This window comes from Amycolatopsis albidoflavus (assembly GCF_039525725.1).
GTDB lineage: Bacteria > Actinomycetota > Actinomycetes > Mycobacteriales > Pseudonocardiaceae > Amycolatopsis > Amycolatopsis albidoflava.
Genome location: NZ_BAAAHV010000012.1, coordinates 664,010 through 894,695 on the forward strand (window position 1 = coordinate 664,010; position 230,686 = coordinate 894,695).

The window sequence follows — 230,686 nt, forward strand, 5'->3', positions numbered from 1 at the left end:
CCGGCTCGTCATCGGCCGCGGCTTCGGCGACGCCCTTGATCCTGGCGAGGGAGGCACCGCTGCTTTGCAGTTGTTCCAGCCAGAACAGGACGTGGTCGAGCGGATCCACGAGCTGCCACAGGTACAGCCCGGCCGCGATCACCGCGCCCAGGCTGACGAGCCCGGCCCGGTGTGCGGTGCCGCCCCCGACGAGGATCGCCGCGACCGGGATCGAGTGTGCGAAAACCGTTCCGGGGATGAACACTGTCCGCAGCGACAACGTCCGCATCCGGGCGGCATACGATGCGGAGATCGCGCGTTCCGCGGCGTCGATCCGCTGCTGCTGCAAGCCGAACACCTCGACGGCCCGGGCTCCTTCCGCGGTCGCGGCCATGGCGTCGGCGAGCGCGGAATTCGCTTCCCCCTCGGCGAGGTACGCGGCCCGGGACCGGTTGAGATACCACCGGGTCACGCACCACATCAGCGGAATCCCCGCGAGCGCGCACAGGCCGAGCAGCGGATGCAGCGCGAAAACGGCGCCGAGGATGAACACCGCTTGCACCACCGAAACGAACAGGTCCGGGACCGTGTCGCGCAGAGTGCCGCCGACCTGCGCGACGTCGCTGGACCCTCGCGTGATCAGATCTCCGACGCCCGCGCGTTCCACCACGGACACCGGCAGCGCCAGCGTGTCGTCCACGAATCGCTCCCGCAGGCTGGCCAGCGACCGTTCCCCGAACCGGAACGCCGCGTACCGCGCGAACCGGGTGACCAGCATCTGCGCCACCGCGAAGGCGACGATCGCGACGGCCAGTAAGTCCACAGTGGACACTTCCGCGCCCGCGGTGACCCGGTTGACGATCTCGCCGACCAGCCACGGGGCGGCGAGGCCGAGCGCGGCCGCCGCACAGTTCAGGACGACGATCACGGTGACGGCGCGCGGGTCGGCGCGGAGGAGCCGCAGGGCCTCGTGGCGCACTGCGCGGCTGTCCGCGACCGGCAGCGACACACCGCTCACACCTCACCTCCGCGAGCGACCAGCGCCTGGTAGTCAGCGACCCGGGCAAGCAAATCCGCATGAGAACCCGCAGCGACAACCCGCCCGTCGCTCAAGAAAGCGACCCGGTCCGCCTTTGCCAGCAACAGCGGCGACGTGGTCACCACCACCGTGGTCCGCCCCTGCCGCGCCGCCCGGAGCCGGTCCGCGATCAGCGATTCGGTATGCGCGTCCACCGCCGCCGCGGGATCGACCAGCAGCAGGACGTCCGGATCCGCGAGCACGGCACGCGCCAGCCGCAGCCGTTGCCGTTGGCCGCCGGACAGGCTCCAGCCCTTTGCGTCCACTGTGGATGAAAGGCCGGAAGGCAGTGCCGCCAGCACGTCTTCCGCCGCCGCGACCTCCAAAGCCGCCGTGATCGCGGCGTCATCCCGTTGCGCGGCAAGGGTTTCGCGCAGCGGCCCGGCGAACAGGTACCCGTCGACGTCGCTCAGCACGACCCGGCGCCGGACCTCGGCCAGCGAGACCGCGCTGAGGGGAACCTCGCCCCATCGGACGTCCGAGTCCGTGAGCCGGGCGAGCCGTTCCAGGACCGCGGCGGCCTCGGCCGTCGTCGAAGGCGCGAGCACCAGGAACTCCCCCGCGCGCACCTCCAGCCCAGAGGCGCGATCTGTCATCGGTGCCTGCCCCGGCGGGCCCGAAAGCGCACCGGGGCGCGAGGTGACCTCGGGGCGCAGCAACAGGATTCGCACCACCCGCCGCGCGGCCACCAGACCAAGACTGATGTCCCCCGCGCCCTCGATGAAGTACGACACCGGCACCACCAGCACGGCCACATACCCGTACACAGCGACCAGCTCGCCGAGCGTGATCTCCCCCGCCGCGGTCATCCGCGCCGCGATCCACGTGACCGCGCCCAGGAACAGCGCGGGCAGCCCGACGCCGAGCGCCTGGATCCAGCTGATCACCGCGCCGATCCGGTTTCCCTCCGCGCGCAGCGCCTGCGACGCACCGCGGTAACCGCGCGCGAACCGGTCCTTTCCGCCGATTCCGCACAGGATTCGCAGTCCTCCGGCGATATCGGCGGCCCGGGTCGTCAGCGCCGCCTCCTGCCGCCGGTACTCGGTCTCCACGTGCTGGAGCCGCCTCAGCAGCGGTCCGGTGAGCACGACGAGCAGCGGCACCCCGAGCAGGACCACGAGCGCCAGCGTCGGCGACACCGAGAACAGCAGCACCGCGACCACCGCGAACGCCACGACGCCGCCGAAACCGGGGCCGGTGACCGTCAAAGCCCAGCTGATCCGCATGACGTCCGTCGCGGAGATGCTGACGACCTCGCCCGCCGAAACCTTCCGCGGCAGGGTCGCGCCGACCTCGACGGCCTGGCGCGTCAAGGCCCGCACGGTGCGGAAGGAAGCATCCATCCGGACCTGCGTCATGGTGCGGTGCCGCACCGTCTCCAGCGTGGCGTTGACCGCGCCGATGCCCACGATCGCGGCGGCCCAGCCCAGCAGCGCCGCCGTGCTCCCGCCGCGCAGTCCCTCGTCGACGGCGCGCGACAGGAAGTACGGCGGCAGCATCAGGCAGCCCATCCACGCCGCGCTCACCAGCCCGCCGGACAGCACCCGGCCCGGTTGGCACCGCACCAGCCACCACAGATAGGGGCCGGGCCCGCGGGTGTCCGGGTCAGCCACCGGCGCCGTCCGGAACCGTCACCAGCCCCTTCGCGACCAGGGCGTCCACAGTGGACGGCAGTTCGCCGGCACGCGCGTCACCCTCGGCTAACCGGCGCAAGACCTTCTCCTCGTTGTCTCCCAAGGGGAGCACGCGCGAGTGGTTGCGGTCGAGGGCGATCGTGATCGCCAGGTGAGACTTTTCGAAGCCCGCGTGAGAGGACTCGGAGTCGTCGAAGTGGACCGCACCGGAGTTCGCGACCACCACGCGGTGCAGCACGACACCGTCGGCCAGCGACAGTTTCGCCTCGGCGGGGAGCGGATCGGCCGCTTCGCCGCCGCCGTCGAAGAACTTCCGGAAGGCGTTGGGGCCGAACCGGGCGGTGTAGAGGATGTCCTCCGGCACGTCGATCAGCGCGACCTCCGGATAGAGCCGCTGGATCCGCTCGGCCAGCCCGGTCGAGACGCCGGTGTCCTCCTCGTAGTCGAGGTGGTACCAGCGGCGCGCCGGGTCGTCCTTGACGGTGATCCCGTACACCTCGGGCTCGTCGGCGATCGGCGCGCCCTTGAGCAGCCGGAACGTGCCCGCGTCGGCGCGGCCGATCACGTGCCGGTGGTCGCGGACGAACCGGTAGGTGTCCTCCGCCTCGGCCGCCGTCTCCGACGGGAAGTCGCTGAACACCCCGGCTTCGACGGAGATCCCCGCGGTGTGGCACATCTCGAGGATACCGGCCATCCGCTGCGGGGTCGTGCCCTTGTCCATTGCCTTGAGCACGCGTTCGTTGGCGCTCTCCAGTCCCATGTAGAGCCGCACGCACCCGGCTTCGCGCATGGTCGCGAACACTTCCGGGGTGAAGCCCTTCTCGAAGCGGGCGACGCCGTGCCAGCTGATGTCGGTCTGCCGTTCCAGCAACGCCTCCGACAGCGACCGCAGGTGAGCGGGCAGCATCACGTCCGCCTCGAAGGAGAACACGTCCTCGCCGGTCGACGCGACGACAGACGCCACGTCCTCGGCGATCAGTTTCGGCGAACGCATCCGGTAGGGCGCGATCTTGATGAAGGCGTAGTTGCAGAACGCGCACCGGTTGAAGTAGCAGCCGCGCGTGGGCATCATGCAGATGACCCGCTTGGGCGCGAAGTAGTCGTTCAGCGGCAGCATCGTGAAATCCGGGGCGGGCAGCCAGTCCAGGTTGAGCTGGTAGGCGGGGTCGAGCTGCTCGCGGACCGCGCCGCCGGCGTAGCGGACGATGTTGCGCACCGAGGCCGGGTCCCGTTCTCCGGCAAGGGAATCCGCGAAGTGCAGCAGAGTCTCGTCGGCCTCGCCGACCAGGAACGAGTCGAGCCAGCGGCCGAACCGGGCGTCGGCGGTGAGCACTTCGCGTCCCCACGTGATCACCGGCCCGCCCGCGGTGACGTGCACGCTCGGGTCCTGCCGGCGGATCTCCTCGGCGAGCAGGAACGCCGGGATCAGCTGCGAGAAATACGGCACTGAAAGGCCGATCAGCCGCGGTTTCCGCGCCAGCAGCGACGGCACGGCGACGTCGCGGAAGTAGCCCGCGAGCGGCCCGGTCTCGGTGTCGACCGCGTGCGCGACCTCCTCATAGCTGTCGTAGGCCGCCTGCGAATAGGAGTACTTGCCGAACCGCGACTCCGGCTGTCCCGCGGTGATCAGGTCGCCGGCGAGATGGAAAATCCGCTTGGCGTAGAGCAGTTTCGCCGGATCGTAGAAGTCGGCCGGATCCCGCAGGATCCGCCGGGACTCGGCGATGTTCGCGACGACTTCGGCGGCCCCGCCGTCCGCCGCCTCCGCGAGCGGTTCCGGCCGCAGCAGGTGGTCGAAGGCCTCCAGGTTGAGGTCGCGGAGTTCGACCTCGTCGTGCCCGCCGCGCCGGAGCACCGCGCCGAGCAGCGGCAGCGCGCCGTGCGGCAGCGACGGATCCGCCGCGGGCGGGAAGACGAGCGTTACCGGGAGGCCCATGACCGCCCTCCTCGTGTCTGTGCTCGGTTCCGGCGGGCGCGGGCCCGCCGGTCGGCCGCTTCGAGTGCCGTGTCCGCGGCCTGGCCGTCCAGGAACGCCGCGAACGCGCGCACGGTGGGATAGCGGAACAGGTCGACCAGCCGGGCGCGGCTGCCCCACTGCCGCTCGATCCGGCCGTGCAGGACCGTCAGGGCGAACGAGGTCCCGCCGAGGTCGAAGAAGTTGTCGGCGACCCCGGCCGCGCGCCCGTCCAGGACCTCGGTCCACAGCCGGACCAGCTCCCGTTCGGTGTCGGACCAAGTGCCGTGCTCCGCCGCTGGCTCCTCGTCCGCCAGGACCTCGCGGATTCCCTGGCTGAGCGAGGGATCCAGCGCGGGTTTCTCGCCGGTCGTCGCCAATGCGGTGATCCATTCGAGGTACGCGGCGAGCAGCCGGTCGATCCGGTCGGGCTCGTACAGCGCGCGGTCATAGAGGATTTCGACGCCGAAGCCGTCCTCGTGGCGCTCCACATAGACGGTCAGGTCGAACGCGGAGCCGGGCTGTCCGGCGGGCAGGGTTTCCGTCGCGACGCCGGGCAGGACGACCTCGCCGGGCGCGAACCCGTAGACGTTGAACAACACCTGCACCAGCGGACCGCGAGTGGATTCGCGGGGCACGCGAAGTTCGGCGACGATGCGTTCCAGCGGTGCGGCGGGGTGGGCGAGGGCGGCCACGAACTCGGCGGCCGCGCCGCGAACCGTGTCGGCGAAGCTCCGCGTGTCGTCGGCGCGGCATCGCAACGGGGCGATCTCGACGAAGAAGCCGACCAAGTCGTGGAAGGCGACGTGGCCGCGGTCGGCGACCGGGGTGCCGACCACCAGGTCGTCGCGGCCGGTGACGCGGTGCAGGAGCTCGGCGAAGGCCGCGAACAACACCACCGAGGATGTTGTGTCCACTGTGGACGCAAGTGCCTCGACCGCGGTGGCGACGTCGTGGCTGAGCTGGCCTTTGACGAGGGCTCCGCGGTGCGTTTGCGCTGGTGGCCGGGGGTGGTCGCGAGGAAGGTCGAGGACGGTCGGCGCGTCCGAGAGACGGTCGCGCCACCACTGCAGGTCCTCGGCGGAACGACGCCGGTCGCGTTCGCTCCGCCAGGCCGGGTAGTCGGCGTAGCTGACCGGCAGCGGCGGCAGTTCGCCGGTGTAAGCAGCGGACAGGTCGCGACAGAACGGCAGGAGCGACCAGCCGTCGAACACCGCGTGGTGGAAAGTGATCGCGAGAACGTGGTCGTCCGGGGCGAGCCGCAGCAGCTTCGCCCGCACCAGCGGCCCGCTCGCCAGGTCGAACGGCGCGGTGGCTTCGGCGTCCAGCGCCGTTTGGAGCTGGTCGGCGGACGTGTCCAGGACCGGCAGCGGGAGTACGGACGGCGGGTCGGCCACCGCTCGGGGTGTGCCGCCGTCGGCCGGGAATCGCCACCGCAGCACCTCGTGCCGGGCGAGGACGGCGGTCAGCGCGGCCTGGAGCCTCGCCGGGTCGACCGGTCCGCGCAGTCTGCGCGCCATCGGCGTGTTGTACGCGGCGGAGCCGGGGGCCAGCTGGTCGAGGAACCACAGCCGTCGCTGTCCCGGCGAGAGCTCTGGCGGATGTCCGGTGGTCAGCTCGATCTCGTCGGTGCGCGCAGCCTGTGCGACGCGGGCGGTGAGCCCGGCGAGGGTGCGGCTTTGGTAGATGTCGCCGACCCCGATGTCCCGGCCGAGTTCGGCGCGCAGGGCGGCGGCCATGGTCATCGCGGTGAGGGAATGTCCGCCGCTGGCGAAGAAATCCTCCCCTTCGCCGAGCAGCCCGTGCCAGACGCGGGCCACCACCGCGGGCAGCGGCTCGTCCGGGGCTCCGGCTGGCTCGGGGGTGCTCTCCACCAGCTCCCGAAGCCGGTTCAGATCGACCTTGTGCGAGGTCAGCAAGGGCAGCTCAGGCAAGCAGAACACCCGCGCCGGGACCGTCGCGGCGGGCAGCCGGGCCGCGCAGTACTCCCGCAACGCCGACGGGTCCGCGGTCTCCGGTACACAGAACGCGACGACCGTGCCGGAAACCGCGTCCGCGACGGCGTGCCGGACCTTCGGATGCGCCCGCAGCGCGGTCTCGATCTCGCCGAGTTCCACGCGCTGGCCACGGATCTTGACCTGACGGTCCAGCCGGCCGAGGAACTCCAGGTATCCGTCCGCGGTGCGGCGCACGAGATCGCCGGTGCGATATGCCCGCCCGCCGCTGCCGAACGGATCCGCGATGAACCGTTCCGCGGTCAGCCCGGGCCGCCCGAGGTAGCCGCGCGCGAGGCCTACCCCGCTGATCAGCAGCTCGCCGGGGACACCAGCGGGTACCGGGCACAGCTTCTCGTCGACCACGTGCAGCCCGTGCTCCCCCAGCGCACGGCCGATCGGAATCGGCCGCGTCCACTCGCCGCGAGCATCGAAAGAGGACACCATGACGGTCGTCTCGGTCGGCCCGTAGCTGTTGAGGAACCGGCGGCCCGGCGCGGTCCACCGCGCGACCTGCTCCGGTCCCGGCGCCTCGGAACCCGTCCCGAGCACCGTCAACGCGGGCAGTCCGTGCGGTTCGACCAGCGGCAGCACCGAAACCGGCAGGTTCGCATACGACACCTCGTGGGCGCGCAGGAACTCGTGCAGGCGAACCGGGTCGAGACGGTCGGCCTCGGAAATCAGCGCTACTTCAGCGCCGAACGCGAGCGCGACCCCGATCTCGTGCAGCGAGAGGTCGAACCCGCAGGACGCGAAGGCCAAGACGCGGGCGTCCCCGTCGAGGCCGACCCACTCGGCGGCGGCTTCCAGGTGTGCGATCAGACCGCCGTGCCCGAGCGCGACGCCCTTCGGTTCGCCGGTGGAGCCGGAGGTGTACATCAGGAACGCGAGATTGTCCGCCGCGATCTCGACCGGCAGGGCGTCCTCTGCGGTTCCCTGGCGGAGGCGCGGAATACTGTGGTGCGCCAAGGCTTTCTCGCCGTCGTCGTCGACGAGGACCAGCTTCGGCCGGGCATCGGCGAGGATGGCGTCGCGGCGGTGGCGAGGGTGGGACAGCTCCAGCGGCAGGTACACCCCGCCCGCCAGCATGATCCCGAGAAGGCCGACGATCATCTCCGGCGAGCGGCGCCGGCAAAGGCCGACCGGGGTCTCCGGGCCGACACCGTGGGCGCGCAGAGTCGCGGCGAGGCTGGTGGCTGCGGTGGCTAACTCGGCGTAGGTCAGGCGCCGGTCCCATTGGCGGACGGCGATCGCGTCGGGCCGCTGCTGCGCGTGGACTAGGACCCGTTGTGGCAGAAGGATCATTCGGCCGCCTCCGGATCCCGCAACTGGACACGAAGCTCCGACAAGTACGTCCGCCCTTCGGCATCGGGCACCCACGCGTGCTCCGGACCCGGCAGCAACTCGGTGAGCGTCAGCGCGCTGTCCTCTCCGGCACGGGCGGCGGCCCGCAGCGCGGAGCAGAATCCCGCGACGTAGACCGGACTGGTGAAGTCGACGTAGAGCGGTTTGCCCTCCGTCGCGAACTTGGCGAAAACCCGTTCCGGCAGGCCGAGCTCACGCCGCCAGCGCCGCACCGCCAGATACCGCGGGCAATGCCCCTCGACCTCGGACAGCCCGGTCTCGCCGACGGTCGTCCGCCAGCTCTCCCGGCACACCACCAGCCGGTCCACGGTGATCCGCGGCGTGTACGGCCGTGCGGCGGCCGAGCGGAACGCGTCGACCGCCCGCATCATCAGCAGTTCGGAGAACAAGTCGAGCACGGGACGGCGGAACCCGGGCCCGTGCACGAGGAGTTCGCCGTCGTGTTCGGTGACGGCCAACGCGGCGATTCGCACCAGCCGGCCGGGATCAGCACCCGGTGCGTCGACGAAGCCGAACTGGCGGTCGCCGTCGTTCTCCAGGCAGCGGTTCACCCGCGCGGTCACGCGTGGCCAAGTGGACGGGAACAACGGCAGCATCCGGCCGGAACCGATGTCGTCGCGCAGGTCGGCGCGCAGTCGCTCCGGATCGGGGTGGACGCGGACGGTGACCCCGGAGTCGAACGTCGGCCACGAAACGTGCAGCTCGCCGAGAACGGCGAAGAAGTCCCCACGGCGCAAGGCGGCCAGATCCTCCGCGCACAGCTGGAGATCCGGGCTGTGCAACCTCGCCCCGGGCCAGCCGGGCCGGTCGGCGGGGAACAGCGTCTCGACGTCGAGGCTCGCGCTGTCGCACCGGATGTCCTCAGACTGGGTGTCGAGCGCGAACAACGCCGCCCACCGCCGGGAGAACTCTGCCAGCACGGCGGCGACCGGACCGTCCTCCTGGCCGAAGAGGACGCCTCGGGCGAGGTACCACAGCTGCCCGAACGGGACGTCCCGGCCGCCGCTGTCCTCAGCCAGATCGGCGTGCAGCTGCTTCAGTCCATTGTGGACAGCGGCGGCGAGTTCCGCGGTGAGCCAGCGCGCGAGGTGGGCCATCCGGGTGAGCGCGGGCCCGATTCCGTCCAGCAGCCCGGTGCCGAAACTGAGGTCCAGGTCCCGGATCGTGTCCTCGTAGCACGGAGTCCGGCCCGCGTACATCTCACCGGCACGCTGCCTCGGCGCGCTGCCGGTCACGGCGGTGACCTCGGCGTCCAGGTCCGCGAGGGCGATCAGCAACGCGTCGGCGTCGCCCGCTGCTTCGGCCACTCGCGCGCGTGCCCGGTCGAGACGGTCGAGTCCGGCAAGCGCGTCGTGCCTGATCCGCTCGTCGCCGATCGCCTGGATTCCTTGGTGCAGCGCGGATTGGGCGGTGTAGTTCAGCGGCAGATCGATGCCCCACGACACCAGCGAACGGTCGTGCAGGTCGGCGAGCATCCGCTCCAGGTCCGCCCGCGCCGCGAGTGCTCCGTCGAGCGCGGCCAGGACTTCGCGGGCCGGACGGCCGTCGCAGCAGGCGAGCAGTCGCGCTTGCTGCGGCGTGAGGGTCCGGGCGGGCTCGGTGGGGTGCAGCAGCCGGGTTCCGTCGAGCGCGAGGTGCGGCGGCAGGCGAACCGGGAGCCAGGACCGGGTCTCGCGGTCCTCGGCCAGGTGCCGGGCGTAGGCGTCGAGCACCCAGTACTCGAGATGGGTCGCACGGGCGCGGACCAGGCTCGGGCCGATCTCGGCGGTGACGACGTCCGGCCGGGCGGTGATCCCGGTCCAGCTGACGGGGCCGAAGAAGCCGATCGTCTCGGTCTTGGCGCAATAGCGCTGCCAGTAGCGGGCGAGCAGGTCCTCGTCCCGGCGGCGACGCCGGTTCAGCCGCGCGGGCTCGGTCTCCGCGGCGACCGAATCGGCCACCCGCAGCACCCGCGCGTTCTGCCAGACCAGGGCCTCGCGGAACAACGGGTCCGCCGCGATCTTCGACAGCGCGCGGCTCCCCTGCGCGGCAGCCTCGGCGAACGCCTGCTCGGCCTCGCGCTGGTCAACGGCACCGTCGAGATGCGCGTCGACGACGGCCGCGGCTTCGGAGCAGGTGAAGGCCGCGAGTCCGTCGGCGGGAAAACCGGTGGTGCGGAGCAGGGCCGCGCGCCAGACCTTCCAGTCGCCGCCGGGAACCTCGACGAGGTGCGCGTCAGCCACTGGCGTCGCCCCGCATCCGCGCGACCACGCCCGCCATCGCCGCGACGGTCGGCGCTTCGAACAGCACCTGCATCGGCACCCGGACACCGACCGCGCTGCGCACCTGGGAGATCAGCTGGACCGCGGTCAGCGAATTCCCGCCGAGCTCCGCGAAATCCTCGTCCACGCCGACCTCGGCGATCCCGAGCACGTCGGCCCACACGCGGGCGATGGCGGTCTCCAGGTCGTCCGCGGGCGCGGCGTCGGAGCCGGTCGCCATGACCGCCTCGGCGCGCTGGCGGATCCTGGCCAGCGGCACCGCGGAGACGATCGCCCGGGGTCCGAGGTCAGCGCCGAGGAGCCGGTCGAGGAGAGCCGCGGCCTCCGCCGGACGCAGTCCCTCGCCGCCCGGCGCGGCGGGTTTGCTGCTGAGCGCGGCGACGTCGGTGCGGCGCATGACGAAATCGGTGACCGTCAGCACCGGTTCCCCGCGTTCGTCCACAACGGACAGATCAGCGGTGATGACCTCGCCGTCTCTGGCCCCCTGGTAGCGCGCCCAGGCCCACAGCCGCGCGGGGAACGGCCGGTGCACGACCAGCCGTCCGTAGCTCAGCGGCAGATACTTGCCCTGTCCGTCGCTGGCCACCGAGGTGACCTCGTCGAGCACCGCCGGGTGGAGTGGCAGCCGCTGGGCCTCCTCCTGTACCGAGCCGGGGAGTTCGAACCAGGCCAGCCTGCTCATGCCGTCGGCGGCGTCGGTCGTGTGCCGCAGGCTGCGCCACCTCCCGCCCAGCGCGAAACCGCCCGCCTGCGCGAGCTGTTCGCCGTCGTAGTCCTGACGGCGTCCGCTGTGGCCAGCCCGAATCGCGCGCAGATCGACCGGCTCAGGGCCAGGATCGGTCCACCGTGCCCGCGCCTCGGCATGCACCCCCGCCTCGCTGGCGACTTCGACCCGGCACTCCCCCGCGCCGGCGCGCACGGCGACCCGGAGGCGGGCGCTCTCATCGTCGGCGAGCACCAGCGGGCGAACGAACACGAGATCGCCGAGTTCGATCCGGTGGCGCGGCGAGGATCGCGGCACCTGGTCCTCGAACGCCGCCCGGATCAGCTCGACGTGCGCCGCTCCCGGCATCAGAGCGCGGCCTTGGTGACGGTGCTCGTCAAGCACCCAATGCGTTGCCGGGGAAACAGTCCCGCTGTATCCGCCGTTGCCGTCGCGATGGGTCAGGATCGGGTGGTCCCAGGCCTCGCCGGGCTGGTCGAACACGCGCTGCCATTCCCGGGGCACCGCGGTCTCGACGGCCATGCCGACCTCCAGCCACCGCCCCCAGTTGACCGACAGCCGCCGCGTCGGCCACCCGCCCGCGGCGCCCGCGCACGCGTCCAGATAGGCGTTCGCCGCGCTGTAGTCGACCTGTCCCGGGGCTCCGGCCAGGGCCGAAGTCGAGGAGCAGAGCACGAGGAAATCCGGGGAGAGATCGCCGAACGCGGCAGCGAGGAATCTGGTGCCGAGCAGCTTCGGGCCGAGCACGCGTTCGGCCTCGGCGCGGTCCCACGCCTCGATCATCTGCCCGCCGGCGACGCCTGCCGCGTGCACGATGCCGTCGAGGCGGCCGAACCGTCCCAGGACGACTTTCCGCACGCGGGCCACGTCTTCGGCGTCGCTGACGTCCGCCGCGACGACCTCGACTTCCGCCCCGGCCGCCCGCATCCGACGGATTGCCGCGACCGCCCGGCCGATGCGATCGGTCTCGCCCAGCGCGTCCCACTCGTGTTCCGGCGGGAGGCCGTGGCGGCTGGTGAGGACGAGCCGTGCCGCGACCCGCCGCGCGAGGTGCTCGGCGACGGTGATCCCGATCCCTCCGGTACCCCCGGTGATCAGGTACACACCGTGCTGCCGGAGCGTCGCCGGGTCCGCTTCGGACAGTTCAGGAACGGGCTGGTGCTCGGGGACCCACCGGCGTCCGCCTCGCAGAGCCACGACCGGATCGCCCGGCGCAGCGCGCAGTTCCGCCAAGAGGGCACCGGCGGGACGATCGTCCGGCCCGAGATCGAGGTGGCGGACGCGCAAGACGGGCAGTTCGATCGGAGCGACCTCAGCGAACGCGGTCACCGTCGCGCTGGCCGGATTGACGAGGTCGGCACCGGTGACATCGCGCGCGCCCCGGGTGAGCACGTCCAGCCCGATCGCGCCGCTCTCCCCCGATTGGGCCCGCGGGGTCGCGGCGAGCGCCCGCGCACAGGCGATGAGACTGAACAGCCCGCGGTCCTGGGCGCGAAGAGGATCGTCCTCCTCGGTGTCGAGCAGCCAGGCGTGCGCGATCCGCGTCGGCATCCCGCCGCGCGCGGCAAGGTCGGCGAACAGGCGCGCGTAATCGTCCGGTTCGGTGGCGCGGACGCAGTAGGGGTTCCCCGGCTCCTCTCCGGCGACGACAACGTCGGCACCACTGCGCCGGAGCGCCGCGACCAGGTCGGTGCCGCGCGGGCCGTCGCTGAAAACCAGCCAGCTTGCCGGCTCTCCGGTCGCTGCCAGCGGCGCGGTCTGCCGCCAGGTCGGCACGGACACCCGGCTGTGGTCTGCCGGGGCGACGGGTTGCCGCGCGCCCGGCGGATCGGGCTCGACGAAGTAGTGCGTGCGCTCGAACGGATAGGTGGGCAAGGGCACGCGACGCCCGGGAGCACCGATGCGGTCGGTGCGCACCGGGACGCCGACCGTCCACAAGCGACCAGCCGCGGCGTACAGAGTCTCGACGTCGCCGCGAGAATCGCCGGGCGTCGGCAGGCTCGGCAGGGCCAGTGGGCCTTTCGACCGTGCCGCGCCCCGGGGCCGGATCCGCGCCAGCCCGGCGAGCTGCCGCCCGGGACCGCATTCCACCAACGCCCAGGAACCGTCCGCGAGCAGCCGCTGCACGCAGTCGCCGAAGCGGACGGTGTCGCGCAGCTGCCGGACCCAGTGTTCGGGATCGGTGGCCTGTTCCGGGGTGATCCAGTCCCCGGTGCGGGTCGAGAGGTAGGGCCGGCTCGGGCGGCGCGGCGACACCGCCGAGACCTCGGCACGGAAGTCCGCGAGAACCCCGTCCATCAGCGGAGAGTGGAAGGCGTGCGAGGTACGCAGACCGCGGTTCTGGATCTTCTCCGCCGACAGTTTCGCGGCGAACTCTTCGACCGCTTCCGCCGGCCCGGCGACCACGCAAGCCCCCGAACCGTTGACCGCGGCGAGCGCCAGGTCAGCGGGCAGCCATTCGCGGAGCCGGTCCTCGTCCATCGAGACGGCCAACATGGCTCCCGGCGGTGCCTGCTGCATCAGCCGCCCTCGCGCGCACACCAACCGGACCGCCTCGGAGACGGTGAACACTCCGGCTTCGGCAGCCGCCACGTACTCGCCGACGGAATGGCCGATCATCGCCTCGGGCTCGACGCCCCACGACCGCCACAGCCGGCTCAAGGCGTAGCCGACGGCGAACAGCGCGGGCTGCGCGAACTGGGTTTCCTCCGGGTGCGCCGCGAGCAGCTCACGCAGGTCGCCACCGAGTTCGTCCCGCGCCAGCTCAAGACATTCGTCCAGTGCGGACCGGAAGACCGGTTCGGCGCGGTGCAGTTCCTCGCCCATGCCCGGGTACTGGCTGCCTTGGCCGGAGAACAGGAACGCGACCTTCGTGGCGGGATCGGCGACCGCTGCGGTCGGCCGAGCCAGCGCGCGGGCAAGGTCTTCGCGAGTCCGCGCGACCACTGCGGCGCGGTGCGGATGCTCGTCGCGCCCGGTGCGCAACGTGTGGGCGATGTCGGTGAGACTCGATTCCGGAGATTCGGCGACGTGCTCGGCCAGTCGCGTCGCCGCCGCCTGCAGGGCGCTCTCGGTCTTGGCGGACAACGGAATCAGCGCGACTTCCCCCGCCTCGGCCACCGGCAGCTCGGGCGGTTGTCCGACCACCAGATGCGCGTTCGTACCGCCGAAGCCGAACGAACTCACCCCCGCCCGGCGCGGCCCCGTCGCCTCCCAAACCCGCGCGACTGTGTTGACAGTGAACGGCGAGTTCGCGAAATCGATGTCCGGATGCGGCGCGGTGACGTTCAGCGAAGGCGGCATCAGCCCGTTCGACACCATCAGCGCAGCTTTGATCAGGCCCACGACCCCGGCCCCTTGGCTGAGGTGGCCGATGTTGGACTTGGCCGAGCCGATCGCGCACCGCTGCCCGGCGCGCGGCTCGCGGCCGAAAACCTCGGTCAGCGCGGCGATTTCGATCGGGTCGCCGAGCCGGGTGCCGGTGCCGTGCGCCTCCACGTAACCGATCTCCGCCGGGGTCACGCCGGCCACGCTCAGCGCCTGCGCGATCACCGCGGTCTGGCCCTTCGGCCCGGGAGCGGTGAAGGACACCTTTTCCGAACCGTCGTTGTTGACCGCGTTGCCGAGGATCACCGCGTGGACGTGGTCGCCGTCCTCGACCGCCTCCGACAACCGTTTGAGCACGACGGTCCCGCCGCCGCTGCCCCAGACCGTCCCCGACGCCTGCTCGCTGAACGGCGCGCAATGGCCGTCGCTCGAATCGACACCGCCGACGCGCGGAAGGTAGCCGCGGTGGTGCGGCAGTTCGATGTTGGTGCCGCCCGCCACCGCCAGGTCGCATTCGCCGGACCGCAGGGCCTCGCACGCGAGGTGCACCGCGACCAGGGACGTCGAGCACGCGGTCTGCACGGTCAGGCTCGGCCCGCGCAGGTCGAGCTTGTACGAGGTGAAGGTCGCGAGGTAGTCCGGGGAGTTGCCGACCATCGTCAGGCCGCGGCCGGCCGACTCCCAGATCCGCCGGTTGCCGCGGATGTTGCGCCAGAGGTAGTCGTCCACGCCGGTGCCGCCGTAGACCCCGACCTCGCCGCGGACCCGGCCCGGCGGATGGCCCGCGTCCTCCAGCGCGGTGTGGCACAGCTCGAGGAACAGCCGTTGCTGCGGGTCGGCCAGTTCGGCCTCGCGCGGGGTCATGCCGAAGAACGCGGCGTCGAAGCCCGCCATGTCGTCCAGGACCGGCGCGGCCGGGACGAACGCGGGGTCGTCCAGTTCCTCGGCCGGCACGCCGGCGGCGAGCTGCTCGGCTCGGGTGAACCGCCGGACCGATTCGACGCCGGCGGTCAGGTTGCGCCAGAACTGGCGGACGTCGGCCGCGCCCGGCACCCGGCAGGCCATCCCGACGATCGCGACCGGTTCGACGGCCGGGCCGGGGTCAGCGGAGTCACCGATCGCCATACCGCCTCACTCATCGCACACGTCGGCCGACAACCTTCTCCTCGCCAGTAGATCCAGGCCGTCCCCGCGCGTCCATGCTTTCGGACCCAGGCGAAACCACAGTGGCGAGCGGGCGAACGCAGCTACCGTGAGCCCCGTTCTCCCGCGAAAGGACACCAGATTGACCGAAAATTCGGCCGGGGTGCCCCGCGTCGTCGTCGCCGGGAGCGGTTCCCTGGCGCGCGGCGGGTGTTTTTCGCTTGCCCTGGCGAAGATTCCGGCCGTGGTGCACATACTGGCGCGCAGGCCCGGCCAGGCGCGGGAGGTCGCGGATCTCGCCGCGATGCGCGCGCGGCTGAGCGGTTCGCCGGTCAGTTTCGAAGCGGGTGCCCTGACCGATCTCCGAGAGGTGCTTGCGCGGTTTCAGCCTCGCGTCGTGCTGAACTGTGCCTCGCACCAGTCCCCTTGGGAGCGGATGACGAGCCCGTCGGAGTGGACGAACCTGCTGCGACGCGGCGGTTTCGGGCTCACTCTGCCGCTGCAAGCCGGGCCGGCGATCTCGCTCGCCCAGGCAGTGGCAGAGGCCAGCCCGGCCACGATGCTGGTCAACGGCTGCTTCCCGGACGCGGTCAATCCCCTGCTGAAAGCACTGGGACTGCCGGTGTTCTGCGGCATCGGCAACGTGATGACCCTCGCCGCCGCCCTGCGTGCGACGCTTCCCGCCGACGAAACCCGGACGTTGCGCGTGCTCGCCCACCACGTCCACCTGCACGCGCCCGAAGACGAGGCCGGCGAAGCCTTGGCCTGGCTGGACGACGAGCCGCTGACCGACGTCACGGCCCGGCTGGCCAAGCTCCGCGCAGCCGACCGCCGGGAGCTGAACGCGGTGACCGGACACGCCGCCGCGCTGCTGGTCGAAAACCTCCTGACCGGCGCGGACACCCGGACGAACGTGCCGGGACCGCTCGGGCTGCCGGGCGGATACCCAGTGCGGATTCGCGACGGCGCACTGGCGCTCGACCTGCCCGTCGCCGAGGACGTCGCGGTGCGGCGAAACCAGCGCGACGGGCACCGGGACGGAGTCGTGGTCGAAGGATCGGACGTCGTGTTCGGCGAAACCGCGCGCCAGGCCTTGCTGCCGTATCTGCCTGACCTCGCGGCCGGATTCCCGGTCCACGACACCGCTTCCGTCTGCGACCGGCTCCTGGAACTGCGCGACCGCCTGCGCTCCCCGGCCCCTTTCCCGAACGAGGAGGAGCGATGCCCGTCCCCCGCGCGTCCCGGAACCTGATCACCGACTACTACGACCGGATCCGCGGCGAGATCGAGCGGCGGATCCCCGCTCCGGTGACCTCGGCGGGCCGGTTCGCTCCCGGCTCCGCGCTGCCAGACCTCGACCCCGCGGCCCGGGAGTACTACTCCGTCGCGACCGCCGCGTGGGGTCCGTTGGCGGAGATCGACGGCCACTCGATCCGGCTGCTCGACCTCACCGGCAACCCCGGCACCCACACGACGAAAACCTTCGCCTCCCTGCTGATCGTCGCCAGAGCGGTCGAGCACATCCGCCGCACCGGCGAGCCGATCGTGATCTTCACGCCGACGTCCGCGAACAAGGGCGTGGCCCTGCGCGACGCGGTGGACCGCGCGATCGCGACCGGTCTCGTGCGACCCGGCCAGCTCCGGGTGATCGTGCTCGCGCCCGCCCGTTCCGAGCCGAAATTCCGCTCCAGCGCGTTGTCCCGGGAACCGGAGCTGGCCCGCCGCAATCCGGTGCTGCTGCTGGACAGCGCGCGACCGGAGCAGGTCAAAGATCTCGCCCGCGAATTCGTGGCCCGCGAAGAAGTCCGCCCCGGTTCGCCGCGCCTGTGGTTCACCCTCGACCTCGACAACTACCTGGTCGCCGACGCCGCCCGGGCCTTCCTCGAACACGACGTGGACCCCGCCCGCGGCAACCGCTGGCACGCGCACGCGGTGTCGAGCGCGTTCGGCCTGCTCGGCTACCACCAGGGCCGGGACCAACTCGAAGCCGCCGGCGAGGCGGACCCGGCCGCGCACCCGGGTTTCCTGCTGGTTCAGCACCTCGGCGCGCCCGACATGGTGCTGAGCCTGCTCCACGGCGACCACGACCCCGCGAACGCGCCCCGGTACCGCCGCTCCGCAGGCCGCTATGTCCAGGACGCCGACCCGCACTTCCCACTGTCCACAGAGGACCCGGACGAGGTGCTGGAGCCGACGTTCTACACCCGCCGCCCGGTCACCTCGCAGACGATGGACCCGCTCGTGCGGCGCTTCGGCGGGACCGGGATCGTCGTGTCCCGGCAGGAGTGCGCGAGCCGGTACCCGATGATCCGCGACCTGCTGAACGCCGCCGGGCGGCCGATGCCCGCCGACCACGCCGAACTGCGGGAATGGTCGCTGGTGATGGCGATGACCGGCGTGCTGAACGCGATCGAGCGACGGCTGGTCCCAGCGGGCACCGAGATCGTGCTGCACGCGTCGGGGACTTACACCGCCGCCGACTACCAGCCGATCGAACCGTCGGCGCTCGTGCCGGTCACCGGGTTGGACGAGGTGCAGGCCGCCGTGGACGCGGCGCTGGCCGTCCCGGCGGGGCGATGACCTTGCGGACGCTGCGCATCACCGGGCCGCTCGACCGGGCGGAGCTGTCTGCCGTCCTGAAGCGGATCGCCGCCCGGCTTCCGGACGAGCCGTCGTCCACAGTGGACGCTCTTCCAGGCGACTTCGACCTCTCCGCACCGCCCCTGCGGGCACGCCTGCGCTCCGTCGCCGAGGACGAGCACGTTCTGCTGGTCGCGCTGCCCCACGCCACTCACCTGCGGTTCGGGCAATTCCTGGCACACCTCGTCGCCGAGCTTTCCGGCTCCCAAGCACCCGAGTTCACCCCGGCCGTCGCAGCGAGCCAGCCGGTCGACTCCCGGCTCGACCTGGCCCCTTCCGGCGACTGCGCGCGGTTGACCACCGAACTCGACGTGCGCTTCTCCGGTCAGCCCGCTTCGTTCTTCCTCACCGCGATCGCCTTGCTGCTGCGGCGCTACACGGGCACCGGCGCGATGACACTCGGCCTGGCCGACGGCTCAGCGCTCGTCGTCGACCTCGCTGAGGACCGGCCGGCTTCGGTCGCGCTCAGCGACATCGCCGCCGCCCGGCGCACGGCGGCCACCGGAATCGAAGCAGCGGTCGCGATCGACGAATTCCTCGACCATTCGAGCGTATGCGCTTTCGCCCTCGGCGAGGACGGCCCGCCCATCGCGGCAGGCAGGCTCACGCTGGAACCGGTCGCCCGTTCCTCGACGCCGTACGACCTGGAGATCATCCTTGCTCTGCGGAGCCACCGGATCTCGTGGCTCGGGCACCTGCCGGAATCCCTGCTCGCCGACCTCGCCGCCGACCTGCCCGCCCTGCTGGCCGAGATCCTCGACCATCCGGAGCGGTCCACGGCGCACCTGCTCCCGCACGCCCGCGGCGACCGGACATCGACCCTCGAACCCACCGGCGACGCCCTGTTCCCCGCCGACGCGACCTCGATCGCGCACCGGTTCGTCGAGATCTGCCAACGGTTTCCCGCCAACCCGGCGATCCTGACCGACGCCGAGTGCCTCACCTACGAAGAACTCGCCTCCCGAGCCGCCGGAACCGCGACCCTCCTGCGCTCCGGCACTGGCCCTGTCGGACTGCTGCTCCCGCACGGACCGGCACACATCGTCGCGATCGTCGCCGCCGTGCTCACCGGACGGCCGTACGTGCCCCTGGACCCGCACCATCCCCCTGACCGGCTGGCCGCGATCCTGTCCCACGCAGGCGCCACCACGATCCTGACCGACCCGGAACACCAGCCCCTGTGCGATCAGATCGCCCCCACGCTGACCGTGCACCATCTGTCCACAGTGGAACTCCGCCTGGCGGACCTCGCCGCGTCCGGCGATTCCCTGGCCTACCTGCTGTACACCTCGGGGTCCACCGGCAAGCCGAAGGCAGTCGCGCAAACCCACGCCAACGTCCTCTTCCAGGTCCGCAACCACGTCGACAACTTCCGGATCACCCCCGCCGACCGGCTCGGCCTGCTCACGTCCTTCGGCTTCGACATGGCCGTCACCGACCTGTTCTCCGCGCTGCTCAGCGGCGCCGCCGTGGTGCCGTTCGACGTGGCCGCGCACGGCGTGACCGCACTCGGCGAGGTCCTCGCGAAACACGAGGTGTCGGTCTACCACTCGACGCCGACGATGTTCCGCTATCTGACCGACTCGCTCGGCGACCGCCGGCTGCCCGCCCTGCGCGCGGTTCTCCTTGGCGGAGAACAGGTCCGCCGCGACGACGTGGAGCGAGCACGCCGCGTCGGTGCGCCGGATTGCGTGTTCGTCAACGGCTACGGCGCGACCGAGATCAGCTTCGTCACGCAGCACCACCTGGGGCCCGACGCGCGGGTGGACGGCGAGGTGATCCCGGTCGGCCGCCAGCTGCCCGGCGTCGAGGTCGTCCTGCTCGACGAGGCAGGCCGCCGCACCTGCCTGCGCGGCGAGATCACCGTGCTCAGCCAGCACGTCGCGCCCGGCTACTGGCGGGATCCGGCCGCGTCCGCAGGGAAGTTCGTGACGATCGACGGCGTGCCCGCCTACCGCACCGGGGACCTCGCCCGCAGGCTGCCGGACGGAACCCTCCTGCACCTCGGACGCGCCGACCGGCAGGTGAAGATCCGCGGCTATCGAGTCGAACTCGGCGAGATCGAGGCGGCTCTGTGCGCTCAGCCTTCGGTGGCGCAAGCCGTCGCGGTGGCCGGGCAGAGCGAGATCCTCGCGTACGTCGTGCCACGGGGCGAGCGTCCGGATCCGGCCTCGCTGCTCGAGGCACTCGCCCGGAAGCTGCCGCATTACCTGGTCCCGCGCGAGATCAGCGTCCTCGACACGTTTCCGCTGACCAGCACGGGAAAGGTCGACGTCCGCGCACTACCCGCTCCGTCGCCGACGCGCCGTCCTCAGGGTGACGTGCCCCGGGCGATCACCCGCGCCTGGTCGACTGTGCTCGGCCTGCCGGACCCGCCCGCTGACAAAGACTTCTTCGCCCTCGGCGGGCACTCCGCCCAGGTCCCGATGCTGAAACGCCTGCTGGAAAGGGAACTCGGCGTCGAAATCCCGCTCGGCCGGTTCTTCGACCACCCCACTATCACCGCCCTCGCCGACTCCCTGTCGAGCCTCCCCGACGGCACCCTGGACCGGGTCGGCGACCGCATGTCCCGCCGCCGCGCCGCCCGGGCAGGACGGCGCTCCCCGTGACCGAGGACATCGCGATCATCGGCATGGCGTGCCGCGTCCCGGGTGCCGCGGATCCGGATACGTTGTGGCGCAACCTGTTCGCAGGCGTCGACCCGATCCGCCGCTACTCCGACGAAGAGCTGCGCGCCGCCGGCGTCGAGGAGTCGCTGCTGCGCGACCCTCAGCTAGTGCGCACGGTAGGCCACCTCGACGGAATCGCCGACTTCGACGCGGAATTCTTCGGCTACCCCGCGGACGAGGCGGCGCGACTCGATCCACAACACCGACTGCTGCTGGAAACCGCGTGGTCAGCCTTCGAGGACGCGGGCTACGACCCGGCTTCGTGCCCGGACACCGGAGTCTTCGCCAGCGTCAGCCCGAGCTGGTACGAGCACTACCGCTTGGCCGGAGCCTGGCCCGGCGCGCATTCAGTAGGCACCGCGACCGACCACGCCGCCGCCCGCGTGTCCTACGCACTCGGCCTGTCGGGTCCAAGCCTGGCCGTGCAGAGCGCGTGTTCGTCTTCGCTAGTCGCGGTATGCCTGGCCGCGCAAAACCTCGCTGACTTCCGCTGCGACCTCGCCCTCGCCGGTGCCGCCGCCATCCCCTACCCGGCCCGCCTGGCCGCGGACGACGGCCTGGTCTCGCTGTCCGGCCGCTGCCGCACCTTCGACGCCGACGCGGACGGCTCGGTATTCGGCAGCGGTGCCGGCGTCGTCCTGCTCAAACGCCTCGCCGACGCGCTGGACGACGGCGACGCCGTCCACGCGGTGATCCGCGGCTGGGCAGTCAACAACGACGGCGACCGCCCCGACTACCGCACTCCCAGCGGCAACGGGCAGGCCGCCGTCGTGCTGGAAGCGCTGCGGGCAGCGGAGATCGACGCCGTCAGCTACGTGGAAGCACACGGCAGCGGCACGCTTCTCGGCGACGCGCTGGAGGTCGACGCCCTCGACCGCGCCTTCCGGCTCGCCGGGATCCCCGGGTGCCTTCTCGGTTCGGTGAAGCCCGCGATCGGCCATCTGGACGGGGCGTCCGGGGTCGTCGGCCTGATCAAGTCCGCCCTCGTCGCCCGGCACGGCACCGTCCCGCCGACCGCGCACTTCCGGCGCCCGAACCCGCATCTTCCCCTCTCGTCCGGCGGCTTCACCGTCACCACCGAGCCCGTCGACCTGGCCGCACCCCGCCGCGTCGGAGTCAGCTCGTTCGGCCTCGGCGGGACGAACGCGCACGTGATCCTCGAACAACCACCGCCGCTCCCCCGCCCGTCGGCGGCTCCCTCGCCGCACCTCCTCGTGCTGTCCGCTCGCACCCCGCGGGCACTGGCCCAGACGGCGGCCCGGCTCCGGGAGCACCTGGACCGCGAACCGGACCTGCCGCTGGCCGATGTCGCGTTCACCCTGGCCACCGGACGCCGGGCGTGGCCGTGCCGCCAGTTCGAGATCGTCGCTGACCGTTCCTCCGCCGCCCAGCCTGCCGAGTCCCCCGAGCTGGCGAACCTCGGCAGGCAGTGGGCGGAGGGAGGCACGCCGGACTGGTCGGCGGTCTTCGCGCCCGGCCGCCGCCGGGTGTGGCTGCCGACGTATCCGTTCGACCGCACCCGCCATTGGGCCAAAGGGGTTCCGGTGCTTCCCGGATGAGGTCAGGTTTGGTCACGCACCGCCTTCCGCGTCCCGGAGCCGACAGGTGCCCGGAGCAGCCCGCAGGATCGTCGACCCGCGGCCACCGCTGGGTCTTCCCGAGCCGAGGTCAACGCGCGTCGCACAACCGCGCATCGCTCGCCCGCACCAGCGACGCACCCAGCTCCGTCGCCGTATGCAGCACCTTCCGCCCCGCGCGCACCGTCATGATCAACCCGGCATTGCGCAACGCACTCGCGTGCTCCGAAGCCGACGACAAACTCACCCCCGCCTGCACCGCCAGCTCGGTCGTCCCACGCGGCACCACCGCGGCTCGCAGGATCGCCGCCCGCCGAGCGCCCACCAGCGCCGACAGACCGTCGCCGCTCGACCGGCCCGGCGCGCTTCGCGCGGACACGCCCGGAATCGGATACACCACGGTCACCGGCTCGCCCGCCCCGCCTGGGATCACCACCGTCTCCGGGGCCAGGCACGACGGCACGAAGTCCAGCCCGTGCGGCGCGGGCAGGTCGCGGTCCGCCGGACTGCCGATCTCCACCACGTTCCCGAACTGGCCGCTCGCCCCGGACACCGAGCCGATCGCCCTCGCCACGCCCTGGCGCAGCATGATGTGCCCGCGCTGGACCAGATCCGCCTGCGCGGTGGCCACGATCTCGGCCCACTGCGGCTCGACCAGGCCCCGGTATCCCTCCTCGACGGCCTTCACCAGCGCCGTCCGCGCGTCGCCGCTTCCGGCGGCGAGGTCGTTCAGCCAGGCGGCGGGCTGCTTCAGCCGGAACGTCGCCGCGAGGTCGGCGCGCACCCGGTCGGCGGGCAGGGCCGCGAGGTCGTCGAGCGCGGAGCCGATCTCGGCGCGGCGCGAGACGAGAAAGTCCGGCACCTCGCCGCGCGCGGAGAACAGGTCGAACAGCGGCCGGATCGGCCGAGGCGGCCGGAACCGCACCGGGAACGGCCCGGCGGGACGCGCGTCCCTTCTCAGCCGGCACAGTGCGCCGAGCAGTTCGACAACCGGAAGGGGGCCTTCGAGAAATCGGACGGACTGAAAGGACTCCAGGGTCAGATGAAGCCGGATCACTATACCACCGATCTGACAGAAACGCCGTTTAATCCCCCTCCAGGCGAAGTCAATCAGGCCCGCGTACACGAAGAATACAATCGTCGCGGCAACCGTTCGGCGGCTGCGACTTCAATGATTCCGCGACGCATTTATTGATGCGGAAATCGGTGTCGATTCCGGTGTTTCCCGACCCGGGAGGCGTCAGCTCGCGGGCGGCTCGGCGGACTCCGCCATCGCGGCGATCAGCGAGGCCGGACGCAGGTCAGTCCAGTTTTCGTTGACGTAGTCCAGGCACTGCGCCCGGGACGCCGGCCCGTGGACGGTCGTCCACCCGGCGGGCACGGCGGCGAACTCGGGCCACAGCGAGTGCTGATTCTCGGCATTGACCAGGACGAGGTAAACCCCATTCTCGTCTTCGAACGGATTGGTCACAGCGTTCTCCTATTCCGGTCAGCGACAGCACCGCACTGAGAGCAGGATAGACCAGCATTGCCACGACGACGAGCAGTTTGCCGTCCAGGCTACCCGATTCCTGAATTCTTCGCCGGAATCGGTTCAGAACGGCTTCGCCGGCAGGTACTTGCCGTCCAGGGTGATCACGGCGCGTTCGCCGCCCTCGGGGTCGGCGACCTTCTTCACGTCGAGCTTGAAGTTGACCGCGGAGATGATCCCGTCGCCGAACTGCTCGTGGATCAGGGCTTTGAGGGTCGTCCCGTAGACCTGGAGGATCTCGTAGAACCGGTACATCGTCGGGTCGGTCGGCACCCCGTCCGGGATCGACCCCCGCACCGGGACCGTCTGCAGCAGCAGTGCCGCGTCCTCGCCGAGGCCGAGCAGCTCGGCCACCGCCTCGGCGGACGCCTTCGGCAGCGGGTGCTGGCCGAGGACGGCGGCCGTCGTGAAGACCACCGACAGCCCCGAGGCGTCGGCGATCTCCTGCCAGGTGAGGTCCTTGCGGGTCTTGGCCTCCACCGCCTTCGCGGCGAGCGCCTCGCGGACGGCCGGGTCGAACTGGGTGTGCGCCATGGGAGTCCTTTCCTCGGGGATCTCGGGGGGACCGCTTTGCCGCCGCGCCGCCGGGGAGTTCAGCGGGACAGGACGCGCTCGTGCAGGCGCCGGACCACCAGCCGCGCGGACTCGAAAGCCCCAGCCTGCCAGGCGGTGAGGTGGGTGAGCCAGTCCCCGGCGAAATACACCCGTCCGGCGGGCTTGCCGAGCAGCTGGTAGGCCGGAGTGCCGAGCGGCGGCATGGCCCACGCGCTTTCGAGGTGCGGCATCAGATGCCAGGCGACCGAGAACGAGTCCGCCAGCTCCGTGCGGTGCTTCGCGCCGTGGATCTTGACGCCCTGCTCCACCGCCCGCTGAATCCGCTGCTCCGGGGAAAGCTCCCCGTATTGCCGGGCGTGGTTGCCGTAGCAGTAGTTCACGAGCAGGCCGCGCGGTCCGTGAAAACCGTGCGACGGATACCAGACGCGTTCGATGTCCAGGTCGGTGTCGGTGATCCCGCCGTAGATCCGGTAGTCGGTTTCCCACCAGCGGCTCTTGTACTCCAGGCCGATCTTCGCGGCCGTGCCGAGCTGCCACTTGCCGAGCGCGGCCTGGACGTCCGCGCCGAGGTTGTGCGGAATCCGGGCCAGCACCTGCGGAGGAAGCGCGGCGACGCAGAAATCGGCGACGAGGTGGCCCTCCTTGCCGTCCGGTCCGAGGAAGGTGACGCCGACCTTGTCCGGCGCGTTGACGATCCGGGTGACCGCCGTGCGCAGCCGGAGGCGCTGCGGGCCGAGCGCGCGGGCCAGCGCCATCGGGATCCGGTCCATGCCGCCGACCGGCTGGAACATCAGCATCGCCTGCTCGTAGGTGAAATCGAAGGAGAAGTACCGGCCGGCGCCGTCGGCGAGCGTCTGGGCCAGCGAGGGCACCGGCCCCAGCGGCACGCCGGCCTGGTCGCCCGCGCCCGGATCGGTCGAGTAGCCGCGCCGGGAGGAGCCGAGGTAGCGCCTGCCCGCGGCCTTGTCCCCGATCGCGCCCCAGTCCCGCAGGAAATCCAGCAGGCGTTCCTTGTCCGTCGCGGTGAGTTCGCCGTCCAGCGCGCCGCGGTCGGTCGCCTTGGCGAGCAGTTCGCTGACATATCCGTACACGTCGGCCTTGGCGGTCCGGATCCGTTCCGGCTGGCGCATTCCGGCCGCCTCATTGTAGACGAAACCGCTCGCGTTGGCATTGGCGAAGACCTCGATCGACACCCCGAGTTCACGGCAGTAATCGAGCGTCACCATCCATTGCGCGATCCGCGCCGGCCCGGCATTCAGGTAGATTCCTTCGCTGAACGCGGCGGTTTGCGTATTTCCGCGCAGATCGGTCTGCACGGTGCCGCCGCGCGCGGTGAAGTTGCGGCCGCCCGGACGATCGGCCGCCTCCAGAACGGTGCAGTCGTATCCCCCTTTCGTCAGTTCGTACGCCGTCGCCAGCCCGGCTATTCCGCCGCCGAGAATCACCACTTTCGCCGCCCCGCGCCCGGTCAGCGCGAAGTCCGACCGGCGCGGCGGCTCGTAACCCGCGCTCGCGTGAGCCGTCGGCGCGAGGCCCAGCGCCCCCATCGTCGCGAACATCGCACCCGCGCCGCCCGCGGCCCCCATTGCCGAAAGAAACCGCCGTCTGCTCAATCCCGGCGGCAAGACGGAACCAGCCATCGGATATCTTCCCCTCTCCCCGAGAACCGCGATGCATAAGGATTTCCTTAGCGCGGCGAAGCTCCGGCGAGCGTACTGCAGATTCCGCGAGCCGCTCAATACCGCATTCCGGGTAACCGCTTGAGCCGTCCCGGGTTATGTTTTTAATCGGATTACGTCTTCCGCAACGTGGACCGTGCCGCGCTTCAGTATTCGTTGCACCAATTGGCAGCCGAATTAAGCCAAAACCCGGGGAAACGCGCGTTCCTGCCCCATTCCGCGGTCGATTCCGCGTTCGTCGCCGAACTCTCCTGCCTTTCCCGGGTGTTTCCCGCCGCGGTGGAATATGCCCGCCGGACACCGGACCGTGCGGCAGGATAAAGTGCGGGCGGAGCGAGGGGGCGCGATGACGGCAGGCGAGGGGCAGTCCCGGTTGCGCTCCGCTGTTCTCGCGCAGGCCTGGCGGCGGATCCCCGGCGTCGAGGTCCTTTCGGCGGACGACGGCGGCCCGCTGACCCGCACGGTCAAGAAAATCGTCGACCCGCTGGTCATCCGCACCGCGGCCCGGCCCCGGCTCGGCCGCCCGCTGCTGGATCCGGCCACAGCGGCGGAAGTGACCGAGCTGCTGCTGGCCGACTCGGCACGGCTGCGCGCCACGGCAGCGTGGTTCACCCACCTGAAACGGCAACGCCGGGCCCTGCGCATCACGGCGGGAAACGTCCAGGACGTGTGCTTCCCGCTCGCCTACGAGCTCGCGACGACCTTCGCCATGCCGGACGCCTCCGCACCGGAACGAGCCGCGGCGGCATTACGCGAATGGCACGGCGAAGACGGCGCGGCCGGCGTCGATCAGCTGAGCCGGTACTTGGCAGACCCCCAACGCACCGCCGACTTGACCGCCGAACTGCGTCGTCGCTGGCACACCACCCCGGACCCGGGCCCGGTGGATGACGCCACGGCCCTGCTCGACGCGGTCGTCAACGGCTTCACCGACCAGACCTGGCAGGCGCTCGCCGACTCCCCAGCTGGACATGCGATCGGCCTCGCGCTCCGCCAGCCCGGAGGCACCGCCACGCTCGCCCGGGCCGTCCGCGAGATTTCCGGCCTGCCCGCGCCGGATCTCGGCCTGCAGCGCGGCGAACGCACCGCCGTACCCCCGCTGAATCAGCGTGACGAGACCGGCAACGAGCTTCTCGAACGCAGCATCGAACGCCGGATCCGTGCCACCCTGCGCCGCCTGCCCGCCGCTGAACAGAACCCCGTCGCCAGCCTCGTCGACGAAGAACTCAGCCGCGCGGCCGCCGGGTTCGGGCTCGAATTGCCGGTGCTGGCAACGTGTTTCGCACTCGGCGTCGTCCTCGCACCCGCGCTTCGACCGCTCGACGCTCCCCGTGGCGACATCCCGGACTTCGCGCAGCGGCTCAACGCGCAGGTCGCCAGGGAGGGCTACGTCCTGTACGCCCGCCGTGCCCTGGCCGGTTCGACGCCCCTCACCGCGCATCCGGACGCCGAGATCCTGCGAGAACTGCGCGCGTTCGCGAAGCGCTTCCTCGCCCGGCTGTGGGCTCGGCTGCACGGCTTCGACGTCAACGGCGAGACTCCGACCGCCGCGGCCGACATCCGAGACCTCCTCACCGGGGTCGTCCGATCGACGTCGCTGGACCTGCGGACGAAGGTCCGCCGCGCCCTCGTCGCCAGCCTGCCACGCTTGGAGGCCGCCTCGTGACGCATCCGGTGCCCACCTCCGTCGCCATTCCGCGACTGGAGGCCGCCCTGTGACCCATCCCGTCCACACCCCCGTCATCGCCGCCGACGGCGCCCTCATCCGCTTCGCACTCCCCGACCTGCTCGGCGGCCAAGTCGCGTCGATGCGGATCGAACTCACCGACGCCAGCGCTGCCGAACCGTGGCTGACCAGGCTCGTCGGCGCCGAAGCCAGCTTGACCGCGCTCCGCGACGGGCACGTCGACGTCCCGGCCCGCCCGGAACTGGCGCGGCTCGCACTCCTGCTGTGGGCCCGCCGCTGGTGGCCCGCCAGCCCGATCCTCGGAATCCCGTCGCTCGACCCGGCGCTGCTCGATTTCGAAGCCGCCGTCGCGACCACGGCAGTCGAAGACCTCGCCGAAGGCCTGCTCGACGGCTTCGAGGCCAACCCGGGCGAGCTGTTCGACGCAGCGAACGGCTCGCTCGCCGCAGGACTGGCCGCCGAGGAAGTCCGGCGGCTAAGCACCCAGCTTTCCTCCTGGTTCGACCGCCAGGACGACCTCGAACGAGCCGAAGCCGCCGCCGAACTGGCGGCGCGGGTGACGCCAGGCCAACGTGCGTACGCGTTGGCAGCGGGCTCCGGCCCCGCCACGTCCGGCGAGGGGGTGCTGGCCGAGGGACGCGTCAGTGTCGATTGGGCGCGGGTCCCGCCAGGCGTTCTGGACGCCGCCGAGGACACGGTGACCTGGCGGATCGTCGCGACCAGGACCGCCGCCCGGCTTGAGGTCGAGGTCGCGGGCGCGCTCGACGACGCGTCCCTCACCGCCGCCGCGACCCACGACGGCGAGCCCTTCGCCGAAGTCGCCCTGCACCTCGGCGGCGGAGGATTCGCCGGGACCGCAGACCTGGACGAAGCCGGGACGAGGCTGGCTGCGACGTCCCCCGCCCGGCTCGGCCTCATCGTCGGAGCGGCAGACCCGGACGTCCACGGGACCACGCCGGAAGACCGGGCCGAGGTAATCTCCCTGGTGCGATCCCGCGAAGCGCTGCCGCCCGCCGCCAGAACCTTGGCCGAGCGAGCCGTCGCCGACGAGGAGTTCTGACGTGCTCGCCGGGTTGCCGCCACCGCTCGAGCCGCCGGACCGGCCGGTGCCCCCGGAACTCGCCGACGCGGTTTCACATGGCTACAATTGTCGTTGCGTCGCAAGGCATTTCGGGCTCGATCCGGCTGCTTACCGGGAACTGCCCGCGTGCGCGCTGACTGAAGCCGAGTACGACGCGCTGCTCGCCGAAGCCTTCGCCGTCCAAGCCGAGGCCAAGCGACTCGCCGTGGCGCGGGATGTCGCCGGTGCGCAGCGGGCTTACACCCGAATGCGCCAGCTCGCCCAGCAGCTCGACCGCGTCAGCCTCGAAGTCGCCGCCGTCAGCGATCTGGCCACTGTCTGCTACTCCGCCGGCGATCTCCGCAACGCGCGGCAGTGCGCGGAAGCCGTGCTCAGCGTCTTCGCAGTGAGCACCGCCGCCATCGTCCACTTCGGACAGTACGCCGAACTGCGGATGATCGAAGGATCGCGCGAGGTAGCGGAACGCGTCCTCATCTCACTGTCCACTGAGGAGGGTGATCTCGACAAGGCACGCGAGCTGCTCGCCGATCAGCGCCGCCGCGCGGCATTCCGCAAGGCCGCCGAACCCGGCCAGTTCCCGCGCGAGCAACTCGACCCGCACGGCGCCGACGAGCTGGAGCTGCGCATCCTCGAAGTGCGCGTGCAAGTGGCCGCCGGAGATCCGGCCGGGGCGCACGACGCGATCGACCAGATCCTGACGGAGCTGGACAGTCTTGCGGACCTCGATGAGGTCCGCGTCCAAGTAGCGGCGCTGCAGGCGATGGCACGCGCCGAACGCGCCCGCATCCGCCAAGCAGGCGGCGAGGAAGCAGACGCGACGGCGGACCTGCTGCGGCTCACCACCCGGCACGAGGGTCCGGCGGCGGCGAAATTCGCCATCGGACTGGCCGAAACCCGCGCGCTCGGCGGTGATTTCCCGGGCGCGATCGCGGCGATCGTCAAGGCCAGGGACGAACTCGCCGCCGCCGGAGTGACCGGAGACGTCGCCGAGGCCAGCTACGCACTGGGCACGTTGCTGCTGCTCGCCGGCGAAGTCGCACAGGCGCGAGACCAGTTCGAGCACGCGGGAAAGGTGTGGGCTGCGAACGGCGACACTCCGGGCGCGCGTCGACTCGCGTCCGCACTGGCTCGCTGTGCCGCGGCCGAGAGCGACTGGCCGTCCGCGGAACAGCAGGTGGCCGAACTCCAGGCGGCGGCCCGCGAATCGGGCGAATGGCTGGAGTGCCTGCGCGCCGACTACCTGTCGGCCACGATCGGCTACGCGCGCGGCGAAGACCCGCGAGCGGTGCTGGACCTGCTGCTCCCGGTCGCCCTCGCCGCGCAGGAGTACCGGTTCGCCTTCGCGTCGGCGCAGGCGCGCACTGCGTGGTCGAACAGCGTCGCGGGACCGGCGACGGAACTGCTGATGGTCCTGCTGACCCAACTCGGCGAGACACGGCTGGCGGCCGAGCTGATCGAACGCGCCTGCGCGGTCGGCGCGTATCCCGAAGATCGTTCCCTCGACCTGACCGGCGAACTCCCCACGCTGACCGCAGCGCCCGCCGACTCCGATCAACTTCCGTTGGCAGCACTGGGTTCGGTCACCTCGTCGCTGCCCCTCCGGCTCGCCCCGCCGCCCGGACTGCGCTGGTCGCCGTCTTCGCCAATGGAACTGGACGCCTGGTCCCGGCTGGCCGCCGCACGGTACGGATGCGTCCCGGCACCTCGGACTGTCGAGTCTTGGCCCGCCGCCGACCCGGGCCGCGAGACGTTCATCCTGCGCTATGCCGATGCCGGGCACACCTACCTGAGCTGGCGTACCACGAGCGACCTCGACACCGTCCACACGCACCCGATCGACGCCGATCTCGTCGACACCGCACGCGGATTCCTCGCCGAAGCTTCGCCGACGCCACGCGAAGGCGAACGGGTCGCCGACGCCGTCCGACGTTCGCTCGACGCCTTTTCCGCCGGAGAACAACGCCTCGCCCGCGTCCTCGCGCTCAACCTCCTGCCCGCCGATCTGGTCGCGCAACTCCGGCGAGCCACTCGCCCCCTGCTGCGAATCCAGCCGTCGCCGGCTCTCGCCGCCGTCCCGTGGGGCCTGCTCGCCCTCCCCGATCGACGGCCAGACCACGTGCTGGAGGCCGACGAGGTCGACACCTGCTTCGACAGCGACGTCCGGATCCTCGATCTCGCCGACGTCTCCCTCCTCGCCCCCGCCGGGATCCCGCGCCGCGAGCCGGCCCCCGGCGGACCGCCCGTCTACCTGCTCGACCCGCGGATCCCCGGCCAGAGCGCGTTCGGCGAACTGGGTTCCGTGCTCGGCAAGCAAGATGCGGCCTCGCCCTTGATCCGTCACCTCGACGCCCAGCTCGCCACCGGCCCGGTCCGGCCTGCCGCCGTGCGCGGTCTGGACCTGGTCCGCCGCACCGACACCGACCGTCAGCTGCTCGCCGAGCTACTGGCTTCCGCGTGCTCACGGCTGGTTTTCGCGGGGCACGTCAGCCGCATCCAGGACGTCCACGGTGCGCAGACCGCGCTGCATCTGTCCTGCTCAGCCGACCTGCCGGGCACCGCCGCACCGATCGGCGCGCACCGGCCGTTCACCGCCGCCGACCTGGCACTGTCCGAAGTGGACATGCCCGCACGAGTCGCGCTGATCGGCTGCGCGAGCGACTTCGGCCTGCCCGAACCGTTCGGCGTGCTGCTCGCCGCCGTCGCCGCCGGAGCGGGCTTGGTCGCCGCGACGGTCTGGGCACTGCCGACGTCGGCCGCGGTGCCCGGCGCGGACCCGATGGCCGAGCTGATCATCGCCGTCGACACCGCGCTCGCCGGGCCGGACCCGGTCGCGGAGCTGTGCGCGTGGCAGCGGGAGCGGCTCGCGCGCTGGCGCGAACGGCCCGAGCCCGCCCGCTCCCCGGCCTTCTGGGCAGCTCTGACCTGCCTCGACGCCACCGACGACGGCAAGAGCTGGACCAGATAACAACCCACCCGCCGCCGCATCCGAGCTGTCCACCCGGCCGCGCCGGACCTCGACACCACCGACAACGGCCGGGCCTCGGGACAAGCAGCCCACCCCGGCCACAACCCCCTGACCAGCCTCAACTCAACCCGCGACCGCAAAACCTGGGTTCGGTAGCACCCAGCCCGCCCGAAGCTGTGTCCAGCACAACCGCCACAGCGAAAGGCACCCCATGTTCAAGAAAATCCGCGACAAGATCAACGAGGCCACCCAGCAGGGCATGGCCCGAGGCGCACAGGACTTCCAGCAGCACGCCGAGCAGTTCCGGCAGGCCGCCGCCGCGGAAGGCCACGACATCACCCCGCAGCTGCCGACCCCGCAGTTGGCCGCGCAGGCGTTCCGCACCGTCGCCGCCGACCCCGACACGGCCGCTTTCCTGGCGCTGCCGATGCAGGAACAGCTGCGCCAGCAGCAGGAACTCCAGGCCTACGGCACCGAACTGCGCCGCCTCTACGACACCGGTGAGAAGGCCACCCTGGTGATCCGTGCGTTGGAGCCGACCGGCCGGACGGTCGCCGGGCAGGCGCAGTACACCGCGACGCTGGAGGTCACCCGCGCCGACGGGATGATGTACCGGACTGTCACCCCGCTGATCACCCCGCAGGCGACGATCCAGCAGTACGCGCCCGGCACCCGGCACGAAGCCCGTCTCGACCCCGCCGATCCGGCCAAGGTCGCCGTGTTCGGCCCGATCGCGTAGGCGGCCTCGGTGTTCAGCTCATTCGCGTTCGGGCTGCGGGACGATCCTGAAGAGACCCGCGCGTCGAGCCGGCGGCTGTGGCTGCTCGGGATTCCCACCACTCTCGCCTGGGCTGTCGCGGGATGGTCGGGCACGCTCGGGTTGCTGGACAACTTCCGGCTGATGTCGCTGAACCGCGTCGGCGCGTGGGGGGCCGACGCGGGGCCGGCGGCGTCGCTCGTGCTGTTCTTCAGCCTGTCGGTCACGGTGGCGTCTTCGCTCGGCTTCGCGATGCTGTGGGGCGGCGGAATGTCGTTGCGCCGCATGGGCATCAGCTTCCGCGCGAGCTCACTGGCCGCGGCACTCGGGGTGACGCTGGGCAGCGGCGTGGCGGCTCCGTCGTGGACGCCGCCGGAATCGGTCGGCGAGCGGCTGCCCCTCCCCGGGGGCAAGGCCGAGCCGTGGTCCGATGTGGACTGGGTGGTCTACTACGAGCCGTTCCTGGTGCCCGTCGTGGCCGGGATCGTCGCGCTGGTCCTGATCGTGGTGCTGCTGCGGTCTTTCCTGCACGCGGCCGAGGCGGACGACCGCGAGCAGGCGCTGCTGCGCTGCGGTCGCCAGGTCACCGGGTTTCTCACCCGCGTGGACTTCACGAACGTCTGGGTCATGGGGAATCCGCGATTCACCGTCACCGTGCGGTTTCCCACCGAGACCGGCGAACGCGAGGTCGTGGCGACGATGACCACGTCGCTGTTCCAAGCCCCGTCGCAGGGTTCGGCGGTGAAGGTCCGCTACGACCCCCAGGACCCGAAAGCCGTTCTGGTGGAACCGATTTCCCTCTGACTGCCCCAAGGGAGCAGGTCCATGGCAACCCTTCGCACGGTCGCGTTCGGTTTCGTCACCGGCGCGATGATCGGAGCGACCCTGTGCTCGCTCGTCGTCGGCGTCATCGTCGAGAGTGCCCCGTTGTTCGTGACCGGACTGGGAATTCCGGTCGGCTACGGCCTTCTCGTGTACCTCGGCGGCATGCCGCGCCGCGCCCGCGAGGCCGCAGTACCACCGGTGGTGGCGCTCGCGCAGATCGAAAGCCTGCGCGCCGGAGGCACCGAAACCGGCGATCTCCCCGTCGAATTCATCCTCACGGTCGCGCCGGACGGGGCACCGTCCCATCGCGCGGCGATGAGCCACACCGTCAATCTGGTCGATCTTCCCAGCTACCGCGCGGGCGACGTCCTGGTGGTCGCGTACCCGCCGGACCGGCCGTGGAAGGTCCGGATCGTCTCCAATCCGTCGCCGGAATGGCAGCGCCGCGCAGCGAACGCGGTCATCGAGCCCGCGGCCGAGTCCACTTTGGTCCACCCGCCGCCGGAAGGCTGCGCGGCCGGCGTCCTCACGCTGCTCGGGCTGCTGCTCGGCGCGGGCGCCGTCCTCGGGCTTTTCCGCGCCGAACTGTTCGCCCCGGACACCAGCGCGCCCGCACCGCCGCCGCCCGCGTCGTCCGAGGTGACCACGTCGGGCTCCGCGACGGTCGACCTCGGCCCGGAACAGTCATTTCTCGACGAGGGAGAACTGCGCCACGCGGTCGACACGCTGGCTAAGAGCACCGACGTCTCGCAAACACTCACCGCGGTCGTCCAGAAACACCGGCTGACGGTCGTCTTCGCGCCGACCGGAGTCCAGGTCCCACGCTTCGACCTCCGTACCCTGCCCGTCACCGAGATTCCGGGTCTGGTCCGGAAAGCCTTGCGCACCATCGACGTCGGCACGCCGCAGACCTGGCAGGTCACCGTCGTCCAGTTGCCTTCAGCTCGGACCGTCCGCGTCACGGTGACCGGGCCGAACGGCAGCGGTTCTCTCGCCGGGTGATCAGCCCGCCAAGCCCAGCGACGCGCCGAGCAGCAGCAGTCCTTTGGCTGTCCGCGGATCCGCCCCGGTCAGGTTGGCGATGCGCGACAGGCGATTGTCCACTGTGTTCGGATGGACGTGCAGCTTCCGCGCGGTCTCCCGACGGTTGAAATCGGTGTCGAAGTACGTCCGGAGCGTCGTCGTCAGATCCGGCTCGCCGCCGAGGCTCGCCGCCAGCGCACGCAGCTGAGGAGTCGCCGCGCTGTCGTGGTTCAGCTGGTATTCGAAGAGGTGGTCGGCGAGCACCGCGACGGTGTCGGGGGCCGAATTCAGCTGCAGGAGCCGTTCCGCCTCCGCCACCGCCGCCGGGATTCCGGACAGCTCGGCCGCGTGGGCGAAGGCGCCGGTGATCGCCACGCCGGTCGTCTGGTGCGCTCGCGGAACTGCCTGCCGCGCCTCGGTCAGCGCCGCCTCCTGACTGTCCGAAGTGGACGGAATGAGCAGGAGCCCGCCGTCCGGGTCCAGGGCGGCCAGCACGTCGCCGGACAGTTCTCGACGCAGGTGCTGCAGCAGCAACCGCGCCTTCCGCTGCCCGGCCAGATGCCGGCCGACGGCGTCGCCGGCCGAATCCGCCGGGTCGGCGGCGAACCGCAACGCCAGCACGCCGTACGCCGGGGCGAGCCGGACGTCCGCCGGTTCCGGCACGGCCTCCCCTGCCGCCAGCCGCCGGACCAGCGCCCGGGCCGCCTCGCGCTGTTCGTGGTCCGCGGTCTGGAACTCCTTTTGATGCGCCTGCACGGCCGCGTTCAGCACCTGGTGCAGGCACTTCAGCAGCACCGCGGTCGTCTCTCCCGGCGGCGATCCGCCGGACAGGTCTTGAATCTCCGCCCACATCTCCTCGGCCGCCAGCAGATACGCGTGCACGAACTCGCTGACCGGCAGCCCCTCCGCGCCCCGCTCCCGGCCTCGCCGGCGGAACAGCTCCAGCTCGTCCTCGCGCAGTTCGCCGCTCTCCCGCACGGCACGGGCGAACAACCGGCCGAACTCGCGGCACGTGTGCGCCATGTGCAGGTGCAGATGTGCCGGCACCTCGCCGCGGTAGTGCGGGGACGTCTCGACGTACCGGCGGATCGTCCGCTCGCCCATCTTCGGCAGCCGGTGCTCGAAGCTGCGCCACGACAGTTGTGACATGTCACAGCACGGTAGCCGAAAACCTGGGCAATGTGCGCTTCCAGCCGGAATGGCCAGCGGCGACAGTTGGAGTTGTGTCCATGACCGCGATCACAGGAGGCCCCGGACCCATGCGCTGCGAGCCGCTGTTCCGCCCGAAGTCGGTCGCCGTGGTCGGCGTTTCCGCGACCACCGCGCTGTCCTGGGGACGGATCGCGCTGGACCGGCTGCTGCGCGGCGGCTACGGCGGCGAGGTCTTCGCGGTCTCCCGTGGCCCGCTCGAGCTGCCCGGGGTGCGGACGGTCAGCTCCCTCGCCGAGATCGGCTACGGCCCGGATCTCGTGGTCCTCGCGACCCCGGCGGAAACGGTGCCAGACCTGGTCCGGCAGGCGCGCGAACTCGGCTCCGGCGCGGTCATCGTCTTCGCGGCAGGCTTCGCCGAGGGAGGCAACACCGCGCTGGAAGACGAGCTGCGCGAAGCCGCCGGAGACCTGCCGGTGCTCGGCCCGAACTGTCTCGGGGTCGTGAGCCACCCGGCCGGGGTCCAGCTGTCGACGACCGTCTTCCTCGACCGCGAACGCGTGCCGCCAGGCCCGGTCGCGATCGTCACGCAGAGCGGCGCGATGGGTTTCGTGCTCGCTGACCTGCTCGAACAGGCCGGAATCGGCTACTCCTACTACGCGAGCGTCGGGAACGAAGCCTGCCTGTCGAGCCATGAACTCGGCAGCTACCTGCTCGGCCAGCCCGACGTCGAAGTGCTCGTGCTCTACCTCGAAGGCGTGCGCGACGCGGACGGTCTCCGCGAACTCGGCCGTCAGGCGCGAGCAGCGGGCAAGACGGTGGTGGCGCTCGCGGTGGGCAGCAGCGCCGCCGGCCGGCAGGCCGCGTTGTCGCACACCGCGGCCGTCGCCGGCGACCATTTCCTGCTCGCGTCGCTGTGCCGTCAGGAGGGCATTCACCTGGTCGCGGACGACGACCAGCTCGTGGACGCCGTGCTCTGCGCCCGCAAAGGAACGACGCTGCCCCCGGCTCCACGGCTGGCCGTGCTGACGATGTCCGGCGGCGCGGGCGGCATCCTCGCCGACAACCTGACCGCGCTCGGCGTCCGGATTCCGCCGCTGTCCGGGACGACGCGCGCGAAGCTCGCCGAGGTCGGCGGCGTCGAGGCGGCCGACGAGAACCCGGTCGATCTCGGCGGCAACATCGACCGCTGGCTCGACCGCGTCGGCGATCTCCTCGGCGCGCTCGACGAAGATCCGGAGCTGGACGGGGTCGTGCTCTACCTGACGTTCGGCGACCGGTTCCGGGAGGCTTACCACCGGCTGGCCGCGGCCGCCGCCGCGATGCGGACGCCGACGTGGTTCATCTGGGCCTGCGCCCCGCCCGGCGAGCTGGCGCACGTCGGGCGGCCGGACACCGTGCTGCCCAGCATCGGCGCCCTCGTGCGACGGCTTCGGGTGCTGGTCCCGGACCGGATCCCGGAACCCGCGCACCGCCTTGCCGCCGACGACCGTCCAGTGTGGACTGAACTGCGGGCCATTCCGCTGTTGGAGGACGCCGGCATCGCGCACGTCGCCACCGTCGCCGGGATCGATCTCGCGTCAGCGGTCCAGCAAAACGGCTGGCCGGAGCCGTATGTGGTCAAGGGCGATGCCGCCGACGTGCCGCACCGGGCCCGCGCCGGGCTCGTCCGCGTCGGCGTCACGGCGGCCGAACTGCCCGCGGTGCTGGAGACGCTCCGGTCCCGCCTGGACGAGGTCTCGACCGACCCGGACCGCACGCTCGTCGTGCAGCCCCTGCTGCCGCACGCCGCCGAGCTCGCCTTAGGCGCGACGCGGGATCCGTTGTACGGCACCGCAATCGTCCTCGGCGCGGGCGGCGACCGTGCCGAAGACCCCACCGCACCCCGTCGCGCGCTGCTGCTCCCGGCGACCCCGGAGCAACAGGCCGAACTGGCCGCCTGGGCGGGCGACGTCCTCGCCGCCCCGGTCCCCGCCGTCGCCGCCGCGATCGACGCGCTGATCCGCATCCTCGGCGACCACCCGGAATTCGCCGAAGCCGACCTCAACCCGCTGTGCGTCACCGGAGACGACCTGGTCGCCGTCGACGCACTGTTCACCGAGACTCTTCAGGAGGCATCCCGTGACTGACCTGCTCGACTACGCCGACAAAGTCTGGCGAGGCGAGGCCGACACCCGCGTCTACCACACCGGCACGCTGCGCAAAGACGGTCTGCACGAGCTGGCCGAGGGCGTCTGGATGTGGCCGGCGTTCGGCAACGTCTTCCTCTTCCCCACCGCCGACGGCCTGTTCTGCTTCGACACCGGCGAACGCCGCACCGCCAAAGACCTCTTCGGCGCGACCCGCGCCCGCACCGACGCCCCGCTGCACACCGCCGTCTACTCGCACGGACACATCGACCACGTCTTCGGCGTCGGCCCGTTCGACACCGAGGCCGAGGAACGCGGCTGGCGTCGTCCGTCCGTGCTGGCCCACGAGAACACGCCGCCGCGCTTCGAGCGGTACGAACGCACCCGCGGCTACAACACGGTGATCAACCAACGCCAGTTCCAGTCACCCGGATTCCGCTGGCCGGACCGGTACCGGCATCCGGACATCACTTACCGCGACACCACGACGCTGCGGATCGGCGACCTCGACGTCCGGCTGAAGCACGGCCGCGGCGAGACGGACGACGCGACGATCGCGTGGCTGCCCGACCGGAAAATCCTCTGCTGCGGCGACTTTTTCATCTGGTCCTCCCCCAACCCGGGCAACCCGCAGAAGGTGCAGCGCTACGCCGCCGAGTGGGCGCGGGCGTTGCGCTGGATGGCCGGACTCGGCGCGGAACTGCTGCTGCCCGGCCACGGCGTGCCGATCGTCGGCGCCGACCGGATCCGGACCGCGCTGTCCGACACCGCGGAGTTCCTCGAAACGCTCCACGACCAGACCGTGGACGCGATGAACGCCGGCGCCACGCTCGACGAGGTCGTGCACGGCGTCACCGCGCCCGCCGAACTGCTGGCCAAGCCGTATCTGAAACCGTCCTACGACGAGCCGGAATTCGTCGTCCGCAACGTCTGGCGGCTCTACGGCGGCTGGTACGACGGCAACCCGGCCAACCTGAAACCCGCCCGCCGCGCCGACCTGTCGCGGGAGCTCGCCGATCTGTCCGGCGGCTCCGACCGGCTGGCCGCGCGGGCGCGGGAACTGCTCGCCGCCGGGGAACACCGGCTGGCCGGGCACTTCGCCCAGCTCGCCGTCGACGCGGCCCCGGACGACGAGACCGCGCACACCGCCCGCGCGGAAGTGTTCACCGCACTGGAAAAAGCCGCGACCTCGACGATGGCCAAGGGCGTCTACGCCTGGGCCGCCGCCGAATCCCAAGCCGTGCTCGACGGCACCGACCGTGCTGAGCAGCTGCGCGCCCGCACCGCAGGCCGCACTCGCTGGGCCTTCTGAGTTTTCTGTACCACCCCGTCCGACAACGACGTTGAAATGGGGACCCCACGATGAACGCTCCCGCTCTCCCCGCCGAAACCGCCGCCCGCCGGCGCGCCCGCGGCACCAGCGCCCGCGGCTGGGTCGTCACCGGGCTGCTGCTGGTGTTCATGCTGATCAACTTCGCGGACAAGGCCGTGCTCGGACTCGCCGCGAAGCCGCTGATGCACGATCTCGGCCTGACGCCCGAGGCGTACGGCCTGATCAGCAGCGGGTTCTACTTCCTGTTCAGCATTTCCGCGATCGTGGTCGGGTTCGTGTCGAACCGCGTGCCGACGAAGTGGATCCTGCTGGTGCTGGGCGTCGTCTGGGCGCTGACCCAGGCCCCGATGCTCGGCACGGTCGGCTTCGGCGCGGTGCTGGTCAGCCGGATCGTCCTCGGCGCGGCCGAGGGACCGGCGAATCCGCTGGCCATGCACGCGGCGTACAAGTGGTTCCCCAACGAGAAACGCGGGCTGCCGAGCGCCTTGCTGAACGCGGGGTCCGGCATCGGCGTGGCGCTGGCGTCGCCGCTGCTGACCGCGCTGATCGTCGGCTACGGCTGGCGGTGGGCGTTCTTCGCGCTGCTCGTCGTCGGACTGGTGTGGTCGTTGCTGTGGGCGATCTTCGGGCGGGAGGGGAAGGTCGCCGGGACCGCGTCCGTGCACGCGGACGAGGCCAAGACCGAAGCGGACGAACCCCGCGTGCCCTACCGCCGGATCCTGCTGAGCGGCACGTGGCTCGGCGGTTTCCTGGCCGGTTTCGCCGCGTACTGGGCGCTGTCCGTGCTGGTCGCGTGGGTGCCGCATTACCTCGAGACGGCGTTGCACTACAGCACGGTGACCACCGGGACGCTGGTCGCGCTGCCGTGGATCGCGTCGGTCGTGTTCAACCTCGCCCAGGGCGCGCTCAGCGACCGGCTGATGCGGCGCGGAGTGTCGAGCCGGGTGGCGCGAGGGGTGCTCGGCGGCATCGCGGTGCTGGTCTCCGGTCTGGCGATGCTGCTGTTCCCGCACACCGGGGGCTGGTTCCAGATCGCGTTGCTGACCGTCGCGTTCAGCCTCGGCGGGGTCGTGTTCGCGCTCGGCGTCACGATGAACGCCGAGATCAGCCCGACCCGCCAGCGCGGCGCGGTGCTGTCCATCAGCGTCGGGCTGGTCACCACCGCCGGATTGCTCGCCCCGTACCTCACCGGACGGCTGATCCAGGCCGCTTCGTCGCCCGGCAGCGGCTTCACGCTCGCCTTCACGATCAGCGGCCTGCTGTCCGTCGCGGGCGGTCTGCTCGCGATGTTCTTCGTCAACCCGGACCGCACCGCGCGGCGGCTCGGACTCCGCTCGGATCGGATCGAGGTGGTCGGCTGATGCCTTTTCCAGACACCAAAAACCCGCTCTACGGCACCGGCGAGATCACCGAGGTCGCGCCCGGCGTCCGTTCGATCGGCTTGCAGGGCAACAGTCTGGCGGTGGAAACGAACGCGGGTCTCGTCGTGGTCGACACCGGGCCGTCTCCGGACCTCGTCGCGCCCGTGCTGGACCAGCTTCGCGAGCCCGTGCGCTGGATCGTCTACAGCCACGGGCATCTCGGCTACAACTACGGCGTACCAGGGTTTTTCGACTACGCGGTCGCCCATGGCGAACGCCGCCCGACTGTCGTGGCGCACGAGAACGTCGTCCGGCGCTATCAGCGGTATCTGGAGACCGCCGGGCTGCAGAACCACATCAACACCCGGCAATTCCGCCGCCCGATGGCCGACCTTACGGCCCCGCCGCCGGTCACCTTCCCCGACCAGACCTACCGGGAAGCGATGACCCTCGCCCCGGACGTCCGGCTGCTGTGGGCGCCGTCCGAAACCGACGACGTGACCGCCGTGTGGCTGCCGTCCCAACGGGTTCTGTATGGCAGCGCGGCGGTGATCAACGGCATCCCCAACATCGGGACGCCCATGCGAACCATGCGCGACACGGTGCGATGGGCGGACACCTTGGACCGGCTCGCCGCGTTGAACCCGGCCGTGCTGGTGCCGGAGTTCGGCCCGGTGATCCGCGAGGACCCGGTCCGGCAACTCACCATGACCGCTGCCGCGCTCCGGTGGCTGCGCGGTGCGGTCGTGGATCAGCTCAACCGAGGCCGGCGGGTAGACGACATCGTGCACGATCTCCGGTATCCGGCCGAGCTGTTCGACGTGCCGTCGATGCGCGAGCATTACGGGCACCGGGAGTACATCGTCCGCGACATCGTGCGGTCGGAAACCGGCTGGTGGGACGGAAATCCGACGACCCTGCACCCGTCCCGCCCGGACGTCGCGGCCGCCGTCCGGGCCGAGGCGATCACGGACAAGCAGGCGGTGCTCGACCAGGCCGAGCGGCTGCGGGCGGACGGGCGGGTGCAGGACGCGTTGCACGTCATCGACCTGCTGGCGCTCGCGCCCGGGGACGACCCGCTGGTCAAGCAGGCGCGGGCAGTGAAAGAGGAGCTGTGCGCGGTGCGGGCGGCCGAGGCCAGCAGTTACGTGTCACGAAGCTTCTACCGCAGCGGCTGGTGACGCCGCAGCGATCCGGTCGCAGTCCGCGCTCGACCGCCTGATCGGCCCAGCGCCGGGAAGGTCCGTGAGGGGAACCCTGAGGGACTCTGATTCCCTCAGGGTTCCCCTCACGGACCTTTGCTAGGGCGTTACTGCGCGGGCAACGCCTCGGTCCACGTCAGCTCCAGCCGCTCCGGCCCCCGCTGCCGCCGCGCGCTCAGCCACGGCACCTCGGCCGCGTCCACCGCCAGCGCCAGATCCGGGAACCGGGCCAGCAGGGTGCCCAGCGCGACCTGCAGTTCCAGTCGCGCCATCTGGGCACCGAGGCAGTGGTGCGGGCCGTGGCCGAAGCCGACGTGGTGGTTGCGCGGGCGGGCCAGGTTCAGGTCCTCCGGGCACTCGAACACCGTCGCGTCGCGGTTGGCGCCGTCGACGTCGGCGAACACCGCTTCGCCCTTGCGGATCAGCTGGCCGCCGATTTCGACGTCCTCGCTGGCGATGTGCGCAAAACTGGCGCTCGCGCTGAGCGGGACGAACCGCAGCAGTTCCTCGACCGCCGACGGCATCAGGCTGGGATCCGAGCGCAGGCGGGCCAGCTGGTCCGGGTTCGCCAGCAGGGTGTAGAGCAGGTTGGAGATGTGGTTCGCGGTCGTCTCGTGCCCGACGGCCAGGATTCCGCCGGACAGGTCGATCAGCTCGCCCTCGGTCAGCCGGCCCTCGTCGTCGCGGGCCCGCACCAGCGCGCCGATCAGGTCGTCGGTCGGGGTCTCCCGGCGTTCCGCGACCAGACCGGCGATGTAACCCCACAGTTCGCGCTGCGCGGTCATGATCGCGGTGTGGTCCGAGCCGTCGCCGCTGAGCATCAGCATGGTGTCGGTCCAGGTGTGCACCTTCTCGCGATCCTCCTGCGGCACCCCGAGAAGCTCGCACAGCGCGGTGATCGGCAGCGGGATCGAGAACGACGACACCAGATCGACCGGCGGACCCTGCTGGATCATCCGGTCGATCAGGCCGTCGGTGATTTCCTGGACGCGCGGACGCAGCGTTTCCACCCGTTTCGGGGTGAACGCGGCCGCGACAAGCCGGCGCAGCCGGGAATGCATCGGCGGGTCCATCGTGATGATCGAGCTTTCGCTCTCGATCGCCTCGGTCCCGCGCGGCGCGTCCTTCCCGACGGTCAGGCTGCGCATCAGCCTGCGGTCCACCAGCACCGCCCGCACGTCCTCGTACCGCGTCGCCAGCCAGGCCTCGCCGCCGTAGGGCAACCGCACCCGGCTCATCCCCGGCTGCTCGCGCATTTCCGCGTACCGGGCGTCGACCGCCAGCGCCGACGGTGCGAACGGGTACGGGCACACTTCAGTATTCACGACGAACTCCCAAGTCCGGCAACGGTTTCCACGATCGGTTCTGCTACGGAGCCCAGCCACGCCTCGACGGCCGACGCCGTGCTCTGCGCGTCCTCGGCGACGAGGCTGAAATGGTCCCCGGGCACGGTTTCCACGCGGTCGGCCCGCGACCAGGTCGTCTGCCACTCCGGCCCGGCCAGGTCGCCGAAGCTGCGGGCGGAACGCAGCAGCACCGTGGGGACCTGGAGGTCCGGCGGTCCCGCTGTGGCGAGAAGGTCGAGGTAGCGGCCCATGGCGGTCAGTTGCGCCCGGTCGAATCCGCCGTCGTCCTGGCGGGTCAGCACCTCCCCGGCCATCGCGTGGACGGCGTTCTCGCCCGGGCCGCCGATCTCGTAGGTGTCCAGCAGGCACAGACCCGCCGGAGCACGCCCGGTGCGGGCCAGTTCCGCGGCGACGGCTTCGGCCAGCAGCCCGCCGGACGAATACCCCAGCAACGCGAAGGGCTCGCCCTCGGCTGCTTCGCGGGCCTGATCGGCGAGAACCGCGACGACCGTGGCGAGGTCGGCCGGAAGCGGCTCGTCCGCGGTGAAGCCGGGCAGCGAGAGCACCGAGACGCGCCGGTCGTCGCGGAAGGGTGCGGCCAAGCGTCCATATTGGACAGCACCGGTCATCGCGGCGGGCGAGGGCACGCACAGCAGCACCGGACGTCGCGGCCCCTCAGCCAGCCGTACCGGCCGAGATCGCGTGGTCGGTTCGCGGAACGACGGGCGCAGGTTCGCCGCGGCGCCGAGCAGAGCGACGCCTTCCGGCACCCGGCCCGCCGCCACCGCCTCGGCGAACAGCCGCGCGACCGGATCCCCTGGCGCCGGAGCAGCGGCCTCTTTCGGGGTGTCCGAAAAGGACTCGTTCAGGAATTCCGCCAGGTCCGCGACGGTGGGATGGTCGAACACCAGGGTCGCGCCGAGGGTCAGGCCGGTCAGCTCGGCGAGCCGGTTCCGCACTTGGACCGCGGTGAGCGAGTCGAACCCGAGGTCCGGCAGGGCACGGCCGGGTTCGAGGGCCTCGCCGTGGCCGAGCACCGCCGCGACCTGCGTGCCGACCAGTTCCTCCAGCCGTTCCCTGCGTTCGGTCGGCGGAGTGCGGCGCAGCCTGCCCGCGGCCGAACCGCCGGTGCGCCGGGTCGTCCGCACGTGTCCGCGGAGCAGCGGAGGGACGTCGTCGCCGCGCCACGCGTCGAGCCGCAGCGGGGCCAGTACCGGCGCCGGGTCGGCGAGGGCCGCGTCGAAGAGAGCCAAGCCTGCTTCGGCGGTGAGGCCGCCAGTGCGTTCGCCGGAGTTCCACAGCCCCCAGGCCAGTGACTGCGCGGGCAAGCCGAGACTGCGGCGGTGCTGGGCGAGCGCGTCGAGGAACGCGTTCGCCGCCGCGTAATTCGCCTGGCCGGGCGCGCCGAGGAGGCCTGCCGCGGACGAGAACAGGACGAACCTCTCGACGTCCCCGGCCAGTTCGTGCAGGTTCCACGCGGCCGTGGCTTTGGCCTCGAACACCGCGTCGACCTGGTCCGCGGTCAGCGAGGTGAGCATCCCGTCGGCCAGCACTCCCGCCGCGTGCACGATCGCGGTGACCGGGTGTGCGGTCAGCAGCGCGGCGACGGCGGATCGGTCGGCGAGGTCGCAGACCGCCACCTCGGCCTCCGCACCGAGCGCGGCCAGTTCGGCGGTCAGGCCGTCCCCGCCCCGTCCGGTCCGGCTCGCCAGCACCAGCTTCCGGACGCCGTGGCGGCGCACCAGGTGTTCGGCCGCCAACCGGCCCAGCTGCCCGGTCCCGCCGGTGATCAGCACCGGGCCGGGTCCCCATTCCGCGCTCTCGGCGGGTTCGACAGCGACCAGGCGCGGGGTCAGAGTCCGATCGCCACGCACGACGACGGCCGGTTCGAGGGTGGTGGCGATCAAGTCGTCGGACGGCGGCGCGTCCGTGTCCAGGTGCACGATGCGGCCCGGATGCTCGTTCTGCGCGGAGCGGACCAATCCGGCGACCGCCGCCCCGGCCAGGTCCACCGGTTCGCCGGGCAGCCCCGCCGCGTGGCGAGTGCTCACCACGATCCGCCGGTCGCCGGCGAGCGCCGTGCGCAACGCGACGAGAATCCGGTGGACCTCGTGTTGTGCCGAGGCAGCGTCGGCTCCTGGAGATACCACCAAAGTCTGGACGTCGTCCGCTTTCCTGCGCGGAAGGACGCACTCGGTCCATTCCGGACGGAGCAACGTCCCGGAACGGGGAGCACGCCGTACGCCGGAGACCGGACGCAACGTCAGAGAGCCGATCGTGGCCACCGGATTGCCCGAGCGGTCCGAAAAGGACAACGAAACCGTCTTCTCCCCCAGCGGTTTCACGTGTACTCGAAGCTCAGAGCTGCCAGCCGACCACAAGTCCGCTTCGGACCACGAGTATGGCAGCAGCGTCCCCGCATCGGCAGCCATGCCGAGGCCGACAGCGTGCAGCGCCGAATCGGCAAGCCCCGGATGCAGGCCGAACTCGGCGGCGTCCAGCACCGCGGACTCCGGCAGGGCGACTTCGGCGAACACCTCGTCCCCGCGCCGCCAAGCGGTCTTCAGGCCCCGGAACAACGGCCCGTACTCGACGCCGCGTTCGGCGAGAAGCTCATACATCCCGTCGAGATCAATCTCCTCGGCCCCGGCAGGCGGCCAATCCGCGCCGGTCGCGGGCACCGGTCCAGCCGGAGCCAGCGCACCGTCGGCGTGCCGCACCCAAGGCGCGTCGCCGGTCTGCGCGTGAATGCTCAACGGCCGCACCCCGGCTTCATCTGCCCCGCCGACGCGGACCTGAACCCGAACCCCGTCGCCGTCGAGAACCAGCGGCGCGTGCACGGTCAGCTCGCGAACCCGCGTGGCCCCCGCCTCTTCACCGGCACGCAGGGCGAGTTCGAGGAAGCCAGTGCCCGGAAACAACACGGAGCCGCCGACAGCGTGTCCGTTCAGCCAAGGCTGCGCGGCGGTCGAAATACGGCCGTGCAGCAGGAATCCGTCACCCTCGGCGAGCGGGACCGCGGCTCCCAGCAGCGGGTGGCCCGCGGCTTCGAGCCCGGTCGCGGACAGGTCTCCCGTCTCGTCCGAAGCGGACAGCCAGTAGCGTTCCCGCTGGAACGGGTAGGTCGGCAAGTCCGCGAACCCCGCTGCGCGCGGCGCGAGAACCGCCGCCCAGTCCAGGGAGACGCCGTCGGCGTGCAGCGCCCCGATCGCCTCGGCGATGGCGACGTCCTCAGGAACATCGCGACGCAACGCGGCGACGGCCAGCGGCGCGTCCGGCAGCAGCGCGGTGAGCGGCCCGTCCGCGCCGAGTTCGAAAAACCGGGTGACGCTTTGGCTCTCCAACGTGCGGACCGCATCGCCGAACCGGACCGGGTTGCGGATGTTGCGCACCCAGTAGTCGGCGTCGAAGGATTCGATCGGCTCGCCGGTCACCGTGGAGACGATCGGCAGTTCCGGTGTGGCGCAGGTGACCCGCGCGGCGATCGCGCGGAACGGTTCGAGCACCGGGTCCATCAGCCGCGAATGGCAGGCCACCGAGAGCGCCAGCCGTTTGGTGCGCCGCCCCTCGGCGGAGAACCGGTCGACGACGGCCAGCACCGCCGCTTCCTCCCCGGCGATGACGACCGTTCGCGGACCGTTGACCGCAGCGACATCGACCGCTTCCCCGGCGAATTCCTCCGGATCAGCCTCAATCGCCGCCACCGCGCCGCGCGGCTGCGCCTGCATCAGCGTCGCCCGCGCGACGACCAGCTCCGCCGCGTCCGCGAGCGTCAGCACTCCCGCACAATGCGCGGCCGCCAGCTCGCCGCCGGAGTGTCCACAAAGGACGTCCGGGAGCAGTTGCCACGATTCGGCCAGCCGGAACAACGCGACCTCGATCGCGAACAATCCCGCTTGGCTGTACCGGAACTCGTCGAGCGGCCCGCCGATCGCCTCCCGCAGCGGACGGTCCAGATGCCGGTCGAGTTCCGCGCAAGCGGCGGCATAAGCGCTCGCGAACACCGGATACGCGGCGGCCAGTTCCTCGCCCATGCCCGTCCGCTGCGACCCGGCACCGGAGAACAGGAACGCCACCGGCCCCTCGCCGCGCACCACTTTGCTCTCACCGCGCGCCACTCCGGCAGCCGGATCAGCCAACCCAGCGAGCAGTTCTTCCCGATCGCGCGCGACGACTGTCGCGCGATGCTCCAAGTGCGTGCGCCCGGTCGCGAGCGTCCAGGCGACGTCCGCCGGACGGAGATCCGGCTCGTCGCGCAGCCGCTCGGCCAGCCGTTCCGCCTGCGCCCGCAGGGCCGCCGGATCGCGCCCGCTGAGCACGACCGGCACCGCTACCCCGTCGCTCGCCACGGGTTCGGCGGGTGCCGGAGCTTCCTCCACCACGACGTGAGCGTTCGTCCCGCTCAACCCGAAACTCGAGACCGCCCCGCGCCGCGGCCGAGACCCGCGCGGCCACGGCGTCGCCTCGGTCAGCAGTTCGACCGCACCGGCGGACCACTCGATCCGGCTGCTGGGCGCGTCCACGTGCAAGGTCTTCGGGAGCAGCTCGTGCCGCAACGCGAGGCCCAGTTTCAGCAGCCCGGCGACGCCGGACGCCGCCTGGGTGTGCCCGAGATTGGACTTCAACGACCCGAGCCGCAACGGATCCGCGCCGCCCCGGTCCGCGCCGTAAGTGGCCAGGAGCGCCTGTGCCTCAATGGGATCGCCGAGCGGCGTCGCCGTCCCGTGCGCCTCCACGACGTCGATCTGCGCCGCGGACAGCCGGGCCGACGCCAGCGCCTGCCGGATCACCCGGCGCTGCGCCGGACCGTTCGGCGCTGTAATGCCGTTCGACGCGCCGTCGGAGTTGACCGCGCTGCCGCGAAGCACCGCCAGGATCGGGCGACCGGACCGGCGCGCGTCGGAAAGCCGTTGCAGCACCAGCATTACACAGCCTTCGGACCACGCCGTTCCGTCCGCGGATTCGGCAAAGCTCCGGCAGCGCGCGCCGCGGGACAACGTGCCGTCCTTGCTGAACTCGACGAACGTGCGCGGCGTCGACATCACCGTCGCCCCGCCCGCGAGCGCGAGTTCGCACTCCCCCGCACGCAGCGCCTGCGCCGCGAGATGCACGGTGACCAGCGACGACGAACACGCGGTGTCCACCGTGATCGCCGGCCCCTGCAACCCGAACGTGTAGGCGACCCGGCCGGACACCATCCCGGACGCGGCGAAACTGCCCGGATAGTCGTGGTACATCACGCCGGTGAACACGCCGGTCCGGCTGCCGCCCAGCGAACGCGGCGGAATCCCGGCCCGCTCCAGCGATTCCCAGCCGGTTTCGAGCAGGAGCCGCAACTGCGGGTCCATCAGCAAGGCGTCGCGGGGGCTGATCCCGAAGAGCCCGGCGTCGAAGTCCCCCGCACCGGCCAGAAACCCGCCCTCCCGCACGGAAATCGACCCCGGCCGGACCCCTTTGGGATCGTAAAGCCGCTCGACGTCCCAGCCCCGGTCGTCCGGGAACCCGCCGATCGCGTCGCCGCCGTCGGAGAGAAGCCGCCACAACTGTTCCGGCGTCTCTACCCCGCCCGGCAGCCGGCAACCAGCACCGACGACCGCGACCGGTTCCGCTCCCGCTCCCGCAGCCGCGGACGCGCCGAGCAGCCGCCGGTTCTCGTCTTTGAGCCGATGATTCTCCTTCAGCGACGTACGCAATGCGGCGACCAGGTTGCGTTCAGACTCGCTCAACGGCCCCCCAGGGCTAGATGTGCGGCATGACCAGTCCGACATTACGCACCAACCGGATCACTGCCACCCCCTAGATAGTGGGCCGCCGCTCGCGCACCTGGCTGATCGGCGCGGGGATCTCCGTTTCCTCAGCCGGAATCTGGCCACCCCTTCCTTGGGGCGCCGAGATCGACCGGCTCGGGGCTGTGCTCGCCTGGCATCCGCGCCACCTGTCGGCTCGACGCCGCGGGCTGCAAGCCGAGCGCCACACCGACACCGATCGCCCCTGGCGACACGACCGCTTCCGCCACCTCCTTGCCGCAACCCATGGCCTCCCCGTACGCGCTCTCAGCAGATCAGTGGGAGGTCTCCTTTTCCTCAACCGAAATGCCGCCACCCCCTCCCCTCAAATACCGAGATCGACCCCTTCCCGGCGACGCTCCCCAGGCGACCACACCACCGACCGCCGCAGCGCCGCGAGCTGCAAGCCGAGCACCACGCCAACAGCGATCGCCCGCAACGGCACGGCCGCATCCGTCACGACCTCCCCACAACCCGTGGGCCGCCGCTGGCGCACCCCGCTGAACAGCGCGGGGATCTCCCTTTCCTCAGCCGAATTCTTGCCGTCCCGCACCCTCCGGTCCCACGATCGGTCGGCGCAACACCGCCATTTGCAACCCGGGCACCACGCCAACACCAAACGCCCCTCCTCTCAGCAGTCAATGCGCCGCTACATGCGCCCCGCCGATCTCCCTTCACCCAGCCGAATTCCCCTCCCCTCAAATACCGAGATCGACCCCTTCCTGGCGACGCTCCCCAGGCGACCTCGCCACCGGCCGTCGCTGCGTGGCGAGTTGCAAGCCGAGCACCACGCCGACACCGATCGCCGCGGTGGACACGATTGCCTCCGCTACCGCGTCCCAAGAACCCGGGACGCGGGCAAAGACCTGAGACAGGCTCAGATACATCGCCGGTCCCGGCAGCACGGCACCCGTGAGACCGGGGATCGTGACCACCGCGGTCGGCACCTGCAAGATCCGGGTGGCCGCACCGGCGAGGATGCCCAGCACCGTCGTGGCAAGGAAAATCGACACCGGAGCGGACAGGCCGAGCACCGATCGTCCCGTCCAGTTCACCAGTGACGTCACGAGTCCAGCCCCGCAGGCGAGCAGCCACCACCGCGCCGGGGTGCCCATCAGGATCGCGTTTCCCAGCGAACCGGCCAGCGCCGTCACCGGCACCAGGGCCAGCGGGAGCGCGGCCAGCGAAACGCGGCTGGCCTCGCCGAGGATGTCGAGGTCGTTCGCCACCGACACCACGACCATCACCCCGGTCGCGATCGCGCCGGTCAGCAGCAGCACCGTCACGATCCGCGCGGCGGCCATCAGATGGAAATCGCCGACCGCGTCCTCCACCAGCGACACCAACGACAGGATCGGCAGCAACAGCACGAGATTCGCCGCCGCGAGGCTCGCTGCTTCATGCCCGGTGAGCACACCGAGCGACAGCAACGAAATCGCGACGACCAGCACCGTGCTCGCCTTCGCCGCGACCTGGAAGAACTCCGCGATGCCGACCGTGCTCAGCACCCATCCCACGCGGTTGGCGAAGACGAACAACCCGGCCGACACCACCGCGGCCAGCACAGTCCCGTTCGCCTGCAGGCAAATCATCGCCGCGAGCAGGCACCCGCCGAGCAAACTCACGTACCACGGCCACGTCGGCCCGGCCTGAGCGAGGATTCCGGCGTCGCGCTCGGCCTCGGCGGGCGAAATCGTAGCGGCGCCCGCGCGGACCGCGAGCGCCTCCAGGTCTCCCATCCGGCCGATGTCGCGCGCGTCGTTCGCCTGCACGCTCCCGAACAAAACCAGCGGTTCCGCCTCGCCGCCGGGGCAGTATTGGAGGTGAATTGCCCGTACTCCCACCGAAATCCGCAGGTCCTCGACGCCGCCCGCGAGCGCCAGCCCGCGCACCGTGCGCACGATCACCGCCGTTTCGAGTCCCTGCCTGAACATCTGCATCGCCACGTCGAGCGCGAAGCTCAGCACCCTTCGCGCTTGTTCGCGCTCGTCCTTTGCCATGAACCGCACTTTAAGGAGCCGCCCAGACAAAAATGCGCCCGCGAACGCGCCGCTCCCGAGGCTTCGCCCGATCGTGGCACGCCGACGCCCACAGCCTTTGTTCCAGCCACCGGAACACCTCCGGACAGTCTCTTGCGCGTCCGGCCAGGATGGCCACACTTCTGAGTGAACCGCCGCGATACCTGTGACACGGCCCACATCTGAACCGATACACCGTCTGCCGTGCCTTCGCACCGCGAGCCGAACAGCGCGTCCGAGACCTGGGGGAACCTCCCGTGATCACTGCCGCAGAACTCTTTGTCCGGCAGGCATTCCGGCGACCAGCGGAGGGAACGACCGCACCGGAGCCCGTGGTCGCACTGCTCGGGCCGAAGGGCGCGGGCAAGAGCACCGCGCTGAAGGCGATCGCCAAAGCCTGCGGCGGCACGCTCGTGCACGCCCGGCTCGATTTCCGGGACGCCCGCGTCGCCGATCCGATTTCCGCCGTCGCCTGCGTTTCCTTCCTGCTGGCGCGGCACTGGGACAATCTGCCGCGCGACCCGACCTTCCACCGCGTCGGGCTTTCCTTGCTGGCACTGAACGAAACCCTGCCGCCGGACAGCGACGCCGCCCGCGAGTACGTGCTTCAGCTCGTCGGAAGCTACCTTCGCCAGGAGGACGACGAGCGGGTCGCGGACCTGGCCGGCGCGGCGGTCCAGTTCGCCCTGTCGCTGTCCGGGATCGGGGCGCAGGTGCCGGGACCCGCGGTCCGGCAAGCGGTCAGCAGCGGAATCGGCGCCCTGCTGCGTCTCGCGAACCGACGACGGCGAAGCGTGCGGCAGGCGCTGAGATGGTTCAGCGGATTGCTCGAGGGAACCGGCGCGATCGACTCGCTAATCGCGCTGAGCCAGCGCAGTTCGGATCCGCTCCCGCACGTGATGAACGCGTTCCTGACCGATTTGTCGCGCAGCGCCGACCAGTGGACGACGCCGGTACGGCGATGCCGCTGCCTGACCCCGCACGGACAGCACGGCCCGCACGAGCACGCCTGGGCCTTGTTGATCGACAACGTCGACGCCACGCCCGCCGGCCGCGCATTCCTCACTGCCTTCGTGAGCGCACGGCAGAATCGGTTGCCCAAGCGCGATCCGCTGCTGGTCGTCGCGGCGATGGACCGATGGTCGGCCGATTGGGGCCATTGGTGGCGGGAACCGTGGCGGACGAAAGCGGATCGCCCGGACAAGCGCCCGATCCCCCTGCTGTCCCAGGCCGATTTCAAGCAGTGGACCCAGCATCTGGCCGCCGGCCAAGCGGGCTCGGCCCGGGCCTGGTATCCCGTCTGGCTGGACCCGCCCGGCCCCGAAGTGCTTCGCGAACTCGCCCCGACCACTCCAGACGGCTGGGAACCGGCCGTCTTCGCCAAGTTCGTCGAGCGGCTCTCCGGCAGCCTGCCCGCCGCCGCGCAGGAGATCGGCCGCTGGGTCACCGAACTGCCGGCAGACACCGCGCTGCTCGCGCGCTCGTTGCTGTTCCAGCAGCACAACGGAACCACGCTGTGGGAACGCGCGCTGAAGTCCTACCTGCCGAGGCCGCTGCTGGCGGACGCACTGCACGTCGTCATTCCGCAGGCGGTCGCGGTGGCGGCCCAGCTCCGACAGCCCGGGCAGGGGGCCAGGTTGAGCCCCGTCGCCTTTCCCGGCGCCAACCAGATCCTGAGCGCACTGCGCGAAAATCTCTGGGTCAGCACCTTCGCCGCCCGCCCTTCGCGACTGTGGCCGGTCGCCGCCCCCGGGCAGGAGCATCCCGCGGTCCTGCATCCGTGGCTGCTCGCTTGCCTGATGGCGGGCCTGCACGCGCAGAGCGCCTCCGACCGGCACGCCGTGACGACGACGTGGGCCGACGTGTTCAGCGCGATGGCGGCCACGTGCGCCGGGCCGAGCGGCGACGCGGACCTGGCCCGGCGGTTGTACTACCACCTCGCCTGCGACAACTTCGAAAAGGCAGTCGGGGAGCTGGTGGGGCAGTTCGCCGAGCTCGAGCACCCGGACTGGGTCAGGCTCCTGGACCAGGTGACCGCCGCCCCGTGCCGGTGGCCCGCGCTCGAGCCGGTCGACGACATCGTCGCGCGGCTCGTGCCGGACGCGCGGCCGGGGCGGGAATCGGCCGAAGCCGCGATCAGCTGCATCGCGGCCCTGCTCTGGCTGTACCACGACGCGCACACCCTGCCGGACCCGGCGCGGGATCAGCGGATCCGCCAGAGCCTCCTGCGGCTGGCCGGCAACTATTCGGCCCGGGTGGACACGGACGCGCTCATCGACGCCGCCGAACGATTCGACAGCCGGTAAGCCGCCACTTCTGCGACAGGAGCGCGATGAGCACCATGAAAAGAATCCTGCGCTGGTTCACCGAGAAGTTTCCGAAGCTGGCCAACTGGGTGCTGCGCCGGCCGGTGCTGGCCACCGGCTTCGCCACCCTGACGGTGGTCGTCCTGGTCGCCGCGGGCTTCCTCGTGCCCCCGCTGTTCGCCCGATGCGGGGCAGGCATGTTCGCGGACGCGAGCGACGCGTGCGTCGGCATCAACCTGGACAGCTCGCAGTTCCGGAGGGACGAACCCGAGCACATGCGGGACCTGGAAAAGACGATCCGGGCCAACAACGAAGCCGTGACCGGCAACTACGTGTCGGTGGTGCTGTTCCAGGACATGTCGCCGAACGAGGGCGTCGACACCAGGCTCTACCCCGACCTGTATCCCGACATCGAGGGCGCGATCGCGGGCGTGTGGCGAGCCAACCACACCGCCGCGTTCCAGGGCAGCGTGCCGAAGGTGAAGCTGTTCCTGGCCAGCATGGGCAGCCAGTACGCGAGCTGGTCCGAGGCCGCGGACAAGATCTCCGAGCACGCGGCCGCCCAGCACGTGGTCGCGGTGCTCGGGCTCGGGCAGAGCCTGGACAACACCCGCGCGGCGGCGGCGAAACTGACCGGCCAGGCCCGTCTTCCGGTGATCGGCGCGACGGTCACCGGCGACACCATGAACCTGACTCCGGAGGGCAAGCTCAACACCGGTTTCTTCCGCACCTCGCCCACGAACACCCACTCCGTGGCGGCCGCCGCCCGCTACATCGCGAGCATCGAGCCGGATCCGTCGCGGGTCGCGATCGTGCAGGACAACATCCCCGGCGACGACTACACCCAGACGCTCGGCGCGATGGCCGTCAAGGAAATGCCCGCCGCGCACCGGTTCCCGTTCACGTCGCCGGGCGCACTGCCCGCCGACGTCTCGCGCAGCGACCCGCTGCTCACCCAATTCGCTTATCTGGACCAGAATCTCTGCTCGGTCGCGCCGACGGTCGTCTACTTCACCGGCCGCGGCACCGATCTCGGGCCGTTCGTGCAGTCCTGGACGCAGGGGAACACCCCGTGCGTGAACGGGAAACTGACGGTCGTCACCGGTGACGACGGCGGCTCCGCGATCAACGAGGCCAGCCTCCGCGACGCCGTCCGCGGCGGCCACGTCCGGGTGCTGTTCACCTCGCTGGCGAGCCCCGACGAATGGGGTCCGTGCAACGGCTCCGCGGAACAGGCCGCCTACAACACTTTCCAGGCGGTCTTCACCGGCAAACCCGGCGCCTGCGACGGCCAGCCGGTCCGCGCGGACGACGGCGCCGCCCCGCTGAGCTTCTCCGTCGCCGACCTGGGCAGCGGCGAAGGCATCCTCACCCACGACGCCGTGATGGTCGCCGTGACCGCCGCCCGCCGCGCCGCGAACGGCAACGCCGACACGGTCGTGCGCGCGCCCCTGTCGCAGATCGGGTTCATCGAGGAAATGCGCTGCCAGAACGCCGTCCACGGGGCGAGCGGCACCATCCAGTTCAGCCCGGATCAGGCACAGTACGGCAACCCGGTGGAGAAGCCGTTCCCGGTCGTGGAGATCAGGGCCGACGGGTCCACTGCGACGGTCTGGAACAAGGCGGTCACGTCTGCGGTGCCGAAACCGTCTTGCTGACGCCCCGGGCGTTCAGCCAGCCACGGTAGCGACGCAAGGCACCTTGCTGCAGAACGGTTTCCTTCACCAGCGCCAGCTTCGGATTCGTCCGCAACCGCGGCGCACGACCCGCGCCCAGCCGCCGCAGCTGGCGGCGCACCCGGGCCATCCCCGCCGCGGACGCCAGCGCTTTGTCCTTGATCGCCACCGGCTCGAGCTCCACAACGGCGTCCTCGCCGTGCAGCCACTTCTTCGGCAGGTCCGGATCCACCGCGAGCGCGGTCCCCATCCCAGCCAGGTCGATACCGCCCGCCAGCACCTGCTCGGCGACCGACCGCCGGACGATGCCGCCGGTCAGCATCAACGGCAGCGGGCTGGTCCGGGCGAGTTCTTCCGCCAGCGTCAAGAAGTACGCCTCCCTCGCCAACGTGCGCTCGTCGGCGGACCGGCCCGACATCGCCGGGCTTTCGTAGCTGCCGCCGGACAGTTCGACCACGTCGACGCCGAGCGGTGCCAGCATTTCGATGACCCGGCCAGCATCCGCGGCATCGAATCCGCCGCGCTGAAAATCGGCCGAGTTCAGCTTCACCGCGACAGTGAAATCCGACGACACCCCAGCACGCACGGCGCGCACGATGTCGAGCAGCAACCGCGCGCGGTTGGCCAAACTGCCGCCCCACTCGTCGGTGCGCGTGTTGACCAGCGGCGAAAGGAACTGCGACAGCAGATACCCGTGCGCGGCGTGGATCTCGACGCCGTCGAACCCGGCTTCCTCGGCACGGCGCGCGGTTTCGGCGAAGCGCGCGACCGTCTGTCCAATGTGGTCAGACGTCATCGCGGCCGGCCGAGCGAACCGCTTGCTCTGCTTGCCGAGGTCCACTTTGACCTCCGACGGGCCCCACGCGACGCCGGGCAGGTTCGCCAGCACCTGGCGGCCGGGGTGGTTGATCTGCATCCACACGCGCGCGCCGCCGCTCTTGGCCGCGTCCGCCCAGGCGCGGAACGGCTCCAGCGGCGACCGCTCGTCCAGGACGATGCCAGCCGGCCCGGTCATCGCTTCGGCGTGCACCATCACGTTGCCGGTGACGAGCAGCCCGGCGCCGCCCGCGCTCCAGCGGCGGTACAGGCGGCGGATCGGCTCGCCGGGCACCTGCCCGGGGCCGGCCATGTTCTCCTCCATGGCCGCTTTGACGAGCCGGTTGGCCAGCGCCGGCCCGTGGGCGGGCGCGAACGGCGCGAACAGGGGCGAGGCAGTCATGATTCCTTCGATCCGTGCGGTATGTTTGCAGTGCTCACATGAGAGTAGGAGGCGATGTAAGCGGTGTCAACTTCCACGAAGGACGGCTACCACCACGGCGATCTGCGGGCAACCCTGCTGACGACCGCGATGGAGATGCTCGAACAGGGCGAGCAGTTCTCCCTGCGGGCCGTCGCACGGAAAGCAGGCGTCTCGCCGACCGCCCCCTACCGGCACTTCGCCGACCGCGACGCCCTGGAGTCCGCCCTGGCCGCCCAAGGCCTGCGCGACCTGAACGAAGACCTGATCCAGGGCGACGCGATGCCGGCCACAGTCGCCGAACTGGCCGAACTGGGCGTCGCGTATGTCGACTTCGCCCTGCGCCGCCCGGCGTTGTTCCGGCTCATGTTCGGCAACGCCTGCGACGACACGAACGACGACCGCGTCCAGGCCGCCGCCGCGGTGCACGAAACGCTCGCGCGCGCCGTCGCCGCCGTGTTCCCCGAAGCCGACCTGGCCGCCATCACCATCGCGGGCTGGGGAATGGTGCACGGGCTGGCCAGCCTGCACCTCGACGGCAAGCTCGCCAGCGACTCCCCCGACGACGTCGCCAAGCAGGTCCGCTCGTCCTTCGCCGCGGTGTTCGCCGCCCGGGCGGGTGAGTGACGACCCCGGTGTTGACAGTGCTCACATCGAGGCTTACCGTCATGTAAGCACTGCACACATGACGCGACGGGAGCGACCCTGATGGCATCGACCGGAACCGTGGACGTCGACCTGGGCGGTCGCCTCGTCACCGTGCCCGAGGGCGGCCTGTTCGACCGCTACCGGATGGACACCGACCTCGACGAGGTGGCCCGCGACTCCCGTGTCAGCGGCGTCGAGTTCTTCCGCGGCCTGCCGAAGACGAGGGCCGAATCGCCGATCGGCCCCACCCTGACGCCGAACTTCTACTACCGGATGTCCTCCGCCCGCCTCACCATGCTCGCCCGTTCCCGCGCGATCCGCGCCCGGCTGCCGGAGGAACTGGCCCCGCTGGAGGTCGCGCCCGGCCTGGGCCTGGTATCGGTGATGTTCTTCCGCTACGACGTGTGCGACATCGACTTCTACACCGAGGCCGCGGTCGGCGTCGCGGTCCGGCCCGCGCGGCACGGCAAGCTCGGGTTCGTCGACCTGCTCGCCGCACTGAAAAACGACCACCTCGACACGTTCGTCCTGTCGCTGCCGGTCAACACCGCCATCGCGCAGGTCCGCGGCCACGACGGCTACGGCTTCCCGAAGTGGGTCACCGAACTGGACGTCGACATCGACGCCGACCGCACCACCGCACGCGTCGCCAACGACGACGGCGGCACGGATCTGACGCTGTCCGCGCCCACCCCCGCGCAGACCAGGCACCCCAGCGGCGAACGCGTTTCGACCCTCACCTCGTACACGACGATCAACGGCGCCTGGCACTCGACGTTCAGCCAGACCAACGCCCTGTCGTCCGGCAGCGCGTCTTTCCCGCGCACCGTCGACCTACGCCTCGGCCAGGGCCGGATGAGCGACGACCTGCGCTCGCTCAAGCCGACTCGCCCGGTCCGGTTCGACGTGCTCGCCGAGGGGCAGCTCGCGCTCCACCTGCCGGTCCCGTACTCGGTTCCCCAGCAAGGAGTTTCGCGATGACCAAGGTTCTGCAGGTGCTGTCCGCCGCCCGGGTCTGGACGCTGAAAGACGGCGCCGAGCACCCGACCGGATTCTGGGCCGAGGAGTTCGTCGTCCCCTACACGCTGTTCACCGAAGCGGGCTGGGACGTCACCGTCGCCACCCCCGGCGGCAAGCAGCCCGTGGTCGACAACCTCAGCCTCGGCGTCAAAGGCGGCGTTCTTCCGCGCACCGCCAAGAAACTCAAGGCCGAACTCGACCGCCTCTCCCCCGTGCTGGCCCAGCCCGCTGATCTGTCCGAAGTGGACCCGGACGAGTTCGGCGTCGTCTTCTACTCCGGCGGCCACGGTCCGATGGAAGACCTCGCCGTCGACCCGGTTTCCGGTGCGTTGCTGACCAAACGGCTCTCGTCGGCCCGGCCGCTCGCGCTGCTGTGCCACGCGCCCGCCGCCGCGCTGGCCGCGAAGAACCCGGACGGGACGTGGCCGTTCGCCGGGTACCGGATGACCGGGCTTTCCAACGTCGAGGAACGGTTCAACCCGTTCGCGTGGAAAGCCAAATGGCTGCTGGAAGACCGGTTGAAGGAGGCAGGCGCGGACTACACCGCCGGACTTCCGCTGAAGTCTCACGTCGTTGTCGACCGCGGCCTCTACACCGGCCAGAACCCCGGTTCCTCGGCCGCGCTCGCGCGCCGGATCATCGCCGACGTCTCCGGCGCATAGCGCAAATGACGCCACGCCTTACGCTCATAGGCTGATTGTGCTCACCCGTCCCCGCGCGCAACGATACCCGGACCGCTTCGCGAGGCGCACCACAAAGCGATAATTCCGGACAGAGACGGACGGATTTCCGATGAGAAAATCACGGTTCAGATCGCTGTTGGCCGCGGCGGGCGGCGCATTGCTCGCATTCCTGCTCATTTCCCCCGCCGCATCCGCCGCCCCCGCGGCACCTGCCAAGACCGCCTCGCCCGCGACCGTCGGCGACCTCGGCGGCATGCTGCTCCGCGAGTTCTGCCAAGCGAACGGGTTCGCGGACGTCACGCGGCGCGCCGACGTCTGGTTCTGCATCGGGAACCACAAAATCGACACGGCGGTGCCGCTGACAGCCGCCTGCCGGTGGCAATTCTCCGACCTCGTGCGGGCCGGATTCACCGTGACCAACAACGGCGGCCGGTGCTGGGCCAATCCGTCCGCGTACGCCGACGTCGGCGGAATCGCGGTCAACCAATACTGCAACTCCCTCGGCTATTCCGACGCGAGCGTCGGCGACAATGTCGCGTCCTGGCGGTGCGTCGGGCACGGAACGTCGGTCCCCATCGACTTCCACGCCGCCTGCCGCTGGCAGAATCCGGCCTGGGTCGCCAAAGGGTTCAGTCTGGTGTCCTATTTCAACAATTACGGAGACCGCTTCGGGATCCGGTGCCTCGCCCTGTCGCGCTAGCTAGACCTCCGCGCGGAGCCGGCTCGCCGCCGGGGCCTCAGCCGCCTCGACGGCGAGCCGGACCAGGTCCGGGTTGTACCGCGCGAGCAGATAGAACGCCCGGCCCGCCATCACCAGGCTGTCCAGCGACTCCAGCCCGCGGTCCATCGCCGCCAGTTCCAGCTCCGCCCTGGCGACTCCCCACCGCCCGGCGAACAGGTCGAGGATCTTCTCGTGCGCCAGGTCGTTGACGTCCCGGTCCTGTCCCTCGGCGAACACCCGGTCGTTGACCTCCCACGCCAGCCGCACGAGCCGCCGCGCGTCCTCCCACGACGGCTTCTCGCGCAGTTCCCGAAGCGGCAGTTCCTCCCACGTCAGACCCGGATTCACCCGGAAACTGCGCACGAGGAACGTGCGGAGCCGCTCCGCCGGGGCGAGGGTTTCCTGCTCCGCCGGGGTCAGCCATTGCGCCGCGAGAAACCCCAGCCGCCCCGGCTCGGCGGGAAGCCGGTACAGGCCCCGGTGTTCGCCGTGCCGCAATGCGACCTCGGCGTCGTCAGCCCCTGGCTCCGTGCCGCATTCGTCGGCGCACTTCGCCGCCAGCGCACGGAAAATCACCTTTCGGTGAAACTCCGGATAGTCGGCGGCGAACAGCTGACAGGCCCGCAGCGCGCCGAGGTCGCCCTGGTGCGGCGAGTCCCCGATCTCCAGCCCCAGCGCCGCCGTTTGCCACAGATAAAGAAAGGAAGTCCGGTTCACCGCCGGCGGGTCGAGCCGGGTCGGCCGTTCTCGCCGCAACGCGTCCACCAGCAGGATCGCGTCCGAACGCTTGGGGTCCAGCCGATGCGCGACGCAGTACCGGCCGATCTCCCGGGCGAGCTTCGGGTCGATTCCCGCTTCCCGGCCGGCCGCCGCGAGTCCGCCGTAGGACCGTCGGCCGAAGGGCCAGCAGGCCAGGACAGCGACCAGCCGGGCGACGGTCTCGCTGTCGCACACCCCGGCCGCCACCGCTTGGGAGAAGGTCGCGCGCATGCATACCAAGGGCTCCGAGAGCGGCCGGTAGTTCTCTTCCCGCGTGCTGTGCAGCAGGGTCACCTCGTCGTCCGCTTCAAGCCTGCCGTCGCGGTAGTCCGCGTAGATCCGGCCGATGCCCTCCATGCCGAAGACGTCCAGTTCGGCGGCCCGGAGCGCGCCCATGCTGGCCGCGCCGAGCACCCGCACCCCTTCGCTCAGCAGCGCCAGGATTTCCTTGTGCCGCACCGTGCCGACCTGGTGGAAGTAGCCGTCGACGATGCCGACCGCGTCCCCGGCGGCCAGCGACAGCCGGGGCAGATCGCCCGCGGCCACCGGCGGCAGCACCTCGAGGTCCGAGCCCCGCGCCAGCTCGGCGGCGTCCGGCAGGCTCGGACCGGCGAAAAGAATACGACGGGGCATGGGGCGTCCGTTCTGGGTCAATGGTGTTGGAAGGAGGTTCCCGGGCAGACGACGTGCGCCACCGGGACCGCGAGGTCCGGCTGGGTCAGGTCGACGTACAGCGGGGCGTGCCCGGTCACCCGCTCGACTCGCGCGGCGACGTCCCGCACTTCACCGGCCAAGGTGGCCAGCGGAGCGGATTCGATGTCGGCGAACGGAATCGCCGGGCCGTCCTGCGCGGTGAAGGGCGGCGAATCCGACGAACGCCGGACACCGAAGACGCGCGCCTCCCGGTACGGCGCCTTGCCGATGTCGTCGCGCGCCCCGGCGATCGCTGTCGCGCGGGACTGCGCGGCTTCGGTGAGCGCGCGCGACAACGCGACCGCCGCGTCCAGATGAGCGCCGGAACCGGTGAAGGTCGCGGGGAACGCGTCGCTCCAGATGAGGACGTCGAAAGCGGGGATGCCGAACGGATTCGGCAGGAAGCTCATCTGGACGTGCACCTTCGCCGCCCGGTATTTCTCCAGCAGCACCGCCAGCCCGGCGTTGTCGACGGTTTCCGGGTGGACCAGCAACGACTGTTCCCCGGCGGCCCGGCGCGCCATCGAGTCGCGTTCGACCACCTCGTACATCCCGTGCAGCAACGCTTCGTCCAGGGTGTTCCCGCTGGCCAGGCCGTTGCTGCTGATCCGGAACAGCGGCGGGAGCCAGCGCTCGTCGAACCGGAAGTCGAGCGTGATCAGCTCGACCGGCACCAGCGACGTGCCGCCGCCCTCGACCCGCCGCGCCGTCCGCCAAGCCAAGCGCGTGTCCGGATTGAGGTAATGCCGGGCGGCGAGGGCGAGTTCGTCGACGCGGTATCCGATGAACCGTTCCGCCTCGCCGACCGCGGCCGTCTCGCTCGGGAATGCCAGCGGATGTTCCGCGTGCCAGAGCTCGACGCCCTCCATCACTCCGGACACCCGGGCGAGCGCGGCGCTCACACCCTTGCCCTGGGAAACCGAGAGGGTCAGCGCGTTCGGCCGCATCGCTTGAAACACCGGGATCCCGATTTCGTCGAGCCAGGTGACGTCGGCGACCCTGGTGATGCCGAGCCGCGGCAGTTTCGGCTTGATCCACTCCCACGTCTCCTCCGGCCGCCGGCTCCGGTGCGTTCCGTCGAACACCACCTTGGCCGGGCCCGGGTCCGCGGCCGCCTGCTGGGTCATCCTCGCCTCGTTTCTTCCGCGCCGATCGGGCTGGCGGCGCGCACCGCCAGCCCGACCCCGGTCAGCAGCCGCAGAGTTCGCTGCTCTCGGCCACGCCCTCGGCGAACGGGGACTGGAAGGTCGAGATCTTTTCCGAGCGGACGCCCGCTAGGTCGGCTTCCAGTTCGGCGGCCGTGGGCAGCACGATTTCGTTCATGCGGGAACTTCCTTTCATTCTGCTTTTCCCTGAGGACCAGGGAAATTCGGGGGCGCAGGCCTGTGGTCAGGCGGAAACGGCCCGTTCGAGCAGCGCCGCGTAGGCGATCCCGCCCTGCCATTCCTTGCGGGCGGTGATCCGCAGCCCCGCTTCGGAGCACGCCTTTTCCAGCGCGTCGGGATCGACGAACAGCCACGGGAACCACGGGCCTGCCTCGCCCTCGAGCCACAGCCGCATCCGGATGTCTCCGCGGTATCCGCCGTCCGGGAGTTCGCGGGTGTTGAATGTTCCGGGCGGAAGTTTGCGCCAATCCGTACTGGTGAACACAATGCGGCCGGTTTCGTTCAGCCACGAGGACAAGCGAAGCAGGAATTCCGGCAGCGCGGCGAGCCTTGCCGCCATTCCGCCATTTCCGCCGACCGCGAGCACCGTGTCCACGGGTCGCGGCGGCGTGTAGGAGAAAACATCCGCCCGCACACAGGAAACACCCGCGTCCTTCGCCATCGCCACCGCGGCCGGGATCAGCTCGATCCCGTGCCCGGCTACCCCGCGAGCGGCGAGAATCTCCAGGTCACGGCCGGTCGCGCAGCCGATGTCGAGGACGTAGCCGTCCCGCACCCAGTCGAGCACGTCGGAGCCGACCGGCGGCTCGGCTCCGGGTTCCCGCTTCCACCATTCCAGCGGCTGCGGGGCGACCGGCAGCTTGCTGTCGCCGATTTCGACCGTAAAGGATCCCGGCCGGATTTCGCGTTGCAAAGCCTGTTCGAAGAAAGTGACATCCACGCCTGACACTCCCAGCACCATTGCCGAAATGCGGATGACGCCGGACCGGGCAACGAATTACCCGGCTCGACCGAGACCTCAGCATCCGGCGGGCAGCCGCCGGAGGCAGAACTCCAGAGTCGCAGCGCCCGCGACGCACCGTCAAAGGTCGTTACCCGAAGAAACTGGCACGCCTGCCCGATCGACTCTCGGCGGAAAACCGGTCGCAGCGCGAATTAGCCCAGCCGTACGAATGGATCCTGCGCCGCCCGGAGGTCAGTCGAGCGCGGCGAGAACCAATGCGGCCATCGCCACCGGGTCACCGTTTTCCGGGCGCAGCACGAGATCCGGCGACGCGGGCCGTTCGTACGGCGCGTCCACTCCGGTGAATCCGGTGATCTCGCCTGAGCGCGCCTTGGCGTACATGCCCTTCGGATCGCGGTCCTCGCACACTTCGAGCGGGGTGTCGACGAAGACTTCCAGAAACGGCAAACCCGCGGTTTCGTGCACGGCCCGCGCGAGTTCGCGGTCAGCCTGATACGGGCTGATCAACGACACGACCGCCACCACTCCGGCGTCGGCGAACAGCTTGGCGACCTCCGCGACGCGGCGGATGTTCTCGGCCCGCTGTTCCGGGGCGAACCCGAGGTCGCCGTTGAGGCCGTGCCGGAGGTTGTCCCCGTCCAGCAGGTAGGCGGGGCGGCCCGAGGCGACCAGCCGGCGCTCCAGCTCCACCGCCACGCTCGACTTGCCCGAGGCGGACAGCCCGGTGAGCCAGACGGTGCGGCCGCGGGTCGCGCGTTCGTCCCGCGACACCGCCGCCGGATGCCAGACCACGTTCGGCGCCGTCGCGCTCGGGCCGGTGATCATGCCCGCCGCGACGGTGTCCCCGGAATGTTCGTCGACCAGGAGGAAGCCGCCGGTCGGCTTGTTGCGGAGGTAGGGGTCGAACAGCAGCGGCTGTCGCGTGCGCAGCCGGATCCGGCCGATCTCGTTCAGCGACAACGATTCCGCGGCCTCGTCGCGGTGCAGGGTGGTGACGTCCAGCCGGTAGTCGAGCGCGCGGACCTCGGCCCTGGTCTCGCGGGTGGTGTGCCGGACCAGATAGTTCGCGCCCGGAGCGAGCGCGGCCTGTTCGGAGAACCAGCACACCATGGCGTCGACGTCCTGGCCGACATACGGGCGGTTGCCCGGGCGGCAGATCAGGTCGCCGCGGCTGAGGTCCAGTTCGTCGGCGAGTTCGATGGTGACCGCCAGCGAGGCGAACGCCTCCGGCACCTCGACTCCGCCGGGACCCCAGATCGCGCGGACGGTCGTGGTGAACCCCGACGGCAGCACCGTCACCTCGTCGCCTGGCTTGAACACGCCTCCGGCCACCGTTCCGGCGTAACCGCGGAAGTCCCGGCTGTGTTCGCGAATCACGTATTGCACCGGAAAACGCGCGTCGACGAGGTTGCGATCCGAAGCGACGTGCACCTGTTCGAGGTGGTGCAACAGCGAAGTGCCCTCGTACCACGGCATGCTCGCGCCCCGGTGCACCACGTTGTCGCCGTGCAGCGCGGACATCGGCACAAAAGTCAGATCAGGGGTTTGCAATTTCATCGCGAACCGGCGGAAGTCCTCGCGGATTTCCTCGAACCGTTCCTGCGACCAGTCGACCAGGTCCATTTTGTTCACGCACACCACCAGGTGCCGGATGCCCAGCAGGCTGGCGAGGAACGCGTGCCGGCGCGACTGTTCGAGCACGCCCTTGCGCGCGTCGACCAGGATCAGCGCGACGTCCGAAGTGGACGCTCCGGTGACCATGTTCCGGGTGTACTGCACGTGTCCCGGGGTGTCGGCGATGATGAACTTCCGCTTGGGCGTGGCGAAATACCGGTGCGCGACATCGATGGTGATGCCCTGTTCGCGTTCCGCGCGCAGGCCGTCGGTCAGCAGCGCGAGGTCCGGATACGCGTCGCCCCGGTCCCGGCTGGTGCGCTCGATCGCTTCGAGCTGGTCGGTGAACACCGTCTTCGAATCGAACAGCAACCGCCCGATCAGGGTCGATTTCCCGTCGTCCACGCTGCCCGCGGTGGCGAGCCGCACCGTCGTGACCCGGTCCCCGGCGCCCATCAGAAGTAGCCTTCCTTCTTGCGGTCTTCCATCCCCGCCTCGGAAATCCGGTCGTCGGCCCGGGTCGCGCCGCGTTCGGTGACCCGCGTCGCGGCGACCTCGGCCACCACTTCCGCGGGCGAGGAAGCGGTCGACTCGACGCAGCCGGTGCAGGTCGCGTCCCCGATCGTGCGGAAGCGAACCGTTGCCGGATAAGGCACTTCGCCCTCTCCGACGGTCAGGAACCGGGTGTCCGCGAGCAGCATCCCGTCCCGCTGGACCACCGGCCGCCGGTGCGCGTAGTACAGCGACGGCAAGGTCACGTCTTCTGCTTCGACGTACTGCCAGATGTCCAGCTCGGTCCAGTTCGACAACGGGAACACCCGGATGTGCTCGCCCTTGCGATGCCTGCCGTTGTACAGATTCCACAGTTCCGGACGCTGCCGCCGCGGATCCCATTGCCCGAATTCGTCGCGGAAGCTGAACACGCGCTCCTTGGCCCGGGCCTTCTCCTCGTCGCGCCGCGCGCCGCCGAACACCGCGTCGAAGCCGTTCTCGCGAATGCCGCGCAGCAAGGTCGCCGTCTGGAGCCGGTTCCGGCCCGCCTTGGGGTCTTCGACGGTCCGGCCCGCGTCGATGTCGTCCTGGACGCTCGCGACCACCATCCGCAACCCGTAGCGCTCGACGATCTCGTCGCGGAACCGGATCACTTCGTCGAAGTTGTGCCCGGTGTCGACGTGCATGACCGGGAACGGCAGCGGCGCGGGCCAGAACGCTTTCGCCGCGACGTGCAGCATCACCATCGAGTCTTTCCCGCCGGAGAACAGCAGCACCGGCCGCTCGAAGGTCGCCGCGACCTCGCGGAAGACATGCACGGCTTCGGCTTCGAGCGCACCGAGGTGGCTCAGCTCGTAGGCCGGGGGTGCCTGGGTCGCCATCGGATCCGCCCTTCCGGGGTTCGAGGACAGAAAAGTAGAACAGGTTCTTGCGCTGGGTCAAGCGGCGGAGGACGCTGAGCGCATGGATCTGGCCGCACTCGAAGAAATCCGCCGCGTGAAATTCCGCTACCTCCGGTGCCTCGACCTGAAGCGCTGGGACGAGATGGCGGAGACGCTGACCGCCGACGCGCGCGTGCACTACGGCACGCCCTCCTACGGCGAACCGCTGAACTTCGACAACCGCGACGCGCTCATGGAATTCCTGCGCACCACCGTCGGCCCCGGAATCACGACGATGCACTTCGCCGGCCACCCGGAAATCGAGATCGACGGCGACACCGCGACCGGGCGATGGATGTTCCAGGACAAGGTGATCGTCGCCGAGCACCGCGTGGTGATCGAGGGAGCCGCGTACTACGAGGACACCTACCGGCGCGAGGACGGCGCCTGGCGGATCAGCAGCACGGGGTATGAGCGGCTGTACGAGACGCTGGTGTCGATGAAGGACCAGCCGGGGTGGAAGCTGACGGCGAACATGTGGGGCCAGCCCGCCTGACCGGAGCGGTCAACGGAGCCGTTCGGCGCCTTTCCGCAGTCCGTGAGGGGAACCCTGCGGGAATCAGAGTCCCTCAGGGTTCCCCTCACGGACGTGCGGCTCAGCCAGGGCGGTGCCCGCCAGCCTCCGCTGTGACGGCATCCGCGATCGCGGCCAGCGCCGCGCCTCGGCGAGCGATCTCCGCACCGGTGATCGGCTCGCCGACCGAGAGCGTCAGCACCAGCTCCTGCCGCCCCGACGCGTCGAAAGTCGGGGCGGCGAGCAGGCTCACCGCGTGTTTCTTCCGCGGCTCGAGATCCGCGCCGAGGTACACCCGCTCCCCCAGGCTCGACACCAGTTCGCCGACCAGTCCCCGCACCTCGGGCGGGAGATCGCCCGCCGCCACGCCTGCCATCAGCGTGTAGAGCCGACGGCCCGCCGACGTCAGGCTTTCCACCAGATACCCGTGTTCCCGGCACTCGGCGACCACGCGCCGCAGGTACGCCTCGTCCAGCCGCACCGGCACCGCGGGCGGCGTCGCGAGCCAGGCGTCGAAGGCGGATTCGGCGTCCCACAGCACGTACATCAGCCCGACCGGCGGCGCGAACGGGTACGTCTCGCCGAGCCGCACCTTGCCCGGCCCGGCGCTCTGCAGCATCAGGATGCGCCCGTCGACCACGGCCGACGCGGTGCACGTCGCCTGGTACCGGGCGCTGAGTTCTTCCAGGTGGGTGCGGGCGATTTCGCTGGCGCCGAAACCCTCGGAGGCCGCGCGGCCGGCCGCGATCATCGCCGGTCCCAGGCGATAGGTCGTCGACCGGGGATCGCGGACCACGTAGCCGCTCGCGGTCAGCTCGGTCAGGATGCCGAGGCAGGTCGGCTTGCTCAGGCCCAGTTCGCGCGCGAGCGCGGACAGCCCGAACCGCTGCCCCGGCCGGGCCGCGAAATAATCCAGCAGCCGCACGACGCGTTCGGTCGGCGGCGAGCGCCGGGTAACCGCCATTGACCCATCCTTAGAACGCGTTCTAGTCTCAACCAACACCGAACGTACCACCCCGGTACAGAGTTGGACCAGTGTGAGGAGTCTCCGGTGCTGACCGAACCGCTCGCCGGCGCGATCGCCGAAGCCGAAAAGATCATCGCCGAGGCGCCGCACGTCCGGACCGAACAGGACCTGGTCGAGGGTTACGACTACCTCGCGGGCAGCATCCGGGCCTCGGTCCAGACGGCCTGGGCCTACGACCGCGACTTCCCGTACTTCACCCTGTCCACCGGCCCGTACACGAAAATGGGCCTCGACAACCCGGACACCCTGTACTTCAACGCGAACATCCGCGAGGACCGCGAGTACGTCGTCACCGGCACCCGCGGCACCACCGCCGACCTGAGCTTCCAGATCCTCAACGGCGACTACACGCCGGTCGAGGTGCCCGACAGCATGACCGCGTTCGACGACCGCGACATCCCGATCGCCGCCGACGGCTCCTTCGAGATCCGCTTCGGCCCGGCGAAACGCGACCCCGAGCCCGGTTACTTCGTGCTCGGTCCCGGCTCGTCCATGCTCGTCGTGCGCGAGGTCTACAGCGACTGGGCGACCGAGCAGCGCGGCACGATCCAGCTCCGCTGCGCGGACACCACCGGTCAGGCACCGCCGGCGCTGTCGCGCACCGCGATGGAGAAACGCTACGGCGTCACCGGAAAGATCCTGCTCAGCCGGATCCGGACGTTCCTCGCCTTCCCCAAGTGGTTCTACCTGAACCTGCCGGTGAACACGATGACCGAACCGCGCAGCACGCCCGGCGGCCTGCCCACCCAGTACTCCTCGGCCGGGCATTACGAACTCGCCGACGACGAGGTCATGATCGTCACCGTGCCCCGATCGGACGCGCCGTACCAGGGCATCCAGCTCGGCAGCCCGTGGTACATCTCGCTGGACTACCTCAACCACCAGACCAGCCTCACCGCCGACCAGGCCCGCGTCGACCCGGACGGCAAGATGCGGTTCGTCATCAGCGAACGCGACCCCGGCGTCGCGAACTGGCTCGAACGCACCGGGCACGACCGCGGCTACGTCCAGATCCGCTGGCAGCGGCTTTCCCGGGAACTGACCACCGAGGACGGTCCGGAGGTCGAGGTCGTGAAGTTCGGCGAACTCGCCGACCGGCTGCCCTTCCACAAGGAGGCCCGCGTAACCCCTGAGGAATGGGCAGAGCGGACCGCCGCGCGACAGGCCGCGATCGCGGCCAGGATGCTGGGCTGAATTCATGGACCTCCTTGCCGGCAAAGTCGTTCTCGTGTCCGGAATCGGCCCGGGCCTTGGCCGCTCGATCGCGTTGCGGTCTGCCGCGGCCGGCGCCGACGTCGTCCTCGCGGCCCGCACCGAATCCCGGCTCGCCGAAGTCAAAGCCGAGGTCGAAGCGCTCGGCAGGCGCGCCGTCTCGGTGCCCACCGACATCACCGACGACGCCTCGGCGACCAAGCTCGTCGAAACCGCGTTGAGCGAGTTCGGCCGGGTGGATACCTTGGTGAACAACGCTTTCGCCATTCCGCCGATCACCGATCTCGCCGAAGTCGACCTCGACGCCGTCCGCGCCGGTTTCGAAACCAACGTGCTCGCCGCGCTCCGGCTGACCCGGCTCTGCACCGCCGCGCTGGCCGAGAGCGCCGGTTCGGTCGTGATGATCAACTCGGCCGTGCTGCGGCATTCGCGGCGCACCTTCGGCGCGTACAAAATGGCCAAGGCGAGTTTGCTGGCGCTCGCGCAGAGCCTGGCGTCGGAACTCGGGCCGCGCGGAATCCGGGTCAATTCCGTCGCCCCGGGCTACATCTGGGCGGATTCGCTCAAGTGGTATTTCGCTTACCTGGCCAAGGAACGCGGCGTGCCCGCGGAGCAGGTGTACCAGGAAACGGCGGAGACGATCGACCTGCGCCGCCTCCCGGAACCGGACGAGATCGCCGACACCGTCGTGTTCCTCGCGTCCGCGCTGGCCCGCTGCGTCACCGGGCAATGCCTCGACGTGAACGCCGGCGAATACCATCACTGAGGGGAAGATCATGCGTCCAGGACGAGACAGCGTCGGCACGGTCGAAGACCTCCACGCGTCCGCCACGAAGCTCACCGGCCTCGACGATTTCGGCGGCGACGAGTACCTCGAAGGCCTGCGCGTGCTGCTCGATTCCTATGCCGGCGAAGCGGATTTGACGCCGTACGGCAACAAAGTCCACCGTGCTTTCCTGCGCGGCGCGCTGGTCGCACGGCTGCTGAGCGAAGCTTCGTGGAAGCAGAATCCGCAGTACGCCGACGTACCGATCGAGCGGCCGATCTTCGTCACCGGACTGCCGCGCACCGGGACGACCGCGCTGCACCGGCTGCTGACCGAAGACCCGGCCCACCAAGGTCTCGAAGTGTGGCTGACCGAAATGCCGCAGCCGCGCCCGCCGCGCGAAACCTGGGCGGAAAACCCGGTGTTCCAAGCGATTCAGGCCGGCTACGAGCAGCACCACGTCGAGCATCCCGAGTTCATGGGCCTGCACCACATGTCGGCGGACCAGGTCGAGGAATGCTGGCAACTGCTGCGGCAGTCGCTGAAATCCGTTTCGTACGAATGCCTCGCGCACGTGCCCGGCTATTCGCGCTGGCTCGACGGACAGGACTGGACCGACGCCTACCGCAGGCACCGGCGCAACCTCCAGCTCATCGGCCTCCCCGACGCCGGACGGCGCTGGGTGCTCAAGAACCCGAGCCACCTGTTCGCGCTCGACGCGCTGATGGAGGTCTACCCCGACGCGCTGGTCGTGCAGACTCATCGCGCGCCCAGCACCATCATCGCGTCAGTGTGCAGCCTCACCGAGCAGGCTTCGGAAGGCTGGTCGGACACTTTCCGCGGCGAGGTCGTCGGACGCAGTCAGCTCGATCTGTGGGCGCGCGGCGCGGAACAGTTCGCCGCCGCTCGCGCCCGGCACAACCCCGCACAGTTCTGCGACGTCCGGTACGAGGACTTCGTCGCGGATCCGATCGGCACCGTCGAGGGCGTCTACCAGCACTTCGGCCTCGACCTCGCCCCGCAGGCGCGCGAAGCGATGACCAAGTTGCACGAGCGGAGCCGCACCGGGGACGCGAAACCGAAGCACCGCTACGATCTCGCCGACTTCGGCCTGACCGCCGGGGAGGTCGACGAGCGGTTCGCCGGATACCGCGGCGCGCACCGAAGTTGAAGCCGTTTCGAGACCGGCATCTTCGGCGAACCGGCCACGCCGGCCGGGGCCGCCCCCTAGGATCTGCCCGACGTTCCTTGAGCGGAGAGCAGGTATGACGACCTTCACCAGCACGATCCTCCAGATCCTCCCGCAGGCGTTGCTGCTGATCGTGGGGCTGTTCGGCCTGATCCTCTCGATCGGGCGGCGCTCGCGCGGCGGCTCCGGGCTGATGGTGGCCGCCTTCGCGGTCATGCTCGTCACCACGGCGCTGAACATCGCCTGGCAGCTCATGCTGACGAACGTGGCGTCCTGGATGGCGTCCGATCACCTGAGCAGCGACGAGATGTCGACGATCTTCCTGGCCGTGGGCATCCCGCTCAGCCTTCTCGAGGTGCTGTCGTGGCTGCTCGTCGTGCTCGCGGTCGCGAAGGGCGGCCGCGCGCCGCAGCCCGGCTTCGCGCCGGGCGGGTACCCGATGGGCGGGCAGCCCGGGATCGCTCCGCAGACCGGTTACGGCCAGCCCGGGTATCCGCAGACCGGCTACGCGCAGCCTGGTTATCCGCAGCCGGGTCAGCCTGTTCAACCGGGTCAGCCTCAGCCTGGTCAGCCGCAGCCCGGTTACCCCGCGCCGGAGCCCGGTCAGCAGTCCGGCTACTTCCAGCAGCAGCCCGGCTACCCCCAGCCGGAACAGCCTGGTTACTCCCAGCCCGAGCCACCTCAGCCCCACCCGGGCGAAGGCCCGCAGCAACCGCCGAACTGACGCCGGTCAGACCACCGCTTCAGCCTCGGCCCGGGCGAGAATCTCGTCGACAGTCTCCTCGACGGTCAGCTCAGAGGTGTCCAGCCACAGCCCGACATGCGGGGTCTCCTCGCGGAGGTACGCGTCCAGCCCGGCGATGCCCGTGTCGCCCGGCTGGTACGCGATCTTCCCCCGCGCCGCCTGCCGAGCCGCGTCGCGCTGCTCCACCACCGCGGCGCTGGGCGCGAGAACCACGACATAACAGGGCCGCGTGCGAAGCGCGTCGACCATTTCCGTCAGGTGTTCGCCGAGCACGATGTCCTGCAGCACCACGGTGAACCCGGCGTCGGCGTACCCGTCCGCGGCCTGTGCCGCGAGCGCGTGCCGGAGCCGAAGCTGCCGGATCGCCTCGGCGGGCGGGTCGGCCGGGCCCATTTCGACCCGGCCGTTGACCACCATCCGCCGGAACGCGTCCCCGCGGACGTGCACGGATTTCGGCAACCGCTCGGCGAGCGCCTGCGCCACCGTCGACTTGCCCGCCGCTTGGATTCCGGTCACCACGAAGATCGTCACGTCCGGGAACCCTGCCTCCTTCTTCGGCGGCCCGCCAACGATTTTCAGCCTCGTTGCCTGCGCCGCCGGGTGGCAACCAGCAGCGCGAAGCCGGTGAGCAAGCTGAACAGCGAGCCGGACAAGAGATCCCACAACGGTGTGCCGGTCGAGGCCAGCAGCGGTGTCCCCGGCGGACCGGTCGGCGGAATCCCCGGAGCCGGCGGTTTCACCGGAGTGTCGGTGGAACAACCAGGCTCGGCTCCGGTGACGCAACTGGTTCCCGGGTTAGCGGAGACCACCACGTTGCGCAGATGGCTCCCGGCAGCGGCCTCGGGTTTGACTGTGATCGAATACGTGACCGTGACGGTCTGGCCGACCGCGAGCGTCCCGTGCCAGGTCAGCCGTGAGCCGCTCTCGTCGACGGTTCCGCTGGTGGCCTTGGCGTCCTGGTTGTAGGCGGCGTCGTCCAGAACGTCGGAGAGATCGTCGACGAACGCCGCGTCCGGATAGGCGGTGGAGCCGGTGTTGGCGATACCGACGGTGTAGGTGACCTTCTCCCCCGGTTTCGCCGTCGCCACGCCTGCTCGCTTGGTGATGGTCATGGCTCGCACCGGAGTTTCCGTGCCGCAAGCCGGGTCTCGAGTCAGGCAGTTCGTGTCGTCCGGACTCGTGACCGCGTTGCGCAGGATCTTGTCGCCCCGCGGCGGCTCTCCGACGGTGACCGAATACCGGATGACGACCTGCGCACCCGCCTCGACGGGTCCGGTCCACTGCAGACGCGGGGTTTGGTAGCGGACGGTTCCAGCGGTCGCCGCGGCGTCTCCGTTGTAGGCGGCATCGTCCAGGACTCCGGACAGGTTGTCGGTGAACTGTGCGTGCGGTTGCGGCGCCTCGCCGGTATTGCGCACGGTGACGGTGTAGGTGACCTTCCCGCCCGGTTCAGCGATCGCGGGGTCGGCGGTTTTGGTGATCCGCAGGTGCGGCTTCGGCAGCACGACGCGACAGTCCGGGTCGGTCGAGCCCTCCGGGCAGTTCGACCCGTTTCCGGTGACGGTGTTGACGAGCCGGTGGTCGCCGGCGTTGGTGACGATGACGGAGTAGGTGATTTTCGCGGTGGCGCCCTTGGCCAGATCACCGGTCCAGGTCAGGTTCGGCGGCGCGACGGCGACCGTGCCGGTGTCCGCTTTGGCGTCGTTGTCGTAGGTCGCGTCGTCGAGGACGCCCGCGAGATTGTCCGTGATCGACGCCGCCCGGTAATCAGCCTCGCCAACGTTCTCGACGGTGATCGTGTAGCTGACCCGATCGCCGGTCTTGATCTCGGCTGGGGTCGCGGTCTTCGTGATCTTCAGCGCGGGCAACGGTGTGACCGTCCCACAGTCCGGATCGTGACCGCCCGGCGGACAATCGCCGCCGGTCACCGCGTTGACCAACTTCTTGTCGCCGGTCGGCGGGTTGTGCACGGTCACGGTGTACGTGATCGTCACCGTCGCACCCGCCTCGACATCGCCGCTCCACGTCAGTTTTGGTGCGGCATAAGCAGTTGTGCCGCTAGTCGCGCGAACGTCATTGTTATAACTCGCGTCATCAAGAACACCACTCAGATCATCCACGGCGGTCGCACCGCGGTAAGCGGCCTCGCCGTCGTTGGCAACCAGGACCGTATACGTCACGGTGTCGCCAGGCCGTGGGTTCGACGGGGCCGCGGTTTTCTTGACGTGCAGCGCAGGCAACGGCGTCACCGTCCCGCAATCCGGATCATGCCCACCCGGCGGACAATCGCCACCGGTCACCGCGTTGACCAACTTCTTGTCCCCGGTGGGCGGGTTGTGCACGGTGACGGTGTAGGTGATCGTCACCGTCGCACCCGCCTCAACGTCGCCGCTCCACGTCAGTTTCGGTGCGGCATAAGCAGTCGTGCCACTCGTCGCCCGAACATCGTTGTTATAACTCGCATCATCAAGAACACCAGTCAGATCATCCGCGACGGTCGCACCGCGGTAGCCAGCCTTGCCATCGTTCGCGACCAGGACCGTATACGTCACCGTGTCGCCAGGCCGTGGGTTCGACGGGCTCACGCTCTTCTTGACGTGCAGCCGAGCGACCGGGGTCACCGTCCCGCAGTCCGGTTCCGTGTTGCCGGGCGGGCAGTTGGAGTCGGGCGGACCGGTGATCGCGTTGCGGAGTTCGCTGTCGCCGGCGTGCGTGACGGTGACCGAATAGGTGATGGTCGCGGTCGCACCAGCAGGCAGGTCGGCGGTCCACGTCAAAGTGGGTTCGGCGTAGGTGACACTGCCCGAGCTGGCGCTGGCGTCCTGGTTGTAGGTCGCGTCGTCCAGGACGCGGCTCAGGTCGTCAGTGAACCGCGCACCTCGATAGGTTGCGGTGCCTGGGTTTCGCGCGGTCACCGTGTAGGTCACCTTGTCGCCGGGCTGAGCCGTCGCGGGTGACGCGGTCTTCGACAACTCGAGGGCGCCGATGCCAGTGTCAGTGCCGCAGTTCGGGTCGGTATTGCCGGGCGGGCACGTCGAACCGTCGGGTCCGGTGACGAGGTTGCGCAGCCGTTTGTCGCCACCGGGCGGGCTGCCGACAGTGACGGAATAGCGCACGGTCACCGTTGCACCAGCCGGGACGTCGCCGGTCCAGTGCAATCGCGAGGCCGCGAAGGAGGTGATACCCGAGGTGGCCGTCGCGTCGTTGTTCCACGTCGCGTCGTCGAGCACGCCGGAGAGATCATCGGTGAACGACGCTCCGGGATAGCCGGCCTCGCCGGTGTTCCGCACGCTCACGGTGTAACTGACGCGCTCGCCGGGTTTCGCGTCCGTCTTGTCCGCGGTTTTCTTGATTTCGAGTGCGCCGATCGGGGTTTCAGTCGCACAGTCCGTGCTTTTCGGCGGGCAGTTCGATCCTTCCGGGCCGGTCACGGTGTTGCGCAGTTTGTGGTCCCCGCGCGGCGGCGAGTGCACGGTGACCGTGTAGCGGATGGTGACAGTCTGGGCGGCGGGAACGTCGCCGGTCCAGGTCAGTTTCGCGGTGTTCGGGTCGTATCCCGGCTGGGTCGGCGCGGGAGTGCCGCCGAGGGTGGCGGCGGCATTGTTGTTGTAGGCGGCGTCGTCGATCACGCCGGTGAGATCGTCGGTCAGAGTGACCGCGGACGCCGCCGCGCCGCCGATGTTCTCGGCGGTGATCGTATACGTGACGGTGTCGCCCGGCTTCGCGGTGGCGGGCGAGGCCGATTTCCGGATCACCAAGCCGGAAATCGGTTCGTCCGTGGTGCACGACGGGTCCGTGCCACAGTTCGAACCGTCCGGGCCGGCTACCCGGTTGGTCAGCCGGCGGTTTCCGCGCGGCGGGTCGGCGACCGTCACCGTGTACGTGATGGTGACCGTGGCACCCGCCGCGACGTCGCCGGTCCAGTGCAGCGCGCGGCCTGGGTCGTAGGTAATCGTGCCGGATCCGGTGGCGCGCGCGTCGTTGTTGTAGGTGGCGTCGTCGAGGACGTCGGTCAGATCGTCGGTGACCTGCGCTGCTGGCCAATCAGCCTGGCCGTCGTTGGTCACAGTGACCGTGTACGAGACGACGCTCCCTGGGCTCGGCTTGGCGGGCGACGCGTGCTTCGCGATCATCAAAGTGGCGATCGGCACGACCGTCGAACACGCCGGATCCTTCGACGGTTCAGCACAGTTGCTTTCCGGGACCGTCACGACGTTGGTCAGCTTTTTGTCCCCGCCGGGCGGTTTTCCGACGGTCACCGAGTAAGTCATCGTGACGGTGTCGCCCGGCGCGATCGCGCCCGTCCAGGTCAGCTTGCTGCCGGCGTAGGCCGGCTGGGTCGGGGTCGGCGCGCCGCCGGTCGTGGTGGCCGCGTCGTTGTTGTACGCGGCGTCGTCGAGGACTGCGCTCAGGTCGTCGGTCAGCCTCGCCGCCGGGGCGGGAGCGTCGCCCTCGTTGGCGATCGTCACCGTGTACCGCACGGTGTCCCCCGCCTTCGCCGACTGCTCGCTGGCGGTCTTGCGCACGACGAGCCGGGAGGTCAGGTTCGGCGCGATCGAGCAGCTGGCCAGGTCGGTGATCGGCCAGGAGCCGCCGGATTCGGACGTGATCCGGCCGACCTGGTTGTCCTGGGCGTTGCCGCCGGGCACGAGCGTCGAGGCGCCGGTTTTCGGGTCCACTTTGTACAGTGCGCCGCCGTAGTAGCCCAGGTAGATCGAACCGTGGAAGTAGGCCATTCCGTAGTTGTTGAACCCGTTGCTCGACCCCGGCCCGACGACGTGCACCGCCTGGGTCGTGGTCCCGGTCGCCGGGTCAAGCCGGTACACGTAGGTCGAACCGCCGTAGGAAATCCCGTAGTACGCGCCGCCGTCGGCGTCCACGAACAGGTCGGGCACCAGCGATCCGCCGAGGAAAACCGGATCGTTCGACGGGACCGGCGTGAGGTTCGAGCCCCTGGTCCAGACGGTCGTCGCGCCGGTCGCCAGGTTCATCCCGAACAGCTTCGGCGCGCCGCCGTTCTGCGCGCCGAAGAGCATCCCGGTGTTCGGGTCCGCGGTGATGCCGCCCCAGTTCACCCCGGCGGGCAGGTCGCGGGTCTGGCCGGCCGCGATCTCGTCGGTGGCCCGGTCCGTTCCGGAAACGTGTTTGTACAGCTTCCGGTTCGCGCTCGTGTAACTGGAATAGAACGCCGCCGGACGGCCGGTGTCGGGATCCTTGCCGAGCGCCATATTGGTCGACCAGTAATCCGGCAGGCCGCCGCCGGCCCGTTTGCTGATCACCGTGTTCTGGATCTCGGCGTCCCCGGCGGCGTCGGTGCGGAACTGCATGCCCGAGCGGAAATTGCTGTAATAAAGATGGTCGCAGTCGAATGCGGACGGACTCTGCTCTCCTTCCACCGGCCACGTCTGCGCTGACGCGGGAGCCGCACCGCCGACGACCACGCCCGATACGGCGACCGCCGTCACGAGAACCTGCACGGCTAACCGCCGGACCGCTTTCCCGCTCCCACCCGCCCAGCGCACCATGATCGCATCGAATCAACGCGCACCCCGGCCGACAACTCGAAAGCGCGGCGGGGCGCACAAGTCACCCGCTTGAGTTCACCCGGAATTGCCCGGCCGCGAAAAACATTCGCGCGCGGGTATTTCCGTTACCGCGAGACGGTCGCCTGGATCAGCTCGTAAGCCAGGTCCATCTGGACGCCGTCGGGATTGGCAAGCCCCTTCTCGTCGTACCAGGAGGCGTCGGCTTCCGGATGCGGCCCGCTGACGCCCACCCGTCCCTTGCCGTACGGGGTGACGGCTACCGCGGGCGCCCCGTTGGTGTAGGTCGCCAGCACCGTCGCGTTGGAGCCCTCGTCCAGCCGGAAGGCCGGCCCGTCCTGGAAATACATGTGCCGCGGCTTCCCGCGCCAACTGACCTCGATGACGGTGTCGCGCTCGTCCGGAACCGTGGAGCCGGGAGAACCCGCGTACCCGTGAGTGTCGCCGGGCAGCAGGCCGAACCCCGGATCGCGGCCCGCGAGATACCCGCCGAAGCACAGGCCGAGGTAGCTGCCGCCGTTCCGGACCCAGGCGCGGAGCGCGTCGGCGGAATCGTCAAGGTCCTGCCAGGTCCGGTCGAGATCCTGACCGCCGCCCGGCTGGACGTACAACTGCGCCTCCGCCAGCACCGCCGCGGTGAGCGGCTTCCCGGTGCCCGGCCCGACGTACTCGATCCGGTAATGCTGCGGCGCCCGGCGCAGCAGATCAGCCACCGCTGGCCCGCATTCCGCGCACCCTTGCGGTCCGTTGTAGACCAGCGCGAGCGGCGCTTCCGCATTCCGCGCCGGAGGTTTCGCCACGGCTTCCGGCTGACCGCAGCCCACCGCCAGCACCGCGGCAGCCGAAAGCAGCCCGGCCAGCAGTCGCCGCCGCCCCGGAATCGCTGGACGACGGTCGGAGCTTCGGTCCGTACCGGGCATGGGTTTCTCTCTCCTCGCGGTGGCCGTTGCCGTACCATGGCACTAACGATTAGCTTTTAATTACAGTCACACTTTTGAGCCTGATAGGGTCAGCGCCGACCTTTCGCCCGTAACCGATCGTGCCGCAGGACCCGCTCGTCCTGCCACTCCGCGAGGAACTGCATGCCCGCCTGGCCCTCCACCGAGGCCGACGCTCTTGCCGAACAACACCGTCTGCGCGCCCTGGTCGACCCGACCGGCCCGGCGCTTGCCGACGGCGCGTTGGTCGCGGGCGTCGACGTCGCTTATGACGACGAACGAGACGTGGTCGTCGCGGCCGCCGTGGTCGTCGACTTCACCTCTCTCGAGACCGTGGAAGAAACGACCGCGGTGGGACCGGTCAGCTTTCCATACGTGCCCGGCTTGCTGGCCTTCCGCGAACTCCCGCCGGTCCTGGACGCCCTGTCCGCACTCCGCCACCGCCCAGACCTGGTCCTCTGCGACGGTTACGGCCTCGCACACCCGCGCCGTCTCGGTCTGGCCAGCCACCTCGGAGTCCTGACCGGACTCCGCACCGCCGGAGTCGCCAAGACGCCGTTCACCTTCACACACGACCAACCCGGCCCAGCACGCGGCGATTGGTCCCCGCTGCTCGACGGCGCGGAGATCGTCGGCCGCGCCCTGCGCACGCAGGCTGGGGTCAAGCCGGTCTTCGTTTCGGCCGGCCACCGGATCGGCTTGGCCGCGGCCAGCGACGCGACGCTGGCGTTGGCACGGAAATACCGGCTGCCGGAGACGACTCGGCGGGCTGATTCCTTGTGCCGTCGGGCGTTGGCGGAGCACGAGGTTTCAGAATGACCGCAGACACTCGCCGATGACCACGAAATCCTCCTCGACGAGACCGCGATGCGGAGCGACGCGGTGCAGCAGTGCACGACCAGGATGGCGGGCCCGCACCCACTCCCGATCTCCCTCGGTGATCTCGTCGTCGACCCAGACGAAGGGACGTCCGTCCGCCCATTCGACCAGTGTCCGGATCTTCCAGTGCACACCGAACCACCGGTCTTCGCGTTCCTCCGCCGCCGAGGGCTCCGGCCAGCGCACGACCGGCAGCGACGGCAAGCCGAGCCGCGACGCGATCTCGGTGTTGGCTTCGTCCTCCCACGTCGTGGCCCACACCAATTCAGCAGGCAGCGCGGCGAGCCGGATCCCGCACTGCGGATCGAGCCGATCCAGCAGCGGACCCGGCCCGAGCGGTTCGCGGCCCGGGGCAGGACCGAACGGCAGCAGCGTTCCGTCGATGTCAAGGAAAACCAGCGAGCGACGGGAAGATCCGGTCGATTCCATTGTGCTGCCAGCATATCGAGTTGAGCCGCCACCCCGCGCGAGCTACCTTCACCCGACGCAAGCCTGGAAGGAACCCCGTTGACCGTCATCGACAAGATCGCCTGGATCACGTTCGACAAGGGCCGGGTCCTCAGCACCCGTTCCCGCGGCAAGGACGTCTACTACCTCCCCGGCGGCAAACGCGAACCCGGCGAGACCGATCTCCAGACGCTCGTCCGCGAGATCGACGAGGAACTCGCCGTCGCCATCGCGCCCGAGAGTGCCCGGCATTTCGGCACCTTCCAGGCCCAAGCCCACGGACACGCCGCGGGCGTCGCGGTCCGGATGACCTGCTACACCGCCGACTACCGCGGCACCCTCGCGCCCAGCAGCGAGATCGCGGAAATCGTCTGGCTGACCTACGCCGACCGGGGCCGGGTCTCCCCGGTCGACCAGGTCATCTTCGATCACCTGCGCGAAGTCGGGCTGCTCGCTCAAGCTCCACAGTAGACAGTCGCCTCGCGGAAGCCCGACGGAAGCCCGACGACGCGCCGACTTCCGTTACGCCCCAGCAGGAGTCCCGTAGCCCCCTCCCCCGCCGGACTCGCACCGCAGCACATCCCCCCGGCGCACCCGAAGGCTGTTCACCTTCAACATCTCCCGCGCCTGCGGCGTCCCGGGGTTCAACACCACCCGCGGCGGCGCCCCGGCCGACCCGCCGAAGAGCCCCCAGGCCGGCGTCACCGAGCGTTCCCACCACAGCGACAGATCCTGGTCCGCCTCCATCACATACTCCCGGACCACCCCGTCGCCCCCGCGCCACCGGCCCGCGCCTCCCGAGCCCGCGCGGACGCGGTATTCGTTCACCCGCACCGGATACAGCGTCTCCACGACCTCGACCGGCAGGTCCCGCAGCGACCCGTTGACGTTGTTGATCAGCGCCGTCTCCCCGTCGCCGCCTTCCCAGGCGCCCCAGCCGCCGACGGTCGCCTCCAGGGTCACGAACGGCTCCCCCGTCCGCGGATGATCACCGGCGAACTGCACGATCATCGAATCGCCGTAGCTGGCCGCGGCGACCCGGTCCGGCATCGCGGGCGCGAGGGCGGCCACGACGAGATCGATGAGCATGCCGAGGCTGGAGTAGTAGTACTGGCAGGCCGCAGGCTCCCGCGCGCCGAGCATCGACCCGTCGCGGACCTGAACGTCCAGCGGCGCGAACGAACCGCCGTTGAGGCTCACCTGCGGCGAGATCAGCAGCTTGTAGCCGACCCGCGCCGCCGAAATCGCTTGGGAGCGGCCGCAGTTCACCGGACCGGTGGCCTGGTCGGCACAGTCGGTGAGGTCGATCGTCATCGACTCGCCCTCGACGACCACTCGCACGCGCACCTTCAGCGGCGTGTCCGGGTCGATCGCGTCGTTGTCCAGATGCCCGGTCGCCTCGTACTCGCCGTCCGGGATCGCCGCGATGCGTTCGCGTTCGAGCCGTTCGGTCTGGGCGAAGATCTGCTCGCGCGCGGCGTCGACGGTTTCCGCGCCGTAGCGGGCGAACAGCTCGCCGAGCCGCCGCACGCCCATCCGGGCGCAGGCGATCTGCGCCCGCATGTCGCCGAGGGTCACGTACGGGAACCGCACGTTCGTCTCGATCAGCCGCAGGATGTCGGCGCATTCGACCCCGCCGGCGACGATCCGCGTCGGCCCCATCCGGAGGCCTTCCTGGTAGATGTTCGTGGAATCCATCGAACCGCCGGGATCCTTGGAACCCATGTCGATCCAATGCGCGCGCGAAGCCGCGAAACCGACCAGTTCGTCGCCGACGAAAATCGGCGCGTACACCGTGCAGTCGTTGAGGTGCGTGCCGCCGACGTAGGAATCGTTGAGCACCCAGACGTCGCCCGGCCGCCAGACGTCCGCGCCGAACAGGTCCTCGGTGTGGCTCGTGCAGATCTCCAGGTTCCCCAGGAAAATCGGCAGCCCGGACGACTGGCCGAGGACGCGATGGCGACGGTCCAGCAGCGCGACGGCGCAGTCTTTGCCCTCGTAGATCGTCGGCGTGTAGGACGACCGGATCAGGGTCATGTTCATGTCCTCGGCCGCCTGGATCAGCGCCGAGCGGATGATTTCGGTGGTGACGGGGCTGATGCTCACGCGTGCTCCTCCTGCAGGTGGCCGGCGGCCGCGAGGGTGACTACCAGGAAGCCGTGGTCGTCGACGGCGAGTTCGGCGTCCGGCGGGACGACCGTGGTGGCGGTTTCCTCGTGCACGATCGCGGGTCCGGACAACCGGCTGCCGGGGGCGAGCGAGGCGCGCGCCACGATCGTGGTGGGCACGGCCTGTCCGGCGAAAACGACTTCGCGGACAACAGGCTCGGGTCGTTCGACAATCGCCTCGGCAGAAGCTGCCGCGCGGTCGACGACGCCGTGGCCGGTGGTGCGGAGTGCGACGAACTGCACCGGCGCGCCGGGGGTGGCGTGCCCGTAGCGCTGGTGGTGGATTTCGGCGAAACGGGCCTCGACGGCTGGCAGGAAATCAGGACTGTCGACGGGATCGGAGTCCAGGATCGGCACGGTCAGGGTGTAGTCCTGACTCTCGTACCGCATGTCGACGCCATGGGTCACCGACTGGCGGTCCTCGGCGATTCCCTGTTCCCGCAACGCTTCCAGCGCCTGATCGCGCAGCGAATCGAGCGCCGCGCGCAGGGCACGGGTGTCGAGTTCGGCTCCGTTGGCGAAGAACTGCATGGTGAAGTCCCGGCGGACGTCGGCTTCGAGCATGCCCCACGCCGAGAACGCGCCCGGGAACCGCGGCACGATCACCTCGGTGATGCCGATTTCCTGTGCGATGAACGCCGCGTGCATCGGTCCCGCGCCGCCGAACGCGAGCAGCGCGAACTGGCCCGGCTCGCGGCCGTGCTCGACGGTCAGGGTGCGGATCGCCTGTGCCATCTTGGCATTGCCGACGTCGCAAATGCCGGACGCCAGCTCGACCGGATCCATGCTGAGCTGCTGCGCCAACGTCGAGACGGCCGTCCGCGCGGCGTCGAGGTCGAGCGGCATGCCCCCGCCGGCGAACGACTCGGGATCGACGCGGCCGAGCACGCAGTTCGCGTCGGTGACCGTCGCCTGCGTACCGCCGCGGCCGTAGCAAGCCGGGCCGGGCACCGCGCCCGCCGATTCGGGGCCGACACGCAGCGCGTCGCCCTCGGCGTAGGCGAGCGAACCGCCGCCCGCGCCGACCGTGTGCAGGTTGACCAACGGCATCAGCAGCGGGAATCCCTCCGCCTCGCCGTCCGGTGACACGTCGGCGGCGTAGTCCATCACCAGCGAGACGTCGAACGAGGTCCCGCCCATATCGATGCAGATCAGGTCGGGACGGCCGAGCAGCTTCGCCGCCGCGACGCCGCCCATCGTGCCGCCGACCGGGCCCGACAGCAGCGTCTGCAACGGATGCCGCCGCGCAAATCCGGCGTTGACCAGACCGCCGGAAGACTGCATGACGTGCACCGGGACGTGCAGGCCCTTCTCCGTGAACCGCGCTTCGATGCGGTCGAGGTAGCGGTGCACGGACGGGCCGGTGTAGGCCTCGAGTACCGCGGTCGACGTCCGCTCGTACTCCCGCCATTCCGGCGCGACCTCGTGCGACAGCACGACCAGCGCGTCGTCGCCAAGCTCGTCCCGCAAGATCTCTCCCGCCCGGCGTTCGTGCCCGGAATCCAGGTAGGAGAACAGGAAACACACCGCGACGGCCTCGAAACCCTCTTCGCGCACGCGTTTCGCGACCAGCCGCACCGCGTCCTCGTCGAGCGGTTCGAGTTCCGCGCCGGTGGCGTCGAGTCGTCCGGCGACCTCCGCGACCGCTTCCGGCCCGACGAGCGGCTCGGGCTTGCGGTAGTGCAGGTCGAACAGCCGGTTCCGGTTGCCGCGCGCGATCCGGTAGACGTCGCCGATCCCCCGCGTGGTGAGGATCAGCACCTTCGCGCCGCGCCGTTCGAGCAGCGCGTTCAGGCCCTGCGTGGTGCCGTGCACGAAGAACTCGATCTCGGCGAACGGCAGGTCGAATCCTTCGAGCGCGCCGAAAACGCCGCGCGCGAGGTCGTCGGGGGTGGTGAGCACCTTGCCCGCGCGCAGCCGCTGCGTCGCGCCGTCGTGGACGACCACGTCGGTGAAGGTGCCGCCGATGTCCATGGCGACCCGGTAGGTCATGGGAACTCCTTGTCCGGTAAGGGAAATCAGGTGAGCGCGCGGCCCTCGGTCTCGGGCAGCGGAAGGACGGCGAGAAGCGCGACGACGAGGAAGGCGACGATCGACGCGACAGTCAGCGAGGACGCGACGCCGTGGTCCATCATCGCGCCGATCACCGGCACCGAAACGGTGTTGGCCAGCAGGATCGCCGAGGTGGACCACGAGTAGCCGACGCCGCGCAGCCCGGTCGGCAGCACCTCGGCCGACCAGGTGTTCCAGATGCCCCAGGCGCCGAGCGAGAAGAACGCGAGGATCAGGTTGCCCGCGTACAGCTGGGTCGAACCGGTCGCGAGACCGAACAGCACGCCGCCGATCGCCGAAGCGAGCACGAACAGCAGGAAGATCCGCTTGCGGCCGTGGCGGCGGGTCAGCCACGCGGCGAGCAGGTAGCCGGGGACGGACACGACCTGGGTCACCGCGACGAACCACAGCGCTCCGGACACGCTCAGCCCCCGGTTCTGCAACAGCACGGGCAGCCAGGTCTGCAAACCCCAATAGCCCCAGCTGAACGTGAACGACGTGAGCAGCAGCGGCAGGAACCGCCGCCGCACCGGCGACCGGAACAGGTTCCGCACCGCGCCTGCCTTGCGGTCGGCGTCCTCGACGGAAAACGTGGTGTCAGAAGGAATTTCCGCGCCAAGACCACGAAGCACAGTGGCAGCTTCCGCGTGCCGACCGCGCCGCGCAAGCCAGTAAGGCGACTCAGGGACCCAGCGCAGCACGGCGAATGCCCACAGCCCGGCCAGCGCGGCGACCACGGCGACGGCGCGCCAGCTGATCATCCCGAGCGACTGGCTCACACCGATGCACAGCAGCGTGCCGATCGGAAACCCGATGCTGAGCGCCACGGCGCCTTGGCCGCGCCGGGCGGTGGGCAGCAGTTCGAGAAAATACGGGAACGTGACCGCGTAGACCCCGCCGAACGCGACGCCGGAGAGGAACCGCAGCACGACGAACGGCCAGAACGCCGGCGACAGGCCCGCGGCCAGCGCGAGCACCGCGTAAATCAGCAGGCTCGCGACCGTGACGCGGCGGCGGCCGAGCCGGTCGATCAGCCCGCCCCACAGCAGCGCGCCGGGCACCATGCCGAACGCGACCGCGGACAGCGCCCAGCCGAGTTTCGTGTTGTCCACGCCGAATTCGTCCGCGATCCCGTTCGAGACGTAGACCAGCCCGACCTGTTCCCAGGCCTCGACGACGAACGCGAAGAACAGCACCGAGCCGGCCAGCCAATGCCGTCGGGTCAGCCGCATGCCGGTGCAGACGTCGCCGACTGTCGGCGCGGCGGCGGAGGTGGGCGGGGCGGGCTCGTGCGGGGCGGCCATGGCGCCTCCTATCATCATCAAAACGTTTTGATGAGCTTTCGCGGCATCAAACCCGCGCGCCGGTGCGGTGTCAAGCCCTCCTCCGCCGGCCGGTGGGCGATACTGGGCCGTCCGGAGGCAGGGCGAAGGGGTACGAGGAGTGGACACGGCGAGCGGCAAACGGCCGGTGACGATCCGGGAGGTCGCCGAGCGCGCCGGGGTCTCGATCAGCACGGTTTCGCACGCGCTTTCCGGCCGCAGGCCCATTTCGGCGGCGACGAAGGCGCGGGTGCGCGAGGCCGCCGCCGAGCTGGGCTACGACCCGAACCCGAACGCCCGCTCGCTGCGCACCGGCCGGTCCGGGCTGGTCGGGCTCATCCTCCGGCCGCGCTACGCGGTGGCCGGCACGCCCGACCGCGCCGAGACGTTCAACCGGCTCGTCGGGTCGATCGCGACCGAGATGCTGCGGCACAAGACCGGGCTCATCCACGTGCCCGACCTGCACGACCCCGCGGTCGCGAGCGTGCCGATGGACGGCTGCATCGTGGCCCACCCCTACGGCGGCGACACCGCGCTCGCCGAACTGCTCGGCCGGGGCCTGCCCGTGGTGACCGTCGAGGAGGACCCGGAACAGCCGGACCTGCCGTGGGCGGTGCGGCTGGACTACCCGCCGGTGGTCGAGGCGCTGCTGGAGCACCTCTACGACCAGGGCGCACGCGACGTGCTTCTGCTGTCCGGCACCGAGGACAACGCCTGGAACCGGCGGCCGCGCGAAACCTATCTGGCGTGGTGCGAACGACGCGGGCTGCCGGCGCGGACCGCCTTGCTCAGCGAAGGCCTGACCCCGCGCGATGTGCCCGAACTGGTGCAGCCCCTGCTTTCCGGCCCGGACCGGCCGGACGCGATCGTCGTCGCGACCAGCGATTTCGCCCCGCTGATCGCCGAAGCCGCTGCCGCGCAAGGCCTGCGTATTCCGGACGACCTGCTGCTCGCCGCCCTGACTGACAGCGAACATGCCCGCACGAGCGCCCCGCCGATCACCGCGATGGACCTGACCCACGAAGCGCTGGCCGAGCAGGCGGTGGAGTTGATGCTGGCGCGGCTGTCCGGGGCCGAGACGCCCGAGGGGCCGGTGTTTCTCGCGCCGGAGCTGCGCTTGCGGGAGTCGACTCAGCGGGGAACGTAACTCGCTCAGTCAGAGGTCTTCCGCGGACAACGCCAGCCACAGTTCCAGCCGATCCCGCGGCCGGTCGAGCCGCCGCTGCGAAACCCGTTCCGCGGTCCGCAGCCGGGTCCGCACCGTGTTCCGATGCACGCCCAGCTCCCGCGCGGTGGTTTCCAGATTGCCGTCCGCGTCGAGGTAGCAGCGCAGCGTCGGCACCAGCTCGCCGCCGGTGCGGCGGTCGTGTTCGCGCAACGGCCCGAGCACCGCGGCGGTGAACGGGGCCAGCGCCGCCGGGCGCAACGCCTCCCGCAGCAGACCCCACGACGACGTCTCGTCAGCGTCCACATAGGACGAATCGGCGGGCACGACGCCGGCGGCTCGCGCGATCGCCGCCGGGATTCCCGCGACGTCCGAAGCCCGGCTCGCGCCGCAGCCGACGGGGACGCCGGCCAATTCCGCGGCCCTGGCCCGGATCCGTGCGCCCAGCCCGGCCGCCGCGGGCAGCACCGCCGCGAGACCGCCGGGGCGCGGGGTCAGCAGGAGCCGGTCCTGGTCGGTTTCCCGGCCACGTCGGCGATCGCGTCGAGCACCGCGGCGAGCGGATCGTCGAGCGCCATCGCGAAAACCGCGACCTCGAACGGAGGCTCCGGCATCAGCGACGCGTCCGGTTCCGCGATCGAGGGCAGCAGCCGCGCCCGCTGTTCGTGCAAAGTGCGGCGGAGCGCGCGGATGCCCAGCAAGGTCATGCCCAGCAGCACCGCCGCGTGGCTGACCAGCAGCCGCTGGTGCGCCGGATCGCCCGCCGGGCAGTCGAGCGCGAGCCAGCCGCGCGGATGTCCGGACAGGCCGATGCTGTGCACGACCAAATACCGGCCCTCGTGCTCCTCCGCGCCCGCGGCCTGCCCCGGTCCGGCCATCGCGGCGACCAGGTCACGCGCCCGGCCGTGCCAGGAGCGCTCCCCCGCCGGATGCGCCGCGCGCGGCCTGCCCTCGACGTCCAGCAGCAGCGCCTCCCCGTCGACGCCCTTCGCCAGTTCGGCCAGGATCCCGCGGTCGCCGGAGCGCAGCGCCGCCCGCGCGATCGCCTCCTGCACCGCGATCGCGTGCCGTTCCGCGCGCAGCGTCGCCTCCGCGTGCCAGCGCGCGACGGCTTGGCTGACCGCGATGAACGGCGTCGTTCCCAGCACGCCCACCACCGGCAACCCGCACGCCTCGGCTTCTTCGAGCACCTCCGGTGGCAACGCGTCGAGCACCTCCGCGGCGAATCCCAGCCCGGCCGCGCCCGCCTCGGCCAGCCGCCGCACGTACGCCCGCCGTCCCGGTTCGTCCGCCGGCAGCCCAAGCCCGATCGTCAGCACCAGCTCGCCGCCGCGCAGCCACGGGACCGGGTCGGCGACTTCGATCGCGTGCGCCCAGGACACATCGCGGCCCAGCCCGGCCCGCCCGGCGAGCAAGCCCAGCTCAAGCCCTTCGAACCGGAGCACGCCGGCCACGGTCAGCACAGCCTGCCTCCCAGTGCGGTTCGCACAAAACGATCTTCGGCGAAGGACACATCGTACAGCGGGTTCCGGCCGCTCCCGCGGTTAGCGTTGCCCGAACCGATCCCCCGGAGCAGTGGGAGCCCCCATGACCGCATCCGTCTCGAGCGCCCGCCGCGCGGCCGCCGCGGCGTTCGTCGGCACCACCATCGAGTGGTACGACTTCTACGCCTATTCGACCGCCGCGAGCCTCGTGTTCGGGAAGCTCTTCTTCCCCGAAGGCACCAGTCCGCTGGTCGGGCTCATGGCGTCGTTCGCGACCTACGCGGTCGGCTTCCTCGCCCGTCCGCTCGGCGGCATCGTGTTCGGGCATTTCGGCGACCGTGTCGGGCGCAAGGCCGCGCTCGTCACGACGTTGCTGATCATGGGGATCGCGACGTTCGCCACCGGCCTGCTGCCCACCTACGCCACCGCCGGGGTGCTCGCGCCGCTGCTGCTCGTCGTGCTGCGGTTCGCCCAAGGGCTCGCGGTCGGCGGCGAATGGGGCGGCGCGGTGCTGATGGCCGTCGAGCACGCGCCCGCCGGGCGCAAGACGTTCTACGGTTCGTTCGCGCAGCTCGGAAACCCGGCCGGGGCGCTGCTCGCGTCCGGGCTGTTCGGCCTGCTCGCCGGACAGGGCGACGGGGCGCTCGCCGCGGGCGGCTGGCGGGTGCCGTTCCTGCTGTCGGCGGTGCTCGTGATCGTCGGGCTGGTGATCCGGCTGAAGGTCGAGGAATCGCCGGTGTTCAAGCAGGCGGAACCGGTCGCCGAACTGCCGGTGCGGCTCGCGCTGCGCACGTCGTGGCGGCAGATCCTGCGCGGGATCGGCGCGCTGCCGGTGGCCGTGGGCGGCTACTACATCGTCACCACGTTCCTGCTCGGCTACTCCACGACCGATCTGCACGTGAGCGAGGAACTCGTGCTGACCGGGCTGAGCATCGCGTCTTTCGTGGAACTCGTCGCGACCGTCGGCGTCGCCTGGCTCGGCGACCGCGTCGGCGGACGGCGCGTGGTGATCGCCGGGCTGATCGGCGTCGCGGTGCTGGCCGCGCCGCAGTTCCTCGTGATGGGCAGCGGCAGCACCGGGCTGATTTTCCTGACCCTGTCGCTGATGCGGCTCGTCATGGCCGCCACCTACGGGCCGATCGCGGCGATCCTCGCGCAGATGTTCCCCGCCCGTGCCCGCTACACCAGCATCTCGCTGTCCTACCAGGTCGCCGGCGCCGTCTTCGGCGGGTTCTCGCCCTTGGCCTGCACCGCGCTCGTCGCCGGGTTCGGCGGCGTCGCGCCGGTGATCGTCCTGCTCGTCGTGATGTGCCTGGTCAGCATCGCCTGCCTGCGCAATGCGCCGCAGCTGTCCGACGACGTCCCCCAGCCCCACCGAACGGAGATCGCCCGTGGCTGACGTCCTGATCCACAGCGCCCGCGTCCTGACTATGGACCCGAACCTAGCCGGTGCCGACGCGGTGCTCGTCCGCGACGGCCGCGTCGCCGCACTCGGCGCGGCGGCGGTCGCGCAGGCCGCCCCGGAGGCCGAACGCGTGGACGCGCGCGGCGCGACGGTGCTGCCCGGTTTCGTGGACCCGCACAACCACCTGCTGTCCACCGCGGAATCCCTCGCCGCGGAAGACGCGAGCTACCCCGCAGTGTCCACTGTGGATGATCTGGTCGAGATGGTCGCCAAGGCCGCCGCTCGCACGCCGGCCGGACAATGGATCCGCGCGTTCGGCATGGACGACGCGAAATATCCGGAGGGCCGCCCGACCCGGCAGCGGCTCGACGAAGCGACGACCGAGCATCCGGTGATCGTCTACCACGTGTCCGGCCACCACGCCGTCGTCAACTCCGCGGCGCTGCAATGGCGGGGCATCGGCAGCGACGTCGCCGACCCGGCGGGCGGGCAGTTCCTCCGCGACGCGGCCGGGCGGCTGACCGGAATGGTCCTCGACTCCGCGATGCAGCTGCTGTTGCCGGTCGCGGTCGAAATCGGCTGCCACGGCCCGAATTTCCACACCGACCTGCCGTTCGAACAGCTGTCCGGCTGGCTCGGCGACGCGGGCAGGCACTACGTCGAAGCCGGGTTGACGACCATCGCCGACCCGCAGGTGTCGGCGCGGGAACTGCGCGTGTACCGGGCGGCCCGCGCGGCCGGACGGCTTCCGGTGCGGACGGTCGCGATGCCGCTGTCGCACCAGCTCGACGCCCTCGCCGCGGTCGGCCTCGGCGACCCGTTCGGCGACGACTGGCTGAGCCTCGGCGCGATGAAGTTCTACTCCGACGGCACGCTCATCGGCGGCACCGCGGTGTTCAGCGAACCCTACGGCGAACACGGCGAATTCACCGGCAGCCTCTACTGGCCCGCCGACGACCTCACCGCGCTCGTCGAACGCGCCGCCCGCGCCGGGTGGCGGGTCGCCGTCCACACGCAGGGCGACCTGGCGATGGAGAACACGCTGCGGGCGCTCGAAGCGGGTTCCCGCGCGTACGGCGACGACTTCCGCCCCCGCATCGAACACTGCGGCTACCCGACCCGCGAGCACGTCCGCCGGTTCGCCGGGCTGGGCGTGATCCCGGTGAACCAGCCGAACTTCCTGCACGACAGCGGCGGAGACTTCCTGCGCCGCCTGGGCGACCGCGCACACCGCCTCCAGCCGGTCCGCGAGGAACTCGACGCGGGGCTGCGGCCCGCGTTGTCCAGCGATTCGTTCGTCTCGTCGTTCAAACCGCTGCACACGATCGCGAACGCGATGCTCCGGCGGACCCGCGAAGGCGCGGACATCGGTGCGGAACAAGCGATTTCGCTGCACGAGGCACTGCGCGCGCACACGCTCGACGCGGCGTACACGCTCGGCATGGAGGACCGGATCGGCTCGCTGACACCGGGCAAGCTGGGCGATGTCGTGGTGCTGGACGCCGACCTCGAACAGACCCGCCCGGAGAACTTCGGCGACGTGCACGTCACGACCACGGTGCTCGACGGGCGGATCGTGCACCAGCGGTGAAGGGACGGCCGGCCGCGACCGGCCGTCCCTCAACCCGCGCTGCTGCTAGTCGACCGGCGTGACCTCGGCCATTTCCGACCAGGCCGCGCCGTCGAGGTTCTGGTAATTGATCTCGGGCTTCTTCGCCACGACCGTCGACATGAACGGGAAGAACTCCTGCGCGTGCGCGGTCGCGACGTGCGCGTCCCCGGCGGCGCTGTCGGCGAAGACCTCGACCATCACGAATTCGTTCTCGTCGCCGCCGTTCTGGTAATAGTCGAACGACACATTGCCCGGTTCGCTCCGCACCTGCGCGGTGTAGCGCTCGATGCCTTCCAGCCATTCGGTTCGCTTCTCGGGCCGGATCTGTGCTTTGAGGACGATCAAAATCATGCGTCGAGTATCGCAGCTCAGGTCCCGCTCGGCACCGCGGCGAGCGCCGGTACGCCAGCGAGTTCGCGCGAGAACTTCCGCAGCAGCAACACCGCTGTCGCGCCGAACCCGACGCACAGCCCGAGCCAGATTCCGGGCCCGCGCAGATCCAGTGCGAAGCCGCACAACACCATCACCGGGGTTCCGATCAGCCAGTAGCCGAGCAGCGTCGCGCGGAAGCCGCTTTTGGTGTTGCCGAGACCGCGCAGCAGGCCGACGCACACGTTCTGCGCTCCCTTGACGTATTGCTGCGCGATCCCGAAGAACAGCAGGGTGTGCGCCAGCGCCAGCACTTCCGGCGGCGGGTTCCTTTCGAGGAACAGGCCCAGCACCCAGCCCGGCACCGCGAGATACAGCAAACCCGCCGCGGTCATCGCGGTCGCCGACAGCGTCAGCGCCTGCCGCGCGGTTCTGGTCACCGCGGCCCGGTCGCGCTGGCTCACCGCGCGGCTGATCAGGATCGAGGATCCTTGCGACAGGCCGATGTTGACCTGGTACACGATATAGGCGAGCTGGTTGACCACGCTCTGCGCGGCCAGCGTCGCCGGTCCGAAGCCGCCCATCAGCACGGTGGCGACGGACGTGATGCCCGCTTCGGAGCCGTAGGTCAGGCTGATCGGGATCCCGAGCCGGAGGATCTCGCGCACCGCGGGCAGTTCGCCGCGCCCGAAGCCCGCCGACAGCAGCGGCGCGAGGTGCTCGTCGCGGCGCAGAATCAGCAGGAACGCGAAGCAGTTGACGAACTGCACGATCGTGGTGGCCAGCCCGATGCCCGGGGCACCGAGTTCCGGGAAGCCGAACCAGCCGTAGCCGAATCCGCCGTCCAGCAGGATATTGACGCCGACCGAGCCGATGGTCACCCACAGCAGAGAGCCGGGTCTGCGCATGCCGACGGCGAACTGCCGCAGCACGTTGAGCCACAGCATCGGGATCAGTCCGGGCGCGAGCGCGAGCATCGTGGGACGGGCGAGCGCGAGCACCTCGGGATCCTGGCCGAACCAGGCCAGGACGTAGCCCAGGCCGATCAGGATCAGCGCCGCGCCCAGCCCGACCGCCGTCGCCACCAGGAACGAAGCCCGCACCAGGTCGCGGACTTCGCCGCGCGCCCGCTCGTCCAACTGGTCGCCGCCGGTCCGCGCTTCGCCGCGACCGGCGGTGCTGGCCACCAGGTTGCCGACGGCCGTGACCGTGCCGACGCACATCGTGCGGACCTGGTTGTACAGGGTCAGCGCCAGCCCGCCCGCCGCGATCGCCCGCACGCTCATCCCGCCGAGCATCGCCAGGTCGGTCGTGGTGAGCGCGACTTGCGCGAGCTGGATTCCGGCGATCGGGGCCGACACCGCGAGCAGCGGGCGGCACCCGGCGAGCCACCGCCTCACGACACCCACCGCAGGCCGACGTCCTCGTGCCGCCCGAGCCGTTTCCCGACCTCGGCTTCGATCTCCGGCGCGTGCAGCCCGTGCCCGCGCAGCCATTCGTCGTCGAACACGGTGTCGAGGTACTTCTCCCCCGCGTCGCAGACCAGGACGACCGCGGTGCTGCCCGGCCGCATCGTGTCGATCCGGTTCAGCGCCGCGTGGATCGCCCCGCCGGCCGATCCGCCGACCATCAGCCCGGTGTGCCGGGCCAGCGCCCGCGCGGTCGCGAAAGCGTCCACATCGGACGCCTGCACGCCCTCGTCGATCAAGTCCCGGCACACGTTGGCGCCGACCGGGAATCCTTCCGGGCTGCCGCTGCCGGTCTGCCGGTACGGCCCCGGCGGCGCGCCGAAGATGATCGATCCCGCCGGCTCCACCGCGAGCGTCCGCGCCGGGCAGCGCAGCCGGCGCAGCTCGCGGACCGTCCCGCACAGCGAGCCGCCGGTGCCGATCGCGCCGATCAGCCAGTCGACCTGGCCCGCGTCGGCGAGCAGTTCTTTGGCCAGTTCGCGGTAGCCGCCGCCGTTGCCGGGGTGGTTGTGCTGATCGGGCCAGTACGCCTCGCGATCCGCCGCGACCAGCTCGGCCGCGACCCGGCGGCGTTCCACCGAACGGAGTTCCCCGCCGCCCTCCCCGCCGACGTAGACGAGCTCGGCCCCCAGCGCCGCCATCGCGCGCAGCTTGTCCTTGCTCGCGTGGTGGTCCACCACCGCGGTGAACCGGTAGCCCCGTTCCAGCGCGGCCAGTGCGAGGCCCAAGCCGGTGTTGCCCGACGTCGGCTCGACGATCCGCCCGCCCGGCCGGAGCTTCCCCTCGCGCTCGGCGTCGGCGATCATCTGCTCGGCCATGCGCACCTTCGCCGACCCGGTCGGGTTGAACTGCTCCAGCTTCAGCAGCAACCGGACGCCCGAACCGGTCACGCACACCTCGAACAACGGCGTCCGGCCGATCAGTTCCGACACGTGCGACACGATTCCGCGCCCGCGACGCGGGATGAAATCCCTCATCGGCCGTCCCCTCCTTCGATCCGCCAGCCCGCGCCGTCCACCACGACCCTGCCCGGCAGCGGAAGGCCGTGGAAGCGGGTCTCGTTCTTGTCCATCTGGTATCCGGCGGTGTTCGGGTACACGAGCAGGTCGCCGTGGCGCGGCGGACGGGGGAACGGGATCTTGCGCCAGCTGAGCATGTCGTATTCGAGGCAGCTCGAACCGCCCACGCACGCGGCCACCGGTCCTCCCGGCCCCTCGGCGGGCCACAGCAGCGGATCCGGCAGGAATTCGCTGCCCTTCCATTGTTCGGACACGCTCATGCTCAGCCCCGCGACCGTCACGATCCCGTAGCTGTCGCGCATTTTGAAGCCCTGCACCGGAAACACCGTGAACCCGGCCTGGTCCAGCAGCGCCCGTCCCGGTTCCAGCAGCAGCCGCGTGCCGGTGCGCGCGAATTCGGAGGCGACCGTGCCGCCGCGCAGCGGGCTCGCCAGCACGTCGGCCAGCATGTCCGCGCCGGTCGGGGCCTGGTGGTAGGGATAGAAATGGGTGAAGTTCTTGCCGTTATGGAACCACGAAGGCCGGTACTCCTCGGTGAACCTCGTCCAGTCCGCCTCGTCCAGGTAACTGGCCGCGAACCCGCCGCCGATCGACACCGACTCCGCGGGCAGCCCCGCCTCGCGCGCCCGCAGGCACTGCTCCAGCGCGACCTCCGCCATCCGGGCGCGCGACTGGACCTCGTAACCGCCGAGGTGGAAGGAAAACCCCTCCATCCGCACCGCGGCGCCCGCACACCGGCGAAGCGCCTCGTCCACCTCGTCCGGGTTGAGCCCGAACCGGCTCCCCTGGTCCTTTTCCGGCAGCAGCCGCAGCAGAATCCGGATCGGCGGCGCCTGCCCGATCGCGAGCACCCGGTCGAGCTCGTCGAGCGCGTCGACGGCCACCACGCACCGGTGCCGCGCCGACAACCACAGCAGATCCGCGCTTTTCGCCGCCCCGGTGACCATCACGTCCTCACCGCGGACACCGCCCGCGAGCGCACCCACCAACTCGGGAACGCTCGCCACGTCGACACCGGCGCCGACGCTCGCACATTCCGGCACCCAGCACGCCGACCGGTTGGCCTTCTTGCCGAAATACACCTGCCCGGACACGCCCGCCGTCACCAGCGCGTCGGTGAACGCCACGAGGTTGTCCGCGAACTGGCGCGGATTCAGGACGTGGAACGGACCGCCGACCGCACGGGCGATCTCGCCGAGCAGCCGGGGATCGGACTGCGTTTCGCTGGCCCAGTCCGCCTGGCGGGCCGGCAGGGAAATGGTCGACGCGGTCAGCTCCACAGCCGCACCCGCTGTCCTCGGCCGGCCTCGATCGCCCGGGTCGCCAGCAGGTGCGCCACCGGGATGTCGGTGATCACCATTCCGCTGCTGAACGCGAACACCCGATCCGAATCGCTGCGGCGGGCCGGCTTGCGCCCGGCGAGCACGTCCGGGAATTCCGCGTCGATGGTCGCTTTCCCTTCCCCGTCGTCGAAACGAGAGCCCGTCACGCCCAACTGGCCCTCGCTCGTCGCGAGCGCGTAATCCGCGTCCCGCAGCGAGGAGGAGTCGACTCCCTTGCTGGACACCGAAATCAACAATCCGCCCGGTTTCAGCCAGCTCGTTTTCACCTTCGGATGCGCCGCCCGCCCCGACGCCGCCACCGCGATGTCCGCCTCGGCGACCGCTTCCGGAACGTCGTCGACGATTTCGACCTCCCGGTCCGGGAAATACCGGTGGAAGGTGTCCACGCAAGCCCGCAGGCCCTCTTTCGCGGTGCCGAAAAGCATCAGCCGCTCGAGGCCGGGCAGCACGGTGAGCAGGTACGGAAGCGTCAGCTGCCCTTGCACGCCGGTGCCGATCAGCAACGCCGAGCGCGCGTCCGGCTTCGCGCACTCCTGCGCGATCAACGCGGTCGTCGCCGGGGTCCGGGACGCGCCGACGCGGTCGCAGTCCATCAACGCGAACGGCATTCCGGTCGTGTCGTCGTAAAGGCTGAGCACCGTGTAGTACTTGTCCCGATTGTCGTTCCCCTGCCGGTAAGAGGTCTTGAACCCGACGTGTTGTGCGTTCGCGTCGAATCCCAGCATCGAATACGCCACCGCGTCCCGCGACTGGTCCGGCAGCGGCATCATCAGTTTCGTCGGACAGCGCGAATCCCCGGCGGCCAGCGCGAGATATCCCTGCCGGACCGCGGAAATCACCTCCTCCGGCGCCAGTTCGACACCGGCGAGATCGCTTCGGGTGAACACATGGAACTCTGGCTCCGCCATCTGAAGAAATCCTCACGAGAGAGAACGGGGAATCGCGCACTGGATCGGTTTTCACGGCCGGAACGCGCCTGCCGGATGTTTCGGCTGCTGTCGCGCGCCCGAGCCGGCCGCGTTGCCGAAACCGTAACGGAATCCGAAGACTTAGGCAAGGCTTGCCTTACTACTTCCCCGACGCGGGGGAGAACCTCCTTGCCGGTCGACCCGGCGGCGAGCAGAACGTGAAAACCTTTGCAGCACAACGGGTCGGACGACCGCTCGAAGAGTCAGATCCGGTCGGCGATCGCGACGGTCAGCACGCCGTTGCCCGCCCGCTGCACGGTGCCGTCCACCTGGTAGACCTCGCTGAGCATCGCGGTCGTCAGCACCTCGGCGGGAGACCCGTGCGAATGCACTGTTCCGTTGTGCAGCACCACGATCCGGTCCGCGATCCGCGCCGCGAGCGACAGGTCGTGCACCACCGCCAGCACCGCGGCCGGCTGGTTCCGCGCGAGATCGCGCACCGACCGCAGCACCCGGAACTGGTTGCGCAGGTCGAGATTGCTGGTCGGCTCGTCCAGCAGCAGCACGCCGGGTCTCCGGATCATCGCCTGCGCGAGCCCGACCATCTGCCGCTGCCCGCCGGAAAGCTCGGCCAGCCGCCGTCCGGCCAGCCCGTCCAGGTCCAGCGCCGCCAGGGTCTCCGCCACCCGCGCCTCGTGCTCCCGCCTGCCGCCGCCGGAGCCCCCGACCCGCCGGGCGACCAGCACCGCCTCGAACACGGTCAGCGAACTCGGCGGAGGAGGATCCTGTGGCAGGTAAAGGATCTCGCCGCCGCCCGACACTCGGACCCGCCCGCGCGCCCGGTGAAAACCCGCGACGCACCGCAGCAGCGTCGACTTGCCCGAACCGTTCGGCCCGATGACCGCCGTCACCTCCGCCGCCCGCACTTCCGGCAGCGTCACCTCGCGCAGCACCGGCGTCCGGCCGTACTCGAACCCGAGTCTCTCGACCCGCAGCGTCAGGTCCACAGTGTCCTCCGGGTCCTCCGGCGCGACAGGATCAGCGCGAGGAAAACCGGCACCCCGACAATCGAGGTGATGATCCCGACCGGAACGACCACGCCCGGCACGATCAGCTTCGCCGCCAGCGACGACGCGCACAGCAGGAACGCCCCGCCGGACAACGACGCCGCGACGAAATACCGGTGGTCCTCCCCCACCAGCATCCGCGCGACGTGCGGCCCGACCAGCCCGACGAAACCGATGCTCCCGGCGATCGACACCGCGGTCGCCGCCACCAGCGAAATCCCGGCCAGCACCACGATCCGCATCCGGGCGACCGGCACGCCGAGCGCCCGCGCACGATCGTCGCCGAGCCGCATCGCCGTCAGTTTCCACGACGCGCGCAGCACCAACGGGACCGCGGCGAGCACGACTACCGCGAGCATCCCGACCTGCGGCCAGCTCGCGCGGGTCAGGCTGCCCAGCGTCCAGAACACCACCTGTTGCAGCTGCGCTTCGGACGCGACGTACTGCATCAGCGAAAGCAGCGCGGTGAACAGGAACACCATCGCGATCCCCAGCAGCACCATCGTTTCCGTGTCCGGCCCGCGTGCCGCGCTGAACCCGATGATCACCGCGCTGGCCAGCAAGGCGAAGACCCAGGCCGTCCCGGCCGTGCCGAGCACGCCCAGCACCGGCACCGCTGAGACCCCGACCACCAGGCTCAACGCCGCACCGAAACTCGCCGCCGCCGAGACGCCGAGCGTGTACGGCTCGGCCAGCGGATTGTTCAAGATCGTCTGCATTTCCGCGCCCGCCAGCGACAACGCCGCGCCGACCAGAATGCCCGTCACGGTCATCGGCATCCGGATGTGCCAGACGATCTCCGTGTCCGCCGCCGGCGCGCTCCACGGCGCAAAAATCGCCCGCACTGTCTCCACAATGGACAGAGACTCGCCGCCGACCACCACGTCAGCGACGGCCACGACCAGCGCCAGCACCGCGAGCGCCGTCACGGTCAGCCGTTTTCGCCGCATCCGGCTGCGGTGCGCCAGGACAACCTCGTGCGTGCTCGGCTCAGCGAGGGCGGGCGCGGCGGTCACGGAAGCTCCGCCCAGAACGTGCCCTCATACGGGATCGGCAGGAATTTCGCGTGCAGCTCCCGGATCGTCGCGTCCGGATCGACGTCCTGGAACAGGCCGGGATGCAGCCACTTGGCGAACCATTCCACCGCGAGGAAGTTGTACGGCGAGTCGTAGAAGTGGTGCCACGCCGCGTACACCCGATGCTCGCGAACCGCCTTGAGCCCGGAGAAACCGGCTTGCTTTTGCACGATCGCCTGCAACCGGGCCCGGGCGTCCGGCCCCTTTTCGCTGTACCCGAGCGGAATGAACTCCCCCGGTTTGGCCGACGTCCCCGGAGCCCAGTCCGCACCGGTCGCGATGACCACGTCCGGGTCCCGGCTCAGGACCGCCTCCGGGGAGACGGTCCCCTGCCGGGTTTTCAGGACGTCGTCGGCGAGGTTCTTCCCGCCCGCGAGGTCCACGAGCGCGGCGAGATTGGACTTCGCGAAACTGGAACAGCATTCGAAATACCCCGGGGCCCGCCACAGAAACGTCGAGGTCGGCGGTTCGTGCGCCGCCGCCAGCCGCGAACGGACCCGGTCCACCGCGGCCTGATAATACGAGGCGAACGCCTCCGCCTCGGCCGTCTTGCCGGTCAACGCGCCCATCAGCCGCACCGACGGAACCGTGTTCTTCACCGGATCCACGAAATAGTCCAGCACGACGGTCGGGACCCCGACCCGGCTGAGCCGATCGACGATTCCGGAATCCTGCGCGGCTTTGTAGTTCGCGGCGCTGACGACATATACGTCCGGCCGGAGCTGGATCGCCGCCTCGATCGAAAACGACCCGTCGTACGCCTGCCCGGTGCGCTTGATCTTGTCGATCCCCGGGAACTTCGCCCGGTACTGCTCCAGCGAATCCGGGTCGTTCTGCTCGAGGTCGTTCGGCAGCCCGACGATCCCCGCCAGCGGATCCCGCTTGTCCAGCAACGCGGTCGTGTACAGCATCCGCGCCCCGTCGAGCAGAATTCTCTTGGCCGGCAAGGGAACCTCGACCGTCCGCCCCAGCACGTCGGTGACCGGCCGCTTGGCCGCGCCCGGCTGTTCCCCTTGCGGCGCCGAACACGCCGCTGCCGCCAGCAAGGCCACGACCGCGGCGGCACCCCATCGGCGACGGAGCGGACGCGAGCGGCGACGCTCCGCGAAGTTAGGCATGCCTCACCTTAGCAGCCGGCCCGATTCGCGCCAGGGCAAGAATTGTGACTACGGCCACCGGGGCATACCGCGGCCCGACATTAATGCGCGGCCATTAATATGACGCCAAACCGGACATTCCACCGCACTCAGAGCTGGACTGGAGTCCATTCGGAAATGGCGCGGCCGGCATTCACGCCCGGTGACCGCTGACTGCCGCGGAACGGATCACGCGTGCCCCGGCCACATACGTCACCGCCAACGCCACCCCTCCCCCGAAAACCGCGCTCCCCACGAACGGCCAGACACCGAACGCGGCAGCCGGGCTCCCTGTCTTGACAATCGAAAACGGCAGGACGGCCACCACCGAACCCACCACCGCGACGACAATCGCCAGCAGCGTCGCGGCCGCCGTTTCGCGCAGGAGCACGCCGCGGACCTGCCGGACAGTCGAGCCGATCAGCGACAACGTCGCGAACTCCGTCCGGCGGTCGCCGATCGCGGCGACCAGGTTGTTGGTCAGCGCGATCGCCATGAACAGCGAGATCAGGACGACGACCAGATAATTGATCGACGCCAGCACCTCGGCCGTGCTGCCCGCGACGCTGTGCTGGTTTTCGATGCCCTGCATGGCCAACGTGCCCGCGGAGACGCCGACCAGCAGCGTAAGGAAGGTGACGATCGGACGAGCGCGCTCCGGTGCCGCGCGCAGGTTCACGCCCGCCAGATGCGCCTCCGCATTCTTCGCACCGCGCGAAAGACGGCCGACGATCCGGTTCGCCGCGGCGATCAGTTCCGGAGCCAGGATCGCGAACCCGATCGAGCACAGCACCACGGCCGGCCCGGTCATCCCCGTCGTCGCGATGCTGTCCGCGGGCAAGGCCAGCACCGCGCTCGCCGAGCCGAAACCCACTGCCAGCAACACAATCGCCGCGATCCGACGCGGCCTCGCCGACCTGACCCGGCGCGGTCCGGACTCTTCTTCGACCGGACTGCGCCGAGCCGGACCGCGACTGCCGATCCACGCCGCGAGCACTCCGGCCAGCAGCACGACCGCGACGCCGACCAGCGGCAGCACAATCCCAGGCGCGAACGACGTGCTCGGCGCGGTGAGCCCGGCGGAACGCACTCCGGTCAGGAGCAGGAGCCCGAGCAGGTAGCCGAGCCCCAGGCCGGGCAGCGCCGCCACGGCGGTGATCGCGAGGGTTTCCATCGAGACGAGCACCCGGATTTGCCGCGGCGCCGCACCGATCAGCCGCAACCCGCCGATCTCGCCGGACCGCGCGGCGAGCGTGACGCCGATCGTCGACACCATCGCGAACACCACGATCGCCACCACCCAGCCGCCCAGGATGAGCGGGAACTGAGTGAGGAATCCCCGATCGGCCGGGGCGGTGCCCCCGGAGAGGCCGGTGCCGAGCAGGGCGGTCATCGCGACCACCAGCGCCATCCCGACAAGCGCGACCAGACCGGTGGCCACGGCGGCGGCGCGATGGTGGCCGAAGAGCCGCAGAGCGAGTTTCAGCATGTCAATTCCCCTTCCGCGGCCGCGGCAACGGCGCCCGCACGGCAACCGCCACCAACCGTCCACAATGCACGCTTCCCCATGTCACTTCCCCCTCCGCGGCCGCGGCAACGGCACCCGCACGGCAACCGCCACCAACCGTCCACAATGCACGCTTCCCCATGTCACTTCCCCCCTCCGCAGCCGCGGCAACAACACCGCGCGACAGCAGCCGTCTACCGTCCACAAAGCGCACTTCCCCTCGGTCTTGCCGTCCGGCTCCAAGCACCCCAGCTCACCGGACGCCGACCGCATTCGCCGCCCGCTCCGCCGATTCGACAAGCACCGCCATCCGGTTCGCCACCGCCGCGGCGGTCGGCCGGGCCAGTTGATCGACCACCAGCCCGTCCGCCAGGAACAACACCGCGTCGGCGTAGGACGCGGCCACCGGATCGTGCGTCACCATCACGATCGTCTGACCGCGATCGGCCAAGGACCGCAGCAAGGCCAGCACTTCCCGCGCGCTGCGGATGTCCAGTGCGCCAGTCGGTTCGTCGGCGAAAACCACCTCCGGATCCGTGACCAGCGCCCGGGCCACCGCCACCCGCTGCTGCTGCCCGCCGGAAAGCTGACCCGGCCGGTGTCCCCCGCGCTGCGCCAGGCCGACCTGCGCCAGCGACGCCGCGGTGCGTCGCGGGTCCGGGGTGCGGCCGTCCAACCGCAACGGCAGTTCGATGTTCTCCTCCGCGGTCAGCGCGGGCAGGAGGTTGAACTGCTGGAACACGAAACCGATCCGCTGACGTCGCAGCTCGGCCAGGCGCGGTTCGTCCAAAGCAGACAGATCGGCGCCGTCCAGTTCGACGGTGCCTTCGGTCGGGGTGCGCAGACCGGCCGCGCAGTGCAACAACGTCGTCTTCCCTGAGCCCGACGGACCCATGATCGCGGCGAAGGCGCCGCGCGGGACGTCCAGGTCCACTCCGCGCAGTGCGTCGACCGGGCCGCCCTCTCCTTCGAAACGGCAGCGCAGCCGTCTGGTGCGGATCGCGGGTGCGGTCATCTTCCAGTCCTCCCAGTGATGCGAATGAACGTTTAAAACGAACGTTTACATGATACGGTAGCACGTGTGGGACACCGCGAGAACCTGATCACCGCCGCCCGGGAATGCCTCCTCAAAGCCGGCTACGCGCGCACGACGGTGCGCGACCTCGTCGCCGCCTCCGGGGCCAACCAGGCGTCGATCAACTACCACTTCGGGTCGAAGGAACAGCTGCTCACACAGGCGCTGTTCGACCTCAACACGAAGTGGGGCGACATGCTGTTCGCCGTCCTCACCGACCCGGCCGACAAGGAGGCCGGGCCCGAGCGGCGCTGGGCGCGGATCATCGAGTCCATCCAGCAGCACCGCGAGCTGTGGTTCGTGAACTTCGAGAGCGTCAGCTACCTGCAGCACGACGAGACGATCCGGAAGATCAACGCGGAAGGCCAGCGCCAGGCGCGCGTCGCGCTCGCGAACGCCTTCGGCGACCTGGGGCCGGACGCCGACCCGAAGGACGTCCACGCGATCGGCGCGCATTACTACTCGCTGCTGGTCGGGACCGCGCTGCAGTGGCTGACCGATCCGGACAACGCTCCCTCCGCGGCGGACGTCGTCCGCGCCGACTGGCGATCCCTCTGAGCCGGCACCGAACCAGCGCCCCACCAGCGTTGGGCCAGCACACGTCACGCTGAAGTCACAGATCCCCGGACCCCGCGACAGCTCCGTTGACACGTCCACCATCCGGGTGACATGATCCTGGCGCCGCTTGGAAACGTTTCCAAGCCATCCAGTCCGCAGACTGGAAACGTTTCCAACAGCGGTATCCGCACCGTTGCCCGCTGTGTCCGACTGGGAGGGACGATGACGTCAACCCGAGCCACGCTGATCCAGGTGGCCGAGCGCGCCGGCGTGTCGCTGGCTTCGACCTCGCGCGCGCTGCACGGGACCGGCGCGAGCAAGGCGATGGTCGAGCGGGTGCGGGCCGCCGCGGCGGAGCTCGGGTACAGCGCGGACGCGATCGGGCGGTCGTTGCGGCTGAAGAAGACATCGCAGATCGCGTTCGCGGTGGCGGACATCGGCAACCCGGTCTACGTCGAGATCATGCGCGGCATCCACGAAGTCCTGGCACCGCACGGGTATCGGGTCGTGGTGATGTCCACTGGGGACACCGCGGCGTCGACGACCGAGCTCATGCACAGCCTGCACGGCGGGTTCGTCGACGGCATGATCGTCATCCCGCTGCGCACCGACGACGAACTGATCGAGCAGATCGGCCGCGCCCCCGTGCCCGTCGTGGTGATCGGCCGCGCGATGAGCGACCGCGGGATCAGCTCGGTCTCCACGGATTCCGCCGCCGGGATCGGCGCGGCGATGCAGCACGTCGTTTCGCTGGGCCGCCGCCGGATCGGCTTCCTCAACGGGCCGCTCGACACCACACCGGGCTCCTCGCGGCAGCGCGGATTCGACGAAGCGGTGTCCGCCAAGGACTTCTCCGCTGAGACCGACGTCGAGGTCGCGGCCGATTTCACTGTCGCGGCAGGGATCGAGGCCGCAAGGAAGCTGCTCGACCGTCCGCAACGGCCGGACGCCATCGTGGCGGCCAACGACCTGCTCGCCATCGGGGCCATCCGCGCCGCTCGGGAGCTGGGGCTGAGCATCCCGCGCGACGTCGCCGTCACCGGGATGGACGACACCGAACTCGGGCAGGTTTTCCTGCCCCGGCTGACCAGCGTGTCCCTCGGCTCGGCCGAACGCGGGCGCGCCGCCGCCCGGCTGATGCTCGGGCTCGCCGACGACGCGGACGCCCCGGCGCGGCAGATTTCGGTCGGCACCGAGCTGTTCGTCCGGGAATCCACTGTGGACCAGAACGCGGAGGACACGGAATGACCACCGCGACGCAGCCGAGGCGAGCCGCCCCCGCTCCCCCGCCGCGCCCGAAGAAGACCACGCAGGCCCGCACGCGCCGGCGCGAGGCGATCGCGCTGGTGATGCCGTCGCTGATCCCGATCCTGGTGCTTTCGGTGGCCCCGCTGGTCATCGGCATCGTGCTGGCGTTCACCGACACGCGGCTGGTGCGGCATCCGGACTTCGGCTTCGCCGGGATCGACAATTTCGTCCGCCTCGGCGGGAACTCGCTGTTCTGGGACTCGCTGCGGATCGGTCTGATTTGGACAGTCGGGGTGACCGTCCTGCAGCTGGCCGCCGCGATGGGGCTGGCACTGCTGCTCAACTCCGGCCTCAAACTGCAGGGCCTCACCCGGGTGCTCGCGCTCATTCCGTGGGCGATGCCGCCGGTCGTCGTCGCGATCATGTGGCAAATGATCTACTCCGCCAACGGCGGACCGCTCAACGCTTTCCTCGGCAGCATCGGGCTGCCGGACGGAATCAACTGGCTCGGCGATTTCAACACCGCCTTGCCCGCGGTGATCGTGGTCGGCGTCTGGGTCGGCATGCCGCAGACCACCGTGACGCTTCTTGCTGGCCTGCAACAAATCCCGGCCGAACTGCACGAAGCGGCGGCCGTGGACGGAGCCGGAGCCTGGCGGCGCTTCACCGCGGTGACCTGGCCGAGCATGCGCCCGATCGTCAGCTCCATTACTTCGCTCAACTTCATCTGGAATTTCAATTCCTTCTCGCTCGTGTACGTGCTCACCGCGGGCGGCCCGGGCGGCAAAACCATGGTCCCGGTGCTGTTCGTGTACCTCGAAGCGTTCAAGAACCGCGAGATCGGCTACGCCGCCGCGATGGGGCTGGTCCTCGTCATCGTGGTCGTCGCGCTGCTCGCGATCTACCTGCGGTCGCAGTTCCGCGGCGACCGCCCGGAAAGGGGGCGGTGATCGATGCGCTGGTCCGTGCGCCCCGCGCAATACCTGGCTCTCGTGCTGTACCTGCTGTTCCTCGGTTTCCCGTTGCTGTGGCTGATCTCCGCGTCGGTGAAGTCGTCGGCGGAGCTGAACTCGCTGTCGGTCAACCTGATCCCGAGCGAATGGCATTGGGACAACTACGGCGAGGCGCTCTCCCGGCAAGGCCTGCTGCATTCGGCGTTCAACAGCCTGCTGGTCGCGCTTGCCAGCACCGTGCTCGCGATCCTGATCTCGGTGCCCGCCGCCTACGTGCTGGCCCGGCTCAAGGGCAAGCTGCGCGTCGCGGGCGTCACCTGGATCCTGGTCAGCCAGGTGTTCCCGGTGGTGCTGGTGATCCTGCCGCTGTTCCTCGTGCTGCGGACGCTCGGCCTCGCCGACAGCCTCGTCGGGCTGACGCTCGTGCACACCACCTACATCCTCCCGTTCGCGCTGTGGATGCTGCAGGGCTACGTCGCGGCGATCCCGGTCGACCTCGAGGAGGCCGGGGCGATGGACGGCGCGACCCGGTTCACCGTGCTGCGCACCATCGTGTTCCCGCTGCTGGCCCCCGGCGTGGTGGCGACCGCGATGTTCAGCTTCGTGTCGTCGTGGAACGAGTTCTTCTTCGCGCTGGTGCTGCTGCAGTCGCCGGAGAACTACACGCTGCCGATCACGCTCACTATGTTCATCGGCGGCGAGGGCAAGGTCGCCCTCGGTCCGCTGGCCGCGGGCGCCGTGCTCGCGGCGATCCCGAGCATCGCCTTCTTCAGCCTCCTGCGGAAGAAACTCACCGGCGGCCTCATGGCCGGGGCGGTGAAGGGATGAGCCCCACCCCATCGGAAACACCCTCGAAAGGTCGGTCGATGAAGACACGACGCGCGGCCATCGCCGCCAGCCTCGCCCTCACCAGCCTGCTCGCCGCGGCGTGCGGCAGCGGCGGGGACGCCGGCAGCGGGGACGGCGGACCGGTCACCCTCACCTTCCAGTCGCTGTCGGACCAGCCCGCCGCGATCGCCGCCACGAACAAGATCGTCGGGGCGTGGAACCAGGCGCATCCGGACACGCAGGTGAAGGTCGTCCAAGCAGGCTGGGACAGCGCCTACGACAAGCTGATCACCCAGTTCAACGCGGGCACCGCGCCGGACATCGTGCACTACGAGGCGGCCGGGATCGGCCCGTTCGCCGCCGACGGCTACCTCGCCGACCTCTCCTCTTACCTGTCCGAGCAGAAGCGCGCCGACATCCCGAAGGGCGTGCTCGACTCGGTCACCGTGGACAGCAAGGTCGTCGCCTACCCGACCGAGCTGCAGTCCTATGTGGTCTTCGCGAACAAGAAGCTGCTGGAGCAGTCTGGCGCGCAGGTCCCGACCGGCGAGACGATGACCTGGGACCAGCTGCGCCAGCTGGCCAAGACCGCCACGAAGGACGGCAAATACGGCCTCGGCTGGGGCCTGTCGAGCCCGACCGCGACGTTCGTGGCGATGGCCCCGGCGTTCGGCGGCAAGTACTTCGAGGGCACCGGCGACCAGGCGCAGATCAGCGTCGGCCAGGGCGAAATGGCGCTGCCGCAGCTGGTGCACGACATGAACGCGACCGACCACTCGATCCTGCCGGTGACGCTGACCCAGTCCGGCGGCAAGGCGCTGGCCCCGTTCTACGCGGGCCAGGTCGCGATGACCGTGCAGGGCTCGTACCAGGCGGCGAACATCGAGAAGGACGCGCCGAAGGACCTCGACTGGGTCGCGCTGCCCCCGATCGCCGGCCCGGCCGGACCGGCGCAGGCGGCGAACCCGCAGACGCTGTCGGTCAACAAGGACTCCAAGCACGTCGAGCAGGCCGCGAAGTTCCTGGACTTCTTCACGAACACCGAGAACCTGGCCGCGCTCAACGAGGCCGACACGCTCATCCCGGCGAGCAACTCCGCTCGCGACGCGCTGGACAAGAAGCTCGGCGCGAAGAAGGGCTGGAGCACCATCCTCGCCTCGGGCAAGTACCTGACCTCGGCGCCGTATCTGTTCGCCGGCAAGTACGCGCAGTGGAAGGACACTGTCGCGACGCCTGCCTACCAGCGCTTCCTGGCGAACCAGATCGACGCGAACACGCTGGCGCAGCAGCTGAAGGACGGCTGGAAGAGCGTCGGCAAGTGACCGCCGCGCCGGGGTCGTCGCGACCCCGGCGCGCACAACAGGCGCGGGCACGCTGCCCGCGGAACGAAGGGACGCAAGCCGGTGACCTGGCTGGAGGACCGCGCGGTGGCAGTGATCACCGGCGCGGCAGTGGGGGACGCGCTCGGCGGCGCGACCGAAGGGTGGACGCCCGAGCAGATCGAGGAGCGCCACGGCGGCCGGGTGACCGGCATCGTCGGCCCCTGGTACCCGAACTGGCGGGACGCGCGCCCGATCGCCCCGTACCACAAGGGCGACGGGCACATCACCGACGACACCTTGATGACCCGCGCGATCGTGGAGGTGTACGCGAAGCGCCGCGCGCACCTCGACGCGTACTCGATGGCCGAGGACCTGGTGCCGCTGATGATCGGCGAGCCGCGCTGGGTGCCGGAGCTGGAGTCGACGGCGTTGTTGCTGCAGCGGGTGTTCCTCGCCGAGAAGTGGATCGTCGCGAAGCTGCACTACGGGCATGTGGACCCGCGCGAGGCGGGCGTCGGCAACATCGTGAACTGCGGTGCGGCGATGTACATCGCACCGGTCGGCGTCGTGAACCCGGGCGACCCGCAGGCGGCGTATGCGGAGGCGATCGATCTGACCGCGCCGCATCAGTCGAGCTACGGCCGGGAAGCCGCCGGGGTGCTGGCTGCGATGGTCGCCGCGTCGGTCGCGCCCGGCGCTGGGCTGGACGACGTCGTGCAGGCCGCGCTCGCGGTGTCCCACGACGGGACTCTGGCGGCGCTGCAGGCTGTGGTCGAAGCCTTCGAGGGGTGGAATGCCGCGCCCAAGACCGAGGACGAGGAACGGGCGCTCGCGCGCAAGATCCGCGAGGTCGTCGCGCCGTTCGATTCGGTCGGGCCGGAGTACCGGCAGATGTCGATGGACGCACGGCGGCCGTCGCGGACCAAGGCGATCGAGGAATTGCCTGCCGCGCTGGGGTTTGTGCTGGGACATCGGGGCGATTACCGAGGTGCGGTGCTGGGTTCGGTGAACTACGGCCGGGACGCGGACTCGATCGCGTCGATGGCGGGCGCGCTCTGTGCCGGGCTCGGCGGTGCGGCTTCGGTGCCGGACGAGTGGATCGATCCGATCGGCGAGGCCAGCAAGATGGATCTGCGCGAGACCGGGCTGCTGCTCGCGTCCGCCGCGACGGACATCGTGAATGCCGACCGGGCGCGGACCCAGGCGCGGCTCGCCGCTCTCGACGCGCTGGCCGCCGCATGAGGCTGACCTGGGCGCAACCCGAAGACCTGCTCGCGCACGAGTTCGTCCAGTCCGCAGTGGAGGGCAAGGACGTCGCCTCGGTGCGGGAGCGCTGGATCGCCGCCGGCGGCGATCCGGTACCCGCCGTGAGCGGGGCAGGACCGCGGCCGGCGCCCCCAGCGTTGCGGGCGCTGGCCCGGACGCTGCTGGAGGAACTGGCCGCGCTCCCCGGTCCGGCCGCGCCGCACGAGCCGGACGACTGGGACGCGATCGCCGCGCTGCTTCCGGCCGCGCCGGTCCTCCCCCGGCCCGCCGCGGACCGCACGCTCGGCGCGTGGACCGGGCGGGCGGCGGGGTGCCTGCTCGGGAAGCCGGTCGAGAAGATCCCGCGCGAGGGCATCGAGGAGATCCTGCGCGCGACCGGACGCTGGCCGCTCGACCGGTGGTTCACCGAGGTCGGGCTGCCCGAGGACGTCGCGGCGCGGTGGCCGTGGAACCGGCGTTCGCGGCCGACGTCCCTGGAGGAGAACATCTCCGGGATGCCGGAGGACGACGACCTCAACTACCCGATCCTCGCGCTGACGCTGCTGGAACGGCACGGCCGCGAGTTCACCACCGACGACGTCGCGCAGCTGTGGCTGGAGCAGCTGCCCGCCGGGCGGGTGTTCACCGCCGAGCGCGCCGCGTACCGGAATCTGCTGGACGCGCGGCCGGTGCCGGAAACCGCGACGCATCTCAACCCGTTCCGCGAGTGGATCGGCGCGTTGATCCGCACCGACGTCTTCGGCTGGGTCTCCCCCGGTGACGTCCGCGGCGCGGCTCGGCTGGCGTGGGTCGACGCGCGGCTGAGCCATACTCGCAACGGCATTTACGGTGCGATGTGGGCGGCTGCGCTGGCGTCGGCGGCGATGGTGTGCGACTCCGTCCACAGTGTCCTCGACGCTGCGGAAACTGTTCTGCCGCCTTCGAGTCGTATTGCCTCGGCGGTGCGGTTCGGGCGGGAAGCCGCTGCTTACGACGACGGCCTGGACCGGTTGCATGCCCGATACGGCGATCTGCATTGGGTGCACGTGCTCAACAACGCGGCGGTGATCGCGTACGCGCTGACTCGCGGCGATGGTGACTTCGGGCAGAGCATCTCGCTCGCAGTCACAGCTGGCTGGGACACGGATTCCGCGGCCGCGACGGTCGGCGGGGTTGCCGGTGCGCTGCTGGGGGTGGACGGGATCGGCGAGCAGTGGACTAAGCCGCTGGACAACCGGATCGCGACGTCATTGCCGGGCGGCGAGCAGCGCATCACCGACCTCGCCGCGCGGACGGCCGGGGTGGCGCGATGACCGGGCGAGTTGTCGTCGTCGGGTCGGCGAATGTCGATCTGGTGGTCGACGTTCCGCGGCAACCGCACGGGGGCGAGACCGTTCTTGGCGGGGATGTGCGGCGCAGTCCCGGTGGCAAGGGGGCCAATCAGGCCGTTGCCGCATCGCTCGCCGGCGGGGCGGAGACGACGTTCCTCGGGGCGTTCGGGGACGACGACGGTGCCGAGTTTCTGTTGGCGTCGTTGACGAAGGCCGAGGTGCGGACAGATCTCGTGTCGCGAGTGGACAGTGCGACTGGGACCGCGTTCATCATGGTGTCGCCGGACGGCGAGAACTCCATTGTGGTCGCGCCTGGGGCCAACTCGCGGCTCCAGCTGGGGCAGACACAGCTGGAGCGGATCGCCGCCGCGGACGTCGTGCTCGCTCAGCTGGAAGTTCCGCTGGAGGCCGTAACGGCTGCCGCGGCGGCCCGGCGGACTGGCGCGCGGATGGTGCTCAACGCCGCGCCGTCCCGGCCGCTGCCTGATCTTGATCTCGACGTGCTGATCGTCAATGAGCATGAAGCCGCGGACCTGGCTGGGACGTCCGGTACTCCCGAAGAGCTGGCCCGGATCCTGCAGAGACGCGCACCCGCTGTGGTGATCACGCTCGGGGCGGCCGGTTGCGTAGTCGCTGAGCGGGAAATCGAGCACCTACCCGGCTTCGGAGTGTCCCCGGTGGACACAACCGGAGCCGGGGACACGTTCTGCGGCGTGCTCGCCGCGGCGCTCGCCGAGGGTCGTCCGCTCCGCGAAGCCGCCGAACGCGCCGGGGCCGCCGCCGCGCTCGCTGTCACCCGTCCCGGCGCGCAGTCCGCCGTGCCGACCGCTGCGGAGGTCGCCGAGTTCGCTGAGTTCGCGACCGGAGGAAACGCCTGATGACGTACGTGTTCGACCCGCTCGTCCCGCGCCCGATCGACCGGCCGACCGAGATCCCGCTCGACGCTCCGCTGTCGGCTGAGCAGCTCGTCGAGCTGGACGAGGCCAAGATCTTCGTCGGCCCGGCGGATCCCGCCGACCGTCCGGAGTGGCGGGCGCGGCTGCGGCAATGGCGGACTGACGCGCACGAACGGCACCGCTATCACGGCCGCGCCTACGACCGGCCGGAAGCCGCGTGGGCCGCCGGATGCCACACGGTCGCGCAGGTCTGGCTGTGGGACGAATTGCTGTATTCGTTCGAGGAGCACCGGTTCACGCCGGAGCGGTTCCTCGCCGACGCGCACCAGCGATTCGGCGGCCTCGACGCGGTCGTGCTGTGGCACGCGTACCCGGTGATCGGCCTCGACGACCGCAACCAGTGGGATTTCTACCGCGATGTGCCCGGCCTCCGCGAGCTGGTCGAGACGTTCCATTCGGCGGGCGTGCGGGTGTTCGTGGACTACAACCCGTGGGACGTCGGCACGCGCCGGGGCGAGGACGACGCCGCAGAGCTGTCCGCGGTGCTGGCGGACTTCGGTGCGGACGGCGTCTTCCTGGACACGTTGAAGAAGGCCGATCCGGCGCTGGTCGAGCAGCTCGAACGCGCGCGGCCCGGGGTCGTGCTGGAGGGCGAGTCGAAGCTGCCGGTCGAGCGGATCGAGGACCATTCGGCTTCGTGGGCGCAGTTCTTCGCCGATTCGCCGGTGCCGGGCGTGCTGCGTTCCCACTGGTACGAGCGGCGGCACATGCAGCACCACGTGCGGCGATGGCACCGCGACCACACCGAGGAACTGCAGTCGGCGTGGCTGAACGGCGTCGGCGTGATGGTGTGGGAAGTCGTGTTCGGCGTGTGGGTCGGCTGGTCGCAGCGCGACGCCGCGACGGTGCGGCGGATGGTGACGGTGCAGCGGGCGGCGGGCGACCTGCTGCGCGAGGGCGAGTGGACGCCGTTGGCTCCGCTCGCGCCGGAAGCCGAGGCGGCTGGGGTTTACGCGTCGCGCTGGGAACTGGGTGACTGGACACTGTGGACGGTCGTCAACCGCGGCTCCGTGGATTATGTCGGTCCGGTCGTTGACGGGCCGGTGATCGATCTTTTCGCCGACGGGCGCGTGCCCGCGCACGGGATCTCGGCGCTGCTGCGGGTCGCCGAGGGTGCGGCGGAGCCGTCGTGGCTGTCCCGGGTGGCGACCCTCCCCCACGATCCGGACGCTTCTTTCCCGCACCGGCTCGCCGTGCGCCGGCAGCCGGAACCGTCGCACGGTCAGCCGGAAAGCGACGCGGTCGTGGTGCCTGCCGGGCCGTACGTGCTGACGGTGCGCTACCGCGGGCGCGAGACCGGGATGTACCAGGGCGCGCCGTATGTCGACGAGTGGAAGCCGTTGCCGCCACGACTGCACGACGCCCGGACGCTGCAGCGAGACGGTTCGCTGGCGTCGCCGGTCGCGGTCGCCGCCACCGAGGTGACGAACGGCCAGTTCGCGGAATTCCTCGCCGCTACTGGATACCAGCCGGTCGAGCCCCGTCGGTTCCTCGCGCATTGGGCCGATGGCCTGGTCGAGGACGAGCCGGTGACCTTTGTGGACCTGGACGACGCCCGTGCGTACTGCGCGTGGCGCGGCAGCCGGTTGCCGACCGAGGACGAATGGCAGCTCGCCGGGGAGACCGGCGGGCTGCGGCGCGGCGCGCCCGCGGTGTGGAACTGGACCGAAAGCGAACACTCCGACGGGAGGACCCGGTTCGTGATGCTCAAGGGCGGCAGCGATTACCGCGCCGAGGGTTCGGAATGGTACGTCGAGGGAGGTCGGCACGAGCCGGACTACAGCGTGAAGCTGCTGTTGCCCGGGCTCGGGCTGGCGCGGGGCGCGACGGTCGGGTTCCGGTGCGCGTGGGACGTGACGCGATGACCGTGGCGAGGGAAGCGTCCGCCGGGGCGCTGGCCGGGCTGCGGGTGGTGGACGCGTCGACGTTGTTCGCCGGGCCGATGGCCGCGATGCATCTGGGCGACATGGGCGCCGAGGTGATCAAGGTCGAGCACCCGTCGCGGCCTGACCCGTCGCGCACGCACGGGGTGGCCAAGGGCGACGTCAACCTGTGGTGGAAGACGTTGGGGCGCAACAAACGCACCGTCACCGCGAACCTCAGCAGCGACGGCGGGCGCGAGGTGTTCCTGGCGCTCGCCGAGACCGCGGACGTGGTGATCGAGAACTTCCGCCCGGGCACGCTCGAACGCTGGGGCCTCGGTTACGAGGAGCTGTCCGCGCGCAATCCTGGGCTGGTCCTGGCGCGGGTGACCGGGTTCGGCCAGCTCGGCCCGTACCGCTCGCGGCCCGGCTTCGGCACGCTCGCCGAGGCGATGAGCGGCTTCGCGGCCGCGACCGGCGAACCGGACGGACCGCCGACGCTGCCGCCGTTCGGCCTCGCCGACGGGGTCGCGTCGCTGGCCACCGCGTACGCGATCATGGTCGCGCTCGCCGGGCGGACCGCCAGCGGACGCGGCCAGGTGGTGGACGTCGCGATCATCGAGCCGATTCTCGCCATGCTCGGACCGCAGATCACACGATGGGACCAGCTCGGCACGGTCCAGCCGCGCACCGGCAACCGGTCCACGAACAACGCGCCGCGCAACACCTACCGCACGAGCGACGGTCAGTGGGTGGCGGTGTCGACGTCGGCACAGTCGATCGCGGAACGCGTGGTGCGGCTGGTCGGCCGTCCGGAACTGGCCGCCGAACCGTGGTTCGCGACCGGCGCGGACCGGGCGGCGCACGCGGACGAACTGGACGAGGCCGTCGGCGGATGGATCGCCCGGCACACGCGCGACGAGGTCGTGGCCGCGTTCGAGGAAGCGCAGGCCGCGGTCGCGCCGATTTACGACGGGGCCGACATCGTGGCCGACCCGCAGTTCCGCGCGCTGGGCACGATTCACGAGATCGAGGACCCGGAACTGGGCACGACGTTGATGCAGGGGCCGCTCTTCCGGTTGTCGGACAACGACGGCGTCATCGGCTTCACCGGACGACCGCACGGCGCGGACACCGACGACGTGCTCGGCTCGCTGGGCTTCGCTCCGGCGCGGATCGCTGAGCTTCGCGCGGAGGGAGCGGTATGACGCCCGCGCTGACCCTGCTCTACGTCCCAGCGGACCGGCCCGACCGCGTGGCCAAGGCGCTCGCCTCGGATGCCGACGTCGTGCTGGTCGACCTAGAGGACGCCGTCGCGCCCGCGCAGAAGGATGCCGCGCGGGACAACGCGATACGGCTGTTGGCGGAGGTGCCGGCGTCCCGTTCGGTGCAGGTGCGGATCAACCATCCGGACACGCCGTGGCACGCGGCGGACGTGGCCGCGGTCGCCGCGCTTCCGGCGTGGGTGGGCGCGCGGTTGCCGAAGGTCGAGAGTTCGGTCGACGTCCGGTCGCACGCCGATGCGTTGCCGGGCCGGGAATTGCACCCGCTGATCGAATCGGCGCTCGGGGTGGAACGGGCGCTGGAGATCGCGCTCGCTTCCCCGCGGACGGCGTCGCTCGGGCTTGGCGAGGCGGATCTGCGGTCCGACCTGCGGCTCGCCGACGAAGCCGGGCTCACCTGGGCGCGCAGCCGGATCGTGAACGCCGCCCGCGCCGCGCGCCTGCCGCCGCCGGCGATGTCGGTGTACGCGAATGTCCGGGATCTCGACGGGCTGGCGGAAAGCTGCCGGGCCGGGCGAGCGCTCGGGTTCCGGGGCCGGACGGCGATTCATCCGGTGCAGCTGCCGACGATCCGTGCGGCTTTTCTGCCGACCGCGGAGGAAATCGCCCGGGCGCGGGAGGTGCTGTCCCGAATGGACGGTGCCACGGAGGCCGGGGTGGGCGCGATCGCTCTTGCCGACGGGACGTTCCTCGACGTCGCGATGCGGGACCAGGCCTTGGCGGTGCTGGCGCTCGTCTCCGATTAAGCCCTGTCCGCGGAAACCAAGCGCAGCAACGGATCGAAGCGAACCGGGCCTTCATCCGTCAGCTGCACCGGACCCGCGACCGGCTGATATCCGGTCACGACGACGGTGTACTCGCCGGGGAACAGATCGTCGACGGTGTAGTGCCCCGCCTCGTCCGTGACGGTCACCCGCTGGACCTGGCCCTCGGCATCCAGCACCGCGACCTGCGCCCCCGGGAACGGGCCCCGGACCGCGTGCACGGTGCCGGTGAGCCGGACCGACCGTGCCAGTTCGACGTCCTCGCGCACCGGCTGGGCGCCCACTCGCACGTGCCGGGCCACCGGCTCGCGGCCGCCCGCCTGGACCAGCAGCAGATACGTGCCCGCCGGGGCGTCCAGTGCGAAGCTGCTGTCCGCGCCGGTGGTGGTGCGGCGAACTTCGTGGGTTTCCAAGGACGTCAAGGACACTGCGGCAGTCTCGTCGGGAGCGAGACCGCTCACCGCGCCGGAAATCGCCGCAGGCTTGCTTTGCGTGGTGCTGCGGCTTTTCCGGGTCCGCGACAGCAGCACGTCGACGACCCCGAACAGCAGCGCGAGCACGACCAGCGCGGTCGAGCCGATCAGCCCGAGCGCGGTCGCGGAGTGGTAATCCCCGTGCGAGCGGCCGAGTTCGCCGAAGAACAGCGACCCGCCGAGGGCCGTGCCGACCGCCGAGCCGATCCGCTGCCCGGTCTGCAGCACTCCGGCCGCGGTCCCGCCTTCCGCGGGCGGGACCTCTTCCAGGGCGAGCGTCGAGTTCGGCGAAATCACCAGCCCGCTGCCGAACCCGCCGACGAACAACGGCGCGGCCAGCACGAACGCGGTGTTCGCGCCGGAGTAGTCGCGGACGAGCCACGCGGTGGCGGCGAGCCCGATCGCCACGAGCAGCGTGCCGAGGACGACCATCGGCCTGCCGAACCGGTGCACGAGCCGCCCGCCGATGGTCGGCGAGATCGCCGAGCCGATCGCGAACGCGAGCATCGCCGCGCCGGCCTGCAGCGCCGTGTAACCGAGGCCCTGCTGGAAAAACAGTGTCAGGACAAGGAAAATCCCGGTGAACCCGGCGAAATAGACCATGCCGAGCGCGGAACCCATGGAGTAGCTGCGCACGGTCAGCAGCTTGAGGTTCACCAGCGGCTGCTTGCCGCGGTTGCCGAGCCAGCGTTCCCACAGCACGAACAGCACAAGCAGCCCGGCCGCGACGCCCATCAGCCACCAGCGCGGCGACGTCGCCTGTTCCTCTTCCTCGATCAACGGCAGCATCACCAGCACGACCGCCACGCCGAGCAGCACACTGCCCACCAGGTCCGGCGTCCGCTTCCGGCCGCTGCGCGCGTCCTTGGGCAGCAGCCGCAGCCCGAACAGGATCGCGAGAATCCCGATCGGCAGGTTGACGTAAAACACCCAGCGCCACCCTTGGTCGACGCCGATGCCCTGGATCAGCAACCCGCCCAGCACCGGCCCGATCGCGGTGGACAGCCCGACCGTCGCCCCGAACGCGCCGAACGCCTTGCCCCGCTCGCGGCCGGAGAAAAGCTGCTGCATCAGGCCGATGATCTGCGGATTCAGCAGCCCGCCCGCGACGCCCTGCCCCAGCCGGGCCACGACGAGCCAGGTCGCGTTCGGCGCCGCACCGCACAACACGCTGGTCGCGACGAACAACGCCAGCCCGAGCAGAAACATCCGGCGGCGTCCGTAGTCGTCGCCGAGCCTCCCCGACGGCACCAGCGCGAGACCGAACGTGAGCGCGTACCCGGAGACGACCCACGAGACGTCCGCGGGCGTCGCGCCGATCCCGTGCTCCATCGAGGGCAGGGCGACGTTGACGATGCTGACGTCGAGCAGCGTCATGAACCCGGCGATGAGGCACACCCACAAGGCGCGCCAGCGCTGCGGATCGGGCTCGGGGGTAGCGGAAGCGTGCACAGACCGTCCTGAGATTCGAGACCGGTAAGATAATTACTGGTGTTAGAATACTCGCCCATGCCAGCGGAGCGGGACCACGTCGACGGAGTCATGGCGCAGATCACCGGCGTGCGCGAGGAAGACCGGGTCAGCAAGGCGCTGAGTTTCCGTTTGCTGCGCGCGGCCCGGCTGCTGGAAACGGAACTGCGCCGCGAGTTCGACGCTTTCGGGGTGGGTTTGTGGGAAGTCGAGCTGCTGGGCGCGCTCAAGCGGGCCGGTCCTCCGTACCGCCTGTCGGCCGGGCAGCTGCTGGACAGCATGCGCCTGACGTCCGGCGGGGTGACCAAACGGGTGGCCGGGCTGGAACGCAAAGGCTGGGTCCGCCGCGACATCGACCCGGACGACCGCCGGCAGATCCTGGTGAGCCTGACCGAGGAGGGGCTGACCCGGGCGCTTGAGGTATTCGGGATGAAGACGCAGACCGAGGCGCGTCTGCTGGGGGTTTTGTCGCATGCGGAACAGGACCGGATGAACGCCGACCTGCGGGAGCTGCTGCTGGAGTGGGAAGGGCCGGACGGGCGGGCTTGAGGTTCTGGTGTTTTCGGAGCGCTGCTGGGGCGGCCGAACGCCTGTCGAGACCGATCCCGCGCCAGGCTGGACGATCGCGCCGCGGCTCAGGATTATCCAGCAGACGGTGCCACAGTCCGTTGTGGCAATTCCGAGGACGGGCTCGACAGCCGCGCACAACCACCCCGACAACCCGCGCTGTCCGGCGACCTCCCCCGCGCGGTGGCAGGCGATTCCGTCGTGGCGGATCCTGCGGCAGGCCGCACTCGCCGTGGGCGAGCTCCCGACAATAGTTCCGCCACCGCCGCTCATCGCAGAACCGGACCACTGCGGTCAACTCCCGGCCGACTCCCAGCAGGTTTGGGCCGCCACTGCGCGCCGGACTAAACCTGGCCGCCGCACCCAAACTCCAGCCGACTCCCAGCAGCCAATCCCGTCACAGCCACCCCGCACCGAGCCGGTCCACGGCAGCCAATCCCGTCACAGCCACCCCGCACCGAGCCGGTCCACGGCAGCCAATCCCCCGGCAGACTCCCAGCACGCAAGTCCCGCTACGGCCGACCCGCCCCAAAACCGGGCCACCGCGATCAATCCCTGGCGAACTCCCAGCACGTCGCCCCATGCGGTTCCTCCGACGCGACTCCCACCGCGCGTCGCAGGGTGAGGCGGTACAGGTGCCACGGCGGCGGGCCCGCGCTCGGCGCGCTGAACGGTGCCGTCAGCGCATCCCCGGTCGCTTCGGCTGGCCAGCCGCCGGAGCGGTAGACCTCGGCCAGGCGCGCGACGGTGTCGACGTCCGTGACTCGGTGCGCATCGCCCTCCAGCACCAGGTCCAGGCCGCGCAGCCGGACCGAAATGCTGCATGCCGGGTTGGCCGCGAGGTTGCGGGAGCGGCGCGTGCCCGGGCCGCCGACGAAGTACAGGGTGTCGTCCACCCAGACTGCGCCTACGCCCGCCGAGTGCGGGCGTCCGTCTGGGCGGACGGTCGCCACGAAGAACGTCAGGTCGGCGGTCGGGGTGTCGGCGGCGAGAACATCGCGGGCACGGCCCCACGGCAGCGGGGCGTTTCCGTAGCGGTCGAGGCTGCGGGTTGTGGTCGGTTCGTAGTCAGTCATGCCCATACGTCGAACGGGGTGCCGCCGAATCGACACGGCACCCGGACGACGACGGGTCAGGCACCTCCTGTCGAGGTCGGGCGGTAGCGGAAACCGTCGCCGTCCTGGGTGATTCGTCCGATCGGGAAGTGCGCGGGAAGGAGGAGCGCCTCCCGTTCGACGGCTAGTTCGCACAGGGTCCGCCGGGATTCCGCGGCGGCGACGGGGTCCGCGTCGCCGCCTTGGGCCAGGGTCAGGTTCGCGAACTGGAACGGGTGGTGCAGCACATCCCCGCTCACCAAGGCGTGCTGATCGCCGCTGCTGAGTTCCGCGATCAGGTGGCCGGTGGTGTGGCCGGGCAGAGCGCGCAGGGTGATGCCGTCCGCCACCTCGTACGGGAGGTCGATCAACTCGACCAGGCCTGCCTCGACGACCGGCAGCACGCTGTCTTCGAACGTCCTGGCCAGGTCGCCCGCGACGCCGCCGTCCGGTGCCGACGCGTGGACCTGCTGGAGCCAGGCGTATTCCTCGCTCGGGATCAGATACCGGGCGCGCGGGAAGGTCGGATCCCAGGAACCGTCGACCAGGGTGGTGAAGCCGCCGCAGTGGTCGGGGTGCAGGTGGGTCGCCACTACGACGTCGACGTCCTCCGGCACGACGCCGGCCGCGGCCAGGCGGTCGAGGTACGGCGCGTCGAAGTGGTGGTGCGCCAGCAGGACCGGGCGTTCCTTGGCGTTGCCGTTCCCGGCGTCGAGGAGCACGGTCTGGTCCGGCGTGCGCACCAGGTACGTGGTGATCGACAGGTCGAGGTCGCCACGATGCTCCCCCAGGTGTTCCGGCGTGACCGCCGGGAACAGGTCGGCCGGGGCGAACGGCCAGTGGTCCAGTTCGGCTACCGGGTCGATCCGCAGCTGTCCGAGGGTGATGGTCATCGGGCTTCCTGTCGTTCGGAGAGCAGGTTCATCGGGGCACCGCCGCCATCGCTTCGATTTCCACGAAGAGCTCAGGTTTCGCCAGCGCGGACACGACGATCAGCGATTGCGTCGGCCAGTCGCTCTCCGGGAACCACCGGCTGAACACGTCGCCGGTCGCCGCACGGAAACCGGGCAGGTGCTCGGCGCCCGCGACCATGCTGAAGACCTTGACCAGATGCTCCGGCCCGGCACCGGCCGCCGCGAGCACGCGTTCGATGTTCGCCAGCACCTCGCGCGTCTGCGCTTCCGCGTCCGGGCCGGCGAGCGTGCCGTCCGGCCGGGCGCCGATCTGACCGGCCACTACGACCAGCTCGTGGCCTGCGGGAATCTGCGCGAGGTGGCTGTAGCGGCCGACCGGCGCCGCGACCGTCCCGGGATTCCAGCGCTTGCTCATCAGGTGTTCCCCTCCCTTAATTCGTGTCCACAGTTCACCACGAGGCACCGACAAAAAATCACCGGCCGGGTCAGCCGATCGCGACCACCAGCTTGCCGAACTGGTCCCCCGACGCCAGTTCGGCCAGCCCGCGCGGCCCGTCCGCGAGGTCGTAGACGTGGTGCACCACCGGCCGCAGACGGTGTTCCGTGACCAGCTCGACCATCCGCGAGAACTCCCGCGCGCTGCCCATCGACGTGCCCAGCAGGCTGATCTGCCGGAAGAAGAGGTTGCGCAGCGACAGCTCGACGTCCGGGCCGGTGGTCGCGCCGAGCGTCACCATCCGGCCGCCGGAGCGAAGCACGGAGAGACACGCGTCGAAGGTCGCCGAGCCGATGCTGTCGACGACCAGGTCCACCGGTTCGCCGAGTTCGGCGGCCCAGTCGCCGCTGCTGCCGATCGCACGGTCGGCGCCCAGTTCCGTTGCCCCGGCGAGCTTTTCGGGGCTGCGCGAGGTGACGCTGACCGTCGCGCCCACGGCTTTGGCCATGGCGAGGGCGAACGTCGCGACCCCGCTGCCGATACCGGGCAGCAGCACGTGTTCCCCGGCGGTCAGCCCGCCGCGAGTGAACAGCGCCCGGTACGCGGTGAGCGCGGCCAGCGGCAGCGCGGCGGCCTCCGTCCAGCTCAGGTGCGCGGGCTTCGGCAGGACATTGCCCGCCGGGACCACCACGTACTCAGCCAGCGTGCCGTTCGTCGGCACCCCGAGGATGGCCGGGACTTCCGGCACCACGTCCGGCTCGGCCCACTCGAGGGACGGGTTGATGACGACCTCGGTACCCACCTCGACGGACGCGTCCGCCGCCACGACCACTCCGGCACCGTCCGAGCCCAGCACGGCCAAGGGATCGGCCGGATCGCGACTGTCCACGATGAACAGATCCCGGTGGTTCAACCCGGCCGCTTTCAGCTGGACCAGCACTTCGCCCGGCCCCGGTCGCGGCACCGGGACCTCCGCGACCCGCACCCCGCCGACTCCCGCCGCGCCTTCGTGGACCACTGCCTGCATCGCTTTTGTTGTCACGTCCGCGAACCTAACAGCCGGGACCGTCCGCCGCCGCGCCCGGGCGAATCCCGTCACAGCGGGGAATTTTCGCGCCGGACCCCGTCGCGCCGACCGGAGCTGAGCTGATCTTTTTCACTAGATAGTTTGGATATATGACTCCTCGATTCGCCGCCGCGGCACCGTTCGCCGCGCTCGGCATCGGGTGCGCGGTCGCCGGCGGGCTCGCGTCCGCGGTCATCGCCCCGCATCCGACCCCGCACGGCGCGTGGGCGGTCGCCTATCTGGTGCTGGTCGGCGGGATCGCGCAGGTCGGCCTCGGGATCGGACAGGCGCTGCTCGCCCCGGCACCGCCCGCCCGGCGGCTGGTCGTCGCTGAAGTCGCGGCTTGGAACGTCGGAAATGCCGCCGTACTGGGCGGAACGCTCTCCGACGCAATGCCCGTCGTCGACCTCGGCGGCGCGATTCTGGCCGTCGGCCTGGCACTGCTGGTCCTGGGTGTGCGCGGCGGATCGCCGGACGGCCGGGCGCGCTGGGTGCGACACGGTTTCCAGGCATTGGTCGTGCTGCTGCTGGTCAGCATCCCGGTCGGACTCGTCCTCGCGCGGATCGGCCCGCGCTGAGTCCCACGTCACGTCCGCCAGCCCCGCTCTTTTACACTATTATTCTCGTACATACTCTTTCCGGGAGGTTCCCGTGACCGGCGCGTCCGAGGTATACATCAGCGGCACCAGCACCGACCCGGCGCTCCGGGCCAGTCGTGCCCTCCGCGCCGAAGCCGGCCGGATTCTCACCGAGTACCGGGAAAAAGCCGCTGTGGTCACGGAACTTCAGCTCGACGGCAGCGCTCGCGCGGAGGCCAACGCGCGGCTGAGCGCGTTCGCCACAGGCCCGTTGACCGGGTACCTGTCCGCCGCGGACCGCGCCCTCAACGCGACTGCCGCCGGAGCTCCCGCGACCCGGCTGCTGGTCCGCGCGCTGCGTCGGATCCAGGACTCCGTGCTCCGCTCGGTCGACGAGCTGCGGCAAGCCGACACCTCGGCCCAGGTCAGCCATGCCGCACAGGCGTTGGACGCGCTTCTCGCCGCCTACCTGGACGCCGAGACAAATGTCCTCTTGCCCGCGCTCGCCGACCTGCCAGGAGCCGACGTCCCCGCCCTCGTCGACGACCTCCGCACCCTCCTCGACGGCGGCGAACTGGAGAGCCCGGAAATCCTCGACGTGCGCGAAATCCCGCACGGCACCCGGCATCCGCGCATCTTCGGCCGCTACGCGCGGCTCGCGCCCGGCGAATCGTTCGTACTCGTCAACAACCACGACCCGAAGCCGCTGCGCCGCGAGTTCGCCGCCGCGCACGGCGAGGGTTTCACCTGGGAGTACGTGGAATCCGGGCCGGAGAAGTGGCAGGTCCGGATCGGACGCGCCGCGGTCCCGGCCTGACCCCGGTGCCCGCGCCGACCCCCTTCGGCGCGCCCCCGCGGCGGCCGGTCTCCCCCGCCCCGGCCGCCGCGGACCGGGTTCACGCTCCTGACACCGATCGATCGCGCGCAGCGGAGTCCGTACCTCGGGTTTCGCCGCAGTGGCCGTCCACATCAGACAGCTGGCGAGTAGTCGACGATCAGCTCGGTTCCGCATCCTGCAAGATGAGGATCACCGGCGACAGAAGGTGAAATGCGTGTTCGATGACCTCACCCCGCGCGAGCCACCCGGGAGCATGCGGCCACGGCAAGAGCCTAGCGACGACGTTTCCCCGCCGGTTTCAAGTGCGCCAAACACAACGACGGCTCCACAAACGCCTCCAGCCTCTCCGCGGTCAACGGCGCGCGCACCTCGGCCAGCACCCCGCGCATCAGCCCGAGATGCAAACCGCACACCACGTCGCGGCGTTCCTCGGCGACCTCCCGGAACGGGCAGTGCCGCAACCGGATCACCGGGCGCTCCGAGTCGTCCACCGCGTCCGGGGCGAAGCCGGCGTCACTGAGCACAGTGGACAGTCGCCGGAGGCCCTCGGCCTCGTCGACACGCCGGGTCGGGGGCGGGCGGTCGGCCAGGTAGCGGCCCCACGCTTCGCCTGCGGATTCCGCGGCTTTGCCGGGGTCGGCGACGTTTTCCGCGATCAGACCGGTGAGCATCTCCGCGAGCAACCGGTAGCTGCGCCGTCCCTCGGCGGCTTCCTCGGCGACCGCGACGTAGACCGTCCGCGGGCGGCCGGGGCGGGTGCGGTCTTCGATGCGGCGTTCGGCGAGGCCGGAGTCGACGAGGCCGTCCAGGTGGAATCGCGCGGTATTGGGGTGCAGTCCTACCTGCACGGCGACGTCCTGCACCGCGACCGGACCGCCCTCCGAACGCAGCGCGTGCAGCACCCGTGCCCGGCTCTCGCCCAGCGCGCGGGAGCCGAGCGGATCGGTCAGCGTCTGCTCGCTCATGCGGGACAGTTTAACTGAGTGGACTAGGGCAAACTACTGCTGCGCGGAAAGGTCCGGACGCGGCTGCCCGGCGACCAAGGGAGTGTCCACCCCGAGGTCGCCGAGTTTCGCCGCGCCGCCAGGACTGTCCAGCGGGGCGTCGCGGCCAGGCAGGGTTTCGCTGAAGAACCGGGCGTTGTCCCCGGCGTAGCCGCGCCAGCGCTCCGGAAGGTCGTCCTCGTAATAGATGGCCTCAACGGGGCACACCGGTTCGCACGCTCCGCAGTCGACGCATTCGTCCGGGTGGATGTAGAGCGAGCGTTCGCCGACGTAGATGCAGTCCACCGGGCATTCGTCCACGCACGCCCGGTCCGTCACGTCCACGCACGGCTCCGCGATCACATACGCCACGGCCCGCTCCCTTCACCCTGGCTTTTTCACCAATGTACTCGGTAAAAGGGTCAAGCCAGCGGGATGGCGCGGAAAACTCCGTCCGGGTCGTAGCGGTGTTTGATGTCCCGCAGCCGGGCGGTGTGGGGGCCGAAGGGCTCGGCGGACGGCACGTCCGGTCCGAGCAGGTTCGCGTACGCGCCAGGCAGGGCGTAGGGGGCCAGCGCGGCGGACGTGGCATCCGCCCAGGACCGGTCGTCGGTGCCCTCTCCCAATCCGAGCACCTCGACCATCACGTGGTCCTCCCGCAGCGGGAAAGGCGTGCTCGCCGCCGGGATCCGGGCGGCGACGCCGTGGAAGTGGTGGATCGACAGCCCGGACAACGGCGAGGTCCGGGCTTCCGCCTGCGTGACCAGCACCGAGACGATCTCCGGGGTGAACGCCGGGAACGACCGCGTCCGGATGGTGACCGACCGGCCGCCGGGGAACATCGCGTCCCGGCGAGCGATCTCCGCCGCGTACGACGACACCGGCGCTATCTCCGCCGCGAGCGGCGTCCCGAGCCGGGCGAGGAAGCTGTCGGGATCGGCGTTGCCACACCACGTCGGCCAGACCATGACGCACAGCGAACCGTCGGCACCGGCGAGCACACCGGTCTGCACGGTCAACTCGTCGGGCGCGCTGGCCTGGATTTCCGCTACCGCGGCGAAAACCCGGCCGGCGTCGGCCGCCGGGTACCAAACCGGACCGGTCGTGATCTGCGGTGGCGCGTGCAATCGCACGCCCAGCGACGTCACCACGCCGAAGTTTCCGCCGCCGCCGCGCAGCGCCCACCACAGATCCGGCAGCCGCGAAGCATTGGCGAGCACCACTTCGCCGTCCGCGAGGACGATCTCGGCACCGAGCAGATTGTCCGCGGCGAGCCCGTATTTCCCCAGGAAAGGACCGTATCCGCCGCCGAGCGCGAGCCCGGCGAAGCCGACCGTGCCGATGGTGCCGACAGCCGCCGTCAGCCCGTGCGCCTCCGCCGCGGCAAGCACGTCGTTGGACTGAGCCCCGCCGCCGACCACGGCGGCTCGCCGTCCGGCATCGACCGCGACCCGGTTCAACGGACGCAGATCGAGCGTGATCCCGCCGTCCGCCAGCGCGCGTCCGGCCCAGTCGTGGCCGCCGCCGCGCACGGACAACGGCAGGCCCAGTTCGCGCGCAACCCGCACCGAGGCTTGGACATCCGCTGTGCTCCGGCATTCCACGACCACGTCCGGCCGTGCGACGACGGCGGCGTTCCACACCGTCGCCGCCGATTCGTACTGAGGACCAGAGGTGTGCACTTGCCCGTCGGGCAATCGAGCCCGCAAGGCGCGGGCGGCATCCTCGGCAGTCATGGGCGGCTCCCCTGCTCGTCGATTCCGACTCTAGGGCCGAACCGGCCGGAAAAGGCAGCCGCGCAACAAGATTCAGCGATTCACATAAGTCGCCGACGCCTCGCTGAGCGCCTCCAGCGCCGCCCGGACCCCGCCGTGCGCCTCCTCGCCGGACCGGCACGCGGCGATGATCGTGCGGTTCAGCACCGGCCGGGTCGCGAGCATCCGGACGCCGTCGGGCACCGGTCCGCGAGCGAGCCGCGGGACGAGCGCGGCGCCGACGTTGCCCGCGACGAGCGCCAGTTGCGTCACGTAACTCCCGATGGTGCAACTGATCCGCGGCTCCAGGTCCTGCGAACGGAGCACGTGCACGAGCCATTCGTAGCAGCCGGACCGGCCGGTCCAGCTGATCCACGACACGTCGTCCACCTCGGAGAGATCGACCGTGCGCCGGTGCGCGAGCCGGTGCCCGGCGGGCAGCGCCAGATCGGCGACGTCGGAGAACAGCGTGACCTGCGTGATCCCGGGCGGCACCACGGTCGGCCGGTCCGCCCAGCTTTCGAACACCGCGACGTCGAGGTCGCCGGCGAGCACCTTCGGCAACGTCTGTTCGGCTTCGCCCTCGCCCAGCGTCACGTTCAGCCGCGGGTGCTGTTCGGTGAGCGTGGCGAGCGCGGGCGGGAGCAGGGCGTGCACGCAGGTCGCGATCGAGCCGATCCGCAACGGCCCGAAGACGTCCTCGCGCAGCCGTTCGAGATCCGTGCGCGCCTCGGCGAGTTGCGCCAGCACGCGCTCGGCGTGTCCGACCAGCACCTGCCCGGCGCGCGTGAGCCGCACGGTCCGGCCGCGCGGCTCCAGCAGCGCCAAGCCCGCTTCCCGCTCGAGCTTCGCCAGCTGCTGCGACACCCCGGACGGCGTGACGTGCAACGCGGCCGCCGCCCGGGCGACCGAGCCGTGCTGCGCGACCGCGTGCAGGGCGCGCATTCGATCCACACTAAACACGGTAGTGATGCTACTGGATTTCCCGCAGGAACATTCACTTGTCCTTGATAGTTAGCGCCCCCACCATAGAAGGCATGACCACCGAATCCGCCCCGTTGCCGACCGCCGGTCCGATCGCCGCGCTCACCGGCCGCGCCGACCCTTGGCTGCTGGCCGCGGCCGGCTGCCTCTGCATCGCGCTGACCTCGGTGCTCATCAAGGTTTCCGGGGCCAGCGGGGCGACCAGCGCGTTCTGGCGCTGCGCCCTCGCGCTGCCGCTGCTCGCGATCCTGGCGTTCAGCGAGGCGCGGCGGACCCGCGTCGGCGCGAAGATCCTGCTGCCGCTGCTGGCCGGGCTCGGCCTCGGCCTCGACTTCGTCCTGTGGGGCGAGGCGATCCCGCGCGTCGGCGCGGGCGTCGCGACCATGCTGCTTTCGGTGCAGGTCGTGATCGTGCCGCTGCTCGCGTTCGTCTTCCTCAAGGAGCGTCCGGACCCGCGGTTCAAGTTCGTCGCGCCGACGCTGATCGTCGGCATCGTGCTCGCGGGCGGCGTGTTCGGCTCGTCGATGAGCGGCTCGAACCCGGTGCTGGGCATGGTTTTCGCGCTCGCCGCGGGCGCGGGCTACTCGGGGTACCTGTTGCTGCTCCGGCTCAGCAGCAGCCCCGCGACGCAGGTCCGCTCGCTGTCGCTGGCCACCGTGTCGGCGGGCTTCGTGTCCGTCGCGCTCGGGCTGCCGTTCGGCCGCCTCGACCTGACGCCCAGCCTGCCCTCGCTCGGCTGGTTCGCCGCGCTGGCCCTGGTCGGCCAGGTCATCGGGTGGCTGCTGATCGCCGGCGCGCTGCCGCGGCTGGCGGCTTCGACCGGCGCGACGATGATGCTGCTGCAGCCGGTCGGCGCGGTCATCTTCGGGTTCCTGCTGCTCAGCGAACGACCGGGTGCGCTGCAGCTCGTCGGCTGCGTGATCGTGCTCGGCGCGGTGTGTTTCGCGGGGCGCGGCGCGGCGAAGCGACCCGCGGTTCAGCCGTCGGCCAAGCTCAGCCCGGCCGAGTCGAGCAGCCCGCGCGCCATGTCCCTGAACTCGTCGCGACGGTGATCGACCAGGCCGTCCCCGCCGAGCAGGTCCGCGGCCAGCTCGTCGACCGGCCAGCGGACGAGCTTGCCGTGCCGTCCGAGCAGCAGCCCGACGTCGCGGATCCGGTACAGGTCGGCGACGTCGAGCCAGGCGTACAGCAGGATCTGCCACAGCCAGCGCCCGGCGCGCTCCGGGTCGCCGACGGTCAGCACGGTCTTCACGTCCAGCAGTGTGCCCTCGGCGATCCCCGCTTCGGGGTCGAGCTTCCCGAGCAGGAGGTCGCCGTCCGCCCAGCCGGGCACGATGGTCGGCGCGGCGATGCCGAGCGGATAGCCCTCGGGCGGGGCGCCGGCGAGGCGGCGCAGTTCCCACAGCGCACCGTTGTCGTGTAAGCGTTTCGCGAGTTCCGCCAGCTCGGTCACCGCCGCGTCGGCGGGCAGGGCGCGCAGGTCCGCGATCGTGCCGCCGCCGTCGACCACCCGGGCGAGCTGCGGTTCGATCCGGCCGGAGCGGTAGATGTCCTCGCACGCCGACAGCACCCAGTTCGTCCGCGCCAGTCCCGCTTCCGCGCCCGGCCCGCCGAGCACGCCGGGCGGGGCGTGCCGCGCTTGGTAGCGACGAGCGCGTCCTAGCAGTTCGCCCCACAGCTCCTCGGCACCCGGAAGTGCTTCGCCGTGCGGCATTCCGTCGCCGAGGTCGAGCCAGGTCGCCGCCGCTGGACGGATGCGGAGCGCCCGTGCCCGGTATTCCGGCGGGAGCTCGTCGTGCGTCGGGTACTCCGCGGCTTGCGCGTGTGCCCACGGGCCGCTGCCCCACTGCGCGCGCACCATGCCGAGCAACGCGTAGTACGGCGGCGCGGGCTGTACGAGGTCCGCGATCCGCTGGCCGAACGCGCCGCCGATCTCGGCCCAGTGCTGACGCGGAGGGCGCGCGAGCGTCGGGCGGATCGGGCGTACCCCGTTCGTCGCCTCCTCGACCCGGCGCGCGGCCGCGGCCGTGCCGGTGAACACCCGCGCACACCAGCGCGCGAGTGTCCCTCGCGGGTCGGCCAGCTCGGACGTCAACGACACCCGGCCAGTATCTCCCGGGACAGGAACGGCAGCAGGAGATCGAGGAATTCGCGCGGGCGGTCCAGCGGGATCAGGTGCCCGCAGTCCGGCAGCACGTGCCCGGTGAGGTCGGCGGCGATCGGGCGCAACTGCTGCTCCAGGGCGTCGCCCACGGGATTCGCGCCAATCGCCATCGTCGGGACGGTCAGCCGCTTCTCCGCCGCTTCGGTCAGCTGACGGGCGCTTTCCGGCAGCGCCCGGTAGTACTCGAAGGCGCAGCGGAGCGCGTCGGTCCCGGTGTAGGCCTCGGCGAACGCTACGTGGATGGCTGCCGGAACGCCGCGGCCGAGCGTGCCCTGGTCGAGGAACCAGCCGACGTACTCCGCTTCGTGTCCATTAAGGACAGTCTCGGCGAGGCCCGGCACCGCGTGGAAGCCGAACCACCACGGCGGGCTGGCCGGGAAACCCCACGGCAGCGACTCCATCAGCACCAGGCGGCGCACGCGCTCCGGCCGCCGCAGCGCCAGCAGCAACGCGCCCGCCACCGCCAGGTCGATCGCCACCACCTCCGCGTTCGGCTCTTCCAGCGCGTCGAGCAGGGCCGCGACATCGTCGGCAACTGTTTCCGCGTCGAAACCGCTCTCCGGACGGCTGCTCGCGCCAAGGCCGCGAAGGTCCGGCGCGATTACTCGGTACCGCTCGGCGAGCGCCGGGACGACCTTGTCCCACAGCCGCGAGGTGTGCGGAAACCCGTGCAGCAGCACCACCGCCGGGCCGCTCCCGGAGACGGCGACGTTCAGCCGGACCCCGTTCGCCTCGACCTGCCGCACCGCGTTCATCAGACCTCCTGTGGTTACCATTGGTTACCAGCACACGGTAGGTAACTCCAACGGTGCCGCCAAGACGGCACTTTCCCGACAGGTGGTGAGCCCGAGGTGACCCCCTCCGCCCGCGGCGATCTGTTCGACCCGGCCTGCCCGACGCGGCGGCTGCTCGACCGGATCGGGACCAAGTGGACGTCCATGACGGTCAAGATCCTCGCCGAGGCCGCGCCGGACGAGGTGCGGTTCGCCGACCTGCGCCGCCGGATCCCCGGGGTGTCGCAGAAGATGCTTTCGGTGACTCTGCAGAGCCTCGTCCGCGACGGTCTCGTCTCGCGGCGCGTCGAGGCCACCGTGCCGCCACGGGTGCATTACCGGCTCACCTCGCTCGGCGCGTCGCTGGAGTCCGCGCTCGCGGTATTGCGCACGTGGGCCGAAGAACACATGGCCGACGTCGACCAGGCCAATCAGGAATCCGAACGGTAATTTTCCGCACACGGGCGAGTCGGTCAGCCACCGCGCGGCGAAAACGGCACACACTCACCCGCTGTGGAGTCGCCAACCGAACGGGACAGCAAACCCGCACGGCACGCAATCGGACAGTTCTTCGCGCATCCGCTCGCGTCGTTCCGGATCATCACCGCGATCTGGGCACTGCTGACGCTGCTCGGCGCGGTGATGGCGCTGTCGTCCTCGGCCGCCGCGGCCAACCCGACCGCGGGAACCGGCGTGTACCAAGCCTTTTTCCGGCATCTGACCTTCGTGGCGCTCGGCGCGGCCGCCTTCGTGCTCGGCCTGCGCATCCCGTTTTCCCGTCTGCGCAAGGCAGCCACCCCGGCGCTCGCCGCCGCGGTCGTGCTGCTGCTTCTCGTGCTGACCCCGCTGGGTTCCGACCACGGCGGCGCGCAACGCTGGCTCGCCGCCGGGCCGATCACCTTGCAGCCAGTGGAAATCGCGAAGGTCGCGCTGGTGTTCTGGGGCGCGCATCTGCTGGTGTCGAAGCAGCGGGTGCTGCACCATTGGCGGCATCTGCTGGTGCCGCTGATCCCGGTGACCCTCGCGTTGTGCGCGCTGCTGCTGGCCCAGCCGAATCTCAGCGGCACGGTCACGCTCGCTCTGATCACCTTGGGATTGCTGTGGTTCGCCGGCGCGCCGAAACGCTTGTTCGCCGCCATTCTCGCCGGCGGCGTCGTCGGAATCGTCGTACTCGCCCTTTTCGCCAGTTATCGCCTCGCGCGCATCCTTTCTTTTCTCTCGCCGAATCCCGACGCGAGCGGCAGCGGCTACCAGGCACAGCAGGCGCAATACGCCCTCGCCGACGGCGGCTGGTTCGGCGTCGGGCTCGGCCGGGGCGCGGCGAAATGGAGCTACCTGCCGGACGTGCAGAACGACTTCGTCTTCGCGCTCGTCGGCGAGGAGCTCGGCTTCGCCGGCTGCCTCCTGGTGCTCGGGCTGTTCGGCTACCTCGCGGTGATCGGCCTGCGCACCGCGTCCCGGGTCACTGATCCATGGGTGCGGCTCGTCGCCGGGACGACCACCCTGCTGCTGGTCGCGCAGGCGCTGATCAACATCGGCTACGTCGCGGGCGCGCTGCCGGTCACCGGCGTGACCCTGCCGCTGGTGTCCGCGGGCGGGACGTCGCTGGTGGTCACCATGCTGCAGTTCGGCATCCTCGCCCAGGCCGCGCGCGAGGAGCCGGCGGCGCGGACGTTCCTCGCCGGGCTCCCGAAGAAGGCCTCCGGTACAGTCCGAGCGTGATCAAGAAGGCACTCTCCGCTACCTTCGCGGCAGTCGCGCTCGCCAGTCTCGCCGCGTGCTCCAACCCGACCGGCAAGTCGTGGGCGATCACCTACGAGATCACCTCCGACCAGCAGACCACGGCCACCGGCGTCACCTACGGCGAATCGGGCAACCGCTACGAGGACAAGGTCGCGCCGCACCAACTCGCCGGCCCGCTCGGGCTGCCGTGGAAACAGGATGTCGTGGTCAGCGCCGGACAAGACGCCTCGGTCACCGCGACTCCCTCGACCGCCGCGACCCTGCGCTGCCGGATCCTGCTGGACAAGAAGAAGGAACTCGCCAAGGCCAGCGCCCCCGCTCCCGGCAAGCCGGTGGCCTGCAAGCACACCACCGACTCCTGACCCGTCCCGGAGAGTCCCCGCGGACTCACGGGGCGTCGCGGCCTCCTCTCCGCCGCTCGGTACGCTCGTAACCTTCGGGTGAACGCGAGATGGCCGCCAGGCGAACCGGCGGACCGGGGAGGGATTGTATGGCGACCACGGCCGGAGCTTCCAGCAGCGAGACGTACGACGCGATCACCCATTTCGCCCAGGCGATGCCGGGCTGGGTGCAGTCTCTCGTACTGGCATACACGTCCTACGGCCTGGTCCTCGTGGCCCCGTTCTTCGCCTGGCTCTGGTGGCGGGCCCGCCCGACCGGCTCGCCCGAGCGGATGGCGGCGGCGCTGCTGGTGCCGGCAGCCACGGTGGTGGCGTACGTGCTCAGCGAGATCGTGAAAGCGTTCGTGCACGAGCAGCGGCCGTGCCGGGGACTGCCGCCGGAGGCGATCGTCGGCGTCTGCCCGCCGCCGGACGACTGGTCGTTTCCCAGCAACCACTCGACCATCGCGGCCGCGGTCGCGCTCGGCGGGGCTTTCGCCTGGCGCAAGGGCGCGCCGTGGCTCGCGGCCTTCGCGGCGACGATGGGTTTCTCGCGGGTGTTCGTGGGGGCGCACTATCCGCACGACGTGCTGATCGGGCTCGCGCTCGGGGCCGGGATGGCGTTGCTGCTGCAGCGGTATGCGCTGGCTCCGGCGGCTGGGCTCGTGCGGCGGTTCTCGGGCAAGGTGCCGTTCGGGTTGCTGGGTGTCACGCCGGAAGGTGCGGAGGCGACGACGGTGCTTCCTCCGGCGGAGAAGAAGGCTCGGGGACCTCGCGGTGGCCGCCGGGACGTCGATGCCGCGTCTGTTCGTCCCGAAGACGCGCCCGCCGATTCTCTGCCCCCGCGCAGGCCGGTCCGGCCCGCCGATTCAGCACCCCAGGACGCCAGCGGTCGCCCGGTTCGCCCGCGGAATCCGCAGCCGGAGGGCGGTGCCGCAGGGGGTCCGCCGCCGCGGAGGCAGAATTCGCAACCGATCCGCACCGCCGAACCGCAACCCGGTCCGGCCCGCCCGCGGCAGAATTCGCAGCCGATGCGCACTGCGGAACCCCAGCCCGGTCCGGCCGACGCGCCGCCGCAGAACCCGGGCCGTCCGCCCGAGCAACCACCGGCGCGCGGCGCCAACCAGCCGCCAGCCCGTCCGACGCGCTCGCAACAGCCCCGTCCGGCAGGTCCGCCGCAGTCGCGCGGCGCGGGCTCGCCGCCGCGTCCGTCGAATCAGGCTCCGGCCGGTCCGCCGCCGGACCTCAGCCCGGGAGATCGCCCGTCGCGGCGAACTCCAGGCGCTTCGCGACCGACACCGCCTGGTCGGCGAAACGCTCGTAGAAACGGGTGAGCAGGCTCAGCGCGACCGCGATCCGCTGGTCCTGCGTCCAGTCCGGCGCGGTGACCGTCGCCATCACCTGGGCGTGCAGCGCGTCGACGCGCTCGTCGGCGCGGCTCAGTTCGGCGTAGCCGCCGCGGGCCTCGCCGTGCACGAGGTCGGCGAGCCGCTCGGCCATCGCCGAGGTGACCTCGCCGAGTTCGGCGAACACCGGCTCCAGGTCGGCGGGCACGGTCGGGTCCGGGTGGCCGCGCCGGGCGGTGCCCGCGACGTGCGCCGCCAGATCGCCCATCCGTTCGATCTTCTCCGCGCAGTACACCGCGGCCAGCACAGCGCGCAGGTCGCCCGCCACCGGTGCCTGCAGCGCGAGCAGCGAATACGCCTCGTCCTCGCAGGCGGCGCGCTCGTCGTCGAGCTCGGCGTCGCCGCTGAGCACCTGTTCGGCCAGCGGCAGGTCGGTAGTCAGCAGTGCCCGGGTGGCCCGGCGCATCGCCTCGGCGGCCGCCTCGGCCATCGCCGCCAGACGCCCGTCGAGCTGTTTCAGGTCGTCCTGGAAGCCTTCGCGCATGTCGAGCGACTTTACCGGCGGCCGGCGGACAGGCCCGCGTCGGCCAGCGACCAGGCCTCCTCGGGCTCGGCCAGCTCGTAGCTGTGGCTGCCCTCGTGCCCGCCGGGCACCCGGCAGAACACGCCCTCGTCGGACTCGGCGCCGCAGAGCGCGCGGGTCTCCAGCACGCGGCGGCCGGGCCACCAGCGCAGCCACATCAGCGGCTCCTCGCCGCGTCCGCCGACCTGGGTCGCGTGCTCGTGGCCGTGCCCGGCCTCCAGCTCGCAGAACAGCTCGGGCTCCGTCCCGCGGACCGCGACGCTCCGCAGGACCGAGCGCTCGCGCCCGGTCAGCTCCACCGGTTCGCGGCACAGCGCACCTTCGGCCATGCGGCCAGCGTAAACGGCCGCCGCCGATTCCGCGCGCAGGGCCCGGCCGCGAGCCGTGAAGGGCTCCTTGAGGGAATCAGATTCCCGCAAGGAGCCCTTCACGGACAGCAAGCCGGCTGTCGCGCGGTGTTGGTCACCGGCAGGTCAGCGCACCCGCTCCAGGAGCGCGAACAGGTTCTCCCAGTGCCGCTTCTCGCCCTCGGCGTGGTACGCCGCCGTGTCCGACATCGTGAACCCGTGCGTCGCGCCCTCGTAGACCTCCGACCGGTAAGTCACGCCTGCCTCGTCGAGGGCGTGCTCCAGCGTCTTGATCTGCTCGGCGGTGGCCGACGGGTCCTGGTCGGCGTGCCCGAAGTACACCTCGCCGGTGATCGACCCGACCCGCAGGTGCGGGCTGTCCGGCTGGTCGGTCGCGAGACGCCCGCCGTGGAACGACGCGATCGCCTTGACCCGGTCCGGGAACGCCTCGATCACGCGCAGCGCGTTCGTGCCGCCCATGCAGTAGCCGGTGATCACGACCGGCCCCTCGGCGACGCCGTCCTGCGCGACGAACCAGTCGAGGTACTTCTCCGCGTCGCGGGTGATCGCGTCGGTGTCGAGGGCCTCGATCAGCGGCATCAGCTTGCCGAAGACCTCGCCGCGCCGCTCCGGGTCTTCCAGCGCGGAGAAGTCCACCAGCGGCGTCCGGCCGCCGCGGTAGAGCAGGTTCGGCGCCAGCACGGCGTAGCCCGCCTCGGCGATGCGGTCGGCCATCTCCTCGATCCGCGGCCGCAGCCCGAACGCGTCCGGGAAGAGCAGCACCCCGGGATGCGGCCCGCCGTCCGGCACGGCCAGGTACGCGTCCGCGGTCCCGTCGGCGGCCGGAACGTCTGGCTTTTCCTTGCGCATCCGCTTTGTCCTCCCTTGTATTCAGTGCCTTCAATGCCTTCGCGGCCTTCGCGATCAATCTATCCCCGTCCGGCGCCGGGCCGCCGCGCCCCGCGAATGTCCCGTTTCCTGTCCGGTCAATGGACTGAACCACTGCGGTCGGCGGATTGACGGAGTCCGGTTTGCCCGGTCAGGATCACCGGGCCCGCTCCGGGCCGCCCTCCGCAGAACGGACTGTCGATGGCCAGACCTCCACGCTCCCCGCGCGCCCGGAACCGGGTCGCCCTCGCCGCGCTCGTCCTCCTCGGCGGGCTCGTCCCCGCCCAGGCCGCGCACGCCGCTCCCCCGCGCCAGCCGGACGTCGGCCCGCCCGCGCTCGACCGGAATGGCTGTGCCCGCATCGAAAACTCGCTGCCCGAACTGGCGGACTGGCCGAAGGTGCGCAGCGCGATGCCGCGGAACCCGGTCGACGAATGGCGGATCAAGCAGATGCTCTCCGGCATGTCGCTGGAGGAAAAAGTCGGGCAGATGACCCAGCCCGAGATCGGCGCGATCACGCCGGCCGAGGTGACCCAGTACTCCATCGGGTCGGTGCTCAACGGCGGCGGCTCGTGGCCGGGCGGGAACAAGCACGCCAGCCAGCAGGACTGGCTCAAGCTCGCGGATTCCTATTGGGACGCGGCGAAGGCCACGAGGACAAAGATTCCGGTAATTTGGGGCATAGATGCCGTGCACGGAAATAACAATGTGTACGGCTCCACCGTTTTCCCGCAGAACATCGCGCTCGGTGCGGCGCACGACCCGTGCCTGGTGCGCGACGTCGAGAACTCCACCGCGCGGCAGATCCGCTCGACTGGCCAGGACTGGGCGTTCGCGCCGACGCTCGCCGTGGTGCAGGACGACCGCTGGGGCCGTACTTACGAGGGCTTCTCCGAGGATCCGCGCATCACGCGCGCCTACGGATACGAGGCGATGAACGGCCTGCAGGCCGGGGCGCGGCTGCGGATCGGGCCGAACGGCGTGATCGGCACCGCCAAGCACTTCATCGGCGACGGCGGCACCACCAACGGCCAGGACCAGGGCGTGAACGCTTCTTCTGAAGCGGACATGATCAACCTGCACGGCCAGGGTTATTACGGCGCGCTCGCCGCGGGCGCGCAGACGGTCATGGCGTCGTTCAACAGCTGGACCAACCCCGCCCTCGGCATCAACGAAGGCAAGATCCACGGCAGCGACAAGGTCCTCAACCAGATCCTCAAGGGCAAAATGGGCTTCGACGGCCTGGTCGTGTCGGACTGGAACGGCATCGGCCAGGTGGACGGCTGCACCAACGCCAGCTGCCCGCGCGCGATCAACGCCGGCCTCGACGTCGTGATGGTCCCGAACGACTGGAAAGCCTTCATCGCCAACACGGTCGCGCAGGTGCGCGGCGGCGAGATCCCGATGTCCCGCATCGACGACGCGGTCACCCGGATCCTGCGGGTGAAGCTGCGCGCCGGGCTGTTCGAGGAACGCAAGCCGTCGCAGCGCTGGTACGCCGGTTCGTCGGACGCGCTCACGGACAAGGCGCTCGCGCGCGAAGCGGTGCGCAAGTCGCAGACGCTGTTGAAGAACAACGGCAACGTGCTTCCCTTGGCGCGCAACGCGAAGGTGCTCGTGGTCGGCAAGAGCGCGGACAGCATCCAGAACCAGACCGGCGGCTGGACGCTGACCTGGCAGGGCACCGGGAACACCAACGCGGACTTCCCTGGCGCTACTTCGATCCTCGCTGGGCTCAAGGAGGATCTCGCGAACGTCACTTTCGATCCCACCGGCACCGTCGATCCGAAGGGTTACGACGCCGTCATCGCTGTCGTCGGCGAAACGCCGTACGCGGAGGGCGTCGGCGATCTGCAGCGAAAGAGCCTTGAAGCGGCGAAGCTGTATCCGGAAGACCTTGCGGTGCTGGACAAAGTCAGCGGCAAGGGCACGCCGGTGGTGACGGTGTATGTCAGCGGGCGTCCGCTGTACGTCAACAAGGAGCTCAACCGTTCCGACGCGTTCGTCGCCGCGTGGCTGCCCGGCACCGAGGGCGGCGGGGTCGCGGACATGCTGGTGCGCGGCAAGGATCGCGGCGGATACCACGGCAAGCTGTCCTACTCGTGGCCGAAGAGCGCGTGCCAGACGCCGCTCAACCCGTGGAGTCCCGGCTACGACCCGCTGTTCGCGCTCGGCTACGGCCTCACGTCGAACCAGCGGACCACCGTCGGCAAGCTCGACGAGACCGAAGGCCCGGCCCGCTGCGGGTCGACCGGGGGCGGCGGCACCGCGACCGAGGACCTGCCGATCTACGACCGCACGGATGTCGCGCCGTACAAGAGCTTCATCGGCTCGGCGTCGAACTGGGGCGGCACCGAGATCGGTCCCGGCGGCACCGCTTCGCATCCGGAGATCACCGTGGTGCCGGCCGACGTCAACGTCCAGGGCGACGGCCTGAAAGCGACGTGGACCGGCACCGGCGCGGCGCAGCTGTACTCGCAGCATCCCGGCGGCACCGATGATCTGCGCGGGTACCTGAATGCCGACGGCGCGCTCGAGTTCGACGTGATCGTGCATTCGCCGCCGGTGAACCGGACGGTCGTCAGCCTGCACTGCGTCTACCCGTGCTCGTCCGAGGTCAATGCCACGAAACTGTTCGGCGATCTGCCCGCCGGGCAGAAGTCGACGGTGAAGATCCCGTTGTCCTGCTTCGCGAGCGGGCTGGACTTCGAGAGCGTCGACACGCCGTTCCTCGTCTACACCGACGGCGCGTTCTCCGCCTCGTTCGCGAACGTGCGGTGGTCGCCCGGCGGGGCGAAGGATCCGGACGCGCGGAAGTGCTCCGACCTCACCGGATGAGCCGCTGAGCGGTTTCTCCGGCCTGAGACCTGGCCGCCGCGCGCGACGCGGCGGCCAGGTCTTCGAGCCCGTCCAGCGCCGGCACGTCGCCGACGCGGGTGAACTCCTGGGTCACGAACGTCAGCCGCTCGACGCCTTTGTCGCCGAGGTAAGCGCGCAGATAAGACTCCTGGAACTCGAACTTCTCGCGCGGCGCGCCCGGGCCGTATCCGCCGCCGCGCGCGTTGACGACCACGAAGTCCTTGTCCGCCAGCAGTTTCCGACCGGTCTCCGGGTCGACGAACACGCCCGGGAAGCTGATCCGGTCGATCCACGCCTTGAGCGTCGCGGGCACGCCGAAGTTGTACATCGGCACCCCGAGCAGCACGGCGCGGGCTTCGCGCACCTCGTTGACCAGCGGCAGGGTCAGCTCCCATTCGCGCTGTTCGTCGTCGTCCGCGATCAGTGCCGCGATGTCTTCCAGGGACAGCACTCCCTTGCGTTCCACCCGGCGGCCGAGCCGGGCGTACGCCTCCCTCAACGGCGGCACCGGCTCAGCGGAAACGTCGCGGTGACGCACGATTCCGCCGCCTCTTCGCCACTCGCCGGCGAACAGCGTGCCGAGCTGCCTGCTCACCGACGCCTCTCGGTCGGCGCTCGAATCCACGTGCAGCAGGGGCGCTAGCATGACGGTCATCCGGTTCCTCTCCTCGTCCTTGGTCCTCGGGCCGGCACTCCCATGACGGATCGAGACGGGAAAAGGTGACCGATGGACGACGCACTGGCGCGGCGCTTCGAAGACGAGCGCCCGCGACTGCACGCGCTGGCCTACCGCATGCTGGGCAACGCGGCCGAGGCCGAGGACGTCGTGCAGGAGTCGTGGCTGCGCTTGGACCGGACGTCCGGCGTCGACAACCTCGGCGGCTGGCTGACCACTGTGGTGTCGCGGCTGTGCCTGGACGCGCTGCGCGCCCGCCGGGAAACGCCGGTTTCTTCGGTGCCCGATGCCGCCGGCGGCACTGTTCCCGAGGACGAGATCCTGCTGGCCGGGGAGGTCGGACGCGCGCTTCTGGTGGTCCTGGACCGGCTCGCCCCGCCCGAACGGGTCGCGTTCGTGCTGCACGATCTGTTCGCGGTGCCGTTCGACGCGGTCGGGCCGATCCTCGACCGGACGCCCGCCACCGCGAAGAAACTCGCCAGCCGCGCGCGGCTGCGAGTGCGCGGGGTCCCGGCGGTGCCTGCCGCGGAGCTGGCCGAGCACCGCGAAGTGGTGACGGCGTTCCTGTCCGCGGCTCGCGGCGGGGATATGGCGACTCTGCTGACCGTGCTGGCTCCGGATGTCGTCCGGGTTACCGATCCGGCGATGCTGCCACCGGGTGCTGCTGCGGTGTTGCGCGGGGCGGATGAGGTTGCGCGGGGGACGAAGCTGTTCGCGCGCAATGCGCGGCTGGCGGAGCTGGCGCTGATCGACGGGGATGTCGGTCTGGTACTCGCTCCGGCTGGGAGGTTGGTGGGGGTGCTGAGGATCGAGGTTCGAGGCGGGTTGCTCCAGGCGTATGAAGTGGTGGTGAGTGCCGAGCGGTTGGCGGGGATGGAGATCGCCGCGCTTTCTAGCGAGGCCGTATAGGTCGTTATACACTTTGTTGAGCCGGGCACGCCTTCGTGGACCACTTCTCCGGAGCAAACAGTCGATGAGGCCTGCCCCAGCCCAGGGGAGGTGGCGTGCCGCGCCAGGCTGGGGCAGGCATAACGGTGCGGTGAGCGATGGGCGGGACGCTCCTAACCGCACCGAGCCTTATCGGGTTTCTCCCCTTTTCGCGGTTTCTCGACCTCCGGGAAGACGATCGTGTCCTCGACTTTCGGGATGACCTCGGTGTCCTCCTCGGCGCGTTCGGCGGCCGTCGCCTCGGCCGTCCGGCGGAATTCGGCGAGGCGGGCTTCCTCGATCTCCGCCTGGACCTCGTAGTCCAGCCGGGCCTTGAGGTCGCGGACTGTCAGCCGTCCGCGCGGGGGCGGGATCGGCCGGCGGGCCCGCCACAGCCACATCGAGAGCAGTACCAGCAGCAGGAGCAGACAACACACGATGACCACTGCCGGATGGCCGGTGCGGGTCGCCTCGCCGAGCGTCTCTGCTGCCTTCATGCGATGCACCTCTCGGCTTCGGAAGTGTCTTCGCGTGCCCCACCACCATGGAGCGGTCCAGTGGCCTGGACCAGCCAGCAAACCGGGCGAAAAGCGGGCGGCAACCGAGCGACTTGCCTTGCCTCGCAGGCGGTGACCTGCGGTAACCTGACGACCCCGGTTCGTGGCGAAGGAGTGTCGCCCATGGGCGAACGGCGTGAAGGGCTTGTCCGGGCGCGCAAAGCGGCGAACCTGACGCAAGAAAAGCTCGCCGCGCTGCTCCCCGCGGACGAGAAGAGCATCCGGGCCTGGGAATCCGGCCGGTCCGAGCCTCGTCCGCACCGGCGCGACCGGCTCGCCCGGCTTCTGCGCATCAGCCCCGACCGGCTGGAGGAGCTGCTCCGGGAAGGCACCTCCGCGGACCTCCGGGGGCCGCCGGGCGCGTCGAACGTCCTGCTCCCCGTCGTCGTGGACGGGCGGCCGGTCGCGCTGCCGCTGGACCGGGGCACGGTCGCGGCCAGCGTCCTCGGCCGGCTCGTGCCCGCTCCCGGCGACGCGGCCCCGCCAGCGGTTCCGACCACAGAATGGGACGTCATGAGCCCGCTCAGTCGCCGCTCACTGCTCAAGAACGGCCTGCCGGTCGCGGCTTTGCCCGCGCTGGGAATAGGCAGCGCCGAGCACGTCGCGCGAGCGCTGGAGAATCCCCGGCGGTACATGGACAAAACCGTCACGCACTATTTCCGCAGACAGCTCGACCAGTACAAATACGAGGACGGCGAACGCGGTCCGGCCAAAACGCTGCCGATGACGCTCGGCGTGCTGGACATCATCGACCGCATCGCGCGCGACGCGACCGCCGACGATCAGCGGGACCTTCTGCAAATCGGTTCGGAGGGCGCGGAGTTCGCCGGATGGCTCTACCGGGACCGGCGGCAGATGGAAGATTCGCTGTACTGGCACGACCGCGCGATGGAATGGGCGCAGGCGGCGGGCGACAGCACGATGCAGGGGTACATCCTGCTCAAAAAAGCCCAGGTAGCCTACGACGAACGCGACCCGCGGCGGATGCTCATCCTCACCCGCGCGGTGCGCAAAGGCCCCTGGTCGCTCCCCCAGCGGCTCCAGGCCGAGGCCGCCCAGCAGGAAGCCCGCGCGGAGGCGATGCTCGGCGCGTCGGCCGATCAGGTAAACCGGAAACTCGACGTCGCCTGGAAACTGCTCGCCGACGCCGGGCCGGCCGAATCACCGCTGGGCGCGCACTTCAACGCGACTCTTCTGAATATGCAAACCGCCATCTGCTACACCGAAGCGGGCGAGCCGCGGCGGTCGGTCGAGCTGTACGAGAAAACGTTGAAGGAAACCCAATTCTCCCGTCGCGACTACGGATTCTTCCTGTCTCTCATGGCGAACTCGCTCGCCCTTTCCGGCGAACCGGACCAAGCCGCCAAAACCGGCCTGGTCTCCGCTCATCGCGCGGCGGAAACGAACTCCCGCCGCACCAGAGAAGAACTCCGGCGGGTCGTCGGAGTGCTCAAGCCGTGGCATAACCGTCCCGACGTAAGGGAATTGCGCGAGGCGCTCAGCAGCTGACCGCTCAGCGAAGCCATTCCTGTACTTCGCGGATCACTTGCCGTTGCCAGGCTTGCGTTCGCGGATCGGCGTACTGCGGATCGTTGTGCACCGCGAAGCCGTGCTGTGCGCCCTCGAGCTGCACCAGCCGGTGTTCGCAGGTCAGCTCCCGATCGGCGGCGCGCGACGACTCGACGGGAACGAAGGTGTCCTCGGTGCCGTGCACGATGAGCGTCGGGGCGGTGATGCGGGGCAGGTTTTGCCGTGCCTCGAACCAGAACGCCTCGTTGAGCAAGGCCCGCCCGAGCCGGAAGCCGGGCCCGTGCCCGAGGTAGTTCTGCTCCTTGAGGTCGGCGGCGCCCTTGTCGTCGAGATAGCCGTCCGCCGACCACGCGGGCTTCTCGTCGATGAACCGGCCGCGGTAATCGAGGAGGGGGTTGAACAGCACGAGCCGCTCGACGTCGTCCGGCCGCTCGGCCGCGTAGCACGCCGCGACGCCGCCGGAGAAACTAGCCGCCGCGAGCGACGTCCGCACACCGGGGACGGCGTTCGACAGATGCTCGATGCTGCCGCGAATCACGTTGAGCAGAGCGAAAAGCGACAGATCCTCTTGGCGGCCTTCGCTCTCGCCGTGGCCGGGGAGGTCGATTCTCAGCGACGCTATGCCGACCTCGGCCAGCCCCGCGGCGAGGCGGGTGAAGAAGCCGCCTTCCTCGCGGGTGACGGTCGCCCCCTGCACGAGCAGCACCGCGCGGCGAGCCGGGCCGTCCGGCTCGGTGAGGGTGCTGGCCAGGTCGAGGCCGTCCGGTGTACGAACTGTCCGATAGCTGTCGCGCGACATGGACACTCCCGGAGTTGTCGTCAACTCCCAGTGTGTCAGGTTCGCGCGTTCGGGGGATGAAATTCTCCGACGGTGTAACGAAGTCGACAGTCGCCGCAACCGGATGCGACGACCACCTGGCCGAGTTCAGCACGCCAGAGCCCGCCGGATGGCGCCCGCTTCGGGTCCCGGCCGGGGATCGAGGCCGCCTACTTCTTCAGGCGCCGGCTCCCGCCATGCCAATCCTGTTCCTTCCCCGTCTCCCCCGCCGCCACTCCGAACGACGGCAGTTGCGGCATCTCCCGCAAGCTCCGCTTCAGCTCGGCGAATCCCGGGAACGCGGCCAATCCCACCACGTGGTCCCACAGCTCCACCGCCTCCTCGTCCGAAGGCAGCCGGCTGATCACCGGGCCGAAGAAGGCGACTCCCTCCGGCGGCCGGAAGTGCAGGATCGGCGTCCCGACATCCTTGCCGGTCAGCGAAAGCGCTTCATCCGTCTCCCGCTGGATTTCCGCGTCCCACTGAGCGTCGTCGACCGCCTCCGCGAGCTCCGCTGGGAGTCCAGCGCGCGAAAGCGCCGCCGCCGCGGCCGAGCGGGTCCCGTGCGCAGCCCGTGCCTCAGCGGTGTCCTCGACCAGACCGCTCTCGAAGTTCTGCTCTCCCAGCGCCTCGTACAGCGGACCGACCGCCGCACGACCGCACTCGGCGCGCACCGCGGCCGCCACGCGCAAAAGGCGCAAACCGGCCGTGTGGGAAGCGTCGTACTCCGGCGGGAAGTGCGTCGCGTAGTCCAGGTGCGCGTTCAGCATCCGGAGTGAGATGAACCGCCAGTCCACCGAGTACGAGCGCTGGCTGGCGACCTGGCGGACCCACTTGCTGGTCATCCACGCGAACGGGCACACCGGATCGAAGTAGAAGTTCAGCTCGGCCATGACCCGACTCTACGTCGGGCAGAGGTCAAGCGCCTTTGCTCCGCCGAACGTCGCCCGACAGCTCCTGATGGTGCTGCACCGCCAACTGGACGATGTGCCGCACGTGCGGGTCGTCGAGCACGTACACCTGCCGTTTCCCCTCGCGGCGGGCGCGGACCAGGCCGGCGAGCTTCAGTTTGCCCAGGTGGTGGCTCGCGGTCGGCACGGTCTGGCCGGTCTCCTCGGCGAGCGTGCCGACGTCGCGTTCCCCGTGCGACAACAGCCAGAGCAGGTGCAGCCGCACGGTCGCGGACAGCAGGCCGAACGTCGCGGCCGCGTCCTGCAGCAGGTCGGCGGGGAGCGGTTCCAGCGGGGGCTGGGATGGGGTGGACACGACGGACATCCTCTCGGGTGGGCCCTCAGCGTGACTTAGCCCCCATCAGTTGCACAAGTGTTTGACTGTTTTCGTGATCTGCGCTCTACTGGTCCCGGCCGGCGCGAAACGCCGGTCGATGAGTCTTGCGGAGGAGGTGAGCCGGGTGACCGGCGAAGGAAGTAGTCGGCACGACCGTGCGGGGACCCCGGCAGCCAGCTAGGTCCGGAAGAACCCGCGCGGTCCGCTGACGCCCAGCTGACCTCGAGGGGACGACCATGACCCGCTTTCCCGCCCTGCGCGCCCACGGCGACGCGCCGGTGCTCACTCTTTTCCGGAATCTCGACAGCTCGCCGAAAGGCCTCACCGAGAACGAAGCCGCCGAGAGGTTGCGTCGTTTCGGCGACAATCGCATCGACGGCACGATCCGGGCGCCCGTCCGCGTCTGGGCCGCCGCGCGCAGCCCGTTCGTCGCGTTGCTGACCGCGCTCGGGGTGGTGTTCGCCGGTGTCGGCGACATCCGCGGTGCGGTGACCGTCGGCGTGATGGTCGTGCTCAGCATTGGTCTCCGCTACTGGCAGCACGCGCGGTCCGAGCGCGCGATCAGTGCCGTGCGCGACCAGATCACCACCACTGTCACCGTGCGTCGGCGCGCGGCGGCGGAGTTTCCCGGCAGCGAGCGCGAAGTGCCCACGTCCGACCTCGTGCCGGGCGACGTCGTGCTGCTCGGGCCTGGTGACGTGATCCCGGCTGACGTGCGCATTGTTGCTGCTAAAGACTTCGTGGTCGACCAGTCGGCGCTGTCCGGCGAGGCATTGCCGGTCGCGAAGCGGGCACCCCAGCCGGGCACGCACGAGGAGCACGAACTCGTCGAGACGCCCGCGCTCGGGTTCGCGGGCACATCGGTGGTCGGCGGAACGGCCACCGCGGTCGTAGCCGCGACCGGCAGCGACACCTACTTCGGCGCGCTGGCCCAGCAATCCGCCGAGCCGCGCGCGGAATCCAGCTTCGACGCCGGAGTACGCCGCGTCGGCTGGACGCTCGTGCGGTTCATGCTCGTGATGGTGCCGATCGTCCTCGTCGTCAACGGCACGGTCACCGGCGACTGGGCGCAGGCCGGGATGTTCGCGGTCGCCGTCGCGGTCGGTCTCACCCCGGAGATGCTGCCGGTCATCGTCACGACAAACCTCGCCCGGGGCGCGGCGGCACTGTCCCGACGACAAGTGATTGTCAAGCGGCTCAACGCCATTCAGGACCTCGCCGCGATGGACGTGCTGTGCGTCGACAAGACCGGCACCCTCACCGAGGACCGGATCGCCTACGCGCACAGCGTCGACTACTCCGGCAGCCCGGACGGCGAGGCAGCCGAGTACGCCGGGCTGGCGGTGCGGTTCCAGACCGACCGGCACGACCGGCTGGACGAGGCGATCGAGACCCTGTTCGACGGCGAGGACGACCTGGTCGCCGACGCGCTGTTCACCGGCGTCGCCGAGATCGGCTTCGACCACGCGCGCCGCCGGGCCAGCGTCGTGGTCCGGCGCGGCAGCGAGCACCTGCTGATCAGCAAGGGCGACCCGGACGAGATCCTGCCGCGCTGCGGCTACGCGCGCCGCGACGGGGTCGTCACCGAATTCGACGACGCCGCCCGGATCGGCGCGGACGAACTGGTGCGCGCGTACGCAGAACACGGCATGCGGGTGCTCGCGGTTGCGGCAAGGGAAGTCAACGCCCGGCTCGACGGGTTTGACGAAACTGACGAGAACGAAATGATCCTCGTCGGTTTCGTGGGATTCGTCGACCCGGTCCGCGACGGCGTCGTGAACGCGGTGAAAACCCTTGGCGAGCAAGGCGTCGCACTGAAAGTGCTGACCGGGGACAACCGGCATGTCGCCGCGCGCGTCGCGGATTCGGCGGGTATCCCGGTCGGCGAAGTCGTGCTCGGCCGCCAGGTCGAAGCGGCGGACGACGCTGAATTGCGCGAGATGGTCAAGGACACCACCGTCTTCGCGAAACTCACGCCAGCGCACAAAGCTCGCGTGGTCACCGCGTTGCGGGAGAACGGCCGTGCGGTCGGCTTCGTCGGCGACGGCGTCAACGACGTCACCGCGCTGCGCACCGCCGACGTCGAGATCGCGCCGGACACCGCGACCGACGCGGCGAAGGACGCCGCCGACCTGGTGCTACTGGAACGAGACCTCGGCGTGCTCGCGCGCGGCGTGGCCGAAGGACGGAGGACGCTCGGCAACACGCTGAAGTACGTCAACATCACCGCCGCGTCGAACTTCGGAAACGTGCTGTCGGTGCTTGCGGCCAGCGCGTTCCTGCCGTTCCTGCCCATCTTGCCGATCCAGCTCGTGGTGTCGAACCTGCTCTACGACCTGGCCCAGCTCGCGCTGGCGTGGGACCGGGTGGACGACGAGTACCTCAGCAAACCGCGCCGCTGGGACGCCCGCGGACTGACCGGATTCATGCTGATCTTCGGCCCGCTGTCGTCGCTGTTCGACCTCGCGACGTTCGCGGTGCTGTGGCACGTCTTCGGCGCGGGAGCCGATCCGTTGCTGTTCCAGACCGGCTGGTTCGTCGAAGGCCTGCTCTCGCAGCTCCTGGTCGTGCTGGTCCTGCGCGGTCGCGGCACTCCCCTGCGCGCCAGCCGTCCGGTCGTGCTGGCTACGGCGGCTGCCGCGCTCGTCGGCCTGCTGGTGCCGCTGTCGCCGCTCGCCGGTCCGTTGCGGATGCAGGCGCTGCCCGCCAGTTACCTGCTGTGGCTCGTGCTCGTCCTGGCCGGGTACGCGGTGGCGGCTCAAGTAGCGAAACGCGGCTACGCACGCCAACGTACGTGGTGGTAACCCGTCCTTTCTTGAGGCTTTTCCAACCCTTTTCTGAACTTTTCGCAACAACCAGTGGGAGCGCAGATGACGACTGCGGAAATGCTGCTGCGCCTGGGAGCCGGCGTAGGCCTCGGCACAGTAATCGGATTTGAACGCCAATACCGCGCCCGGATGGCAGGGCTGCGGACGAATGCCCTGGTCGCGGCCGGGTCGACGCTGTTCGTGCTGCTGTCCGCGCACGGCTTCAGCGGAGCGAGCGCCGATCCTACCCGGGTCGCCGCGCAAATCGTTTCCGGAATCGGTTTTCTCGGCGCGGGCGTGATTCTGCGCGAAGGGTTGACCGTGCGCGGGCTCAACACGGCGGCGACGCTCTGGTGTTCCGCCGCGGTGGGCGCGCTGGCCGGGGCCGGGCTGTACACGGCGGCGGGCGCGGGCACTGCCGTGGTGATGGCGGTGAACATCGCGCTGCGCCCGCTCGGCCGGGTGGTCGACCGCCGTCCGGCCACCGGCCGCGAAACCCCGACGTCGTACACCTTCCTGGCGGTGACCAAGGACGATGCCGAAGCGCACGTGCGCGCGTTGCTCGTGCAGGCGTTGGCGCGCACGGATTTCGCGCTGCAATCGGTCACCAGCACCAATACCGACACCGCAGGACAGGTGCAGGTGCGCGCCGAACTGTCCGCCGATCAGCGGGACGACAAGCAGATGGAGTCGGCGGTCAGCCGGCTGTCCATGGAGCCGTCGGTGACCAGCGTGCGCTGGCAAGCCGAACTCTCCTACACCGAGGAAGACAGCGAGAACTAGACCATGCTGCGTACCTTCCCCACCCGCGGCGCGCTCGTCCGGCCCCGCCGCACGATCGCCGACGTGGCGGTGTTCCTCGGCGCCGCCGCCGCGCTGTGGCTGATCGTGCGGCTCGCGCACGGCGCCGCCACGGCGTGGACTCCGGCGACCGCACCGTCCACAGTGTCCACTGACCCGGCCGAACTCCCTTACTACGCCGGACGTTCGCTGCTGCGGATGTTCGTCGCTCTCGTGTTGTCGGTCGGGTTCACCTTCGTCTACGCGACCGCCGCGGCCCGGCTGCGGCGCACCGAAAAGATCCTGCTGCCCGCGCTCGACATCCTGCAGTCGGTGCCGGTGCTCGGGTTCCTGTCGGTGACGATCACCGGGTTCATCGCGTTGTTCCCTGGCTCGCAGCTCGGCCTGGAATGCGCGTCGATCTTCGCGATTTTCACCGCGCAGGCGTGGAACATGACGTTCGCGTTCCACCACTCGCTGGTGTCGCAGCCGCGCGACCTCGACGAGGCGTCCCGGCTGCTACGCCTCTCGCGCTGGCAGCGATTCTGGCGCGTCGACGTGCCGAGCGGGATGATCCCGCTGGTCTGGAACGGGATGATGAGCTTCGGCGGCGGCTGGTTCTTCCTCACCGCCTCCGAAGCGCTCAGCGTGAACAACCAGAAGTTCGCGCTGCCCGGCATCGGCGCGTACGTCGCGACCGCCTCCGCAGACGGCGACCTCGGCAAGGTGTTGCTGGCCGTCGGGGTGATGGTGGTCCTGGTCGTCGGCGTGAACGTGCTGTTCTGGCGGCCGCTCACCGCGTGGTCGGAACGGTTCCGCATCGAGAACTCCGAAGCCGCCGAAGCACCCCGCAGCCTGGTGCTCGACCTGCTGCGCCGCTCGCGGATCCCGACGCTGCTCGGCCGGGTGTTCGGCAAGCTGGTGTTCCCGCTCGACCGCGCGCTGGCGGTCTTCGGGCTCGCCGAGTATCCGCTGCGGTTCTCCCCCGCCCGCCGGCGCGCCGCGGACATCGTGTTCAGCGTCGTGGTCTTCGGGCTGATCCTCTACGGAACCGTGCGCGCGGTGCTGTTCGTCGGCGAGACCACTGGGTACGGCGAAATCGGCCACGTGCTCCTGCTCGGCCTGATCACGTTCGCGCGAGTGGTGACGCTGGTGGTCGTCGGGACGCTCGTGTGGGTGCCGATCGGCGTGTGGATCGGCATGAACCCGCGCGTCTCACGGCTCGCCCAGCCGGTGGTGCAGGTGCTCGCGTCGTTCCCGGCGAACTTCCTGTTCCCGCTGATCACCGCGGTGCTCGTGTCGACCGGGATTTCCCTGGACTGGGGCGGCATCCTGCTGATGAGCCTCGGCGCGCAGTGGTACATCCTGTTCAACGTCATCGCGGGAGCCTCGGCCATCCCGCACGACCTGCGCGAGGCCGCCGCGAACTTGCGGCTGCCCCGGGCATTGTGGTGGCGGCGGCTCGTGCTGCCCGCGATCTTCCCGAGCTACGTCACCGGCGGGATCACCGCGGCGGGCGGAGCGTGGAACGCCTCCATCGTCGCGGAAATCGTCTCCTACAACGGGGTCACGCTGACCGCGACCGGTCTCGGCGCGTACATCGCCGACGCGACCGGCTCCGGCGATTCCGGGCGGATCCTGCTTGGCGTCGCCGTGATGAGCCTGTACGTCGTCGGCCTCAACCGGCTCTTCTGGCGGCGCCTCTACCGCCTCGCCGAACGCCGGTTCTCCCTGTCCTGAAAGGAACCCCTCATGTCCGAAGTCCTCGTGTCCGTCGAGCAGGTCAGCAAAAGCTTCCCCGGTTCGGCGGGCGACGAACTGCGCGTCCTCGACGACATCACCCTCGACCTGCGCGCGGGCGAGATCGTCGCGCTGCTCGGCCGGTCCGGCTCCGGGAAATCGACGCTGCTGCGCACGATCGCCGGGCTGATCGGCCCGACGCGGGGCACCGTGCGCTATCGCGGCGACGAACTCGACGGGGCCAATCCGGGCACCGCGATGGTGTTCCAGACCTTCGCGCTGATGCCGTGGCTGACCGTGCAGGACAACGTCGAACTCGGCCTCGCCGCGCGCGGGATCCCGCCGAGAGCCCGCCGGGACCGCGCGCTGCAAGCGATCGACCTGATCGGGCTCGACGGTTTCGAATCCGCTTATCCCAAGGAGCTTTCCGGCGGAATGCGCCAGCGCGTCGGGTTCGCCCGCGCGCTGGTGCTCGAACCGGACGTGCTGCTGATGGATGAGCCGTTCTCCGCGCTCGACGTGCTGACCGCGGAGAACCTGCGCACCGAGCTGATGAGCCTGTGGCAGCGTGAGGATTTCCCGACCAAGGCGGTCTGCATCGTCACGCACAACATCGAGGAGGCGGTGCTGCTCGCCGACCGTGTGCTGGTCCTCGGCTCCAACCCCGGAAACCTGCGCGCGGAAGTGGAAATCGACCTCGCCCGGCCGCGCGACCGCAAATCCCCCGCGTTCGCCGCGCTGGTCGACCGGCTCTACGACCTGCTCACCGGACGCGACCCGGCAGCCGTCGAACCCGCGCAGGCCACGCCCACCGCACGGCCCCTGCCGCAGGCGTCGGTCGGCGGACTCGCCGGTCTGGTCGAACTCGTGCATGCCCGCGGCGGACACGCCGACCTGCCGGATCTCGCCGCCGAGCTGAGCTTCGAGGTCGACGACCTGCTGCCGCTCGTGGACGCCGCCGCCCTGCTCGACCTCCTCTTCGTGGCGGGCGGCGACCTGCACCTCACGCCGGTCGGCACCGCCTTCACCACCGCGGACATCCAGACCAGCAAGAAAATCTTCGCTGGTCAGGTCCGCGACCGGGCGCCGCTGGTGCGCACGATTGTCAACGCGCTCACCGCGAGTTCGGACGGCACGCTGCGCGCGGAGTTCTTCCTCGACCTCCTCCGCCGCGGCTTCTCCGCCACCGACGCCCGGCACCAACTCGACACGGCGATCGACTGGGGCCGGTACGCGGAACTGTTCGACTACGACACCGACAGCGACCGCCTCACCCGGACAACCGCCGAATAACTCAGCCCTCCGGAGCCGTCTCCACCCGCGGCGCCGGGCTGTCCGCCGGAGCGTCCGGCGCCGGATCCCGGTTCACCAGCGCGATCGCGAGCGCACCGATCACCGCCACCACCGCGAAGAGGTAGAAGCCCCACGGATACGCCAGCCCCGCCGACAGCAGCAGCCCGGTCACCAGCGGCCCGGACATCGCGCCGAACCGGCCGATCCCGCTCGCCGCGCCGAGCCCGGTGCCGCGCGCTTCGGCGGGGTACACGCGGGCGATGTACACGTAGACCAGCACCTGCGAGCTGAAGGTGAAGATCCCCGCCAGCAGCACCCCGACGTACACGCTCGCCCCGGGCAGTTTGATGCTCAGCAGCGCCAGGAACACCGCGGCCGCGGCGAACCAGACGATCGCGGAACGGCGGTAGCCGATCTTGTCCGCCACCCGGCCGCCGACCAGCAGGCCGATGACCGCGCCGACGTTCAGCACCAGCAGCAGCGCCAGCGCCGCGCCGAGTTCGTAGCCCGCCGCGCGCATGATCTGCGGCAGCCAGGTGTTCAGGCCGTACACCAGCAGCAGCCCCATGAACGACGTCACCCAGAACGCGATCGTCGCGCGCCCGTAGCCGTGCCGGAACAGGACGCCGAGCGGATTGCGGTTGCGCCGGGCTTCCTTCGCTCGCTCCAGCGCCTTCGACTCGGGCAGGAACTTCACCATGAGCGGCACCAGGATCAGCGCGGGCGCGGCTCCGATGACGAACATCCACTGCCAGCCGAACCGTTGCAGCACCAGGATTCCCAGCAGCGCGGTGAGCACCGCGCCGACGTGGTAGCCGGTCATCAGCACGGTGGTCGCGCTGCCGCCGCGGCCGATCCGCGCGTACTCGGTGATCAGCGCCAGCGCCGTCGGCAGCACGCCGCCGAGCCCGAGCCCGGCGAGGAACCGCAGCACGCCGAACAGCCACGGGCCGTTCGCGAACGCGCACAGCAGCGTGCAGACCGAGAAACTGATCACGGTCAGCAGCATCATCCCGCGGCGGCCGAACAGGTCGCTCAGCGGGCCGATGGCGAACGCGCCGACCGCCACGCCGAGCAGCCCGACCGCGGAGATCAGCGACGCCGTGTTGGGGTCGAGCCCCCACGCTTTGTCCTTGAGCAGCGCGGGCAGCACGACGCCCAGCACCACCAGGTCGAACCCTTCGAGCGCCACCGCCGTCCAGCACAGCGGGGCCACCCAGCGGGCGTGGCGCGCCCGGGGGTCAGTCGAGACCGTCATGTCATCACCTGCGTCGTCGGAGGGGACCTGGGCGGATGCTTCGGTTGAACGGGTTCAGAACGGGTACTGCGGAAGGTCGCCGCGCACGGTGACCCACTGGGTTTCGGTGAACGCCTCCAGGTTGGCCTGCGCGCCGCCGTGCCGGGAGCCGGTTCCCGAATCCCCCACCCCGCCGAACGGCGCGAGGGCCTCGTCGTTGACCGTCTGGTCGTTGATGTGCACCAGACCGGACGGGATCCGCTCGGCCAGCGCCAGCCCCCGCGCGGCGTCCCGGGTCAGGATGCCCAGCGACAGCCCGTATTCGGTACCGCCGGCCAGGCGGACTGCTTCGTCCACTGTGGAGAACGGGACGACCGGCGCGACCGGGCCGAACACCTCCTGGGCATAGGCGGGCGCGGCGAGCGGGACGTCGGTGAGGACGGTCGGGCGGTAGAAGAGGTCCTCGTAGGTGCCGCCGGTGGCGATCTTCGCCCCGGCCTCCGCGCTGCCCGTGACCACCGAGTGCACGCGGTCGCGCTGCCCCGCGTCGATCAGCGGGCCGAGCGCGACGTCGCCGTTCGCCGGGTTTCCGACGGTCAGCTTGGCCGCGTGCTCAGCGAGCGCGGCCGCGTAGTCGTCGGCGATCTCCGCGGCGACCAGGTGGCGTCCGGTCGCCATGCAGATCTGCCCGGAGTGGTTGAACGAACCGAACGCGCCGACCGACGCGGCCTGCTCGACGTCCGCGTCCGCGAGCACGACCAGCGCCGAGTTGCCGCCGAGTTCGAGGTGCACGCGCTTGAGCCGCTCCCCCGCCGCGGCGGCGATTTTGCGGCCCGCGTTCGTGGAACCGGTGAACGCGATCACGCGCACCAGCGGATCCTCGACCAGCGCCGCCCCGACGTCCGCGCCGCCGGGCAGGAGGTGGAACAGACCTTCGGGCAGCCCGGCTTCCTCGAAAATCCGGGCCAGCACGACGCCGCCGCACACCGCGGTGCGCGGGTCTGGCTTCGCCAGCACCGCGTTGCCGAGCGCCAAGGCGGGCGCGATCGCGCGGATGGACAGGATGATCGGCGCGTTGAACGGCGAGATCACGCCGACCACCCCGGCCGGAACGCGGCGCGCCATCGACAGCCGAGGCCGGCTGGAACGCAAGAGTTCCCCGTACGGATGCGCGGCCAGCGCGGCGGCTTCGTGGCATTCCTCCGCGGCGACCGCGCGGGTCTGGAACTGCGCGAACCCGCGCGTGGCACCGGATTCCCGGATGAGCCACTCGTCGATCTCGTCGCCGTGGTCCTCGAAAAGCCGCGCCGCCCGACGCAACACCCGCGCCCGCTGGTCGTAGGGCTGGGCGGCCCACTCCCGCTGCGCTTCCCGCGCCGCGGCGGCAGCCTTGGCGACGTCCTCCGGAGCCGCCGCGCCGACCCGGGCCAGCGTGTTTCCGGTGGCGGGCTCGACCGCGTCGTATTCGCCGCCTGCGCCGGGGATCCAGCCGCTGGAGAAGATCCGGCCCTGCCATCCGGTTCCGAGCAACGTCATGCCGTCACCGCCACTTCCAGCACCAGCGGCTCCGTGCGCGCGGCCAGGGTCGGCAGCACCTCGTTCAACACTGACTCCAGTTCCTCGTAGGTTTCCGCGCGCCGCGTCGGGCAGCCGAGCGACTTCGCGAGCCCGCTCACGCTGACCTCGTCGAACCCGGGCCACGGCGCTTTGCCGCCGCCGGCCGTCCGTTCGCCGTGCCGCACCGCGAGTTTGTCCATGATCGCGTAACCGCCGTTGGACAGCACGATCACGAGAACGCCGGCGCCGTAATGCGCGGCGCTCCACAGCGCCTGGATCGAGTACAGCGACGAGCCGTCCCCGATCACCGCCACCACCGGACGTTTCAGACCGCCCATCCGCAGCCCGATCGCCGCCGGAATGCCGAAGCCCAGACCGCCCATGGCCGCGCTGAGGAACCCGAGCGGCTCGCGCGCCGGGACATACGCGTGCAGCAACGGGCGGCTCGACGGCGATTCCTCGACCAGCACCGTGTCCTTCGGCAACCGGCGAGCCAGCAGCCCGAACACGCTCTCCGGCCGCAGCGGCGCGTCGTCCTCCGGCGCGCCAGGCAGGTCGACCGTCCGGCCGATCTTTTCCGGGCCCGCTTCCCGCGCCGGAATCAGCTCCGCCAACGGCCCGCACACCGCCGACGGCCGCGCCAGCACAGCGAGATCAACCGGACTGCGGTGCGCTTCGTTCGGATCGTCGGTGACCACCGCGATGCGAGTGTCCGGCTCCGTCAGCTGTCCCGGTTCCCGGGGGTACTGCCGGAAAACCGGTGCGCCGACCGAGAGCACCGCGTCGTGTCCGGACAACGCTTTCCGCAGTTCTTCCCGGCCCGGCGGCAGATGTCCGGCGAACTGCGGGTGATCCTGCGGGAATCCGGCGCGGGCGCCGAACGCCTCCTGCCAGACCGGGCAGGCGAGCTTCTCGGCGAGCGCGGTCAGCCCGCGCCACGATTCGGCGTCGTCCGCCCCGGCGCCCGCCACGAGCACCGGATTGCTTGCGGTACTGAGGAATTCCGCCAGCTCGGCCAGCACCGCCGGCTCGGCGGCGTTCGCGCGGACCAGCTTGGCGGGCGCGGGCAGCGGCTCGTCCACGCCCGCCGGCTCCGCCCAGTCGTCCATCGGCACGATCACCAGCGCCGGGCCGCGGTGTTCGCGCGCCTCGTGCCAGGCGCGGGCCAGCGCGCCCGGAACGTCCTGCGCGCGCGGCGGTTCCGCGATCCACACCGGCGCGGGGCGGGCCAGGTCGTCGAGCCGGTGGCCGGTGAGGAACGGCTCCAGCGCGAGGTGCCTGCGGTCCTGCTGCCCGACGAGCACGACCAGCGGCGCGCGGTTGACCCGGGCGGTCGCGAGCGCGCCGACCGCGTTGCCGAGCCCGGCGGTGGTGTGCAGGATCGCGACCGCGGGCCGGTCGTTCGCGAGCGCCCAGCCGGTCGCCATGCCGACCACCGAACCCTCGTGCAGCGCCAGCACGAACTCGAGGTCGTCGGGCAGGTCGGTGAGCAGCGCGATCTCGGTCGACCCGGGATTGGCGAACAACGTCGTCGCGCCGAACCGGCGCAGCACGTCGAACGCGGCGTCGCGGACGGTCGGGGCAGGGCTCACGGACTTCTCCTCCGGCAGTACGAGCGGGTGGGTCCGGAGTCTCCCGGCTCGGTTCCGGGCCGCCCAGCCCCTCTTCCACTCAGCGGAAAAGTTCCTCAGCCTTGCAACGCCCGCGTGACCCCCAGCGCCGCCATCCGGACCACCGGCACGAGCGGTGACAGATTCGGCGTGCAACTCGGCACCACCACGGAAATCGCCGCCACGACCTGATCGCCCGGCCCGCGCACCGGAGCCGCGACCGACGACGCGCCCTCGGTCATTTCGTTGCGGGAAATGCAGAACCCCTGCAGCCGCACCTCCGCGAGCACTTGGCGCAGCCGAGCCGGATCCGTGATCGTCCCGCTGGCCCGCCGCTCCAGCCCGGTGGTCAGAATGCTCTCGAGACATTCCGGCGGCGCGTGCGCGAGCAGCACCTTGCCCGGCCCCGCCGCGTGCAACGGCAGCCGCAGTCCCACCCGCGAGGTCACCACGACGTCCGGATGCGCCTCGAGCTTTTCCAGATACAGCGCGCGGTCCCCGTCGAGGACGACCAGATGCACGACCTCGTGCGTCACCTGCAGCAGATCCTGCAGGAACGGCAGCGCGACGTCTCGCAGCTCGCGCCCGCCCGGAGCCTGCGCCCCGAGCTGCCACAGCCGAAGCCCGATCCGGTACCGGCCGCGCCCGGTGCGCTCCAACGCGCCCCAGCCGGTCAATTCGGCCAGCAGGCGATGCACCGTGGCAGGCGCGAGCCCGGTCGCCCGGGTGATCTCGCCGTGAGTCTGCTCGGGTCGGCCGGACAGGAAGGAATCCAGCACCGCGAACGCGCGGCTGAGGACCGTGCGCCCGGGTTCGGCGGCGTTGCCGGCGATCGCGTGCCTCCGGGGCTGCGGTGGAACGGGACGGGGACTGGCCGCCCATCATCCGCCAGTCCCGCGGACACGGCAACCCGCGGTTCTCCCGTCTGTCCACACTGGACGTTCAGGGGGTCGCGCGGGCCAGTTTCGCGTCTTGGCGCTCCGGGGCGGTGCTCAGCGCGACCGCCAGCACGAGGGCTGCCAGGAGCGCCGCCGCGGGGCCGAGCCACTCCGGTCCGGCGTTCGCCAGCACGAGCCCGCCGGCTCCGGCGCCGATCGCGGTGCCGACGTAATTCATGGAACCGTTGAGGCTCAGTGCGACAGCCGCCACGTCGCCGCCTGCTGCGAATACGCGGTTTTGCTGGGGAATGAACAGCATCGATCCCAGGACGCCGAGCAGGAACAGCACGACGAGCGTCGGGACGAACCACCGTTGCACGACTCCCAGCGATGCTGCGGCCACCACCACGACCCCGAGCCCCGCCGCGATCACTCGCAACGAGGCGAACCGATCCGTGACCCATCCGACGAGCCGGTTGCCGAGGAAGAATCCCGCTCCGTTGACCAGCAATGCCACCAGGATCGCGTTCGCGCTGCCTGGCGAACTGATCCCCACTACTGCTGACGCGTACGCGATCAGCAAGAACGACGGGGCCAGCACCAGCGCGCTTACCGCGAGAAGCGTGAGGATGCGGGGATTGACCAGTACCGCGAGCCTTTCGCGCATCGTTGTAGCCGGCAAGGTCATCGACGGGACGAAGATCCCGGCCAGTACTGCCGCTGCCGTGGCCAATGCGGCAATCGTCCATAACGTGCCGCGCCAGCCCCAAACCTGGCCGATCAGCAGGCCCAGCGGGACTCCGAGAACTGCGGCGAGGCTGGATCCCGCGCCGATCACCGCGAATGCCCGTGCCCGTCGCTCCGCCGGAGCCAGTACTCCCGCTACGGCGAAGGCGTTGGCCTGGAACGCGGCGGCGCCTAGTGCTGCGACGACTCGGCCGGCGAGGACGGTGCCGAAGGTCGGGCCTGCCGCCTGCAGCAGCATGCCGCCGAGGAAGGTCGACATGCCCGCGCCGATGACCAGCCTGCGGTCGGCTCTCCCGGCGAGTGTCGCGATCACCGGGGAGCCGACTGCGTACGCGACCGCGAACACCGTGGTGAGCTGGCCCGCCGTCGCCACGCTTACTGACAGGTCTCGGGAGATGTTCGCGAGCAGGCCGGGGAGGACGAATCCGTCCACGCCCAGGACGAAGGTGCCCATCGCCAGGATCACCAGGCGGGTGTTATTCGATGCTTGTCGAATCGTCACATCGAGGGACCATAGACTATGGTTCGATGACGGTCAAAGTGTGGAAGGAGCCGTTGCCGTGTCGCGCACGTTGCCTGAGCCGGTGGTCGAGTCGTTCGATCTGACGGTGATCCTCAGCGCTCTCGCCGATCCCGGGCGGCGGACGATTTTGCGGGCGATGTACGAGGCCGAGGGGCCGGTCGACTGTGCGACGCTGGTGGAGAAAGCCGGGTTGGGGTTGAGCAATCCGACGATCTCGCATCACTATCGGGTGTTGCGGGAGGCTGGGTTGACTCGGACCGTCACCGAGGGGCGGCGGCGGATTGTGCATGTTCGGCGGGAGGAGGTGGAGGGGCGGTTTCCTGGGTTGTTGGGGGCGGTTCTTTCTGCTTCGGAGCGGGACGCGCATGGTTGAGGTTCGACTCGTCGCCTGGCGGCGACATTGCCGTGAGGTTGCATGGGGCACCCCGAAGCTTGATTGTGATGACGGTCTGAGGGTGTTTGTCAAGGCTGGAAAGATGCCTTGACAAACACCCTCAGACCGCATTGTGGCTTCGTATCGGGGTGCGGGGGTGGTGTGGGTGCTTGGCTGGCTGGGTGTTTCGGCTCAGTGTTTGAACGTGGGGGTTTCGGGGTGGGTGTTTAGTGCCTCGTGATTGAACGTTGCTGTTGCGCCGCGGGCTTGCAATCGGGATGCTTGCTGGTTGATCTTCCATCCGTCGACTCGGATTCCTACGTTCGAATGGTGCCGGGTCTGCTCGCTGTTCAGTTGAGCTTTTACGGTTGTCGCTTCTCCGGCTGCCAGGTTTAGATAGTTGTCGCTGAACGTCGCTGGCAGGATTCGTTCGCCAGTTCGGACGTCGTAGATCTGCAAATGCACCATCAAGGCCACGGGCTTTCCGACGTTGCGCACATCGACTGCCACCTCGGTGCCGTCTTGGTGTCGTGAAACTCCGGCGATCACTGAAATGGTTGCCGGGGGCATCTCGTCAAGGGCGGTGAAGCCCGCCGCTCGTGTGGGGTTCTCTACCCAATAGAAGTTCCGCACTAGCTCCGAGTTTCGAGAGTCCTTGAGGACCATCCGGGCGAAGACGATCTCTGACGGAATTTCCTTCACACGCGCCGCGATGCTCCCGACCACAGTTCGATCAGAAGCTCCCGCGTCCACCCCGAACGAGTCGCGGCCTAACTCTGCGCCACCCAGTCCGTAGAGCGTGACCTCGGCCCTGCCGCGGATCGGCGATCGGCCATGGTTCGCTACCACGACGTCGAAAGATTTCGCGTCCAGAACCACATTGATCCGCCGGCATGCGTGCTGGACCGCGTAGTACGACGAATGTGCTTCCAAATCGTGGCTGTACATCTGCCAGACGAAGCTCGGTTGCGCGGGGTTGGTCATCCACATGATGACTCCGGTACGCGGGTACGGTCCGGCGCTGCGCATATTGGCCACCGGGGCCTCGTAAATCGCCTTGATGCATTCGTAGTTCATCAGCTGCGACTTGCGTGCGAAGTCCGGCAGGTTCCGTATTTCTCCGTAGCGGTCCGCGGTCAATGCGAGGTAACCTGCGCCGCCGCCGTTTCCTCCGTTGCCGTTCACGTCTCGGTCGGCCCAGAAATCATCGGGATGCTCCCACGAAGACTCCGGAAGCATCTTCCGCATGAACTCCAGCGTCGGGATCGAGTACGAGCCGACCTCGTTGTGGAAGGGCGGCCACTGCGTGCCGTCGTTGAGCGAGAAATGCTTGGCGGGCGGGACCCAATGATAAGGCCCGCCGGAACGGTATCCGTCGATCGGGTTCTGCCCGGTGTCGCCCGCCGAACTGGTCAGCGCGACTCGCTGCGGGTCCAGTTCGGCGACCAGTGCGTCCAGTCCGTCGATCAGCGGCTGCGGCGGCGGTCCCTCGTTGCCGCCGCACCAGAGCAGGATCGACGGGTGGTTGCGGAACCGCACGATGCAATCGCGGATGTTGGCCAGGTCGCGAGCGGTGTTCTCGGCGGGCGGGCCTTCGGTCGAGCAGAAGAAATCCTGCCAGACCAGGATGCCGTATTCGTCACAGGCGGCGAAGAAGTCCTCGGTGCTGCTCTGGCCGTTCCAGTTGCGGATCAGGTTGAGGTTCGCGTCGCGATGCAGGCGCACCTGCGCGCGCAACCGCTCCCGGGGAATCCGCTTGAGGGCCTCGTCGAGCCCCCAGTTGCCGCCCATCACCAGGATCGGCTGGTTGTTGACGGTGATCGCCAGGCAGTCGGTCGTTGTTCCGGACGGCGAGCGCATCGGTGTCGTGTATTCGATGCGCCGGATCCCGAAGTCCACTTTTCTTTCGTCCTGGACCTGGCCGCTGGATTCGACGCTGACGGTCAGCCGATAGCGATACGGGTCGCCGTAGCCGTTGGGCCACCACAGCTTCGGCCGGTCCAAGCGCAGGCAGGCGATGTCCTTCGACGTCAGCACGACCGACGACGCGCCCGCCGGCACGCTGATCGTTCGCCGGAACTCTTGTCCGTCCAGCGATCCCTTCACCACCACGGACTTCGCCGCGGCGCTGTGCAGTGCGAGCTCGACCGACACGTCCGCCGTGTGCAAGTCCTGCGACAGGGTCGAGGTGACCTGCACGTCGGCCAGCCGGACCGGTCCGGTGGTACGCCAGGTGACCGGCTGCCAGATTCCGAGGTCCCGGTCGGGGATGGTGGGGAGCCAATCCCAGCCAGCGGTGCAGAAGAAGGTCGGGCCGTTCTTCAGCGTGATCCCGGTCGGACCGCCGTTGCGGCCGCCCCGCGTCACCCCGCTGGCGTAGCTCGGCAGCGCGGGCGGATCGGTGTAGTCGAGCTTTCCGACCAGCACCGCCAGCCAAGCCATGCCGGCTGCCTTCGCCACGATGTCCGTGACCTCGAAGACCGCCCGCTTGAACGCGCCCTCGACGGTGCCGACCTTGGTGCCGTTGAGCCACACGGTCCCGAGGTAGTTGATGCCGTCGAACTGCAGCCAGAACCGCTGCCCGGGAATCGGCTTCGGCACCCGGAACGCGACCCGGTACCAGTAGGCGGTGTCCTTGAGGGTGTCCGGAACGGTGTCGGTCACGATGTGGCCGTACAGCGGATCCGGGTACTCGCCGTTGGCGATCATGCTCGTCAGCGGCGTCCCCGGGACCACGGCCGGCTTCAGACCGGCGACGTCCTGCGCGCTGGCCAGTGCGCTGCCCGCCGCTTTGCCGTCGGCCGCGACGAAGGTCCAGCCGCTGCCGATCTCGCCGCCGCCGACCTGGGGCGGCCGGGCCTCCGGAGCCGCTCCGGCGGTGCCGGACAGCCCGAACGCGCCGAGCACACCTCCGCCCGCGACAGCAATCCCGCCGGACAGGAAACGCCTGCGATTCACCTGGGTCACGTCGCTCCCGAAACCTCTACTGACATCGTTGTCAACCGCGCTTGAACCCTATTATTCGGCCGTCCGCGGGTCCGCTGTCAAGCCGCATCGGGAGGTTTTCGCGCGCCCGCAAGGAATCTGTCGGGCGGACAAGAGGCGGCGGCGCCCGAGAGTGACCGCTCGCTGCGCCATCGGAAGGAATATTTACAAAGTCCGCGGGAAATCGGCCCGCACCCCTGGCGACCGGCCGCCTTGCGCTTTTAGGGTGACGGCGTTCGCGGCGGGACGCCTGCCCCGCTCACCGGTGCACCACCGAAGGAAAGCGAGTTTCCTCATGACCGAAACCGCCGAAATGTGGACCGCGCCCGACTTCGTCGAGTACGAAACGCCGATGGAGGTCACCGCCTACGCGGCCCGCCGGGAGGAGTGACCCGCCGGACGGGGCCGGTGCGCTGGCGGTCCCGTCCTTCCGGAAAACCGTACCGCTCAGTGAATCCCGGAGTATGCGAATGTCCACTGTGCACCCGATGAGCCCGGCGGAGTTCACCGCCGCCCTGCGCGGCCTCTCCCACCGGTACTGGGGCAGCCACCCGTTCCACCAGCGGATGCACGCCGGCGAACTCACCGAACACGAACTGAAACTCTGGGCCGCGAATCGCTGGTACTACCAATGCGTGCTGCCGCGAAAGGACGCGGCCGTCATCAGCAATTGTCCGATCCCGGAAATCCGCCGGATCTGGCTGGACCGGATCGTGTACCACGACGGCGCCGTCGAAGGCGAGGGCGGAGCCGAACGCTGGCTGCGGCTGTGCGCCGCCGTCGGCCTCGACCGAGCCGAGGTCCTCGACGAACGGCACGTCGCTCCCGGCGTCCGGTTCGCTGTCGACGCGTACGTCACCTTCGCGCGCACCAAACCCTGGATCGAAGCTATTGCCTCCGGCCTGACCGAGATGTTCGCCGGGCACCTGATGCAGCAGCGGGTGGCCGACGTCCTGGCGAACTACTCGTGGATCTCTCGGGCGGACCTTGCGTATTTCACCAACCGGATCGACAAGGTTTCCGGCGAGGGCAAGGACACTTTGGACATTGTCGTGCGCCACTGCGTCACCCGCGAGCAACAGGAGAAGGCGGTGGCCGCGCTGTCGTTCAAATGCGACGTGCTGTGGTCGATGCTGGACGCCATCGAACGCGCCGCGGCCAAGGAGTGAGCCATGGACACCATCACCGTCGCTTCGGTGCCGAAGCTCCGCACGGGCGTGCGCCTGACGTTCGATCACGTGCGCGGGGTGCATGTCCTGTTGTTTCCGGAAGGCGTTCTCGTGCCGAACTCCACCGCCACCGCAGTCTTGCAACTCTGCGACGGCACCACTCCAGTCTCCGGCATCATCGCGCTCCTGGAGGGCCGATACCAAGGCGTCCAAGAGACTGATGTCCTGGCGGTGCTGGCTCGGTTCGGACAACGGCGGGTGATCGAATGGACGTGACCGCACCGCTGGGGTTGCTCGCGGAGCTGACGCACCGCTGTCCCCTGCACTGCTCGTACTGTTCGAACCCCGTGGAGCTGGTGAGCCGGTCCGCGGAACTGTCCACTGCGGACTGGACGGACGCCCTGTCCCAGGCCCGGGAACTAGGCGTGCTGCAGGTCCACCTGTCGGGCGGGGAACCGCTGGCGCGCCCGGATCTTCCGGAGCTGGTCACGCACGCGAGCGGCCTCGGCTGCTACGTCAACCTGGTCACCTCCGGCCTCGGCCTGACCGAGCCGCGGCTGAACGACCTCGCCGAACGGGGCCTGGCCCACGTCCAGCTTTCCGTGCAAGCCGCCACTCCCGACCGCGCGAACCTCCTCGCCGGGGCCAAGGCCTTCGACCGAAAGCTGGCCGTCGCCGAACTCGTGAAAGCCTCGGGTCTGCCGCTGACCGTCAACGTGGTGCTGCACCGGCAAAACCACGACCAGCTGGCGGAAATCATCGCCCTAGCCGAGTCGATGGGCGCGGACCGCCTGGAACTGGCGAACACCCAGTACTACGGCTGGGCCCTGCGCAACCGCGACGCGCTGATGCCCACGCGCACGCAACTCGCCGCCGCCGAACCCGTAGTCCGCGCGGCCGTCAACCGCCTGCGCGGCACGATGGAAATCATCTACGTCGTCGCCGACTACTACGAGCCGTTCCCCAAACCCTGCATGCACGGCTGGGGCGCGCGGCAACTGACAATCGCCCCCGATGGCACTGTGCTCCCCTGCACCGCCGCGAGCGCGATCACCACGCTCACTCTCGACAACGTCCGCGACACCTCCCTCGCCGACATCTGGTACCGCTCGGAATCTTTCAACGCTTACCGCGGCGAAGAATGGATGAGCGACCCGTGCCGCACCTGCGACCGCCGCACCACCGACTTCGGCGGCTGCCGCTGCCAGGCATTCCAGCTCACCGGCGACGCGGCCAACACCGATCCCGTCTGCTCGCGCTCCCCGAACCGCGGCACCGTCGACCTGATCCTCGCCGCACCGTCCACTCCGGACCTGATCATGCGTGGCCCGGCCCGGTGAAAGTCATCCTCCTAGGCACCGCCGCGGGCGGCGGGTGTCCACAATGGAACTGCGCCTGCGCACCGTGCACCTCCGGCTCTCCCCCGCGCACGCAGGACAGCGCCGCCTTCAGCGCAGACGGCCGCGCGTGGCACCTCCTCAACGCCTCGCCCGACATCCGCGCCCAAATCCTGGCGACCCCCGCCCTACGCGCCGGCCCCGGTCCGCGCGAGACGCCGCTGCGCACAGTCCTGCTCACCGACGCCGAACTAGACCACACCCTCGGCCTGCTCATGCTTCGCGAGGCGGCGGATTTCACTGTCCACGCCCCCGCCGCCGCCCTGCACGCTTTGACCGACCATTTCCCGGCCCGCACCATCATCAGCGAGTACCACCACTGGAACTGGCTCCCCACCACCGAAACCACCCTCGACGGCTTGGTGATCACCTCTTTCCCCATCAGCGACAAACAACCGAAATACGCCCGCTCCTCCGCCCACGCCGGCCCGTGGGTCGTCGCCTACCGCATCCACGACCCGACGACCGGGGGCACGCTCGTCTACGCGCCTTGCCTGCGCACTTGGCCGCCCGCCTTCGACGCGTTCGTCGAAGGCGCGAGCCTCGTGCTGCTGGACGGCACCTTCCACGGCGGCACTGAATTCACGACCGCCACTGACGGTGCCAACCCGGCCGCGCAGCAGGCGATGGGCCACGTGCCGATCACCACGACGCTGCCGATGATCACGAACCGGGCGGGTGCCACGCGATGGGCGTACACCCATCTGAACAACACGAACCCGGTCGTCGACCTGGCCAGCCCAGAACACGCCGCGGTGGTGGGCGCGGGTGCGGAGTTGCCGCCGGATGGGGCCGAGTTCATCCTCTGAGCGCGACACCTCGGCGCGGGCCGCTCTGGGTTCCGCAGGCTTCCGCCGGCGCGAGAACGGCCCCGGTCGCGTCGGCCCTAAACCGCTCACCGCCCACGACCCACGACCCACGGGCACGGGCACGGGCACGGGCACGGGCACGGGCACGGGCACGGGCACGGGCACGGGACGATGAATCACAGCCCCCAGGCAATGGTCCCGTCAGCCTCCCCGCTCACCTCCTGACAAAACAGCTCAGCCCACCGCACTCACCTCCCAATCACAGCTCAGCCCGCTCGCCTCCTAATCAAAGCTCTACCAACCGCACACTCGCCTCCCCGTCACAGCTCACCCCACCCCACACTCGCCACCACGCAAGCGATCCGCCACCCGCACCCAACGCAACAGGCACCGGCTACGTCCGAATGTCCCCCACCAGCAACGACTCCTCAAGAAACTCCCGCGTGAACCTCACCCCGGTCATCCTCGCCGCAACCGCGAACGCCGACGCGATCGGGTTCGCCGGACGTTCCTCCCGGTCCGGACCCAGCCCGGCCTCGCGCATCCATGGTGTCAACCGCTCCGGTTCGCTGCCGTACTGGTGGCTCGGCAGACGCGGGAGGAAGCCTGCGAGCACCGTGCCGTCCACCGCGTAGACGAAGTGTGCTTCGGCGTAGTCATGCCGGTTGATCGCCACGACCTCGCTTCCCTTCGACAGTCCGCCAACAACTTCCGGCAGATTCCCCTGCCAGCCCCACGGCTCAACAGCCACACTCCATTCCCCGGATGCCACCACGCCGACGTACCCACCGCCGTTGCCGCCTTGGGTTTGTTCGACGTATTCCGCTACCAGGCTGTTCAGATCGGCGAAGGCGAGCCGCTCGCCGGAGGCGGCTCCGAAGCGGCGTAAAACCTCTGGCGGGTCGAGACCGCGCACGAACGAAACGCAGAAGATGTCGTGCAGCGGACCATAGCTGTCCAGCCAAGCAAGTTCGGTCAAAGAATCCGTCATCGTGCCCTCCTCGGTCGGTCCAGGCCATGATCGCAGCCACCACCGACAAAAAACGCACGCGGGCAAGCACAACCCGCCCCCATCGGGTGAAGACCCGACCTCCGCGCCCGGGCACAGTGGGGCCTGTCTCGGGAGGGATTCGCATGGTGCGAGCGTCGTTCACCGATTTCCCGGCTCGCCGGTTCCGCAAGTCCAGGCTCGCACGTCCCCACCTCGCCGGCCGAGAAGGCGAAGGCGCGCAACCGCGACTGCCGCCGGTCCTGCCCGAGTGCGAGGCGAACAAAACCCCGCTTCCCCGCGCGCTCGTCGTGCTGCTCGGCGCTGCCGCCGCGACAGTCGTGCTCGCCGGGGTGCAAGCCATCGCCTGGCTCGTCGCGCCGGTGTTTCTCGCGCTGGTCGTGGTAATCACCCTCGATCCGGTGCGAACCTGGTTGCGGGACAAGGGGTTGCCGCGCTGGCTAACCGTTACCGTGCTGGTCGTCGCTGTCTACGCGGTTCTGCTGGTTTTCTTCCTCGTCGTCGTGGTGTCTGTCGCGCAGTTGTCCGCGCTGGCTCCCCGCTACGCCGGACGGGTCGACGAGCTGCTGCACGACGGGCTGGCCACGCTCGGGGTCGGCGAAGCGCAGGTGCGCGGCATGCTTTCCTCCGTCGATGCCGGAAAACTCGTCCAGCTGGCCGGTTCTGTGCTCGCGAGCGCGGGCAAGCTGGTCACGAATCTCGCCTTCCTCTTCGGCCTTTTGCTGTTCCTCAGCGCCGAAACCGCCTGGGCTGGCCAACGCATGAGGCGCATCGCACGCGACCGGCCGTGGATTTCCGAGGCGCTGCGCGGTTTCGTCAAGAGCACGCGGCGATACCTGCTCGTGACGACAGTGTTCGGCGGGCTCGTGGCGGCGCTCGACACGGCGGCGCTGGCGCTGATCGGCGTTCCGGGTGCGATACTGTGGGGGCTGCTTTCCTTCGTCACCAACTACATTCCCAACGTGGGCTTCGTGATCGGGGTGGCCCCGCCCGCGGTGATCGCGCTCCTCGACCACGGCTGGCGCGGCCTGACCGTGGTGCTCGCCGTGTACCTCGTGCTGAACTTCGTGGTGCAGTCGCTGATCCAGCCCCGGTTCGTCGCCGGTTCGGTCGGACTGTCCACTGTGGTCACCGTACTGGCGCTGGTGTTCTGGACCTGGCTGCTCGGCCCGCTCGGCGCGGTCCTCGCGGTGCCGGCGACCCTGCTGGCCAAGGCGCTGCTGGTGGACGTCGATCCGCGGGCGCGCTGGGCCGACGCGCTGCTGTCTGCTCCGCGCCGCTACGACGGCTGAGCGTCGTCAGGTCAGGCCGTGCCGCCGGGCGACCACGACGGCGGAGCGCCGGTTGTTCACACCGAGCTTTCCGTAGATGGCCCGCACGTGGGTTTTGACGGTGTTGACCGAAACAGTGAGGTCGGACGCGATCTCGTCCAGCGAACGCTGAGACGGCAGACGCTGCAGCACCACCTGCTCGCGATCGGTCAGATCGCTGGGCGGAGCGTGCGGGACGAGCCTGCCGCGGACGGTCTGCGCGAACCGGTCGAGCGAGCCGAATCCGCCGGAGTGCCCGATCAGCAGGTCCCGGACCGCGGGCTCGGCGAGCGCGAACGGCCGCACCAGGCCGTTCGGGCGGGCGAGCGCGAGGGCCTGGTCGAGGGCTTGGAGGGCTTTGGTCCGGCGGTGCGAGCGCAGGCCGAGCGCGGTTTCGGCCAGGCAGCGGTCCACCGGGGTGGCGGGGAGCAGCGCGATCGCCGACGCCGTTTCCCGCAGCACGGCTTCGGCCGCGGCGGTTTCGTCGGCGGCGAGGTGGGCGCGGATCCGCAGGACAGCCAGTTCTCCGCTGCCTGGCAGCCGATCCTGCGCCCAGGCCAGGACTTCCGTCGCGTGCAACGCTTCGCCGAGAGCCAGCGCCACGTGCTGCTCGGCGACCGCGCACGCCCCGACGAGTTCGCGGGACAGGTCCAAGGCCGCGAGCTGCCAGCGCGCCGCGCGCATGAGCTGAGAGCCCGCCGTCCGGTCGCCCTCGTCGAAGCGCGCGACGCCTTCGAAGAACTCCCGCAACGGCACCAGCAACGGTGCCGAACCAGGCACCTCGGCCGCGGTTGCCTGGGCCAGTTCCCGCGCCGCAGCAGCCGGTTCAGCGCGCATGAGTTCGTCGTAGGCGAGCAACAAGCGGCACTCGGCCACGCCCGGGGTGCGCTGCCAATCGTGTCGGCGCGCGACTGCGAGCGCCCCGGTACACGCGCGGCGCGTCGCGGGGTGTTTTCCGCCGACCGCGCTGGCGACCGCCAGTGCCAGCCTGCTGTGCAGCACGAGGTGGTCCAGCCGCTCGCCACTCGCCAGGCGCAGTGCTTCCCGGGCCTGCGTGGCCGCGTGACGGCGCGCGCCTCGGTGCAGCGAACGCCACGCGCGATCGAGATGGGCCCAGGCGTCGAACGCCGGGTACCCCGCCGCGGAAGGTTCCGCTCCGGCTGGGCGTTCCCCCTTCATCGCGGCCAGATGCCGGACGGCGAGCGGCCACCAGTCGCCACCGCCCTCGTCGCCGAGATCGGACTCCGCTTCGGTGAGCCGTCCGCCTTGGATGTTCTCGAGCGCGGACGCCAGCCGCAGCGACGGGTTCGCGGCGACCGTCGCGCTGCCGAGGCTGTCGAGCGCGGCGCGCACCGGTTCCCCGTCCCCTGCCAGCACTTGGCGCACAGCCCGGTCCCGGGCCAGCGCGAGGACGTACTCGCGGTCGTGTCCCTCGACCGCGTGCCGGAGTGCCTCCCCGAATCGTCCCTCGCCGGCGTGCCATCGCGCGGCGATCCCGTGCAGCCGCGGCACCCGTGACGGGTCCCGCCGCTCCAGTTCGGCTTGCAGGAAACCACGCAGCAGCGGGAAAAACTGGTAGCTGTCGGCCGGGGTGCGCGCGACCAGGCCCCACGCGCGCTCGAGTTCGTCCAATCGCGCGCCGGCGTCCCGGCGGCCGGACAGGCGGACCGCGAGGGCCGCCGAAACCGCGTCGCAGATGCTGAGGCACAGCAACAGATCCGTCGTGGCCGCGGGCAGGTGTGCGAGCACTTCGTCGGCGAAAAACCGCGCCACGGCCCGGTCGTCGCCGGTGACGGAGTCGACCGCGGAGTCCTCCGCTTCGCGCACCGAAACCGCCGTCCAGCCGAGTGCCGCGGCCCAGCCCGCGGTGCGCTCGGCGAGATCCCGGACGCGTTCGTCGTCCGCTGAAGCCCCGGCGGCCCGCAGCAGGCTCGCCGTTTCCTTCGCGGTGAACCGGAGTTCGGCCGCGTCCACCCGGGACAGCACGTCTTCGAACTGCAGGCGGGCCAGCCGCAGCGGCGGCTCGACCCGGGTGGACAGCACCAGGCGCAGCGCGGGCGGCAGATGGCGGGCCAGCGCCGCGAGCGCTTCCAGTGCCTCGGGGCTCCGGATCTCCTGCAGGTCGTCCAGGATCAGCCGCGCCGGACCGGCTTCGCAGGCGAGCGCGTCGTCGAGGTCGGCCAGGAACGCCCGCCGCAGCCCGGGCGGCGGCGGGCGCAACCGGCGCAGCGCGCTGTCCTCCGCGCGATCCCGCCGCAACGCCCCGAGAATCGCCTCCCACAAACGGCTTTCTTCGTTGTCGTCCTCGTCCAGCGACACCCAGGCGACCGCGCGGCCGACCCCGGCCCAGGCGGCCAGCGCCGTGGTCTTGCCCGCCCCGGCAGGCGCCCGGACCAGGGTGACCGGCCGCACGACCGCGCGGCAGAACAGCACGTCCAGCCGGGGGCGGGGGACGAAGATCCCCGGCAGCCGCGGCACCGCGACCTTCGCGCCGGGGACCGGCCGGGACCGGGTCGTCGTTCGAGCGGGCACGTCGAACCTCTCGGCTGTCGGGAGATTTCGCCCCCGGCTCCCGCGGCCGGCGCCGGGGGCGAGGCCACGACTGTACTGAGCGCCGGGGACGGGGCCGCCGGGTCACCAGATTTCGACAGCGGCCTCGTCTCCGTGCACGATGACGGCCCAGATCACCAGGATGTCGAGAGCGATCACGATCGCGCCCCAGAACGGGTACGCGGACAGGAAGGCCAGCTGTGCCAGCGCGTTGAAGCCGGCGAGCGCTACGGTGCAGACCCGGGCCCACTGCGCGCCGGAGAACAGCGCGATCCCGGTCAGCACGACGAGGACTCCGACGATCAGGTGGACCCAGCCCCAGCCGGCCAGGGAGAAGACGAGCAGGCCGGACGGGCCGACGACGTAGTAGTGCCGGTCGACCAGCGCGACCAGGCCTTCCACCGTGGTGAACAGTCCGGCGAGGACGGTGATCGTCCCGGCGAACCAGATCCAGCCGGTCCGGCGCGTCCGGGCGGCGGCCCGCTCCGGCGGGAACGGCGGCCGGGCTCCGACGTTTCCGGCGGGCGGGTGCGTGCGTTCGGTCATGGGTTCTCTTCCTCGTTCGTCGACGGGCTGCGGACCCGGGCGATCCTGGTCGGCTCCCGCGCCGCCGGGCCTCGCCCGCCTCAGGTGAGATCAGGAGCCGCCGCGGGTCCCCGCCTTTCACCCGGCCCGGGCGACGCCAGGCGCCGCCGGAGGCGAAACAGTGCGGCGGACCACCGATCCCGGAGCGAGGAGACGTCATGGCCACGTTGACCGTATGGAGGTTCCCGACCGTCGACGGCGCGGAAAACGCACTGGATCTGCTGCAGCGGCTGCAGAAGCAGCAGCTGATCTCGATCGCCGACGCGGCGCGGGTGAGCTGGCCGGAGGGCCGGAAGAAGCCGAAGACCAAGGAACTCGGCTCGCTGGCCGGGGCCGGCGCGCTGGGCGGGACGTTCTGGGGCCTGCTGTTCGGCCTGATCTTCCTCGTCCCGCTGCTGGGCGCGGCCGTCGGCGCGGCGATCGGCGCGCTGACCGGATCGCTGCGGCACGTCGGGATCGACGAGGAGTTCGTCGACACCGTGCGGACCCAGGTCACGCCCGGCACGTCGGCGCTGTTCGTCATGTCGGACAACGCGGTGCTGGACCGGGTCGCCGAGCCGTTCAAGGAAACCGGGGCCACGCTGCTGACGACCAATCTGTCCGACGAGGAGGAAGCCCGGCTGCGCGCCGCTTTCGGGGAGTCCCCGGAGCACGAGCAGCTCTAGCACGCGCGAACCGCGGGCCCTCGCCGAACCGTTCGGCGAGGGCCCGCTCGCGTCCGTTCGGTCCATTGTGCTCGGCAGCACGGGCGAACGCCGTTGCGGCGCGGGCGAGACCGCGGCGGCGCCCCCGAACGTCGCCGCGGCCTCCCGCCGGAGGCGGACCCCGCACCTGCACCGTCCACTCTGCGGGCCCGCCCGCCTTCCGTCGTCACCCGCCTCGGATGACTCCGCTTCACCCCCGGCGGGCGACGCCGTGCTCCGGTCGCCGGGCCGACGATCCGTCCCATGCCCCTCACCGACAATGACCCCGGCGTGCGGCTCGCCCGCGCTCGTGCCGCGCGCGCCGCCGTGCCCGCCGCCTGCCACGCGGAGTTTCCCAGTACCGTCCTGCGCGCCGATCCCCTCGCCCTGCTGGCGCGCCAGGATTCCGGCCGGGTCCCGGAACTGCTGCCACTGCGCTACACCCGGCTGGCCGCCTCGCCGCTCGCGTATTTCCGCGGCTCCGCGCTGCCCGCCGCGGCGGATCTCGCCGCCACGCCGCGGACCGGATTCGCGGTCCAGGCCTGCGGAGACGCCCAGCTGGCCAATTTCGGCCTGTTCGCCGCGCAGGGCCGCCGGCTGGTGTTCGACTTCGCCGACTTCGACGAAACCCTGCGCGCGCCCTGGGAATGGGACGTCAAACGGCTCGCCGCGAGCTTCGAAGTCACCGGGCGCGAGATCGGGCACCCCGCCGCGCAACGCAGGCGCACGGTGCTGGCCGCGGTCGAGTCGTACCGGCTGGCGATGCACGAGTTCGCGCGCCGCGCCCCGCTCGAGATCTTCTTCGCCCCTCCCGACGCCAGAACGCTGCGCACGGTCGCGGCACATCGCCTCGGCCCCGCCGGGCGGCGCGCCGCCGAGGCCTTCCGGCACACCGAAATCCGCGACGGACAGCTGAAACTCGCCGCCCGCGCACCGTGGGCGCTCGCGGCAGGACGCCTTGGCGGGGACGGCGATCCGGCGACGCTCGCTGATCGCCTCTGCGCCGTGCTCAAGCGTTACCGGCGCACGCTCGGCTCCGCGCGACGGGCCATGCTGGACCGTTACCGGCTGGCCGACGCGGCGCGCACAGTGCCGGGACAGACCGGTTCCGGCACCCGCTGCTGGGTCGCCCTGCTCGTCCGGACGGACACCGGAGACCCGCTTCTCCTGCAGCTGAAGGAAGCCCGGCCGTCGGTACTGCAGGAGTACACCGGCGCTTCCGCACTGGACAGTCCCGGCAGACGCGTGGTCACCGGGCAACGGCTGATCCAGGCCGCCGGCGACGTTTTCCTCGGCTGGGCGCACTCCCCCGGTTTCGACGGCCCGGCCCGCGACTTCCACGTCCGCAGGCTGCGCGACGACCGCAGCCGCGGCGACGTCGCGACGATGACCCCGGACGTCCTGCGGGCCAACGCCCGGCTGTGCGGATGGACGGTGGCCAAGGCGCACGCGCGCACCGGCGACGCGCTCGCGATCGCCGCGTATCTCGGCTCCGGGCCGGGTTTCGCCGAGGCCGTCCGGGAATTCTCGACGGCCTGCGCCGACCAGAACGAACGCGACCACGCCGCGCTGCGGCGGGCGATCCGGCTCGGCCGCGTCGCGGCGGCCGGGTCGTGACGGACCGCCTCACCCGAGCGCGCGGTGCTCCGTCCGGGGGACTTCGCGGACCCGATGGACGGATTCGACGTGCATCCCGAGCGATTCGAGCCGGCACAGGATTCGCGGAAGGTCCCCGGGATCGGCGACGGTGCCGAACACAATCGTTTCCGGCGGAACGGGGACCACGAGCACGTCGCGGAAATCGGCGGCGCTTTCGGCGGCTCCTCCCGGAATGGCGCCGCAGCCGCGGAAAACGTAATTCATGCGGAAACCCGGGACGGCGGGCGCGCTCATCGGCGGCCGCCGTCCCGCCCCGCCGCGTGCCACGCGAAGCCGACGACAGCCAGATCGAGCAGCACCACGAACGCCGACCAGCCGTGCGGCGGCAGGAAAACCAGCCGCGCGACCAGGTCCGCAGCGGCGCGGAGGCCGGCCCGGACCCGGGCGGGCGAGACCAGCGAGGCGAGCGCCACGGTCAGCCCGAGCACCGCTGTCCCGGCGCTGAGCGAGCCCGTCCGCACCAGGTCGAGCACCACGACCTCGCCCGGCCCGAGCCAGAAGAACTGCGTGCAGCCGAATCGCGGACGGCCGCCCGCCGAGGAATTGCCGCGTATTTTCACCCGCCCCACGATTCTGCCGCCGGACGCCGTTTTCCTCGCCCGCAGCGGATGAGCCGCTGTTCGCGCCTGGCACAATCCGCCGGAATCGCCCGGAACCGACCGCGAAGGAGAATTGCGCATGCGCCGACGCCTCGACGTCTCGCTCCGAAGACAAGTGCCGAGAACCAAAGTCGCCGTTCCCGGCCCTCCCGCGGACCTCGTGTCGCGGCCGCGACTGCTCGCGGTCCTCGACCGCGCGGCCGAGGCCGCCCTCGTGTTCGTCGGGGCCCCGGCCGGATTCGGCAAGACCGTGCTGCTGGCCGAATGGGCGCGCCGCCGGGGTCGCGGCGCGGTCGCGTGGCTGTCCGCGGACGCCGACGACAACGACGACCGGCTTTTCTGGTCCGCGGTCCTCGAAGCGCTCGGCCGCTGCGGCCGGTTCCCCGACGGCGATCCGTTGCGGTTCCTCGCGGTGCCCGAGTCCCCGAGCACCGATCTCGCGTTCCTGGCCGAACTCGCCGACGCGCTCGACACGCTGAGCGAACCCGTCGTGCTCGTGCTGGACAGCGCGCACGAGATCACCTCGCCCGAGCCGTGGCGCGGGTTGCGGGCGCTGGTGCGCCACCAGCCCGCCGGACTGTGCCTCGCGGTTTCGAGCAGGCGGGAGCCGCCGTTGCCGCTGGGCCGGGCCCGGCTCGCGGACCGGCTCGTCGAAATCGGAGCCGAGCGGCTGCGGTTCACCGCCGGAGAGGCCGAAACGCTGTTCGCCGCCGCCGACGCGGCGATCCCCCGGGACGAGGTCGCGCCGCTGGTCGACCGGACCGGCGGCTGGCCGGCCGGGCTGCGCCTCGCGGCGGCGTCCGCGTCCCGGCACGGCAGCCTGTGGGACTTCGACACCGGACGCGACAGCGCCGCGCTCGCCTACCTGACCGACGAGGTCCTCGCCCCGCTTTCGGCGGCGCAGCGGGAACTGCTGCGGACGATCAGCGTCTGCGACGACGTCCCGGCCGGGCTCGCTCCGGCGCTGTGCGGGCGGGCCGACGCGGAGGCGATGCTCCACGAATTGAGCGGGCCGTCCGTCCGGGCAGTCGACTCCGGCGGCACCCCGCCGCACCGCTGCGTCACGCCGTTGCTGCGGACCTACCTGCGGGCGGAACTGCAGCGGCGGGCTCCGGACCGGGCGCGGTCGCTGCACGCGACGGCCGCGCGCTGGTTCGCCGAGCACGACCGGCCCGCGTCCGCCTTGCCGCACAGCGTCCACGCGGGCGATCCGGGCCAGGTCGGCGAACTGCTGCGGGCGCACGCGGTTCCGCTGTTCCTCGCCGGTGAGCACCAGATCCTGCGTCTGGCACTCGCCGCGGTGGAAGACCGCCGGGTCGCGGCCGATCCGCTGGCGGCGCTGATCTCGGCCTCGCTGAGTCTCGAAGCCGCCGAGACCTCAGCGGCCTCCCTCCAGCTCGCCTGGGCGGACGCCGCGTGGCCGGACCAGCCGGCAGCGGAGCTGACCGTTCTGCGGCAGCTGGCACAGTCCCGGCTCGCCCAGCTCGACCGCACCCCGGCGCACGCTGAGCGCGCGGCGGAACAGATCGACGAAGGGACCGCGCTGGACAGCCTCGCCGCCGCGCACCGGGCCGGTGCACTCGCAATCCGCGGCGAGCGCGAAGAAGCCCGACGATCGTTGGAGCGCCTCCTCGCCGCGGCGGAAGGACTCGGGCAGGAGTTCACGGTCGCCCATTGCCTCGCCGCGCTCGCCGAGATCGCCTGCCACGACGGCAATTACCCGGAGATGGACCGGCTCGCCCGCCGAGTCGGGACAGTGCAGCCGCGCCAGGATTCCCCGCAGTCGTTCCAGCGCGCGCAAGCAGCGGCCCTGCTGGCGTACGGCGCGCTGGTGCGCGGCGAGCCCGCTGACTGTGTCGCGCACGCGAAACGGGTCGGGCAATTGCTCGGCGACGCGCCCGCGCGGGCGGCCCGCGCTCTGCGGCTGCTCGCGGAAACGTTGCGCGGTGCCGCCGAATTCGAGCTCGGCGGCTGGCACTCCGGGCTGCGGCGGATGCGCCGGGCCCGCCGCCGTCTCGGTACCGGCCGGTCCTGCCCGGCCCGCCACGCGGTCCTGTGCGCCGTCCTCGAACACCGCGCGGCGCTGCGGCTGGGAGCGGCCGGCCAGGCCAAGGAAGCCGTTCGCTGGGCTGCACCCGCGCTCGCCGGTTCAGGCGAGGAATTGCTCGTGCGGGCCCGGACCCAGTTGCGGCTCGGCCGTCACCACGGGGCGAGTTCCGTGCTGCGTTCCCTCGCGGAGGACGAGGCACCCATGACGCTCCCGTGGGCGGCCGTCGAGGCGACGCTGGTCGGAGTGCAGGCCGCGCTGGCCGCCGGGGCGCCGGAGCGGGCGGCCCGGCTGCTCGACGACGCCCTGCGCGCGGCCGAACCCGCCGGGGTCCGCTTCCCGTTCGTCTTCGCCCCGCCCGATCTCGTCGGGTTCCTGACCAGCAGGCTCGGCGCGCTCGGCACCGGCGAGCGGTTCGCCGGGGAAATCCTCGCGGTGCGGCGCGGGCTGCGCACCCCGCCGATGCCGGAGCCGCTGACCGAACGCGAACGCAGCGTCCTGCGCCTGCTGCCGACCCAGCGGTCGATCGACGAGATCGCCGAAGACCTGACCGTCTCGCCCAACACCGTCAAGACGCACGTCCGCGGGATCTACGCGAAGCTCGCCGTCCGCAGCAGACGGGACGCGGTCGCGATCGCGCAGGAACACGGACTGCTCGACGCGGAGGTCCCCGACTTCGCCGGATAGCGCCCGCCCCACCCGCGGCGGGCGAGGCGGGCGCGTCCGCGATCCGGTCGGGTGGGGCGGGCACGGGCCCGTGCGGCCCCCGATCGACGGCGAGGAGAAGTCCATGACCCTGGCGAGCGCGGAATACTTGAACGTGCTGGCGACGATGCTGGTGTTCTTCTGCTGGGCCGCGTGGTTCGGCCTGTTGTTCGTGGCCATCGGCGACCTCTGCCGCCGCTCCGACGCCTCCGGCTGGGCCAAAGCGGGCTGGACCCTGCTGATGCTCGTGCTGCCGGTCCTCGGCGTCCTGCTCTACTTCGGCATCGAGGGCCGGCGACTGCGCGACCGGCGGCGAGCGCGCTCTGTGTCCACATCGGACACTATGAGCGCGGCCCAGATCGCCGAGGCCCGGCGGCTGCTGGACGACGGCGTCATCACCGACGCGGAATACCAGACCCTGATGCGGAAAGCGCTCGCCCCGTGACCGCGTCTCGGCGGTGGCGGTTCGTCCACCTCGCGGTGCTCCGGCCGCTGCTCACGGTCACCGCGCTGGTCTGTCTCTACTATCTGCTCCCGGTCGGCCAGCCGTTGCGGCCGTGGACGTTGACTGTGCTGGTCGCCGGGCTCGCGCTCGTGGTGCTGCTGGTCGTCGGCGAGGTGCGGATGATCCTGCGCTCGCCGTTCCCGGCCGGGCAGGGCGTCCAGGCGCTGGCGCTCGTCGTCCCGTTGTTCCTGTTGCTGTTCGCGAACGGCTACTACGTGCTCGGCCGGGGATCTTTCAACGCCGGCCTGACGCGCACCGACGCGCTGTACTTCACGGTCACGGTGTTCAGCTCCGTCGGATTCGGCGACATCGCCCCGGTTTCCGCGACGGCCCGGGTGCTGGTGACCCTCCAGATGGTCGCCGACCTGGTCGTGCTCGGCGTGGTGCTGCGGGTGATCGTGGCCGCGGTGCGCCGCCGCCGACCGTCCACAAGAGACAACTCATTCCGCGGCAGGCAGGAACAGCGCCGCGACGAGACCGGCCACCGCCGCGACGACCAAGGTCGCGAGGGCGAGCGCGAAGGACCGGTCGCCGAGATGCGGCGTCCCGGCCAGAACGGAACCGGCCAGCGCGGTCCCGACCGACGAGCCGAGGTTGGACACGCTGCGCGAGACCCCGGAAATGTCGCCCTGGGCCGAGTCCGGGAAGCGGGACTGCACCAGGTTCGCCGACGCCGTGAGCATGATCCCAACGCCGGCGCCGAGCAGGAACAGCCCGGGCGCCGCGCTCGCCACGCCCGAATCGGCGCGCACCAGCACAAGCACGAGGACCAATCCGGCGACGGCGAGGACGAAGCCGATGCGGATCAGCCACCGCTGCGAGTGCCGCCGCGCCATCCGGCCCGCAGCGGCCGAAGCGGCGAGGATGCCGATCGTCGCGGGTGTCAGCAGCAACCCGGTTTCGATCGCGTCGCAGCCGCGGACCTCCTGCAGAAAGACAGCCAGCACGAAGAACGCGCCCTGCAGAACGAGCCATTGCACGTGCTGGGTCGCCAAACCGAGCCCGGTGGTCCGGTCGCGGAAAAGCCCTGACGGCACCAACGGCTCCCGCCCGGCCCGTTCGCGCGCGCGGACGTGGACGAAGAACAGGACCAAGAGCACCGCACCGATTCCGGCGAACAGCCAGACCGGCGAGACGCTTCCCGCCGGAATCAGCACAACCCCGGCGACGGCGAAGTCCGCCCGGGAGACCAGCCAGCCGTACGAACCCGATTGCAGGACACCGAAAACGACGAAGAACAGCCCCGCCGCCGACAGGAGCGCGCCGCCCACGTCGAACCGCTTCTCGCGGGGCGGCGCGGGCGGTTCGGCGACGCGCAGGGCCAGCAGGACGATGAGCCCGACCAGCAACACCTGCAGCAGGAACGACGCGCGCCAGCCGAGCCACGTCGTGACCAGGCCGCCGAGCAGCGGACCGGCCGCCGCGCCGAGCGCGCCCGCCCCGCTGACCACGCCCAACGCTCGCGCGCGGGCCGCGAGGTCCGGGCTGGTCACGGTGACCAGGATGTAGATCGGCGGGATCATCAGCGCCGAGCCGATCCCTTCCAGCAGCGAGTAGCCGACGATCAGCATCCCCGGCCCGTGCGCGAGCGAAGCCAGCAGCGCGCCGGTGCCGTAAACGCCGAGGCCGGCCAGGAAACACCGCTTGCGGCCCAGCAGGTCGCTCAGTTTGCTGCCCGGCACCATCAGCGACGCCATGGTCAGCGTGAACACCGTGATCGCCGTCTGCACGCCGAGCACGGTGGTGCCGAGATCCGCGGCGACGGCGCTGACGGCGACGGTCATGGTGGTGGCCGCGTAACTCGCGACGAATTGGGCGAGGGCCAAGGGCAGCACGATCATCGGCGGGCCTTCCTGCTCGGGTGCCGCACACGGTGGCGCGGCGGCGGCCGGGCCACCTCACCCCGCGCGGATGAGGCGGCCCCGGCCCGCTCCGGCGACCGTGCGGACGAGGAAACCGTTGCCCCGAAGGAGAAAGCCATGACCGAGACCACGATCGCCGAGCACGCGCTGATCGGCGACCTGCAGACCGCCGCGCTGGTGACCACCGACGGGTCGATCGACTGGTTCTGCGCGCCGCGGTTCGATTCGGCGTCGGTCTTCGGCGCCCTGCTCGACGACGAACGCGGCGGCCGGTTCCGCGTCCGCCCGGCGGGCGCCTGCGCGAGCTCGCAGATGTACCACCCGGACACCGCGGTGCTGATCACCCGGTTCTCCGGCCCGGACGGCATCGGCGAGGTCGTCGACTTCATGCCGCCGTGCGGCGACGCGCCCGTCGAGCGGCACCGGATCGCCCGGCTCGTGCGCTGCGTCCGCGGCCGGATGACCTTCGACGTGCTGGTCGCGCCCCGCTTCGACTACGGCCGCCGTCCGCACCGGGCGATGCTCGTCAAGAACGGAGCCGTGTTCACCGCGCCCGGGATGTCATTGGTGCTGCACGCGGTTCGCGAGCCGGGCGACGAGCAGCTCGCCGACGCGCGCGTCGAAGGCGAGGATGTGCATCTGCGGGTGGCTCTCGACGCGGGCCAGGTCCGCGGGGTCGTGCTCGAGACCGGAGCCGACGCGCCGCCGCGAGAGATCGGCGTCGCCGAGTTCACCGCGCTTTTCGAGTCCACAGTGGACTGGTGGCGCGGCTGGCTCGCCCGCTCCTCCTATCGCGGCCGCTGGCGGGAAATCGTGGCCCGTTCGGCGATCACGCTCAAACTGCTCACCTACGCCCCGACCGGCGGGCTGGTCGCCGCGCCCACGCTCGGGCTGCCCGAGCAGATCGGCGGCGAACGCAACTGGGACTACCGCTACACCTGGGTCCGCGACGCGTCGTTCTCGGTCTCGGCGTTGCTGGCTCTCGGATTCGCCGAGGAGGCGGCCCGGTTCGGGAACTGGCTCGGCGACCGCATCCGGGAAGGCGACGGCGGGGCCAGCGGACCGCTCGCCGTCCTGTACCGGGTGGACGGCACGTCGGACCTGCGGGAGGAACGCCTCGCGCACTGGTCCGGGCACCGCGGGTCAAGCCCGGTCCGGATCGGCAACGCCGCGTCCGGGCAGCTGCAACTCGACATCTACGGCGAAGCCCTCGACAGCGTCTACGCCGCCGACCGCGCGGGATTCGAACTGCCGCACCAGGGCTGGACCGCGCTCCGCGCCGCGCTCGACTGGCTCGGCGACCACTGGGACCAGCCCGAGGAAGGCATCTGGGAAACCCGCGGCGGCCGGAAACGCTTCACCTACGGCCGCCTGATGAGCTGGGTCGCCTTCGACCGCGCCATCCGGCTCGCGGACACGCACGGCCGCCCCGCCCCGGTCGAGGACTGGACCTGGCAGCGCGACAGCATCCACAGCCAGATCCTCAGCCGAAGCTGGCACCGCACGCGCAACGCCTTCGTCCAGCACGACACCGGCGACGAACTGGACGCGGCCCTGCTTCGCATGCCCCGCACCGGTTTCCTCCCGGCCAAGGACCCGCTGTGGCTCTCGACGCTCGACGCGATCAAGGCCGATCTGGTCACCGACAGCCTGGTCTACCGCTACGACCCGGTCGTGTCCCCGGACGGGCTCGCCGGCGGGGAAGGCACGTTTTCGTTGTGCAGCTTCGATTACGTCGACGCGCTGACCCGCGCCGGACGGCTTGAGGAAGCTCGCACAGCGTTCGAGAAAATGCTGACCTACGCCAACCACGTCGGCCTCTACGCCGAAGAAATCGCCCCCACCGGCGAGCAACTCGGCAACTTCCCCCAAGCCTTCACCCACCTGGCACTCATCGACGCCGCAGTCACCCTCGACACCGCACTCGGCTGACCGCCCTCAGGTCCGCGGCCGAGCCGCCTGCAAAGTCCCCGCAGGCAGCCGATCCGCTCCCCAGCTCCGCTCGACGTAACCGAGAATCCGCTCGACATCCTCGGCGGGCACCTTCTCCGGCTCCCCGTGCTCCCGCGGGTCGACATGGAAGATGTACAACCGGGACGCGAACTGGTCGAACGGCAGCGAAGCCTCGCCGAACCGCTCGCCGTTGCCCGCGGTCGAGACCACGACGCCGTCGCCCCAGTCCTGGCCGCTGTCGTTGTTCGGGTTGTAGAAGTACACCCGCATGACGTCCTCGGGGTCCGGGGCCGTGCGCAGGATCGTGATCGCGTGCCAGCCGACGTAGCGGGCCGCGCTGTCGGTGACCGCGATGCCGGCCGGCTGCGGGTGGATCAGCGGCTGGTCGCCGTTGTAGGCCGGGTGGTAGCTCGCGTGGAACTGCCGCAGGAAATCGTCCGGGTCGACCAGTTTGCCGGTGGCGACGTCGACGTTGATCCGGAATCCCCGCGACGCCCACCAGCCGTGGAACTCGGGGTTGACCCAGCGGTGCGGGTCGCCGGGGCGGTCGGCGCAGCGGCGGCCCATCTCCGCGTAGATCCGGTCGAGATGCGGCACGACCAGCGACGACACCGGGTCCAGGTCGGCGGGCAGCTCGGCGGACAGGCCGGCGCCGCTTTCCTTCGACGAGACCGGCTGTCCCTCGAAGTGCATGACGACCTCGTCGTCGCGCGCCGCCCACACCACGACCTGCAGCAGGTAGTCCGGGTCGTTGTAGGCCCACATCGACAACGCGCGCGCCGACTGGCAGGTCGGGTTGTCGCCCTGCCCGACCCCGAGCGGCTGGCCCAGCATCGAGAGCACGCCCGCGAGCAGCCGCGCCTCGGGTCCCGGCTGGTCGCCGAACACGAGCGTCAGCCGTTCCCGCGCGGCGGGCGACAGCTCCAGCGCCAGCTGCCGCCACAACGCGGGCACCACCGGCGGCTCGTACAGAATGCCGCGGTCGAGCAGCAGCGCGAGCCCGTAGACGCACTGCGCGGTCTGCGGGTGCACGGCCTCCTCGATCAGCCGGTGGGCCAGGTCGTGATAGCGCAGCAGGCAGTTCCGGCCCACGTCGGACAACCCGAGCGCCTCGCCGAGCAGGTAGTCGCTCTCGTGCGCCAGGTACCGCAGCAGTTCGGCGTGATACGGCGACACCAGGCCGGTGTCGTGCATGGCCCGGGCGAACCCGGCCGCCTCGTACTGCAGGCTCGCCGCGTCCATCGCCTCGAGCCGGGACCGGAACACGTCGACGCCCGGGTCCTCCCGGCAGGCCTCGGTGGTCCCGAACAGGCTGGTGATGAGCCGGTCGAGCCCCTGCACCGAGGACCCGCCGAGGTCGACGTCCGGATCGCCGCGGTAGATCGAGATCCGGGTGATCAGCGAGCGGACCTGGTCGACCTGGATCGGGCGCTGGCGCAGGATCCGCCAGATCTCCTCGACCACCTTGTCCAGGATGCTGTCGTAGCCGATCTGGTCGGCCAGGTACCGCAGCAGGTCCCGGATCAGCTGCGCGGTCCGGCCCTGCCTCGTCCGCTCGGCCTCGCTGGGCGGGGTGAACAGCAGCTCCAGGTTCGCCCCGAGCACCTGCGACAGGAACACGCGGGCGTCCTCGGCCGACAGCGTCGGATGCTCGTAGTCGCCGCACGCGACCGCCAGCATCCGCAGTTCGCTGGTCGCCTCGATCACCACGGTGTCGGTGTTCCCGCTGTGCAGGCCCGGGCCGACCAGCGCGGGGATGAGGATCTCCGGGGTGTCCCAGTCGGTGTCCTGGAAGACCCCGGCCTCCTCCAGCGCCCGCGCCCTCGCCCGGACCGCCGCCGCGCCGTCCGGCTGGAGCAGCACGCGCCGCAGCGCCTCCAGCACCCGCCGCAGCTTCGTGTGCTTGCCGAAGTCGCGGGTCGCGGCCATCGCCGCTACAGCGTCGTCCAGCGACGCCACGCGTTTGGCCAGCGTCGCATTCGTGCCGGTGACGTCGGCGTTCGGCTCCAAGTGCGTCCTTCGGTCGGGGTGGCGGACACGTCGTGGGTCAGACGTAGAAGTCCAGTTCTTCCTGTTCCTTCAGCAGGTCGCGCATCCGGTAGGCATCTTCCCCGAAGAAGTACAGCAGACCCCAGTGCGTGCCGAACGCGGTCCTCTTCGTCACCGTCTCTTCCAGCGGCGCGGTCAGGTCGTGCGACTCGTAGTAGTCGTCGTCCTCGGTCTGTTGCGGGATCCGCAACTCGCTGACCACGCGGCGGCGCGGGTACACGCCGAAGCAGCCCGCAACGCCGGTCGCGTCGACGACCTCCCTCGGGAAGAAGGCGTCGATCTCCTCCTCGGTCGTCTTCGGGTCGAAGGACAGGACCAGCGCCTGGTAGGCGTTGAAGCCGTAGGCCCGTTCGAGCAGCTCGAAGACCTTGAACCCCGGCGGCCGGTAGGCGACCTCGCCGAAGTACATCTCGCCGTCGCTGGTGACGAAGTACTCCGGGTGCACGAAGCCGAACTCGATGTCGAAGGTCTTGACGAGCTTCTCGATCTGCTCGGTGATCTGCGGCCGGTACCGCTCCAGCTCCGGGGTCGCCGGCACGAACACCGAGTACCCGAGCGTGACGTACTCCGAGATGTTCAGGAACTTGACCTTGCCGCCGTGGATCCACGCCTCGACGGCGAACTCCCAGCCGTCCAGATGCGACTCCATCAGGACCGGGAACTCCTCGTCCGGGATCGAGTCGATCTCGTCCGGGGTGCGGATGACGCGGTGGCCGAGGCAGCCCGCCTTGTCGAACGCCTTGAGGTGGATCGGGTCGTTCGGGTCGCCGTCGAGCTTGAGCAGCGTCTGGTTGACCCGCTTGAGGAACCGGACCACGTCGTCGCGGGCGTGCGCCTCCTCGAAGATCCCGACCCGGATGCCGCCGAGCTGCGCGCGCCGCTTCATCAGCGCCTTGTCCCGCAGCAGCATGGCCTGGCCGAACAGGCGCGGGTTGTCCATCAGCACCGAGTTGATCGCCCCCGCCCATTCGACGGTCTCCTCGAACAGCGGGATGGCGACGTCGACGCCTTCCTCGTGCAGGATCTCGGCGATCTCCATCGAACGGTCGTTGAGCCGCTCGAAGTTCCACAGCAGGTACGGGATGTCGTGCTCGACGCAGTACTTCTCCGCCCAGTCCGGGGCGACCACGACGTAGCGCCGGTCGAACCGGTCGAGCGCCTCGACCGCGTTGAGCGACCAGCCGAGCAGCGCTACGTATCCCTTGTCCGGATCCTTCGCGATCGGCTCGGACTCCTGCATAAAGCGTTCCTCCGTTCAGCACGCGCGGACTCGCCACGGCGTGGCGGCCACAGCCGTGCTGAAGTCATATACCCGTAACCGGCGGAATGAAACGGAGCCGTCCCGCTCAGCAAGGATCAGCACACGGGAACGGTTGTGCCGCAAGGCTTTCCCGGGCTACGCGGCCCCGCCTGCCCGCTCGAGCAACGCACACGCCGTCGCGAACGCCCCCTCCAGGTCGTGTCCCATCCCGGTCACCACGTCGTCGAGCCCGCGCAACCCCGCCCGTTCCAGCAAGGTTTTCTCGTTCGTCACCCACTCCCCGCGCGCGGCCAGCACCCCGTGCCCGGTCTGCATCGCCGCCACGCCAACCGAAGCCGCGGTTTCCGTGACCCGCCCGTGCCGCACATACGCCGTCTTGGCGTACTCCAAAGTCCGCTCCGCCGAAGCACGCCAGAACTTGGGCGCGTTCTCCCGCAACAGTTCCGGGTACACCGGCCGCGGCAGCTCCCCGCGCAGCACCCGGTTCAGCGCCAGCTCCGCCACCACCAGGTAGCTCGGGATCCCGGCCAGGTGGAACGCCAGCGGCTCCCAGCGGACCCGGCCCTTCTCCGCCTCCGCGAGCTCGTGCTCGACCACGTCCAGGTCGCGGTAGTGCACGTCCACCGGCCGCCCCTGGACAGTCAGCCACGCGCCGCCGTTGAACACCCCGCCGCCCCATTCGCCGAGGCCGGACACCTCGCCGGGCAGGCCGAGCGCGCGCAGGTCGTCCGGGTCGAAGGTGCCGCGGTAGTACACCGCGTAGTCCCAGTCGCTGTCCGGGCGGTGGGTTCCGCGCGCCCGCGAGCCGCCCAGCGCCACCGCCTCGACTCCGGGCAAACCGGACAGCAGCTCCGCCACGTGGTCGGCGAACGTTTCCTCGTCGTTTTCCCGCATCAGGAGAAGATGCCATGAATCTCTGCCAAGATCGCCTGTATTTCGCCGGTTGTCCATCTGGCCTGGGGGTCCGAATGCACCGTTTACGCACCATCGCGGTCACCGCTGCGGCTGTCACCGCGCTCGGCACCGCTCCCGCGAACGCCGCGCAGCCCTTCTCCGACACGATCTTCGCCGCGACGCACAACAGCTACTCCGGCAACGTCGACGGCGCGAAGGGAGCCATCTCCTACCAGCTCGACCAGGGCGTCCGGTTCATCGAATTCGACGTCCACGACAACGGCTACGCCACCCGCCGCGACTACGGCATCGGCCACAGCTCGCCCGGCGACCTCGTCGACCACGCGGGCAACCCGGCGTCCGACAGCCTCCGCGACTGGCTCGCCGTGGTGAACACCTGGTCCGCGGCGCACCCGGACGCGGCGCCGATCGTCGTCATGCTCGACCTGAAGGACGACCTCACCGACAACGAGTCGTTCGCCGCCGGAAACCTCGGCGCGGTCAACGCCGAGCTGAGTGCCGCGTTCGGGCCGCGGCTGCTGTCCCCCGCCGCCTACCGCGCCGGCGCGACCACGGATTCCTTGCGCGGCAAGGTGCTCCCGCTGCTGTCGGGCGACGGCGGCACGCGCGCCGCGTATCGCCGGGATGTCGGGTATCACCCGGCGGTCGCGGTCAACAGCCGCGGCCAGGTCGTCGAGGTGCACGATTCCGGCGGCGGCGCGCTCTGGTATTGGACCGGGCAGCTTGGCACCGACGGACGCGTCACCTGGCAGCGCCACGGCCGTTACGACAGCGGCCAGACGCCCGCGGTCGCGCTCGACGACTCCGGCCGGATCGTCGAAGTGCACCAGTCGCAGAGCGCCACCACGCTCTGGTACCACACCGGACAGCTCGGCGCGGACGGCGAAATCAGCTGGTCGGCGAGCCATCAGTACGACAACGGGGTGCTGCCGACGGTCGCGTTCACCGGCGGCGGGCTCCGCGAAATCCACCGCAGCCAGTCGAGCAACCAGAACTGGCAGTGGCGCGGCATCCTTTCCGGCGACACAGTGACCTGGACCGGCAACGCGAAAACGTCCGATCCTCGTTACGACAAGGCGAACGCGGGACGGATCTCTGTCGCCACCGGCGCCGACGGTTCCACGCCGGCGCAAACCCTGCGCTACTCCACGGATCTCGTCAGCGGCGGCCGGATGCAGTACCAGCAGGTCGCGTTCGACGAATACCAGCAGGGCGACCCGGCCGAACTCCAGGACGGGCTGTTCTACGGGGCGCCGGCGAAGGAATCCGCGTTCCTGGTCGCCGCACGCAAGAGCGGGCACGTCGTCCGCGGCTGGGACTTCGACAACGCGGGCCTCGCCACCGATCCGCTGATCAACTACCCGGCGACCAACCACCCGTACGACGACTGGTACCGGCAGCTCACCAAGGACGCCGCCCGGTAGCGAGCGCAAGTCACCGGACGCTGCCGCTCATCCGGTCCACGGCGTCTTTGGCTTCCTTCAGGCTGGTGCCGGTGACTTCGCGATAGCGTTTGATCGCGGCGATCGTCTTGCCCTCACGCAGCAACGGCTCCAGTTCCGCGGCGAGCGCGCCGTCCGGTTCCTGGACACCGAGGTGGCCGAGCACCAGATCGAGTTTGCGCTCCAGCCGGGTCATCCGGCGCTCGAGCGATCTGGTGCTCGAACCCCAGCCCGTGCTCAGCACGATTCCGAGGACCAGCAGCGCGACGATCAGCCACAGCAATTCGATGTTCACGCGCGCAGCGTACTTGTCCGTATTGTCCGGGAAGATCAACGGGACCGGGCCGAGTCGAGGCTAAAGTGCAACGATGCGACCGGGGCACAGCGAGCCACTCGACACCTCGCGCGGCGCGGTCGCCGAAGGCCTTGCCGCAGGTGCGCTGGACTGGTTGCTGAGCGCCGCGCGGACCACCGACGCGGGCCTGGTCTGGGGGACCACCGCGACCGACGACGACGTGGACCCGTTCCTCTACAACGGAGCGTCGGGAATCGTGCTCGCATTGCTGGAAGCCCAGCACCACTTCGGTGACGACAGCTACGGCGACGCCGCCCAGCGAGGCGCGCGCACCATCGCGGCCGCTGTCGATCACGAGAAGGCCTGCTGAACGACACCTCCGCGACGACGGCCGCACGGACCGCGCTGCGCCATGTGCGTTCCCGCTTCGACGGGCAGCGGTGGGGCGACATGTTCGAGCTGCTGGCGGGCAACGCCGGCATCGGCCTGGGCGCCTTGTCCTGCGGCGATCGCGACCTGGCCGTCCTCGCCGTCGAACCCTATCTCCGCTCCGCCGATCCGACTCCCGGCGGCGTGAACTGGGCGGTGCGGCCCAGCCCGCCGCGATCGCACCACATGGCCCACGGAACGCTCGGCATCGTTGTCGCATTGGCCACGATCGGGAGCGCCGCCGGCCGCCGCGATCTGATCGACCTGGCGCTGGCCGGCGCCGCTGACGTCGTGGCACGCGACGAAGCCGGGCCGAACGGTTTCCTGGTTCCGCACTCCGACCCGCAGCACCGGCCGGACCTGATCGAGCGCTACAGCTACGGCTGGTGCAACGGCCCCGCCGGCGACGCACAGGCCTTTCGGCTGCTCGGCGCGGTCACCGGCGACCCGGCATGGGCCGCTCTCGCCGATCGGTGCTGGCACACCGTCACCCAGTCCGGCCTGCCGCGCCGGATCCGCCCGGGGTTCTGGGACAACAACGGTTCGTGCTGCGGCACCGCCGGAGTGCTCGCGCTGGCGTGCGATCGGCACGTCGAACAGCGGGAGCACTCCGGCTTCAGCACCGTGCTGGTCGACGACCTCGCCGCGCGCGCGACGTCCGATGCCGCGGGCGTTCGCTGGTCCAACCACGAACCCCGAGCGACGCCCAGTGTCCTGGAACCTCGCACGGGGTGGGCGATGGGGAACGCCGGGATCATCCGGGAACTGCTGAGGTTCGCCCGCGTCAGTGCCGGCCGCGATCCGGCCTACGCCACACCGTGGCCGGACCACCCCGTCGCCTCTCCCATGACCGGTCTCGCAGGTCACGGGAGAGGCGCGGAGTCGGCGTAGCGCAAGGAAGGTCTCTGACCTCGATACGCATCGAAAGAGGACCCGCCTCGGCCTCTGCTCCCCCTGGCCAAGATCACGTCCGGTCGGGGCGTGCTGGCAGCCAAGCGATATCGTGCCCCGTTGACGTCGAAGCCGTCGCTGGTGAGCCCGCTGCCGTCCGAGGCGCCGCGGTGCTTCGGACGGGTCGGTTCCCTCGCTGAGGAAGGTGTTCATGTTCCGTTGGCGTACAGCTCTCGCCGCGATCACCGTCGGTGCCGCTGTCCTTCCCTCGCCGCCCGCGGTCGCGTCCGAGTCCTCCGGGAACGAGGCCGCCTCGCCGTATGCGGACGTGCTCGATCTGCAAGGCGTGCCCACGTCGGCGCTCCCCGGCTCGGCCGGCGGCGATGTCAGCGATATCAACGTGTTCGCCGACCGCGGCGCGTGGCACGCCTACGCGCTGCCCAAGGCCGGCGACACCGCGTCCTACGGTGCGTTCACCGGGCCGTTGTACCTCGCGCAGGAGTACCCGTGGTGGCTGAGCGCCGGTTTCAGCCGGCTCAACCTGAGCGAAGCCGGGCACCCGATCAACCTCGCGGACGCTCGCGACCCGGCATTCAGCTCGCTGCCCGGCGCGCTGCGGCAGAGTTTCGAGGTCGACGGTCTGCGCGTCGTCATGGAACTGCGCTACGCCAGCAACCGCACCGCACTGGTCCAGGCCACTGTGGAGAACGCCGGACAGCGGTCGCGGTCGATCAGCGCAGGCTGGAGCGGCACGCTGCTGCGGCCGGACGCCGGACCTGAGCACGACGCTCCCCGGCTTTCCGCGACCAAGGACGGCGTCGCGGTCGGCTTCGCCAAGGTGCGCGAAACGAACGACTACCTGACCGACGGCACCGAACGGTTCCAGGTCGCTCACGCCGACCCGGTGACCACCACGGTCACCGGCGACACGTACACCACCACGAACGACGCTCCCCTGGTGCTCGGCCCGCACGGCCGGCGAACGCTGAACTGGACCGAGTCCTACACCTTCACTCCCGCCGAGGCCGCGGCCGACGCACCGGCGGCGAGGCGCGCGTTGGCTCAGCCGTGGCGCACCGTCGCCGAGGACGACGCTCGCTGGCACGGCTACGTCGCCGCTGCCACACACGGGGTGCCACCGGACCGGCGGCGGCTCGCGGTGAAGTCGGCCGAAACGCTGATCACCAACTGGCGCAGCGCGGCGGGCGCGTTGAAACACGACGGCATCACGCCCGCGATCTCCAACAAGTGGTTCAACGGCCTGTGGGCATGGGACACCTGGAAACAGGCGGTCGGCACCGCCGTGTTCGATCCGGCGCTGGCCGAATCCCAGATCCGTTCCATGTTCGACTACCAGGTGACCGCGGCGTCGGCGACACGGCCGCAGGACGCCGGAATGATCCCGGACGCCGTCTTCTACAACGACCCCGCCCACGGCGGCGGCAACTGGAACGAGCGCAACTCCAAACCGCCGCTCGCCTCCTGGGCCGTCTGGTCGGTCTACCAGCGCAACGGAGATCTCGGGTTCCTGCGCGAGATGTACCCGAAGCTGGCCGCCTACCACGCCTGGTGGTACCGCAACCGCGACCACGACCACAACGGCCTCGCCGAGTACGGCGCCACCGTCGACCCCGCCAACGCGACAGCCGAGAACAAACGCCTGGCGGCGGCGTGGGAAAGCGGAATGGACAACGCGCCCCGCTTCGACGCGAAACTCGGCGCCACCGTCGTGGACAACACCTCGCCGACCGGACAGGTCGTCGGCTCGTCCCTCGCCCAGGAGTCAGTGGATCTCAACTCCTACCTGGTGATGGACAAGAAGACTTTGGCGCAGATCGCCGACCGGCTCGGCGACCGCCGGGCAGCCCAGGCCTACCGCGCCTCGGCGGCCAGCGTCGCGGCGGCTGTCCAGCGCACCATGTTCGACCCGGCCACCGGCTGGTTCTACGACACGGAACTGGGCACCGGCCGGCGGCTGACCGCACGCGGCAAGGGAATCGAAGGCGTCATCCCCCTGTGGGCCGGCGTCGCCACCCCCGGCCAGGCGGCAGCCGCGCGGAAGAACCTCCTGTCCCCCAACGAATTCGACACCCGCGTGCCGTTCCCGACCACCTCGGCGAGTTCGCCGTACTACCAACCGACCGGCTACTGGCGCGGCGCGGTGTGGCTGGACCACGCATACTTCGCCTTGGCGGGCTTGCAGCGCTACGGATACGGCGCCGACTCGGCGGCACTGGCCGGCCAGCTGCGCTCGAACGCGGCCGGCATGCTGGGCAACGGGCCGCTGATGGAGAACTACAACCCCGCCACCGGAGCGCCGATGAACTCACGAGGCTTCAGCTGGTCCGCGGCGATGCTGCTGGCGCTCGAACACCCGCAGCGAACCTGACGCACGGCCAGGAATCCGTCCATGCTTCGTATTCGTCGTCGGGGCCTGGATCGCGGCTCCGTTGTGCAAACCCTCATTTTCAGATCCTTGTTGATCTGGGCCAGATCGTCCTCAGCATCAGGTCCTGTCGCCGTTCTAGCGTCCAGGCAGACTTCGTCATCGCAAATCCGACGACGTGAAGCTCCGATGCTATAACACCAGCGCGCTCACCGCGTCAATGACGAGATCGAACATTCCAGGAGCCGGGCGTTCCGGGATGAGGGCGCCGCCGAACTCGCCTGGACGGTGGATGTACACGGTGCGCATTCCTGCCTCCGCGGCTGCGGCGAGGTCGTACGAATGCGATGCGACCAGAGCACAGCGGGCCGGTTCGGTCGCCACCGAGGCGATCGCGGTCCGGTACATGTCTGGGTGTGCTTTGAACCGCCCTACCAGTTCCGCGGTCAGGACGAGATCCCAGTGCCAGCCGTGCCGGCGGGCGAGATCGACGATCACGGCGGTGTCGACGTTGGAGAATGCCGAAACGACAACGCCCTGATCCCGAAGCTTGTCCAGGCCTGCTGCCGTGTCCGGCCAAGGCCGCTGCTGCGTCCAGGCATGCACAAGCCGCTCGTGCGCACTGGGGTCGACCTTGAATCCCAGGTCGCGAGCGATTCCGGCAAGGCCGTCCGAATACACCGCTCGCGACGACCGCCATCGGCGATCCGGAGTGCCGGATGTGTTCGCAGTCCAGAATTGCCGCCACCGCACCAGCACCTCCGCCCGCTGGCTCGCCGTCAATCGCGGCAGCTCCTGAGCGAGCGCCTCCGACACCGGAGCGGCGAAATCAGTCAACGTGCCCTGAACGTCGAAGAACACCGCGTCGACATCGCCGAGTCCCGTTAGGTTCCCCATAGGCCCAAGGTACCCGGCCGACGATGCGGCAACTCGTCGCCGCGGCAGCGAACGCGCCCGCCCGGAACCTGTGACCAGCACGGCGTCCTGCCGCCGCCCTCGCCGAAGACCTCAACCGCACAAGCACGCCATGCCGCCGAACGCTCGCTCAGACACAGCCCAGCGCACGGAAATCCCTTCCCTCACAGAGGTATCCGCACCTCAGCTCGTGAAGCGCATCGCGTTCCTTCCTTGACGCTGTTTCGAAGTCGCGGCGTCCGCGGCCGCCGGGCGCGTTGACGGCCGCGGACGTGCTGATCCGCAGAGATCAGCAGTGCCGGGCTTCTGGCTCCCGACACCAGGAAGACGTGTCGCGGCAACGAATCGTGAGATCGGATCCGGGAATCAGTGCCGCCACCGCCCCGCCGTGGTTGGTCCCTCAGCGCGCGAACGCGAGCTCGGCTCTCAACCAGCGGCCGCAGCACCGGCATCGGTTGCGAGAGTGCGGGGCGGCATCGATGCTGGGCGACTGCCGGACCGTGTCCGCGATACCGGACAGTCAGCCGGGACAGCAACCCCGTTGCAGGCAAGGCTCTCTCGGCGCGCACCTTGCCAGGCGTCCGACAAGGAGCCGCACGTAGCGGTGCCCGGAAATGCCGGCACAGGGCGGTCAGACAGCCCAGATGCCGGAGCTGCCCCGCCGATGCGAGCCGAGCAGATGTGTGTCGACGATGCCGATAGCCTCCATGAGCGCGTACATCGTGGTCGGCCCAACGAAAGCGAACCCGCGCCGCCGCAATTCTTTCGACAGGGCAATGGATTCGGCGGACTTCGTGGGGATCTCATCGAACCGGACGGGACGGGGCGTGTCCTCCGGACGGAACGACCACACCAGTTTGGCGAGGCCCATTTCCTCTCGCAGCGCGACAGTGGCGCGGGCGTTGCCGATGGCCGCCTCGATTTTCTTCCGGTTGCGGACGATCCCGGCGTCGGCCATCAGCCGTTCGACGTCGGCGTCGCCGAACGCGGCGACCTTGTCCGGGACGAAGTCGGAGAACGCGGCGCGGAAAGCGGGGCGTTTGCGGAGAATCGTCGCCCAGGACAGGCCCGCCTGGAAGCCTTCGAGGCTGATGCGCTCGTAGACGCCGTGCTCGTCGGTGACGGGCATGCCCCATTCGGTGTCGTAGTAGTCGCGCAGCAGCGGGTCGGCCGCGGCCCACGCGGGGCGGGCGAGTCCGTCGTCCCCGACGACGACGTTCGGGCCCGGGGTCATGCGTTCATCCTTCGAGACCGGTGGTGCGCATGGTGATGTTGATGCGGCCGCTGTCAACGCCGCAGCCTTCGGGAGCTGTGCCCGGGTGCACCCGGGTGACGCCGTGATAGGCGAGCCGGGCGGGGCCGCCGAATACGAACAGGTCGCCGGAGCCCAAGCAGACGTCGGTGTAGGGCTTGCCACGGTTTTCGGTGTTGCCGAACCGGAAAGTGCAGCTGTCCCCGATCGACAGCGAGACGACCGGAGCGCGGGAGATCTCGTCCTTGTCCTGGTGCATTCCCAGCCGGGCGGCCTCGTCGTAGTAGTTCGCCAGCGCGGTGTCGGGGACGTAGGAATCCGCGGCCGCGTGGCCGGTCGCACGCAGCGCGCCCCGGCCCAGGCGGGTCATCCAGTCCGGGAACGGAAGGACGCGGGCGCCGTTCACATCGGTGGCGTCGCGCGTGTACTTGTACGGCTGCCAGTGCCAGCCCAGGCACACTGTGCGCACCGACATTTCGTGTCCGCGGACCTTCGCGGCGCGGAGAGGGACCGGACCGCGCGTCCACTCGCGGAACCGGTCGGCGAGCCAGGATTGTTGTTCCAGGGTCAGCCAATTCGGGACGTGGACGGCCCCCGGGGCCACGGTCTTCCGGTCGCGTTCGCCGGACATCGGTGGGAAGAGCGCGTTCATCGGGTGTCCGCCGCGAACGATTCATCCGCCACGCTCCACGAAGCACCCGCCGCCGTGACTCCGGCGAGGCCGTCCAGGTTGGCGAGGCCGACGAGGGCGAGGGTGCGCGGATCGCCGATTCCGGCGGTCGCCAGGGTGCGGTCCGGGCTCCAGCGGGTGGACCACAGGAGCCGCCGGGTCATTTGCGCCCAGCCGGTCGCCGGTCCGGTCATGATCCACAGATCGGGGTCCGCCGCGGCGAATCGGGACGCGGGGCGCAGCCAGGACGCGCCGGTCTCGGGCCAGGTGATCGTGGCGAGAGTCCGGCCGCCTGCCCGGTCCCAGGCGGATTCGATCGAACGTGCGGCGGCGACTGCACGAACAGTGCGGCCGGAGCCGATCGCGATGTCCCTGGCGCCGCGGCCGCGGGCGAGCCGGACGATCGCCTCGATTTCGGCTTCGGCGGCGATCAGGTCCGAGTCGTGCCTGGCGGGGCTGGTCAGCAGCGGGCTGGTCAGGGTGTCCATGGTTCGCCGTTCTCCAGGGAGGTCTTCCATTTCCGGTACCGGTCCTGGCAGCAGCATCCGCAGGGGCGGTAGCCGGCCGCGACGGCGGTGGCCTCGTCGGCGAAGAAGACCCGGTGCCGGACATAGCCGCCGCCAGCGATCGCGCGCAGCGCGGACGCGCAGTCGAGCCGCCCGTAGATCTTCGAAACCCGGTGGCCGCCCCACCGCCCCTCGGCCGCGGACCGGAACGGCGTGCCGTCCGGTCCGAGCAGGGTGTAGGTCTTCTTCGCCTCGTTCATGCCGCGTCGTGAAAGACGAGGGCCAGGGTGTGCCGTTCGCCCGACCGGATGGCGGACACGCCGTGCCGGACCGGCGCGGCCGACCAGCCCCTGGCGGATTCGACCGGCCGGTCGCGGGTGGTGAACAGGTAGCCGTGCCCGTGCGGCAGCAGGGTGGCCGTTCCCCGGGACTGGGCGCGGGGACGCTGTTCCAGCAACAGGAATTCGCCGCCGGTGTGGTCCACACCCGGCTCGTTGAGGTTGATCACGACCTGCAGCGGGAACACCAGATCGCCGTACAGGTCGCGGTGCAGCGCGTTCCAGTCCTTCTCGGCGTAGCGCAACAGGATCGCGGTCGACTTCGGCTGGCCCGCGTCGTGGCACATCCGGAGCCACTCGTCGAGCGTGTCCGGCCAGGGCGCGGGACGGCCGAGTTTCGCCCACCAGTCGCGGGCGATCGGCAGAAGACGCGGGTACAGCGCCTGTTTGAGCCGCTCGACCGGCTCCGGATACGGCGCGTGGAAGTACCGGTACTCGCCGCGGCCGAAGCGATGCCGTCCCATGTCGACAGTGCTGCGGAACAGCTCGTCCCGCCCGTACAGGCCCCTGATCTCCTCGGTTTCCTCCGGGGACAGCAACTGCGGAAGCAGCGCACCGCCGTACTCGTTGACTTCAGCGGTGATCGCGGCCCAGTCCCCCGACTCGACCCGCTCGCGCCAGCGGTCCCGGGTGCTCATGCGGCCTCCAGATTCAGCAGAGCGGTCTTGGCCGCGGTCCCGCCGATGTATCCGCCGTACGTGCCGTCGGAACGCAGCACGCGATGGCACGGGACGACGATCGGCAGCGGGTTCGTCGCGCACGCCGTGCCGACCGCGCGAACGGCCTTCGGGCTGCCGACGAGTTCGGCCATGTCCCGGTAGCTGCGGGTCTCGCCGTAGCCGATCTCCGGCAGATGCGTCTGCACGAGCCGCCGGAATCCGCGCGACAGCGACAGATCCAGCGGCAGGTCGAACGTCCGGCGGCTCCGGGCGAAGTACTCGTCGATCTCGCGCGCGGCCTCGTCCAGCCGCTTCGGCGCGCGCAGGATCCGCGGGCTCAGCTTCTGGCCGAGGGCTTCCAGCACCTGGTCGTGGTCCTCGCTGGCGTAGGCGACCCGGACCAGTCCCTCCGGGGTCGCGGCGAGCAGCAGCTTGCCGACCGGCGAGTCGACGGTGGTGTAGGCGATGTCGACCAGACCGGCCGCTTCGGCCTGCTGCTCCAGTTGCCGGTGGAGCCGGTCCAGGAGACCGGCCGCGACGGGCGTCGACGCCAGCGCGACCAGGTCGTCGTCGTTCCGGTTGCCGTTCATGACGATGCTCCCTTCGTGATCGCGCCCGGATGGTTCTTTCTGAGGTTCTTGAGCCCGTCGGCGACGGCTCTGCGCGCCGCGTCGACAGAACCGCCGAGGATCTCCGCGATCTCGGCGTACCGCAGCCCGGCGACGTAGCGATAGGCGACGGCCTGCCGCTGCTTCGCGGGCAGATCGCGCACCGCGGCCCACAGGTCGCCGTCCTCCGCATTGGACAGTCCCGGTGGCGCCGGTTCCTCGGGGATTTCCTCCACCGGCAGCGGATTCCGCTTCGTCGCGCGCGCCACGTCGATCGCTTTGCGGTGCGCGATCGTCACCAGCCACGCCTCGACGTTCGCCGTCTCCGGCAAGTCGGGATAGGCGCGCATCGCGGACAGGAACGTCTCCGACCACGCGTCTTCCGCGTCGTGCGGGCCGAGCACGACCCGGCAGACGCGCAGCACGGTCGCGCCGTGCCGCGCGACTATGCGTTCAAAAGGCTGCTGCATGTCCATCCCGCCGAAGACGTGGTCACGGTCGCTGGGGTGAGATCGCCGGTCACGACGAGCGTCCCACAGTGAGCAGGGCCTGCTCGTGCTCCAGCAACGCCCGCTTGCGCGACAGCCCGCCGGCGTATCCGGTGAGCGCGCCGGTCGAACCGACGACGCGATGGCACGGCACGAAAACGCACAACGGGTTCGCGCCGAGAGCCTGCCCGACCTGCCACGCGAGACTCCGGTCGCCCAACTGCACGGCGATCCGGCCGTAGGTCGACGTTTCGCCGCACTGAATCGTCTTCACGACGTTCCACACGGAGTGCTGGAAGTCGTCGCCTTCCGCGGCGAACGGGAGAGCGAACTCGCGGCGTTCCCCCGCCAGGTACTCGTGCAGCTGCCGGGCCGCCTCGCCGAGCAGCGGATCCGCGGAAACCGCCGTCTCCCGGCCGAACGCCGCGCGAGCCGGCCTGCGGACATGCCGCTCGAAGTACAAGCCGGTGACGGCCTCGTCCCGGGCGATCAGCGCGACCGGCCCCAGCCTGGTCTCGACGACGATGTGCCGAATGCTCATCTGCGACTCCTCTCTCTGCTGCCCAGCAGACGACCGGCGCGGGCAAAACGTGAGATCCGCGGGCATCCGGCGAGGGCTGTGCGGCTCTTAAGCAGAGCGAGCACAGCGGAACAAGCCGCAGCAGTGCCGCACGGCGCAAGCACGAGGTCGAAGCGGCTGATGACGTGCCCGGGCTCGCGTACTAGTTTCTTGCTCACTCGGGTCCGATCCGGAGCCGCCTGGTCAGGACGGATTCGCCGATGAGCGCAGTCCCCGATGCCGACACGCCGCTGGGGGCGGACCGTGTCGTCGCCGTCGAACCGGAGCAGGGTCAGCCGCCGAGCCAGAACCGATGGTTCGCGCCGGGCCTGCGCGGGGACCGGAATACGCGCCGCAAACGCGCCGTGATCCTGTTCGCCTGCTTGGCGGCGGGCGTGGCGCTGATCGTGTTCGCCCGGTCGAAGACCTACCTGGCTCTTCCCGCGGTCGTCACCGCCTTCGCGGCTGCCAGGCTCTGGTTGCTCGCCCGGAGCACCTTCCGTACCCCGCGAAAAGCGCGAGAGCGGTTGCTCGACCTGCCCTTCCGCAAGGTGCTCGTGGACGACGACATGCTCCGAGCCACGAAGCGCGCGCTGTACCTGAGGCTGGCGGACGACCAGTGGTTCCGGGTCGGCCCGCCAGCGGCCAACGGCTTGATCAACAGCCGGGGTTACGTCTGGGTGGTTGGCCCCGAACCTTCGGGCCGCGCGGGGATCGTGGTGCCAGGCTCAGTGACAACGGCCGTTCTGCGCGCCAACGAACTGCCCGGCTCGGCGCATCCGGTGTCCCCTCGGGTGCCGCGTCCGACCGACAACGCGCAGCTGCGCCTCATCGTCCGGCTCTACCAGCCCCGGAGAATCGCGGCCGCCGTCACGAGGCTCGCGCTGGCGGCCTGGCTGGGCGCCACCTACGCGCCGCTGCTGCTGCACACCTACCGGCAGTCCGACGAACTCCTCGGGCTCGCCACGTTTCTCGCGCTTTATCTGGCCGCCGCCCTCATCTGGACGTCAGCGGCATCCCTGCACCACTGGCTGATCCACGCACCGCGTGCGCTTCGGGCGACCCCATGGACCCCGCTGCGGATCGTCTCCGGCTCGATGAGAAACGGCGGCGACCGACGGAAACTCGCCTGCCGGGCCGCCTCACCGGAAGGATCTCGCATGGTGTCGATCGCCGGAGCCCCCTTAGTCGCCGCAGCCCGCACGACCGGAGTCCTGTGGGTAGCCGGCCGGCCGAAGAAAGGCGTCGTCCTGATCGGGTTGCCCGGCTACCCGATCCTCGGCCAGGCGAAACTGGGGCGCATCGAGCACCGTTGACCGGCGCGGTCAGGTGCCCCGCGAAACGTAAAGCGGCCCTCGCTCTCCCACCCCGACGGGGAGAGCGAGGGCCTCGCCCACCGGCTGGAGGGTCGGTGTTCCTCCCAAGAACACCGGCCCCTCCGGCCTGCGGGCGCTCAGGCGGTCCGCTGCCTGAGCCGAGCCGCCCCGACGGCTACGACCGGCATCGACGCTTCCCGCAGCGCCGCCCGTTCGACCGGCCGCCGGACCGTCCCGCTGGGAGTCCGCACGCAATATCGCTCCACGGATTCCATCAGCACGGCGGCGACCATCACGACCACGGGCGTAGCCAGCGCGAACCACATGGTGCCTTTGGTACCCAAGCGCGCGGAAAACCAATCGCCCTTTCCCCGGCCGGGTGGAGATTAGACTGGCGGCGTGCGCACGCGACCGACGCTGACCTGGGCCGGACCTGGAGAACCGCTGCCGCGCACGGGCACGGTCGCCGACGTGGCCGAGGTCGTCTCCGGGCGGCGGGTGCTCGTGCTGAGCGGCGCGGGCCTCTCCACCGAATCCGGCATTCCTGACTACCGCGGCGAAAGCGGCAGCCTTCGCCGGCACACGCCCATGACGTACGGCGATTTCGTCGCCAGCGAGGCGGGCCGTCAGCGGTACTGGGCGCGCAGCCACCTCGGCTGGCGCACCATCGCGCGGGCCGCGCCGAACGTCGGGCACCACGCCGTTTCCGCGCTGCGGGCGGGCGGCTGGCTGTCGGGCGTCATCACGCAGAACGTCGACGGGCTGCACCGCGCCGCCGGCACCCCGGGCGTGGTCGAACTGCACGGCAACCTCGACCGCGTCGTCTGCCTCGACTGCCGCCGCACCTCCGCGCGCGAGGAGCTCGACGACCGGCTGCGCGCGGCCAACCCGGATTTCGGCGCCGTGGCAACGCGGATCAACCCGGACGGCGACGTCGAACTGGCCGAGGACGTCGTCCAGACCTTCCGCACCGTGCCCTGCGCGAGCTGTTCCGGCGTGCTGAAACCGGACGTGGTGTTCTTCGGCGAGAACGTCCCGCGCGCCCGCGTGGAGCGGTGCTACCGGATGGTCGACGAGGCGGCCGCGGTGCTGGTGCTGGGTTCTTCGCTCACGGTCATGTCCGGCTTGCGATTCGTCCGGAGGGCCGCGAAATCCGGCAAACCCGTCGTGATCGTCAACCGCGGCCAGACCCGCGGCGACGAGCACGCGGCGGTGCGCGCCGACCTGCCGCTCGGCCCCGCGCTCGCCGAACTGCTGGCCATGCTGGAAATCTCGTTGCCCGGCGCGACGGCCGCCGGATAGGCTTCGAGCACTCCGATGGGCCGGTCCTCGGAAGTACGCCGCAGAACGGACCGGCCAGCCTGAAGACCCCCCGGGCGCAGGAGCGGGCGGCAACTTTGTTGTTGTCGACCCGTTTACCCGGAGGTTCCCCGATGTCCATCGGCATTGGCCTGCCCATCAGCGACCCCGCCGCCCTGCTCGAGTGGGCGCGGCGCGCGGACGCCGGCCCGTTCAGCACGCTCGGGCTGCTCGACCGGCTCGTCTACCACAATCCCGAACCGCTCACCGCGCTCGCCGTGCTGGCCGGCGCGACCACCCGCGTCCGGCTGCAGACCGAGGTCCTGCTCGCCCCGCTGCGCGAGACGGCGCTGCTCGCCAAGCAGGCCGCCACGCTCGACCTGATGAGCGGCGGCCGGTTCGTGCTCGGCCTCGGCGTCGGCGGCCGCGAGGACGACCACCACGCCGCCGGCACCCCGCTGCGCGAGCGCGGCCGCCGCTTCGACCAGCAGCTCGCCGACCTGTCCCGGCTGTGGTCCGGCGAACCGCACAGCGCCGAAGCCGGTCCGATCGGCCCGGCCCCCGCCCGCGAAGGCGGTCCGGAAATCCTGATCGGCGCGTTCAAACCCAAGGCGCTGGCCCGCGTCGCCCGCTGGGGCGACGGCCTGCTCGCCGCCGCTCCGCCGTCGTGGGCGGGCGGGTTGTTCGACACCGTGCGCCGCGACTGGCAGGAGCTCGGCCGCAAGGGCGAGCCGCGCCTTGTCGCGCAGGTGAACGTCGCGCTCGGCCCGGATTCCCTCGTGGACGAAGCCAAAAAGGCGATGTACGCGTACTACGAATTCACCGGAATGGCGGAGCAGATGGTGAGCGGCATGCTCACCGCGGCCGCCGACATCCGGTCCGCGATCCGCGCGTACCGCGATCTCGGCGCGGACGAGGTGATGCTGTACTGCTACGGCGGCGATCCCGACCAGGTCGACCGGCTCGCCGACCTCGCCTGAGCAGCTGACCTCTGCTGAACAAGAGCGGAAGTAAGCTCGCGCCATGCAGGCAGCGACGCTTCCCGGCGGCCCGTCCGCGCCCCGCCCCGGAACTGCCCGCCGACGGGGATGACGGGCGAGCCCTCCGGGCGGGCCTCCTGGTTCGCCGCGCACCCCCGGCGAAGTTTCCTGCTGGGGGCCGGCGCGGCGATCGCCGGTTCGGGCGCGCTCGCCGCCGCGCTTTCCCGTCCCGCGCCCCCGGTGGCGCGGGACGGGTTCGGCGCGGACTGGCTTTTCGGCCCGTTCGTGCCCGGCAGCACCGATCCGGACTTCGACGACGGCGAGATGGCGCTGGTTTCGGTGCCGCACTGCGTCGTCCCGCTGTCCTGGCAGGACTGGGAGCCGTCGGACTGGCAGCGCGTCTGGGTGTACCGGCAGCATTTCCTCGCGCCCGCGCAGCTGCGCCGGAACCGGGCGTTCCTGCGGTTCGACGGGGTGCTCAGCGCCGCGACGGTGTATCTCAACGGCCGCCGCGTCGCCATGCGCAGCGGCGGTTACCTGCCGCTGAGCTGCGAGGTGACCGGCCTGCTGACCGACAAGGACAACGTGCTCGCGGTGGTCGTCGACGGGCGCTGGCAGCAGAACACGCCGCCGGACCTGCCGGAATTCCCGAACCCGACCGCCATCGACTTCTACCAGCCGGCCGGGCTGTACCGCGACGTCCAGCTCACGGGTGTGCCGCAGACCTACCTGTCCGATGTGTACGCGCAGCAGATCGCCGTGCTGACGCCGAATCGCGAGGTGCTGCTGCACTGCACGGTGGATTCGGCGAAGGCGGTCAAAGGCCCGGTCCGGCTCACCGCCGAGCTCAGCCAGCACGGTGCCGAGGTGGCGTCGTCCTACACCGATCTCACCGGACTGCCGAAGGGAAACACCGAGGTCACGGTGTCGCTGCAAGGCCTCGACGCGGTGCAGCTGTGGGATCTGGACGACCCGGTATTGTGCGACATCCTCGTCACGCTCGCCGTCGACGGCCGGAAAGTGCACACGTACCCGGTGCGCACCGGGCTGCGCGACGCCCAGTTCACTGTGGACGGTTTCCGGCTGAACGGGAAGCCGCTCAAGCTGTTCGGGCTCAACCGGCACCAGTGGTACCCGTTCGTCGGCGGCGCGATGCCGGATCGGGTGCAGCGTCGTGACGCTCAGCTGCTGAAAGAAGAGCTGAACTGCACGATGGTCCGCTGCTCGCATTATCCGCAGGCCACGGCGTTTCTCGACGCCTGCGACGAACTCGGCCTGCTGGTGTGGGAGGAACTGCCGGGCTGGGATCACGTCGGCGACACGGCGTGGCAGGAGCTGGCGGTGCGCGACGTGCACGACATGATCGTCCGCGACCGCAACCATCCGTCGATCATCGTGTGGGGCACCCGGGTGAACGAGACACTCGGCCAATACGCCCTGTACGGAAGGACCGATCAGCTCGCCGCGGAACTCGACCCGATGCGGCCGTGCACCGGTGCCGTCGCGGGCGAACGCGGCTACGTTTCGCCGCTGTACCCGGTGAAAGCGGCGGGCGGGGTGTTCTCCTTCAACGACTACAGCCGCCCGCGGCCGGCGGGTTCCCCTCCCCCGCTGCGCCCGCCGCGACGCGGAGTTCCTTATCTGGTCAGCGAAGCGATCGGCACGCTCGTCGGCTCAGCGTACTTCCGCCGGACGGATTCCCTCGCGGTGCAACGGGAACAGAGCATGCTGCACGCCTGGGTGCACGACCACGCCGCGTCCGATCCGCGGTACAGCGGCCTGCTCGGCTGGTGCGGTTTCGACTATCCGTCCGGCTGGTATCACCACTATCGCGGCGTGAAATACCCCGGCGTGATGGATTTCTTCCGCATCCCCAAACTGGGCGCGGCTTTCTACCGCGCCCAGCGGGATCCATCCCGCGGCGCGGTGATCGAACCGGCCTTCTACTGGGATTTCGGCCCCGGTTCGCCGCCGGGCGGACCGGGTCGCGACGCGATCATCTGGTCTAACTGCGAGGTGCTGGTGGTCACCGTCGCGGGCAAGCGCCCGATCACCGTGCGGCCGGATCGCGCGCGGTTCCCGCACCTGGCGTATCCGCCGTTCTCGGTGGACTTACGGGTGAACGGCCGGACGCGCCCCGAGTTGACCATCGAGGGCCGGATCGGCGGGCAAACCGTGCTGCGCAGGCGATTCAGCGCGGACCCGGCGTACGACACCATCGCGGTGACCGCCGACGACGACCAGATCATCGCCGACGGCGCGGACACCACCCGGGTCGCGCTGCGCTCGCTCGACCGTTACGGCGCACCGCGTCCGCATGCCCGAGGAGTGCTGGCCGTCGCCGTGAAGGGCCCCGGCGTGCTGATCGGCGACCCTTACCTGGATTTCGGTGCCGTCGGCGGCGCGGCGGCGGTGTGGGTGCGGTCGATGCGCGGCACTCCGGGGACGATCACCGTGAGTGCCACGCATCCGTTCGTCAACACCGGGACTGCCACGATCGAGTCCTTGTGAGTGTTCGTGCCGGTTCTCACCGGCTGGCCAGGACCGGCTGGTTAGCCACGCACGACCCTCACCACACCACCGGCACCTGCGAAACCCCGCCCGTCAGCCGGTTCGCCCGCACCTCCAACTCGTCGGCGGGCACCGCGAGCCGCAGATTCGGGAAGCGGCGGAACAACGTCGTGAACACCACGCGCAACTCCGTGCGCGCAAGGCTCGCCCCGATGCAGAAGTAACCGCCGTAGCCGAAGGCGATGTGCGAGTTGGGTTTGCGGTCCGCGTCGAACTCGTGCGCGTCCGCGAACACCGACGGGTCACGGTTGGCCGAAGCGGTCGAGATCATCACCGCGTCGCCGCGCGGGATGCGGACGCCGCCGATTTCGACGTCCTCGTGCGCGTACCGAAGCAAGCCGAGCCCTCCCGGCGCGGACATCCGCAGGATTTCCTCGACAGTGGCGTGCACGCGCGCTTCGGGGTCGGCGGCCAGTGCGTCGCGGCGGGCGAGGTCGGTGAGCAGGAACAGCACGCCGAGGTCGATCCGGTTCGACGTGGTCTCGTGGCCGGCGAAGAGCAGTCCCGCGGCGAGCCTGCCGAGGTCGTCGTCGGTGAACGTCGGGTCGTCGGCCTGCGCGGCGACCAGGTCCGACACCACGTCCTGGCCCGGGTTCGCGCGTTTCGTGTCGGCGAGCCCGGACATGTAGGCGGTGAACTCGGTCATGGCTACCTCGGCGTCGCCGCCGCTGTCGAGCACGCCAATGCGGTCGGAGAGGTCGCGGAACTTCTCGCGGTCCTCGTACGGGACGCCGAGGAGTTCGCAGATCACCAGCACCGGCAAGGGAAACGACAGATGCTCGTGCAGATTCGCCGGCGAGCCCGCGCCTTCCATCCCGTCGAGGCACCGGTCCGCGAGTTCCTGAATCCGGCTGCCGAGCCGGCGCATCCGGTTCGCCGAGAACGCCGGGACCAGCAGGCGGCGCAGCCGGGCGTGCTCCCGCTGCTCGGTCTCGAAATCGCCCTGCGGGCCGTTCAGCACCGCGGCGTCGGAGACGGCCGAGGCGTCCTCGGGATGCGGGTGCGAACGGCCGAACCGGTTGTCCGCGAACACTTCCCGCGCCTGCTCGTAGGCCGTGACGAGCCAGGCCGGGTCGCCCGCCGGGGTCGTCACCGGGACGATCGGGCCTTCGCGGCGCAGGACTTCGTACAGCGGCGCGATGTCCAGGACGTTCGGCCTGGCGAAAGGCAGCTTGGTTGGGGTCGACATTCGGGATCCTCCTCGGTCAGCCCGCTCGCGTGCGCAACGACGCGAGCCAGTCCTGTTCGTTCTCCGCGCGGCGCTGGACCTCGGCCAGCACGAGCCTGCTCCACGGGTCGGTCTGCCCCGCGCCGAGCTTCGCGATCCGGTCCCGCTGCGCCGCGACAGCGGTCTCCCTGGCGTCCAGCACCCGCAGCCGTTCCTCCGGGGCGAGCCTGCCGAATCCCGCCAGCCGCGCCAGAAACTCGGCCGGATCGCCAGCCAGCTCCGGCGGCAGGTCGGCGAGCAGATCGTGCAGCAGCTCCCGCCCGACGTCGGTGATCGTGTAAACGTGCCGCGGCGGCCGCCCCTCCTGCGGCTCGGCGGTCCGGGTCACCGCGCCCGCTTCGGCGAACCGTCGCAGCGCCGGGTAGAGCGAGTTGTTCGACAGCGCGCGACCGCTGGATTCCTCGACCTGCTTGCGCAGCTCGTACCCGTGCCACGGCCGCTCGGCGAGCTTCGCGAGCAGGAGCACGTCGATCCACACATAGGTCACCGTAACCTAGGGTCCCGTTACCCGGCAACGTCCGAACGGCGGAGGCCGGAAGAAGATCTCGGGCCGGTTTTTTGTCGGTGCGTCCCGGTACGGTCGGGTTCGACCGATCCGGAGGGGGATCTCCATGTCAGACCACGTTCGCTACGGCCTCTACCTGCCGCCGTTCGGCCCGCTCGGCGACCCGGCGGCGTTGGTCGACCTGGCGGTCCGAGCCGAAGCCGCCGGCTGGGACGGCGTGTTCCTGTGGGACCACGTGGTGCCCGCGATGCCGCCGATCGCGGACACCTGGACCACCCTGGCCGCGATGGCGCAGGCGACGAGCCGGGTGCTGCTGGGCCCGATGGTCACGCCGCCGAGCCGCCGCCGTCCGTGGGTGCTGGCCCGCCAAGCCGCCACCGTCGCACGCCTCTCGCGCGGGCGATTGATCCTGGGAACCGGCATCGGCTCCGACGAAACGGGCGACTTCAGCCGCTTCGGCGATCCGTCCTCGCCCGGTGCTTTGTCGTCCCGGACCGACGAGGCGCTGGAGATCGTCCGCGCGATGTGGGCGGGGAAGGCCGTTGACCACCGGGGCCCGCACTACCAGGTGAGCCTGGACGCCGCCGATCCGGAGCCCTATCGCATTCCGGTGTGGACAGGCAGCACGACGCGGCACCCGCGGGTCTTGGAACGTGCCGCCGCGAGCGACGGGATCTTCCCGGACCCGGGCCCTCAGCCGCCCTCGCCCTCGCCCTCGGCGTTGGCCAGCCTGGTCGCCCAAGTCCGGCCAGCGGACCGCCCTTACGACGTCGCGGTCTCCGGCAACGCCAGCCCGGCGTGGGAAGACCCGAGCGGAGTGAATCTCGCGGCGCTCGCCGAGGCGGGGATGACATGGTGGATGGAATCGCTGATCCACTTCGACCCGCTGGAGCTCTCGCTGACCGTCGTGGACGCCGGGCCGCCTCGGATCGGCGGTTAGACGGGGTTCGATCGGGGGATTTCGGAAGCCGCGCTGTTCTCGCTGTCGAAGCTGGAGGAGGCCAGCACGAGCGCCTCTCCCGACGGCCACGGCCTTCCCGCGCAACGGATCTCCGCCGCCAGCGAGGTGCACGCCCCGCCCCGCCGGATTGTTCTTCGTCTGTCCTCCCGGCTGCCGCCGCCATCTCACGCAACGGGTCTCGGACCCCGCGCGACGGCCGGAATGTTCTTCCCGGTTCCGTTCCCAGCCACCTCCCTCATCCCGCCGCCACCGGCGTCGCCCGCCCGTCAGCAAAACGCCCCGACCGGACCGGATTGCCCTTCGCCCGCACCTCTCCCAGCCGCCGCCCCCACCCCACCGCACCCAAAACGCACCAACCCCGACCGGATCGCCCTCCACCGGCACCTCTTCCAACCACGTCCCCATCCCGCCGCCCCGAACTCCCCCACCAGCCAGCAGAACGCCCCGACCGGACCGGATCCGCCCTCCACCCGCGCCTCCCCCAGCCGCGTCCCCCAGCCCACCGCAACAGACCTCGCCCACCCGCCAGCAAACGCACCAACCCAACCGGATTGCCCTTCACCGGCCCCGTTTTCGGCGCGCGCAGCGTCGGCCTCCCCCGCGGTCGTCCGATCGTTCAACAACCGCCCGGCCCTTACCGTCCCGACCTGCGGCGGCCGTGCTCGCAGGGCGACCGGTTGCCGTCCGTCCCCCTTCGGCGGCTTCCCTGTGCGGCGGAGGGGAGCTACCGTGGAGGGTGGTTGAGCCTCCAGCCACCGTGATTCGTCCCGCGCGCCGGGATGCCCGGGGCCGGCCGGTCCGGCATTCCGCCGCAGCCCTGTGCGCGGCTCAGAGAGAGTGCCGTGATGACCGCCGCGCACAGTGCCCGACTGACCGCTCTTCCCCCGCCGGATCCGACGGGGATGCTCCGGCTGCGCGTCCGCCACCCCGCGCCGGGGACGGCCGTCGTCGAGGTCGCCGGGGAGGTTGACCTCGCTACCGCGCCTCGGCTGGCCGAGGTTGTCGAGTCCAGGCTGCGCAGCACGGTCAGCCTGGTGATCGTCGACCTTCGCCGCACGACCTTCCTCGGCGTCGCCGGGCTTCGCGTCCTGATCCGGCTGAAGCTGCTCGCCGCGGGGGCGGAGACCGATTTCTACGTCGATCCGGGCACCGCGCCCACGGTCCGGCGTTTGCTCTCGCTCTTCCCCCTGGACTGCGCACGCTCCGGTGCCGCCGAGGGGCTCACCGAGATCCCGCTGCCCCGCCCGGCCGAGAAAGCTTGACCGTCCACTGAGGACACCCAGGACGCCGATAACTACATCAGACACCGCGCAGGCGGCGCAAGCTTGAGCACAACCGCACCCCGGGGGCTGAGGCGGAATTCATCCCGCCTTGGCTAACCTGCCGCAGCCGAGACCTGGCAGCCAAGAGCCGAAGCCTCCTGCTCGACCGCCCCACAGGGGCATCACCCATGACTTCACTGGCCACACAAGGCAATCTCGGCGACCAACCGTGTTCCACGGAGCCTCGCCGCACCTTCTCCCCACGGACCGCGATCAGGCGTCCGGATCCCGGAAATCCTCCGGACTCACGTCGTCCAGCAAATCCCGGAACCGCCGGATCTCGTCCTCGGCGGCCTCCGCCGGTTCCTCCAGATCCGCCGCGGCCTCGAGCGCCGAGCCGAGCGACGCCTCGTCCCCCGCCGCGACAGTCACGTCGACCGCCGCCTCGTCCAGCACCGCTTCGGCGACCTCCAGCGGGGCGTGGGTCCGCAGCCCGATCGCGATCGCGTCGCTCGGGCGGGCCGAGACCCGCACGCCGCCGGTCAGGACGAGGTCCGCGTGGAAGATGCTGTCCAGCAGCTGGGTGATCTCGATCCGCTCCACGCGCTGGCCCAGCGCCGCCAGCACCTCGATGATCAGCTCGACCGTCCCCGGCCTCGCCGACACGACCTGTTCCTGCGCGGCGGCCAGTTCCTGCGCTTCCGGCGCGCCGATGGTGATGGCGAGCCACCGGCGCGAGCCCGATTCCTCGCGCAGCAGCACGACCGGCGCCGACTCCTGCGCCACCACGGCCAGCCCCTGCACCCGCACCTGCACCATGGGGGTCACCCCGCTTCCGAAAAGGTTCTCCCTGCTGACTACCCAACGCCCGCCGGTTTGTCACGCGAAATCGCCGTCCGCCTCACCGGAGATTCACGCGCCGGAGCGCCCGGCCCGGCGCCTCGGTCCGGGAGAACGCGGCCGCAAACGTGCCCCTGCGCACAATTCGGGAATCCCGCCGCACGTGTCGATCGCGCCGCGCCTGGGTATGCGGAGGCCATGAACGACGAGGGACCCGGCGGCCGCGCCAGCGGCGGCATGCCAGCCGTGGACCGTTTGCTCGACGAGGTGATCGAGCTGCGGCTTCCGGCGGAGACGTACCAGATCCCGCTTGTCCGCATGCTCGCGCAGGCTGTCGCCGCGCGGGCCGACTACGGGCTCGACGCGATCGCCGACGCCAAGATGGCCGTCGACGAGGCGTGCGCCCAGGTCGTCTCGACGGCGGCCCCCGGCGCGGCGATGACCTGCCAGTTCACCGTCTCGCCCGACGGGATCCGGTTCGGCGTCAAGACCCGCACGCGTCATCCCGAGCCGCCGAGCGAGCGAAGTTTCGGCTGGCACGTGCTGACCACCCTGGCCGCGAACGTGTCGGCGCGGTGCGTGCCGGACCCCGCCGAAGACGGGTACGCGCTCACCCTCGACCTCGATCTGCACCGGGAGGGGAGCGGGTGAACCAGCAGCCGGTCACCCGCCACCGCGACGAATACGCGCACACCGCGCCGCTGTTCGAGGAGCTTGCCGCTCTGCCCGCCGACGACGGGCGGCGGCCGCGGCTGCGCGAACAGCTCGTCACCGAATTCCTGCCGGTCGCCGAGCACATCGCCACCCGGTTCACCGGGCGCGGCGAACCCCGCGAGGACCTGGTCCAGGTCGCCCGGATCGGACTGATCAACGCGATCGACCGGTTCACCCCGGACCGCGGACCGGACTTCCTGTCCTTCGCCGTGCCGACGATCATGGGCGAGATCCGCCGGTACTTCCGCGACACCGGCTGGTCGGTGCGCGTGCCGCGGCGGCTCAAGGAACTGCACCTCGCGCTCAGCCGCGGTTCGGCCACCCTGTCGCAGACGCTCGGCCGCGCGCCGACGCCCACCGAACTCGCCGAGCACCTCGGCCTCGAGCTGTCCGAGGTCCACGAAGGACTCGTCGCGGGCCACGCGTACCAGACTTTGTCCGTCGACAAGCCGGTGCACGACGACGCCGAACCGCTGCTGCTCGCCGACACGCTCGGCAGCGACGACCCGGAGATCGAGCACATCGAGAATCACGAGGCCCTGCAGCCGCTGCTGCGCGAACTGCCCAAGCGGGAGCGCGCGATCCTGGTGATGCGGTTCTTCGGCGGCCTCACCCAGACGCAGATCGCCGAGCAGGTCGGGATCTCCCAGATGCACGTGTCCCGGCTGCTGTCGCAAACGCTCGAACAGCTGCGCGACAAACTCACCGGCGACCCCTGAGCATGCCCGCGACGGGGGTCGCCCGACCGGGCTTGATCCCGTTGCCGCGCCCCTTCGCAGCTGCGACGATTCGAGTCCGTCCAGTACCTGAGGAGGGCCCGATGGCCTCGAAACTCAACCCCTACATCAGCTTCGCGGGCAACGCGCGCCAGGCGATGGAGTACTACCACGGCGTATTCGGCGGCGACCTCGCGCTGAACACCTACGGGGAGGCCGGCGCCCCTGCGGAGGCCGGCAACGCGGACAACGTCATGCACGCGATGCTGGAGGGCGGCAACGGGTTCACGCTCATGGCCTCCGACGTCCCGCCGGGCATGGAGCACAACCCGGGCACGAACATCTCGATCAGCCTCAGCGGCGACGACGGCGATCTGCTGCGCGGCTGCTGGGAAAAGCTGTCCGACGGCGGAACGGTGACGGTTCCGCTGGAGAAGCAGATGTGGGGCGACGAGTTCGGCGCCTGCACCGACCGGTTCGGCATCTCCTGGATGGTGAACATCGGCCAGCCGGGCTGACCCGCCGGTCAGCCGTGCACCTCGACCTCGGCCCCCACCGGCAGCCGGTCGAAGAACAGCGCCGAATCCTCCTCGGTCAGGTGGATGCAGCCGTGCGACGGCCGGTCGAGCGGCCCGGCGTGGAAGGCGATGCCGCCCGCGGCGAAGAAGACCGAGTTCGGCATGTCGTCGCCGTACTCGTCGCTGCGGTGCACGCGGTCCTTCCACGCCACCTTGAACGTCCCGGTCGGAGTCGGCTCGCCAGGGGCGCCCGGTTCCATCGGGACCGAACGCACCACCGCGCCCTTCTCCAGCAGCCACGCCCGCCGCAGCGAGAGGCTGGCGCACGCGCCGGTGTCCACTGAGCACGGCGGGCGCGGCGGGGTGTGCGCGACCCGCGGCACGGGCAGCTCCGGCGACGGCGCCAGCGGCTGCCCGGCCGCCTGCGCCTCCGGTTCCGCCTGCGCGGCGCACCCGGCCGCGACCGCGGCCGTCCCGGCCAGCACCATCGCGACGATCTTCCCGCGCATCCGTCCGCTCCCGCCGTGCGTTCCACTGTGCTCTACGGGCGAGCGGGCCGGAAGGTTGCACCGATGACACGTCAACAACCGGTATCGTCGGCGGGCGACGACGAGGAAGTGAAGCGATGGAACTCGGCATCTACAGTTTCGGCGACCGGCCCGCCGACCCGGTGACCGGCGAGCAGGTCCCGGTCGCGCGGCGGCTAGCCGAAACGCTGGAGCGGATCCGGCTCGCCGACGAGCTCGGCCTCGGGTTCTACGGCCTCGGCGAGCACCATCTGGAACAGTTCGCGATCTCCAACCCGGCGACCGTGCTGGCCGCCGCGGCGAGCGTCACCGAGCGCATCACGCTCTCCAGCGCCGTCACCGTGCTGTCCACCGAGGACCCGGTGCGGGTGTACCAGCAGTTCACGACGCTGGACCAGCTCAGCCGCGGCCGTGCGGAACTGCTCGCCGGGCGGGGTTCGTTCACCGAGTCGTTCCCGCTGTTCGGAGCCGACCTCGCCGAGTACGACGAGCTGTTCGAGGAGAAGCTGGCCCTGCTGCTGCGGCTCGACCGAGAGGACCCGATCACCTGGTCCGGCCGGTTCCGCCCGCCGCTCACCGACGCGCACGTCTACCCGCGCCCGTACGGACGGCGGCTGCGGATTTCGGTCGGCACCGGCGGGCATCCGGAGTCGTCGGTGCGCGCCGGGCTGCTCGGCCTGCCCGTGGTGTACGCGGTGATCGGCGGCGAGCCGGAGCGGTTCGCGCCGCTCGTGGACCTCTACCGGCGGGCGGGCGAAGCGGGCGAGCACTCCCCCGGCGACCTGCACGTCACGATGAGCGCGATCGGTCTCGTCGCGGAGAATTCGCAGGACGCCAAGGAGAGTTTCTACCCGTACTGGCTGGAAACGATGAAGTACGGCGCGCGGGCCCGCGGCTGGCAGATCCCGACCCGCGCGGAGTACGACGAGTACACGCGGGACGCCACGGCGCTGTTCGTCGGCAGCCCCGACGAGGTCGCCGACCGGCTGATCGCCGTCGGGAAACTCACCGGGGCCGACCGCTACGCCATGCAGATGGACTGGTCCGGCGTGCCGCACCGCAAGGTCATGAAGGCGATCGAACTGCTCGGCGCCGAGGTCCTGCCGAGAATCCAGAAGGAATTCGGCGCCTGACTGTCCACTCAGGACTTCTTGCCGCCGAGAACCTGGTGCAGCGCCGCACCGTCGGGCACCCCGAGCCCGGTGCACGCGTCCCATCCGGCGGCGGCCGAGTACGCGCCGTTGCCGCCTTCGGTGATGTCGCGGAACCCCGGCTGCGCCTTGCCCGCGCCGACCCCGGCGTACAGCTTGCTGTGCACCAGCCCGAATCCGCGCCCGGACAGCTGCGCCAGCCTGGCCAGCAGCGCCGCCCACAACGGCGAAACCGCGCTCGTGCCGCCGACCACGATCTGCTGTCCGTCGACGAGAACCTGGTACCCCGTCGAAGGATCCGCGTTGCCTGCCACGTCCGGGACGCCGCGGCCGGGCTTGCCGTCCCCCGCCCGCGCGGGCACGCCCGCGGCCTTCTGGAAGTCCGGAACTCCGAAAGCGTCGCTCACCCCGCCGCCGGTCGCGCCGCCGCCCGAGGTGTTCCAGACGGTTTCGGAGTTCACTGTGGACGGTGGGGTGCCGTCGAGCTTGGTGCCGCCGCAGGCGAGCGCGTGCGGGCTCGACGCCGGGAAATCGACGTGCTGCGCGCCGTCGGTCTGCCCGTCCGCGCTGCCGTTGTCGCCGGACGCGCAGCACACCGTCACGCCGAGCGCGGCGGCGTCGGCGAACGCCTGGTCCATCGCGGTGCGGGCCTGCGGCGTCCACTGGTCCTCGGACTGGCCCCAGCTGATGCTGACCGCGACCGGGGTCGGCGTCGCGTGCACCGCGGTGCTCACCGCGTCCAGGAAACCCTGGTCAGTGTTCGGCGCGAAGTACACGATCTGCGCGGCTCCCGGCGCGAGCGCACCGATCACCTCGACGTCCAGCAGCACTTCCCCGTCGGCCGAATTCGGGTCGCCGGTCGGTGCGTTCTTGCCGCCGTCGACCCCGGCCGCGGTGATCTTCGGCTCGGTGATCTTCAAGCCCGAGAAGTACTTCTTCAGGTCCTCCGGCTTGTAGCCGCCGCCGAGTTCGATCACCGCGACGGTCTGGCCGGTGCCGTCGGCGTCGGCCGGGAACCCGTAGAGCTGCCCGACCTGATCCGGCGTGTACCCCTTCGCGGCGGCTTGCTTGTGCAGTCGGAACTGCGCCCGCGCCTGCGGCCGCTCGTCGAGGCCGAGCACGGCGACCACGACGTCCCCGAGCGCGGCGGGCAGTTCCAGTTCCCCGCTGCGTGCGGCGAATTCGCCGGTCTCGCCGTGGCGGACCCGGTTCAGTTCGGCCTTGAACGCGGCAGTCATCGCGCGCGCCGGGCCGCGGACCGAGACGCGGCGCGAGCCGGCGTGCGCGTCGGTGACGGTGAGGCCGGCGTCGGTGAGGACGGTGCGCACCAGGTCGAGATCGTCGGCGGTGGCCCCGTAGCGCTCGGCGAAGTCCGCGGGAGCGAGCGGCTCGCTCAGCGCGGCGACGTCCAGATCGGCGCGCCGCCGCAGCACGACGGTCGCGGTGACGGTGGCGTCCGCGTCGAGCGGGCCGAGCACCTCGGCCTCGGACAGCGCGGGACGCAGGCTTCCGGATAGCGATACCCACTGTGAGTCTGTCATCACTCCATGGTCTCCCCGTCGCGGGCCGCACACCACCGTCGTATCCCCCGTCCGGAGGCAGAACCTGTCCGGTTTTTTGTCGACCCGATGGCCGGGACCGCGGATGCCTGGCCGTGCGGGCGCGCGCACAGTGTCTCCATGAAACGGACCCTGACTCTTGCCACGGCCGCCGCGCTCACGCTGGGCGCGGTCACCGCGTCGGGCAGTGCCGAGGGCGACCTGGCCGCGCACGGCTGGGTGGGCACGTGGGCGGCGTCGCCCGCGGCCGCCGTCGCGAACACGCCGCAGGGGTATCCGAACTACTCGATCCGCAACGTCGTGCACACCAGCGCGGGCGGAAACCAGGCCAGGGTAAGGCTTTCCAACACCTTCGGCACCGCGCCGCTCGCCTTCGGCCACGTGACGCTCGCCGTCGCCGCCGACGGCCCGCGCGCCGCCAGCGGCACCATGCGCACGCTGACGTTCGGCGGACAGTCCACAGTGGTCGTTCCGCCCGGCGCCGAGGTGCTGAGCGACCCGGCGTGGCTGCGCGTCCCGGCCGACGCGAACCTGCTGGTGACCACCTACGTGCCCACGCCGTCCGGCCCGGTCACTTACCATCCGCTCGCCCAGCAGACGTCGTTCTTCACCCGCGCCGGCGATTTCGCGGGCGAGGAATCCGGCGCGTCGTTCACCGAGCAAACCGCGGTGTGGCACTACGTCAGCGAGGTCGACGTCCGCGGGCCGGCGCGCGGCACCGTCGTGACGCTCGGCGATTCGATCACCGACGGCTCGCACTCCACCCCGGGCGCGAACCGGCGCTGGCCGGACAAGCTGAGCGACCGGCTGCACGGACAGCTCGGCGTGCTCAACGCCGGGATCAGCGGCAACCGGCTGCTGCTCGACGGCGGCACCTCAGGCCGCAACGCGCTCGCCCGGCTCGCCGACGACGTGCTGACCAGCGGCGACGTCCGCACGCTGATCGTGCTGGAGGGCATCAACGACATCCAGCAGAACCCGCACCAGACCGATCCGGCGATGATCGTCTCCGCGCTGCGGCAGATCGTCGCGCAGGCCAAGGCGCAGGGCATCCGGGTCATCGGCGGCACGCTGACGCCGTTCAAGGGCTGGAAGGTCTACGACGCGACGCTGGAGAAAACCCGCCAGGCGGTGAACACCTTCATCCGGACCAGCGGGATCTACGACGGCGTCGTCGACTTCGACGCGGCCGTCCGCGATCCCGCCGATCCGCTCGCGATGCTCCCCGCCTACGACTCCGGCGACCACCTGCACCCGAGCGACGCCGGGTACCAGCGGATGGCGGACGCGGTGCCGCTCACTCTCCTGTGACCGCCACGAGCGGCTTGCGCGGGAACGCCAGCACGGCGAGGAGACTGAGCACGCCGACGCCCACCATGTACAGCGAAACGGACAACGACGTCCCGGTCGAGCTCTGCAGCGAGGCCGCGATCAGCGGGGCGAACCCGCCGCCCAGCACCGCGCCGACGGCGTAGGCGAACGACGATCCGCTGTAGCGGAACCGGGATTCGAACAGCTCCGAGAACAACGCCGACTGCGGCCCGTACGTCGCGCCGAGCCCGATGTTCAGCACCACCACCGCGACGATCAGCAGCCACGGCTTCGCGGTGTCCACGAGCAGGAAGAACGGGATCGACCAGACCACCAGCAGCACGGAACCCGCCAGATAGACCGGTTTCCGCCCGACCGAGTCCGACCAGATCGCCGCCGCGACGATGCTCGCCAGCCACACCACGCTGCCGACGATCACCACGACCAGCATCGTCGTGCTGGACAGCTTCAGCACCGAAGTGCCGTACGACAGCAGGTAAGCGAAGAAGATGTAGCCGAGCGCGGTGTTGGCGATGAAGCTGACCGCCGCCGCGAGCACCTGCTTCGGCCGCGCACGCAGCACCTCCACGATCGGCAGCTTGCTGCGCTCGCCGGTGCTGCGCAGCTTCGCGAACACCGGGCTTTCCTCCACGCGCAGCCGGATCACCAGCCCGACCGCCACCAGCACGAGGCTGACCAGGAACGGGATCCGCCAGCCCCAGGACCGGAACTGATCCGGCGACAGCGAGTTGTTGACCAGGAAGAACACCAGCTGCGCCAGGATCAGCCCGGCCGGGACGCCGATCTGCGAGAAGGATCCGTACCGCCCGCGTTTGCCTTCCGGAGCGTGCTCGACCGCCATCAGCGCCGCGCCGCCCCACTCGCCGCCGGCCGAAATCCCTTGCAGCACGCGGAGAACGACGAGCAGGATCGGCGCGATCACGCCTGCCTGGTGGTACGTCGGCAACGCCCCGACACCCGCGGTCGCGAGCCCCATCAGCAACAGCGACGCGACCAGCATCGCCTTGCGCCCCACGCGGTCGCCGAAGTGGCCCCAGACGATCCCGCCCAGCGGCCGCGCGACGAACCCGACGCCGAGCGTCGCGAACGCGGCGAGCGTGCCGGACGACGGGGACAGCGACGGGAAGAAGAGCTTGTTGAATACCAAGGCGGTCGCCGTGCTGTAGGCGAAGTAGTCGTACCACTCGATCGTCGTCCCGATCGCGCTGGCGAGCGCCACCCGCCGGACCCGTCCCGCCGTGTTCACGTCCTGCTCAAGCACCACTGCCGAGCCCCCTTCTCGTCCAGGCGCGTCATCTTGGCACGGCGGCTCCCCTCCGGTCGACCACCGGAAGGCGGGGGCTTCGCCCGTCCGGCAGCTCCGCCTCCAGCCAACCGCCCACTGAGACCGCCTAGCCCGCCTTCGCGATCAACTCCTCCGCCACCCACTCCGCGACCCCAGCCGGAAACGGCGCCGACAGCCCGAGCACCACATGGCCGAACCCGGCTTCCAGCGCCTCCCCGATCGCCGCCCGGGTGTGAGCGGGCTGGTCGTAGGACACCGGTAGGTGGATCGAGCGCGTGATCTCCGCCGGATCGCGGCCGATTTCCGCGCAGTACTCGTCCAGCATCGCGTTGCGTTCGACAGCGTCCGCGATGTCCCCGCCGGGGATGTTCCAGACGTCGGCGTGCTCGGCGACCACCCGCAGCGTCGCGCGGGCCCGGCCGCCGATGACGAACGGCGGATGCGGGCGCTGCACCGGCTTCGGGTTGCCGAACGCGCCGGTCAGCTGAACGTGTTCACCGGCGAAATCGAACGGCTGGTCCTCCGTCCACAGCTTCCGGATCACCGTGCACGCCTCGGCGAACCGGCCCACCGCGTCGGCGGTTTCCAGATACGGCAGGCCGTGCGCTTCGTATTCCCGGCGCGCCAGCGGGTGACTCGGCCGCGAGCCGACGCCGATGCCGAAATCGAGCCGTCCGCCGGACACGACGTCGACGGTCGCCGCGATCTTCGCCAGCATCGCCGGCGGGCGGAACCGGTTGCTGGTCACCAAAAGCCCGAGCCGGAGCCGTTCGGTCTGCGCGGCCAGTGCCGAAAGCAGCGTCCAGCCCTCGAAAATCGGCCCGTCCGGTTCTCCCGCGATGGGGAGGAGGTGGTCGAACAGCCAGGCGTGCTCGATGGACGGGATCGCGTCCGCTTCGCGCCAAACCTGCCGCAGCGAGGCGTACGTGGTCTGCATCGGCGCGGTCATGATGCCGAACCGCGGTTTCGTGGTCATCTCGGGAAGTCCTTTCACTCGTGCGATTCGACGCGGCCGAGCGGGCTGTCTTCGATCCCGGCCCAGCTGTCGTCGCCCGGGATGAGCGCGCTGCGGAGGTACGCCGTGGTGAGCCGCTGCTGGAGTGCGACGCGTTCGGGGCTTTCGTCGGTGGTTTCCTTGGCCTCGTAGCCCGAGATGCCGCCGAGCGAATGCTCCGCGCCGAAGAGCGTCAGCAGGCTCTTCTCCCCCGGGCTGAGCCGGTACGCGTCGGTGAACCAGTCCGGGCCGCGCACGGACAGCATCGAATCGTCCTGGTCCCCCGCGATGATCAGCGCGGGTGCCTTCAGGTTGTCGAAATTCGGGCTCATGAACGGGAAATGCTCGGCCGCGAATAGCGACAGGTCCGCGCCGCCGGTGCCGGTGAGCGCGAACAGTACGCCGGCGGTCACGCGCGAATCGGACAGATCCTCGCCGACACTGCCGTCCGCCTCGACGACGCGCGCGCCCAGCAGCATGCTCGCCGACTGCGCACCCCAGGAGTGCCCAGCGACGGCGATCCGGCTGTGGTCGACTCGTCCGCTGAGCCCAGGCAAGGCCGCCTCGACGGTGTCCAGCTGGTCGATGACGTGCCGGAGGTCTTCGACCCGCAGCCGCCAGATGTTCGGCGTGCGCGGGTCTTCCGCGGGCAGCGCACGGGTCCGCGAATCGAGGTGAGTCGGTTGCACGACAACGAATCCGTGCGCGGCCCAGTAGTCGGCGAGCGGGCCGTAACTGTCGAGGGACTGGCTGAATCCGTGCGAGAACACGATCACCGGAAGATCCCGGCCGGACGCCGGGGCGGACACGCGCACCGGCAGATCCTCGCCGCGGCCCGGCGCGTCGAGCCGCACCGGTTTGACCGAAACGACCGGAGTCGCGGGCTGTACTGCAGACATGGGAAGTACCTTCTTTCGCCGTCGGGCGCGAGGATGTGGTGGCCGGCGGCCCGATCTGGCATCATGAGCAAACGGAACGTTGCTCCGGTAACTATACGGAACACTGTTCCGCTTGTCTAGCGGCGGCACGCGGAGGGAGTGGCACGTGGGTGAGAACGCGGGAGCCCGGGCGAAACGGGCGGACGCCCGGCGCAACGAGAAAACCCTGCTCGACGCGGCGTCGGCGGTGTTCGTCGAATCCGGGGTCGACGCGCCGGTGCGCGACATCGCGACCAGGGCGGGCGTCGGCGTCGGCACGATCTACCGGCACTTCCCCACCCGCGCGGACCTGATCATCGCGGTGTACCGGCACCAGGTCGAAGCGTGCGCGGACGCGGGGCCGAAACTGCTGGCGGACAACGAGTCCCCGCACGCCGCGCTCGCGCAGTGGATCGACCTGTTCGTCGACTTCCTCGTCACGAAGCACGGGCTGGCCGGGATCATGCAATCCGACCACAGCGGGTTCGAGGCGCTGCACGCGTATTTCCTCGAACGGCTTGTGCCGGTGTGCACTGAACTGCTCGACGCTGCCGCGAAGGCCGGAGAAATCCGCACCGATCTGGAGGCTGTGCACCTGATGCGCGGCGTCGGGAACCTGTGCATCGGCGCGGAGGCGGACGACAGTTACGACGCGCGACGCCTCGCCGCGCTGCTGATTACCGGGCTGCGGCAGGACGGGTAAGGATGTCCTCGACCGCGCGGCCGAGTCCGGACAGACCTGGCCGCGCCCGCTTCATCGCGCAGCCGGAACCTCGACCTCATCCGGCCTCCGCTCCGGACGCAGCCCCCGCCAAGCCGTGTGCCGCAGCCGGCCGTCCCCCGGCGTGAGGCGGCGGTACACCACCTCGCCCACCATCTCCGGGTTCAGCCAATGCGCGCCGCGCGCCCGGTCTCGCGGCACCTGGTCGGCGAATGGGCTTGTCTTGCGCTCCAACGGAATCAGCTGCTTCTGAAGGTCTTTGAGCATCGCGTCGGTGAAGCCGGTGCCGACGTCGCCCAGGTACCGCAGCTCCCCCGAATCCGGGTCGTGCGCGCCGAGCAGCAGCGCGCCGATCGTGCCTTCCCGGCGGCCCTGGCCCGGACGCCAGCCGCCCAGCACCACCTCGGTCGTCTGCACCAGCGGGTGTTTGAGCCATTCCGGGCTGCGCCGTCCCGGGTGATACCGCGACGTGCGGGCCTTCACCATCAGGCCTTCGAGCATCATCTTCCGCGCGACATCGAGCAGACCGGCCGGGGTCATGCCGTCTTCGGCGAGGTCGCGGTGCCGGTACCAGGGCGTGATCGCGACCAGGCGCCGGTCCGGCGGCTCGATTTCGGCGAGGATCTCGCGGCGTTCCTCGTACGGCGCGTCGAGCAGGCTTTCGCCGTCCAGGCTCAGGATGTCGAAGGCGAAGTACGCGACCGCCTGCCAGGTGCGGTTCTGCAGGAGCCCGAAATCGGGACGGCCGCGCTCGTCGAGGGCGACGATCTCGCCGTCCAGCACGGCCGGGCGGCCGCCGAGCGCGTCCCCGAGCGCGCCGGACAGCTGCGGGAACCTGGTGGTGAAGTCGTTGTCGTTGCGGCTGGTCAGCAACGTGGCCCCGTCCGGCGCGACACGCATGGTCGCGCGGTAACCGTCCCATTTGAACTCGTAGGCGTACGCCGGATCGTCGCGCAGCGTGCCGCCGTCGGGCGACGCCAGCATCGGCTCGATCGCGGGCGGCATGCCGCGGGACGGTTCGGACATTCGGGCACCTCCGCGCACCACCGTAAGCCGAACCCGCCGGATCCGCCGCCGTAAGATGGCGGGGTCCACGATGGAGGGGGCCAGGACCGGTGCCGAGCAAGGATTTCGAACGGATCATCCGCAAGCTGCGCGAGGTCGAGCGCGGCAGCGGCCGCGACTACACGTCGTTCAGCGTGCGCGGCAAGCGCTTCGGCTACCACTGGCCGCGCACCGACACCGTCGGGTTGAAGCAGACCATCGCGGAACAGCAGGCGCTCGTCGCGGAACGCCCGGACGTCTTCGAGGAGCAGTTCACCTCCGGCGGGTTCGGCTGGGTGGTGGTGCAGCTGAGCGGCATCGAGGCCGACGAGCTGGCCGAACTCGTGTACGAGGCGTGGCGGCTTTCCGCCCCGGAGGACCTGGCTGCCGAGGTTCCGCTGCCGCAGCTCTGACAATCCGGCATATCGGGTAACGACCCGGCTGGATCCGGCGATCTTCTTCGTGTTCTGCGAGAAGGGGGTCTGCGGTGTCGCGGCGGTCGGTGCAGGTGCTGGTGGCGTTCGGGGTGCTGGCTGTGGGGGTGTTTCTGAAGTGCCTGCCGCTTTTCGCCTTCGAACCCGGTCTCAGGTGCATCCCGGGCCCGGACCAGCCCGCTTGGTGCGGCCCGGCCTACGCCAACCCCGCGGAGTGGGGCAATGTTCTGGTCGTCGGAGCGGTACTGGCGCTGCTCTACCTGCGCTACCTCGCGGACCGCAAACAGGTGCTGTGACCCGGAGTCCACATCGGATCCGGCCGCCAACCGGCCGCAGGGTGCGCGGCCCCTCGTCGCGCCGCCAGCCCCGAAGTCCACATCGGACCGGCCTCGCATCGCCAGCCTCTCTGGGACGCGGGTACCCGGCGCTGATCGCCGACCGCGGCCTGGCCCGCACCGCCGAGTCCACATCGGACCGTCCACAAACGACAGTGCGCCCCGGCCGGAAAGGCCGGGGCGCACCAAAAGTCACCAGGGATTGTTGTCCTGCTCGTCCGGATCGATCCCGCCCGGACGGCGGCCCTGCGGCGGCGAAGCGGGCCCGCCCGGCGCGGGCGGCGTCGCGGGCGGACGCGGCGCACCGCCCGCGGGAGGCGGCGTCTTGGCGGGCGGCTCCTGCTGCTCCTGCGCGCTGTCCTGCTGCTCGTCCGGATCCGGGTCGGGGTCCGGGAAGCGGTTGCGGAGCGAATCGAGCATGACGGCGCGGGTGTCCGGGTCCTCGTCGCCCAGGCTGCGGCCCATGACCTCGGCCACCCGGTCGGTGATGCCCGACTGCGCCTTCCGCATGGTCTCGAGCACCATCCTGGAGAGCTCCTCCGGCGGGATGGTGCGCGTGCGGGAGCTGAACACCAGGTCCGACACGACCCCGTCGGCCCCGACGGTGACCTTGACGGTCCCGTCCGGGCTCGTCGCGGTCAGCCGCAGCTGTTCGGTTTCCTGCTGGGCCGCCGCGTAGCGTTCCGCCTTGCGGGCGAACCCGGCCGCCCATTCGTCCATTCGCCGGATTGCGTCGTCGGGGTCCCTGATCAGGTCGCCCAGCCCACCCGCGCTGGTCATGCTTTTCGTTCTCCTCGAATCCCGTCACCCGCGCCGTTGCGGGCGGGTCTCATCCTCGCCGCGACGGGCACCGTCATCTGTCGACGGTACCCGCCCGCCGCGGCGCCGCGAGGGCGCCACCGCCTCGCTACGTCTCGTCCGGCGAAACGCCCCGGTCGACCGGCTGCGCGGCATCGACCCGTTGCTTCGGCTGCAAGGGCTCCGCGCTGTCGTACCGGGCCTCCGCGGGCACGCCGTCCCGGTTGAACGGCACGTTCTGCCCGGTCGGAGCCTGCACGCCGCCGACGCGGAACCGCTCCTTGAGCTCCCCGCTGTCGGTCTTGCTGAGCATCCCCTCGGTCGCCACCTTCTTGAACGGCTTCGACTGGCCCTCGTCGCCCTCCTGGTAGGACTTCGCGGCCGTCCGGACGTTGTCCGAGGTCGCCTGGACGCCCTCGATCGCCCCGCTGATCGCTTCCTTCGCCTTCTCGCCGGTCGGGTTGATGATCGGCGGGAGGAAGGCGCAGAGCAGCCCGTACGCGTCGTCGGACATCGCGTAGTTCGCCGCCTGCGCCGCGGTGTTCAGCCGGTCCACCAGTCCGTCCAGGTGGCTCGCGTGCGCCACGAGGTCGTCGGGTTCTACGCGGAACCCCTGTGCGCCTCCGCTCATCGCCGCCTCACTTCCAGTCCTTGTTCTTCCAGTCGCCGATCACCGGCGGGGCGACGACCTCGTCGGGCGCGAAGAACGACGGGTCGTCCGACTCGACGAAGCTCGCGACCTTGTGTTCCTTGTCCTCCGGGCCCTTGCCGCCCTTGCCGCCGCCCATGGCTCCCATGCCGGGAGCGCCGGTCGCGCCCTTGCCGCCGGCGCCGCCCGAGCCGGGGCCGCCGCGCCCGGCGACGCCTTCCTCGGCCGCTCCGGAGCCGCCCGCGCCGCTGAACGCGCCGCCGGAGCCCGGGCCGCCCTTGGCGCCGCCGAGACCGCCCGCGCCGCCGCCGAGCCTGCTGCTGATGCTCTCGCCGTTGACGCCGCCGACCTTGCCGATGCCGCCGAGCTTCTCGCCGCTCGGGCCGGTGCCGCCGCCGGGGAACAGCGGTTTGCCGTCCGGGCCGATCTTGCCGGGGTTGAACGGCTTCGGCTCGTAGGGCTTGATCCCGCCGGGGCCCTCGGGGATCGAGGGCTTGAACGGCTGCGGCTTGTACGGGTTCGACTTGTACGGGTCGCCGTCCTTGCCGGTCGGGAAGGACGGGATGGGCGGCGGGGTGAAGCCGGGGCCGGGGTTGCCGCCGCCAGGACCCGGGATCGGCGGGATGTTCGGCGGGTTGAAGCCGGGACCGGGGTTGCCGCCGCCAGGACCCGGAATGGGCGGGATGCTCGGCGGGTTGAAGCCCTGCGCCTTCGTCGAATCCGGGTTGGTGTCCGGGATGGGCGGGAACGAGCCGCCGGGCCCGCCGGGGACGCCGCCCGGACCGCCGGTGGCTCCGCCGGGGCCGCCCTGCGGGATCTGCAGCGACGCCGGGTCGAACCTGCGCTCGGGCTGCTGTCCGCCGGGGCCTCCGGGGACACCGCCCGGGCCGCCGCCGTACGGTTTGCCGTCCGGTCCGATCGGCCGTCCGTCGGGCCCGATCGGCTGCCCGTTCGGGCCCACCGTCGTCCCCGGCGGGCCGATCGGCTTGCCGTCGGGACCCAGCGGACGCCCGTCCGGTCCGATGAGCTGGCCGTTCGGGCCGACCGTGGTGCCGGGCGGGCCGATCGGGTTGCCGTCGGGGCCGAGCGGGCGGCCGTCCGGGCCGACCCGCACCCCGCCCGGAGCGCCCGCGCCGCCGCCGGGCTTCATCGGGGTGCCCTGCGTCGCGGGCCGCCACCGGTCCGTCTCGGCGGGCAGCTTCGGCGGCTCGGCGAACCGCGGCGTGGCGACCGCGCCGCCGATCGTCTGGTCGTACCGCGTCATGATCTGCGCGGCCTGGTCCCGGGCGGCCTGCTGGTCGGTGAAGGTCTTCATGGCCGAGGAGTAGGCCACGACGTACGCGGCCGGATCCCGGATCGTCATCAGGACCTTGTTCGCGTCCTGCGCCGAGAATTTCACCGGCGGGTTGGCGTTCATCGCCTTCTGCGTCTCGTTGAGCGCCTGGGAGTGGACCTCCTGCTGGCGCCCGGTGAGCGTCGCGCCCTGCGCGGTGGTGCCGAGCCACTTGCCGACGTTGGCGAGGTGCACGCGCGCCGCGTCGCCGGCGTCGCCCTTCCAGTTCGAGGTGCTCGCGTTGATCGCGTCGCCGAGGTTCTTCTGGTGCGTCGCCAGCTCGTTGCCGAGGCTCACCCAGGCCTCCGACGACTCGGCCACCGAGGCCGGGTCGGCGTGCGTGGTGATGGCGTCGATCATCTGCTCGTGCGTCGCGTTCTTCCAGTCGGTGTGCGGCGCGGCGCCCGGATCGCGCATCTCGAGGTCTTTGCCGAGATGTTTCTTCGACTCGTCCAGGTTCCGCTGGTACATCGCCTGGATCAGCTGGTCGCGCGCCTTCCCCTGGACGTTCGGGAGCAGCCAGCCGTTGAAGATCGCGTCGATCTTCGTGGTGGCGTCCTGGCGCAGCTGGTCGCCCGAGGCCACGTCGTCCGGGCGGACCGGGCCGATGTAGTACTTCGACGAGGGGTCCAGCGTCGGGTTGTAGAGCGCGGTGTTGCCCGGGTCGTAGTCCGTCGAGGACGGATCGGAGACGGACTCGGCGGTCGGTTGCTTCTTGTCGGCCACTGGTCTCCCCTTCAGCCCTGCTGTTCGGCGGTGCGGTGGATGCGCTCGAAGGTCTCCTTGGAGCTGTGCTCCCGCTCCTTGTAGTTCTTCTTCGCGAGCTTGATCGCCTCGACGTAGGTCGGGAACTCCTTGTGCGCCGCCTGCAGCTGGGTGACCAGGCCCTGCTGGTCGCGCGCGGTCTCGGCCATGTGCTTGCTGACGAACATCCCGGCCGGGCTCTTCGACATCGCCGGGACCCCGGCGATCTTCTCGATCAGCTGCACGTGCGCCTCCAGTGCGTCGAGCACGCCCTGGAGCGCGGCGATCATCTTGTCGCCGGTGCTGTCGTCCACCGCGAACGATCCGCGCTCGGCCAGCGTCTTCAGCTGGCGCGCGGGCAGCGAGAAGCCCACCGGGGCCACGGGGGCCGTCCTCGCTTCCATCGCCATCGGTGCCTCGTCGGTCATCGGGACCTCGTTCTCCTCGTGAACTGTCGCCGCTTGCAGTGGAATGGTCAGTAAACCTCGGAAACCGCCTGCTGCACGGCGCGCTTGAGCTCGCGGTGCCCGGCGGGCACGTACTCCGCGGTCAGGTCGCCCGCCTCGCTGACGGTCGATGTGATCAGGTAGCGGCCGTCGGCGGTGTCGAGCCAGCCGATCGGGTCGCCGCCGCGCCGCTCGCCGCGGCGGCCCCAGCCGCTCACCGCGATGTGCCCGCCGCCGAGCCGCGGCTGCGCCAGCACGCGTTCGAGCACCTCGACCCCGCCGGCCGCGGGACGGGAGACCCGCGGGTCCGGGCGGCGCGGCTGCACGCGCCCGCTGACCTCGATCATCCCGAACGCGTCGGTCTCTTCCTCGTCCTCGGCCGCCTCGGCCCGCCGGCGCGCGGTCATCGCGGACACCTCCCGCGAGGCCGCCTGGCGGATCGTGTGCGCGCCGGTGCTGGCCGGGCGCGCCTGCGGCAGCACCCCGGCGATCACCTCGACGAGCTCCTCGTCGTCGAAGAGCGAGAACAGCAGCTTGTCGGTCTTCGGGTCCTGCGTGATCCCGAGCGCCTGCCTGCCGTCGGTGAGCGCGACCACCGCGATGTCCGCGCCGAGGCCGTCGATCCCGCTGACCGAGACCGAGACCCGCGGCTTCGCGAGCAGCTCGAAGGCGGTGCGCACGTACGGGCTCAGCTCGTCGCCGCTGGAAAGCCTGCGCTCCTCGATCGCGTCGTTGACGATCTTCGCGACCCGCACGTACCGCTCCGGTTCCGCCGGCACCGTGCCGATCCGGAGCGGGAACTGGCGGATGTTCCCGCCGGTCGCCTCCCCGACCACCAAAGCTTCGACGACGTCGAGCACGAACTCGAACCTGTCCGCCATCCCGAGGGCATCCTTCCCACAGCCGGGTCGGGCACGGCCGCTTCGGCACCCTTGTGAGTGACACCGAATTGCGTTGCCGTGCCTGGGATTCGCAATGGGGAAAGACTATCAGTCCGGCAGGGGCCGGTGATCACCACGGGGACTGCTGCCCCAATGTACCGAGGGCCGTGTCCGAACAGACACGACCTGCGGTTTCGCCGTGCGCGCCGCTTGACGCGCGGCCGGGAAGCGACGGAAATTCCCGGGTGCGAGAAACGTGACAAAGGCCGCCGCGGATCGCGGCGGCCCCTTGCCGTGCCCGGTTTTACCGAGTTGTTCTTCCGTCCTTTGCCGTCGTTTCGCCGGTTCGTTGCTCCACAGTGGACTGGACGGCGTCAGGAGACGCCGCGCGCCCGTTCGATGTCCGGCGAGCGGTACATCCGCTCCGGGATCCGCGCCAGCGTCGACTCGTGCACCTGCGGCCCGAGCCCGTACAGCTTCTGGAAGCTCATGATCAGCGGCCGCCACGCGTCCGGGTCGACGTGGTCGTCGGCGCCCGGCAGCCGGATGTCGTCGTGCACGAACACCCGCTGCACGCGCACCTCCAGCCCGACGATGCCGCCGCGCTGGGCTTCGTCGTCCTCGGCGAACGGGTGCACGGACTCCAGCACGACCTCCATCGCGACCGGGCATTCGGCGACCCGGGGCGGCGCCACCGTCTCGGACGGCACCGGAGTGAGCCCCGCGCGGCCGAACTTGTCCGCGACGTGGAAGTAGCCGCGCTTCTCCTTGAGCGGCGGAACCGGATCGGACCCGGTGGTCAGCGCGAGCCGGTCCACCGCGGCGGCCATCGCCGAGGACGGCAGGTTCAGCACGCATTCGCGGGTGCGCAGGAGGTTGAGCGTGGTCTTCGACCGCGCGCCGAGGCCGAGCATCGCGCGCCAGCCGAGCCAGAACGCCGACGACATCGGGGCGAGGTTGGCCGAACCGTCCTCATTGGACGTCGAGATGAGCACCACCGGCGTGCCGAAGTACAGGATTCCGGGCTCGATCGCCGTGTGCGTAGGAAAAGTCGTGTTCACACCGCCCAGTCTGGCCACCGCCGCCCGCCCGCCGCTGGCGGAAATCAGCCGTCGCTTTCCGGTCCCGGAAAAGCCGTGAAGGGCTCCTTGAGGGAATCTGATTCCCTCAAGGAGCCCTTCACGGACGGCTAGGCGACGCCGGCGGCGGCAAGGGCCCGGGCGGTGAGGACCCGGGCGAGGTGCTGGCGGTACTCGGCCGTGGCGTGCGGTTCTTCCGGCGGCGAAGTGCCCTCCGCGGCCAGTTTCGCCGCCTCCGCCGCGGTGGCTCCGCCGGCCAGCGCGCGTTCGGTGGCCGACGCCCGCAGCGGCGTGCCGCCCATGTTGATCAGGCCGACCGAACATCCGGCGACCACGACGCCGACGATCGCCCAGTCGATGGCCCGGCGAGTGAACTTCTCGAAGCCCCAGCCGAGTCCGGCCTGGCTGGGCAGCCGGATCTCGGTGAGCAATTCGTCCGGCTCCAGCGGCGTCGTGAACGGCCCGAGGAAGAACTCCGCGGCCGGAATCCGCCGCTCCCCTCCCGGCCCGCGCGCGACGAGCACGCCGTCCGCCGCGAGGACCGCGGCGGGCAGGTCAGCCGCCGAGTCGGCGTGCACCAGCGACCCGCCGATCGTCCCGCGATGGCGCACCTGCGGGTCGCCGACCGACCCGGACACGTGCGCGAGCAGCGGCGCGTGCTCGGCGAGCACCGGGTCGTGCTCGAGGTCGTGATAGCGGGACAACGCCCCGATCACCACCTCGTCGCCCTCGGCCCGGACGAACTTCAGCTCCCGCAACGGCGCGATGTCCACCACGACCTCCGGCACGGCGAACCGGAGCTTCATCAACGGCAGCAGCGAATGCCCGCCCGCGAGCAGCTTCGCGTCCTCGCCGTGCTCGGCGAGCAACGCGAGCGCTTCGTCCACAGTGGACGCACGCCGGTAGGCGAAGCCAGCCGGGATCACCGCGTCACCTCCTGGCCGGACGCTTCGATCACGGCGCTCACGATGTTGTGGTACCCGGTGCACCGGCAGAGGTTGCCCTCCAGCGCCGCCCGGGCCTCGTCGCGGGTCGGCTTCGGGTTTTCCTTCAGCAGCGACACCGTCGCCATCATCATGCCGGGCGTGCAGAAGCCGCACTGCAGGCCGTGCTGCTCGCGGAACGCGCGCTGCACCGGGTGCAGGCCGTCTTCTGAGGCCAGACCCTCCACAGTGGTCACTTCGTGCCCGTCCGCCTGCGCGGCCAGCACCGTGCAGGACTTCACCGATTCGCCGTCGAGCAGCACCGTGCACGCCCCGCAGGACGTCGTGTCGCAGCCGATGTTCGTGCCGGTGAGGCCCGCGGTGTCCCGCAGGTAGTGCACGAGCAGGGTGCGGTCGGGCACCTCCTGCGCGACCGTCTTCCCGTTCACCTCGATCGAGACCCGCACGTCAGTTCGCCTTCCTAGCGTCGTTCAGCGCCGTCCACACCCGCAGCGGGGTGGTCGGCATGTCCAGGTGCGTCACGCCGAGGTGGGCGAGCGCGTCGACCACCGCGTTGTGCACCGCAGGCGTCGACCCGATCGTCGCCGCCTCGCCGATTCCCTTGACTCCCAGCAGGTTCCGGGTCGTCGGCGTCTCCATGTCCACCAGTTCGAAATCGGGCAGCTCGGGCGCGGTGACGAACGAGTAGTCGGCCAGCGTCGCCGTCGTCGGGTTGCCGTCCGCGTCGTAGCTCATCACCTCGAGCAGCGCCTGCGCGATGCCCTGGCCGAGCCCGCCGTGCCGCTGGCCGCGGAAGGTCAGCGGGTTCACGATCGGGCCCGCGTCGTCGAGCGCGACCAGCCGGCGCACCTCGACCTTGCCGGTTTCGGTGTCCACCTCGACGACCGCGAGGTGCGCGCCGAACGGGAACGTCGGGGCGCCGTCGCCGAACCAGACGTCGGCGGTGAAGCCTTCCGCCTCGGCGGCGACCCTGGCCCAGTCGAGCGTCGTGCTGGACGGCGCGCCGCGGACCTGCCAGACGCCGCGTTCGACGTCCAGCTCCAGGTCGTCCGGCGCGGCTTCGAGCAGTTCCGCCGCGACCTGGCGGGCCTGCGCGACGACCTCCTCGGCCGCCCGCCGGATCGCCGAACCGCCGAGCTGCAGCGACCGCGAGCCGAAGGTGCCGACCGCGCGCGGGACCTCGTCGGTGTCGCCGTGCCGCACGGTGATCTTCTCCAGCGGCAGGCCCAGCTGGTCCGACAAGAGCATCGCCAGCGACGTCCCGAGGCCCTGCCCGTGCGGGGAACTTCCGGTCCACGCGGTGACCGAACCGTCCGGATGCACGTCGACCCGGCCGCTCTCGCCTCCCGCGTCGCCGCCGGTGATCTCCACGTAGGAGGCGATGCCGAGCCCCAGCGCCACCGGATCCCCGGCCTCGCGGCGCTTCCGCTGCTCCTCGCGCAGCTGCGCGTATCCCGCCGCGTCGAGCACCTTGTCGAGCGCCGCGGCGTACTCGCCGGTGTCGTAGGAGCCGCCGGTCGGTGTCTGGTAAGGGAATTCCTCGGGACGGATGAAGTTGACCCGCCGGACGTCGGCCGGGTCCATCCCGATTTTCGCGGCGAACAGGTCGATCGCGCGCTCGACCGCCGCGGTCGCCTCCGGACGGCCCGCGCCGCGGTAGGCCGCGATCGGGGTCGTCGTGGTGACCACGCCGCGGCTTCGCGTCTGCACCACCGGGAAGCGGTAGACGCCCGGGGCCATCAGCTCGGTGAGCGACGGGAGGAACAGTGCCCGCGGGTACGCGCCGGTGTCCTGGAGGACGTCGAGCCGGTACGCCAGCACGGTTCCGTCGCGCTTGCCGCCGATGGTCACGGTGTTGCGCTGCGCGCGGCCGTGCGTCATCGAGGTGAGGTTCTCGCTGCGCGACTCGGCCCATCGCACCGCGCGACCGGCGCGCTTCGACGCCCAGGCGAGCAGCGTCGCTTCCGGGTCCGCGCCGATCTTCGCCCCGAACCCGCCCCCGACGTCCGGCGCGATCACCCGCACCCGGTCCTTGCCGACGCCGAGCCCGCCGGCCACGAGGTCGCGAGCGAGCTGCGCGTTCTGCGTGGAAAGCCACACCGTGGCCCGGCCGTCCTCGCCCCACGCGACGGACGCGCCGCGCGGCTCGACCGGAGCCGGGGCCACGCGCTGGTTCAGGATGTCCTCGGTGACGACGACGTCGCAGCCCTCGAACACCGAATCGTCGAACTCCGCCGGGCCCTTCGAGTGGACCACGTTGCTGCCGTGGTCCGGGAACACCAGCGTCTCCCCGGCGAGCGCGGCGTCGAAATCCACGACCGCTTCGAGCGGGTCGTAGTCCACGTCGACCAGTTCGGCCGCGTCGGCGAGCTGGTACCGCTCCTCGGCGAGCACCAGCGCGACCGGCTCGCCGACGTACCGCACGACGTCCGCGGCCAGGAACGGCTCCGCGACCGGCCCGGCCTTGCCCGGTTCGAGATCGAGGTCCGCCGCGGTGTAGACGCCGACGACACCCGGCGCGGTGCGGGCTTCCTCCACGTCGATGCCGGCGATCCGCGCGTGCGCGATCGGGCTGCGCACGAAAACCGCGTGCACGGCGCCGTCGAGCGCTTCCTCCCTGAGGTCGTCGACGTACGTTCCGCCCGCGGTGATCAGCTTCTCGTCTTCGACGCGCACCACCCGGGTGCCGACAATGCTCATCTGTCCTCCTGCTCGGGTACCCCGCCGACTATGCCCGCATCGGAGGCCGCGCGTCAGCATCAAGGGGTTTGCCACGCCGGAACCGCGGCGAGGAGTGCGTGCGGCGGCGTGGCTCAACCTGAGTAAGCCTGCCAAGCCAGCACCGCTGCCAAAGAAAGCCCTCCCAGACCGATCGCGATCCTCAACGGCGTCGCAGGCAGATAACGCACCAGCACCGAGCCCAGCCACGACCCCGCCACCGACCCGAGGCACACCGCGATCGCCGCGGGCCAGAACACCTTGCCGGTGAAGGCGAAGACGAGCGCGGCGATCAGGTTCGCGGTGCCGGTGGCGATGTTCTTCGCCGCGTTCGTGCGGGCGAGCGACTGGCTCCACACTGTCGTCAGCAGCGCGAGCATCAACACCCCGGCCGCGGCCCCGAAGTACCCGCCGTAGACGCCGACAAGGAACGCGGCGATCCCGGTGAGCGGGCCGATCCCCCGGTGTTCGCGGTGCTCGGCCATCCGCCGAAGCCGCGGCCCGGCCATCAGCACGATCGACGCGCCGCCGATCAGCCACGGCACGACGACGGTGAACGCGTCCGGCGAGCTGACGAGCAGCACAAGCCCGCCGCACGCCCCGCCCGCCGTCGTGATCAGGCACAACGGCAGCAGCTGGCGGCCCTGGCCCTTCAACTCCGGACGCGCGCCGACCGCGGCCCCGGCCGTCGTTCCCAGCATCGCGACGGTGTTGGTGACGTTCGCCGTCACCGGCGGCAGCCCGGCGGCGAGCAGCGCCGGGTACGACACCAGCGACGCGAGGCCCGCGGTCGCGCCGGTCAGCCCGGCCCCGACCCCGGCCAGCACGAGAAGCAGGAATCCGCCGGGACCAGTGATCACGTTGTCATCTCAACACGGCGGTCCCGGCGCTCTTCGGCGGGGGACGCGGTGGTGAGCGCGGTAGGCAGGTGTCGCCTGGACGTCTAGTGCGTGTCTCAGGTCGTGCCTGTCACTGAAACCGGCTCTAGTTGTCTGGGTCGCCCTGCTGGTCGCTCGAGCGACTGGTCCGCGCGTTTCAGCTTGTGCGGCGAGACGTCACCGCTTCGCCTCCCGGGCACGGACTTCGTGGCCGAACCTGTCGGTCTGTTTGTGGACGGTCGGCGATGTTTCCGGTGCCGGCCATACGGAGATCAGGTAGTGCTCGTTGGGAGTGTCGGCGCGGGAGTGAGGGGCGATGTCGCGGCCGCGGGCGTGCACGCGCACCCGGTAGGTTCCGGGCCCCACGTAGGCGATTTCGTCGAGTTCCTGCGGCGGGCCGTCCATCATGTTGTGGACGAGGAGGAATCCCTCTTCAGCCACCCCGCCGGAATCCACTCCGACGAGGCCGTTCGCGTAGGCAGCGCCCAGTTCGGGGACATCCGCGGCGTAGTCGGTGACGGAGAAGTGTCCGTAGTCCACGTACAGGTCAGCGGTCGCTGTCTGCACCGGCTCGCTCACGCGTTCCCACCGCGGCACGCGTCCCGCCGCCTCCGCGCTCTCCAGCCGAGACGTATAGGGCGTTATACACCCTCGTCCGCCATTGTCCGAAACCGGACGGGATCGGGCTGGATGCTTGCCCGGGCGCTCGGCCGCCGCACAGAATCCGCGTTGACAAGGTTGTCAGCGGTTCTGGAGGACGCGGGATGGACGGGTTCACCCGGCGGCAGGCGCTCGGTCTCGCGGGCGCCGGAGCCACGCTCCTGCTCACCGCCGGAACAGCGCGTGCGACGCCCCGGTCCGCTCCGGATCCCGTCGCGGCCACCTACCTGCGGGTACTCCTGCGGCACACCCGCTGGGCCGAGCAGCAGTTCGACCCGGTTGCCGGGATCTATCCCGCCCGCGACTTCACCTTCGCGGTCGTCCTCGGCAACGCGCTCCTGCTGACCCGCGACGGTTACGACGCCGCCGTCGCGGGGGTCGACCGCGAAACCCTCCGCGCGCACACCCTCGCCACCATCAAGCACTTCGCCGCCTCGAACCGGCTCACCGGCGGTGCCGAATGGGGCCGGAAACTGTTCTTCGACACCACTTTCCAGTCCTACTTCCAGCTCGCCGCCCGTCTCTTGTGGACAGAGCTGGACGCCGCGACGCGACGGAACGTCGAGCGCATCGCCACCGAACAGGCTGCCTACACGACCAGCCTCGGCACCGGCAACGACCCCGCTTCCGGCGACTGGACGCCCAACGGCCTGCGCGGCGGCTACGTCGGCGACACGAAGCTCGAAGAGATGGGCGTCTACGCGCAGTCGCTCGCCCCGGCGCTCGCCTGGGCGCCGAACGATCCGCGCGCTCCCGAATGGCGCGCGGCCTTCGGTTCCTGGAGCCGCAACGAAGGCGGTCTGCCCGCGGCCGATCTGGCGAATCCCCGTCTGGTGGACGGAAAACCGATCAGCGACAACACCGCCACCAACCTGTACGACACGTTCCTCGTCGAGAACCACGGCTCGTTCGGGCCGCATTACCAGGAAGAACTCTGGCGCACGTCCGGCCGCAACGCGATGCACTTCCTCGCCGCCGGCGTCCCGCTGCCCGAGGTGCTCACCGCGCAGCCGAACGGCGAACTGCTGTGGCGCACCATGCTCCTGATGACCAGCGACGCCGGCGAACCGCTGATGCCGATGGTCGCCGACCGCGAACACCTCTACGGCCGCGACGTCATCCCGCTCGCCTTCCGCGCCCAGGTGCTCGGAGACCGCTACGCCGCCTATGCCGAGACCCAGCTGGCCGCGCGGCTGGAGCCGTACCAGGCGTATCCGCCGGTCGACCGGATCACGAAGTTCTCCGGCGAACCCAAATACGAACCGGAAGCCCGCGCCGAACTCGCCGTCAGCTATCTGCTGCACGAATGGCGCGCCGAGCACGGCGGCCCGATCAGTGCGGTGCGCAAGGACGAATTCGACGCCCACGCCGCGCACGCCGCCGATTTCGGCACCGGGCCGGGCCTGCTGGCCCACCGCTCCCCTGCCGCGTGGGCCGCGACCGTCAGCAAACCCGGTTTCGTGAAATTCGCCTGGCAGCCGAACCACGACGACTGGCTGTTCGTGCTCGGCGGAGCCAATCCGATGCTGCTGCCCGCCACGAACCTCGCCGTGCGCGAGCGCCACGCCACGACCTACCGCAAGGTGCGCGATGGATTCGACGGCACCGTCGGCATTCTGCGGTTCGACACCGGATACGCCGCGCTCGCCACTCTCCCCACCGGTGCCGCGGTCTATGCCAGCACCGGTGTAGCGTCGGACGAAGGCGTGCTCAACGTCTACAACCTCGCCATGCCAGGCGTTCCCGGCCTCGACGGCGATCGCACCTACACCGCCGCCGAGGGTTCCGTGACGCTCCCGGCGCAGCCCTCTTCGACCGGTGCCCGCACTGACAGCCTGAACTTCGCGCCGGTGACCGCGCGGCATGTACGGATGCTTGGCGTGCAGCCGGATCCGCAGTACGGCTACTCGCTCTGGTCGTTCGAAATCCACGACGGCGACGGCCCCGACTTAGCCTTGGCCGGCACCGCGTCCGCGTCATCGGCCGCCTCGGGCAAGGAGGCGAAATACGCAACCGACGGGAATCCCGCCACGCGCTGGGCAGTGTCCACATCGGACCGGACGCGCGCGGACAGCTGGCTGGCCGTCGACCTCGGAGCGCCGCGGAAATTCGACCGGGTCCGCCTGAGCTGGGAGGCGGCCGCCGGACGGAAGTACCGGATCGAAACCTCGCCCGACGGCGTCGCCTGGACTCCCGTCGCGACCTATCCGGTGCCCGCGCTGCACAGCACCGGCGGCTGGCTGGACGTCGACGGCCGGGCCGGGATCGTCGTGACCAGCCCGAATCCGCTCACCGTCACGAACGACCACGTCACGCTCTCCGCCGGTGCGCCCGCACCGCTGCTGGCCGAGCTGTATCCCGGCCGGGTGAATCTGCCGAAGCTCGCTCAGCGGCCCCGCGCCACCGCGACCGGAATCCACGCGAGTGTCACGGACGATTTCCTAGTGCTGGCAAACCTTTCCGCGACACCCGCGTCCGGAACCGCTTCGCTGCCATTAGATCGCACCGCACTGCCGCTGTACCGCGGCACGCAGAAAGTCACCATGTCCGGCAGCTCGTTCAGCTACGAACTTGCCCCCGCCGAAGGCCGGATCGAACCGCCCCGCTTCATCGTGCGCGGCATGCTCGGCGCCGCCGCACCGCCCGGACTGACCGCCGTCGTGCACGACGCCAGCCACGTCGACCTCACCGCGCCGCCCGGACTGACCGCGACAGTCGTGACCGTGACCCCGACCGACGGCCGCCCGCGCACAGTCGCGCTGCCGCCGCGCCACACCGTGCCCGTCGTCTTCGCCGGCACCCGGCCGTACCCGCTGAACGACCGCGCGCTCGGAGCCGTGATCTTCCCCGCCGAACCGCTGCCGCCCGGAATGACCAGCCCGGACGCCGCCGTGGACGACAACCCGGCAACCGCGTGGCAACCCGGCCCCGGCGGCCGGTTGGTCGTGGACCTCGGCGCCCCGCTGCCGATCGCGACCGCCGAACTCGCCTGGACGGCCGGACGCGTGCCCGCCACCGTCGTCGAGACCAGCACTGACGGCGTCGTCTACACCGAGGCTGCCCGCCCCGACCGGAAACGCACCGTCTCTGTCGCACTCACCGAACCGGTCCGATACCTAGCCGTCCGAACCCTCGATTGGCGGCCGGGCGATGCCAGCCTCACCCGCGTCTCCGCCCTCACACCGCCGAACTAGCCGACCACTCCCCAAACCGGCAACGCGCCGTCCCCGCAGCACTCGCCAAACCAGTCCGGCACCTAACCATCCGCACCCTCGACTGGCGACCAGGCGACGCCCACCTCACCCACGCCCTCACACCGCCGAACTAGCCGACCACTCCCCAAACGGCAACGCGAGCGTGTGCCCGGTCTGCTCGGCTTTCGCGCGCAGATACCGGACGTTGTTCTCGTTCGCGAAAACCCCGGTGCGGAGCTGTTCGCGCACCGCGAGACCGTGCCGGGCCAGCTGTGCGGCCTTGTCCGGGTTGTTCGACAGCAGATCCAGCTGCTGAACGCCGAACACAGTGAGCATTTGCGCGGCGGCGGTGTAGTCGCGCGCGTCTTCCGGCAAGCCGAGCGCTGCATTAGCCGCGTAGGTGTCCAAACCGGAATCCTGCAACGCGTACGCGTCGAGCTTGTTGTACAGCCCGATTCCGCGGCCTTCCTGCCGCAGGTAGAGCAGGTACCCGCCGACCTCGGAAATCCGCGCGACAGCCTCCGCCAGCTGCGGGCCGCAATCGCAGCGCGCGGAGCCGAACACGTCGCCGGTGAGGCATTCCGAATGCAGGCGCACCAACGGCA

Annotated in this window: 193 protein-coding genes and 3 pseudogenes (2 of these 196 cut by a window edge); 88 read left to right on the top strand and 108 right to left on the bottom strand. The window is 70.5% G+C overall.

The genetic code is table 11. The features are described 5' to 3' along the window. The 6 genes in view from ABD156_RS21410 to ABD156_RS21435 are tightly spaced (each overlapping or abutting the next) and all read right to left on the bottom strand, a layout consistent with a single transcriptional unit that may run on beyond the window. Positions 1-997: the 5' portion of an ABC transporter ATP-binding protein gene (locus ABD156_RS21410; protein WP_344276265.1), read on the bottom strand. Its footprint begins 731 nt before the window's first position; 997 of the gene's 1,728 nt are visible here — the first part of the coding sequence; the start codon lies at positions 995-997; its stop codon lies off the left edge, out of view. Continuing rightward, positions 994-2,670: an ABC transporter transmembrane domain-containing protein gene (locus tag ABD156_RS21415; RefSeq protein WP_344276268.1), complete on the bottom strand. Its 1,677-nt coding sequence runs from the start codon at positions 2,668-2,670 to the stop codon at positions 994-996. Before ABD156_RS21415 ends, ABD156_RS21410 begins: the two co-directional genes overlap by 4 nt. Then, complete coding sequence (locus ABD156_RS21420; protein ID WP_344276271.1) at positions 2,663-4,627, bottom strand: B12-binding domain-containing radical SAM protein; 1,965 nt, start codon at positions 4,625-4,627, stop codon at positions 2,663-2,665. The genes ABD156_RS21415 and ABD156_RS21420 overlap by 8 nt, the downstream gene beginning before the upstream one ends. Further along, complete coding sequence (locus ABD156_RS21425) at positions 4,612-7,944, bottom strand: amino acid adenylation domain-containing protein (protein ID WP_344276274.1); 3,333 nt, start codon at positions 7,942-7,944, stop codon at positions 4,612-4,614. Before ABD156_RS21425 ends, ABD156_RS21420 begins: the two co-directional genes overlap by 16 nt. Continuing rightward, complete coding sequence (locus ABD156_RS21430) at positions 7,941-10,226, bottom strand: lantibiotic dehydratase (RefSeq protein WP_344276277.1); 2,286 nt, start codon at positions 10,224-10,226, stop codon at positions 7,941-7,943. The genes ABD156_RS21425 and ABD156_RS21430 overlap by 4 nt, the downstream gene beginning before the upstream one ends. After that, positions 10,219-15,441, bottom strand: a complete 5,223-nt coding sequence (locus ABD156_RS21435; protein ID WP_344276280.1) for a type I polyketide synthase — start codon at positions 15,439-15,441, stop codon at positions 10,219-10,221. The genes ABD156_RS21430 and ABD156_RS21435 overlap by 8 nt, the downstream gene beginning before the upstream one ends. 160 nt (positions 15,442-15,601) lie before the next feature. Here ABD156_RS21435 and ABD156_RS21440 point away from each other — a divergent pair, with 160 nt between their 5' ends. Genes ABD156_RS21440 through ABD156_RS21455 form a run of 4 tightly spaced genes read left to right on the top strand, consistent with a single transcriptional unit; the run spans position 15,602 to position 22,327 of the window. After that, a complete protein-coding gene (locus ABD156_RS21440) occupies positions 15,602-16,711 on the top strand; it encodes a hypothetical protein (protein ID WP_344276283.1) in 1,110 nt (369 codons plus the stop codon). Next, complete coding sequence (locus ABD156_RS21445; RefSeq protein ID WP_344276286.1) at positions 16,681-18,039, top strand: DUF6002 family protein; 1,359 nt, start codon at positions 16,681-16,683, stop codon at positions 18,037-18,039. Before ABD156_RS21440 ends, ABD156_RS21445 begins: the two co-directional genes overlap by 31 nt. Beyond that, the gene (locus ABD156_RS21450; protein ID WP_344276289.1) at positions 18,036-20,708 is read left to right on the top strand and encodes a non-ribosomal peptide synthetase; all 2,673 of its coding nucleotides are present in this window, start codon (positions 18,036-18,038) and stop codon (positions 20,706-20,708) included. Before ABD156_RS21445 ends, ABD156_RS21450 begins: the two co-directional genes overlap by 4 nt. After that, positions 20,705-22,327, top strand: coding sequence for a beta-ketoacyl synthase N-terminal-like domain-containing protein (locus ABD156_RS21455; RefSeq protein ID WP_344276291.1), 1,623 nt, complete (start codon positions 20,705-20,707; stop codon positions 22,325-22,327). Before ABD156_RS21450 ends, ABD156_RS21455 begins: the two co-directional genes overlap by 4 nt. A gap of 109 nt (positions 22,328-22,436) precedes the next feature. Here the strand turns inward: ABD156_RS21455 and ABD156_RS21460 are convergent, their stop codons facing one another. From ABD156_RS21460 to ABD156_RS21475, 4 genes are all read right to left on the bottom strand, one after another. Next, a complete protein-coding gene (locus tag ABD156_RS21460) occupies positions 22,437-23,402 on the bottom strand; it encodes a winged helix-turn-helix domain-containing protein (RefSeq protein ID WP_344276294.1) in 966 nt (321 codons plus the stop codon). Positions 23,403-23,585: 183 nt separating this feature from the next. Next, positions 23,586-23,816, bottom strand: a complete 231-nt coding sequence (locus tag ABD156_RS21465; RefSeq protein WP_344276296.1) for an MbtH family protein — start codon at positions 23,814-23,816, stop codon at positions 23,586-23,588. 123 nt (positions 23,817-23,939) lie between these two features. After that, on the bottom strand, positions 23,940-24,410 hold the full coding sequence (cynS, locus tag ABD156_RS21470) for a cyanase (protein ID WP_344276299.1): 471 nt from the start codon (positions 24,408-24,410) through the stop codon (positions 23,940-23,942). Between the two features lie 59 nt (positions 24,411-24,469). Next, entirely contained in the window at positions 24,470-26,071 is a 1,602-nt protein-coding gene (locus ABD156_RS21475; RefSeq protein WP_344276302.1) for a flavin monoamine oxidase family protein, read from the bottom strand. A gap of 385 nt (positions 26,072-26,456) precedes the next feature. Here ABD156_RS21475 and ABD156_RS21480 point away from each other — a divergent pair, with 385 nt between their 5' ends. From ABD156_RS21480 to ABD156_RS21505, 6 genes are all read left to right on the top strand, one after another. Beyond that, complete coding sequence (locus tag ABD156_RS21480; RefSeq protein ID WP_344276305.1) at positions 26,457-27,776, top strand: hypothetical protein; 1,320 nt, start codon at positions 26,457-26,459, stop codon at positions 27,774-27,776. Positions 27,777-27,825: 49 nt separating this feature from the next. Next, on the top strand, positions 27,826-28,857 hold the full coding sequence (locus ABD156_RS21485; protein ID WP_344276308.1) for a hypothetical protein: 1,032 nt from the start codon (positions 27,826-27,828) through the stop codon (positions 28,855-28,857). Between the two features lies 1 nt (position 28,858). Beyond that, a complete protein-coding gene (locus ABD156_RS21490) occupies positions 28,859-31,843 on the top strand; it encodes a hypothetical protein (protein WP_344276311.1) in 2,985 nt (994 codons plus the stop codon). 211 nt (positions 31,844-32,054) lie between these two features. Beyond that, positions 32,055-32,582 carry a hypothetical protein gene (locus ABD156_RS21495; RefSeq protein WP_344276314.1) on the top strand — a complete coding sequence of 176 codons (528 nt, stop codon included), beginning with the start codon at positions 32,055-32,057 and terminating at the stop codon, positions 32,580-32,582. A 9-nt stretch (positions 32,583-32,591) separates the two neighbouring features. Further along, the gene (locus tag ABD156_RS21500; protein ID WP_344276317.1) at positions 32,592-33,404 is read left to right on the top strand and encodes a DUF3592 domain-containing protein; all 813 of its coding nucleotides are present in this window, start codon (positions 32,592-32,594) and stop codon (positions 33,402-33,404) included. Between the two features lie 21 nt (positions 33,405-33,425). Then, on the top strand, positions 33,426-34,427 hold the full coding sequence (locus ABD156_RS21505) for a hypothetical protein (RefSeq protein WP_344276320.1): 1,002 nt from the start codon (positions 33,426-33,428) through the stop codon (positions 34,425-34,427). On the opposite strand, the gene ABD156_RS21510 is transcribed toward ABD156_RS21505, so the two are convergent. Beyond that, positions 34,428-35,597: a PucR family transcriptional regulator gene (locus ABD156_RS21510; RefSeq protein ID WP_344276323.1), complete on the bottom strand. Its 1,170-nt coding sequence runs from the start codon at positions 35,595-35,597 to the stop codon at positions 34,428-34,430. 80 nt (positions 35,598-35,677) lie between these two features. Here ABD156_RS21510 and ABD156_RS21515 point away from each other — a divergent pair, with 80 nt between their 5' ends. The 4 genes from ABD156_RS21515 to ABD156_RS21530 are packed head-to-tail and all read left to right on the top strand — an operon-like array spanning position 35,678 to position 41,601. After that, positions 35,678-37,726: an acetate--CoA ligase family protein gene (locus ABD156_RS21515; RefSeq protein WP_344276326.1), complete on the top strand. Its 2,049-nt coding sequence runs from the start codon at positions 35,678-35,680 to the stop codon at positions 37,724-37,726. Then, entirely contained in the window at positions 37,719-39,038 is a 1,320-nt protein-coding gene (locus tag ABD156_RS21520; RefSeq protein WP_344276329.1) for an alkyl sulfatase dimerization domain-containing protein, read from the top strand. The genes ABD156_RS21515 and ABD156_RS21520 overlap by 8 nt, the downstream gene beginning before the upstream one ends. A gap of 50 nt (positions 39,039-39,088) precedes the next feature. Continuing rightward, positions 39,089-40,420 carry an MFS transporter gene (locus ABD156_RS21525; RefSeq protein ID WP_344276332.1) on the top strand — a complete coding sequence of 444 codons (1,332 nt, stop codon included), beginning with the start codon at positions 39,089-39,091 and terminating at the stop codon, positions 40,418-40,420. Beyond that, the gene (locus tag ABD156_RS21530; RefSeq protein ID WP_344276335.1) at positions 40,420-41,601 is read left to right on the top strand and encodes an alkyl sulfatase dimerization domain-containing protein; all 1,182 of its coding nucleotides are present in this window, start codon (positions 40,420-40,422) and stop codon (positions 41,599-41,601) included. Before ABD156_RS21525 ends, ABD156_RS21530 begins: the two co-directional genes overlap by 1 nt. Positions 41,602-41,729: 128 nt before the next feature. Here the strand turns inward: ABD156_RS21530 and ABD156_RS21535 are convergent, their stop codons facing one another. The 4 genes and pseudogenes from ABD156_RS21535 to ABD156_RS21550 form a co-directional block, all read right to left on the bottom strand. After that, entirely contained in the window at positions 41,730-42,947 is a 1,218-nt protein-coding gene (locus ABD156_RS21535; protein ID WP_344276337.1) for a cytochrome P450, read from the bottom strand. After that, positions 42,944-48,694 (bottom strand): annotated as a pseudogene (locus ABD156_RS21540) (SDR family NAD(P)-dependent oxidoreductase); the annotation flags it as partial. The pseudogene ABD156_RS21540 and the gene ABD156_RS21535, both read right to left, overlap by 4 nt. Positions 48,695-49,079: 385 nt before the next feature. Further along, positions 49,080-49,214 carry a hypothetical protein gene (locus ABD156_RS21545; protein WP_344276342.1) on the bottom strand — a complete coding sequence of 45 codons (135 nt, stop codon included), beginning with the start codon at positions 49,212-49,214 and terminating at the stop codon, positions 49,080-49,082. Between the two features lie 238 nt (positions 49,215-49,452). Next, positions 49,453-50,754 (bottom strand): threonine/serine exporter family protein, encoded by a 1,302-nt coding sequence (locus ABD156_RS21550; RefSeq protein ID WP_344276345.1) that lies wholly within the window; start codon positions 50,752-50,754, stop codon positions 49,453-49,455. 275 nt (positions 50,755-51,029) lie between these two features. On the opposite strand from ABD156_RS21550, the gene ABD156_RS21555 reads away from it, so the two are divergent. Together ABD156_RS21555 and ABD156_RS21560 are read left to right on the top strand one after the other, a co-directional pair. Further along, positions 51,030-53,078: a P-loop NTPase family protein gene (locus ABD156_RS21555; RefSeq protein WP_344276348.1), complete on the top strand. Its 2,049-nt coding sequence runs from the start codon at positions 51,030-51,032 to the stop codon at positions 53,076-53,078. Between the two features lie 26 nt (positions 53,079-53,104). After that, positions 53,105-54,736 (top strand): ABC transporter substrate-binding protein, encoded by a 1,632-nt coding sequence (locus ABD156_RS21560; protein WP_344276351.1) that lies wholly within the window; start codon positions 53,105-53,107, stop codon positions 54,734-54,736. On the opposite strand, the gene ABD156_RS21565 is transcribed toward ABD156_RS21560, so the two are convergent. Next, positions 54,705-55,973 (bottom strand): NADH:flavin oxidoreductase/NADH oxidase family protein, encoded by a 1,269-nt coding sequence (locus ABD156_RS21565; protein WP_344276354.1) that lies wholly within the window; start codon positions 55,971-55,973, stop codon positions 54,705-54,707. The two genes, ABD156_RS21560 and ABD156_RS21565, sit on opposite strands and share 32 nt — an antisense overlap. 63 nt (positions 55,974-56,036) lie before the next feature. On the opposite strand from ABD156_RS21565, the gene ABD156_RS21570 reads away from it, so the two are divergent. The 4 genes from ABD156_RS21570 to ABD156_RS21585 all read left to right on the top strand — a co-directional run bounded on the left by ABD156_RS21570 (position 56,037) and on the right by ABD156_RS21585 (position 59,042). Further along, entirely contained in the window at positions 56,037-56,618 is a 582-nt protein-coding gene (locus ABD156_RS21570; RefSeq protein WP_344276357.1) for a TetR/AcrR family transcriptional regulator, read from the top strand. Between the two features lie 81 nt (positions 56,619-56,699). After that, positions 56,700-57,620: an acetoacetate decarboxylase family protein gene (locus tag ABD156_RS21575; RefSeq protein ID WP_344276360.1), complete on the top strand. Its 921-nt coding sequence runs from the start codon at positions 56,700-56,702 to the stop codon at positions 57,618-57,620. After that, on the top strand, positions 57,617-58,321 hold the full coding sequence (locus ABD156_RS21580) for a type 1 glutamine amidotransferase domain-containing protein (RefSeq protein ID WP_344276363.1): 705 nt from the start codon (positions 57,617-57,619) through the stop codon (positions 58,319-58,321). The genes ABD156_RS21575 and ABD156_RS21580 overlap by 4 nt, the downstream gene beginning before the upstream one ends. A 130-nt stretch (positions 58,322-58,451) precedes the next feature. After that, positions 58,452-59,042, top strand: a complete 591-nt coding sequence (locus ABD156_RS21585) for a hypothetical protein (protein ID WP_344276366.1) — start codon at positions 58,452-58,454, stop codon at positions 59,040-59,042. Here the strand turns inward: ABD156_RS21585 and ABD156_RS21590 are convergent, their stop codons facing one another. The 6 genes from ABD156_RS21590 to cysD form a co-directional block, all read right to left on the bottom strand. Continuing rightward, complete coding sequence (locus tag ABD156_RS21590; RefSeq protein WP_344276369.1) at positions 59,043-60,455, bottom strand: TfuA-like protein; 1,413 nt, start codon at positions 60,453-60,455, stop codon at positions 59,043-59,045. It lies immediately after the preceding gene. A 17-nt stretch (positions 60,456-60,472) separates the two neighbouring features. After that, positions 60,473-61,642, bottom strand: coding sequence for a YcaO-like family protein (locus tag ABD156_RS21595; protein WP_344276372.1), 1,170 nt, complete (start codon positions 61,640-61,642; stop codon positions 60,473-60,475). Positions 61,643-61,703: 61 nt separating this feature from the next. Continuing rightward, entirely contained in the window at positions 61,704-61,838 is a 135-nt protein-coding gene (locus tag ABD156_RS21600) for a hypothetical protein (protein WP_344276375.1), read from the bottom strand. A 66-nt stretch (positions 61,839-61,904) separates the two neighbouring features. Further along, positions 61,905-62,621 carry a class I SAM-dependent methyltransferase gene (locus ABD156_RS21605; protein WP_344276377.1) on the bottom strand — a complete coding sequence of 239 codons (717 nt, stop codon included), beginning with the start codon at positions 62,619-62,621 and terminating at the stop codon, positions 61,905-61,907. A 255-nt stretch (positions 62,622-62,876) separates the two neighbouring features. Beyond that, positions 62,877-64,715 (bottom strand): adenylyl-sulfate kinase, encoded by a 1,839-nt coding sequence (cysC, locus tag ABD156_RS21610; RefSeq protein WP_344276380.1) that lies wholly within the window; start codon positions 64,713-64,715, stop codon positions 62,877-62,879. Then, positions 64,715-65,632, bottom strand: coding sequence for a sulfate adenylyltransferase subunit CysD (cysD, locus tag ABD156_RS21615; protein ID WP_344276382.1), 918 nt, complete (start codon positions 65,630-65,632; stop codon positions 64,715-64,717). The genes cysC and cysD overlap by 1 nt, the downstream gene beginning before the upstream one ends. An 82-nt stretch (positions 65,633-65,714) precedes the next feature. On the opposite strand from cysD, the gene ABD156_RS21620 reads away from it, so the two are divergent. Continuing rightward, complete coding sequence (locus ABD156_RS21620; protein ID WP_344276384.1) at positions 65,715-66,188, top strand: nuclear transport factor 2 family protein; 474 nt, start codon at positions 65,715-65,717, stop codon at positions 66,186-66,188. A 100-nt stretch (positions 66,189-66,288) separates the two neighbouring features. On the opposite strand, the gene ABD156_RS21625 is transcribed toward ABD156_RS21620, so the two are convergent. Further along, on the bottom strand, positions 66,289-67,170 hold the full coding sequence (locus tag ABD156_RS21625) for a helix-turn-helix domain-containing protein (RefSeq protein ID WP_344276387.1): 882 nt from the start codon (positions 67,168-67,170) through the stop codon (positions 66,289-66,291). A gap of 87 nt (positions 67,171-67,257) precedes the next feature. Here ABD156_RS21625 and ABD156_RS21630 point away from each other — a divergent pair, with 87 nt between their 5' ends. From ABD156_RS21630 to ABD156_RS21645, 4 genes are all read left to right on the top strand, one after another. Then, a complete protein-coding gene (locus ABD156_RS21630) occupies positions 67,258-68,427 on the top strand; it encodes a hypothetical protein (protein WP_344276390.1) in 1,170 nt (389 codons plus the stop codon). Between the two features lie 4 nt (positions 68,428-68,431). Continuing rightward, positions 68,432-69,211: an SDR family oxidoreductase gene (locus ABD156_RS21635; RefSeq protein ID WP_344276393.1), complete on the top strand. Its 780-nt coding sequence runs from the start codon at positions 68,432-68,434 to the stop codon at positions 69,209-69,211. 10 nt (positions 69,212-69,221) lie between these two features. After that, positions 69,222-70,382, top strand: coding sequence for a sulfotransferase family protein (locus tag ABD156_RS21640; RefSeq protein WP_344276396.1), 1,161 nt, complete (start codon positions 69,222-69,224; stop codon positions 70,380-70,382). A 94-nt stretch (positions 70,383-70,476) separates the two neighbouring features. Then, on the top strand, positions 70,477-71,124 hold the full coding sequence (locus ABD156_RS21645) for a hypothetical protein (RefSeq protein WP_344276399.1): 648 nt from the start codon (positions 70,477-70,479) through the stop codon (positions 71,122-71,124). A 6-nt stretch (positions 71,125-71,130) separates the two neighbouring features. On the opposite strand, the gene ABD156_RS21650 is transcribed toward ABD156_RS21645, so the two are convergent. The 3 genes from ABD156_RS21650 to ABD156_RS21660 form a co-directional block, all read right to left on the bottom strand. Then, positions 71,131-71,676, bottom strand: a complete 546-nt coding sequence (locus ABD156_RS21650; RefSeq protein WP_344276402.1) for an AAA family ATPase — start codon at positions 71,674-71,676, stop codon at positions 71,131-71,133. A gap of 44 nt (positions 71,677-71,720) precedes the next feature. Continuing rightward, positions 71,721-76,670 (bottom strand): DUF7927 domain-containing protein, encoded by a 4,950-nt coding sequence (locus tag ABD156_RS21655; RefSeq protein ID WP_344276405.1) that lies wholly within the window; start codon positions 76,668-76,670, stop codon positions 71,721-71,723. 125 nt (positions 76,671-76,795) lie between these two features. Beyond that, positions 76,796-77,608, bottom strand: coding sequence for a BPL-N domain-containing protein (locus ABD156_RS21660; RefSeq protein ID WP_344276408.1), 813 nt, complete (start codon positions 77,606-77,608; stop codon positions 76,796-76,798). A gap of 162 nt (positions 77,609-77,770) precedes the next feature. On the opposite strand from ABD156_RS21660, the gene ABD156_RS21665 reads away from it, so the two are divergent. Then, the gene (locus ABD156_RS21665; RefSeq protein WP_344276412.1) at positions 77,771-78,445 is read left to right on the top strand and encodes an endonuclease V; all 675 of its coding nucleotides are present in this window, start codon (positions 77,771-77,773) and stop codon (positions 78,443-78,445) included. On the opposite strand, the gene ABD156_RS21670 is transcribed toward ABD156_RS21665, so the two are convergent. Then, complete coding sequence (locus ABD156_RS21670) at positions 78,437-78,934, bottom strand: HAD domain-containing protein (RefSeq protein WP_344276416.1); 498 nt, start codon at positions 78,932-78,934, stop codon at positions 78,437-78,439. The two genes, ABD156_RS21665 and ABD156_RS21670, sit on opposite strands and share 9 nt — an antisense overlap. A 78-nt stretch (positions 78,935-79,012) precedes the next feature. Here ABD156_RS21670 and ABD156_RS21675 point away from each other — a divergent pair, with 78 nt between their 5' ends. Next, complete coding sequence (locus ABD156_RS21675; RefSeq protein WP_344276419.1) at positions 79,013-79,423, top strand: NUDIX hydrolase; 411 nt, start codon at positions 79,013-79,015, stop codon at positions 79,421-79,423. A 51-nt stretch (positions 79,424-79,474) separates the two neighbouring features. Here ABD156_RS21675 and ABD156_RS21680 read toward each other — a convergent pair whose 3' ends face one another. Genes ABD156_RS21680 through ABD156_RS21690 form a run of 3 tightly spaced genes read right to left on the bottom strand, consistent with a single transcriptional unit; the run spans position 79,475 to position 84,476 of the window. Further along, positions 79,475-81,058 (bottom strand): hydantoinase B/oxoprolinase family protein, encoded by a 1,584-nt coding sequence (locus tag ABD156_RS21680; protein WP_344276422.1) that lies wholly within the window; start codon positions 81,056-81,058, stop codon positions 79,475-79,477. Beyond that, a complete protein-coding gene (locus ABD156_RS21685) occupies positions 81,055-83,112 on the bottom strand; it encodes a hydantoinase/oxoprolinase family protein (RefSeq protein ID WP_344276425.1) in 2,058 nt (685 codons plus the stop codon). The genes ABD156_RS21680 and ABD156_RS21685 overlap by 4 nt, the downstream gene beginning before the upstream one ends. A gap of 26 nt (positions 83,113-83,138) precedes the next feature. Then, the gene (locus tag ABD156_RS21690; RefSeq protein ID WP_344276428.1) at positions 83,139-84,476 is read right to left on the bottom strand and encodes an MFS transporter; all 1,338 of its coding nucleotides are present in this window, start codon (positions 84,474-84,476) and stop codon (positions 83,139-83,141) included. A gap of 139 nt (positions 84,477-84,615) precedes the next feature. Between ABD156_RS21690 and ABD156_RS21695 the strand changes: the two genes are divergently transcribed. Then, positions 84,616-85,641, top strand: coding sequence for a LacI family DNA-binding transcriptional regulator (locus ABD156_RS21695; RefSeq protein WP_344276431.1), 1,026 nt, complete (start codon positions 84,616-84,618; stop codon positions 85,639-85,641). A gap of 9 nt (positions 85,642-85,650) precedes the next feature. Here the strand turns inward: ABD156_RS21695 and ABD156_RS21700 are convergent, their stop codons facing one another. Continuing rightward, complete coding sequence (locus tag ABD156_RS21700; protein ID WP_344276434.1) at positions 85,651-86,127, bottom strand: PucR family transcriptional regulator; 477 nt, start codon at positions 86,125-86,127, stop codon at positions 85,651-85,653. Positions 86,128-86,153: 26 nt separating this feature from the next. Continuing rightward, on the bottom strand, positions 86,154-87,122 hold the full coding sequence (locus tag ABD156_RS21705; RefSeq protein ID WP_344276437.1) for a PucR family transcriptional regulator ligand-binding domain-containing protein: 969 nt from the start codon (positions 87,120-87,122) through the stop codon (positions 86,154-86,156). Positions 87,123-87,246: 124 nt separating this feature from the next. On the opposite strand from ABD156_RS21705, the gene ABD156_RS21710 reads away from it, so the two are divergent. Next, the gene (locus ABD156_RS21710; RefSeq protein WP_344276440.1) at positions 87,247-88,542 is read left to right on the top strand and encodes an MFS transporter; all 1,296 of its coding nucleotides are present in this window, start codon (positions 87,247-87,249) and stop codon (positions 88,540-88,542) included. Continuing rightward, a complete protein-coding gene (locus tag ABD156_RS21715; RefSeq protein WP_344276443.1) occupies positions 88,535-90,139 on the top strand; it encodes an amidohydrolase in 1,605 nt (534 codons plus the stop codon). Before ABD156_RS21710 ends, ABD156_RS21715 begins: the two co-directional genes overlap by 8 nt. Before the next feature lie 45 nt (positions 90,140-90,184). Here ABD156_RS21715 and ABD156_RS21720 read toward each other — a convergent pair whose 3' ends face one another. The 10 genes from ABD156_RS21720 to ABD156_RS21765 form a co-directional block, all read right to left on the bottom strand. Beyond that, positions 90,185-90,511, bottom strand: coding sequence for a putative quinol monooxygenase (locus ABD156_RS21720; protein WP_344276446.1), 327 nt, complete (start codon positions 90,509-90,511; stop codon positions 90,185-90,187). 17 nt (positions 90,512-90,528) lie between these two features. Further along, entirely contained in the window at positions 90,529-91,938 is a 1,410-nt protein-coding gene (locus tag ABD156_RS21725) for an MATE family efflux transporter (protein ID WP_344276449.1), read from the bottom strand. Beyond that, entirely contained in the window at positions 91,926-92,975 is a 1,050-nt protein-coding gene (locus ABD156_RS21730) for a PLP-dependent cysteine synthase family protein (RefSeq protein ID WP_344276451.1), read from the bottom strand. The genes ABD156_RS21725 and ABD156_RS21730 overlap by 13 nt, the downstream gene beginning before the upstream one ends. After that, positions 92,972-94,297 carry an alanine racemase gene (locus tag ABD156_RS21735; protein ID WP_344276454.1) on the bottom strand — a complete coding sequence of 442 codons (1,326 nt, stop codon included), beginning with the start codon at positions 94,295-94,297 and terminating at the stop codon, positions 92,972-92,974. Before ABD156_RS21735 ends, ABD156_RS21730 begins: the two co-directional genes overlap by 4 nt. Further along, entirely contained in the window at positions 94,288-95,268 is a 981-nt protein-coding gene (locus tag ABD156_RS21740; protein WP_344276457.1) for an ornithine cyclodeaminase, read from the bottom strand. The genes ABD156_RS21735 and ABD156_RS21740 overlap by 10 nt, the downstream gene beginning before the upstream one ends. A gap of 263 nt (positions 95,269-95,531) precedes the next feature. After that, on the bottom strand, positions 95,532-96,275 hold the full coding sequence (locus ABD156_RS21745) for an ABC transporter ATP-binding protein (protein WP_344276460.1): 744 nt from the start codon (positions 96,273-96,275) through the stop codon (positions 95,532-95,534). Then, entirely contained in the window at positions 96,266-97,351 is a 1,086-nt protein-coding gene (locus ABD156_RS21750) for a FecCD family ABC transporter permease (protein ID WP_344276463.1), read from the bottom strand. Before ABD156_RS21750 ends, ABD156_RS21745 begins: the two co-directional genes overlap by 10 nt. Continuing rightward, positions 97,348-98,529 carry an ABC transporter substrate-binding protein gene (locus ABD156_RS21755; RefSeq protein WP_344276466.1) on the bottom strand — a complete coding sequence of 394 codons (1,182 nt, stop codon included), beginning with the start codon at positions 98,527-98,529 and terminating at the stop codon, positions 97,348-97,350. Before ABD156_RS21755 ends, ABD156_RS21750 begins: the two co-directional genes overlap by 4 nt. Before the next feature lie 172 nt (positions 98,530-98,701). Then, positions 98,702-100,036 carry an FtsX-like permease family protein gene (locus ABD156_RS21760; RefSeq protein WP_344276468.1) on the bottom strand — a complete coding sequence of 445 codons (1,335 nt, stop codon included), beginning with the start codon at positions 100,034-100,036 and terminating at the stop codon, positions 98,702-98,704. 271 nt (positions 100,037-100,307) lie between these two features. Next, positions 100,308-101,069 (bottom strand): ABC transporter ATP-binding protein, encoded by a 762-nt coding sequence (locus tag ABD156_RS21765; RefSeq protein WP_344276471.1) that lies wholly within the window; start codon positions 101,067-101,069, stop codon positions 100,308-100,310. Positions 101,070-101,135: 66 nt separating this feature from the next. Between ABD156_RS21765 and ABD156_RS21770 the strand changes: the two genes are divergently transcribed. The 11 genes from ABD156_RS21770 to ABD156_RS21820 all read left to right on the top strand — a co-directional run bounded on the left by ABD156_RS21770 (position 101,136) and on the right by ABD156_RS21820 (position 113,461). Further along, positions 101,136-101,687, top strand: a complete 552-nt coding sequence (locus tag ABD156_RS21770; protein ID WP_344276475.1) for a TetR/AcrR family transcriptional regulator — start codon at positions 101,136-101,138, stop codon at positions 101,685-101,687. Between the two features lie 222 nt (positions 101,688-101,909). Continuing rightward, complete coding sequence (locus tag ABD156_RS21775) at positions 101,910-102,935, top strand: LacI family DNA-binding transcriptional regulator (RefSeq protein WP_344276478.1); 1,026 nt, start codon at positions 101,910-101,912, stop codon at positions 102,933-102,935. Then, a complete protein-coding gene (locus tag ABD156_RS21780; RefSeq protein ID WP_344276481.1) occupies positions 102,932-103,885 on the top strand; it encodes a carbohydrate ABC transporter permease in 954 nt (317 codons plus the stop codon). The genes ABD156_RS21775 and ABD156_RS21780 overlap by 4 nt, the downstream gene beginning before the upstream one ends. Positions 103,886-103,888: 3 nt before the next feature. Continuing rightward, positions 103,889-104,716 (top strand): carbohydrate ABC transporter permease, encoded by an 828-nt coding sequence (locus ABD156_RS21785; protein WP_344276484.1) that lies wholly within the window; start codon positions 103,889-103,891, stop codon positions 104,714-104,716. 38 nt (positions 104,717-104,754) lie between these two features. Then, positions 104,755-106,038: an ABC transporter substrate-binding protein gene (locus ABD156_RS21790; RefSeq protein ID WP_344276487.1), complete on the top strand. Its 1,284-nt coding sequence runs from the start codon at positions 104,755-104,757 to the stop codon at positions 106,036-106,038. Between the two features lie 81 nt (positions 106,039-106,119). Beyond that, positions 106,120-107,280, top strand: a complete 1,161-nt coding sequence (locus ABD156_RS21795; RefSeq protein ID WP_344276490.1) for an ADP-ribosylglycohydrolase family protein — start codon at positions 106,120-106,122, stop codon at positions 107,278-107,280. After that, entirely contained in the window at positions 107,277-108,596 is a 1,320-nt protein-coding gene (locus ABD156_RS21800) for an ADP-ribosylglycohydrolase family protein (protein ID WP_344276493.1), read from the top strand. Before ABD156_RS21795 ends, ABD156_RS21800 begins: the two co-directional genes overlap by 4 nt. Next, positions 108,593-109,492 carry a ribokinase gene (locus tag ABD156_RS21805; protein ID WP_344276496.1) on the top strand — a complete coding sequence of 300 codons (900 nt, stop codon included), beginning with the start codon at positions 108,593-108,595 and terminating at the stop codon, positions 109,490-109,492. Before ABD156_RS21800 ends, ABD156_RS21805 begins: the two co-directional genes overlap by 4 nt. Continuing rightward, positions 109,492-111,435: an SUMF1/EgtB/PvdO family nonheme iron enzyme gene (locus tag ABD156_RS21810; RefSeq protein WP_344276498.1), complete on the top strand. Its 1,944-nt coding sequence runs from the start codon at positions 109,492-109,494 to the stop codon at positions 111,433-111,435. The genes ABD156_RS21805 and ABD156_RS21810 overlap by 1 nt, the downstream gene beginning before the upstream one ends. After that, the gene (locus ABD156_RS21815) at positions 111,432-112,640 is read left to right on the top strand and encodes a CaiB/BaiF CoA transferase family protein (protein ID WP_344276501.1); all 1,209 of its coding nucleotides are present in this window, start codon (positions 111,432-111,434) and stop codon (positions 112,638-112,640) included. The genes ABD156_RS21810 and ABD156_RS21815 overlap by 4 nt, the downstream gene beginning before the upstream one ends. Further along, positions 112,637-113,461, top strand: a complete 825-nt coding sequence (locus ABD156_RS21820; RefSeq protein WP_344276504.1) for an HpcH/HpaI aldolase/citrate lyase family protein — start codon at positions 112,637-112,639, stop codon at positions 113,459-113,461. The genes ABD156_RS21815 and ABD156_RS21820 overlap by 4 nt, the downstream gene beginning before the upstream one ends. Here the strand turns inward: ABD156_RS21820 and ABD156_RS21825 are convergent. Next, positions 113,458-115,404 (bottom strand): MFS transporter, encoded by a 1,947-nt coding sequence (locus ABD156_RS21825; protein ID WP_344276507.1) that lies wholly within the window; start codon positions 115,402-115,404, stop codon positions 113,458-113,460. The genes ABD156_RS21820 and ABD156_RS21825 overlap by 4 nt on opposite strands. 57 nt (positions 115,405-115,461) lie before the next feature. Here ABD156_RS21825 and ABD156_RS21830 point away from each other — a divergent pair, with 57 nt between their 5' ends. After that, positions 115,462-115,971, top strand: coding sequence for a MarR family winged helix-turn-helix transcriptional regulator (locus tag ABD156_RS21830; RefSeq protein WP_344276510.1), 510 nt, complete (start codon positions 115,462-115,464; stop codon positions 115,969-115,971). 566 nt (positions 115,972-116,537) lie between these two features. Here ABD156_RS21830 and ABD156_RS21835 read toward each other — a convergent pair. The 4 genes from ABD156_RS21835 to ABD156_RS21850 form a co-directional block, all read right to left on the bottom strand. After that, positions 116,538-117,065: a pyridoxamine 5'-phosphate oxidase family protein gene (locus ABD156_RS21835; RefSeq protein WP_344276513.1), complete on the bottom strand. Its 528-nt coding sequence runs from the start codon at positions 117,063-117,065 to the stop codon at positions 116,538-116,540. Positions 117,066-117,121: 56 nt separating this feature from the next. Next, complete coding sequence (locus ABD156_RS21840) at positions 117,122-117,976, bottom strand: MBL fold metallo-hydrolase (RefSeq protein ID WP_344276516.1); 855 nt, start codon at positions 117,974-117,976, stop codon at positions 117,122-117,124. A gap of 28 nt (positions 117,977-118,004) precedes the next feature. Further along, a complete protein-coding gene (locus ABD156_RS21845) occupies positions 118,005-118,412 on the bottom strand; it encodes a RidA family protein (RefSeq protein ID WP_344276520.1) in 408 nt (135 codons plus the stop codon). Positions 118,413-118,482: 70 nt separating this feature from the next. Next, positions 118,483-119,475, bottom strand: a complete 993-nt coding sequence (locus tag ABD156_RS21850) for a zinc-binding dehydrogenase (protein WP_344276523.1) — start codon at positions 119,473-119,475, stop codon at positions 118,483-118,485. 134 nt (positions 119,476-119,609) lie between these two features. On the opposite strand from ABD156_RS21850, the gene ABD156_RS21855 reads away from it, so the two are divergent. Both ABD156_RS21855 and ABD156_RS21860 read left to right on the top strand, forming a co-directional pair. Further along, positions 119,610-120,077: a hypothetical protein gene (locus ABD156_RS21855; RefSeq protein ID WP_344276526.1), complete on the top strand. Its 468-nt coding sequence runs from the start codon at positions 119,610-119,612 to the stop codon at positions 120,075-120,077. 73 nt (positions 120,078-120,150) lie between these two features. Then, entirely contained in the window at positions 120,151-120,894 is a 744-nt protein-coding gene (locus ABD156_RS21860) for a DUF2249 domain-containing protein (RefSeq protein WP_344276529.1), read from the top strand. A gap of 293 nt (positions 120,895-121,187) precedes the next feature. Here ABD156_RS21860 and ABD156_RS21865 read toward each other — a convergent pair whose 3' ends face one another. From ABD156_RS21865 to ABD156_RS21880, 4 genes are all read right to left on the bottom strand, one after another. Beyond that, on the bottom strand, positions 121,188-121,880 hold the full coding sequence (locus ABD156_RS21865; protein WP_344276532.1) for a helix-turn-helix transcriptional regulator: 693 nt from the start codon (positions 121,878-121,880) through the stop codon (positions 121,188-121,190). A gap of 33 nt (positions 121,881-121,913) precedes the next feature. Beyond that, positions 121,914-122,270 carry a ferredoxin gene (gene fdxA / locus ABD156_RS21870; protein ID WP_344276535.1) on the bottom strand — a complete coding sequence of 119 codons (357 nt, stop codon included), beginning with the start codon at positions 122,268-122,270 and terminating at the stop codon, positions 121,914-121,916. Positions 122,271-122,320: 50 nt separating this feature from the next. Beyond that, the gene (locus tag ABD156_RS21875; RefSeq protein WP_344276539.1) at positions 122,321-123,634 is read right to left on the bottom strand and encodes an FAD-binding oxidoreductase; all 1,314 of its coding nucleotides are present in this window, start codon (positions 123,632-123,634) and stop codon (positions 122,321-122,323) included. Positions 123,635-123,706: 72 nt separating this feature from the next. After that, positions 123,707-124,597 (bottom strand): LysR substrate-binding domain-containing protein, encoded by an 891-nt coding sequence (locus ABD156_RS21880; RefSeq protein WP_377927483.1) that lies wholly within the window; start codon positions 124,595-124,597, stop codon positions 123,707-123,709. A gap of 92 nt (positions 124,598-124,689) precedes the next feature. On the opposite strand from ABD156_RS21880, the gene ABD156_RS21885 reads away from it, so the two are divergent. Further along, positions 124,690-125,688, top strand: coding sequence for a DMT family transporter (locus tag ABD156_RS21885; protein WP_344276545.1), 999 nt, complete (start codon positions 124,690-124,692; stop codon positions 125,686-125,688). Here the strand turns inward: ABD156_RS21885 and ABD156_RS21890 are convergent. Both ABD156_RS21890 and ABD156_RS21895 read right to left on the bottom strand, forming a co-directional pair. Then, on the bottom strand, positions 125,613-126,737 hold the full coding sequence (locus ABD156_RS21890; protein WP_344276548.1) for a hypothetical protein: 1,125 nt from the start codon (positions 126,735-126,737) through the stop codon (positions 125,613-125,615). The two genes, ABD156_RS21885 and ABD156_RS21890, sit on opposite strands and share 76 nt — an antisense overlap. Then, positions 126,728-127,555 (bottom strand): alpha/beta fold hydrolase, encoded by an 828-nt coding sequence (locus tag ABD156_RS21895; protein ID WP_344276551.1) that lies wholly within the window; start codon positions 127,553-127,555, stop codon positions 126,728-126,730. The genes ABD156_RS21890 and ABD156_RS21895 overlap by 10 nt, the downstream gene beginning before the upstream one ends. A gap of 96 nt (positions 127,556-127,651) precedes the next feature. Between ABD156_RS21895 and ABD156_RS21900 the strand changes: the two genes are divergently transcribed. From ABD156_RS21900 to ABD156_RS21915, 4 genes are all read left to right on the top strand, one after another. After that, the gene (locus ABD156_RS21900) at positions 127,652-128,023 is read left to right on the top strand and encodes a winged helix-turn-helix transcriptional regulator (protein WP_344276554.1); all 372 of its coding nucleotides are present in this window, start codon (positions 127,652-127,654) and stop codon (positions 128,021-128,023) included. 63 nt (positions 128,024-128,086) lie between these two features. Continuing rightward, the gene (gene ftsW / locus ABD156_RS21905; protein WP_344276557.1) at positions 128,087-129,295 is read left to right on the top strand and encodes a putative lipid II flippase FtsW; all 1,209 of its coding nucleotides are present in this window, start codon (positions 128,087-128,089) and stop codon (positions 129,293-129,295) included. Next, positions 129,292-129,678: a hypothetical protein gene (locus ABD156_RS21910; RefSeq protein ID WP_344276559.1), complete on the top strand. Its 387-nt coding sequence runs from the start codon at positions 129,292-129,294 to the stop codon at positions 129,676-129,678. Before ftsW ends, ABD156_RS21910 begins: the two co-directional genes overlap by 4 nt. A 128-nt stretch (positions 129,679-129,806) precedes the next feature. Further along, complete coding sequence (locus ABD156_RS21915; RefSeq protein WP_344276561.1) at positions 129,807-131,030, top strand: phosphatase PAP2 family protein; 1,224 nt, start codon at positions 129,807-129,809, stop codon at positions 131,028-131,030. On the opposite strand, the gene ABD156_RS21920 is transcribed toward ABD156_RS21915, so the two are convergent. The 3 genes from ABD156_RS21920 to ABD156_RS21930 all read right to left on the bottom strand — a co-directional run bounded on the left by ABD156_RS21920 (position 130,942) and on the right by ABD156_RS21930 (position 132,842). After that, positions 130,942-131,586: a phosphate signaling complex PhoU family protein gene (locus ABD156_RS21920; protein WP_344276563.1), complete on the bottom strand. Its 645-nt coding sequence runs from the start codon at positions 131,584-131,586 to the stop codon at positions 130,942-130,944. The genes ABD156_RS21915 and ABD156_RS21920 overlap by 89 nt on opposite strands. A gap of 11 nt (positions 131,587-131,597) precedes the next feature. After that, complete coding sequence (locus tag ABD156_RS21925; RefSeq protein ID WP_344276565.1) at positions 131,598-131,954, bottom strand: hypothetical protein; 357 nt, start codon at positions 131,952-131,954, stop codon at positions 131,598-131,600. Between the two features lie 144 nt (positions 131,955-132,098). Next, positions 132,099-132,842 carry a dienelactone hydrolase family protein gene (locus ABD156_RS21930; protein WP_344276568.1) on the bottom strand — a complete coding sequence of 248 codons (744 nt, stop codon included), beginning with the start codon at positions 132,840-132,842 and terminating at the stop codon, positions 132,099-132,101. A 219-nt stretch (positions 132,843-133,061) separates the two neighbouring features. Between ABD156_RS21930 and ABD156_RS21935 the strand changes: the two genes are divergently transcribed. Then, complete coding sequence (locus ABD156_RS21935; protein ID WP_344276571.1) at positions 133,062-135,698, top strand: glycoside hydrolase family 3 N-terminal domain-containing protein; 2,637 nt, start codon at positions 133,062-133,064, stop codon at positions 135,696-135,698. Here the strand turns inward: ABD156_RS21935 and ABD156_RS21940 are convergent. After that, a complete protein-coding gene (locus ABD156_RS21940) occupies positions 135,688-136,374 on the bottom strand; it encodes an FMN-dependent NADH-azoreductase (RefSeq protein WP_344276574.1) in 687 nt (228 codons plus the stop codon). The genes ABD156_RS21935 and ABD156_RS21940 overlap by 11 nt on opposite strands. Before the next feature lie 72 nt (positions 136,375-136,446). On the opposite strand from ABD156_RS21940, the gene ABD156_RS21945 reads away from it, so the two are divergent. Beyond that, positions 136,447-137,304, top strand: coding sequence for a sigma-70 family RNA polymerase sigma factor (locus ABD156_RS21945; RefSeq protein WP_344276577.1), 858 nt, complete (start codon positions 136,447-136,449; stop codon positions 137,302-137,304). 152 nt (positions 137,305-137,456) lie between these two features. Here ABD156_RS21945 and ABD156_RS21950 read toward each other — a convergent pair whose 3' ends face one another. Beyond that, positions 137,457-137,819 carry a hypothetical protein gene (locus tag ABD156_RS21950; protein WP_344276580.1) on the bottom strand — a complete coding sequence of 121 codons (363 nt, stop codon included), beginning with the start codon at positions 137,817-137,819 and terminating at the stop codon, positions 137,457-137,459. A gap of 183 nt (positions 137,820-138,002) precedes the next feature. Between ABD156_RS21950 and ABD156_RS21955 the strand changes: the two genes are divergently transcribed. Then, on the top strand, positions 138,003-139,388 hold the full coding sequence (locus ABD156_RS21955; RefSeq protein ID WP_344276583.1) for a helix-turn-helix domain-containing protein: 1,386 nt from the start codon (positions 138,003-138,005) through the stop codon (positions 139,386-139,388). A gap of 4 nt (positions 139,389-139,392) precedes the next feature. Here the strand turns inward: ABD156_RS21955 and ABD156_RS21960 are convergent, their stop codons facing one another. The 3 genes from ABD156_RS21960 to ABD156_RS21970 all read right to left on the bottom strand — a co-directional run bounded on the left by ABD156_RS21960 (position 139,393) and on the right by ABD156_RS21970 (position 141,501). Further along, on the bottom strand, positions 139,393-140,208 hold the full coding sequence (locus ABD156_RS21960; protein ID WP_344276586.1) for an alpha/beta hydrolase: 816 nt from the start codon (positions 140,206-140,208) through the stop codon (positions 139,393-139,395). 188 nt (positions 140,209-140,396) lie between these two features. Next, entirely contained in the window at positions 140,397-141,119 is a 723-nt protein-coding gene (locus ABD156_RS21965) for a mycothiol-dependent nitroreductase Rv2466c family protein (protein ID WP_344276589.1), read from the bottom strand. 25 nt (positions 141,120-141,144) lie between these two features. Then, positions 141,145-141,501, bottom strand: coding sequence for an ArsR/SmtB family transcription factor (locus ABD156_RS21970; RefSeq protein WP_344276592.1), 357 nt, complete (start codon positions 141,499-141,501; stop codon positions 141,145-141,147). A gap of 248 nt (positions 141,502-141,749) precedes the next feature. On the opposite strand from ABD156_RS21970, the gene mgtA reads away from it, so the two are divergent. From mgtA to ABD156_RS21990, 4 genes are all read left to right on the top strand, one after another. Next, complete coding sequence (gene mgtA, locus ABD156_RS21975) at positions 141,750-144,317, top strand: magnesium-translocating P-type ATPase (RefSeq protein WP_344276596.1); 2,568 nt, start codon at positions 141,750-141,752, stop codon at positions 144,315-144,317. Positions 144,318-144,383: 66 nt separating this feature from the next. Further along, positions 144,384-145,103 (top strand): MgtC/SapB family protein, encoded by a 720-nt coding sequence (locus tag ABD156_RS21980; RefSeq protein ID WP_344276599.1) that lies wholly within the window; start codon positions 144,384-144,386, stop codon positions 145,101-145,103. A 3-nt stretch (positions 145,104-145,106) separates the two neighbouring features. Further along, positions 145,107-146,840 (top strand): ABC transporter permease, encoded by a 1,734-nt coding sequence (locus ABD156_RS21985; RefSeq protein WP_344276602.1) that lies wholly within the window; start codon positions 145,107-145,109, stop codon positions 146,838-146,840. 12 nt (positions 146,841-146,852) lie between these two features. After that, the gene (locus ABD156_RS21990) at positions 146,853-148,133 is read left to right on the top strand and encodes an ABC transporter ATP-binding protein (RefSeq protein ID WP_344276605.1); all 1,281 of its coding nucleotides are present in this window, start codon (positions 146,853-146,855) and stop codon (positions 148,131-148,133) included. 1 nt (position 148,134) lies between these two features. Here the strand turns inward: ABD156_RS21990 and ABD156_RS21995 are convergent, their stop codons facing one another. From ABD156_RS21995 to ABD156_RS22015, 5 genes are all read right to left on the bottom strand, one after another. After that, on the bottom strand, positions 148,135-149,391 hold the full coding sequence (locus ABD156_RS21995) for an MFS transporter (protein ID WP_344276608.1): 1,257 nt from the start codon (positions 149,389-149,391) through the stop codon (positions 148,135-148,137). Between the two features lie 54 nt (positions 149,392-149,445). Beyond that, complete coding sequence (locus ABD156_RS22000; RefSeq protein WP_344276611.1) at positions 149,446-150,906, bottom strand: aldehyde dehydrogenase family protein; 1,461 nt, start codon at positions 150,904-150,906, stop codon at positions 149,446-149,448. After that, positions 150,903-152,519: a thiamine pyrophosphate-dependent enzyme gene (locus tag ABD156_RS22005; RefSeq protein ID WP_344276614.1), complete on the bottom strand. Its 1,617-nt coding sequence runs from the start codon at positions 152,517-152,519 to the stop codon at positions 150,903-150,905. Before ABD156_RS22005 ends, ABD156_RS22000 begins: the two co-directional genes overlap by 4 nt. 95 nt (positions 152,520-152,614) lie before the next feature. Continuing rightward, positions 152,615-153,316 (bottom strand): IclR family transcriptional regulator, encoded by a 702-nt coding sequence (locus tag ABD156_RS22010; RefSeq protein ID WP_344276617.1) that lies wholly within the window; start codon positions 153,314-153,316, stop codon positions 152,615-152,617. Between the two features lie 163 nt (positions 153,317-153,479). Next, positions 153,480-154,664, bottom strand: coding sequence for an MFS transporter (locus tag ABD156_RS22015; RefSeq protein ID WP_344276620.1), 1,185 nt, complete (start codon positions 154,662-154,664; stop codon positions 153,480-153,482). A 58-nt stretch (positions 154,665-154,722) separates the two neighbouring features. Between ABD156_RS22015 and ABD156_RS22020 the strand changes: the two genes are divergently transcribed. Continuing rightward, on the top strand, positions 154,723-155,058 hold the full coding sequence (locus tag ABD156_RS22020; RefSeq protein ID WP_344276624.1) for an ArsR/SmtB family transcription factor: 336 nt from the start codon (positions 154,723-154,725) through the stop codon (positions 155,056-155,058). 192 nt (positions 155,059-155,250) lie between these two features. Here the strand turns inward: ABD156_RS22020 and ABD156_RS22025 are convergent, their stop codons facing one another. After that, positions 155,251-158,025 carry a glycosyl hydrolase 2 galactose-binding domain-containing protein gene (locus ABD156_RS22025; protein WP_344276627.1) on the bottom strand — a complete coding sequence of 925 codons (2,775 nt, stop codon included), beginning with the start codon at positions 158,023-158,025 and terminating at the stop codon, positions 155,251-155,253. A 313-nt stretch (positions 158,026-158,338) separates the two neighbouring features. Here ABD156_RS22025 and pqqA point away from each other — a divergent pair, with 313 nt between their 5' ends. From pqqA to pqqB, 5 genes are all read left to right on the top strand, one after another. Further along, positions 158,339-158,434: a pyrroloquinoline quinone precursor peptide PqqA gene (gene pqqA / locus ABD156_RS22030; RefSeq protein WP_344276630.1), complete on the top strand. Its 96-nt coding sequence runs from the start codon at positions 158,339-158,341 to the stop codon at positions 158,432-158,434. Positions 158,435-158,513: 79 nt separating this feature from the next. Then, positions 158,514-159,212, top strand: coding sequence for a pyrroloquinoline-quinone synthase PqqC (gene pqqC / locus ABD156_RS22035; protein ID WP_344276633.1), 699 nt, complete (start codon positions 158,514-158,516; stop codon positions 159,210-159,212). Positions 159,213-159,215: 3 nt separating this feature from the next. Continuing rightward, a complete protein-coding gene (pqqD, locus tag ABD156_RS22040; protein WP_344276636.1) occupies positions 159,216-159,488 on the top strand; it encodes a pyrroloquinoline quinone biosynthesis peptide chaperone PqqD in 273 nt (90 codons plus the stop codon). Then, positions 159,479-160,552, top strand: a complete 1,074-nt coding sequence (gene pqqE, locus ABD156_RS22045) for a pyrroloquinoline quinone biosynthesis protein PqqE (protein WP_344276639.1) — start codon at positions 159,479-159,481, stop codon at positions 160,550-160,552. Before pqqD ends, pqqE begins: the two co-directional genes overlap by 10 nt. Next, complete coding sequence (gene pqqB / locus ABD156_RS22050) at positions 160,549-161,418, top strand: pyrroloquinoline quinone biosynthesis protein PqqB (protein WP_344276642.1); 870 nt, start codon at positions 160,549-160,551, stop codon at positions 161,416-161,418. The genes pqqE and pqqB overlap by 4 nt, the downstream gene beginning before the upstream one ends. 394 nt (positions 161,419-161,812) lie before the next feature. Here pqqB and ABD156_RS22055 read toward each other — a convergent pair whose 3' ends face one another. Next, on the bottom strand, positions 161,813-162,409 hold the full coding sequence (locus ABD156_RS22055; protein ID WP_344276645.1) for a DUF6461 domain-containing protein: 597 nt from the start codon (positions 162,407-162,409) through the stop codon (positions 161,813-161,815). 143 nt (positions 162,410-162,552) lie between these two features. Here ABD156_RS22055 and ABD156_RS22060 point away from each other — a divergent pair, with 143 nt between their 5' ends. Next, positions 162,553-163,719, top strand: a complete 1,167-nt coding sequence (locus ABD156_RS22060; protein ID WP_344276648.1) for an AI-2E family transporter — start codon at positions 162,553-162,555, stop codon at positions 163,717-163,719. A gap of 6 nt (positions 163,720-163,725) precedes the next feature. Here the strand turns inward: ABD156_RS22060 and ABD156_RS22065 are convergent, their stop codons facing one another. After that, complete coding sequence (locus ABD156_RS22065; RefSeq protein ID WP_344276651.1) at positions 163,726-166,269, bottom strand: winged helix-turn-helix domain-containing protein; 2,544 nt, start codon at positions 166,267-166,269, stop codon at positions 163,726-163,728. A gap of 102 nt (positions 166,270-166,371) precedes the next feature. Beyond that, positions 166,372-166,833 (bottom strand): DUF7144 family membrane protein, encoded by a 462-nt coding sequence (locus ABD156_RS22070; protein ID WP_344276654.1) that lies wholly within the window; start codon positions 166,831-166,833, stop codon positions 166,372-166,374. Positions 166,834-167,030: 197 nt separating this feature from the next. On the opposite strand from ABD156_RS22070, the gene ABD156_RS22075 reads away from it, so the two are divergent. Further along, positions 167,031-167,537, top strand: a complete 507-nt coding sequence (locus tag ABD156_RS22075; protein ID WP_344276657.1) for a DUF1269 domain-containing protein — start codon at positions 167,031-167,033, stop codon at positions 167,535-167,537. A 282-nt stretch (positions 167,538-167,819) separates the two neighbouring features. Beyond that, on the top strand, positions 167,820-169,172 hold the full coding sequence (locus ABD156_RS22080; RefSeq protein ID WP_344276660.1) for a DUF2252 domain-containing protein: 1,353 nt from the start codon (positions 167,820-167,822) through the stop codon (positions 169,170-169,172). Between the two features lie 9 nt (positions 169,173-169,181). Here the strand turns inward: ABD156_RS22080 and ABD156_RS22085 are convergent, their stop codons facing one another. Next, positions 169,182-169,418 carry a hypothetical protein gene (locus tag ABD156_RS22085; RefSeq protein ID WP_344276663.1) on the bottom strand — a complete coding sequence of 79 codons (237 nt, stop codon included), beginning with the start codon at positions 169,416-169,418 and terminating at the stop codon, positions 169,182-169,184. Positions 169,419-169,444: 26 nt separating this feature from the next. Further along, the gene (locus ABD156_RS22090) at positions 169,445-169,774 is read right to left on the bottom strand and encodes a hypothetical protein (protein WP_344276667.1); all 330 of its coding nucleotides are present in this window, start codon (positions 169,772-169,774) and stop codon (positions 169,445-169,447) included. Between the two features lie 118 nt (positions 169,775-169,892). Between ABD156_RS22090 and ABD156_RS22095 the strand changes: the two genes are divergently transcribed. The 3 genes and pseudogenes from ABD156_RS22095 to ABD156_RS22105 all read left to right on the top strand — a co-directional run. Then, positions 169,893-172,547: a winged helix-turn-helix domain-containing protein gene (locus ABD156_RS22095; RefSeq protein WP_344276670.1), complete on the top strand. Its 2,655-nt coding sequence runs from the start codon at positions 169,893-169,895 to the stop codon at positions 172,545-172,547. Positions 172,548-172,650: 103 nt separating this feature from the next. Continuing rightward, the gene (locus ABD156_RS22100; protein ID WP_344276673.1) at positions 172,651-173,010 is read left to right on the top strand and encodes an SHOCT domain-containing protein; all 360 of its coding nucleotides are present in this window, start codon (positions 172,651-172,653) and stop codon (positions 173,008-173,010) included. 179 nt (positions 173,011-173,189) lie between these two features. Further along, positions 173,190-173,423: pseudogene (locus tag ABD156_RS22105) on the top strand (ion channel); the annotation flags it as partial. Positions 173,424-173,510: 87 nt separating this feature from the next. Here the strand turns inward: ABD156_RS22105 and ABD156_RS22110 are convergent. Further along, positions 173,511-174,911: an MFS transporter gene (locus ABD156_RS22110; RefSeq protein WP_344276676.1), complete on the bottom strand. Its 1,401-nt coding sequence runs from the start codon at positions 174,909-174,911 to the stop codon at positions 173,511-173,513. A 138-nt stretch (positions 174,912-175,049) separates the two neighbouring features. On the opposite strand from ABD156_RS22110, the gene ABD156_RS22115 reads away from it, so the two are divergent. Next, entirely contained in the window at positions 175,050-176,864 is a 1,815-nt protein-coding gene (locus ABD156_RS22115; RefSeq protein WP_344276679.1) for a glycoside hydrolase family 15 protein, read from the top strand. A 6-nt stretch (positions 176,865-176,870) separates the two neighbouring features. On the opposite strand, the gene ABD156_RS22120 is transcribed toward ABD156_RS22115, so the two are convergent. From ABD156_RS22120 to ABD156_RS22130, 3 genes are all read right to left on the bottom strand, one after another. Further along, the gene (locus ABD156_RS22120; protein ID WP_344276682.1) at positions 176,871-178,895 is read right to left on the bottom strand and encodes a hypothetical protein; all 2,025 of its coding nucleotides are present in this window, start codon (positions 178,893-178,895) and stop codon (positions 176,871-176,873) included. Between the two features lie 37 nt (positions 178,896-178,932). Next, entirely contained in the window at positions 178,933-180,174 is a 1,242-nt protein-coding gene (locus ABD156_RS22125) for an ATP-grasp domain-containing protein (protein ID WP_344276685.1), read from the bottom strand. Positions 180,175-180,330: 156 nt separating this feature from the next. After that, a complete protein-coding gene (locus ABD156_RS22130) occupies positions 180,331-181,089 on the bottom strand; it encodes a nucleotidyltransferase domain-containing protein (protein ID WP_344276688.1) in 759 nt (252 codons plus the stop codon). A 74-nt stretch (positions 181,090-181,163) separates the two neighbouring features. Between ABD156_RS22130 and ABD156_RS22135 the strand changes: the two genes are divergently transcribed. Next, positions 181,164-182,534: a PI-PLC domain-containing protein gene (locus ABD156_RS22135; protein WP_344276691.1), complete on the top strand. Its 1,371-nt coding sequence runs from the start codon at positions 181,164-181,166 to the stop codon at positions 182,532-182,534. Between the two features lie 10 nt (positions 182,535-182,544). On the opposite strand, the gene ABD156_RS22140 is transcribed toward ABD156_RS22135, so the two are convergent. Further along, positions 182,545-182,847 (bottom strand): ribosomal protein L7/L12, encoded by a 303-nt coding sequence (locus tag ABD156_RS22140; protein ID WP_344276694.1) that lies wholly within the window; start codon positions 182,845-182,847, stop codon positions 182,545-182,547. Between the two features lie 73 nt (positions 182,848-182,920). Between ABD156_RS22140 and ABD156_RS22145 the strand changes: the two genes are divergently transcribed. The 3 genes from ABD156_RS22145 (at position 182,921) to ABD156_RS22155 (ending at position 186,556) form a co-directional block, all read left to right on the top strand. After that, complete coding sequence (locus ABD156_RS22145) at positions 182,921-183,217, top strand: hypothetical protein (RefSeq protein WP_344276697.1); 297 nt, start codon at positions 182,921-182,923, stop codon at positions 183,215-183,217. Positions 183,218-183,297: 80 nt separating this feature from the next. Further along, on the top strand, positions 183,298-184,167 hold the full coding sequence (locus ABD156_RS22150) for a lanthionine synthetase LanC family protein (protein WP_377927502.1): 870 nt from the start codon (positions 183,298-183,300) through the stop codon (positions 184,165-184,167). A 211-nt stretch (positions 184,168-184,378) separates the two neighbouring features. Beyond that, positions 184,379-186,556, top strand: a complete 2,178-nt coding sequence (locus ABD156_RS22155) for an MGH1-like glycoside hydrolase domain-containing protein (protein WP_344276700.1) — start codon at positions 184,379-184,381, stop codon at positions 186,554-186,556. Positions 186,557-186,745: 189 nt separating this feature from the next. Here the strand turns inward: ABD156_RS22155 and ABD156_RS22160 are convergent, their stop codons facing one another. From ABD156_RS22160 to ABD156_RS22200, 9 genes are all read right to left on the bottom strand, one after another. Next, positions 186,746-187,450 carry a haloacid dehalogenase type II gene (locus tag ABD156_RS22160; protein WP_344276704.1) on the bottom strand — a complete coding sequence of 235 codons (705 nt, stop codon included), beginning with the start codon at positions 187,448-187,450 and terminating at the stop codon, positions 186,746-186,748. Positions 187,451-188,099: 649 nt separating this feature from the next. Next, positions 188,100-188,702 carry a DNA-3-methyladenine glycosylase I gene (locus tag ABD156_RS22165; RefSeq protein WP_344276707.1) on the bottom strand — a complete coding sequence of 201 codons (603 nt, stop codon included), beginning with the start codon at positions 188,700-188,702 and terminating at the stop codon, positions 188,100-188,102. A gap of 4 nt (positions 188,703-188,706) precedes the next feature. Continuing rightward, positions 188,707-189,372, bottom strand: a complete 666-nt coding sequence (locus ABD156_RS22170; RefSeq protein WP_344276710.1) for an alpha-ketoglutarate-dependent dioxygenase AlkB family protein — start codon at positions 189,370-189,372, stop codon at positions 188,707-188,709. Beyond that, positions 189,369-189,878 carry a type 1 periplasmic-binding domain-containing protein gene (locus ABD156_RS22175; protein WP_344276713.1) on the bottom strand — a complete coding sequence of 170 codons (510 nt, stop codon included), beginning with the start codon at positions 189,876-189,878 and terminating at the stop codon, positions 189,369-189,371. Before ABD156_RS22175 ends, ABD156_RS22170 begins: the two co-directional genes overlap by 4 nt. Continuing rightward, positions 189,866-190,156, bottom strand: coding sequence for an Ada metal-binding domain-containing protein (locus ABD156_RS22180; protein WP_344276716.1), 291 nt, complete (start codon positions 190,154-190,156; stop codon positions 189,866-189,868). Before ABD156_RS22180 ends, ABD156_RS22175 begins: the two co-directional genes overlap by 13 nt. After that, positions 190,153-190,872, bottom strand: coding sequence for a 2OG-Fe(II) oxygenase (locus ABD156_RS22185; protein ID WP_344276719.1), 720 nt, complete (start codon positions 190,870-190,872; stop codon positions 190,153-190,155). Before ABD156_RS22185 ends, ABD156_RS22180 begins: the two co-directional genes overlap by 4 nt. Next, positions 190,869-191,483, bottom strand: a complete 615-nt coding sequence (locus tag ABD156_RS22190; RefSeq protein WP_344276721.1) for a methylated-DNA--[protein]-cysteine S-methyltransferase — start codon at positions 191,481-191,483, stop codon at positions 190,869-190,871. Before ABD156_RS22190 ends, ABD156_RS22185 begins: the two co-directional genes overlap by 4 nt. Further along, positions 191,480-191,971 (bottom strand): RNA polymerase sigma factor, encoded by a 492-nt coding sequence (locus ABD156_RS22195; protein ID WP_344276724.1) that lies wholly within the window; start codon positions 191,969-191,971, stop codon positions 191,480-191,482. The genes ABD156_RS22190 and ABD156_RS22195 overlap by 4 nt, the downstream gene beginning before the upstream one ends. 49 nt (positions 191,972-192,020) lie before the next feature. Next, on the bottom strand, positions 192,021-192,530 hold the full coding sequence (locus ABD156_RS22200) for a methylated-DNA--[protein]-cysteine S-methyltransferase (RefSeq protein ID WP_344276727.1): 510 nt from the start codon (positions 192,528-192,530) through the stop codon (positions 192,021-192,023). Between the two features lie 239 nt (positions 192,531-192,769). Here ABD156_RS22200 and ABD156_RS22205 point away from each other — a divergent pair, with 239 nt between their 5' ends. After that, positions 192,770-193,864, top strand: coding sequence for a hypothetical protein (locus tag ABD156_RS22205; protein WP_344276730.1), 1,095 nt, complete (start codon positions 192,770-192,772; stop codon positions 193,862-193,864). A 137-nt stretch (positions 193,865-194,001) separates the two neighbouring features. Here ABD156_RS22205 and ABD156_RS22210 read toward each other — a convergent pair whose 3' ends face one another. After that, positions 194,002-194,190 (bottom strand): hypothetical protein, encoded by a 189-nt coding sequence (locus ABD156_RS22210; RefSeq protein ID WP_344276733.1) that lies wholly within the window; start codon positions 194,188-194,190, stop codon positions 194,002-194,004. 73 nt (positions 194,191-194,263) lie between these two features. Here ABD156_RS22210 and ABD156_RS22215 point away from each other — a divergent pair, with 73 nt between their 5' ends. The 3 genes from ABD156_RS22215 to ABD156_RS22225 all read left to right on the top strand — a co-directional run bounded on the left by ABD156_RS22215 (position 194,264) and on the right by ABD156_RS22225 (position 198,654). Further along, a complete protein-coding gene (locus ABD156_RS22215) occupies positions 194,264-195,166 on the top strand; it encodes an NAD-dependent protein deacetylase (RefSeq protein ID WP_344276736.1) in 903 nt (300 codons plus the stop codon). 131 nt (positions 195,167-195,297) lie between these two features. Continuing rightward, complete coding sequence (locus tag ABD156_RS22220) at positions 195,298-196,143, top strand: LLM class flavin-dependent oxidoreductase (RefSeq protein ID WP_344276739.1); 846 nt, start codon at positions 195,298-195,300, stop codon at positions 196,141-196,143. A gap of 108 nt (positions 196,144-196,251) precedes the next feature. Beyond that, positions 196,252-198,654, top strand: coding sequence for a glycoside hydrolase family 2 protein (locus tag ABD156_RS22225; protein WP_344276742.1), 2,403 nt, complete (start codon positions 196,252-196,254; stop codon positions 198,652-198,654). A 58-nt stretch (positions 198,655-198,712) separates the two neighbouring features. Here ABD156_RS22225 and ABD156_RS22230 read toward each other — a convergent pair whose 3' ends face one another. Next, complete coding sequence (locus ABD156_RS22230; RefSeq protein ID WP_344276745.1) at positions 198,713-199,903, bottom strand: cytochrome P450; 1,191 nt, start codon at positions 199,901-199,903, stop codon at positions 198,713-198,715. Between the two features lie 16 nt (positions 199,904-199,919). After that, entirely contained in the window at positions 199,920-200,429 is a 510-nt protein-coding gene (locus ABD156_RS22235) for a PadR family transcriptional regulator (RefSeq protein WP_344276748.1), read from the bottom strand. Between the two features lie 124 nt (positions 200,430-200,553). Here ABD156_RS22235 and ABD156_RS22240 point away from each other — a divergent pair, with 124 nt between their 5' ends. Beyond that, positions 200,554-201,387 carry an LLM class flavin-dependent oxidoreductase gene (locus tag ABD156_RS22240; protein ID WP_344276750.1) on the top strand — a complete coding sequence of 278 codons (834 nt, stop codon included), beginning with the start codon at positions 200,554-200,556 and terminating at the stop codon, positions 201,385-201,387. Positions 201,388-202,253: 866 nt separating this feature from the next. After that, the gene (locus tag ABD156_RS22245) at positions 202,254-202,670 is read left to right on the top strand and encodes an STAS domain-containing protein (RefSeq protein WP_344276752.1); all 417 of its coding nucleotides are present in this window, start codon (positions 202,254-202,256) and stop codon (positions 202,668-202,670) included. A 273-nt stretch (positions 202,671-202,943) separates the two neighbouring features. Here ABD156_RS22245 and ABD156_RS22250 read toward each other — a convergent pair whose 3' ends face one another. Next, complete coding sequence (locus ABD156_RS22250; protein ID WP_344276754.1) at positions 202,944-203,489, bottom strand: bifunctional nuclease family protein; 546 nt, start codon at positions 203,487-203,489, stop codon at positions 202,944-202,946. A 219-nt stretch (positions 203,490-203,708) separates the two neighbouring features. On the opposite strand from ABD156_RS22250, the gene ABD156_RS22255 reads away from it, so the two are divergent. The 3 genes from ABD156_RS22255 (at position 203,709) to ABD156_RS22265 (ending at position 205,458) form a co-directional block, all read left to right on the top strand. Then, on the top strand, positions 203,709-204,161 hold the full coding sequence (locus tag ABD156_RS22255) for an ATP-binding protein (protein WP_344276757.1): 453 nt from the start codon (positions 203,709-203,711) through the stop codon (positions 204,159-204,161). Beyond that, complete coding sequence (locus ABD156_RS22260) at positions 204,158-204,943, top strand: SigB/SigF/SigG family RNA polymerase sigma factor (protein WP_344276760.1); 786 nt, start codon at positions 204,158-204,160, stop codon at positions 204,941-204,943. The genes ABD156_RS22255 and ABD156_RS22260 overlap by 4 nt, the downstream gene beginning before the upstream one ends. 101 nt (positions 204,944-205,044) lie before the next feature. Continuing rightward, positions 205,045-205,458, top strand: a complete 414-nt coding sequence (locus ABD156_RS22265) for a VOC family protein (RefSeq protein ID WP_344276762.1) — start codon at positions 205,045-205,047, stop codon at positions 205,456-205,458. A gap of 8 nt (positions 205,459-205,466) precedes the next feature. On the opposite strand, the gene ABD156_RS22270 is transcribed toward ABD156_RS22265, so the two are convergent. After that, positions 205,467-205,967, bottom strand: coding sequence for a L,D-transpeptidase (locus ABD156_RS22270; protein WP_344276765.1), 501 nt, complete (start codon positions 205,965-205,967; stop codon positions 205,467-205,469). A gap of 116 nt (positions 205,968-206,083) precedes the next feature. Between ABD156_RS22270 and ABD156_RS22275 the strand changes: the two genes are divergently transcribed. Further along, positions 206,084-207,118 (top strand): LLM class flavin-dependent oxidoreductase, encoded by a 1,035-nt coding sequence (locus ABD156_RS22275; protein ID WP_344276767.1) that lies wholly within the window; start codon positions 206,084-206,086, stop codon positions 207,116-207,118. Positions 207,119-207,126: 8 nt separating this feature from the next. Here ABD156_RS22275 and ABD156_RS22280 read toward each other — a convergent pair whose 3' ends face one another. Beyond that, positions 207,127-208,677 (bottom strand): S53 family peptidase, encoded by a 1,551-nt coding sequence (locus ABD156_RS22280; protein WP_344276770.1) that lies wholly within the window; start codon positions 208,675-208,677, stop codon positions 207,127-207,129. Positions 208,678-208,815: 138 nt separating this feature from the next. On the opposite strand from ABD156_RS22280, the gene ABD156_RS22285 reads away from it, so the two are divergent. After that, a complete protein-coding gene (locus tag ABD156_RS22285) occupies positions 208,816-210,006 on the top strand; it encodes an SGNH/GDSL hydrolase family protein (protein WP_344276773.1) in 1,191 nt (396 codons plus the stop codon). On the opposite strand, the gene ABD156_RS22290 is transcribed toward ABD156_RS22285, so the two are convergent. From ABD156_RS22290 to ABD156_RS22300, 3 genes are all read right to left on the bottom strand, one after another. Beyond that, the gene (locus ABD156_RS22290) at positions 209,993-211,291 is read right to left on the bottom strand and encodes an MFS transporter (protein ID WP_344276776.1); all 1,299 of its coding nucleotides are present in this window, start codon (positions 211,289-211,291) and stop codon (positions 209,993-209,995) included. The two genes, ABD156_RS22285 and ABD156_RS22290, sit on opposite strands and share 14 nt — an antisense overlap. 127 nt (positions 211,292-211,418) lie before the next feature. After that, complete coding sequence (locus ABD156_RS22295) at positions 211,419-212,288, bottom strand: LLM class flavin-dependent oxidoreductase (RefSeq protein ID WP_344276779.1); 870 nt, start codon at positions 212,286-212,288, stop codon at positions 211,419-211,421. Positions 212,289-212,302: 14 nt separating this feature from the next. Beyond that, entirely contained in the window at positions 212,303-213,205 is a 903-nt protein-coding gene (locus ABD156_RS22300) for an alpha/beta hydrolase family protein (RefSeq protein WP_344276782.1), read from the bottom strand. A gap of 145 nt (positions 213,206-213,350) precedes the next feature. Between ABD156_RS22300 and ABD156_RS22305 the strand changes: the two genes are divergently transcribed. Next, positions 213,351-213,926 carry a TetR/AcrR family transcriptional regulator gene (locus ABD156_RS22305; protein ID WP_344276785.1) on the top strand — a complete coding sequence of 192 codons (576 nt, stop codon included), beginning with the start codon at positions 213,351-213,353 and terminating at the stop codon, positions 213,924-213,926. Between the two features lie 51 nt (positions 213,927-213,977). On the opposite strand, the gene ligD is transcribed toward ABD156_RS22305, so the two are convergent. Continuing rightward, positions 213,978-214,970, bottom strand: coding sequence for a non-homologous end-joining DNA ligase (gene ligD / locus ABD156_RS22310; RefSeq protein ID WP_344276788.1), 993 nt, complete (start codon positions 214,968-214,970; stop codon positions 213,978-213,980). An 89-nt stretch (positions 214,971-215,059) separates the two neighbouring features. Here ligD and ABD156_RS22315 point away from each other — a divergent pair, with 89 nt between their 5' ends. Continuing rightward, positions 215,060-215,401: an MmcQ/YjbR family DNA-binding protein gene (locus tag ABD156_RS22315; protein WP_037811366.1), complete on the top strand. Its 342-nt coding sequence runs from the start codon at positions 215,060-215,062 to the stop codon at positions 215,399-215,401. Positions 215,402-215,475: 74 nt separating this feature from the next. Then, positions 215,476-215,718 (top strand): hypothetical protein, encoded by a 243-nt coding sequence (locus ABD156_RS22320; RefSeq protein ID WP_344276794.1) that lies wholly within the window; start codon positions 215,476-215,478, stop codon positions 215,716-215,718. A gap of 231 nt (positions 215,719-215,949) precedes the next feature. On the opposite strand, the gene ABD156_RS22325 is transcribed toward ABD156_RS22320, so the two are convergent. The 11 genes and pseudogenes from ABD156_RS22325 to ABD156_RS22375 form a co-directional block, all read right to left on the bottom strand. Continuing rightward, positions 215,950-216,537 (bottom strand): YbaB/EbfC family nucleoid-associated protein, encoded by a 588-nt coding sequence (locus ABD156_RS22325; protein ID WP_344276797.1) that lies wholly within the window; start codon positions 216,535-216,537, stop codon positions 215,950-215,952. A gap of 349 nt (positions 216,538-216,886) precedes the next feature. Then, positions 216,887-217,186, bottom strand: a pseudogene (locus tag ABD156_RS22330) (type VII secretion target); the annotation flags it as partial. Between the two features lie 7 nt (positions 217,187-217,193). After that, a complete protein-coding gene (locus ABD156_RS22335; RefSeq protein WP_344276800.1) occupies positions 217,194-219,263 on the bottom strand; it encodes a PPE domain-containing protein in 2,070 nt (689 codons plus the stop codon). A gap of 11 nt (positions 219,264-219,274) precedes the next feature. Beyond that, the gene (locus tag ABD156_RS22340; protein WP_344276803.1) at positions 219,275-219,709 is read right to left on the bottom strand and encodes a hypothetical protein; all 435 of its coding nucleotides are present in this window, start codon (positions 219,707-219,709) and stop codon (positions 219,275-219,277) included. Positions 219,710-219,756: 47 nt separating this feature from the next. After that, the gene (locus tag ABD156_RS22345; RefSeq protein WP_344276806.1) at positions 219,757-220,608 is read right to left on the bottom strand and encodes an ESX secretion-associated protein EspG; all 852 of its coding nucleotides are present in this window, start codon (positions 220,606-220,608) and stop codon (positions 219,757-219,759) included. Between the two features lie 374 nt (positions 220,609-220,982). Next, positions 220,983-221,669, bottom strand: a complete 687-nt coding sequence (locus ABD156_RS22350) for a flavin reductase family protein (protein ID WP_344276809.1) — start codon at positions 221,667-221,669, stop codon at positions 220,983-220,985. A gap of 128 nt (positions 221,670-221,797) precedes the next feature. Further along, positions 221,798-222,613 carry an FAD binding domain-containing protein gene (locus ABD156_RS22355; RefSeq protein WP_344276812.1) on the bottom strand — a complete coding sequence of 272 codons (816 nt, stop codon included), beginning with the start codon at positions 222,611-222,613 and terminating at the stop codon, positions 221,798-221,800. Continuing rightward, positions 222,610-223,077 carry a (2Fe-2S)-binding protein gene (locus tag ABD156_RS22360; RefSeq protein WP_344276814.1) on the bottom strand — a complete coding sequence of 156 codons (468 nt, stop codon included), beginning with the start codon at positions 223,075-223,077 and terminating at the stop codon, positions 222,610-222,612. The genes ABD156_RS22355 and ABD156_RS22360 overlap by 4 nt, the downstream gene beginning before the upstream one ends. A 1-nt stretch (position 223,078) precedes the next feature. Continuing rightward, positions 223,079-225,331: a xanthine dehydrogenase family protein molybdopterin-binding subunit gene (locus ABD156_RS22365; protein WP_344276816.1), complete on the bottom strand. Its 2,253-nt coding sequence runs from the start codon at positions 225,329-225,331 to the stop codon at positions 223,079-223,081. A 113-nt stretch (positions 225,332-225,444) separates the two neighbouring features. Then, positions 225,445-226,209 carry a sulfite exporter TauE/SafE family protein gene (locus tag ABD156_RS22370; RefSeq protein ID WP_344276818.1) on the bottom strand — a complete coding sequence of 255 codons (765 nt, stop codon included), beginning with the start codon at positions 226,207-226,209 and terminating at the stop codon, positions 225,445-225,447. A 195-nt stretch (positions 226,210-226,404) separates the two neighbouring features. Next, on the bottom strand, positions 226,405-226,806 hold the full coding sequence (locus ABD156_RS22375; RefSeq protein ID WP_344276820.1) for a hypothetical protein: 402 nt from the start codon (positions 226,804-226,806) through the stop codon (positions 226,405-226,407). Between the two features lie 185 nt (positions 226,807-226,991). On the opposite strand from ABD156_RS22375, the gene ABD156_RS22380 reads away from it, so the two are divergent. Continuing rightward, a complete protein-coding gene (locus tag ABD156_RS22380) occupies positions 226,992-230,081 on the top strand; it encodes a discoidin domain-containing protein (RefSeq protein WP_344276823.1) in 3,090 nt (1,029 codons plus the stop codon). 117 nt (positions 230,082-230,198) lie between these two features. Here the strand turns inward: ABD156_RS22380 and ABD156_RS22385 are convergent, their stop codons facing one another. Further along, a protein-coding gene (locus ABD156_RS22385) for a GTP cyclohydrolase II (protein ID WP_344276826.1) crosses the window boundary here: on the bottom strand, positions 230,199-230,686 show its 3' portion. 148 nt of this gene lie beyond the right edge of the window; the window shows 488 of its 636 coding nt (coding positions 149-636); the start codon falls outside the window, past its right edge; it ends in the stop codon at positions 230,199-230,201.

Excerpts from the sequence above, each read along its gene's own strand:
- ABD156_RS21420 (WP_344276271.1), bottom strand. The coding sequence starts at position 4,627 with ATGGGCCTCCCGGTAACGCTCGTCTTCCCGCCCGCGGCGGATCCGTCG.
- ABD156_RS21425 (WP_344276274.1), bottom strand. The coding sequence starts at position 7,944 with ATGATCCTTCTGCCACAACGGGTCCTAGTCCACGCGCAGCAGCGGCCC.
- ABD156_RS21435 (WP_344276280.1), bottom strand. The coding sequence starts at position 15,441 with ATGGCGATCGGTGACTCCGCTGACCCCGGCCCGGCCGTCGAACCGGTC.
- ABD156_RS21445 (WP_344276286.1), top strand. The coding sequence starts at position 16,681 with ATGCCCGTCCCCCGCGCGTCCCGGAACCTGATCACCGACTACTACGAC.
- ABD156_RS21450 (WP_344276289.1), top strand. The coding sequence starts at position 18,036 with ATGACCTTGCGGACGCTGCGCATCACCGGGCCGCTCGACCGGGCGGAG.
- cynS (WP_344276299.1), bottom strand. The coding sequence starts at position 24,410 with ATGGCGCACACCCAGTTCGACCCGGCCGTCCGCGAGGCGCTCGCCGCG.
- ABD156_RS21475 (WP_344276302.1), bottom strand. The coding sequence starts at position 26,071 with ATGGCTGGTTCCGTCTTGCCGCCGGGATTGAGCAGACGGCGGTTTCTT.
- ABD156_RS21480 (WP_344276305.1), top strand. The coding sequence starts at position 26,457 with ATGACGGCAGGCGAGGGGCAGTCCCGGTTGCGCTCCGCTGTTCTCGCG.
- ABD156_RS21495 (WP_344276314.1), top strand. The coding sequence starts at position 32,055 with ATGTTCAAGAAAATCCGCGACAAGATCAACGAGGCCACCCAGCAGGGC.
- ABD156_RS21505 (WP_344276320.1), top strand. The coding sequence starts at position 33,426 with ATGGCAACCCTTCGCACGGTCGCGTTCGGTTTCGTCACCGGCGCGATG.
- ABD156_RS21510 (WP_344276323.1), bottom strand. The coding sequence starts at position 35,597 with ATGTCACAACTGTCGTGGCGCAGCTTCGAGCACCGGCTGCCGAAGATG.
- ABD156_RS21515 (WP_344276326.1), top strand. The coding sequence starts at position 35,678 with ATGACCGCGATCACAGGAGGCCCCGGACCCATGCGCTGCGAGCCGCTG.
- ABD156_RS21525 (WP_344276332.1), top strand. The coding sequence starts at position 39,089 with ATGAACGCTCCCGCTCTCCCCGCCGAAACCGCCGCCCGCCGGCGCGCC.
- ABD156_RS21530 (WP_344276335.1), top strand. The coding sequence starts at position 40,420 with ATGCCTTTTCCAGACACCAAAAACCCGCTCTACGGCACCGGCGAGATC.
- ABD156_RS21550 (WP_344276345.1), bottom strand. The coding sequence starts at position 50,754 with ATGGCAAAGGACGAGCGCGAACAAGCGCGAAGGGTGCTGAGCTTCGCG.
- ABD156_RS21560 (WP_344276351.1), top strand. The coding sequence starts at position 53,105 with ATGAGCACCATGAAAAGAATCCTGCGCTGGTTCACCGAGAAGTTTCCG.
- ABD156_RS21565 (WP_344276354.1), bottom strand. The coding sequence starts at position 55,973 with ATGACTGCCTCGCCCCTGTTCGCGCCGTTCGCGCCCGCCCACGGGCCG.
- ABD156_RS21575 (WP_344276360.1), top strand. The coding sequence starts at position 56,700 with ATGGCATCGACCGGAACCGTGGACGTCGACCTGGGCGGTCGCCTCGTC.
- ABD156_RS21580 (WP_344276363.1), top strand. The coding sequence starts at position 57,617 with ATGACCAAGGTTCTGCAGGTGCTGTCCGCCGCCCGGGTCTGGACGCTG.
- ABD156_RS21585 (WP_344276366.1), top strand. The coding sequence starts at position 58,452 with ATGAGAAAATCACGGTTCAGATCGCTGTTGGCCGCGGCGGGCGGCGCA.
- ABD156_RS21590 (WP_344276369.1), bottom strand. The coding sequence starts at position 60,455 with ATGCCCCGTCGTATTCTTTTCGCCGGTCCGAGCCTGCCGGACGCCGCC.
- ABD156_RS21595 (WP_344276372.1), bottom strand. The coding sequence starts at position 61,642 with ATGACCCAGCAGGCGGCCGCGGACCCGGGCCCGGCCAAGGTGGTGTTC.
- ABD156_RS21600 (WP_344276375.1), bottom strand. The coding sequence starts at position 61,838 with ATGAACGAAATCGTGCTGCCCACGGCCGCCGAACTGGAAGCCGACCTA.
- cysC (WP_344276380.1), bottom strand. The coding sequence starts at position 64,715 with ATGGGCGCCGGGGACCGGGTCACGACGGTGCGGCTCGCCACCGCGGGC.
- cysD (WP_344276382.1), bottom strand. The coding sequence starts at position 65,632 with ATGGCGACCCAGGCACCCCCGGCCTACGAGCTGAGCCACCTCGGTGCG.
- ABD156_RS21620 (WP_344276384.1), top strand. The coding sequence starts at position 65,715 with ATGGATCTGGCCGCACTCGAAGAAATCCGCCGCGTGAAATTCCGCTAC.
- ABD156_RS21625 (WP_344276387.1), bottom strand. The coding sequence starts at position 67,170 with ATGGCGGTTACCCGGCGCTCGCCGCCGACCGAACGCGTCGTGCGGCTG.
- ABD156_RS21635 (WP_344276393.1), top strand. The coding sequence starts at position 68,432 with ATGGACCTCCTTGCCGGCAAAGTCGTTCTCGTGTCCGGAATCGGCCCG.
- ABD156_RS21640 (WP_344276396.1), top strand. The coding sequence starts at position 69,222 with ATGCGTCCAGGACGAGACAGCGTCGGCACGGTCGAAGACCTCCACGCG.
- ABD156_RS21645 (WP_344276399.1), top strand. The coding sequence starts at position 70,477 with ATGACGACCTTCACCAGCACGATCCTCCAGATCCTCCCGCAGGCGTTG.
- ABD156_RS21655 (WP_344276405.1), bottom strand. The coding sequence starts at position 76,670 with ATGGTGCGCTGGGCGGGTGGGAGCGGGAAAGCGGTCCGGCGGTTAGCC.
- ABD156_RS21660 (WP_344276408.1), bottom strand. The coding sequence starts at position 77,608 with ATGCCCGGTACGGACCGAAGCTCCGACCGTCGTCCAGCGATTCCGGGG.
- ABD156_RS21665 (WP_344276412.1), top strand. The coding sequence starts at position 77,771 with ATGCCCGCCTGGCCCTCCACCGAGGCCGACGCTCTTGCCGAACAACAC.
- ABD156_RS21670 (WP_344276416.1), bottom strand. The coding sequence starts at position 78,934 with ATGGAATCGACCGGATCTTCCCGTCGCTCGCTGGTTTTCCTTGACATC.
- ABD156_RS21685 (WP_344276425.1), bottom strand. The coding sequence starts at position 83,112 with ATGACCTACCGGGTCGCCATGGACATCGGCGGCACCTTCACCGACGTG.
- ABD156_RS21690 (WP_344276428.1), bottom strand. The coding sequence starts at position 84,476 with ATGGCCGCCCCGCACGAGCCCGCCCCGCCCACCTCCGCCGCCGCGCCG.
- ABD156_RS21710 (WP_344276440.1), top strand. The coding sequence starts at position 87,247 with ATGACCGCATCCGTCTCGAGCGCCCGCCGCGCGGCCGCCGCGGCGTTC.
- ABD156_RS21720 (WP_344276446.1), bottom strand. The coding sequence starts at position 90,511 with ATGATTTTGATCGTCCTCAAAGCACAGATCCGGCCCGAGAAGCGAACC.
- ABD156_RS21730 (WP_344276451.1), bottom strand. The coding sequence starts at position 92,975 with ATGAGGGATTTCATCCCGCGTCGCGGGCGCGGAATCGTGTCGCACGTG.
- ABD156_RS21740 (WP_344276457.1), bottom strand. The coding sequence starts at position 95,268 with ATGGCGGAGCCAGAGTTCCATGTGTTCACCCGAAGCGATCTCGCCGGT.
- ABD156_RS21755 (WP_344276466.1), bottom strand. The coding sequence starts at position 98,529 with ATGCCTAACTTCGCGGAGCGTCGCCGCTCGCGTCCGCTCCGTCGCCGA.
- ABD156_RS21760 (WP_344276468.1), bottom strand. The coding sequence starts at position 100,036 with ATGCTGAAACTCGCTCTGCGGCTCTTCGGCCACCATCGCGCCGCCGCC.
- ABD156_RS21765 (WP_344276471.1), bottom strand. The coding sequence starts at position 101,069 with ATGACCGCACCCGCGATCCGCACCAGACGGCTGCGCTGCCGTTTCGAA.
- ABD156_RS21775 (WP_344276478.1), top strand. The coding sequence starts at position 101,910 with ATGACGTCAACCCGAGCCACGCTGATCCAGGTGGCCGAGCGCGCCGGC.
- ABD156_RS21780 (WP_344276481.1), top strand. The coding sequence starts at position 102,932 with ATGACCACCGCGACGCAGCCGAGGCGAGCCGCCCCCGCTCCCCCGCCG.
- ABD156_RS21785 (WP_344276484.1), top strand. The coding sequence starts at position 103,889 with ATGCGCTGGTCCGTGCGCCCCGCGCAATACCTGGCTCTCGTGCTGTAC.
- ABD156_RS21790 (WP_344276487.1), top strand. The coding sequence starts at position 104,755 with ATGAAGACACGACGCGCGGCCATCGCCGCCAGCCTCGCCCTCACCAGC.
- ABD156_RS21800 (WP_344276493.1), top strand. The coding sequence starts at position 107,277 with ATGAGGCTGACCTGGGCGCAACCCGAAGACCTGCTCGCGCACGAGTTC.
- ABD156_RS21805 (WP_344276496.1), top strand. The coding sequence starts at position 108,593 with ATGACCGGGCGAGTTGTCGTCGTCGGGTCGGCGAATGTCGATCTGGTG.
- ABD156_RS21810 (WP_344276498.1), top strand. The coding sequence starts at position 109,492 with ATGACGTACGTGTTCGACCCGCTCGTCCCGCGCCCGATCGACCGGCCG.
- ABD156_RS21815 (WP_344276501.1), top strand. The coding sequence starts at position 111,432 with ATGACCGTGGCGAGGGAAGCGTCCGCCGGGGCGCTGGCCGGGCTGCGG.
- ABD156_RS21820 (WP_344276504.1), top strand. The coding sequence starts at position 112,637 with ATGACGCCCGCGCTGACCCTGCTCTACGTCCCAGCGGACCGGCCCGAC.
- ABD156_RS21830 (WP_344276510.1), top strand. The coding sequence starts at position 115,462 with ATGCCAGCGGAGCGGGACCACGTCGACGGAGTCATGGCGCAGATCACC.
- ABD156_RS21835 (WP_344276513.1), bottom strand. The coding sequence starts at position 117,065 with ATGACTGACTACGAACCGACCACAACCCGCAGCCTCGACCGCTACGGA.
- ABD156_RS21840 (WP_344276516.1), bottom strand. The coding sequence starts at position 117,976 with ATGACCATCACCCTCGGACAGCTGCGGATCGACCCGGTAGCCGAACTG.
- ABD156_RS21845 (WP_344276520.1), bottom strand. The coding sequence starts at position 118,412 with ATGAGCAAGCGCTGGAATCCCGGGACGGTCGCGGCGCCGGTCGGCCGC.
- ABD156_RS21855 (WP_344276526.1), top strand. The coding sequence starts at position 119,610 with ATGACTCCTCGATTCGCCGCCGCGGCACCGTTCGCCGCGCTCGGCATC.
- ABD156_RS21865 (WP_344276532.1), bottom strand. The coding sequence starts at position 121,880 with ATGAGCGAGCAGACGCTGACCGATCCGCTCGGCTCCCGCGCGCTGGGC.
- ABD156_RS21875 (WP_344276539.1), bottom strand. The coding sequence starts at position 123,634 with ATGACTGCCGAGGATGCCGCCCGCGCCTTGCGGGCTCGATTGCCCGAC.
- ABD156_RS21880 (WP_377927483.1), bottom strand. The coding sequence starts at position 124,597 with ATGCGCGCCCTGCACGCGGTCGCGCAGCACGGCTCGGTCGCCCGGGCG.
- ABD156_RS21885 (WP_344276545.1), top strand. The coding sequence starts at position 124,690 with ATGACCACCGAATCCGCCCCGTTGCCGACCGCCGGTCCGATCGCCGCG.
- ABD156_RS21895 (WP_344276551.1), bottom strand. The coding sequence starts at position 127,555 with ATGAACGCGGTGCGGCAGGTCGAGGCGAACGGGGTCCGGCTGAACGTC.
- ABD156_RS21915 (WP_344276561.1), top strand. The coding sequence starts at position 129,807 with ATGGCGACCACGGCCGGAGCTTCCAGCAGCGAGACGTACGACGCGATC.
- ABD156_RS21920 (WP_344276563.1), bottom strand. The coding sequence starts at position 131,586 with ATGCGCGAAGGCTTCCAGGACGACCTGAAACAGCTCGACGGGCGTCTG.
- ABD156_RS21925 (WP_344276565.1), bottom strand. The coding sequence starts at position 131,954 with ATGGCCGAAGGTGCGCTGTGCCGCGAACCGGTGGAGCTGACCGGGCGC.
- ABD156_RS21930 (WP_344276568.1), bottom strand. The coding sequence starts at position 132,842 with ATGCGCAAGGAAAAGCCAGACGTTCCGGCCGCCGACGGGACCGCGGAC.
- ABD156_RS21935 (WP_344276571.1), top strand. The coding sequence starts at position 133,062 with ATGGCCAGACCTCCACGCTCCCCGCGCGCCCGGAACCGGGTCGCCCTC.
- ABD156_RS21940 (WP_344276574.1), bottom strand. The coding sequence starts at position 136,374 with ATGACCGTCATGCTAGCGCCCCTGCTGCACGTGGATTCGAGCGCCGAC.
- ABD156_RS21945 (WP_344276577.1), top strand. The coding sequence starts at position 136,447 with ATGGACGACGCACTGGCGCGGCGCTTCGAAGACGAGCGCCCGCGACTG.
- ABD156_RS21950 (WP_344276580.1), bottom strand. The coding sequence starts at position 137,819 with ATGAAGGCAGCAGAGACGCTCGGCGAGGCGACCCGCACCGGCCATCCG.
- ABD156_RS21955 (WP_344276583.1), top strand. The coding sequence starts at position 138,003 with ATGGGCGAACGGCGTGAAGGGCTTGTCCGGGCGCGCAAAGCGGCGAAC.
- ABD156_RS21960 (WP_344276586.1), bottom strand. The coding sequence starts at position 140,208 with ATGTCGCGCGACAGCTATCGGACAGTTCGTACACCGGACGGCCTCGAC.
- ABD156_RS21965 (WP_344276589.1), bottom strand. The coding sequence starts at position 141,119 with ATGGCCGAGCTGAACTTCTACTTCGATCCGGTGTGCCCGTTCGCGTGG.
- ABD156_RS21970 (WP_344276592.1), bottom strand. The coding sequence starts at position 141,501 with ATGTCCGTCGTGTCCACCCCATCCCAGCCCCCGCTGGAACCGCTCCCC.
- mgtA (WP_344276596.1), top strand. The coding sequence starts at position 141,750 with ATGACCCGCTTTCCCGCCCTGCGCGCCCACGGCGACGCGCCGGTGCTC.
- ABD156_RS21980 (WP_344276599.1), top strand. The coding sequence starts at position 144,384 with ATGACGACTGCGGAAATGCTGCTGCGCCTGGGAGCCGGCGTAGGCCTC.
- ABD156_RS21985 (WP_344276602.1), top strand. The coding sequence starts at position 145,107 with ATGCTGCGTACCTTCCCCACCCGCGGCGCGCTCGTCCGGCCCCGCCGC.
- ABD156_RS21990 (WP_344276605.1), top strand. The coding sequence starts at position 146,853 with ATGTCCGAAGTCCTCGTGTCCGTCGAGCAGGTCAGCAAAAGCTTCCCC.
- ABD156_RS21995 (WP_344276608.1), bottom strand. The coding sequence starts at position 149,391 with ATGACGGTCTCGACTGACCCCCGGGCGCGCCACGCCCGCTGGGTGGCC.
- ABD156_RS22000 (WP_344276611.1), bottom strand. The coding sequence starts at position 150,906 with ATGACGTTGCTCGGAACCGGATGGCAGGGCCGGATCTTCTCCAGCGGC.
- pqqA (WP_344276630.1), top strand. The coding sequence starts at position 158,339 with ATGACCGAAACCGCCGAAATGTGGACCGCGCCCGACTTCGTCGAGTAC.
- pqqC (WP_344276633.1), top strand. The coding sequence starts at position 158,514 with ATGTCCACTGTGCACCCGATGAGCCCGGCGGAGTTCACCGCCGCCCTG.
- pqqD (WP_344276636.1), top strand. The coding sequence starts at position 159,216 with ATGGACACCATCACCGTCGCTTCGGTGCCGAAGCTCCGCACGGGCGTG.
- pqqE (WP_344276639.1), top strand. The coding sequence starts at position 159,479 with ATGGACGTGACCGCACCGCTGGGGTTGCTCGCGGAGCTGACGCACCGC.
- ABD156_RS22055 (WP_344276645.1), bottom strand. The coding sequence starts at position 162,409 with ATGACGGATTCTTTGACCGAACTTGCTTGGCTGGACAGCTATGGTCCG.
- ABD156_RS22060 (WP_344276648.1), top strand. The coding sequence starts at position 162,553 with ATGGTGCGAGCGTCGTTCACCGATTTCCCGGCTCGCCGGTTCCGCAAG.
- ABD156_RS22070 (WP_344276654.1), bottom strand. The coding sequence starts at position 166,833 with ATGACCGAACGCACGCACCCGCCCGCCGGAAACGTCGGAGCCCGGCCG.
- ABD156_RS22075 (WP_344276657.1), top strand. The coding sequence starts at position 167,031 with ATGGCCACGTTGACCGTATGGAGGTTCCCGACCGTCGACGGCGCGGAA.
- ABD156_RS22080 (WP_344276660.1), top strand. The coding sequence starts at position 167,820 with ATGCCCCTCACCGACAATGACCCCGGCGTGCGGCTCGCCCGCGCTCGT.
- ABD156_RS22085 (WP_344276663.1), bottom strand. The coding sequence starts at position 169,418 with ATGAATTACGTTTTCCGCGGCTGCGGCGCCATTCCGGGAGGAGCCGCC.
- ABD156_RS22095 (WP_344276670.1), top strand. The coding sequence starts at position 169,893 with ATGCGCCGACGCCTCGACGTCTCGCTCCGAAGACAAGTGCCGAGAACC.
- ABD156_RS22100 (WP_344276673.1), top strand. The coding sequence starts at position 172,651 with ATGACCCTGGCGAGCGCGGAATACTTGAACGTGCTGGCGACGATGCTG.
- ABD156_RS22110 (WP_344276676.1), bottom strand. The coding sequence starts at position 174,911 with ATGATCGTGCTGCCCTTGGCCCTCGCCCAATTCGTCGCGAGTTACGCG.
- ABD156_RS22115 (WP_344276679.1), top strand. The coding sequence starts at position 175,050 with ATGACCGAGACCACGATCGCCGAGCACGCGCTGATCGGCGACCTGCAG.
- ABD156_RS22125 (WP_344276685.1), bottom strand. The coding sequence starts at position 180,174 with ATGCAGGAGTCCGAGCCGATCGCGAAGGATCCGGACAAGGGATACGTA.
- ABD156_RS22130 (WP_344276688.1), bottom strand. The coding sequence starts at position 181,089 with ATGCGGGAAAACGACGAGGAAACGTTCGCCGACCACGTGGCGGAGCTG.
- ABD156_RS22135 (WP_344276691.1), top strand. The coding sequence starts at position 181,164 with ATGCACCGTTTACGCACCATCGCGGTCACCGCTGCGGCTGTCACCGCG.
- ABD156_RS22145 (WP_344276697.1), top strand. The coding sequence starts at position 182,921 with ATGCGACCGGGGCACAGCGAGCCACTCGACACCTCGCGCGGCGCGGTC.
- ABD156_RS22150 (WP_377927502.1), top strand. The coding sequence starts at position 183,298 with ATGTTCGAGCTGCTGGCGGGCAACGCCGGCATCGGCCTGGGCGCCTTG.
- ABD156_RS22155 (WP_344276700.1), top strand. The coding sequence starts at position 184,379 with ATGTTCCGTTGGCGTACAGCTCTCGCCGCGATCACCGTCGGTGCCGCT.
- ABD156_RS22160 (WP_344276704.1), bottom strand. The coding sequence starts at position 187,450 with ATGGGGAACCTAACGGGACTCGGCGATGTCGACGCGGTGTTCTTCGAC.
- ABD156_RS22165 (WP_344276707.1), bottom strand. The coding sequence starts at position 188,702 with ATGACCCCGGGCCCGAACGTCGTCGTCGGGGACGACGGACTCGCCCGC.
- ABD156_RS22170 (WP_344276710.1), bottom strand. The coding sequence starts at position 189,372 with ATGAACGCGCTCTTCCCACCGATGTCCGGCGAACGCGACCGGAAGACC.
- ABD156_RS22175 (WP_344276713.1), bottom strand. The coding sequence starts at position 189,878 with ATGGACACCCTGACCAGCCCGCTGCTGACCAGCCCCGCCAGGCACGAC.
- ABD156_RS22180 (WP_344276716.1), bottom strand. The coding sequence starts at position 190,156 with ATGAACGAGGCGAAGAAGACCTACACCCTGCTCGGACCGGACGGCACG.
- ABD156_RS22185 (WP_344276719.1), bottom strand. The coding sequence starts at position 190,872 with ATGAGCACCCGGGACCGCTGGCGCGAGCGGGTCGAGTCGGGGGACTGG.
- ABD156_RS22190 (WP_344276721.1), bottom strand. The coding sequence starts at position 191,483 with ATGAACGGCAACCGGAACGACGACGACCTGGTCGCGCTGGCGTCGACG.
- ABD156_RS22195 (WP_344276724.1), bottom strand. The coding sequence starts at position 191,971 with ATGCAGCAGCCTTTTGAACGCATAGTCGCGCGGCACGGCGCGACCGTG.
- ABD156_RS22200 (WP_344276727.1), bottom strand. The coding sequence starts at position 192,530 with ATGAGCATTCGGCACATCGTCGTCGAGACCAGGCTGGGGCCGGTCGCG.
- ABD156_RS22205 (WP_344276730.1), top strand. The coding sequence starts at position 192,770 with ATGAGCGCAGTCCCCGATGCCGACACGCCGCTGGGGGCGGACCGTGTC.
- ABD156_RS22210 (WP_344276733.1), bottom strand. The coding sequence starts at position 194,190 with ATGTGGTTCGCGCTGGCTACGCCCGTGGTCGTGATGGTCGCCGCCGTG.
- ABD156_RS22220 (WP_344276739.1), top strand. The coding sequence starts at position 195,298 with ATGTCCATCGGCATTGGCCTGCCCATCAGCGACCCCGCCGCCCTGCTC.
- ABD156_RS22225 (WP_344276742.1), top strand. The coding sequence starts at position 196,252 with ATGACGGGCGAGCCCTCCGGGCGGGCCTCCTGGTTCGCCGCGCACCCC.
- ABD156_RS22230 (WP_344276745.1), bottom strand. The coding sequence starts at position 199,903 with ATGTCGACCCCAACCAAGCTGCCTTTCGCCAGGCCGAACGTCCTGGAC.
- ABD156_RS22240 (WP_344276750.1), top strand. The coding sequence starts at position 200,554 with ATGTCAGACCACGTTCGCTACGGCCTCTACCTGCCGCCGTTCGGCCCG.
- ABD156_RS22245 (WP_344276752.1), top strand. The coding sequence starts at position 202,254 with ATGACCGCCGCGCACAGTGCCCGACTGACCGCTCTTCCCCCGCCGGAT.
- ABD156_RS22250 (WP_344276754.1), bottom strand. The coding sequence starts at position 203,489 with ATGGTGCAGGTGCGGGTGCAGGGGCTGGCCGTGGTGGCGCAGGAGTCG.
- ABD156_RS22255 (WP_344276757.1), top strand. The coding sequence starts at position 203,709 with ATGAACGACGAGGGACCCGGCGGCCGCGCCAGCGGCGGCATGCCAGCC.
- ABD156_RS22265 (WP_344276762.1), top strand. The coding sequence starts at position 205,045 with ATGGCCTCGAAACTCAACCCCTACATCAGCTTCGCGGGCAACGCGCGC.
- ABD156_RS22270 (WP_344276765.1), bottom strand. The coding sequence starts at position 205,967 with ATGCGCGGGAAGATCGTCGCGATGGTGCTGGCCGGGACGGCCGCGGTC.
- ABD156_RS22275 (WP_344276767.1), top strand. The coding sequence starts at position 206,084 with ATGGAACTCGGCATCTACAGTTTCGGCGACCGGCCCGCCGACCCGGTG.
- ABD156_RS22280 (WP_344276770.1), bottom strand. The coding sequence starts at position 208,677 with ATGACAGACTCACAGTGGGTATCGCTATCCGGAAGCCTGCGTCCCGCG.
- ABD156_RS22285 (WP_344276773.1), top strand. The coding sequence starts at position 208,816 with ATGAAACGGACCCTGACTCTTGCCACGGCCGCCGCGCTCACGCTGGGC.
- ABD156_RS22295 (WP_344276779.1), bottom strand. The coding sequence starts at position 212,288 with ATGACCACGAAACCGCGGTTCGGCATCATGACCGCGCCGATGCAGACC.
- ABD156_RS22300 (WP_344276782.1), bottom strand. The coding sequence starts at position 213,205 with ATGTCTGCAGTACAGCCCGCGACTCCGGTCGTTTCGGTCAAACCGGTG.
- ligD (WP_344276788.1), bottom strand. The coding sequence starts at position 214,970 with ATGTCCGAACCGTCCCGCGGCATGCCGCCCGCGATCGAGCCGATGCTG.
- ABD156_RS22325 (WP_344276797.1), bottom strand. The coding sequence starts at position 216,537 with ATGACCAGCGCGGGTGGGCTGGGCGACCTGATCAGGGACCCCGACGAC.
- ABD156_RS22340 (WP_344276803.1), bottom strand. The coding sequence starts at position 219,709 with ATGACCGACGAGGCACCGATGGCGATGGAAGCGAGGACGGCCCCCGTG.
- ABD156_RS22345 (WP_344276806.1), bottom strand. The coding sequence starts at position 220,608 with ATGGCGGACAGGTTCGAGTTCGTGCTCGACGTCGTCGAAGCTTTGGTG.
- ABD156_RS22365 (WP_344276816.1), bottom strand. The coding sequence starts at position 225,331 with ATGAGCATTGTCGGCACCCGGGTGGTGCGCGTCGAAGACGAGAAGCTG.
- ABD156_RS22380 (WP_344276823.1), top strand. The coding sequence starts at position 226,992 with ATGGACGGGTTCACCCGGCGGCAGGCGCTCGGTCTCGCGGGCGCCGGA.